The organism is Variovorax sp. J2L1-78, assembly GCF_030317205.1.
In the GTDB taxonomy this organism is placed as follows: domain Bacteria; phylum Pseudomonadota; class Gammaproteobacteria; order Burkholderiales; family Burkholderiaceae_C; genus Variovorax; species Variovorax arabinosiphilus.
The window spans coordinates 1,961,941-2,186,719 of sequence record NZ_JASZYB010000001.1 but is presented as its reverse complement, the minus strand read 5'-3'; the positions used below and the strand labels follow the sequence as shown (position 1 = coordinate 2,186,719).

The window sequence follows — 224,779 nt, the reverse complement described above, 5'->3', positions numbered from 1 at the left end:
CGTCGACGCCAGGGTGCGCCGCGGGACGGCCAACGCCGCGTGACCGTCTGCGACAAGGCCAACATCCTGCGCACCTATGCCTTCTTCCGGGCCATCTGCGACGAAGTGGCGCGCGACTACGACGACGTGCAGATCGACTACGCCTACGCGGATGCGATCACCGTGCACATGCTCAAGAAGCCCGACTTCTACGATGTCATCGTCGCGGAGAACATGTTCGGCGACATCATCTCCGACCTGGGTGCCGGCACCGTCGGCGGGCTCGGCATCGCCGCATCCGCCGAACTCGGCGAACGCCACGGGCTGTTCCAGGGCGCGCATGGTTCGGCGCCGGACATCGCGGGCCAGAACGCGGCCAGCCCGATCGCCACCATCCTGTCCGGTGCACTGATGCTGCGCTGGCTCGGCGAGCAGCACCAGGACGACGCATTGAAGAGCGATGCCGACCGCATCGAGCAGGCTGTGGAGGCCGTGCTGGCTGCGGGTGAAACGGTGCCACGCGATCTGGGCGGTCGTGCGACCTGCACCGACATCACCGCCGCGATCTGCCGCCAGCTGGCGGGCTGAGCGGCGACTTCGGCGTCGGCTGCAACGCCTCGGACGGGTGAATGCTCAGGGCTTCCAGGGCTCGCCGCGAAACTGTTCCGCGAGGAAGTCCACCAGCAGGCGCACACGGCGGGGCGTCTTGGGCCGCCACGGCGCGATCCAGTGGATGTCCGCATCGGGCATGGCGTACTGCGATAGCACGCGCTTCAATTCACCCGATGCGATCTGCGGTGCGATGTCCCACAGGCTGCGCAGCATCACGCCGCGGCCGGCCAGGCACCAGTCGCGCACCAGCTCGCCCGAATTGCTCGACAGCGGGCCCTGCACGCGCACCCGCACCAGCGCGCTGTCCTTCTCGTGCCTGAGCGTCCAGTGCGCAGGCGCAGCGCCGTGGGCGTCGGCGTTCTCGTGCACGACCAGGCAGGCGTGGCCGGCGAGATCGGCCGGTTCGCGCGGCGTGCCGTGGCGCGCCAGGTACGCGGGCGACGCGACGACGATGCGCTGGTTGCGCGCCAGGCGGCGCGAAGTCCATTGCGAGCTGCGCGCGCCTTGCACCGACCACAGCCACAGGGCGCCGTCGTACCCGTCGGCGCCCAGGTCGGGCAGGCGCTCGCTCAACGCCAGATCGATCTGCAGCGCAGGATGACGCTGCTGGAACTCGGCGAGCGCCGGCCCGAGCCAGCGGCGGCCGAAGCCCAGCGTGGCCGCGAGGCGCAAGGGGCCGCGCAGGGCGGTCTGACGGTCGCTCAGATCCGCTTCCAGGGCGGCGAAACCCTCGAGCAGCTTCTCCGCGTGCAGGCAGACCGCCTCGCCCTCGGGCGTGAGGTGCAGGCGGCGCGTGGTGCGTTCGAACAGGCGCTGCCCGAGCCGGGCCTCCAGCGCCGCCAGTCGCTTGGTCACGACCGAGGGGGCAACACCCAGCGATGCTGCGGCCGCAGACAGGCTGCCGCGGGCGTGCACGGTGGTGACGAGTTCAAGATCGGCGCGTTCCATTCCGGCCTCGATGGAAATAATCAATTCGATGATTGTTGCTTGAAGCCCGCGGGCCGGCAACGCACAATCGCGCCGTGCTGAATGAATTCACTCCCTTCGACGTGTCGCGAGACGGCGTCGTGCTCCACGGTCGGATCGGTGGCCGAGGCCCCGCGCTGCTGCTGCTGCACGGGCATCCGCAGACCCACGTCATCTGGCACCGCGTCGCGCCCTTGCTGGCCCAGCGGTTCACGGTCGTGCTGATGGACCTGCGCGGCTACGGTGATTCGGGCCGACCGACGCCCGACACCGAGCACCGTGTCTACAGCAAGCGCGAGATGGCCGCCGATGCGATGGCGGTGATGCAGCACCATGGCTTCGATCGTTTCCAGGTGCTGGCGCACGACCGCGGCGCACGCGTGGCGCATCGCTTGGCGGCCGATCACCCGCAGGCCGTGGAGCGGATGCTGCTGCTGGATATCGCGCCCACGCTCGCGATGTACGAGAACACCTCCGAGGCCTTCGCGCGGGCCTACTGGCACTGGTTCTTTCTCATCCAGCCACCGCCCTTGCCGGAGGCGCTGCTCGCTTCCGACCCGTCGCGCTACGTGCGCAGCGTGATGGGTGGCCGGCATGCAGGCCTCGCGCCGTTCGCGCTGGAAGCCTTGGCCGAGTACGAGCGCTGCGCCGCACTGCCCGGCACCGCCGAAGCGGTGTGCGAGGACTACCGTGCGTCCGCCGGCATCGACCTCGTGCACGACCGCGAAGACATCGCGGCCGGCCACCGCCTGACGCAGCCGCTGCGCGTGCTGTGGGGCGCACACGGTGTGGTCGGCAAATGCTTCGACGTGCTCGCGCTGTGGCGCGAGCGCGCCGACGACGTGTCGGGTGGCACGGTGCCGTGCGGCCACTACATTCCCGAAGAGGCGCCGGACGACGTCGTGCGCGAGGCCCTCTCTTTCTTCCGATCCTGAGACAACACCTTCCAAGGACGTACACATGAGCACCCATCGCATCGCAGTCATCGCCGGCGACGGCATCGGCAAGGAGACCATGCCCGAGGGCATTCGCGTGCTCGACGCCGCGGCACGCAAGTTCGGCATCGACCTGAAGTTCGACCATTTCGATTTCTCGAGCTGGGACTACTGCGAGAAGCACGGCAAGATGCTGCCCGACGACTGGAAGGACCAAATCGGTGGTCACGATGCGATCTACTTCGGTGCGGTCGGCTGGCCCGAGAAGATCGCGGACCATGTGTCGCTGTGGGGTTCGCTGCTGCTGTTCCGCCGCGAGTTCGACCAGTACGTCAACCTGCGCCCTGCGCGCCTGATGCCCGGCATCATCGCGCCTGTGGTGCGCCGCGACGGCACGCCCCGCGTGCCCGGCGAGATCGACATGTACATCGTGCGTGAGAACACCGAGGGCGAGTACTCGAGCATCGGCGGGCGAATGTACGAAGGCACGCCGCGCGAGATCGTGATGCAGGAAACCGTGATGTCGCGTTTGGGCGTCGACCGTGTGCTGAAGTTCGCCTTCGAGCTGGCGCAGTCGCGGCCGAAGAAGCACCTCACGAGCGCCACCAAGTCGAATGGCATCGCGATCACCATGCCCTACTGGGACGAGCGCGTGGCCGCCATGGCCAAGAACTATCCCGGCATCACGCTCGACAAGTTCCATATCGACATCCTCACCGCCCACTTCGTGCAGCGTCCCGATTTCTTCGACGTGGTGGTGGCGAGCAACCTGTTCGGCGACATCCTGTCGGACCTCGGCCCGGCCTGCACCGGCACCATCGGCATCGCGCCGAGCGCCAACCTCAATCCCGAGCGCACGACGCCGTCGCTGTTCGAGCCGGTTCATGGGTCGGCGCCCGACATCGCGGGGCAGGGCATCGCGAACCCGATCGGCCAGATCTGGTGCGGCGCGATGATGCTGGAATTTCTCGGCCACAAGGACGCCCACGACGCGATCCTGGCCGCCATCGAGAAAGTACTGGCGCCCCAAAGCGGCGCACCGCGCACGCGCGACATCGGGGGAACTGCAGGCACGACCGATCTGGGCCGCGCCATCGCCGAGGCGCTTTAAAAAAACGACTTCACAAAACACCCCTAAAATCGCGCTCCCCGCGGGGCTGCGCGGCCGTGTGACTTATTGACACCCCGTAGCCCTGTGGTTGTAATCCTTGTCGGCAGTCTGCTGCCGACACGTCAGCTCTGCCATCCATTCGCGTGCCAAAGGCTCCATCGCGGGGCCGGCCACTGCATCTGACGCCCGATCCACTTTTCCTCTGAGGGGCCCTTGTGAACAAGACCGAACTGATTGAGCACATCGCAAAAAACGCCGACATCTCCAAAGCCGCCGCCACGCGCGCACTCGAGTCCACCATCGGCGCCATTCGTACCACGCTCAAGAAGGGCAACTCCGTGTCGCTCGTCGGTTTCGGGACTTTCGCAGTGGGCAAGCGCGCTGCGCGCACCGGCCGGAATCCGCGCACCGGCGACGCGATTAAAATCAAGGCCGCCAAGATCCCGAAGTTCCGTCCGGGCAAGGCGCTGAAAGACGCGCTGAACTGAGATACTTCTTCCTCGGGGGTGCTTAGCTCAGTTGGTAGAGCGGCGCCCTTACAAGGCGTAGGTCGGGGGTTCGAGCCCCTCAGCACCCACCACCCGGCAATAAGGCGAACACGAGTTCGCCTTTTTTGTTTTGCCTTCGGCAACCGTCACAGAGAGAGCGTTCAAGCATGTTCGAGTTCTTCCGCAAGTACAACAAGATCGTCATGGGCGTCTTGTTCGTGCTGATCATTCCGTCCTTCGTCCTGTTCGGTGTCGACCGCTACCAGGGCGACCAGAAGGGCGAGAAGGTCGCTCGTGTCGACGGTCACGACATCACGCGTCCGGAATGGGACATGCAGCATCGCAACGAGGTCGACCGCATCCGCCGCCAGTCGCCGAACGTTGACCCGGCCTTGCTCGATTCCGATGCCGCGCGCTACGCCACACTCGAACGCATGGTGCGCGACCGCGTGCTGGCTGCTGCGGCTGCGAAGACGAATATGAGCGTATCGGATGATCGTCTATCCGCAATTTTTGCAAGCGACCCGAGTCTCAAAGCATTTGTTGTGACGAAGGACGGGAAGTCGGAGTTTGACCGTGCGGCGTTTGCGATGGCCACTGGCGGTCAGACACCGGAGCAATACATGGCAGCGTACGGGGCGGGGCTTGCAACACAGCAGGTGCTCGGTGGTGTTACCGGCACGGCTTTCGCGACGCCAGCACAGGTGCAGGCCATGTTCAACATCGTTCTCGACCGCCGCGAGGTGCAGATCGCACGCTTCAAGCCGGCCGATTTCACGTCGAAGGTGACGGTGAACGACGCGGACATCGAGGCCTACTACAAGGACCACGCCGCGCAGTTCCAAGCGCCCGAGCAGGCGAGCGTCGAGTATCTGGTGCTCGACCTGGACGCAGCGAAGAAGAACATCTCGGTGAGCGAGGCCGATCTCAAGAGCTACTACGAGCAGAACAGCGCCCGCTTCGGCACGCCCGAAGAGCGACGCGCCAGCCACATCCTGATCACCGCACCGCCGAGTGCACCGAAAGCCGAACGCGACGCGGCGCGCGCCAAGGCCGAGCAACTGTTGGCAGAGGTGAAGAAAGCCCCCACGACCTTCGCTGCGGTGGCCCGCAAGAACTCGCAGGACCCGGGGTCCGCGGAAAAAGGCGGCGACTTGGACTTCGTGTCGCGCGGTGCGATGGTCAAGCCTTTCGAAGACGCGATGTTCGCGCTGAAGAAGGGCGAGATCAGCAACATCGTGGAGACCGAGTTCGGCTATCACATCATCAAGCTCGACGACATCAAGCCAGGCGTGGTGCAGCCTTTCGAGCAGGCGCGGGCGGCCATCGAGAACGAGGTCCGCGGGCAGCAGGCCACGCAGGAATTCGCGAAGGCCGCCGAAGCCTTCACCGACGCCGTGTACCAGCAACCGGACAGCCTGCAGCCGGCGGCCGACAAGCTCAAGCTCACCATCCGCAAGGCCAGCGACGTCGCGCGTACGCCGGCGCCAGGTGCGACCGGTGCGCTGGCCAGTGCCAATTTCCTCAAGGCGCTGTTCGCGCCCGACACGCTGGAGCGCAAGCACAACACGGAGGCGATCGAGATCGGCCCGAACCAGCTCGCGTCCGGTCGCATCGCGCAATACGCACCCGCGCGCACCGTGCCCCTGGCCGAGGTGAAGGACAAGGTCCGCACGCAACTGGTGGCGGAGAAGGCGGCAGCGCTGGCCAAGGCCGATGGCGAAGCCAAGCTGGCGGCCTGGCGCAGCAATGCGGCCGGCGCCACGCTGGCGCCACCGGTGACGCTGTCGCGTATCGACCCGCAATCGCAGCCGCCATCGATCGTCGAGGCCGCGCTGCGTGCCGATGCGACCCAATTGCCGGCCTTGGCAGGCGTCGATCTGGGCGCCGACGGCTATGCGGTGCTGCGCATCGTCAAGAGCCTGGGCCGCACGGCGCCGTCCGCAGACGCTGCGAAGCAGGAGAGCGAGCAGTTCGCCCAGGCGGTGGCTGCCGCCGAAAACCTCGCCTATTACAACGTGCTGAAGGCGCGCTACAAGGCGGAGATCCTGGTGCCCCGGCCGGATTTGAATCAGGTGGCCAACCGCTGATTTCTGACGCTATAATCGACGGCTCTGCGGTGGCTGTAGCTCAGCTGGTAGAGTCCCAGATTGTGATTCTGGTCGTCGTGGGTTCGAGTCCCATCAGCCACCCCAACTGCTTTGTATAAAAGGCGCCCGTTGTAAGACGGGCGCTTTTTTTTTGGCATTTGAGGTTTCGAGCACTTGTGGCTATTGCGTTCTCAATTAAAATTCAGCTTTCCTTAAACCGACCCTGGGACGCTCAAATGGCATCTACGCTCGCCGACATCAATTCGCAGATCAAGAAGAACGAAGAGCACATTGCGCAATTGCGCAAGCAGGCCGAGGAACTGCGCAATCACGAGCGCGCAGGTGTGATCGAAGAGATTCGCCAGAAGATTGCGGAATTCGGTTTGACGGCTGCAGACCTCAAGCTGTCCACGCGGGGGGCGGGCGGCAAGCGCAGCGTGAGCGCGGCACCAGCAAAGGCTGCGAAGTACCGAGGTCCGGCCGGTGAGACGTGGTCGGGGGGCCGTGGCCGCAAGCCGCGTTGGGTTACCGAGGCCCTGGCAGCCGGCAAGTCGCTGTCGGACTACGAGATCAAGTAACGCGTTTTCGCGCGCATGGCGCAATGAAAAAGGCCCGCAGATGCGGGCCTTTTTCATGGGTGCTGCATTGGCACTGTTGCCAGGTCAGTTCACCATCACCAGTTTGCCTTTGACGCCCCGCGAACCCATGTGGGCGTAGGCGGCTTTCAATTCGCCCATCGGCATGGTGCTGTCGATCACTGGCTTGATCTTTCCCTGTTCATACCAGGTTGCCAATTCCGACATCATGTGTGCATTCGCCTTTGGCTCTCGCCGAGCGAAGTCGCCCCAGAAGACGCCGACGATCGATGCGCCCTTGAGCAACGTCAGATTCAGGGGCAACGCGGGAATGCCACCGCCGGCGAACCCGACCACGAGATAGCGGCCGCGCCATGCAATGGAGCGGAATGCCGGTTCGGCGAAGTCGCCGCCGACCGGGTCGTAGATCACGTCGGGCCCTCGGCCGCCCGTGGCTTCCTTGATCGCGTCGCGAAAGCCGGTCGGCAGTGCGTGCGTTGAGTAATTGATGCTGCGATCGGCGCCGAGTGATTCGCAGAGTGCGCACTTCTCGTCGGTCGACGCGGCGGCGATGACCGTCGCGCCTGCTGCCTTGGCGATCTGGATCGCGGCCGTGCCGACGCCGCCTGCGGCCCCCAGGACCAGCACCGTTTCCCCGGCCTTCAGTTGCGCCCGGTCCATGAGGGCGTGCCACGAGGTGCCGTAAGTCATGATGAAGGCGGCTGCGTCGACCAGGTCGAAGCCCGCGGGCAAGGGCATGCACTGCGCAGCGGGCGCGATCACATGGGTGGCGAAGCCGCCGGTACCCGACAGGCACGCCACGTTCTGGCCAGGCTTCAGATTCGTGACGCCGTCGCCGACGGCCTGCACGACGCCCGCGTACTCCGAGCCCGGCACGAAGGGCAGAGGCGGCTTCATTTGGTATTTGTTCTGTACGATCAGCAGATCGGGAAAGTTCAGGCTGGCCGCCTTGATCTCGATGAGCACCTGTCCCGGTCCCGGCGTGGGCGTCGGGAGTTCTTTCCAGGTCAGCGCATCGACGCCGGTGGGGTTTTCGCAAAGCCAGGCATGCATGCAGATGTCTCCTTCGATGGGTCGCTCGGGCGGGGAAAGCGGGCCATGATAGGGTGCCAGGAACGCGGTTCTTGTCCCTGCGGCGACCGACCCGGCGCCTACAATCGCGCGCACTCCCAGACGCCATGAAGATACTCATTTCCAACGACGACGGCTTCCAGGCGCCCGGCATCGTCGCCCTGCACGATGCGCTCAAGGACTTCGCCGATGTCGAGGTCATCGCCCCCGAGCACAACAACAGTGCCAAGTCGAACGCCCTGACGCTGGCCGCGCCGCTGTATGTTCACGAGGCCCACAACGGCTTCCGCTACGTCACGGGCACGCCGGCTGACTGTGTGCACATCGCGCTCAAGGGCGTGCTGGGCTACAAGCCCGACCTGGTCGTGTCGGGCATCAACAACGGTGCCAACATGGGTGACGACACCATCTATTCCGGGACCGTTGGCGCAGCGATGGAAGCGTACCTCTTCGGCGTTCCGGCCATCGCCTTCTCGCAGATCGAGAAGGGCTGGGCGCATGTCGATTCGGCTGCGCGGGTCGCGCGCCGTCTGGTCGAGCGCATCGAGCGCGAGCGCATGCTCGAAGGGCCGGCGTGGTTGCTGAACGTCAACATTCCGAACCGGCCGTTCGACGAGCTCAAGCCCATCAAGGTGTGCCGGCTCGGCCGCCGGCATGCGGCGGAGAAGGTGATCACGCAAGAAAGTCCGCGCGGCGAGACCATGTACTGGATTGCCGGTGCCGGTGGCGCCAAGGACAGCGGCGAGGGTACCGATTTCCACGCCACGTCCGAAGGCCATGTGGCGCTCACACCGCTGCAGATCGACCTCACGGACCATGCCAACCTCGGGCAATGGCGCGACACCGTGACGCGTCTGCTGCGGTGACCGTGCTGCGCCCCATGCCGTGCGGCGGAGCAGGCCGCTGATGTCGTCCAAGCCGCCTTCGAGGCCCGGGTTTCCGGTGCGTCTCACGCCGACGGCGTCCGCCGTCACCCGCGGCCGGCAGCCCGCCGTCCCGGTTCGCCCGCTGGTGCCGACCACGCCGTCGATGGCCTCCGACGCCATCCGTGCGCGGATGGTGCAGCGCCTGGCCGCGCAGGGCGTGGCCGACGCGCGCGTGCTGAGGGCGATGGGCACGGTCGAGCGGCATCTCTTCGTCGACAGCGCGCTTGTCAACCAGGCCTACGAGGACACGAGCCTGCCGATCGGCCTGGGCCAGACGATCTCCAAGCCCAACGTGGTGGCGCGCATGATCGAACTGCTGCTCGGCGCGCCGGCGCTGGCCGGCAAGCCGGGCGACCGGCTGGGCCGGGTGCTGGAAATCGGTACCGGTTGCGGTTACCAGGCCACCGTGCTGAGCCATGTGGCGAGCGAGGTCTACAGCATCGAACGACTCCGCGGCCTGCACGAGCGCGCCCGGGCCAATCTGCGGCCGTTCCGGCTGGCGACCGTGCACCTGCTGCTCGGCGACGGCATGGTGGGCTATGCCAAAGGCGGGCCCTATGCCGGCATCATCGCGGCGGCGGGCGGCGAGGCCGTGCCCGACGCCTGGGTCGAGCAGTTGGCGGTCGGCGGGCGCATCGTGGCGCCGACCCATTCGCCCGGCGGTGGCCAGGCACTGGTCGTGATCGATAAAACCGTCACGGGACTGCAACGCCGCGTTCTTGAGGCGGTTCATTTTGTCCCCCTAAAATCGGGGATTGCTTGAAGGACGAACACATGCAGGGATTTGGCAATCGGCGCTGGGCGGCTGGTTTGATGTTGGCGTCGATGCTCGTGCTTGCAGGGTGTGCGTCGCCAAGCGGCCCCGTGCCGGTCGAAGATCGCGGCATCATGGCCCGCGGCAATGGCAGCGCCACGCCGCCTGCGCCAGGTCTTCCACCGATCACCACCGACGCGTCCGGCAAGCCGCTGCCGGGCATCGAGAACTACGGCAAGCCCGGCTACTACGCCGTTCGCCCCGGTGACACCATCCGCCGGATCGCGAACGAGACCGGCCAGACCTGGCAGAACATCGCGCGCTGGAACAACCTCGACAACCCCGACCTGATCGAAGTCGGGCAGGTTCTGCGGGTGATCGCGCCCGGGGCCACTGTGGCGGCGACGGCGCCGGCCACGGTCGAGCCCAACGGCGTGGTCACGCGCCCGGTCGCGCCCCAGCCGACGGTCACGCCGTCGAGCCCCACGGCGCCCGTGGCGGCGGCCAGCGCACCGGCCAAGCCGGCGACGCCGCCTGCGGCCGCGTCGGGGGACGAAGACCTCGGTTGGATCTGGCCGGCGCACGGCACGCTCATCGCGGGCTTCGACGAAGCCAAGAACAAGGGCCTGGACATCAGCGGCAAGGCGGGCGATTCGGTGCTCGCCGCTGCCGATGGGCGCGTCGTGTACGCCGGCGCCGGCTTGCGCGGCTACGGCAATCTCATCATCCTCAAGCACAACAACACCTACCTCACCGCCTATGCGCACAACCAGGCGTTGCTGGTGAAGGAAGACCAGTCGGTGCAGAAGGGGCAGAAGATCGCGGAAATGGGCAACAGCGATGCCGACCGCGTGAAGCTCCATTTCGAGATCCGCCGCCAGGGCAAACCGGTCGACCCGGCGCGTTATCTGCCCTCGCGCCAGTAGCTGCAGCAGTTCCACGACGACGGCGCGCCGGGTGCGCGCCGTGTGGCATCAGGCCGCCTGAGACAATCCCCCATGACCGAAAAGACAGAAAAAGGCGGCGCTGCCCCAGGCGCCACCGATGCCCGCGATGAATGGCTGACCGTCGAGTCGCTCGACCTCGATGCCCAGGGCGTGGCGCACAAGGCCGATGGCATGGTGGTGTTCATCGAAGGTGCCTTGCCTTTCGAGGAGGTGCAATTCAACCAGCACCGCAAGAAGAACAACTGGGCGCAGGGCACGGTGAGCGCGATCCGCCGCGAATCGTCGCAACGCGTGCGCCCCGGCTGCCCGCACTTCGGGCTGCACACCGGCGCCTGCGGCGGCTGCAAGATGCAGCACCTCGATGCGGCGGCCCAGGTGGCCGTCAAGCAGCGTGCGCTGGAAGACAACCTCTGGCATCTCGGCAAGGTCAAGCCCGAGAACATGATGCGTCCGCTGGAAGGGCCGGCCTGGCATTACCGCTACCGGGCGCGCCTGTCGGTGCGCCACGTGGTGAAGAAGGGCACGGTGCTGATCGGCTTTCACGAGCGCAAGAGCCGCTACCTCGCCGACATGCAGGTGTGCCCCGTGCTGCCCGTGCGGGTGAGCGACATGCTGATGCCGCTGCGTGCGCTCATCGGTTCGCTCGATGCCCACGCCACCTGCCCGCAGATCGAGCTGGCCTGCGGCGATGCGCCGGACGGCACGAGCTTGGGCGTGATCGCCCTGGTGCTGCGCCATCTCGAGCCGCTGTCGGTCGCCGACCTGCAACGCCTGCGCGACTTCGCGTCGCTGAACCCCGGCGTGCAATGGTGGCTGCAGCCGAAGGGGCCCGACACCGTCCACCTGCTGGACGAAGGCGGCCCCGTGCTGTCCTATGCCTTGCCAGCCTTCGGCGTGACGATGCCGTTCAAGCCGACGGACTTCACGCAGGTCAACCCGCACATCAACCGCGCACTGGTCGGGCGCGCCCTGCGTCTGCTTGACGTGCAGGGCGACGAGCGCGTGATCGACTGGTTCTGCGGCCTGGGCAACTTCACGCTGCCGCTGGCCACGCGGGCGCGCGAGGTGCTGGGCATCGAGGGCAGCGACACGCTGGTCGCACGGGCAACGGACAACTTCGAGCGCAACCGTCCGGCCGTGCCGCCGCGCGGCGCGCTGGCGCCGGCCCGCTTCGTCGCGCGCAACCTGTTCGAGATGACGCCGGAGATGCTGATGGCCGATGGCGCGGCGGACAAGTGGCTGGTCGACCCGCCGCGCGAAGGCGCCTTCGCGCTGGCCAAGGCCTTGGCCGATCTGCACCTGCAGGAGGGCGGGCTGCCCTCAGGCTGGACGGCGCCCAAGCGCATCGTCTATGTGAGCTGCAATCCATCGACGCTGGCGCGTGACGCCGGCCTGCTGGTGCACCAGGCAGGCTACCGGTGCACGGCGGCCGGTGTGGTCAACATGTTCCCGCACACGGCGCACGTCGAATCGATCGCCGTCTTCGAGCGACCATGAAGAAAGGCCCCGACGGGGCCTTTCTTCTTTGGAGCGGGCAAACCGGTCAGTCGCGCTCGCCGCCGAAGATGCCGAGCAGTGCCAGCAGGCTCTGGAACACGTTGAAGAGATCCAGGTACAGCGCGAGCGTCGCGCTGATGTAGTTGGTCTCGCCGCCGTCGATGATCTGCTTCAGGTCGTAGAGCATGTAGGCCGAGAAGATCGCGATGGCGGCCACCGAGATTGCCATCATGCCGGCGCTGGAGCCGACGAACACGTTGATGACCGCGCCCACCATCAGCACCATCGCACCGACGAAGAGCCATTTGCCCATGCTGGACAAATCGCGCTTGATGATCGTCGCGAGCGAGGCCATCGCGAAGAACACGCCGGCCGTGCCGCCAAAGGCGATCATGATAAGGTCGGAGCCGTTCTTGAAGCCCAACACCATCGCGATCAGCCGTGACAGCATCAAACCCATGAAGAAGGTGAAGGCCAGCAGCACAGGAACCCCGGCGGCTGAATTCTTGGTCTTTTCGATGGCGAACATGAAGCCGAAAGCGCCGACCATGAAGACGACCAGACCGAGCCCGCCGGTGAGCGAGCGTGTGATGCCCGTGGCCACGCCCATCCAGGCGCCCAGCACGGTGGGCAGCAGGCTCAGGGCCAGCAGCCAGTAGGTGTTGCGCAGGACGCGCTGGCGGTCCGCCTGGGGCAGGGTCTGGCCATAGCCGACGGCGGTGTCGAGGGTGTTGACGCGGTCGTTCATTGCTGAAACTCCTGGGGTGGGCTGCGGGGCTGCAGCGCAATCGTCATTTTAGGACGCCGGCTGGCCGGTCCGTGACAAAAATCTCAATCCCTTGTTCTGGCATTCAGAAACTGCCGGGCGGATGCGCGCGCTATGCTCGCAGGTTTTCCAACCACCGTTCCAGCCATGAAGACCAAGTCCTTTCTCGAACTCGCCGACGTCAAGGCCATCGCGGCGGCTGCCGAAGCCGAAGCGCTCAAGAACAACTGGGCCGTGACGATCGCGATCTCGGACGACGCCGGCAACCTTCTGTGGCTGCAGCGTCTGGATGGCGCCGCGGCGCTGTCGTCGCACATTGCACCGGCCAAGGCCCACACCGCCGCCATGGGCCGCCGCGACAGCAAGGTCTACGAGGACATCATCAATGGCGGCCGCACCGCGTTCCTGACCGCACCGACCGTGCAGGGGCTGCTCGAGGGCGGTGTGCCGATCGTCAAGGACGGCCACGTGATCGGCGCGGTGGGCGTGAGCGGCGTGAAGTCGAACGAAGACGCCCAGATTGCCAAGGCCGGCATCGCGGCACTCGGTCTCTGAGCCGACACTCACCGCTGCAAAGCAAAACGCCGACCTTCAGGTCGGCGTTTTCGTTGATGCGGTGTCAAGGTGGAAAAAAAGCTTGGCTAGTCGGTGAACCGTTGGCTAGCAAAAAACGACCCTTCGGAGAGTGATCTCCTCGAGTCGCCCCACGATGAAACTTGCGCGAGGGGCGGCTGATCGCTTACTTGGTGAGGATCAGCTTGCCGAGTTTGGTGGCCTGCAGGCGGTAGAGCGAGCCGTTGTGCATGATGCCCACGGTCTTGCTGCCGCGCAGCAGGTCGGTGCTTTCGACCAGAGGCACCGGTCGGGTAACCGGCGACGAGAGGGTGCCGCCGCCCGACTGGTCGAGCGAAGGATGGCTCAGAACGGAGAAGGAGTTGGGCGTAGCAGGCATCTGGCTTCCTATATCGAAAACAATGACTGAATGATAATGATTCGCAATAATAAGTCAATCACCGCGATCGATTTATTTTCAGTCGCTGGTCAAGGGCAGGTTCTTACTTCGCCGCGTCGGGCTCGGTGATGAAGCCGATCTTGCGCACGCCGGCTTCGCGCGCGGCCGACATCGCCTGTGCGACCCGCTCGTAGCGCACCGCCTTGTCGCCGCGGATGTGCAGCTCGGGCTGCGGGTCCTTGGCCGCCTCGGTGGCCAGCAGCGACTTGAGCGCGCTGTCGTCGATCTTGTTCTCGTTCCAGTAGTAGCTGCCGTCGGCCGCGACCGTGAACAAGATGTTCTGCGGCTTGGTTTGCTCCGGCTCGCTGGTCGCCTGGGGCAGGTCGATGTTCACGGCGTGTTTCATCACCGGCACGGTGATGATGAAGATGATGAGCAGCACCAGCATGACGTCGACCAGCGGCGTCATGTTGATCTCGTTCATCACCTCGTCGGGTTCGTCTTGGGTTCCGAAGGCCATGGCGTTCAGCCCTTCTTGAGTGGCACGATGGTCGCGTCGGTCGACTGGACGCGCGCGCCGGTCACGAAGTAGGCGTGCAGGTCGTGCGCAAAGCTGTTGAGCTTGGTCAGCACGAACTTGTTGCCGCGCACCAGCGCGTTGTAGCCGAGCACGGCGGGGATGGCGACCGCCAGCCCGAGCGCCGTCATGATGAGCGCCTCGCCGATCGGGCCGGCCACCTTGTCGATCGTGGCCTGGCCGGCCGAGCTGATGCTCATCAGTGCGTGATAGATGCCCCACACCGTGCCGAAGAGACCGATGAACGGTGCGGTCGAGCCGACCGAGGCCAGCACGGCCAGGCCGGCTTGCAGGCGCGCGGTGAACTCGTCGATGCCGTTGCGCAGCGAACGCGTGATCCAGTCGCTCACGTCGAGCGCGTCATGCAGATGTGCCTTGGTGTTGCGATGGTGCGCCGCCGCTTCGCGGCCTTCGAGTGCGAGTGCACGGAAGGGGTTGCTGTCGTCCTTGCCGAGCTTGTTCAGGGCGGTGGCGAAGTCCTCGCTGTGCCAGAAATCCTGCGAGTGCTTCGCCAGACGCTTGTACTTGATGACGTCCAGCGCCTTGATGAAGATCACGATCCAGGACGCGAGCGACATGCCGATCAACAGCACGGCGACGGCCTTGGTGACGAAGTCGCCCTGACTCCATAGGTTCATCAGGCCAAAGTGGGAATCCATACGAAACTGCTCCAGAAAATTAGTTGAGAACCCAGTTGATCGGCACGTTGAACTCCATCGGTTCAACGACCCCATTGCGTTTGCCCGGTACGTAGCGCCAGCTCATCACGGCGGTGCGTGCTGCCTCGTCGAGGCGTTCGTAGCCACTCGATTCGCGGATCGAGGCGCTTTTCGGCAGCCCGTCAACGCCGATCAGCACGCGAACGATCGTCTTGCCCTGTTCGCCCAGCCGCTTGCTCATGGCGGGGTACACCGGTTTCGGGTTGTTCAGGTAGTCGGCGTTGGAAGACGGGAGCTGAACGGCCGGTGGCGCCGGCGGAGCCGGCGGCGGGGATGGGGGCGCGGGTGGCGCTGGCGGAGCCGGCGGGGCGAGTGGCGGTGCAGGTGGTTGCGGCTCGACCACGCCCGTGGGCGCGTTGGGGGCGGGCGCCGGTGTCCGAATGGCCATCGGACGCGGCGGTGGCGGCGTCCGGATTTCCTTGGGCTTGGGGGCCGGCGGCGGGGGAGGGGGCGGTGGTGGCGGATCCTTGGGCTTGGGCGGTTCGATGAACTCGCTCAGGATTTCCACGGGAATCACCACCTCGGCGGCCTTGCGGATCAGCCCGCTCTGCAGCGCCCAGAGCGCAGCCACGTGGAACAGCACCACACTGCCGGCGATCACCGCATTGCGGGACAGGCCCAGCGTGCTGGGAGGAGACGAAGAAAAGCGGTCGGACACGATTTACCCATCGATCAGAGCATGCCGAAGGCACACCCTACTTGCAGCTTAAACCGCTGTCTATTTGCGAAAGATCCACCAGACCGAGCCGGCGACGAAGATCAGGCTGCCAGCGAGTGCCGTGAGGAATTCCATGCGTTGCTCTCCTGGATCGAAGTGGCAAGCTGGATGGCCCGGGTCCCGTCGCCGCGGTTGAGTGCCGCGACAGGGTGCGAAGCGCTGCACTGTGCGACGACGTCGCGGGCGCATCCCTCGCATTGGCCACATTGCGTGGCGACCCCCAGCTCGAACTGCACTTCGTCGAAAGTCATGCCGGCGCGCGCATGGCGGGCGATTTCCCGGTCGGACACTCGGCGGCACACGCAGACGATCATGGTGGTGAAGGCGCTTTGGCTGGCTGATTGAAGATGGACGATTATAAATACGAATTTGTCGCATTTGCAATCACTATGGCCTTGCCCTTGACGCCCGGTCGGTCATGTGGATTACACCTCGGACCACATCCGCAGGAGGTTGTGGTAGTGGCCTGTGAGCGCCACCGTCTCTTCGGTGTCGCCGAGTCGGCCTCTCAATTTCTGGATCGACTGGTCGAGCTCGAAGAGCATGCCCCGCCGCTGGTCGTCCCGGATCATGCTTTGCAGCCAAAAGAAAGAGCAGATTCGCGCGCCGCGGGTGACAGGGTGCACCCGGTGCAGGCTGCTCGAGGGATACAGGATCAGGTCGCCGGCCGGCAGCTTGACCTCGTGCGTGCCGTAGGTGTCGACCACTTCCAGGTCGCCGCCGTCGTAGTCGTCCGGGTCGCAGAGGAAGAGCGTGCAGGAGAGGTCGGTGCGCAACGTGGCGTCACCGTCGGGCAGGCGCCGCACGGCCCCGTCGACGTGGAGCCCGTAGTGCTCGCCACCTTGATAGCTGTTGAAGAGCGGCGGCACGAATCGCAGCGGCAGTGCCGCCGAAAAGAAAAGCGGGTGGCGCGCCACGGCCGCCAGCACTTGTTTTCCCAGCTCCCGGGCGATCGGTGAATGCTCGGGCAGTTGGCGGTTGTGCTTGACCTGCGCGCCTTGGGGGCCAACGGTCTCGCGCCCGTCGACCCAGTCAGCGGCGTCCAGGGCGGCGCGCAGGGCGTGCACTTCATCTGCACTCAGAACGTGGGGGACATGCAGCATCATCTTGGGGGTCTGCTCCAGTGAAAAAGCCCCGGCATGGGGCCGGGGCTCAGTATTGCAGCGCAGCTGCCGCCGCGCCTTGAGGCGCGTCAGAACGCGAAGTTGGCGGTGAGCCGGAACGTGCGCGGCGCGCCCGGCGTGTAGCGGTAGCCACTCTTGTTGATCGCTGCCACGTAGTCCTTGTCGAGCACGTTGTAGACATTGAACTGCAGGTCGAAGTTCTCGTTCACGCGGTACGTGGCCATGGCGTCGACGACCCAGTAGGAATCGATCTGCGCTGGCGTCCCGACGGCGCCGTCCGTGCCGCGCTTGATCGCGCCCGTGTAACGCGCACCGGCACCGACGGTCAGGCCGAACGGCAACCGGTAGGTCGTCCACGAGGTGAATGCGCGCCTCGGCGTGTAGACCAGCGCGGCACTCCCATCGGCGGAAACCGGAGGGCCGCTGAGCACGGTGGCGTTCATGGTGGTGAAGCCGGCGCTGGCGCCCCAGTTCGGCGTGATGGCGCCGGCGAGGCCGAGCTCGACGCCCTGGACGCGCTTCTTGCCCGTCTGGTAGTAGACCGCCGTGTTGGTCGGGTCCTGCACCACCTCGTTCTCGACCTCGGTGCGATAGAGCGCCGCGGTGAGCGCGAGCTTCTTGTCGAGCAGGTCCCACTTGGTGCCGACTTCCGCCGTCTTGGCCTTCTGCGGCTCGTAGTTCACGTTCGCGGCGCTGTTGGCCGAGGTGCTGAGCGCGAAGTTGGCGCCGCCCGGTGGTTGCGCGGCGGTGCCGTAGGCCGCATAGATGCTACCGTTCTCCGCGGGCTTGTAGACCAGGCCGAGCTTCCCTGTCACCAGGTTGTCGGACGTGCTGAGCGACGTCGACACCAGCGTGCCGACAGGCAGCGTCGGATTGCTGGTCGCGGTCGAACGCGTGCCCGCGAGGTAGTCGGTGCTGTAGTGGTCGACGCGCAGGCCGCCAGTCAGTTGCCACTGCTCGTTGAACTTGAGCGTGTCGAACACGTACATGCCCACCGTATCGGTCGTGCCCTTGCTGTCTGCGCCGTTGCGGATGCGGTTGTAGCCGGTGACGTTCGGGTTCGGGTTGTACAGATTGGCGGCCGGCCAGCTGCCGCTTCCGACCGCGACGCCGTTGCCGAGCGCGTTGATGCCGTAGTAGCCGTAGCTGTCCTGCTCTTCGCGCATCAGCTCGACGCCTGCGTTGAGCGAGTGGCCGACGCTGCCGGTGTTGAACTTTGCGCTGACGTTGGTCTGGTTGGTGAAGATCTTGTTGACCTGGTCCTTGTTCGTCGGGTTGCTTCGCGCCAGGGTCCAGCCGGCCGGGTTGGCGGCGCTCGGCGTCACGATGTTGGCGGAGGTGCCCATGAAGGCCGTCAGCATGTAATCCTGCGACGTCTTGGCGTAGCGGGTGGTGTTGCGCAACGTCACGTTGGGTGTCAGGTCGTGCTCGAAACGCGCGGTGAACATGTCCGACTTGACCTTGTCGAAGTCGGAGGTGGTGCCGTAGTAGTTGCTGGAATCGACACGCGCGGCCGTGCTGAGGAATCCGCGTCGGGCGTCCGGACTCGCGAAGCCGGGCAGTCCGATGGTGGGCACGCCGCCATCCGGGATGTTGTCCTGGTCGACATGCACGTAGTCGAGATAGACGCGGGTCGGGCTGTTGAGCCCGAAGGCGAGCGACGGCGCAATCGCCGAGCGCTTGTTCTTCACCACGTCGCGCCCGGCGACGTCGGAGTCGTCGACCACCGCATTGAGCCGGAAGGCTGCGCCGATGCCGTTCTCGCCGCTGAGCGACTTGTTCCAGTCGACGCTGCCGCGCTTGAAGTTCGCGCTGCCGAAGCCCAGCGATCCGTTGAAGCTGTCTTCCAGGCTGGGCTTCTTGGTGATCATGTTGATGTAGCCCGTCGGCGACGTGCGGCCGACGTCGGTGCCGGCCGGACCCTTGACCACTTCGACCTGCTCGATGTTGAAGGTGTCGCGCGACACAGAGCCCAGGTCGCGGATGCCGTCCACGAAGATGCTGCTGGAGCTGTCGAAGCCCCGCATGTAGATGGTGTCACCGGTGTTGGTGTTGCCGTTCTCGCCCAGGAAGAAGGTGCTGGCACCGGGGGTGTTGCGCAGCGCCTCGGTCAGGGTGGTGGCGCCTTGTTCGCGCAGCACCTGCTCCTTGATGACGGAAATCGTCTGCGGCGTGTCGACCAGCGGGGCCGTGAACTTTGTGTTGGCGGAGGTGTCGGCCTTGTAGTCGGGCGCCACCGAATCCTGCACCCGCACTTCCTTCAACGTGCTGGTCGCCGCAGTCTGGGCGCCGACCGGCATGGCCATGACGATCAAGGTGGCGGCTGCTGCGCTGGCGAAGGGTGGAGTGGTGGAACGCGCAGCGTGCTTGCGCGCTTTGATATATGACGCCATGAAGGTCCTCTGAGGTTTTTCTGGACTCGACTGGCTGCGCCCGGTAGCGCCGACATCGGCGGATCGAGGAGGCGGTGGCTGGGTGAGGCAGGCACTGAATGGCCTGCTACGCGAATGATAATGATTCGCATATAAAAATCCTCAAGATTCTTACGTGTTGTTGCCAAGACGCCACGGAGCCGGGACTAGTAGACGTCCCGGCAGTACCGCCTTTCTGCGGTCAGCGCGCGGATCTGTGCATCGCCCGCCAACTCGCGCAATGCCGCATCGACGCCCGCCGCCATGCCTTGCAGGCTGCCGCAGACGTAGATGGCGGCGCCACGCACCAGCCAGTCGCGCAATTCGTCGCCCAGTTGCAGAAGTCGATGCTGAACGTAGAGCCGCTCGGCTTGATCGCGCGAGAAAACCATGTCCAGCCTGCGCAGCGTGCTGCTGTCGCGCCATGCCTCGAGTTCCGCACGGCACAGGAAATCGTGCGACGCATTCCGCTCACCGAACAGCAGCCAGTTCTCGTGCTGCCCCGCGGCGGCACGCGCACGCAGGTGGCCGCGCAGGCCCGCCAGGCCGGTGCCGTTGCCGATGAGGATCAGGGGCCGGGCGGCATTGCCGTCAAGTCGGAAGTTGCGGTGCGGGCGCAGGCGCATGGCCACCGAATCGCCGAGCGACAGCGTGGAGGTCAGCAGGCCGGAGGCCGCCCCCAGCGTGCCGTCGGGATGGCGCTCCTGTCGCACCAACAGCTGCAGTTCTCCATCCGACGGGATCGAGGCGACCGAGTAGTCGCGCGGCCGGGCGGGATCGTTGACCAGCGCGACCTGCACCAGATCGCCGGATTGCCAGTCAGGCACGACGCCGTGCGGCGCCTGGAAGCCGAGATGGTAGACCGGGCCGCCTTCGCTGCCTGGATTGAGCAGCTCGCGCCGGACCAGCCGCCAAGGTGCGAATTCGGTAATGACTTCGCCGGCACCGGAGGCCTCGCCACCGCCCCATTGCGCATGCCAGTCTGCCAACGCGGCCGGGTCGCCGTTGTCGACCTCGATGCGGGGTGCGACCGGCACGGCACCGGTCGATTGCAGCCATGCATCCAGTGCGCGGCCGAAGCCGCAGAAGCGGTCGTACTGGCGATCGCCCAGCGCGAGCAGGGCGTAGCGCAGCGTCGGCAGCGTCTCGGCCGCGCCCATCCAACGTTCGGTGAAGAGGCTGGCGCCGTCCGGGGCGTCGCCTTCGCCGTAGGTGCTGGCCACGAAGAGCGCACGTTGCGCGGCGCGCAGCGTCTCGGCGTCCACGTCGTTGAGCGAGAGCACGCGCACCGGCGTGCCCTTGGCATGCAGCGCGCGGCCGGTCTGCCATGCGATTGCCTCGGCCTGTCCGGTCTGGGTCGCGAAGACGACCAGCATCGGCGATTGCGCGCCGTCACCGGCCAGTGCCGTTGCGGCGCGCGCCGCCGCGGCGTGGCGACGGCGCTGGCGCCACCAGATCGCCAGGCACATGGCGACGTATGCAAGCACCAGCAGGCCCGCAGCCCCGATGCGATGGAAAGGCTCGGTCATCGATCAGCGGCGCGAAGGGCGTTGTGGCAGCGAGAGATGGCTCATGCAACGCGCGCCGTCCAGGCCGGCGTGGCGATGGCACGATGCCCGGCCTCGCCATCACGGCAGACGAAGAGCGCCGCGACCTCGTGGCGTGCGGCAAAGGCGGCGCCGTCGATCGGGCCGAGCACGGTGAGCGCGGTCGCCAGCGCATCGGCATGCATGCAGAACGGATGCAGCACCGTGACCGAGGCCAGCGCGTGAGCGCTCGGCTCGCCGCTGCGCGGGTCGATGGTGTGTGACCAGCGCCGGCCGTCGTACTCGTGCGCATGCCAGCGGTCGCCGGACGTAGCGATCGCCAGGTCCGTCAGCGCCACGGGGGGCAGGGTGTCGAGCGGCGTGTCGAGCCGCACGCGCCAGGATTGGCCGTCGGGGCGTCGACCCACGCCCCGGAGTTCGCCGCCGATCTCCATCAGGAAGTTCTGCAGGCCGGTCGCCATGAGCGCGTCGGCCACATGGTCCACCGCAAAGCCCTTGGCGATGCCGGACAGATCCAGCTGCAGACCGCCGGGTTGCGCGAGGTGCTTGTCGGCCGCGTCGAAAGCAAGGCGTTCCCAGCCGGTGCGCGAGCGCGCGTCGGCCAGGGCCGCCGCCGAGGGCGGGCGACGGTGATGGTCCGGCCCGGCCTGGGCGCCGAAACCCCACAGCGCGACCAGCGGGCCGACCGTCGGGTCGACGGCACCGCCGCTCGCCTCGGCCCAATGCAGCGCACAGGCCAGCACTTGCGCGAACGCCGCGGGCAGGGCATGGCGGGTGCCGGCTTCGGCTGCGTTGTAGCGGCTGATGTCGGACGTCGGCTCCCAGGTGCTCATCTGCGCAACCACCCGGTCGAGCGCATCGGTCACGGCGGCGCGGACCGCATCGTGCGGCTGCATCGACGGGTTGTCGAACCGGAGCGACCAGGTGGTGCCCATGGTGCGGCCGGCCAGCGACTGGAGGCGCGAAGGGTCAGCCACGCGCGGCATGGCCACGTTCGCATAGCCGCCGGCGCGCCAGGTAGCGAAGGAGGGGCGCACCTGCGCGCTCACCGTTTCTGGGCTCAGGGCATCACTTCCACGGTGGCCGCATAGCTCAGGCGGCGCTCCTTGGCCTGCGGCATCGTCGTTTTGTTGTCCTTGGTGCTGGCGTCGATCCAGTACATGCCGGCGGTGGGCCAGGTCACGCTGAACTGGCCCTTGTCGTCGGTCTTGACCTTCACTTCGGCCAACTGATCGCGGTACTGCGTGTTGCCGGCCGTCACGGTCACTTCGAGGTCCTTCGCCGGCTGGCCGTCGATGTGCAGCGCGAAGGTGGCCTTCTCGCCCTTGGCGAGGTCGGTGAACGCGCCGCCGGTCGACACCATCTCGAGGCCCTGGCCGATCGGCTTCGGTGCCGAGGGCTTGCCCACCGTCACGAAGGTTTCGATGCGGCCGACGGATTGCGTGACCGTCACCTCCTGCGCGTCGGCCGGAATCTCCTTGGCGAGCGACTCGGGCGTGCCACGGGCGCGCTTCTGCTGGCCCGTTGCCTTGTCCTTCCAGCTCGCGAAGCCGCCGGCATTGACGACGGCGATGCGATAGGTGCCCGGTGCGCCGACGTTCACGTCGAACACACTGCGGTGCTTGAGCTTGGCCTCCGACTCCGGCTTGACCGTGCTGCCGTCGGGTGCGGTGATCAGCAGGTTGTCCAGGCGCATCGCGGCGTGGTTGGCGACGAAGAGGTCGTTCGAGACGGCGGCGTCGACCGAGATGGTGTCGGGCTTGGACAGCACCGTGGTCGAAGGCAGCAGCCAGGCGTTGTGCGCGTGGGCCATGCCGACGGCCGTCAAGGCGGTGGCGAGAGCGAGGGTGCGGAGGGACAAGGTCATGATGGACTTTCCGGTGAGGGGATCGGATGGACGCTCAGGGCTTGAGTTCGAGTTTGATGTCGCCCAGCTCGGTGCTGCCGCTGGCGCGCTGCTGGTCGGCCTTGGTGGGCGGCCATTGGAAGGGGACGGACACGACCTCGCGACCGCCGACTTCTCGTGCGGCCTCGACCACGAACTTGTAGGCCCCCGGTGCGAGCTTCGCGGCGGCGGCGTCGGGGAGGCTGACCCCGTGGGTGCCGGCGGGTTTGGTCGCGCCGGTCACGCCGTCGATCGGCACCTGGAGTTCGCGGCCCGTGCGGCGCCACCATTGGTGCAGGTCCTTGAGCCACTTGGTGCCTTCACCTTCGGGGTTGTTCGTCCGCGTGCGAACGTCGTACCAGACCGCTACGGTGGCGGCGACGCTGTTGTCCGCCCGTTCGATCCATGCGGCCACGTAGGGGCGGTGGTACTCGGACACGTTCAGGCGCGGCACTTCGATGCTCGCGCCGAGACTGGCGGCGACGGCGGGAACGCCGAACAGGGCCGCGAGCGTGGGAATGGCCAGGGAGTAGCGGACTTGCACGGGAGACCTTTCTTGGGACGAACTAGTGAATGAACAGCAGCGCGAGCAGCACCGGGATGACCAGACCCATGCCGACCATCGGCCAGGTGAAGGGGCGGTTGCCGGCGTGCATCTTCAAAATGAAGAGGCCGGTGATCGAGAACACCAGCGCCGCGGCGGCAAAGATGTCGATGAACCAGCGCCAGGCCGCGCCCGTGTGGCGGCCCTTGTGCAGGTCGTTCAGATAGGAAATCCAGCCGCGGTCGGTGCGCTCGTATTCGACCTCACCGTCGCCTAGGCTCACCCGCAGCCAGGCATCGCCGCCCGGGCGGGGGAGCGAAAGATAGACCTCGTCGTCGGACCATTCGGCGTCGCCATCGCCCGTGTCGATCCGCCAGGTCTTGTCGACCCAGGCCCGCAACTCGGACGGCAGTTCAGCCTTGCCCTTGCGGGCTTTTCGAACCTCGACAGCCTGTTGTTCGAGGTGAGCGCGCAGCGCGTCGTCGACCTTGTCGCGCAGGGTGGTGACCTGGGGCTTGGCTTCGATCTGCGAGGAGTGATTCAGCGTGAAGCCCGTGACGCTGAAAAGGATCATGCCGATCAGGCAAAGCGCCGAACTCACCCAATGCCATTCATGCAGGGTCTTGAGCCAATAGGCGCGGCGGCGGGTGTCGGGGGAGGCGGTAGAGGTCATTCGAAGGCGAGAATTCTAGCCTTACAAATGAGAATCAATACCATTTGTGTCGAGACCTATCGGTCCCTGAAGGAACCGAAATCGACCGCCGTGCGGGGCCATGCCGCTATCTATTCGATAGCTTGTGAAGTTGCGTAAAGCAAAAAAAAGCGGGACCGAAGTCCCGCCATGGCGTGGCCGGCTGCTTGTCTACTCGGGTTCGCCCATTTGCGACTGCAAGTAGTTCTGCAGACCCACCTTGCCGATGAGGTCGATCTGGGTCTCCAGGAAGTCGATGTGTTCCTCGGTGTCATCGAGGATCTTCTGCAACAGGTCGCGCGACACGTAGTCGCGCACTGTCTCGCAGTGGGCCATGCCGGCCTTGATGGTGGCCTGCGCGCCGTATTCCGCCTTGAGGTCGCACGCCAGGAGTTCAGGCACGTCCTCGCCGACGTTCAATTTGGCAAGGTCTTGCAGGTTGGGCAGGCCATCCAGCATGAAGATGCGGTCCATCAGCCAGTCGGCATGCTTCATTTCGCCGATCGACTCCGCATATTCCTTCTTGGCCAGCTTGTCCAAGCCCCAATGCTTCAGCATGCGGTAGTGCAGGAAGTACTGGTTGATCGCGGTGAGCTCGTTCTTGAGCTGCGCCTGGAGATGTTCGATGACCTGTGGGTCGCCCTTCATGGTGTTCTTCCTTGTTCTCGAAACAGCGATTGTCCGTGCGGCCCGCAGGGCCACGCAAGCAATCCCATGCGCAGCCGGTCTGCATGCGTGTGAGGGTGATAGGCGTTCGTGTTCGGCAAGGATCCGCCGTTCACGAATTCATAGGTGCACCCGATGCACTCGATAGCTCATTACTATCAAATTTGTTATTTTGTTAGCTATACTCATGGCTCACCCTTTTCTTCATCTGCACCGCCAAGGAAGCACCATGTCCCTGATCAACACCCAAGTCCAACCGTTCAAGACCCAGGCCTACCTCAACGGCAAGTTCATCGACGTCTCCGACGAAACGCTCAAGGGCAAGTGGTCCGTGCTGATCTTCATGCCGGCTGCTTTCACCTTCAATTGCCCGACCGAAGTCGAAGATGCGGCCGACAACTATCCTGAGTTCCAGAAACTGGGTGCCGAGGTCTACATCGTGACCACCGACACGCATTTCTCGCACAAGGTGTGGCACGACACGTCGCCTGCCGTCGGCAAGGCCAAGTTCCCTCTGGTGGGCGACCCGACCCACACCCTGACCAACGCTTTCGGCGTGCACATCCCCGAAGAAGGTCTGGCGCTTCGCGGCACCTTCGTGATCAACCCCGACGGCATCATCAAGACCGCCGAAGTGCACTCCAACGAAATCGCTCGCGACGTCAAGGAAACGCTGCGCAAGCTCAAGGCGGCTCAGTACACCGCGGCGCACCCCAACGAAGTCTGCCCGGCCAAGTGGAATGACGGCGACAAGACCATTGCACCGTCGTTCGACCTCGTCGGCAAGATCTAAGCCCCGCGCCAGGAGGCCCGGGTGCTCACGAGGCCCCGGGTCTTTTTATCCCGAGTTGATAGTTTTTGAATATCGAAAGTGAGTCTGCCATGCTCGACGCAGCCACCAAGGCCCAACTGAAAAGTTACCTCGAACGCGCCACGCAGCCGATCGAAATCGTTGCCTCCCTCGACGACAGCAAGGCGTCGGGCGAGCTGCTGTCGCTGCTGAAGGACGTCGCCGAGTCGTCGCCGCTGGTCAGGCTCACCGAAAGTCGCGATGACAACCACCGCAAGCCCTCGTTCTCGGTCAATCGCCCGAGCGAAAACCACGGCCCGCGCTTCGCCGGCCTGCCGATGGGCCATGAATTCACGTCGCTGATCCTCGCGCTGCTGCAGATTGGCGGCTACCCTCCGAAGGTCGAGCAGGAAGTGCTCGACCAGATCCGCGCGCTCGATGGCGATTTCGAGTTCGAGATCTACGTCTCGCTCACTTGCCACAACTGCCCGGACGTCGTGCAGGCGCTGAACCTGATGGCGGTGCAGAACCCACGCATCCGCACGACGATGATCGAAGGCGGCACCTTCCAGGATGAGGTCAAGGAACGCCAGATCATGGCGGTGCCCACCGTGTTCCTCAACGGCACCGAGTTCGGCCAGGGCCGGATGAGCCTGGAAGAGATCCTCGCCAAGCTCGACACGAGCGGCGTGGAACGCGAAGCGAAGAAGATCTCGGCCAAGGACCCGTTCGACGTGTTGATCATCGGCGGCGGTCCCGCGGGTGCGGCTGCGGCCGTGTACGCGGCACGCAAGGGCATTCGCACCGGTGTCGCCTCGGAGCGCTTCGGCGGCCAGGTGCTCGACACCATGGGCATCGAGAACTTCATCTCGGTCAAGGAGACCGAAGGGCCGAAGTTCGCTCTCGCGCTCGAAGAACATGTTCGCACCTACGACGTGGACATCATGAACCTGCAGCGCGCTGCGGCGCTGGTGCCGGGTCAGGACTACGTCGAGGTCCAGCTGGAAAGCGGTGCGTCGCTCAAGAGCCGCACCGTGATCATCTCGACCGGTGCCCGCTGGCGCAACATCAACGTGCCGGGCGAGCACGAGTACAAGAACAAGGGCGTGGCCTATTGCCCGCACTGTGACGGCCCGCTCTTCAAGGGCAAGCGCGTTGCGGTGATCGGTGGGGGCAACTCCGGGGTGGAAGCCGCGATCGACCTGGCGGGCATCGTGGGCCACGTGACGCTCATCGAATTCGACACGCAGCTGCGTGCCGATGCGGTGCTGCAGCGCAAGCTCCAGAGCCTGCCGAACGTGACGATCCACACCAATGCGCAGACGACCGAGATCACCGGCGACCAGCAGAAGGTCAATGGTCTGGTCTACAAGGACCGTGCGACCGGCGAGAGCCGGACCGTGCCGCTCGAAGGTGTGTTCATCCAGATCGGCCTAGTGCCCAACACCGACTGGCTCAAGGGCACGGTCGAGCTGTCCAAGCACGGCGAGATCGTGGTCGATGCGCGCGGGCAGACCTCGGTGCCGGGCGTGTTCGCGGCCGGTGATGCCACCACGGTGCCGTTCAAGCAGATCATCATCGCCGCCGGCGATGGCGCCAAGGCGGCCTTGAGCGCCTTCGACCACCTGATCCGCACGCCCGTACCGGCCGTCGAGGTTGCGAAGGTCGATGCGGAAGCCGTCCCTGCCTGAGACGCGCTCGCTGCGTAGCGAATGGAAAGGGCCACCCGCAAGGTGGCCTTTTTTGCGTCAGTCAGTATGTCAGCCGCTGCGGCTGCAGCTCCTGAAGAATGGTCGTTGCGATCTCCTCGATCGACTTGGTCGTGGTGCTGAGCCAGCGGATACCGGCCCGCCGCATCATCGCTTCGGCTTCGCTCACCTCGTGGCGGCAGTTCTCGAGGCTGGCGTAGCGCGAATTGGGGCGGCGCTCGTTGCGGATCTCGCTCAGGCGCTCCGGCAGGATGGTCAGGCCGAAGATCTTCTTGCGATGGGGCAGGAGCGCGGGCGGCAGCTGGAGGCGCTCGAAATCTTCCGGGATCAACGGGTAATTGGCCGCCTTCAGGCCGTGCTGCATGGCCAGGTACAGCGACGTCGGCGTCTTGCCGCTGCGGCTGACGCCGACCAGGATCACATCGGCGCCCTGCAGGTCGCGGTTGCTTTGGCCGTCGTCGTGCTGCAGGCTGAAGTCGATCGCGGCAATGCGGTCGTTGTATTCCTTGCTCTTGCTGACGTCGCTGAAACGGCCGATGCGGTGGTTCGACTTCATCGCCAACTCGATCTCCAGCGGCCGCACGAAGGTGCCGAACATGTCGAGCAGCATGCCCTTGCAGCCGGTTTCGATCACCTCCAGCACGTCCATGTTGGCCAGCGTGGTGAACACGATGGGGCGCCGGCCCTCGATCTCGGCCGTGTGGTTGATCTGCCGAACCGCCTGGTGGGCCTTGTCCACCGTGTCGGTGAAGGGCAGCCGGATGTGACGCGGCTTGATCTCGAACTGCGCGAGCACGGCGTTGCCGAAGGTTTCGGCGGTGATCCCGGTGCCGTCGGAGACGAAGAAAACGGAGCGTGTGGTCATGGTTTGGCGGTGTTGTCCTTCGGCACGACCGTCGGGGGCGCGCCTACAATCCGGGCCATTATCGAGATTCCGGCATCCGCCAACCGCATTTCTCGCACCCCGAATTTCCCCCATGTCCACCGCGCCCGCACCCACAGCAACGAGAACGATCGTGCGGCGCCCTCGGCATCGGCCCCAAGTTTTAACTTCTGGAGCTTTCCCATGTCTGCACTCTTCGACGCGACCGCCCTGGTCGTACCGTTTGAAAACCTGAGGATGACCGACGTCGAGTCGGTTGGCGGCAAGAACGCCAGCCTCGGCGAGATGATTTCCCAGTTGCCGCAGGGGGTGCGGGTGCCCACGGGCTTCGCGACGACGGCGCACGCGTTCCGCCAGTTCCTGGCGCACGACGGCTTGGCCGACAAGATCAGCAAGCGCCTGGCCGCGCTCGACACCGACGACGTGCGCGCCCTGGCCGCGGCCGGTGCCGAGATCCGTGCCATGGTTGAAGCACAACCGTTTCCCGCCGACCTGCAGAAAGCCATCGGCGACGCCTTCGCGACCCTGAGCGCGGGCAACCCGCAGGCCAGCTTCGCCGTCCGCTCCTCGGCTACCGCCGAAGACCTGCCCGACGCATCCTTCGCCGGCCAGCAGGAGACCTTCCTGAACGTGGTCGGCATCGACGACGTGCTGCACAAGATGAAGGAGGTGTTCGCCTCTCTCTACAACGACCGCGCCATCAGCTACCGCGTGCACAAGGGCTTCGCGCACGACGTGGTCGCGCTGTCGGCCGGCGTGCAGCGCATGGTGCGTTCCGACCTGGGGGCTGCCGGCGTGATGTTCACCATCGACACCGAATCCGGCTTCGAAGACGTGGTGTTCATCACCTCGAGCTATGGCCTGGGCGAGACGGTGGTGCAGGGCGCCGTGAACCCCGACGAGTTCTACGTCCACAAGCCGATGCTCAAGGCCGGCAAGCGCGCATTGATTCGCCGCAACCTGGGCTCCAAGCTGATCCAGATGGAGTTCGCCACGCCCGAGGAAAAGGCCGCGACCGGCAAGCTGGTGAAGACCACCGACGTCAAGACCGAGTTGCGCAATCGCTATTCGTTGAGCGATGCCGATGTCGAGCAACTGGCCAAGTACGCGCTGGTCATCGAAGAGCACTACGGCCGGCCGATGGACATCGAATGGGGCAAGGACGGCACCGACGGCCACCTCTACATCCTGCAGGCGCGTCCTGAAACCGTGAAGAGCCAGCAGCAGGGCAAGGCCGAGCAGCGCTACAAGTTGTTGGGTCGTGGCGCCGTGCTGGCCGAAGGCCGCGCGATCGGACAGAAGATCGGTACCGGCCCGGTCCGCCTGGTCTACAACATCAGCGAAATGGACACCGTCCAGGCCGGCGATGTGCTGGTGACCGACATGACCGACCCGAACTGGGAGCCGGTGATGAAGCGCGCCAGCGCCATCGTCACCAACCGCGGCGGCCGCACCTGTCACGCGGCGATCATCGCGCGCGAACTGGGCATTCCGGCCGTGGTCGGCTGCGGCGACGCGACCGACCTGCTCAAGGACGGCACGCTCGTGACCGTGAGCTGCGCCGAAGGCGACACCGGCTTCATCTACGACGGCCTGCTCGAAACCGAAGTGACCGAGGTTAAGCGCGGCGCCATGCCCGAGATCGACCTGAAGGTCATGATGAACGTCGGCAACCCGCAGCTCGCCTTCGACTTCGCGCAGTTGCCGAACCACGGTGTGGGTCTGGCGCGGCTCGAGTTCATCATCAACAACAACATCGGGGTGCATCCCAAGGCGATCCTCGACTACCCGAACGTCGATGCGGACCTGAAGAAGGCGGTCGAGTCGGTGGCGCGCGGTCATGCGTCGCCCCGGGCGTTCTATGTCGACAAGGTCGCCGAAGGCATTGCGACCATCGCTGCGGCCTTCTGGCCCAAGCCGGTGATCGTGCGCCTGTCGGACTTCAAGTCGAATGAATACCGCAAGCTGATCGGCGGCAGCCGTTACGAACCGGAAGAAGAGAACCCGATGCTGGGCTTCCGCGGTGCCGCACGCTATGTGAGCGAGGAGTTCCGCGAGGCCTTCCTGATGGAGTGCGAAGCGCTCAAGCGGGTGCGCAACGACATGGGGCTGACCAACGTGCAGATCATGGTGCCTTTCGTGCGCACCTTGAAGCAGGCAGAGCGCGTGACCGATCTTCTGGCCGCGGAAGGCCTGAAGCGCGGCGTCAACGAGCTCAAGATCATCATGATGTGCGAGGTGCCGAGCAACGCCATCCTGGCCGACGAGTTCCTGCAGTTCTTCGACGGCTTCTCGATCGGATCGAACGACCTGACCCAACTCACGCTGGGCTTGGACCGCGACTCGGGGCTCGAACTGCTGGCGGCCGACTTCGACGAGCGCGACCCGGCGGTGAAGGCGATGCTCAGCCGCGCCATCAAGGCCTGCAAGGCGCAAGGCAAGTACGTCGGTATCTGCGGCCAGGGCCCCAGCGACCATCCGGACTTTGCGCTGTGGTTGGCCAACGAGGGCATCGAGTCGATCTCTCTGAATCCCGACAGCGTGATCGACACCTGGCAGCAACTGGCCAATCGCTGAGCGGTCGGGCGGGACAGGGCGTTGCGCAGATGTTGAATCTGCGCAACGCGCGCAGGGCGCCGATGTGCGGCGTAATCCCTGCGTCAGTCGGCTATATTTGCAACAAATTGCGTTTTTGCTGGCAAACTGACCGCTCGAGACACTCCTGTCGAGGGCGCCATGATTCTTGTCAAGACAGAGACCGGCCAACAGGTCTTCAAAGACCGTTCGATCCGGCTGACACCGCGGCAACGCTCCGCCTTCATCCTCTTCGACGGCCGCCGCTCCATCGGTGACATCCTGACGGCCTGCGAGGGCATGACAGCGCAGGACGTCGACCAGATGATCGAGCTGGGGTTGCTGGGCCCCGCCGGTCAGGCGGTGGCATCGGCCGCGGCCGCGTCGCAGCCAGCCGCCGTGGCTGCCCCGGTGCTTCTCGAGGCCGACGCCTTGGACCTGGCCTCTCGCGCGGCCGCCGCACGGGAGCTGGAGCCGGCGTCGTCGCCGGCCGGCCGTTCCTTGCAACAGCGCTACAAGGATGCCTACCCGGTCGCCACGCAGTTGACGGGCGGGCTGGGATTGCGAGGATTCCGGCTCAACCTGGCCGTCGAAGGAACGAGCTCCTACGAAGAACTCCTCGCCCTCGCGCCCAAGATCCGCGCCTCGGTGGGCCCGGAGAAGGCCGCCATGCTCGATCGCGCCCTCGGGATCTGAGGCACCGTTCGGCGATTCCTGGGTTGCGGACCCGGGGCCCTGCTATAATCGCCGGCTTTGCCTTGCCACACTGCGCCGACGCTGCGGGTGGCTTTATCCCTTCTACGGAAGATCCACAAGGAGTGCCATGCGTCATTACGAAATCATTTTGCTGATCCATCCGGATCAGAGTGAGCAGGTTCCGGCCATGCTGGAACGCTACAAGGGCCTGATCACGGCCGGCGGCGGCAAGATCCACCGCGTTGAAGACTGGGGCCGTCGTCAGCTGGCCTACCAGATCAACAAGCTCAACAAGGCGCACTACCTGTGCGTGAACATCGAGGCCGAACAGGCCGTGATGGCCGAGCTGGAGCACGCGTTCAAGTTCAACGACGCCGTGCTGCGCCACCTGACCGTGGTCAAGAAGAAGGCCGACACCGGTCCTTCGTCGATGATGAAGACGGTCGAGCGCGAAGAAGCCCGCAAAGCGCAGCAGGCCGAATACGCCGCCAACAACAACTGATGGTGTGAGCCCGGTTGCCGCGGCCAATCAGCTGTTGCTGACGGCCTGCGTTGCCGAACTCGGTGCCCTGCGCTTCACGCCTGCCGGTCTGCCCGCCCTCGATCTGCGACTCGAACACGAGTCGACGATCGACGAAGCCGGCAAGCCCCGACATGTGAAGGCGACCCTCAAGGCCGTCGCGTTCGGCGCAGTGGCCGAACGGCTCGCGAAGCAGGCGCTGGGCAGTCTCTGGTTGTTCAGGGGCTTTCTGGCGACGCCGGGGACGGCGAAGCATCCGGTGCTGCACATCCAGGATTTTCAGCAAGATTAATTTTCGAAGAGAGGTCCCGAAATGGCCACGTTCAAGAAATTCAACAAAGACAAGCGCCCGAAGCGCAACACCCAGTCGCTGCTGTTCAAGCGCAAGCGCTTCTGCCGCTTCACCGTCGCTGGCGTCGAAGAGATCGACTACAAGGACATCGACACGCTGCGTGACTTCATCAGCGAGAACGGCAAGATCATCCCCGCTCGCCTGACCGGCACGCGCGCGATCTACCAGCGCCAACTCAACACCGCCATCAAGCGCGCGCGCTTCCTGGCCATGGTCCCGTACAGCGACCAGCACCGCGTCTAAGGAGCAGACACCATGCAAGTCATTCTTCTGGACAAGGTCGTCAACCTCGGCACCCTCGGCGAAATCGTCAAGGTCAAGGACGGTTACGCACGCAACTTCCTGATTCCGTCGGGTCGCGCACGCCGCGCCACCGAAGCCAACAAGGCCGAATTCGAAGCCAAGCGCGTCGAACTCGAAAAGGCTGCGGCCGCCAAGCTGGCCGAATCGCAAGCCCAGGGCGAGAAGCTCGCCGGCACCGCGGTCAAGATCACGCAGAAGGCCGGCGTCGACGGCCGCCTGTTCGGTTCGGTCACCAACAGCGACATCGCTGAAGAGCTGAACAAGCAAGGCTACAAGGTCGTGAAGTCGCAAGTGCGCATGCCCAACGGCCAGATCAAGGTTGTTGGCGACAGCACCGTGAGCGTTGCGCTGCACACCGACGTGGTGGTTGATATCACCGTGACGGTCTACGGCGAAAGCGCCTAAGCTGCCACGCGCGCTTCGGCGCGTCGCGAGAGCCGCCTTCGGGCGGCTTTTTCTTTGGTGCGACTTCTTGGCACCGCTTTGTCCCGATCGCTGCACCGGGAAATCACCGTTTATCCACAGCGTTATCCCATGACGGCGGGCTGCCCGCGCCGTAGCATGGGTGTTGCTCCAGGAAACCCATGTCTGCTGTCTTCTCCTACGCCGAAAACGATCCTTCGCCGGACCGCCAGATCGCGCAACTCCGCGTCCCCCCCCACTCGATCGAGGCGGAGTCGAGCGTGCTCGGCGGCCTGCTGCTCGACAACGGCGCCTGGGACCGCATGGGCGACCTGCTGGTCGACGCCGACTTCTACCGGCATGAGCACAAGCTGATCTACGCAGCGATCGGCACGCTGATCAACGCATCGAAACCAGCGGACGTCATCACCGTCTACGAGCAGTTGCAGAACCTCGGCAAGGCCGACGAGATGGGCGGCCTGGTCTACCTGAACTCGCTGGCGCAGTACGTGCCCAGCGCGAGCAACATCCGCCGCTACGCGGAGATCGTGCGCGAGCGCTCGATCCTGCGAAAGCTGGTGAGCGCGGCCGACGAGATCGCGACCAATGCCTTCAACCCGCAGGGCAAGGCGGTCGACAAGATCCTCGACGAGGCCGAGCAGAAAATCTTCAACATCGGCGAGGAAGGCTCGCGGATGAAACAGGGCTTCCAGAGCATGGACTCCCTGGTGGTCGAACTGCTCGATCGCGTGACCGAGATGGCGGACAACCCGAACGACATCACCGGTATCCGCACCGGCTTCTACGAGTTCGACAAGATGACCTCGGGCCTGCAGGCCGGCGACATGATCGTGCTGGCGGCGCGTCCATCGATGGGCAAGACCTCCTTGGCGATCAACATCGCCGAGCATGTGGCGCTGAACGAAGGTCTGCCCGTGGCGGTGTTCTCGATGGAAATGGGCGCTTCGCAGCTGGCGGTGCGTATCGTCGGCTCCATCGGCCGGATCGACCAGGGCCACCTGCGCACCGGCAAGCTCACCGACGAGGAATGGCCGCGCCTGACCGAGGCGATCGAGAAGCTGCGGACGATCTCGCTGCACATCGACGAGACGCCCGGCCTCACCACGAGCGAACTGCGCGCCAACGCACGGCGGCTGGCCCGCCAGTACGGCAAGCTCGGCCTGATCGTGGTCGACTACCTCCAGCTCATGAGCACGTCGAGCAGCATGAGCGACGAGAACCGCGCGACCGCGGTCGGCGAAATCTCCCGCGGCCTCAAGATGCTGGCCAAGGAGCTCAAGTGCCCGGTGATTGCGCTGTCGCAGCTCAGCCGTGGCGTCGAGAGCCGCACCGACAAGCGCCCGATGATGAGCGACCTGCGCGAATCCGGCGCGATCGAGCAGGACGCGGACATCATCATGTTCATCTACCGCGACGACTACTACGACAAGAACAGCAAGGAGCCGGGTGTGGCGGAGGTGATCATCAGCAAGCACCGGAACGGCCCCACCGGCACGGTGAAGCTGGCCTTCCTCAAGCCGCTGACCAAGTTCGAGAACCTGGCGAGTTTCGGAGGCGGCGACGACTACTGAGCGGGGCGTTCTCGCCGCTCGGCTTCGACCTGGCGCAGCATGTCCGCCATCGTCTTGCCAGGCTCGTCGCGAAAACGTTCGTCGAGCACCGTGACGCGGCTCATGCGGTCGACACGAAAGCCGCGGAAGTCGCCGCGCAGTTCGCACCAGGCCGAGAGCGTCCACACCTTGCCCCAGTAGAGGCAGCCGAGCGGCCGCACGGTGCGCTCGGTCGCGCCACCGGCCAGGTCGCGGTAAGACAGGCGCAGCTTGCTGCGCGCCTGCACCGCTTCACGCAGTGTCTGCAATTGCAGGCGCGTGGCATCGTCCAGGGCCATGGCGGGCGCATACATGGTGAGCGCCTCGGCCGACACGCGCGCGGCCGGAGGCAGCACTGTCAGGATCTTGCCGAGCCCGGTCTCGATGGCGCGTGCCATCGCCGGGTCGACCCACGTCTGCGCCACGCGCGCTGCGGCGACGAGGGCCGTCGCTTCTTCCTGGGTGAACATCAGCGGCGGCAGTTCGAAGCCGGCGCCCAGGCGATAGCCGACGCCCGCTTCGCCCTCGATGGGCACGCCCTGGTGCTGCAGGTCGGCCACGTCGCGGTACACCGTGCGCTCCGAGACTTCGAGCCGCTGCGCCAGGAACGCCGCCGTGGTGAGTCGTCGTCCGCGAATGAGCTGCACGATATGGAACAGACGGTCGGCGCGGCGCATCAGATCGATTCCTGGTCGGGAGCTTGGACGTGTCGAAGGCCGCGTGTCCTGGCCTTCAATCGAACGCGTGCAGGCCGACGGCGTTGCCTTCGGTGTCGCGCAAGTGGGCGATGAAGCCCATCCCCTGCGGCAGCGCTTCCTTGGGGGAAACGATGGCGCCTCCGGCGGGTGCGATGCGCTCGAGCACGGCATCCAACTGCGTACAGCTCAGATAGATGCGAATGCCGCTGCCCAGCGGAGCGCTTCCCTTGGCATTGGCCTGCAGTGCGCCGCCGACGCCGGGCCGCTCGTACTTGAACACGGCCAGCGGTGCACCGCCGAAGTTCTGGCGCTGCAATTCCTGGCCGAGCACGGTTTGGTAGAAGGTTTGCGCGCGGTCCAGGTCGCTGACGGGGATCTCGAACCAGCTGAGGGCGTTTTGCATGATCGACTCGCTTTCGTTTCTGTTGAGGAGCCGCGATGGTGCACACCGGCTCCTGACAGCGTCTTGTCAGGAGCTTATCGAAGCGGACGAAAAAAAGCCCGCGCGGCCTGCAGGCTGCGCGGGCTCTCTGGAGCCATGGTGCGCTGCTGTCTCAGAGCACTTCGCTCGCGAAGTCGGCCAGCCGCGAACGTTCGCCGCGTGCCAGCGTGATGTGCCCGCTGTGTGGCCAGCCCTTGAACTTGTCGACGGCGAAGGTCAGGCCCGACGAGCCTTCGGTGAGGTAGGGCGTGTCGATCTGGGCGAGGTTGCCCATGCAGATGATCTTGGTGCCGGGGCCCGCACGGGTGATCAGCGTCTTCATCTGCTTGGGCGTCAGGTTCTGGGCCTCGTCGATGATCACGTACTTGTTCAGGAAGGTGCGCCCGCGCATGAAGTTCATGCTCTTGATCTTGATGCGGCTGCGGATCAGCTCGTTGGTGGCCGCGCGGCCCCATTCGCCAGCGCCGCCGCCGTCGCCCTTGGCCAGGAACTCGAGGTTGTCGTCCAGCGCGCCCATCCACGGGCCCATCTTCTCTTCCTCGGTGCCGGGCAGGAAGCCGATGTCCTCGCCCACGCTCACCGTCGCGCGAGTCATGATGATCTCGGTGTAGCGGCGGTCGTCGAGCACCTGCGTCAGGCCCGAGGCGAGGGCCATCAGCGTCTTGCCGGTGCCGGCGGTGCCGGTCAGCGTGACGAAGTCGATCTCCGGGTCCATCAGCACGTTCATCGCGAAGTTCTGCTCGCGGTTCTTGGTCGACACGCCCCACACCGCGTTCTTGCCGGAGCTGTAGTCCTTCAGCGTCTTGAGGACGGCCGTCTTGTCGCGAATCTCGGTGATCCGTGCGTACATGCTTGGCTCGCCGGGCGCTTCGAAGTACACGAACTGGTTGATGTACAGGTTGGGCACGATCGGGCCGCTGATGCGGTAGAAGGTGCTGCTGCCGCTCTGCCAGCTCTCGACCGTCTTGCTCTGGCGCGTCCAGAAGTCGGCCGGCAGCGCGTACGAACCCGCGTACAGCAGGTCGCCGTCCTCGAGCGTCTTGTCATTCTGGTAGTCGTCGGTCGCCAGGCCCAGGGCGCGCGCCTTGACGCGCATGTTGATGTCCTTGGATACCAGCACCACTTCCTGCTTCGGAATACCCGGCCGGTCCTTCGCGTAGAGGTCGCGCAGGGCCTGCACGACGCCCAGGATCTGGTTGTCGGCCTTGCCCTGCGGCAGGCTGGTCGGCAGCGTGTAGTCGAGCGGTGCGGTCTGGAAGAACAGCTTGCCGCCCGCCTCGCGGTGGCCGGTCGTGTCGAGCTTGAGGCCCTGGCCGATGTCCGCGTCCTTGGCGCCGGCCAGGGCGTCGAGCGTGCGGCTCGTCTGCCGGCCGTTGCGGGCCACTTCGGTCGTGCCCTTCTTGTGGCCGTCCAGCTCTTCCAGCACGATCATCGGCAGGAAGATGTCGTGTTCCTCGAAGCGGAACAGGCACATCGGGTCGTGCAGCAGCACGTTGGTGTCCAGCACGAACAGCTTGGCCGGCCCGCTCGACTTGGTGCGGCGAGGCCGGGCCGCCTCATGGGCGCCGCGTTCGGCGCGCGGCCGCGCGGCCGGTGCGGGCGAGGGCGCAGTAGGCGCCGCCGGTACCCGCTCTGCACGTGCGACAGGCTGCGGCGTCGGCTCCGGCTTGGGGGCGGGGCGCGGCTTGGTCTCGATCTGCTGCATGGCTTCCGGCGCGGTGGGGCGCCCGCCGGCAGAAGGCCGGCCGCGTTCATCGAACAGTTCGAGCGCCCGAGGACCGTCGCCTTGCGCGTCGTCCGCGGCGCGGCCACCGCGGCGCGGCGCCTTGGCCGACGTGTGTGCCGGTGCGTCGAGCGCATCCGGGGAGAGGAGGGCTGCACGCTTCGTGGGGGCGGGGGGCAATGGCATGGGGCGGTGTGCTCACAAAAAGTAGGGGCCGGAAAACGAAAAAGCCGCCAGAAGACCTTGGCGGCTTTGTTCGGTGGATGCGGTCGTGGAGCTCAACGGCATGAATCCATTATGCACAACGTGCGTGTCGCGGCAGGCAAGCGTGGCGTGCTGCCAACGCGGCCCGTGCCAAACCGCACGGGCGGGCGCCGGATCAGGCTTCCTTCTTGAGGGCCTTGACGGCCTTGAGCACATCGTCGACATGGCCTGGCACCTTGAGGCCGCGCCATTCGGCCTTCAGCACGCCGTCGGCGCCGATCAGGAAGGTGCTGCGCTCGATGCCCTTGACCTTCTTGCCGTACATGATCTTGTTCTTCACCACGCCGAACATGTGGCACATCTTCTCTTCGGTGTCGGCGATGAGTTCGAAGGGCAGCTCGAGCTTGGCCTTGAACTCGTCGTGCGACTTCATGTTGTCGCGGGACACGCCGAAGACGGTGGCCCCGGCCTTCACGAAGTCCTTGTAACGATCGCGAAACTGCATCGCCTCGGTGGTGCAGCCGGGCGTGTTGTCTTTCGGATAGAAATACATCACCAGAACGTGCCCGAGGTGCGATGTGTTCGAGACCTTCAGGCCGCCGGTGGCGGTGGACTCGAATTCGGGGATGGGTTTGTTGACAACGATCGCCATGAAACTTGTTTTCTCCGTTGGGTTCCAATCGCGCGGCTGCAGGCCGGAGCGCTGGAGGATTGGTCGTTGCTCACTGTGGGCGGATCGCCGGTTCGCAACCTGCGATTTTAGCCCGAAATGGGCCCTATTTGCCAGCGATTGGGGCCTCAACGAGCAGCGCTGCCAGCACGTGCCGGCCTTCGCTCGCCAGGATGTTGTAAGTGCGACAGGCTGCGGCGGTGTCCATCGTTTCCAGTCCGGTGCGCCGGTCGATGAGCGGGCGCAGCCACGCAGGCTGTGGAAACCGGATGCGGGCGCCGCTGCCGAAGATCACGGTTTCCGCGCCGATTGCCGCCAGCTGCGCGAAGTGCTCGGGGCCGAGCTCCTCGAAACGCGCGCAGTTCCAGACGAAACGCTCGCCGCGAGAGCCCAGCACCACGCTCTGCTCGACGCGTTCGTGGTTGATCGCCACCCAGCCCGGACCATGCGCGGTGAGGGTCTGGACGTCGGATTTGTCGGGCTGGAGCTTCATCGGCACTGGAAGGGAACTGTGGTCAAATTATAGGTTTTCCCCTATGTAGGCGCCCCCTGGAGGGACTTTGAAGCAGCTCAAGAAATCGGCCAAGCTGGCCAACGTGCTCTACGACGTGCGCGGGCCCATCGTCGACGCCGCCCGTCAGATGGAGGAGGACGGCCAGAAGATCATCAAGCTGAACATCGGCAACATGGCGCCGTTCGGCTTCGATGCGCCCGAGGAAATTCAGCAGGACATGATCCGCAACCTGCCGGATTCGGCGGGTTACTCCGACAGCAAGGGCATCTTCGCTGCGCGCAAGGCGGTGATGCACTACACGCAGCAGCAGGGCGTCGAAGGCGTCACGCTCGACGACATCTACCTGGGCAACGGCGCGAGCGAACTGATCGTGATGGCGACCAATGCGCTGCTCGACGACGGCGACGAGCTGCTGGTGCCGATGCCCGACTACCCGTTGTGGACCGCCGCGGTGTCGCTGTCCGGCGGCAAGCCGGTGCACTACCTCTGCGAGGAAGACAACCAGTGGCTGCCGAGCCTGGCCGACATCCGCGCCAGGATCACGCCGCGCACGCGCGGCATCGTCGTGATCAACCCGAACAACCCGACGGGCGTGCTGTACCCCGACGAACTGCTGCGCGGCATCGTTGCCATTGCGCGCGAGCACAGCCTGGTGCTGCTGGTCGATGAGGTCTACGACAAGGTGCTCTACGAAGACGCCAGGCACACGGCCATGGCCAGCCTGTCGACCGACGTGCTCACGCTCACCTTCAACTCGCTGTCGAAGGCCTACCGTTCGTGCGGCTATCGCGCGGGCTGGATGATCGTGTCGGGGCCGAAGGGCAACGCGACCGACTACATCGAGGGGCTGAACATGCTGGCCAACCTCAAGCTCGGCTCCAACGTCCCCGGCCAGTGGGCGATCCAGACCGCACTCGGCGGCTACCAGAGCATCAACGACCTGGTGAAGCCGGGCGGCCGGCTGCGCCGCCAGCGCGACCTGGCCTACGAGCTCATCACGGCCATCCCCGGCGTGACCTGCGTGAAGCCGCAGGCCGCGCTCTACATCTTCCCGCGGCTCGACCCGGTGATGTACCCGATCGCGGACGACCGCGAATTCTTCATGCAGGTGCTGCGCGAGACGCGTGTGATGCTGGTGCAGGGCTCGGGCTTCAACTTCCCGGACAACCAGCATTTCCGAATCGTGTTCCTGCCGCATGAGGACGACCTGCGCGAAGCCATCGGCCGCATCGCGAAATTCCTCGAGCGCTACCGCAACCGCAACGCCTGACGCAGCGCCCGAATCGGCGCAGACGCTTTCCTGAACTACTCTCCAAAGAATGAAATCCATCCAAGTAGGCCTGCTCGGCATTGGCACCGTCGGCAGCGGCACCTTCAACGTCCTGCGCCGCAACCAGGAAGAGATCAAGCGCCGCGCCGGACGCGGCATCGAGATCACGATGGTCGCGGACCTCGACACCGCCCGTGCGAAGGCCGCGGTCGGCGACGGCGTGCAGGTGGTGGCCGATGCGCGCGCCGTCATCGCCAACCCCGACATCGACATCGTGATCGAGCTCATCGGCGGCTACGGCATCGCCAAGCAACTGGTGCTCCAGGCCATCGCGGCCGGCAAGCACGTGGTCACGGCCAACAAGGCGCTGCTCGCGGTGCATGGCACCGAGATCTTCGCCGCGGCCCAGCAAAAGGGCGTGATGGTCGCGTTCGAGGCGGCCGTGGCCGGCGGCATCCCGATCATCAAGGCGCTGCGCGAAGGCCTGACCGCCAACAGCATCCAGTGGATCGCCGGCATCATCAACGGCACGACGAACTTCATCCTGTCCGAAATGCGCGACAAGGGCCTGGATTTCGCGACCGTGCTGAAGGAAGCGCAGCGCCTGGGCTACGCCGAGGCCGACCCGACCTTCGACATCGAAGGCGTCGACGCGGCCCACAAGGTCACGCTGATGAGTGCCATCGCCTTCGGCATTCCGGTGCAGTTCGACAAGGCGCATGTCGAGGGCATCACGAAGCTCGCGGCGCAGGACATCAAGTACGCCGAACAGCTCGGCTACCGGATCAAGCTGTTGGGTATCACGAAGCGTGCGAAGGGCGGCATCGAGCTGCGCGTGCATCCGTCCCTGGTGCCGGCCAAGCGCCTGCTCGCCAACGTCGAAGGCGCGATGAACGCGGTGGTGGTGCACGGCGACGCCGTGGGCACCACGCTGTACTACGGCAAGGGCGCCGGCAGCGAGCCGACCGCCAGCGCCGTCATCGCCGACCTGGTCGACATCACGCGCCTGCACACGGCCGACGCGGCCCACCGCGTGCCGCACCTGGCCTTTCACCCGAACGCGATGAGCGACGACCTGAAGGTCGTGCCGATGTGCGAGGTGGTCACCAGCTACTACCTGCGCCTGCGCGTGGCGGACGAGGCCGGCGTGCTGGCCAAGGTCACCGGCCTGCTGGCCGACGCCGGCATCAGCATCGACGCCGTGCTGCAGCGCGAAGCCGACGAAATCGGCGGTGAGGGCTCCACGCAGACCGACCTCATCATCCTCACGCACGACACGCGCGAAGGCACGCTCGACGACGCGATGGTGCAGCTCCAGGCGCTGCCGACGGTGCTGGCGCCAATCGTGCGCATCCGCAAGGAAGAGCTGTCCTGATGCGCTACCTGTCCACCCGCGGCCACCCCGACCGCCGCCGTTTCTGCGACATCCTGCTCGAGGGCCTGGCGCCCGATGGCGGCCTGTACCTGCCCGAACACTACCCGCAGGTCGATGCCGCCATGCTCGCCAAGTGGCGCCCGCTGCCCTACGCCGAGCTGGCCTTCGAGATCCTCTCGCTCTACATCGACGACATTCCGGCCGACGACCTGAAGGCGCTGTGCGCGAAGACGTACACGGCCGAGGTCTTCGGCAGCGACGAGATCGTGCCCTTGCGTGAGCTGGAAGACGGCGTGTACCTCGAGGGCCTGTCGAACGGCCCGACGCTGGCCTTCAAGGACATGGCAATGCAGCTGCTGGGCAACCTGTTCGAGTACGAACTGGGCCGCCGCGGCGAAGAACTCAACATCCTCGGCGCGACCAGCGGCGACACCGGCAGCGCGGCGGAATACGCCATGCGCGGCAAGAAGGGCGTGCGCGTCTTCATGACCTCGCCGGACGGGCGCATGAGCCCCTTCCAGCAGGCGCAAATGTTCAGCCTGCAGGACGCGAACATCCACAACATCGCGATCGCCGGCGTGTTCGACGATTGCCAGGACATCGTGAAGGCCGTGTCGAACGACCTCGGCTTCAAGCGCAAGTACCGCGTCGGCACCGTCAACTCGATCAACTGGGCGCGGCTGCTGGCGCAGGTCGTCTACTACTTCGCCGGGTATTTTCAAGCGACCTCTGGTCGCGTCCAGGCGACGCCGGAGCAGGTCAGCTTCACCGTGCCGTCCGGCAACTTCGGCAACGTCTGCGCCGGCCACGTCGCGCGCATGATGGGGCTGCCGATCCGCACGCTGGTGGTCGCCACCAACGAGAACGACGTGCTCGACGAGTTCTTCCGCACCGGCGTCTACCGGGTGCGCGCCGCGGCCGACACGCACGAGACCTCGAGCCCGTCGATGGACATCAGCAAGGCCAGCAACTTCGAGCGTTTCGTGTTCGACCTGCTCGGCCGCGACGGCGTTCGAACCCGCGCGCTGTTCCAGGACGAGCTCGGCCGCAGCGGCCGCTTCGACCTCAGTGCCGACCCCGTCTTCACCCAGGCCGCGGCGCGCTTTGGCTTCGTCAGCAGCCGCAGCACGCACGCCGACCGCCTGGCCACCATCCGCGACACCGACAAGCGCTTCGCCGTGCTCATCGACACGCACACGGCCGACGGCCTGAAGGCGGCGCGCGAGCACATCGTGCCCGGCGTGCCGATGGTCGTGCTCGAAACCGCGCTGCCGATCAAGTTCGCGGCGACCATCGTCGAGGCACTGGGCCACGAGCCCGACCGGCCCGCCCGTTTCGAGGGCATCGAGGCGCTGCCCAAGCGCGTCGTCAAGCTCCCGGCTGACGCGGAAGCCGTCAAGGCCTACATCGCGCAGCACTGCGACGAATGACCGCGCCGACCACCGCATGAACGTCATCGGCTTTGCCGGCTACTCCGGCGCAGGCAAGACCACGCTGGTCGAACGATTGATCCCCGTGCTCCGCCTGCAGGGCCAGCGCGTGTCGGTGGTCAAGCACGCGCACCACAAGTTCGACATCGACCATCCCGGCAAGGACACCTACCGCCACCGGGAGGCCGGTGCCTTCGAGGTGGTCGTGGCGTCCGACAAGCGGCTGGCGCTGATGCGCGAGTTCGAGCAGCCGACCCAGCTGTCGGTGCACCACCTGATTGCCGAGCTCTACGACGGCGTCGACTGGGTGCTGGTCGAAGGCTTCAAGCACAGCGACCTGCACAAGGTCGAGATCTGGCGCGAGCCGGCGCCCGGCGAGCCGCCCCGTCCCGCGCAGTACGGCGACGACCCCTTCATCGTCGCGCTGGCCACCGACACCCCGAACGACCTGCCGCGGCCGACCCTGATCCCGGTGTTCGATATCAATGATGTCGATGCGCTCGGGCAATGGCTGCTCGACAATGCCCATCGATTCGTCTACCGAGCCGACGACCATGTCCCGACCCTCTGAACGCCCCCCGTTGATGCCGCTGGACGAGGCCCTGGCGAGCCTGCTGGCCAAGGCGACGCCGCGGCTGGACACCGAAAGCGTGTCGACCTTCGAGGCCGACGGACGGGTGCTGGCGCAGGACGTGGTGTCCGGGCTCACGGTGCCGCCGCGCGACAACAGCTCGATGGACGGCTACGCCGTGCGGGCGGCCGATTGCGCCACGGCCGGGGCGGTGCTCACGGTCGCGCAGCGCATTCCCGCGGGCAGCGTCGGCACGCCGCTGGCGGCCGGCACCGCGGCGCGCATCTTCACCGGCGCGCAGATTCCCGAAGGCGCCGACGCGGTGGTCATGCAGGAAGACACCGGCGCGCTGCCCGAAGAAGGCTCGCTCGGCCGCGTGCGCATCGACACCGTGCCGGCCGCCGGCCAGTGGATCCGCCGTGCCGGCGAGGACGTGGCCGCCGGCGATGTCGTGCTGGCGCGCGGCGAGCGTCTGACGCCTGCGGCGCTGGGGCTGGCCGCCAGCGTCGGCTTCGACCGCCTGCAGGTCGCGCGCCGGCCGCGCGTGGTGCTGCTGTCGACCGGCGACGAGCTGGTCATGCCCGGCGAGGTCACGCCCGAGGCCATGAAGCCCGGCGCCATCTACAACTCCAACCGCTTCTTCATGCGCGCCTTGCTCACGCGCCTGGGCTGCGACGTGAGCGACCTGGGCATCGTGCCCGACCGGCGCGACGCCACCATCGACGCACTGCGTAGCGCGGCCGAGCACAACGACCTGATCGTCACCACCGGCGGCGTGTCGGTCGGCGAGGAAGACCACATCAAGGCGGCCGTCGAGGCGCTGGGCGAACTCCAGCTGTGGTCGCTGTCGATGAAGCCCGGCAAACCCTTTGCCTACGGCCGCATCGGCAACGCGCACGTGACCGGGCTGCCGGGCAATCCGGTGTCGAGCTTTCTCACCTTCCTGCTCCTGGTGCGCCCCTTCCTGCTCACGCTGCAGGGCGCGACGCGGGTGGCGCCGGAACCGGTCGCCATGCGCGCCGACTTCGACTGGCCGCGCGCCGATCGCCGCCGCGAGTTCCTGCGTGCGCGCCGCAACGCCGCGGGCGGGCTCGATCTGTTCCCCAACCAGAGTTCCGGCGTGCTCACCTCGGCCGTCTGGGGCGACGGCGTGATCGACACCCCGGCAGGGCAGTCCTTCAAGAACGGCGATACCGTGCAGTTCATTCCCTTCGCCTCCCTGCTGGCTTGATGTGATGAAGATCGACATCCGTTACTTCGCCTCCGTGCGCGAAGCCCTGGGCAGCGGCGAGTCCGTCGAAACACGGGCTGCCACCCTGGCCGACCTGCGCGACGAACTCATCGCCCGCGGCGGCCCGCATGCCGCTGCGCTGGCGCGCGGCAAGGCGGTGCGCATGGCGCTCGACCAGGTCATGCGGCCCGAATCGGCGCCGCTGCGCGACGGCGCCGAAGTCGCCTTCTTTCCGCCCGTTACGGGCGGCTGAGCCGGGCGTTCAGTTCGACCAGCCGGTCGCGCAACGCATCGGATGCGCGGGTCATCGGCGAACGCAACGCATCGCTCATCGATCCATCGTACGCCAGCAGCGCTTTGAGCGGCGCCGGGTTCGGTTCGGCAAACAGCATCTCGATCAACGGCTGCAGCGGTTGCCATTCGGCGCGCGCCTCCGCAAGCCGGTTGTCGGCCAGCAGCCGCAGCACCTGCACAAAGCGCCGCGTCTGTACGTGGCCGCTCGCGGCAATGGCGCCCACGCCTCCTTCGGCCACCGTGCTGAAGATCTGGTGGTCTTCGCCGGACAGCACCTGAAGCCTGCCGTCCGCAATCACGGCGCGCGTCTTGGCCATGTCGCCGCCGCAGTCCTTGATAGCGCGGATGCGCGGGTGCTCGGCGAGAGTCAGCAGTGTTTCGCGCGCAATGGTCGTGCCGGTGCGGTAGGGAATGTCATAGACCAGCACCGGCACGGCGCTGGCGTCGGCAATGGCACGGAACCATTCGAGCAGGCCGGCTTGCGATGGCCGGATGTAGTGGGGCGCGGGCACCTGCAGCCCCGCGAGCGGCCGTTCGGCGAGCCGCCGTACCCAGGCCGTCGTCTTGCCCAGGTGGTACCCCGACAGGCCCATGATGATCGGCCGCCCAGCGGCGGCAGCTTGCACCGTGTCGAGCGCGGCCAACTGTTCCGCGTCATCGAGTGCGGCGGCCTCGCCCGTCGAGGCGCAGACCACGAAGCCGGCCACGCCGTCATCGGCAAGCCGGCGTGTCAGCGCCGACAGCGCGGCATGGTCGACGGCGCCGCTGCGAAACGGCGTGACAAGAGGAATCCAGAGGCCCGAGAAATCGGGATGGGCGGAGGGGTTGGACGATTGCGGCACGCGAGCTTCCTTCGAGGAATCGACCGATGGAAAAGAACCGTCGTTCGATGCGCGCGCAACCCAAATAGGGGCCAAAGCCTTTGCAGGTTCCGTCGCTCATCCGACGACGGAACCACAGCTCCGGTCAGACGAGCTTTGGTTTTTTGGCTTTGCTGCTTTGGCGCGCGCGGCTGCTTTCGAAGCGCGAAAGCACTGCGAAGAGCGTGGCGTGGCAAGGCATTGCCGAAGTCTAACGCGGTGCCACAATCCCGGCATGAGCGATGCACGCGTTTCGATCCAGACAGCTGATTTCGATCTGGGACAGGAGGTCGCCGCGTTGCATGCCGACGACAAACGCGTGGGCGCGGTCTGCAGCTTTGTCGGAACGGTCAGAGACCGCAACGACGGCAGCACCGTCGCCTCGATGGAGCTGGAGCACTACCCCGGCATGACCGAGAAGGCCATCGAGGCCATGATCGACGAGGCGCATCGCCGCTTCGACATCCTCGGCGCACGCGTGGTGCACCGCGTGGGCCTGCTGCAGCCGCTCGACCAGATCATGATGGTCGCCGTGGTCTCGGCACACCGCGGCCAGAGCTTCCAGGCGTGCGAGTTCCTGATGGACTACCTCAAGACGCAGGCGCCGTTCTGGAAAAAGGAACGGACGCCCGAAGGCGCCCGTTGGGTCGATGCACGCGTCGCGGACGACGCGGCCCTGGCGCGCTGGGGCATCGATGCCCCGAACGCCTGAAGCGTCTACTGGGGTTTGAAGCCGCTGGCCTGGATGATCTTCTCCCAGGCGCTGGTGTAGGTGCGCACGCGGCCTGCGAACTGGCCTTGCGATTCGTACGCGACGTTCAGGCCCATGTCGGTCAGCTTCTTCTTCACGTCGGGCATGGCCAGCACCTTTTGCAGCGCCGTGCCGAACTTGTCGATCATCGGTTGGGGCGTGCCCACCGGCGCGAACAGGCCGTAGTAGGGGTAGTCGTCCAGGTTCGCGAAGCCCAGTTCGGTGAAGGTCGGGACCTGCGGCAGCAGCGGCTGACGCTTGGCGCCGATGACGGCCACGATGTGCACCTTGCCGGCCTTGTGGTTCTCGATGAAGTCGGGCACCGAGGCGATGCCGGCCGTGATCTGGTTGCCCAGCATGTCGGCCGTCATCGGGGCGCTTCCGCGGTAGGGGGCGGCCTGCAGGTCGAGCTTGTACTTCTCGCCGATCAGCTTGACCAGGAATTCGGGGATGGAGCCGGGGGCCGGCACGCCGATGGTTTCCTTGCCACCGCGCTTGGTCTGTACCCACTTCACGTACTCGTCCATGGTCTTGGCGGGCGTGCCGCCGGAGACGGCCAGCACATTGGCGAAGGTGGCGAAGCCCGCCACCGGCACGAAGTCGGTCGCCGGGTTGAAGCCGGGGTTCTTGACCACCTGCGGCAGGATGGAGATGCTGTGGTCGTGCGTCAGGAACAGCGTGTGGCCGTCGGCCGGCGCGGCCTTCAACGCCTGGGCCGCGATCTGGCCGCCGGCCCCGGCGCGGTTCTCGACCACCACCGGGGCGCCCAGCTCGTCCTTGAGCTTTTCGCCGAGGGCGCGTGCAATGGCGTCGCTGCCGGCACCGGCCGGGAAACCCACCAGCAGCCGGATCGGCGTGCTGCCTTGCGCTTGCGCAAGGCCAGAGATGCCCAGGGCCGCTACAACAAGGCCGAGCGCCAGCGTCCGGCGTACCGGTTGAACACGCTGCGTTGAAAAAACCATGATCGACTCCAATCCAGTGAAATGAGCAGTGAGATAGGCATGCGGCGGTGCAATAGCCGTGCCTGATTTTGTCCGTGCTCTTGAACGGTGCGCGAACGCTCCTATTTTGAAGGCAAGGAAATCACACCATGCGCCAAGACAAACTCACCACCAAGTTCCAGGAAGCCCTGGGCGATGCGCAATCGCTCGCGCTGGGCAACGACAACGCCTACATCGAGCCGGTCCACCTGCTGGCCGCCATGCTGCGGCAGGACGAGGGCCCGCGCGCGCTGCTGGAGCGTGCCGGCGTGAATGTGCCGGGCCTCACGCAGGCGGCCGAGGCCGCCATCAAGAAGCTGCCGCAGGTGCAGGGCGGCGAGGCCGTGCAGGTCGGCAACGAGCTCAACAAGCTGCTGCAGGCGACCGAGAAGGAAGCCATCAAGCGCAACGACCAGTTCATCGCGGGCGAGCTGTACCTCTTGGCCGTGGCTGATTCCAAGGCCGACGTCGGCAACCTCGCGCGCGCCAACGGCATGACGCGCAAGTCGCTCGAAGCGGCGATCGACGCAGTGCGCGGCGGGCAGGGCGTGAACAGCGCCGATGCCGAAGGCCAGCGCGAGGCGCTCAAGAAATACTGCATGGACCTGACCGAGCGCGCGCGCCTGGGCAAGCTCGACCCGGTGATCGGCCGCGACGAGGAAATCCGCCGCGCGATCCAGGTGCTGCAGCGCCGCACCAAGAACAACCCCGTGCTCATCGGTGAACCCGGCGTGGGCAAGACCGCCATCGTCGAAGGCCTGGCGCAGCGCATCGTCGCGGGCGAGGTGCCCGATTCGCTCAAGGGCAAGCGCGTGCTGTCGCTCGACATGGCGGCGCTGCTGGCCGGCGCCAAGTTCCGCGGCGAGTTCGAGGAGCGCCTGAAGACGGTGCTCAACGAGCTGGCGAAGGACGAAGGCCAGACCATCGTCTTCATCGACGAGCTGCACACCATGGTCGGTGCCGGCAAGGCCGAGGGTGCGATGGACGCGGGCAACATGCTCAAGCCGGCCCTCGCGCGCGGAGAGCTGCATTGCGTCGGCGCGACCACGCTCGACGAATACCGCAAGTACATCGAGAAGGATGCCGCGCTCGAGCGTCGCTTCCAGAAGATCCTCGTGGGTGAGCCCACCGTGGAGGCGACCATCGCCATCCTGCGCGGCCTGCAGGAGAAGTACGAAGTCCACCACGGCGTGCAGATCACCGACCCGGCCATCGTGGCCGCGGCCGAGCTCTCCGACCGCTACATCACCGACCGGTTCCTGCCGGACAAGGCCATCGACCTGATCGACGAGGCCGCGGCCAAGATCAAGATCGAGATGGACTCCAAACCCGAGGTGATGGACCGGCTCGACCGCCGCTTGATCCAGCTGCAGATCGAGCGCGAGGCCGTGCGCCGCGAGAAGGACGAGTCGTCGCAGAAGCGCTTCGCTCTCATCGAGGACGAGATCGTCAAGCTGCAGAAGGAGATCGCCGACTACGACGAGATCTGGCAGGCCGAGAAGGCGCAGGCCCAGGGCAGCGCGCACATCCGCGAGGAGGTGGAAAAGCTCAAGATCGAGATCAAGGACTGGGAGCGCAAGGGCGACTTCAACAAGCTCGCCGAGCTGCAGTACGGCCAATTGCCGGCGCTCGAGAAGCGCCTGAAGGAAGCCGAAGCCAGCGAAGCCAGCAAGGGCGGCTCGAACAAGCCGACGCTGCTGCGCACGCAGGTCGGTGCCGAAGAGATCGCCGAGGTCGTGGCGCGCGCCACCGGCATCCCGGTCGCCAAGCTGATGCAGGGCGAGCGCGACAAGCTGCTGGTGATGGAAGACAAGCTGCACGAGCGCGTGGTGGGCCAGGACGAGGCCATCGGTGCGGTCGCGAACGCGATCCGCCGCTCGCGTTCGGGTTTGAGTGACCCCAACCGTCCGACCGGCTCCTTCCTGTTCCTCGGCCCGACGGGCGTGGGCAAGACCGAGCTGTGCAAGGCGCTCGCGGGCTTCCTGTTCGACAGCGAAGACCACCTGATCCGCATCGACATGAGCGAGTTCATGGAGAAGCACTCGGTCGCGCGCCTCATCGGCGCACCGCCCGGTTACGTGGGCTACGAAGAGGGCGGCTACCTGACGGAAGCCGTGCGCCGCAAGCCCTACAGCGTGGTGCTGCTCGACGAGGTCGAGAAGGCGCATCCGGACGTGTTCAACGTGCTGCTGCAGGTGCTCGACGATGGCCGCCTGACCGACGGCCAGGGCCGTACCGTGGACTTCAAGAACACGGTGATTGTCATGACCAGCAACATCGGCTCGCCGATCATCCAGGCAATGGTGGGCAAGCCGGGCGAAGAGATCAAGGAAGCGGTCTGGGACGAGCTGAAGAACTACTTCCGGCCCGAGTTCCTGAACCGCATCGACGAGACGGTCGTGTTCCATGCGCTCGACGCGAAGAACATCGAATCGATCGCGGCGATCCAGCTCAAGGTGCTGCAGGCACGGCTCGCGAAGATGGACCTGTACCTCGACGTGTCCCCGGCGGCACTGGCGGAAGTGGCCAAGGTCGGCTTCGATCCGGTGTTCGGTGCGCGGCCGCTCAAGCGGGCGATCCAGCAGCGCATCGAGAACCCGCTGAGCAAGTTGTTGCTGGACGGCAGCTTCGGGCCGAAGGACACGATCCGGGTCGAAACCGACCCGATCCGCTCGCCCGGGCAGTTCTCGTTCACGAAGGGCGGGGAACCATCGGCGCAGGCGCTGGCCTAATGCCGATGATGAATTTCATCCTCCGCTTCATCCTCTTCTGCCTGGGGCTGGTCTTCGCGGCCAGCCTGGCCGTCGCCGTGCTGCTGCTGGCGGCCGTCTGGGGCCTGCGCTACGGCTGGGCGCGTCTCACCGGCCGGCCGGTCACGCCATGGGTCATGCGCTTCGACCCGCGCAGCGGCTTCGACCGCTTCCGCGCGGCGCAGCAGCCCGCCGAGCCGACCGCGGCCGACGTGGTCAGCGCCCGTGCACGAGGTGAATCGGCGCGCAGCCCGGTCGCCCTGGGCGACGTCGGCGAAGTGACCGACGTTCGGGCCCGCCCCGCCACGCGCGGCGAGTGAGTCGCGGCCGGCGGGGCCGGCACTGCCCGTAGACTCCGCACATGAACGTGCGTTTTCTCGAGGCCTTCGTCTGGGTTGCCAAGCTCGGCAGCTTCAAGGCGGCCGCCGAAAAGATGCACACCACCCAGGCCGGCATCTCCAGCCGCATCGCGACGCTGGAAGAACAGTTCGGCGTGCGCCTGTTCGACCGCGAACACCGCGGCGTGCTGCTCACCTACCATGGCACCGAACTGCTGCCCTACGCCGAGCGCATGCTCGAACTGCAGGCGCGCATGGTCGCCGCGATGGGCCAGACCGACGCCTTCTCCGGCATGCTGCGCATCGGCGTGATCGAAACGGTGGCCCACACCTGGCTGCCCGACCTTTTCTCGCGTTTCGCCGAGAAGTACCCCAACGCCACGCTGGAACTGGTCTCGGACATCACGCCGCGCCTGCGCGACGATCTGCTGCGGGGCACCCTCGACTGCGCGATCCTGTCAGAGGAGATCACGCCCGGCTTCATCGACAACCGCCGCATCGCCAACCTCGCGATGCGCTGGGCCACCAGCCCGTCGCTGGCGCTCAAGTTCCCGTCGCGCAGCCTGCTGTCCTTCGCCGACATCGCGGAGCAGCCCATCATCTCCTTCAACCGCGAGTCGAGCGTGTACCGCAACATCGCGCAGAACGCCGGCGGCTGCGCCAACCTGCGGGTGAGCTACTTCTCGTCGCTCGGCGCCATGATCGACCTGGCGCGCACCGGCTTCGGCACGGCGCTGCTGCCGCTGGCGGTGATCCAGCAGGACCTGCGCCAGGGCAAGCTGGTGGTGCTCGACGTCGACCCCGTGCCGATCGCGCTGCCGCTGGTGGCCAGCATGCGGCTGGAACCCGCGTCGCCCCTGGCCGAAGCGCTCATCACCATGGCGCAGGCCGCTTGCGAGCAGTTCATCGCGACCTGCCGCGACGACGTGCTCGCGCCCTGATCCGGCCCACAGCACGCCCGATGCTGGGGCGGCCGGGTGCGCCAGGGCTGTGCATCACGAAACGCTATCGGTCGCCGAAAGAATTTCCCGTTTGACCCTGTGAGGGCGCGCGACAACACTGCGCGCCATGCACAGATCCATGACCGCCAAAAGACATCGCGAGTTCTTCGCGATCCGTCCTGCCGACGCGTCCACCGACTGGTCGCCCGTGGCCTGCTCGGCCGGCCGCATCGACGAGATCATCCTGGCCGACAACCTCGACACCGCGGCCGGCACCGGCTCGCGCACGCGGCTGGCCCGCTGGTCGGCCGGCGCGCTGATCGACCGGCCGGTGGTCCACGACTTCCACGAAGAGGTCTTCATCGTCGAAGGCGAGCTGGTGGTCGGCTGCGACGCCGAAGGCGAGGGCGGCGAAGCCTTCGGCCCCTACACCTTCGCCTGCCGCCCGCCGGGCGCCGTGCACGGCCCCTTCGTCTCGCGCACCGGCTGCGTGATGTTCGAGATCCAGTACTACGAATGAGCGCCTCGACCTCCTCCCTCGCCGCCCTGGCGCCCACCGGCCGCGATGCGCGGCTGCTGATGCGCAGCGGGCGCTACGGTGGTCACACGGCCGGCATGGCACCGGGCCACGTGCAGGGCAACCTCGCGATCCTGCCGAAGGCGCAGGCCGACGACTTCCTGCGCTTCTGCCAGCGCAACCCCAAGCCCTGCCCGTTGCTGGCGGTGTCGGAGCCGGGCGACCCGGCCTTGCCGACGCTCGGCGACGACATCGACATCCGCAGCGACCTGCCGCTCTACCGCGTCTGGCGCGACGGCGTGCTGGTCGACGAGGTGGAGGACATCGGCACGCTCTGGCGCGACGACCTGGTGAGCTTCGTCATCGGCTGCTCCTTCTCGTTCGAAGAGGCGCTGCTCGAAGCCGGCGTGCCGCTGCGGCACGTGGCCGAGGGTCGCAACGTGGCGATGTACCGCACCAACCTGCCGACCGTGCCCGCCGGCATCTTCCAGGGCCCGCTGGTGGTGTCCATGCGCCCGATGAAGGCGGCCGACGCCATCCGCGCCGTGCAGGTCACCTCGCGCTTCCCGCAGGTGCACGGCGCGCCGGTGCACATCGGGCGGCCCGACCTCATCGGCATCGCCGACTTGGGTGCGCCGGACTTCGGCGAGCCGGTCGCGGTGATGGACGACGAGCTGCCCGTGTTCTGGGCCTGCGGTGTCACGCCGCAGTCCGTCGTGATGGCGGCCAAGCCGTCGTTCTGCATCACCCATGCGCCGGGTTGCATGCTGGTGACGGATTGGCTCAACCACCGCATCGCCAGTTTCTAGTCGCTGTTTTTCCACCTTCTCCAGGAGTTCTCGATGAAGCCTTCGTTGTCTTCCCTCGCATCCGTCGCCGTGGCGGCCATGCTGCTCGCCGGAACCGCCGTCGCGCAAGTGCCGGCCGGTCCCAAGATCGCCGTGCAGGCCATTACGCAGGTCGCGCCCAACCTGCCGCAGTACACCAAGGTCGACCAGCCGCTGCTGCGCGACGGCATCGCCAAGGCCACCAACGGCCGCGTCGAGGTCACGCTGTCGTCCTGGCCCGAACGCAACGTGAACGGCCCCGAAGTGCTGCGCCTGGTGCGCTCCGGCCAGGTCGACATCGCCGCCGCGCCGTTGACCACCGTGTCGGGCGACGTGCCCATGCTCGACGGCGTCGACCTCGCGGGCATGAACGCCGACATCGCCCAGGCCCGCAAGGTGGCCGACGCCATGGTGCCGGTCGCCAACAAGGACCTGGAGCGCCTGGGCATCAAGCTGGTCGCGACCTACCCGTTCTCGGGCCAGATGCTGTTCTGCCGCAAGCCGGTGGCAAGCCTGGCCGACCTCAAGGGGCTGAAGGTGCGCACCAACGGCCCGTCCGCGTCGGACCTGATCAAGTCGCTCGGCGGCCAGCCGGTGTCGCTGGCCTTCGGCGAGGTCTATACCGCGCTGGAGCGCGGCACGGTCGACTGCGGCATCACCGGCGCCGGCTCGGGCAACGGCGTGAAGTGGCCGGAAGTCACGACCCACCTGTACACGCTGCCGCTGTCGTGGTCGACCTCGGGTTACTTCGTGAACCTGGCCTGGTGGAACAAGCTCGACCCGGCCGTGCGCGGCCAGTTCGAGAAGACGATGAGCGAAGTGCAGGAAGCCCAGTGGAAGCTCGGCGTCGAAGCCACCAACGACGGCATCGCCTGCAACGTCGGCCGCGCGGATGGCTGCAAGCTGCACACGCTGATGAAGAAGCCGATGATCGAAGCCAAGCCCGAAGCCGGCGTGACCGCGTCGCTGCGGAAGCACCTGGCCGATGAAGTGCTGCCGGGCTGGATCAAGCGCTGCGGCGACCGCTGCGCGACGACCTACACCGAAGTGATCGCCCCGATCACCGGCATCAAGTACGTGGCCAAGTGATGTTCCGTGCGCTCGAATGGGTGAGCGCCAAGGCGATGACCATCGCCGGCTGGTGCTACCTGGTGATCACCCTGCTGATCTGCTTCGACATCGCGGCGCGGCGCCTACTGGGCTTCTCGACCGAGGCGACGACCGAAGTCACCGGCTACCTGATGGCCATCGGCATGAGCTGGGGGCTGGCGGGCACGCTGTTCGAGCGCGGCCATGTGCGCATCGACGTGCTCGTGCAGAAGATGCCGCTGAAGGTGCGCGTCTGGCTGCACCTGGCCTCGCTGCTCGCCCTGCTGGTGGCCACCGGCTTCTTCGCCTGGGGTGCCTTCTCCCTGACCAAGGACTCGTGGGACTTCGGCGCCACCGACCTGTCGGCACTGCACACGCCGCTGGCCATCCCGCAGGGCCTGTGGGCCGCCGGCCTGGTACTGATGCTGCTGGCCTGCGTGGCCCTCGGTGCACGCGCCGTGCGCCAGCTGGCCGCCGGTGACGCCGACGGCATGGACCGCATGCTGATGGCACGCACCTACGTCGACGAAGCCGCCGAGACGCTCGAGGCCGTGGCCGAAGCGCAGCAAGGCATGCAACAACCTGCCACCACTGCCGCTACCACGGCCACCGGAGCTTCGCGATGATCGCCATCGTCTTCATCGTCGCGATCGGCCTCTTGATCGGCGGCGCCTCGCTGTTCGGCATGCACGACCATGCGGCAGCCATCGCCACCTCCGGCGTGCCCTGGTGGGCGCTGGCCTCGGTGCTGGTGGCCTTCGTCGGCTTCTTCGCCGGCGGCATCTACGTGGGCGCCGCGCTCGCGGTGCTGTCGCTGCTGGCCGGCTATGCGCTGTCGGACCGCCCCTTCTGGAACTTCATCGGCGAGATGATCTGGAGCCCGTCGACCAACTTCGTGCTGGTCTCGGTGCCGCTCTTCCTGCTGATGGGGGAGGTCATGCTGCGCGCCGGCCTGTCGGAGCGCCTCTACCGTGCGCTCAACATCTGGATGGGCCGCCTGCCCGGCGGCCTGCTGCACACCAACATCATCTCCTGCGGCGTGTTCTCGGCCGTGGCCGGCTCCAGCGTGGCGACCGCCGCCACCATGGGCTCGGTCGCGCTGCCGTACTTCGAGAAGAGCCACTACCCGCCCAAGCTGGTGCTGGGCTCGCTGGCCGCCGGCGGCGCGCTGGGCAACCTGATCCCGCCCGGCATCACCTTCATCATCTATGGCCTGATCACCGAGACCTCGGTGGGCGCGCTGTACCTGGCGGCGGTGGGGCCCAGCATCCTGGTGGTGCTGCTGTTCACGGCCGTCATCCTGTACTACAGCTACAAGCTCAAGCTGCACGGCGACGAGGCGTCCAAGGCCATCACCTGGCAGCACCGCATCGCCAGCCTGTCGGACCTGGTGCCCACGGCGCTGCTGATCACGCTGGTGCTGGGCACCATCTACGCCGGCTGGGCCACGCCCACCGAGTCGGCCGCGCTCGGCGTGGCGGGCAGCCTGGTGCTGGCGCTGGTGGACCGCAAGCTCAAGTGGAAGATGCTGGCCGAGTCGATGAAGGCCACCGCGCGCACCACCTCGATGATCGCGCTGATCCTGTTCGGGGCGTACTTCCTGAACTACATCCTGTCGTCGCTGGGCATCCCACAGATGCTGGCCAAGTTCCTCACGGGGCTGCCGTTCCCGGGCTGGGTGATCATGCTGGTGATCATCGGCTTCTACCTGGCGCTGGGCACCTTCATGGAAGGCATGTCGATGGTGATCACCACCATCCCGCTGCTGTTCCCGGTGGTCACGGCGCTGGGCTACGACCCGATCTGGTTCGGCGTGGTGATCACGATGCTGGTGGAGATCGCGATGATCAGCCCGCCCGACGGCACGGTGCTCTATGTGCTGCAGGGCATGCGACGCCAGCCCGGACCCATCACCGATGTGTTCGCCGGCGTCATGCCCTTCATGGCTGTCTACATGTTCGCGATCATCGTGCTGATGGTGTTTCCCGCCATCGCGCTGTGGCTGCCCGCCTATCTCATGTGATTCCCCCTTTTGCGGAGCCTTTCCTCATGTCCCTGACCCTTTCCTTCGCCTGTGAATCCGTGACGGCCGACGGCACCCGTGCCACGCAGCTGCTGTCGGTGGTGCCGCGCCAGCTGGTCATCGCCGGCTGGACCGGCCGCGACGCCGCCGCCATCGAACACCACATCGAGGAGCTCGAAGCCATCGGCGTGCCGCGCCCGTCGAGCGTGCCGCTGTACTACCGCGTCGGTGCCGGCCTGCTCACGCAGTCGCCCACCATCGAGGCGCTCGGCGCGCAGAGCTCCGGCGAGGCCGAGCCGATGCTCTTCTTCGCCGGTGGCGAGTGGTGGCTGACGGTGGCCTCCGACCATACCGACCGCCATGTCGAAACCTACTCGGTGGTCGTCTCCAAGCAGATGTGCGCCAAGCCGGTGGCCACCACCGCCTGGCGCTGGCGCGACGTGGCCGGCTACCAGGACGAACTGCAGCTGCGCTCGCGCATCCTCGAAGACGGCCAGTGGATCGACTACCAGCAGGGCACCTTCGCCTCGATCCGCCCGCTGGCTGCCCTGCGCGACGGCATCTACCAGGCCGAGGGCGGCATCGAAGGCCGCTTCATGACCTGCGGCACGCTGGGCGCCATCCCCAACGGCAAGGGCGAAGGCATCCGCCCGGCCACCGAGATGGAACTGGAGATCCACGACCCGCGCTTGAAACGCAGCATCGTGCACCGCTACGCCGTGCAGGCGCTCGAGGTGGTCGCCTGATGGCCGCCGCCCGCCCGGACATCGCGACCCTGCGCGCCCGCATCGCGCGGGGCGAACTGTCGCACGAAGCCGTCGTCGCGCAGGCGCTCGAAGGCGCTTCCGCTGACGCGGCGAAGCACGTCTTCACGCGGCTCTACGGCGACGCGGCGCTGGCCGCCGCGCGCCATGCCGATGCGTCGCGAGCGGCCGGTGTGGCGCTGCCCGCGCTGGCCGGACTGCCGATCACCGTGAAGGACCTGTACGACGTGGCCGGCGAGACCACGATGGCCGGCTCCGTCGTGTGCGCCGGCGAGCCCGCCGCGACGGCGGACGCGGTGGCCGTCGCGCGCCTGCGCACGGCCGGCGCGGCGATCGTCGGCAAGACCAACATGACCGAATTCGCCTTCTCGGGCGTCGGCATCAACCCGCACCATGGCACGCCGCGCAACCCGGCCGACATCGCGGTGGCGCGCATCCCCGGCGGCTCGTCGTCGGGCGCGGCGGTGTCCGTCGCGCTGGGCCTGGCGGTGGCGGGGCTGGGCTCCGACACGGGCGGCTCGATCCGCATCCCGGCCGCGCTGTGCGGCCTGGTCGGCTTCAAGAGCACGCAGTCGCGCGTGCCGCGCACCGGCGCCTTCGAGCTCGCTCGCTCGCTCGACACCGTGTGCGCGATGACGCGCAGCGTGGCCGATTGCCTGCTGGTCGACGCCGCCATCGCCGACACGCCGCTCGCGGTCCGCCGCCGGCCGCTGCAGGGCCTGCGCCTGGCGGTGCCGCGCACGCTGATGTTCGACGGCATCGAGCCGGCCGTGGCCCAGGCCTTCGACCGCGCACTGGACGTGCTGTCGGCCGCCGGCGCCATCGTGGTGGACATCCCGCTGGCCGAACTGGCCGAGATCGCGCAGATCAACGCCCCCGGCGGTTTCTCGCCGGTGGAGGCCTCGGCCGTGCACCGCACCCGCATCGGCGCGCAGCGCGCCCGCTTCGACCCGCGCGTCGCGGCACGCGTCGACCTCGGCATGTCGGTGAGTGCGGCCGACTACATCGTCATGCAGGACCGACGCCGCGACTGGATTGGCCGCGTCGAAGGCGCCATCGGGGACTTCGACGCGCTGCTGTGCCCCACGGTGCCGATCGTCGCGCCGGCCATCGAGGCACTGGCGACCGACGAGGCCTTCTTCAAGGCCAACGGCCTGTTGCTGCGCAACACCTTCGCCATCAACTTCCTCGACGGCTGTTCGTTCAGCCTGCCGTGCCAGCGCGAAGGCGAACTGCCGGTTGGCCTGATGCTGTCCTCGGTGCACGGCGATGACGCGCGATTGGCTGCAGTGGCGCTGGCGGTCGAAGCGGCCCTGCAGGCTGATTGAGGCGCGCCCGTTGTAGGCACGCGCTATTTTTTGACGTGCGGCTACGCAGGCAGTGCCTGCTTGAGCGCCATGCCGGCGAGCCGTGCGGTGGCCAGGAGGCGGTCCAGGCTTTGCCCGTGGCGCGCGCTGGCCGAGAGTCCGGCCATGGTGGTGCAAACGAAATCCGCCAACCGATCCGCGTCCTGCGGGTAGCGTTCGGCGATGGCGCGGCGAATCACGTCTTGCGCAGCCACATGAAAGCCGCAGGCCGCGTCGCGCGCCTGCGGGTCGTTGCAGCGTGTGCCCTCCAACACCAGACAGCCCGTCGCGGTGGGGTCCGCGGCGTAGCTGCGGGCCGCCTGTTCCAGCACTTCCGCCAGCGACACCGCCAACGGGCGATCGACCCCCAGGATCTCCATGAGCGGGATGGCACCGGTCTCGGCATAGCGATCGAGGATGCGTGCGTACAGCCCGGCCTTGCTGCCGAAGGCCGCGTAGAAGCTGGGCGGGTTGATGCCCAGGGCCTTCGTCAGGTCCGCCACGCTGACCGCGTCGTAGCCGCGCTCGTGGAAGAGGCGCTGCGCGGTCGCGACCGCTTCCTCCGGGTCGAAACCGCGTGGCCGACCACGGGTGCGCAAAATATCTGTAGTCATGATTACAAAATCCTTGACAACCAACACGACGAATTATGTATCATTCACTACATTAATACGAAGGAGTGATCCATGTCAGTGTTCAAGGACAAATCGGTTTTGGTGCTCGGCGGCAGCCGGGGCATTGGGGCGGCCATCGTACGGCGCTTCGTGGCGGACGGTGCGCGCGTGGCATTTACCTACGCCGGCTCGCCGGAAGCGGCCAAGCACCTGGCCGACGAAACAGGCAGCACCGCGTTTCTCGCGGACAGCGCCGATCGGGACGCGGTCATCGCCCGGGTTCGCGACAGCGGCCCGTTGGATGTGCTTGTGGTGAACTCCGGCATCGCCATCTTCGGCGATGCACTGGAGCAGGACCCCGACGCGGTGGATCGCCTGTTCCGTATCAATGTCCACGCGCCGTACCACGCCTCGGTGGAAGCGGCGCGGCAGATGCCGCAAGGTGGCCGGATCATCGTGATCGGTTCGGTGAACGGCGACCGCATGCCGGTCTCCGGCATGGCCTCCTATGCGCTGAGCAAATCCGCACTGCAAGGACTGGCGCGCGGGTTGGCACGCGATTTCGGCCCGCGCGGCATCACGATCAACATCGTGCAGCCGGGGCCGATCGATACCGACGCGAACCCGGAGAACGGACCGATGAAGGACCTGATGCACAGCTTCATGGCGATCAAGCGCCACGGCCGTTCGGAAGAAGTGGCGGGCATGGTGGCGTGGCTGGCAGGGCCGGAAGCCGGTTTCGTGACGGGGGCGATGCACACCATCGACGGTGCCTTCGGGGCCTGATCGCCCTCACCGGCGCCGTCTCGCTTCCCTCAGACGTAGAGCCTCTCGATCTCGCTCGCGTAGCTCTTGTAGATGGCGGAGCGCCGCACCTTCATGGTCGCGGTGACATCGCCGTCGTCGTGGTCCAGTTCCTTGGCAAGCAGGTGGAAGCGGCGGATGTGCGACACCTGCGCAAGCTTGGCGTTGCCGCGCGCCACCTCGTCGCCGATCAGCTTCAGCACGTCGGCATGCTCGGTGAGCGAGCGGAAGTTGGTGAAGGGAATGCGCTGCGCCTCGGCCCACTTGCCGACGGTCTCGTAGTCGATCTGGATCAGCGCGCCGACGAACTTGCGGCCCTCGGCCACGATCACGCATTCCTTGATATAGGGGCTGCCCTTCATCGTGTTCTCGATCTCCGAGGGTGTGAGGTTCTTGCCGCCGGCGGTGATCATGATGTCCTTGAGCCGGTCGACGATGCGCAGGTGGCCGTTCGGCTCCTGCCGCACCACGTCGCCGGTGTGCAGCCAGCCATCGCGGATCGACTGCGCCGTGGCCTCGTCGTTCTTGTAGTAGCCGGCGAAGACCATGTCGCCGCGCAGCAGCAGTTCGCCGTTGTCGGCCACGCGGTGCTCCACGCCAAGGGTTGGCGGCCCGACGGTGCCAACCACCACGTCGTCGGGACGGTGGCCGGTCACCATGCCGCTCGATTCGGTCAGGCCGTACACCTCGACCAGCGGCACGCCCAGGGTGCGGAAGAAGCGCACCACGTCCAGCGGAATCGGCGCCGCGCCGGTCAGCGCCACCTTCACGCGGCGCAGGCCAATGAAGTTCTGCAGCGCGCGCAGCACCAGCCAGTAGCTCGCGGCATGCGCCAGGCGGTCGGCAGACGACCATTGCGCGCGCGGCCGGGTGGCGAGTGCCTCGCAGCGCTTCCACGCGCGGTCGAACAGCCCGCGCTGCAGGCGGCCTGTTTCCTGCAGCTTGATGCTGATCGACGCGTGCAGCTTCTCCCAGATGCGCGGCACGCCGAGGAAGATGCTCGGCGCGACCTCGCGCAGGTCTTCCTGCACGGTGCGGATCGACTCGCCGAAGTTCACCTGCGAGCCGAGGTAGGGCGGCAAGAAGGCCGTCAGCATCTGCTCGGCCACGTGGCACAGCGGCAGGTACGACAGGTGCGTGGTGTCGCCGTCGAGGCCGAGCCGGTCGACGATGCCCGGCACCACGCCGCGGATGTTGCGGTACGACAGCATCGCGCCCTTCGGCTTGCCGGTCGAGCCCGACGTGTAGATCATCAGCCCGATGTCGTCGAGCGTCTGCGCGGCGAGTGCCGCATCGATCAGCGCACCGCCGCCTTGCACGGCCGACGCGGCACCGAGCCGCTCGACCTCGGCAAAGGTCGTCACCTTGTCGCGATGTTCCGGTGCCAGGTTGCGCAGGCCCTTGGTCTCGATCACCACGATGCGCCGCAGGCGCGGCAGGCTGTCGAGCGACTCGATCACCTTGTCGGTCTGCTCCTGGTCCTCGCAGACGATGACTTCGATGTCCGCATGGCCGACCACGTAGGCGACCTCGCTCGCCGGGCTGGTCGGGTACACGCCGACCGTCACGCCGCCGACCAGGCCGGTGCCCATCTGCGCCAGGACCCATTCGGTGCGGTTCTCCGACAGCACGCCGACATGGCCGCCGGCCGCGAGCCCGATCGCGCGCAGGCCGAGCCCGACGTGCATCGCGCGCTCCGCGTAGGCCTGCCAGCTCAATGGCTTCCAGATGCCGAAGTCCTTCTGGCGGATCGCCACCTTGGCGGGCGTGCGCCGCGCCTGTTCGCGCAGCATCTGAGGCAGGGTGAGGTGCGGCAATGTCATGACAGCCACCGCTTGCGCCGCTTGTAGTGCTTGATGGCGCGGAAACTGCGCGCCTCGCCACTGCCGCCCACGCCGAGGTAGAACTCCCGCACGTCGGGGTCAGACGCGAGCCGTTCCGCGCTGCCGTCAATCACGATCTTGCCGTTCTCCATGATGTAGCCGCGGTGTGCCACGGCCAGCGCCACCGTCGCGTTCTGCTCCACCAGCAGCATCGACACGCCGCGCTCCGCGTTGATGCGCGCGATGATGGTGAAGATGTCCTCGACCAGCTTGGGCGACAGGCCCAGCGAGGGTTCGTCGAGCAGGATGAGCTGTGGTTGCGCGACCAGCGCGCGGCCAATGGCGAGCATCTGCTGTTCGCCGCCCGAGAGGTAGCCCGCCAGCCCCTTGCGACGCTCGTGCAGGCGGGGAAAGTAGCTGTAGACCGCGTCGAAGTCAGGCTTTGCGTCCTTGCGGCCGGTCAGCGCGTAGGTCGCGGCCACCAGGTTTTCCTCGATCGTCAGGTCCTCGAAGACGCGGCGGCCTTCCATCACATGGCTGAGCCCGTCGCGCACCAGTTGCTGCGGCAGCCGGTCGGCCGTGCTGCGACCGTTGAACTCGATGCGGCCGGCCTCGACCTCGCCGTCTTCCAGCGCGAGCAGGCCCGAGATGGCCTTCAGCGTGGTGGACTTGCCTGCGCCGTTGCTGCCCAGCAGCGCGACGATCTCGCCGCGCGGCACGGCCAGCGACAGGCCGCGCAGCACCTGCACCACCTTGTTGTAGACGACCTCGATGTTGTTCACACCGAGGACGATCTCGCCCGCCATGACCGCGCCTGCTTCCATCGACTTACTTGCTGAGGTTGATCCAGTCGGACGCGGGCACCATCTTCTGCGCCTTCATGTCGGCCTTGTAGACGCGGCCCACAGGGATCGAGTTGCCGCTGATGGTGATCGGCGTGCCGATCAGGCCGCCGGTGTCGAAGTCCTTGATGGTGTTGAGCGCCGCCTTGAGGTTCTTGCCGTCCAGCGGCTTGCCGGCATCGAGCGTGCGCTTGGCTGCTTCGGTGAAGAGCATCGCGGTGAGGAAGCCCTGCGTGTACGCCGTGCTCTGGTACTCGGGCCGCATCGCGCGGATCTTCTCGAGCATCGGCGACTTGGCCGAGGTGTCGTAGTAGTAGCGGTAGGGCATCACGCCCATGAAGCCGTCGGCGCCTTCGCCCATCTTCATGACGGTCGAGCTGTCCATGGTCCAGAAGGTGCCCATCCACTGGCTCGTCATGCCCATCTGTTTGCCCTGTTGGACGAACTCCGGAATCGGTGCCAGCACGTAGCCGTGGAAGATCGTGTAGTCGGGCGCGGCGCGGCGCAGCTTGATGACCTCGGTCGACACGTCGACGCTGCCCGGCGGCGTCATGAGCTTGATCGGCACCGACAGGCCGAGCTTCTTCGCCGCGGCTTCGCTGGCCTCGATCGGGTCGCGGCCGAACTCGGAATCGGAGTACACGAAGGCGACCTTGGCGCCGGGCTTCTCCTTGGCGATGTGGCGCAGCAGGATGCCGATCTGCTCGGTGTAGTCGGGGCCGACCAGGAACTGGTTCGGGTACTTGGCGGGGTCGTTGAGCTCGGTGGCGAAGGAGGCCCCCGCCATCAGGATCTGGCCGTTGCGGTCGAGCTCGGGGTTGATCGTTTTCGAGAAGCCGGTCGAGTCGCCGTAGTAGAGGTTGACCTTGTTCTGGCTTGTGATCTTCTTGAAGGCCGCGACCGACACGTCGACCTTGTAGCCGGTGTCTTCCGGCACATAGCGCAGCTTGCGGCCCTTGATGCCGCCCGCGTCGTTCACGATCTTCACGTAGTCGGCCATGCCCGCGTTGATGCCGATGCCCGCGAAGGCGAACACGCCGGTCATCGGGATCGAGCCGCCGATGACGATGTCCTCGTTGGCCTGGGCGTGCGCGAACGGCGCCATCAGTCCGATCCCGGCTGCGAGCAACAGGGCGCGGCGTTGGGGCGAGAGCCTGTGAGTCTTCTTCATGCTTGTCTCCTGGTCTAGTTTCTGAACGGCCATAGATGAAAGAAGCGGCGCGTGCGCCGCCACACTTCTGCGAGCCCGTGCGGCTCGAACACCAGAAATCCGACGATGAGAAGACCGAAGACGACGGTGCGTACCGGCGACAGGAACACCGTCATCTCGGTGCCGCCCGGCAGGATGTCGACGATGAGCTTGAGCAGCTCGGGCACCATGGTCATGAACACGGCACCGAAGATGCCGCCGAGGATCGAGCCCATGCCGCCGACGATGATCGCGGCCAGGAAGAAGATCGACATCAGCAGCGGAAAGCTTTCCGGCGTGACCACGCGGAAGAAGTAGGCCCACAGCCCGCCCGCCACACCGGCGTAGAAAGACGAGAGGCCGAAGGAGAGCAGCTTGTAGCGCAGCAGCGGAATGCCCAGCACCTCCGCCGAGATGTCGCGGTCGCGAATGGCGATGAAGGCGCGGCCCACGCGTGTGCGGAACAGGTTGGCCGCGCCGAGCACCATCAGCACCATCACCGGCACGATCAGCCAGTAGAGGCGGAAGGACGTGTCGAGCGCCATGCCGAACACGGTCGCGGGCGGCAGCGAGATGCCGCTGGTGCCACCAGTGAGCTTGAGGTTGGCGAAGAGGAAATGGGTGATGAACGATGCAGCGATGGTGGCGATGGCCAGGTACAGGCCCTTCACGCGCAGCGACGGAATGCCCACGACCAGGCCGCCGAGCATCGCGACGAGGCCGCCCGCGATCAAATTCAGCAGGAAGGGCGTGCCGAGGCGCGTCTCGAGGATGGCCACCGTGTACGCGCCCAAGCCCATGAAGGCGGCTTGGCCGAGGCTCACCAGGCCGGTGTAGCCGGTGAGGATGTTGAGGCCCGTGGCGCTGGCCACGTTGATGGCGACCAGGCAGGCGAGGTAGAGCCAGTAGTCGCTAGCGATGAAGGGGAAGAGCAACAGCAACGCGGCGCCAATAGCGAGCCAGGCCTTCTGGGTGCGCGAGTCGAACAGCGCGGCGTCGGCGACGTAGCTTTCCTTGAGGGTGCCTATGCGCATCTTTGCACCTGTGCTTGTTCGTTGCGCTGTTGTTTGGGGCGCTGCTGTTCCGGGGGCGTGCGCAGGCCACCGGGTACTCCCCTCCGCGAATGTCCCCCGCCTTCGGCTCCCGCCGCTCCTCCTTTGTTTCGCTGCGGGGAGCACCCGATACCCTGCGCACGTGGGCATGCTGTGGGCGTACGCGCGATCACCCACAGCGCGTCCCGATCGCGTCGATGGGGTGCCTTGCGCAGCGAAATCAAGGAGGAGGCCGCAGGCCGGGGGACATTCGCGGAGCAAGGTACCCCGTCGGCGTGATCCCGCCCCGAATGACTCCAAACGCTTTCAAGCAAAAGAAGAGCGCTCATCACAGCCTCTCGATCTCATGCGTCCCAAACAACCCATAGGGCCGCACCATCAAGACCAGCACCAGCACGATGAAGGTCGCCAGCAGCTTGTATTCACCGCCCAGGAAGGCACCGGCCAGCGCCTCGATCAACCCGATGAAGATGCCGCCGACGAGCGCCCCCAGCACGCTGTCGAGTCCGCCGACGATCACCACCACCAGCACCGACAGCCCGAACACGCCCATCGACGAGGAGATGCCGCCGATGGCGCCGACCATGATCCCGGCGACCGAGGCGATCATGGCCGAGGCCACCCACGCCAGCGAGAACACGCGCGGCACGTTGATGCCCATCGAGTAGGCGGCTGCCTGGTCCGACGCCGTGGCGCGCAGAGCCACGCCGCCGCGCCAGAAGCGGAACACCAGCAGCACCGCGCCGATGAGCACGGCCGCGATCAGCGCGCCATAGAACACCTTGGGTGCGAGGAAGGCGTCGCCGACCATGATCGGCGCCTTCGGCAGGAACTCGGGCAGGCGCCGCTGGTCGGCGGTCCAGATGATCTCGACCAGGCCGACGAGGATCGACGCCAGCCCCACCGTCACCATGAACACCGAGATCGGCGGCTCGCTCAGCAACGGGCGGATCATCGTGCGCTCGACGATCGCGCCGAGCAGGCCGGTGCCGATGACCGCGCCGATCACCGCCATCCAGATCGGCAGCGCGAAGCTGGCCGCGAAGGTGAAGAACAGGTAGGCGCCGACCATCAGCATCTCGCCGATGGCGATGTTCACCACGCGCGTCGCCTTGTAGACCAGCACGAAGGCCAGCGCGGCCAGCGCATAGAGACCGCCGCTGGCGATGCCGGTGAGGCTGATCTCGAAGAGGTAGGGCCAGTCGATCATGCAGCCTCGCTCGCCACGGCTTCGCCGCGCAGCTTGCGGCGCAGGTCGCCGACGTCACCAGCGCCGAGGTAGGCGCGAATGACTTCGGGGTCGGCCTGCACCCGCGCCGGTGCGCCCTGCGCGATCACCTGGCCGAAGTTCAGCACCACGACATGGTCCGACAGGTCCATCACCATGCCCATGTCGTGCTCCACCATCAGCACCGTCACGCCCCATTCGTCGCGCACGTCGAGGATGAAGCGCGCCATGTCCTCGGTCTCTTCGCGGTTCATGCCCGCGACCGGCTCGTCGAGCATCAGCACCTTGGGCTGCATGGCGAGCGCGCGCGCCATCTCCACGCGCTTCTGCAGGCCGTAGGGCAGGGCGGCGACCGGCGCATGGCGGATGTGGTCGATCTCGAGGAAGTCGATGATGCGTTCCTCCACATCGCGCCGCAGCTCGGCCTCTTCGCGGCGTGCGCGGCCGACATACAGCAGCGCATCGAAGACGTTGGTCTTCAGGTGCGCATGGCGGCCCAGCTTGATGTTGTCGAGCACCGTCATGCCGCGGAACAGCGCGATGTTCTGGAAGCTGCGCGCCAGACCCAACTTGGCGCGTTGTGGCGGCGGCGTGCGGGTGATGTCGCTGCCCTCGAACACCACGCGTCCGGCGGCCGGCCGGTAGAAGCCCGAGATGGTGTTGAAGAGCGAGGTCTTGCCCGCGCCGTTGGGGCCGATCACCGCGGTGATGGAGCCCGGTTGCACGCCGAAGCCCACGCCGGTGAGCGCCTTCACGCCGCCGAAGGCCAGCGTCAACGCCTCGACCTGCAGCACCGGCGATGCAGGGGCGGGGACGTGACCGGCGGGCGATGCGGACATGGTGGCGGAGCTTGACGCTTGCGTGCGAAAAAGAGGGCTAGGGTTTGCGTGACAAGGAGGAAAATCTACTTGTCCGTAGAATTTCTACTCGCCGGTAATGTCACCGTTCGCCGCAGGCCGCGGCATCCGGACTTTCCCGTGCCCACCTTTCCCGCCATGGCCACTTCCGCCCTTCGCACCGCCGCCCCCGCATCACCCTGGGAGCCGGCCAGCACCCGCGCGCAGCAGCGCGAGGTCAAGCGCAACGCGGTGCTGCAGACCGCGGCGCAGCTCTTCAACGAACGCGGTTTCCACGCGACCTCGCTCGACGACATCGCCGAGCGCCTCAACGTGAGCAAGCCCACGCTCTACTACTACGTCGAGAGCAAGGACCAGATCCTGCTCGAGTGCGTGCGCACCGCGCTCGACCTGATGCACGACGGCATCGAGGCGGTTCGCGCTGCCGGCGGCAGCGCCATCGAGCAGCTCAAGGCCTGCATGCGCATCTACACCGGTGTGGTCACGCAGGACTTCGGCATGTGTGTGATCCGCATCGGGGAGGACCCGCTGCCCGAGCCGCTCAAGACCGAGCTGCGGCAGCTCAAGGCCGGCATCGACCGCCAGTTCCGCCGCCTCATCGCCGACGGTGTGGCCGAAGGCTCGCTGGTGCCCTGCGACCCGAAGATGGCCGCCTTCATGATCGCCGGCGCGTTGAGCTGGGTCGGCCGCTGGTACCGCGGCGACGGCGAGCTCACGCCCGAAGAGATCGCCGACCAGGGCATCGAGCTGCTGCTGAACGGCGTGCTGCAGCGTCGGATGGCGGCGCGCAAGAAGGCGGCGGCTTCGACGCCTCCCACCAAGACGCCTCGCAAGAAAGGAAAAGCATGACCACTTCTGATGCCTCACTCCTCGTCGGTCGAGAGGGCGACGTTGCCACGCTGCGCTTCAACCGGCCCGGCGCACTGAATGCCATCGACGTGCCGATGGCGAATGCCTTCCTTGCCGCGGCGCACGAACTGGCTGCCGACCGGAGCGTGCGTGCCGTGTTGCTCAGCGGCGCCGGCAAGGGCTTCATGGCCGGCGGCGACCTCGCCGTGCTGCAGGCCGACCCGGTGCAGGGCGCCGCCGACCTGATCGGCCCGCTGCACGAGGCATTGGCGGTGCTCGCCGGCATGGACGCGCCGCTCGTCGCGCAGGTGCACGGCGTGGCGGCTGGCGCAGGCCTCAGCCTGATGCTGCAGGCCGACTTCGTGCTGGCCGCCGAGGGCACGCGCTTCAACCTGGCCTACGTGAACATCGGCGCCAGCTGCGACGTCGGTGCCTCGTGGGCGCTGCCGCGGCTGGTGGGCCTGCGCCGCGCGCTGGAGATCGCGATGTTGGGCGAGATGTTCGATGCCGCCACTGCCGAGCGCATGGGGCTGATCAACCGCGTGCTGCCGGCCGCCGACCTCGAGCGCGAGGCGATGGCTTTCGCGCAGCGCCTCGCCAAGGGTCCGACGGTGGCGCTCGGGCGGCTGCGTCGTCTGATGCGCACCTCGTTCGAGCGCGACTTGCCGGGCCAGCTCGACGCCGAATCGGCGGCCTTCCGCGAATGCGCCACCAGCGACGATTTTCGCCTCGGCATCGACGCCTTCTTCGCGAAGAAGACGCCCACCTTCACCGGCCGCTAGGCCGACATTCAACGCTTCAGGAGAACACCATGAGCATCCAGGACATCTTCGTCGTCGGCACCGCCCGCACCGCCATCGGCACCTTCGGCGGCGCGCTGAAGGACGTGCCCAACACCCAGCTCGCCACCACGGCCGTGAAGGCTGCCATCGAGCGCAGTGGCGTCGCGCCTGACGCCATCGGCCACGTCGTGATGGGCAACGTGATCCCGACGGACGTGAAGGACGCGTACCTGAGCCGCGTGGCCGCCATCGACGCCGGCTGCCCGATCGAGACGCCGGCCTTCAACGTCAACCGCCTGTGCGGTTCGGGCCTGCAGGCGATCGTGTCGGCGGCGCAGGCCATCGCGCTGGGCGACTGCGGCATCGCCATCGGTGGTGGCTCCGAGTCGATGAGCCGCGGCCCGTACTTCGACACCTCGGCGCGCTACGGCATGCGCATGGGCGACGCGGTGCTGGTCGACTACATGCTGGGCATCCTGCACGACCCGTGGGAGAAGATGCACATGGGCATCACCGCCGAGAACGTGGCGGCGCGCTACAAGATTTCGCGCGAGATGCAGGACGCGCTCGCCGCGCAGAGCCAGCAGCGCGCCGCCGCCGCCATCGCGGCCGGCCGCTTCAAGGAACAGATCGTTCCGGTCGAGGTGAAGACGCGCAAGGGCGTCGTGCTGTTCGACACCGACGAACACGTGCGCGCCGACACCACGGTCGACACGCTGGCGAAGATGAAGCCGGCCTTCAAGAAGGACGGCCTGGTGACCGCGGGCAACGCCTCGGGCATCAACGACGGCGCCGCCGCGGTCGTGCTGGCCGATGGCGATCGCGTGAAGGCCCTGGGCCTCAAGCCGATGGCGCGCCTGGTGGGCTATGCGCACGCGGGCGTCGAGCCGGCCTACATGGGCATCGGCCCGGTGCCGGCCACGCGCAAGGTGCTGGAGCGCACAGGTCTTAAAGTGGCCGACCTCGACGTGATCGAGTCGAACGAGGCCTTCGCGGCGCAGGCCTGCGCGGTGATCCAGGAACTGGGCTTCGACCCGGCCAAGGTGAACCCGAACGGCTCGGGCATCTCGCTGGGCCACCCGGTCGGCGCGACCGGCGCGATCATCACGACGAAGGCGATTGCCGAGCTGCACCGCACCGGCGGGCGCTATGCCCTGGTGACGATGTGCATCGGCGGTGGGCAGGGCATCGCCGCCATTTTCGAGCGGGTCTGAACGCGCCGCGCGCGACGTTCAGGCGCTCTTGGTGCGCACAGTCTTGCGGCCTTCGGGCCGCGCCGCGGCGGGCGGGGGCGCACTGGCGTTCGCCTGCTCGATCCACGACAGCGTGTCGATGTAAGCCATCAGGCGGTTCAGGTAGTCGGGCGACGCATCGCGCATCAGCGTGATCGCGCGGTGCACCAGGTGCTGCGAGTTGAGCGGCCCGGCGTTCTCCGGCACCTTGGCCTGCGACTGGTTCAGCCGGCGGTCGGCGCTCAGGCGTGACCAGGTGCTGCGGAAGTAGCGCAACGACTTCAGGTCGGAGGCGCTTCGCGTTGCACCTTCGGCGACACCGGTGCGTTCCGCGACATGCGCCAGCAGGTTCGCCAGTCCACCCTCGGCCGGTGCGGCGGGCGTCGTCTTCTTTCGGGACGGTTCCAGTTTCTCCAGCGCTGCACCGTGCGCGGCCAACAGCCGCTCCAGTCGCGCGTCGAGCAGGCGCCGCGCCTCGCCCTCGTGCGCGGCGGCGCGCCGGGCCATGGCCTCGATGAAGCGAAAGCGCACCGGATCGAGCCGATCGGCGCCGCGTTGGCGCCAAGCCTCGAGCGTCTCAGTCACGGTGGGATGGTTGTCAGCCACGGGGCTTGGCGACGATGTCGTTCGATGGCTTCGGCGTGGGCGCCATCTCCACCCGGCGGTTCTTCGCGCGGCCTTCGGCGTCGGCGTTCGACGCCACCGCCTGCTCCGAGCCGAAGGCCGCGGCGAACACTGACGACGCCGGCATCCCTTCCTCGATCAAGGCGCGGGTCACGGTCAAGGCGCGCTGCGCCGACAGCTCCCAGTTGTCGGCGAAGAGACGCGCGTTGCCGCGCATCTGCCGGTCGTCGGTGAACCCGCTCACCATCAGGATCTCGTTGCGCTCGCGCAGATAGCGCGCCAGCGGGCCGGCCAGGCTCTTGAGCACCTGGCGGCCTTCGGGTTGAAGGTCGGCGGAGTTGAAGGCGAACAGCACGCTGCCGCTGATGCCGATGCGTCCGTTGGCGATCGTCACGCGGCCGGCGGCGAGCGGGCCGGCCAGGGCTTCTTCCAGCGCCTGGCGCCGCTTCGCCTCGACCTGGCGCTGCTGCACCTCGGCCTCGAGCTTGCTGGCCAGGTCGAGCTGCATGCCGATGGCGTAGACCAGGATCAGCACGAAGGCGCCGACCAGGCCGGCCATGAGGTCGCCGAAGACGGCCCAGACGGGCACGCCCGCGGCGACGCCGCCGTCGTCGGCATCGAGCTCGTCGCGCATCACGCTTCGCTGGCCGCGGTTTGCCGCGCGGCGATTTGCTGCAGGTCTTCGACGATCTGCTTCTGCGACATGATGCTCAGGTCGATCACCTCGCGCGCCTGCGCCACGTAGTAGGCCAGCTGCTCGTCGCTGCGCGTGAGGGACTTGCCCAGCGCGCCTTCGATGCGTTGCAGGTGCGCGACCAGCTTGTCGTTCGACTCGCCGAAGCGCTCGACCGCGAAGCCGAAGGCCTCGCCCAGGCTGGCGACCTCGACCGCGCTGCCGGTGATCTGCGCGCCCACCGTGGCCAGCTTGTCGGCCTGCTCGCCGATCTGGTCGGTGAAGCGGCTGCCCACGCGCTCCATCAGCTCGGCCGACGACGCGACCAGCGTGTCGATGGCGGTGCGTTGCTCGGTCGATGCATGGTGGACCGCGTCGAGCAGGGTGCTCAGCGTGTCGAGGATGCGGGTGCGTTCCTCGAGCATCGTGTTGTCGCGCGCCATGCTGTCCGACAGCTGGGTGCGCAGCTCGGCCACCACCTCGGCCGCGGCGCGCGGTGCCTCGGCCGCGGCCTGCAGCAGGCCGGCGACTTCGGTGATGGTGTGCGTGGCCTGGGCCTCGGTGCGCTCGGACATCTCGCGCACGGCCAGCGTCAGCGTCTCGCCGAGCTGGCGCTGTTCGCGGACGGTGTGCTCGCCGGCCTGCTGCCATTCCTGGCGCAGCGCGGCGGCCATCGCTTCCAGGGCCTGGGTCCATGCGGCCAGGCGCTGTGCGTCGCGCGACGCGATGTCGGTCTGCAGGCCGGCATGCGCCTGGTCGACGCTTCGGACCAAGCCGGCGGCCTGTTGCACGAAGCTGTCGGCCGCGCGCGTCAGCGCCTGTTGCGTGTCGGCGGCCAGCTGGGCGCTGGTGCGCTCATGCTGCGCGAGCGCACCTTGCCAGTGGCTGGCCACCGTGCCGACGGTGTCGTCGAGGCGCGTCGACACGCCGTCGACCAGCGCGGCCGAGCGCTGCGCGAAGGCTTCGCTGAAGCCGTCGAGCGCCTGGCGCAGGTCGCCGGCCATGGCGGCGTTGGTCTGGCGGTGGTCGGCCAGTGCGGCCTTCCAGGTGCCGGTCACCTCGCCGGTGGCTGTGTCGAAGCGGGCCGACACGCCGTCGAGCTGTTGCTGCACCGTCTGCGCCACGGCGCCGTGCAGCGCGGTGGTTTCGCGCGCGATGCCGGCCATCGCCTCCTCGACCACCGGGCGGATGGTGGCGCCGGCCAGGCGGGCGCTTTCGATGAGGCTGTCCTTCAGCGCGCGGTCGACCGAGGCGGCCAGGCCGGCGTAGGCCCCGCCGGCTTCGGTGTGGAAGCGGTCCTGCCCGGCAAGCAGGCGTTCGCTCAGTGCCTCGCTCTGGCGTTCCATCGCGGCCGTCATGGCGCTCAGCTGCGCCACCAGCTCGGGCATGCCCTGGGCCTGCCGTTCGAGCAGCTGGAACGAGGCCTCGCGCTGGTGCGCCAGCGAGAAGGGGCGCAGCGTGGTCGCGATGCGCGTGTCCAGCAACTGCCCCGCCTGCAGCCGTGCGCGGCGGCACAGGGCCGACATCAGGCCGAGCATCGCCGAGGCGGCCACGCCGGCCACGGAGGTGCCGAAAGCCAGGCCCAGGCCCTTGACGGGCGCGGCGAGCGAATCGCGGATCGAGGGCAGGTCGGTCGCGCCCTGCAGCGCGGCACCGGTGCCGTTGAGCGTGACCACCATGCCGAGGAAGGTGCCGAGCATGCCCAGCAGTACGAGCAGGCCGGCCAGGTAGGGCGTGAGCGCCGGGCCGGGCAGGCCGACGCGTTCGCCCTCGATGCGCAGGCGCACTGCGTTCTGCAGCGAGGCGTCGATCCGGTCGAGCCACGGGCCGAGGCGCGCGGGGGCTTCATTCAAGCCCTGCAGCGCATCGCTCAGGCCGAGGGTGGCGCGGTGGTAGCGGCGCAGTTCGAGCGCGCCGATGCCGTAGAAGGCGGCGATCAACACCGTGATGGCCAGTGCCAGCGGGTGGTGGCCGATGTAGCCGACGCCGACCCAGCAGATGGCCGCGAGGCCGGCGGCGAAGACGAGGGGTTGAAGCAATCTGTTCATGAACACCTAGTGCGATCGCAGGGCTTCGAGCAGCCCGTCGACCGGTTGAAATCGAAAGTCCAGTTCCGCGAGCAGCAGATCGCAGATGTCCTGGTGAAAGACCGGCAGCCAGGCCATCGGCGCGGCATCGGTCTCGGGTGCGTCCGGCGCCGGCAGGGCCGCCTGGCGCAGGCGCTTGAAGCGCTTTTCGAGCATCGCGGGCACGGTGGCGAGCAGGCTGTGCTCGCGCGCCTCCAGCGCCTGTTCCAGCACGGCGTCGACCGTGGCGAGCTTGGCCATCTCGGCCGAGCGTGCCGCCAGCGCGCTGCGCAGCTTGGCACGCAGTGGCCCGACGCCGGCTTCCATCGCCTGCTGCCGCGCCAGGTAACGCAGGCGGTAGGGCGCGAAGTCGACGGCCGTCGCTTCCGGCGCGTCGCCGCCGTTCGCGTACAGGCTGTCTTCGCGGATCGTCCGCGCCAGGCCGTCACGCACCCGTGCGCAGTCGTCGTCCGGCGTGCCGGCAGCGGCCTTGGCGCGGCTGGCTGGGGCGTTCAGCACCGTCGACAGCGCGATCGCGTCGGTCCAGGCCAGCCACTGGCTCAGGCGTTCCGCGGTGGAGGCCGCGGGCTCGCGCACCTCGGCCTCGTTCCAGCGCGCGAGCAGGCGAACCAGCGCCGAATCGGCGAAGGCTGTACGCCGGGGGACTTGCACCATACGCGAGCTTCGAAAAACCCGGCAGTCTACACCGCGGCCCCTGCCGCACCGGTAACGTTTGGTGGCGCATTCCGGCTGTGGGCGACGGGGCCGCGCTTCCCGGACAATCGCCGCATGATCCCGAGCCGCCGCCCCCTGGAGATCGACCCCGACGAGGTCGAGATGAGCGCCATCCGCGCGCAGGGCGCGGGCGGCCAGAACGTGAACAAGGTGTCGAGCGCGGTGCACCTGCGCTACGACATCCTGGCCAGTTCGCTGCCGCCGGACGTGAAGGAGCGCCTGCTGGCCCTGCGCGACAGCCGGATCACACAGGAAGGCGTGCTGGTGCTCAAGGCGCAGCAGCACCGCACGCAGGAGATGAACCGCAACGATGCGCTGGCGCGGCTGCAGGCGCTGGTCGACAGCGTGGCGACACCGCCGCGCGTGCGGCGAGCGACCAAGCCGACCTACGGCTCCAAGCAGCGGCGGCTGGAGGGCAAGAGCCAGCGCTCGGAGATCAAGAGCCTGCGTGGCCGGGTCCAGGACTGATCAGGCCGCCAGTATCGGTTGCGGGCTGCAGAAGATGCATGGCGGCGAAGGCACGGTCTGCGTCGCCGCCTCGTGGTTGCAGCAATGCTCTAGCCAACCGCCCACCAGCCGGTACACCGACAGGTTGGTGCGGGTCGTCGGCGCGCAGAGGTAGTAACCCAGCGGGCTCTCGAAGCGCCGGCCCAGCGGCTCCACCAGCGTACCGGCCTGGATCTCGTCTTCGACCAGGCAGGTCGGCACGAGGCCGACGCCGAAGCCCGACACCGCCGCGCGGATGATGAGCGAGTACAGGTTGAAGCCCGGGCCGAAGCGGCTGCCGCTGGTGTCGCAGCCGTTGGCCTCCATCCAGTCTTGCCAGGCCAGCGGCACCTCGATGTGCTGCAGCAGCGTGGCGCGCTGCAGGTCGTCGACCGTCCGCAGCGGCAGGCTGTCGCGCAACTGGGCGCTGCAGACGATGCTGGTTTCCTTGCCGACCAGGTAGCGCGCATTGGCGCTGGGCCACTTGCCATAGCCGTACTGGATGGCGGCGTCGAACTCGTGCGACACGGCGAAGTCGTGCGCGTGCTGGTAGCGCACGAAGTTGAGCGACACCTGCGGCAGCGTGCGCTTGAAGTGCCCGAGCCGCGGAAAGAGCCACTGCGCTGCGAAGGTGGGTGGCACCGACATGTTGAGCGTGCCGCCTTCACCACCATGGGACATCAGCTGCGCGGTGGCTGATTCAAGCGCGGCCATGGCCGGCCGCGTGGCGTTCAGGTAGGTGGCGCCGGCATCGGTCAGTTCCAGGCCCGATGCCTTGCGGATGAACAGTTTCTGGCCCAGGTAGTTCTCCAGCCCCGCGATGTGGCGGCTGATGGCGCTCTGCGTCACGCACAGCTCCTTGGCGGCCATGGTGAAGGCCTGGTGCTTGGCCGCCGAGTGGAAGGCGTTCAGTTCCGAGATGGTCGGGCACAGGCGGCGCATGCGGGGGTATGAGCAGGAGTCATGGGCGGGTGAGATTTTAGGCGTTGCGGTTCAAGCGGTCTGGCCCGATAAATGCAACCCCTGCCGAAGGTCTGCTGCCTGTCGGCCATGAGTAATCCGAAGCCCTCCCGAATCCCTGAACCTTTCATGACTTCTTTGTTGATCGAGAACAGCCATGTGCTGGATGTCCATGCGCTCACCCTGCGCAGTGGCCTGTCGGTGCTCGTGCAGGACGGCCGCATCGCCGCGGTCGGCGCCGACGTCCAGGCGCCCGGCGGCACCCCGGTGATCGATGCCAAGGGCATGACGCTGATGCCCGGCCTGATCGACTGCCACGTGCACACGGTGGCTTCGTCCTTCAACCTGGGCACCGTCGCGAAGATGCCCAACGTGTTCGTGATGCTGCGCTCGCTGCCCATCATGAAGGCCATGCTGGAGCGCGGCTTCACGTCCGTGCGCGACGCGGGCGGTGCCGACTGGTCGCTGGCCGAAGCGGTGCGCACCGGGCTCGTGCCGGGCCCGCGCATCTTCCCGTCGGGCAAGGCGCTGTCGCAGACCGGCGGCCATGCCGACTTCCGCCAGCGCAACGACGACCTCGACGTGTGCTCGTGCGCCTACAAGCTGGGCAACATCGGCCGCGTGGTCGACGGCGTCGACGCCTGCCGCATCGCGGTGCGCGAGGAAATCCTCAAGGGTGCGACGCAGATCAAGGTGATGGCCTCGGGCGGGGTCGCGTCGCCCAACGACCCGATCGGCAACCTGGGCTACTCCGAAGCCGAGCTGCGCGCTGTGGTCGAGGAAGCCTCCAACGCCAACACCTACGTGATGGCCCATGCCTACACGCCGCGCGCCATCGCGCGTGCGGTGCGCTGCGGCGTGCGCACCATCGAGCACGGCAATCTGGTCGACGCGCCCACGGCCGAGCTGATGGCCGAGATGGGCGCCTTCATGGTGCCCACGCTGATCACCTATGAAGGCCTGGCCAACGAGGGCGAGCGCTACGGCCTGCCGGCCGCGTCGATCGCCAAGATCGAGTCCGTGCGCGGGCAGGGCCGTGCGGCCATCGAGATCCTGGCCAAGGCCGGCGTGAAGATGGGCCTGGGCAGCGACCTGCTGGCCGAGACGCACTACCTGCAGGCCGACGAGCTGCGCCTGCGCGCCGACGTGCTGGGCAACGGCCCGGTGCTGCAGCAGGCCACGCTGATCGGCGCCGAGATCCTGGGCCAGCAAGGCCAGCTCGGCGAAGTCACGGCCGGCGCCATCGCCGACCTGCTGCTGGTCGACGGCAACCCGCTCACCGATATCGACTGCCTGCTGAACCAGGGCGAGCGCATTCGCGCGATCGTCAAGGACGGCGCCATTTTCAAGAACACCCTCTGACTGCAACCCTGACCGGAAGACAACCATGCAACGTAGAAACTTCGTCAAGCTCGGCGGCGCCGCTGCCGCACTGCAATGCCTGCCCACCATCGGCTTCAGCCAGCAAGGGGACGTGTTCCGCATCGGCTCGCTCACGCCCATCACCGGCGCGGGCAGCCCCTATGGCCCGGGCATGCAGCAGGCGATCCGCCTGGCCGTGGACGAGATCAACGCCGCCGGTGGCGCCGGTGGCCGCAAGCTGGAGCTCTTCACCGAAGACGACCAGACCAAGCCCGACGCCGCCGTGCTCGCGGCCAAGAAGCTGATCGAAGTGAACAAGGTGCAGGCACTGCTCGGTACCTGGGCCTCGGGCGTGACGCTCGCCGTGATGCCGCTGACCGATGCGGCCGGCATCATCGAGATGAACGTCTCCGGCGCGCCGGCCATCTCCACGCTCGACACCAAGGACCTGGTGTGGCGCTTCCAGGCCACCAACGACCGCTTCGGCGCGGCCTTCGCCGAGATCTGCACCAAGCGCGGCTTCAAGCGTCCGGCCACGATGGCGTTCAACAACGCCTCGGGCCTGGGCAACGTCGAGGGCTTCACCCGCGCGTGGACGAAGCGCGGCGGCCAGGTGGTGGAGAACGTCACCTACGAACCGGCCCGCCCGAGCTACCGCAGCGAGCTGCAGAAGATCCTCGCGGCCAAGCCCGACGTGATCGTGATGGGCTCCTACCTGCCCGACACCACCATCCTGCTGCGCGAGTGGTACCAGGCCGGTGGCGACAACAAGTGGATCATCCCCGGCTGGGCCGCCAACCCCGACCTCGTGAAGGCGCTGGGCGCCGAGGTGTGCGAAGGCATCATCTCGGTGGACACCGTGTCCAACGAGAAGAGCGCGTCGTACGCGCACTTCGACGCGGCCTTCACCAAGGCCAGCGGCAAGGCCGCATCGACCAACATCTACGCCGCGATGGCCTACGACATGGTGATCTCGCTCGGCCTGGCGATGGAAGCCGCCGGCCCGCGCGCCACGGTCGAACAGATCAACGCCAAGATCCGCGACGTGTCCAACGCGCCGGGCACAGCCGTGTTCACCTTCGCCGAAGGCAAGGCACAGCTGGCGAAGAAGGCCAAGGTGAACTACGAAGGCGCATCGAGCAAGCTGGACTTCGACAAGGCCGGCGATGCGACGCCCGACTTCGGTGTGTACATCATCGAAAAGGGCCAGCTGGTGCGCCGCGACGTGGTGTCGATCACGACCTGATGACGCGATGAACTGGATCGCTTTCGCCAACCTGCTGATCAACGGACTGATCGAGGGCCTCGTGGTGGCGCTGCCCGCCCTGGCCATGACCCTGGTGATGGGCGTCAACCGCTTTCCCAATGCGGCCGCGGGCGACTTCATGACCACGGGAGCCTACGCCGCCGTGGCGGTGCAGATGCTGGGCGGCTGGCCCCTGTGGGCGGCCGCGCTGGCCAGCATGGCCGCCACCGCGGTGGTGTCGGCGGGCTCGTACGCGCTGATCTTTCGCAAGCTGGCCGGGCGGCCCATGGTGTCGTCGATGCTCGCGGCCATCGGCCTGGGCTTCCTGCTGCGCAGCCTGATCTCCTTCTTCGCCGGGCACGACCAGCGCACCTTCGACCTGCCGCTGATGCGCGCCTGGAACTTCGGCGGCGTCCGCGTGCTGCCGACCGACCTGGCGATCGCGGGCATCGCCGCGGCCTGCCTGCTCGTGGTGTTCGTGCTGATCTACCGCACCAGCTTCGGCCGCCAGTTGCGCGCCGTGGCCGACAGTGCCGACCTGGCCCGCGCCAGCGGCATCCGCGCGGGCGGCCTCATGCTGAACCTGTGGCTGCTGGTGGGCGCGCTGTCCGCCGTGGGCGGCGTGCTGCTCGGCATGAAGTCCATCGTCAGCCCCGAGATGGGCTGGGAGAGCCTGATCCCCGCCTTCGCCGCCATGGTGCTGGGCGGCATCGGCAGCCCGGTGGGCGCCGTGCTGGGCGCGCTGCTGCTGTGCGTGGCGCAGGAACTGTCGGTGCCGCTCCTGGGGCCGTCGTACAAGCTGGTGCTGTCCTTCGTGGTGCTCGCGCTGGTGCTGCTGCTGCGCCCGGCCGGCATCATGGGCCGCGTGCAGCTGGTGCGTTGAGCAAGGAGTCGACTTCATGATTGCTTACCTCTGTGCCATCGGCATCATCGCGCTCATCTACTGCCTGCTGGCGCTCGGCCTGAACCTGCAGTTCGGCCTCACGCGGCTGGTGAACTTCGGCGTCGTGGCCTTCTTCGCCGTGGGTGCGTACACCTCGGGCCTGCTGTCGCTCCAGGGCGTGCCGCTACCGCTGTGCTTCGTGGCGGCGGGCCTGCTGTCGGGCCTGCTCGCGCTGCCGATCGGCCTGCTGTCGCTGCGCCTGCGCGACGACTACCTGGCCATCGTCACCCTGGGTTTCTCCGAGGCCGTACGTATCTCGATCCAGCAGGAAAGCTGGCTCACGCACGGCGTGCAGGGCCTGCCTGGTTTGCCCAAGCTGTTCGCTGCATGGGGTGGGGCGTCCGACATGGCGATCTTCACGACGCTGCTGGTGCTGGTCGCGCTCGTGTCGTGGGGCACGGTGCGCCTTGCGCGCAGCCCCTTCGGGCGGCTGCTGAAGGCCATCGGCGACGACGAGGCGGCGCTGTCCGCCCTGGGCAAGGACCCGGCCTGGTTCAAGGTGCAGGTGTTCATGCTGGGCGCGGCGCTGGCCGGCCTGGCCGGCGCGTTCTACGCGCACTTCATCACCTTCATCACCCCCGAGCAGTTCATCCCGCTCATCACCTTCTACGTGTGGATGGGCCTGGTGATGGGCGGCACGGGCACGGTGCGCGGGGCGGTGTTCGGCTCGCTGCTGCTGATGGTGTTCCTCGAAGGCTCGCGCTTCGCCAAGGACTGGGTGCCGGGCGTGTCCGAAGTGGGCATGGCCAGCTTGCGCCTCGCGGCGGTGGGGCTGGCGCTGATCCTGGTCACGCTGTACCGGCCCAACGGCCTCTTCGGGGGCAAGGCGAAATGATGCTGAACGTGGAAGCCGTGACACGGCAATTCGGCGGGTTCAAGGCGGTCGACGGCGTGTCGCTGCAACTGGCCAAAAACGAGATCCTGGGCATCGCCGGCACCAACGGCGCGGGCAAGAGCACCCTGTTCGCGGCCATCGCCGGCCAGCAGCCGGCCGATGCGGGGCGCATCAGCTTCGACGGCCAGGACATCACACGCGTGCCGCCGTACCGGCGCGCGCGCATGGGCCTGGTGCGCACCTTCCAGATCCCGCGCGAGTTCAAGAGCCTCACGGTGCACGAGAACCTGCTGGCGGCTGCGGCCAACCCGCAGGGCGAGCGACTGGTCAATGCCTTCTTCCAGACGCGCAGCCTGCGCGCGCACGAGGTGCAGCTGGCCGAGAAGGCCGACGGCATCCTGCAGTTCCTCAACCTGGCACGCGTGCGCGACGTCAAGGCAGGCGGCTTGTCGGGTGGGCAGAAGAAGCTGGTCGAACTGGGCCGCGTGCTCATGCTCGACCCGCGCTGCATCCTGCTGGACGAACCCTTCGCCGGCGTGAACCCGGTGCTCATCGAGGAGATCTGCGACCGCGTGCGCGAACTGCATGCGCGCGGCATCGCCTTCATCGTGATCGAGCATCACCTGCAGGCGCTCAAGGCGCTGTCGAACCGGATGATCGTGATGGACCGCGGACGCATCCTCGCCGAGGGCGACCCGCACTCCGTGCTGGAGGACCCGCGCGTGCAAGAGGCTTACATGGGAGGCGTCGTATGAGCGCGGTGCAGAACCTGCTGCAGATCGCGCAACTGCGCGGCGGCTACTCGGAAGTCGACATCATCCATGGCATCGACCTGGCCGTTGCGCCGGGCGACATCGTCACCATCGCCGGCACCAACGGCGCCGGCAAGTCGACGCTGGTGAAGGCGCTGCTGGGCCTGCTGCCGCGCGTGTCGGGCACCATCCACCTGGACGGGCGCGACATCACCAAACTGTCGGCCGAGGACCGCTTCGACGCCGGCCTGGCCTACGTGCCACAGGTGGCCAACGTGTTCCCGTCGCTCACCGTGCGCGAGAACCTGCTGGTGGTGCGCGGCGTGCCGCACGTCAAGCGCCGCATGGACGAGGTGTTGGTCGACTTTCCTGCGTTGGTCGAACGGCTGCCGCAGCCGGCCAGCGATTTGTCGGGCGGCGAGCGCCAGCAGCTGGCCTTCGCCCGCGCGCTGATGCCGTCGCCGCGCATCATGGTGCTCGACGAGCCGACCGCCGCATTGGCGCCTTCGCTGGTGGGCAAGGTCTTCGACATGGTGCGCAAGCTGCCGGCCGCCGGTGTCGCCGTGCTGATGGTCGAGCAGCGCGCGCGCCAGGCGCTGCAGATCAGCCAGCAGGGCTACATCCTCGACCAGGGGCGCTGCGTGCTGCAGGGGCAGGCGCAAGGGCTGCTGGACGACGAGCGCATGGCGCAGCTGTACCTCGGGAACCACTGACGGGCCGACCGAGGGCCATCTCAGGCGGCGACCGGCACCTCGTGCGGGGGCCGCGACAGCGCCGCCAATGCCTCGGCATCGGTCCGGTAGCTGAAGAACATCGCATCGGGCTTCAGCAGCCCGGCACGCTCCAGCACCTGCTGGGCCGGCAGCTTGAGGCCCGACAGATGCAGGCGAACGCCCTGCGACTCGAGCAGCCGCCGGATGTTGCCGAAGACTTCGGCGCCGGTCAGGTCGACCCGGTTGATCGGGTGCGCGAACAGGCACACGTCGGTGAGCCCCGGGCGCTCGGCCAGGGCCGCGGTGATGGCGTGCTCCAGCGTGCTGGCCGAGGCGAAGTCGAGCTCGGCATCCATGCGCAGGGCGTAGAGCTTCGGTGCCAGCGGCGGCAGGTGCCACAGGTGCCGGTCGCGCAGGCTGCCGTCGGCGTGCAGGCCCACCTCGATGATGCGCGGATGCAGGTGCCGGTACATGTAGTGCGCCAGCGCCGCGAGCAGGCCGCCGAGCACGCCCCAGTAGATCGACGGTGCGGTCGCGATGGTGAGTGCGAAGGTCGCGACCGCGATGGCCGCCTCGATCCGCGAGATGCGCCACAGCGCGGCGAAGGCCCTGGGCTTGAGCAGCCCCAGCGTGGCCGTGACCACCACCGACGCCAGCACCGCCTGCGGCACATGGAACAGCAGCGGCATCGCCCACAGCAGGGCGGCCGCCACGACGATCACGCTGAACAGCGTGGACCACTGCGTCTTGGCGCCGGCGTACAGCGTGATGGCCGAGCGCGAGAACGAGGAACTGGTGGGGAACGAGCCGCTAAGGCCGGAGGCGATCTTGCCCAGACCCTGGCCGATCAGATCCTGGTTCTCGTTCCAGAGCTTGCCGGCGCGCGCGTTGTCGACCTTGGCGCTCGATGCCGTTTCCAGAAAGCTCACCAGCGTGATGAGGAAGGCCGGCAGCAGCAGGGTGCCGAGCTCGGTGGCGCCCAGGCCGCCCGGCCAGTAGAACGAGGGCAGGCCCGACGGCAAGGCACCGATCACGGCACCGCCCTTGAGCGCATAGCCGACGGCGGCGCTCGCCGCGGCGCTCACGGCCACCAGCGCCATCGTGGTGGGAAAGCGCGGCGCGATGCGCTTGCCGACCCACAGCATCGCCATGCCGCCGAGGCCGAAGGCGATCGCCATGAGATCCGGCGGCGGCCCCTGCAAGAGCTGCGTGTAGCTGCGCCCGGTGAAGCCGAGCAGCGCGGGCAGCTGCGACAGCGTGATGAGCACCGCCGCGCCCTGCGTGAAGCCCATCAGCACGGGAGAATTCACCAGCCTCAGCAGCCAGCCGAAGCGCGCCACGCCCAGCAGCAGCTGCATCCCCCCCGACAGCAGCGTGAGCCAGACCGCGAGCGCCACCCATTCGCGGCTGCCCGGCACGGCCAGCGGCGCCAGCGACGCACCGACCAGCAGGCTGGTGAGGGCGGTCGGCCCGACGGACAGCCGTGCCGACGAACTGAAGAGCACCGCGATGAGGGCCGGGAACAGCGCCGCGTAGACGCCGGTGACCAGCGGCATGCCCGCGAGCGCGGCGTAAGCGACGCCTTGCGGGATGACCATCAGCGCGACGGTGATGCCGGCGGAGGCTTCGTTAATGAGCAGGGCGCGGTCGGGGCGTGGCCAGGCCAGGAAGGGAAGCCAGCGCACGAGCTGGTCGCGGTTCATCGCCATGATGCCGGCGCGCAGAAGAGTTCGGGATGCACCGCAGGATTATCTGGGCTTCTTGTGCTGGAAGGCGGTGGGCGAGCGCCCGGTGGCCGTCTTGAACATCGCGCAGAAGGCGCTGTCGGTGGCGTAGCCACAGGCCGTGGCGACCTGGCTCACCGCCATGCCGCGTGCCAGCAGCGGCAGGGCGTGCGCCATCACGGCCTGCTGTCGCCATTGCTGCCAGTTCATGCCCAGCTGGTGGTGGAACAGGCGCGCCACGGTGCGCTCGCTGGCGCCGATGGCGGTGGCGCGCTCGGCCAGCGTGGCCCGATCCGCCGGGTTGCGCAGCAGCGTCTCGCACAGCTGGCGCAGGCGCTTGTCGGCCGGCAGCGGCACGTCGATGCGGATCTGCGTGGCGCGCTCGATCTCGTCGATCAGCAGCGGCGCGATCATCCGTTCGCGGTGCGGCGCCTGCGGGTCGGCCGGCGCCCGGCCGTCGGGCGTGGTGTCGAGCGCCAGCATCAGCGCGCGCATCAGCGGGCTGATCTCCAGCACCTCGCAGCGCTCCCAGGGTGGGGCCAGCCAGCTGTGGACGTACACCGTGCGCAGCTCGGCGTCCTCGATCAGCGTGATGCTGTGCGGCACGTCCGCCGGCACCCACAGCGCGCGTGAGGGCGGCACGATGTAGCTGCCGTCCTGCGTGCTCAGCCGGATCACGCCGCGGGTCGAGAAGGTGAGCTGGGGCCACGGATGCACATGCAGCTCGACGAAGGTGTCAGCCTGCAGGAAGTGCTCCTTGGCGCGCAGCGGGCGCACCGCGTCGGGCGCGTAGAGGTGCGGGGTGAGCGGCTCCACCACCGTGGTGGCCGGCGGAGCGTTCAAGGGCCGGGGGCGGGGGGAATCGGTCTTGGTTTCAGCAACTGTCATGGTTTCGACAAATGTTGTCCATCTATCGCCATTCTGCCGCGTCTGCCCGGCCTACGATCGAAGCCCGCTCCCTTCGTTCACCGCCATGTCCTCAGCTTCCGCCTCCCGCACGCCTTCCGAGAACACGCTGCGCACCGACGCACAGCTCATCGGCCTGGTGGGCCTGGCCCACGCGATCAGCCACTTCAGCCAGCTCATCCTGGCGCCGCTGTTCCCCTGGCTGAAGGACGCGTTCGACGTCAGCTACACCGAGCTGGGCGCGGTGCTCACCGTCTTCTTCGTCGTCTCGTGCCTGGTGCAGGCGGCCTCGGGCTTCATCGTCGACAAGCTGGGCCCGCGGCCGGTACTGTTCGTCGGGCTCGGCATGCTCGGGCTGGCCGGCTTCGGCTACGCGACGGCGCAGAGCTACTGGATGCTGCTGGCCAGCGCGGTGGTCGGGGGCGTGGGCAACGGCGTGTTCCACCCGGTCGACTACACGCTCTTCAACCGCAAGGTCGCGCCCACGCGGCTGGGCCATGCCTACAGCGTGCACGGCATCACCGGCAGCCTGGGCTGGGCGCTGGCGCCGGCCTTCGTGGTGCCGATCGCCCTGGCGACCTCGTGGCGCGTGGCGCTCGCCGCAGCCGGTGCGCTCGCGCTGGCCGTGCTGGTGGTGCTGTGGCTGTACCGCAGCGTGTTCGCGCTCGACGTGAAGACGGTGCAGAAGGCTACCGGGCAGGACGCGCATTTGCCGACCGCGGGCCAGTTCGACTTCCTGCGCATCCCGGCGGTGTGGATGTGCTTCGGCTTCTTCTTTTTCTACGCGATGGTCATCAGCGTGGTGCAGACCTTCGCACCGGCCGCGGCCGGCCATCTGCACGCCGTGCCGGTGGCGCTGATCGCGGTGTGCCTGACGGTCTACATGGTCGCGAGCGCGGCCGGCATGGTGGTCGGCGGCTTCCTCGCCTCGGACCCGTCGCGCTGCGAGCGAGTCGTCGGTGCGGGCTTCGGCATTGCTGCCGCGCTGGCGCTGGTGCTGGCCTTCGCCGACTTCGCGCCGGTGCTGGTGCCGGTGCTGTTCGGCGCGATGGGTTTCGCGTCGGGCATCGCCGGGCCGTCGCGCGACCTGCTGGTGAAGAAGTCGACGCCGGCCAATGCCACCGGCCGCGTCTACGGCGTGGTCTACGCCGGGCTCGACATCGGGCAGGCGGTCGCGCCGCTGGTCTTCGGGCGCCTCATGGACAACGGCCGCTACACGGCGGTGATCGTCGGGCTGGCACTGATCCAGGGCGTGCTGATCGCCAGTGCCTTCAATGTGCGCCGGGTGCGGCGCGAGGCGCTGGTGCCGGCCTCGGCCTGAGCGGCGCTTGGAGCCGCTCTCGCTCTACCTGCTGGTCGCGCTCGGTGCGGCCGTGGCGGGTTTCGTGCAGGGCCTGTCGGGCTTTGCGTTCGGCCTGGTCGCGATGTCGATCTGGGCCTGGACGGTCGAGCCGAAGCTCGCCGCCGTGCTCGCCACCTTCGGTGCGCTGACCGGGCAGCTCATCGCCGCTTTCTCGCAAAAGCGAAGCTTCGACAAGCCCCTGCTGCTGCCCTTCGTCCTCGGCGGGCTGGTCGGCGTGCCGCTCGGTGTGTGGCTGTTGCCGCGGCTCGATGTGGCCGTGTTCAAGGCCTGCCTGGGCGCGCTGCTGGTGGTCTGGTGTCCGGCCATGCTGATGGCGCGCAACCTGCCGCGCGTCACGGCCGGCGGACGCGTGGCCGATGCGGTGGCGGGCCTCGCCGGCGGCGTCTGCAGTGGCGTGGGCGGCTTCGCCGGCGCCATCCCCACGCTGTGGTGCACGCTGCGCCGCATGGACAAGGACGCGCAGCGCGCCGTCATCCAGAACTTCAACCTCGCCATGCTGGCCGTCGCCTTCGCCCTGCACCTGGGCGCCGGCAACGTGGGCCTGGCGATGTTGCCGATGCTGGCCATCGTCGCCGGTTGCGTGCTGGTGCCGGTGCTGCTCGGCGCACGGCTCTACGTCGGCATCAGCGACGCGGCCTTCCGCCAGATCGTGCTGGGCTTGCTGACGGTGTCGGGCGTGATGCTGCTGGCGTCCTCGCTGCCGACGCTGCTGCAACGCTGACGGGGTGCTGCCTCAGATCGCGCGCTGGTTCACCCGCGCCGACAACGCCTCGGCGCTCTCCTTGCGCTCGCTGTAGCGGTCGACCAGGTAGCCCGCGGCGTCGCGCGTGAGCAGCGTGAACTTGACCAGCTCTTCCATCACGTCGACGACCCGGTCGTAGTAGGCCGAAGGCCGCATGCGGCCGGCCTCGTCGAACTCGAGAAAGGCTTTCGCCACCGACGACTGGTTGGGGATGGTGAGCATCCGCATCCACCGGCCGAGCACCCGCATCTGGTTGACGGCGTTGAAGGACTGCGAGCCGCCGCTGACCTGCATCACGGCCAGCGTTTTGCCCTGGGTCGGCCGCACCGCGCCCAGGGCGAGCGGGATCCAGTCGATCTGCGACTTCAGGATGCCGGTCATGGCGCCGTGCCGCTCCGGCGAGGTCCACACCATGCCTTCGGACCAGGCGGCGAGCGAGCGCAGCTCGGCCACCTTCGGGTGGGTCTCGGGCGCGTCGTCGGGCAGGGGCAGGCCGCGTGGGTCGAACACGCGCACCTCGGCGCCCAGCGCCTGCAGCAGCCGCGCCGCTTCCCAGCTGAGGAGGCGACTGAAGGAGCGTTCGCGCATCGAGCCGTAGAGCATCAGGATGCGCGGCGCATGCGTCGCGCGTGCCTGGGGCCAGAGCCGCGCGATGTCGGGTGAAGCGAAGAGGGCGCCGTCGAGTGACGGCAGGGACAGGTCGTCAGTCCACACGGCGACCGTCCTCGCCGATCACCGGCTGGCCATCCTCCTTGCGGAAGGCGGCCTGCTGTGGCGAGGGGAGGATGTCGAGCACCGTCTCCGACGGTCGGCACAGCCGGGTGCCCAGCGGCGTGACCACCACCGGGCGGTTCATCAGGATCGGATGCTGCACCATGAAGTCGAGCAGTTGTTCGTCGCTCCACGTGGCGTCGTCCAGCTTCAGTTCGTCGTAGGGCGTGCCCTTCTGCCGCAGCAGACTGCGCACGCCGGTGCCCATGGCGTCGACGAGTGCACGCAGGCGCTCCTTGCCGGGCGGTTGCTTCAGGTACTCGATGACTTCGGGCTCGACGCCGCTGTTGCGGATGAGCGCCAGCACGTTGCGCGAGGTGCCGCAGGCCGGGTTGTGGAAGATGGTGATGGCGGGGTGAGCGGATTGCATATTCTCAATTATCCAACTATTATTGAATAATGGAAGCCAGCGACGCCGTCAAATCACTCGCCGCATTGGCACAGCCGGTGCGCCTGCAGGTCTTTCGCGCCTTGGTGGTCGCCGGGCCCGAGGGCATGACGCCCGGAGCGCTGGTCGACGCCATCGCGGTCCCGGGCACCAGCCTGTCCTTCCACCTCAAGGAACTGCTGCATTCGGGCATGGTCACGCAGGAGCGCAGCGGGCGAAACCTGATCTACCGCGCGGCCTTTGGCCGGATGAGCGCGTTGATCGGGTACCTCACCGAGAACTGTTGCGAAGGAGAGGCCTGCGCGGCCAGCACCACGGTGGCGCCACGGGGATGACTCTTCAGGCGGCCAGCAGCGCCTCGACCTGGCGCAGGCCTTCGATGGTCCTGATGCAGGCGTCGGCCGCCTCGGTGCCCTTCACCGCGAAGTGCGCGTGGAAGTACTTGCGGTGCTCCACATGCTCGTGGAAGTGGTGCGGCGTCAGCACGGCCGAGAGGATCGGCACATTGGTCTCCAGCTGCAGCGACATCAGCGTGCTCACCACCGTGCTGGCGACGAACTCGTGGCGGTAGATGCCGCCGTCGACCACCAGCGCGCAGCCGACGATGGCGGCGTAGCGGCCCGACAGCGCCAGGCGCTTGGCATGCAGCGGGATCTCGAAGGCGCCGGGCACGGCGATCACGTCGATGCGGTCGCGCGCGAAGCCCTGGCGCTCCATCTCCGCGAGGAAGGCGTGGCGCGCCTGGTGGACGATGTCGGCATGCCATTGCGCTTCGATGAAGGCGACGCGCTGCGGCTCGGAGGCCGGGATGGCCGAAAGGGGAAGGTCGTTGATCTGACTCACGATGTGCCTCTTGAAAGCAGGTTTCCTGAATCAGGGCGCACGAAGCCGGCAGCCGGCCACGCACGACGAAACGCGCGCGGCCACGCCGACGGTCCGCGCTCTCTTTCATCCGGACTGTGACCGTCGGCCCCGGATTCCAACCGGGTCTGCTGACCCTGCGATGCATGACGCACCGCAGGCGCTCGCGGGCTTGTGCGAACGAGTCGCCGTCACCGCCGGTGGGGAATTTCACCCCGCCCTGAGAACGCATGCCCCGGCTTGCACCGGGGCGGTGTGGATTCTAGGCACGCTGCGAAAGGCATGCTGTCGCCCCTGCGGCAAAACCCTTGGGCGCATCGAGGTGCTGCTCAGCGCCCTGCAAGAAAGTGCGTCATGCGCTGCATTTCGTCGTCGAGCGCCGCGCGGAACGCCGCACCTGTCGGCTTCTTGCCGGCATAGCCGAAGCTCGGCTGCAGCGATCCCGCGCGCGCGGACACGTTGGCCCAGCCGAGCACGCGTTCATCCTGCAACATGGGCAACGCGTAGTAGCCGAACTGCCGCTTCGGTGCTGGCGTGTAGGCCTCGAACTTGTACGTCCAGCCCCAGAGCAGCGCGAAGCGCCGGCGGTCCCATACCACCGGGTCGAAGGGTGCCAGCAGCCGGATGGCATCGTCGGGTGCGTGGCGGCGCGAGGCGGGGTTCTCGTCGGCCGGCCAGTACCAGACCGTGCCGTCGATGCGGCAGCTGGCCAGCGCTTCGCGTGCGAGGCGCAGCGCGGCCTGCGTCTGCACCGACAGGTGCGGCGCGCCGTAGCCGAGCAGCCGCACGAGGTAGGTCAGGCTGGCGGCCGGCAGCGGCGCGTACTTGCGCACCACGAGGTCGATCAGTGCGGCGGCGCGGCGTGCGCGGCCGGCCGGGCTCTCATCCGCAGGAAGATGCGTCACGGCCTCGTACACACGCGTGCCGTTGTCGCGCCGCAGCACGCGAAGCAGGCCGCGGTAGTGCAGGCCGTCGAGCAGGTGCGTGCTCGCGTTGCTCGAGCCGCCCCAGTAGTTCTGCATGCGGCCGTGCGCGAAATGCGCGTCGACCTGGCGCGGATGCACCGGCCCGTGCTCGCGCACGTAGGCGAGCACGTCGGCGGCCCTGCGCTGCGTCTCGGCGTCCCAGGCACGCTTGGCCTCGCGCGGATGCATCAACGCCAGGTGTTCGCGCGGCAGGAAGCCGTAGTTGACGAGGCAGTCTTCCTCGATGGCGAGCCGTGTGTAGCGGGCTTCGAGATCGCCGGCGCGGTAGTCCTTCACGCGGTGACGCAGGGTCAGGTCCTGGGCGCGGGCCGGTGCACGGATCGGGTCAGCCTGCACGAAGCCAAGCTGCCGGATGGCGCGCGGCAGCGTCGTGGGTGTGAAGAGCGTGCGGGCGATGGCATAGCGCCGCAGGTCGTCGACGGTCGGGATGGGCATGGAGCGAATTTTGCAGCCCCAAGGTCGGGGCGGCCAGAGAACAACGACGTGTGCTCCTCTCGGCCGCCGCGATCCGGCGCTTCGTCTGCGCAGCAAATTCGGTCAAGACACGACGCCGTGCTGTTGACATGATGCAGGCATGAACAGCACGCGACCCCTTGTCCTTGACCCACTCCCGGGCGTCGTCGCCTGGATCGAGCAGCAGCTCGACCGGTCGTTGACGCTGGAACAGGTCGCGGCGCGGGTCGGCCTGTCGCCGTATCACTTCTCACGGCTGTTCACCGCGCGCATGGGCCGCAGCGTGATGGCCCATGTGCGCGGCCGCCGACTCGTCCGCGGGGCCCGACGGCTCTGCGACGAGCCGAACCTCAAGCTCGTCGACCTGGCGTTCGACTGCGGATTCGAATCCCAGGAGGCGTTCACGCGGGCGTTCAAGCGCCTGTTCGGCGTCTCCCCGGGCCGGTTCCGCACCGGATTCGCGGTCGAACCCATCGAAGGCCAATATCCTATGAACCTCCCTACCGACCAGAACACGTCCGTCGTTTGCCTGCGAGGGCTGGTGGCGATGCCCGCTTTCCGCGTCGCTGGCCCGGCGCGCCGATTCGACGAGGCCACCAAGGCGGAGATTCCACACCTGTGGTCCGCGTTGATCGGCGCTCTGCCAATCGCAGGCCAGGTCGAAAGCTGGGCCACCTACGGCGTTGTCTCCCATGTGGACAAGACGGAGGGCTGCTTTCAGTACATGGCAGGTGTCCGCGTCGAGGCCGCCTGCGCGCCGCCGCCAGGCTTCTCGACGATCGAGATCCCGGCAGCGACCTATGCCGTGTTCCGCATCACACTCGATGGCACGGCGCTGCACCCGCAGATCAAGCAGGCGATGGCCGCGATCTGGGGCGAGTTGATTCCGGCCTCGCGCTTGACGGTGATCGAGGGACCTGACTTCGAGCTCTACGATGGCCGTTTTGATCCGCAGAAGCCAGGGTCGTTCATCGACTTCCACGTCCCCGTGAAAGTCTGATCGGCGCACATCGACTCACCGGGGCCGGTCCGTTTCCGGGGCGGAGTGCAGCCTGCGAAAAGACAGGCTCCCGCCGTGCGGGCAGGCGCTCGTCCGACGAACGATCAGACCGCGCGCTTGTGCCTGTCGATGCAGACGTCCAGCGTTTCCTCGCCAGGGCGCTTCCACCAGTCGAGCATCGAGAAGATCTCCACTTCGCTGAAGCCGTCGAAGCCCGCCGCCTCGACCCAGCCGCGGATCTTCTGGAGCTCGACGATGCCGTCGCCCATCATCCCGCGGTCGCTGAGCAGGTCGCGCGTCGGCGTGAGCCAGTCGCACACGTGGTAGGCCAGCAGACGCTCCTTCCCGGCGCGTGCGATCTGCTGCTGCAGCTTCGGGTCCCACCACACGTGGTAGATGTCGAGTGCCACGCCGAGCATGCCGGTCTTGCCTGCGTCGAGCTCATCGCAGATGTCCAGGGCGTGCTCGAGCGTGTTGATGCACGCACGGTCGGCCGCCTGCATCGGGTGCAGCGGCTCGATGGCCAGCGGCATGCCGACCTCGCGCGCGTAGTCCAGCGATGCCGCGATGCCGTCGCGCACCTCGTTGCGGGCGCGGGCGATGTCGGTGTAGGCGGCCTTGCCGTCGAGCGCGCCGGGCAGGGCGCCCACCACCAGCACCAGGCAGGGCGCATTCAAAGTCTTCGCTTCGTCGATGGCGCGGCGGTTGTCGTTGAGCGCGGCCTTCAGGCCGGCCGCATCGGGCGCCGGGAAGAAGCCGCCGCGGCAGTAGCCCGACAGGCCGATGCCGTGCGCCTTCAATTGCTTTGCGATCTTGTCGAGGCCGACGGCGGCGACCTGGTCGCGCCAGGGGCTGATCGCGCGGATGCCGCGCTCGGCGCACTGGTCGATGATGCGGTCGAGCGGCACCTCGGCGCCGCGTTGCTTGCGCACCGTCGCGGTGTTGATGGAAAGCCAGTCGTGGTTCTGCGAGAAGTCGCGCATCGGAATCTCAATGGGGGTCGGTGGAGGTGGGTGGGGTCCGCTCGCGTCGCAGCTGGCGCAGGATCGCGGCGTTGTCGAGTTCGCCGTCACCTGCAGCAACGGCGGCGCGCATCAGCGCGGCGTGGGTTTCGGACAGCGGCAGTCGTTGCCCGCTGCGGCGGCCGTTGTCGAGCATCAGGTCGACGTCCTTCAGATGCTGGCGGATGCGCGACTGCGGCGCGAAGTCCTCGGCCACCATCATCGCGCCCTTGGCCAGCGCGGCGTCGGAACGCGCCGGCGTGGCCAGCACGAGTTCGAGAAAACGCGCCGGCGCGATGCCCATCGATTCGGCGAGCACCATGCCTTCGGCCAGCGCGGCGCGGTTGAGGCCGAGCACCAGGTTCGTCGCGAGCTTGGCGCGCGCGCCGGCACCGGCACCGCCGACGTGGATGCGCTTGGACGACAGCGCCGACAGCCAGGGCGCCAGCGCGTCGATCGCTGCGCCATCGCCGCCCAGCAGCAGCGTGGCGTCGCCTGCTGCGATCTGGCGGCTCGAACCCGACAGCGGCGCTTCGACGAGGTCGATGTGGCGTGCGCCCAGCCGTTGTGCGAGGGCTTCGAGGGCCTCGGGGATGCCGGTCGAGCAGTCGATGACCGCGCGCACCGCGCCGCCTGCGATGAGGCCCTCCGGGCCTTCGATGGCCTCGATGGCGCCGGCCGTGTCGAACACGGCGAGCACGACGACCGGGCAGACGGCGCCGATCGCGCGCGGCGAGGCGGCGACACGCCCGTGCGTGGCCTGGAACGCCGCACGCGCTTCCTCGCGGATGTCATAGCCCATGACTTCGAAGCCGGCGGTCGCCAGGCGTTGTGCCAGCGCGTTGCCCACCAGGCCGAGGCCGACGAGGCCAACCGGTGCGGCGGGATCCGGACCGAGCGGCGAGGTCACAGCGAGGCCCCACCGCAGATCTGGATCTCCTGCCCCGTGATCGCCGCCGCATCGGGCGACAGCAGGTAGGCCACCAGCGCAGCGATCTCTTGCGGCTGGATCAGGCGGCCCAGCGGCGGTACGCGCGGTGCCGCCGACTGGCGCGCGGGGTCGTCGAGCATGGCCGTCGCTGTGGCGGCGGGCGAGACGACGTTGACGGTCACGCCGCTGGCGACGACCTCCGCGGCCCAGCTGCGCGCCAGCGCCACGAGCGCGGCCTTGGTCGCCGCGTACTGGCTGCGGCCCGCCATGCCACGCGCGACGCGGCTGCCGACCACGACGACACGGCCATGGCCCGCCTGCTGCATGCGCGGCACGAGCACGTCGGCGATGCGCGTCAACGCATCGACATGCAGCTGCCACATCAGCCGGCCCGCGTCGGCGTCGAGCGCGCCGAGCGGCCCCACGCGCAGCACGCCGGCCGCATGCACCAGTGCATCGACGGCGCCGCCGTCCAGCGCGGCGCGGCTCGCCTGCGCGGTGGCCGCACCGTCGCGCAGGTCGACCGCGACGGCCGTGAAGGCGGCGTGCGCGAGCGTCGCTGGCGCCAAGTCGAAACCGGTGACCTGCCAGCCGTCGTCCAGCAACCGCTGGGCGATGGCCAAGCCGATGCCCGAGCTGCTGCCCGTGACGACGGCGTGCCGCCGTTCACTCGACACGGATGTTGCCTTCCGTGATGATCTTCTGCGAGGCGGCCATGTCGTCGCGCTGGAACTTGACGAAGTCCTCTACCGAGCCTGGCGTCAGCAGCAGGCCCTGCGGCGTGAGCTTCTCGCGCATGTCGGCGCTGGCCAGGGCCTTGTTCACCTCGGCGTTCAGGCGCTGCGTGATGTCGCTCGGCAGCTTGGCCGGGCCCCACAGGCCGTACCAGCTGTAGAACTCGTAGCCATCGATGGTTTCTCCCACCGTGGGCACGTCGGGCAGGCTGGCCGCACGCGCCTTCGAGGTCACGGCGATCACGCGCAGCATGCCGCTCTTGTGGTACTGCAGCGAGCCGAGGATGGGGTCGATGAAGCCGTCAATCTGTCCGCCGATCAGGTCCTGGAACGCAGGCGCCGTGCCCTTGTACGGCACGATCAGGTAGTCGAGCTTGCCGGCGCGCTTGAGCAGTTCGGTCGACAGGTGGCCGGCCGAGCCAATCGAGCCGACCGCGAAGGTCATCTTGCCGGGGTTCGCCTTGGCGTAGGCGACCAGCGACTTCACGTCGGTGATCGGCAGGTTCTTGTTGATCGCCACCGACAGCGGCGCCTTGGCCACCAGTGCCACCGGCGTGAAGTTGGCGACCACGCTGTAGGGCACCGACTTCATCGTCATCGGGGCCGTCGTGAAGGTCGAGGCGTTGAACAGCAGCGTGTAGCCGTCGGCCGGCGCCTTGGCCACGTTGTCGGCGCCGATGGTGCCGTTGCCGCCGGGCCGGTTCTCGACGAGGAAGGTCTGGCCGGTCTGCTCGCCCAGCTTCTGCGCCAGCAGGCGGCCCACCGTGTCGAGCGTGCCGCCGGGCGGGAAGGGGATGACGACGCGCACCGGCTGCTTGGTCGGCCAGGCCTGCGCGGACACAACCCCGGCGACGGCGGCCAGGATCACGGGCACGATGGCCTTTATCAGGAATCTCTTCTTCATGGTCTTGTCTCCGGTTTGTTGTCTGAAACGTCGATTCGGTCAGGCGTCGACGCCGTGCATGGACAGCAGCGTCTGCATGCGCTGCACCGCCAGCTCGGGCTTCTCGAGCACGCTGGCCGCATCGGCCAGGCGGAAGAGTTCCGCGAAGTGCTGCAGCGAGCGCGTGCTCTGCTGGCCGCCGACCATCGTGAAGTGCTTCTGGTGGCCGTTGAGCCAGGCCATGAACACCACGCCCGTCTTGTAGAAGCGCGTGGGCGCCGCGAAGATGTGGCGCGACAGCGGCACCGTCGGGCCGAGGATGGCGTGGAACTTGTCGACGTGGCCCCGCGCGAGTTCGCCGAGGGCCGAACTCGCGGCCGGCGCGATGGCGTCGAAGATGCCCAGCAGCGCATCGCTCTGGCCGTGCATGACTTCGCTGCCATGACCATCCCCCGCGATCAGTTCGGCGTAGTTGAAGTCGTCGCCCGTGTACATCCGCACGCCCGCGGGCAGGCGGCGGCGCATCGCGATCTCCTTGTCCTTGTCGAGCAGCGAGATCTTGATGCCGTCGACCTTGTCCGGATGCGCCGCGATGATGCCAACGGCCGTGTCCATGGCGGCATCGACGTTGCTCGTGCCCCAGTAGCCCGCAAGCGCCGGGTCGAACATCTCGCCGAGCCAGTGCAGTACGACGGGTTGCTTCGCCTGCGACAGGATGCGGTCGTACACGCGCTCGTAGTCGGCCGGGCTCTTCGCGACGCGGGCCAGCGCGCGGCTCGCCATCACGATCAGCTTGCCGCCGAGCTTCTCGATGGCGGCCATCTGCTCTTCGTAGCCGCGGATCACGTCGTCGACGCTCTTCACGTCGTCGAGGTTCAGGTGGTCGGTGCCGCAGCCGGAAGCAACCAGCGCGCCCGGCACATCCTTCGCGGCGTCGAGCGATCGGCGGATCAGTTCCAGCGAGGTCGGCCAGTCCAGCCCCATGCCGCGCTGCGCGGTGTCCATCGCCTCGGCCACGCCCAGGCCGAGCGACCAGAGGTGGCGGCGGTAGGCGATGGTGGTGTCCCAGTCGACGGCGGCCTGCAGCCACGGGTCGACCACGGCGAGCGGGTCGGCCACGACGTGCGCGGCCGAGTAGGCGATGCGGTTGAACTTGACGCCGGCAGGCGGCTTCACCGGCACGCTGCCGCGCAGCGTGTACGGAGAAAGCGCGCCGCTCGAGGTCGGCAGGGTGAGGGTGAGTGCCATGGCGTCGCTCCTCAGACCTTCAGCGCGGGCACGTCGACCCAGCGACGGTCCTTCCACGATTCGAGCGCGGCCTCGACCAGCTGCACGCCCTTCGCGCCTTCGGGCAGCGTCCACTTGTACGGCGCGTTCTCGACCACGTGGCGGATGAAGGCTTCCCACTGGATCTTGAAGCCGTTGTCGTAGACCTGCGAATCGGGGATCTCCTGCCACTGGTCGAAGAAGTTCATCGTCTGCTTCTCGTCCGGGTTCCACACCGGGCGGGGCGTGGCCACGCGCGACTGTGCACGGCAGCTCGACAGGCCCGCCACGGCCGAGCCGTCGGTGCCGTCGACGTGGAAGGTGACGAGGTCGTCGCGGCGCACGCGCGTGACCCAGCTCATGTTGATCTGCGCGATCACCGGCTCGCCGTTGTGACCGGTGAGTTCGCAGGTCGCGTAAGCGGCGTCGTCGGCGGTCGCTTCGTACGGCTGGTCGTTCTCGTCCCAGCGCTTGGGGATGTGCGTCGCGCCGATGCAGCTCACCGACTTGACTTCACCGAAGAGGTTGTCCAGCACGTAGCGCCAGTGGCACATCATGTCCAGGATCATCCCGCCGCCATCTTCCTTGCGGTAGTTCCAGCTCGGACGTTGGATGGGTTGCAGGTCGCCCTCGAACACCCAGTAGCCGAACTCCAGGCGCACGCTCAGCATGCGGCCGAAGAAGCCGGCGCGGCGCAGCATGTCGAGCTTGCGCAGACCGGGGAGGAAGAGCTTGTCCTGCACGGCGCCGTGCTTGAGGCCCGAGCCTTCGGCCAGGCGCGCGATCTCGACGGCTTCGTTGAGGTTGGTCGCGATCGGCTTCTCGCAGTACACGTGCTTGCCGGCGCGGATGGCCTTGGCCAGCAGGGTGGGGCGCATCTGCGTGGTGCCGGCGTCGAAGAAGATCGTGTCGTCCTTGTTCTCGAGCGCCTTGTCGAGGTCGGTGCCCCAGCGCGCGATGCCGTGCTTCTTGGCCAGCGCTTCCATCTTCTCGGCGTTGCGGCCGATCAGGATCGGGTCGGGCATGACCTTGTCGCCGTTCGAGAGCGTGACGCCGCCTTGCGCGCGGATGGCGCAGATGGAGCGGATCAGATGCTGGTTCATGCCCATGCGTCCGGTGACGCCGTGCATGATGAGTCCGAGTCGTTGTGTAGCCATGGTTTCTCTGCTTGCTGGGTTGGGGTGGGTGTTTACTGGGGCGACAGGCCGGCGGCCTTCACCAGCTTGGCGTTGCTGCCGATCTCTTCCTTGATGTAGGCGTCGAACTGCGCGGGCTGCAGCGTCCACGCGTCTGCGCCGAGCTTCAGGAAGCGTTCCTTCACCTCGGGCGTGGCGAGGGCCTTCACGACTTCGTCGTGCAGGCGCGTGACGATGTCGCGCGGCGTCTTCGCCGGCGCCATCATTCCGATCCAGAAGTTGAACTCCGAGCCGGGCACGCCGGCTTCGGCCGTGGTCGGCACGTCGGGCAGCGCGGCCGCGCGCTTGGGCGAGCCGACGGCCAGCGCCAGCAGCGAGCCTTCCTTGATCTGGCCGATGACCGGCGCGATGGGCGAGAAGTAGTAGTCGACGCGGCCCGACAGCACCTCGGTCACGGCGTCGGCCGAGCCCTTGAACGGGATGTTGGTCGCATCGATGTTGGCGGCCATCTTGAACTTCTCGGCGTTCAGGTGCGTGGCGCTGCCCTGGCCGGCCGAGGCGAAGTTGATGGTCCCCGGCTTGGCCTTGGCGGCGGCCACCAGATCCTTCAGCGTCTTGATGTTCTTCGATGGCGAGATCACCAGCGCGTTCGGCAGCGTGGAGATGGGCGTGACACCGACGAAGTCGCCCACAGTGTCGAAGGGCAGCTTGGCGAAGGTCGACGGGCTCACCGTGTGCGACGACGAGTGGATCATGATCGTGTAGCCGTCCGGCGCGGCCGTGGCCACGGCCTGCTGGCCGATGGTGCCGCTGGCGCCGCCGCGGTTGTCCACCACCAGCGTCTGCCCCATGCTCTGGCCCATCTTGTCGGTGATGGCACGGGCAATGATGTCGGTGGTGCTGCCGGCGGCGAAGGGCACGATCACGCGGATCGGCTTGTTGGGATAGCCGTTCTGCGCGACGGCGCCTGGGGCGGTCAATGCGGCAATGCACGCCATCGAGGCGGTCGCGGCGATGCGGGCGAAAGTGGTCATGAAGGTCTCCGTTGATTCTTGGGCGCACCCGCGTAGGCGCTGGTGAACTTGGTAATTCACCAATTGGTGAATTGAGGGTAATTTTCGGCCGATGCCCGACGACGGTCAATTGCCGTGCGGAAGGTCGGGATCAGGGATTACCCGAGCACTCAGTGCCGCGTCGGGCGATGTTCAGTAGGTCGTGCCCATGGCATCCCAGCGGATGCCGGCGCCGCGCTCACCGGTGGCGAAACCGGTCGTGCCGAGCGACGACAGATCGATCTGCCCGTCGACGATGCGCAGGCGCACCGCACCATCGCTCTCGGCGTACAGGGCCGGGTGCAGCGCAGCGAAGGCGCGTTGCTCGTCCACCGGCAGCGCGGCCATGCCATCGACGTAGTGGTGGCCATTGCGCTCGACATGGTCGAGACCCAGCCAGCCGACGAGCGCCAGGTCCTGCTGCAGCCCGACGCCGGCCTGCATCGTGAGGTCTTCGCCAGAGAGGAACAGCGCCTCGCCCCGCGAACGCGCCTGTTCGCAGCGCGCCGCGTTGACGATCGACTTGTAGAAGCCCTTGCAGCTCTTGCTCGACACGCCGGTGTAGCCGAGCGCGCGCGCCTGCAGGAAGCTGTCGAGCGTGGCGTCGGACTCGTCGACCAGCAGGGGCATGCGTGCCGCTGCGGCGCGCACGTTGCGCTCCAGGGCCTGCGCACGCTGGATGGGCTGCTCGATGAACGCGGTCTTCGCGGCCATCGTCTTGAGCTGCGGCGCGGCGAGGAAGGCATCGAGGAACTGCGAGAAGGCCTCGACGTCCGCGTACTGCTCGTTGCCGTCCAGCGTGACCAGCGCGGCCTGCGCGTCGATCACATCGGCGATGCGCGTCAGGCGCTCGATGTCGGCGCGCGTGTCGCCCGACAGCTTGAGCTTGAAGTGGCGGTGGCCGTAGCGCGCGATGGCGGCTTCGAGCGAGGCGGGCAAGCCGTCGCGCGGGTCGGCATCGCCGAGGTCCGCATCGCGGATGGCATCGGCCAGGCCGACGGTGTGGCGCGCCGCGATCGATGGGCGTCCGCGCGGCTGTGCCAGGAAGCCGTCGAGGTCGAAGCCGTGCAGGTCCGGCGCCAGGTCATGGCGTGACAGGTCGATGCCGGCGAGGTTGCGGGCCATCGCATCGCCGAAGCCGCAGCCCAGGTGGAGGCACACGGCGTCGAGCACGGCGCGGTCGATCAGCGCGGGGCCGTAGCTGGCCACCAGCGGCCCCAGGCCTTGGCGCCAGCCCATCGCCAGGACGTCCTCGTAGTGCTCGGCGAAATGGTCCCATGCGCACTGCGCCGCACCGGTTGTCGTGTAGGCCTCGCGTGCGTTGCGCAACGCCTGGCGCAACTGTTCGAAGTTCTGTTCGTTCGACAGCGACGGATCCTTGTCGAACCATTTGGGAATCATCATCTCCGCCGCACAACCTTCGCTGGTGCGGCCATCCTCGAAACGGATGCGCGCACGCACGTAGACCTGCGGACACGCCGTGACCGTGACCGCGCCGAAGCGAAAGGGCAGCCGCAGCCGCACGGCTCGCTCGGTGAAGCGGAGGTCGTCGACGTGGAAGCGGGGCGCCACGGGGGCCATGTGCTGTCTCCAGCGCGCGAGGGACGCGCACGGTTCAGTGGTCGAGGATGCCTTGCGAAAAAAAGTGCCCGCGGATGGTCTTGGCGTATTCGCCGAAGGCCGCGGAGCCCATGATGTCCAACGGGCGCTCGCGCGGCAGTTCGATGTCGTAGACGGCGGCGATGGTGCCCGGCCGCTCGCTCATCACGATGACGCGGTCCGACAGGTACACCGCCTCGGGGATGCTGTGGGTGATGAGCATCACCGTCTTGCCCGACGCAGCCCAGATGCGGCGCAGCTCGAGGTTCATTTTCTCGCGTGTCATCGCGTCGAGCGCGCCGAAGGGCTCGTCCATCAGCAGCACCGTCGGGTCGTGCAGCAGGGCGCGGCAGATCGACGCGCGCTGCTGCATGCCGCCAGAGAGCTGCCATGGGTACTTGCCCTCGAAGCCTGTCAGCCCAGCCATGGCGATCAGTTCGGCGGCCCGTGCGCGTGCGGCGGCCATCGGCAGGTGGCGGATTTCGGCCTGCAGCAGGATGTTGTCGAGCACGCTGCGCCAGGCCAGCAGCACCGCGCTCTGGAACACGATGCCCACGTCCTTCTGCGGACCCTGGATCGGCTTGCCCGACAACGTGAGCGAGCCGCCCGTGATCGGCAGCAGCCCCGCCACCATCTTGAGCAGCGTGCTCTTGCCGCAGCCCGACGGTCCCACGACCGAGACGAACTCGCCCCGGCGGATCGCGAAGTCGAGCGGCTTGAGCGACTCGACCGGGCCGTCCTTGGTGGCGTAGACCTTGGTGACGCCGCGGGCTTCGATCAGGACATCGGACATGGGCTTGGAAGGGTCAGTTCGCGGGCAGGAAATCGAGCGTCACGTAGTCTTCAGGCTTGCCGCGCGTGGCCGCGTCCATGCCGCCGTACTGCACCAGCAGGTCGAGCGAGTCGTTCACGTTCTTCATGCTCACGCGGAAAGGGCGCTGGTTGGCGGTTTCCTTGGTGTGGTACAGCGCGACGCTCTGCTTCATGCCGACGATGAGCGTCTCGCGCACGCCGGCCTTCGGGTTGGCCTTGAGCATCGCGTCGACTGCGGCCTCGGGGCTCTTCTCGGCGGCTTCCGCGGCCTTGGTGGACGCGCGCATGAAGCGCTTGACCAGGTCGGGGTTCTCGGTCAGCAGATTCTTGTTGGTGATGATCCCGGAACTGATCTGGTTCACGCCCGAGTCCGCGAAGCGGATCGGCGTCACCGGCTTGCCGGTGGCGTCCTGCAGCTTGATGGCCTGGTCCATCACGTAGCCCAGCAGCAGATCGGCCTGCCCGTTCATCACGGCGTTGAGCTTGGTCTGGCCGTCGCCCGAGACGATCTTTACCTGGTCGGGCTTGATGTCGTTGACCTTCAGGAAGAGCGGCCACATCTGCGACATCGAGTCGCCCGGCGTGGTCGCCACCGTCTTTCCGATGATGTCTTTCGGCGTCCTGATGTTCTTCTCGGTGAAGCCCATGACCGACATCGGGCTTACCTGGAACAACACGCCCGTCGACTTGAGCGGCGCGCCCTTGGCGGCCGCCTTGATCATGGTCGTGACGTCGATGTAGCCGAAGGTCGCCGACTTGGCGGCAACGGCCTGCGCCGTGACGGCCGAGCCGCGGCCCTCCTGGATGTCGAGGTCGATGCCTTCCTCGGCATAGAAGCCGCGCTCCTTGCCGAGGAAGAAGGGCGCGTGCTCGCTGTAGAGGTACCAGTTGAGCATCAGCGTGACCTTCTCGGGCGCCTTGGTCTGCGCATGCACCGGTGCCGCGGCCGTGAGCACCGCGGTGGCAGCCGCTGCGATCAGTGTGGGGAGCAGTCTCTTCATGGTGTCGTCTCCTGTTGTCTCTGTGTTGGATGAAGTAGGGTGGGACTCACTGCACCTGGCGTTGCGAGGCATGCCAGGGAATCATCAGCCGCTCGGCCCGGTCGACGGCGACGAAGAGGACCACGCCGATGCTCGAGAGCACCACGAGCGCGGCGAACATCAGCGGCAGGTCGAAGTTGCCGTTGGCGACCTGCAGCACGTAGCCGATGCCCGAGTTGGAGCCGACGAATTCGCCCACCACGGCGCCGACGACGGCCAGCGTGACCGACACCTTCAGGCCGCTGAAAATGGCGGGCAGCGCCTGCGGCAGGCTGATCTTGAAGAAGGTCTGCAGGCGGCTCGCGCCCATCGAGCGGGCGAGGTCGAGCATGTCGGGTTCGACCGATTTGAAGCCCATCACGGTGGAGACGACGACCGGGAAGAATCCGAGCAGGAAGGCCGAGATCACCTTCGGGAAGATGCCAAAGCCGAACCACACAACGAACAGCGGCGCGATCGCGACCTTCGGGATGCTCTGCGAGAACACCAGCAGCGGATAGACGTACGACTCCACGAGCCGCGAGTACGCGATGACCATCGCGATCGGGATGCCGATGACGATCGTGAGCCCGAAGCCGCCGAGCGTGGCGAGCGTGGTCTTCCAGCTCTCGCTCAAGAGGCGCGGCCACTCGGCGATGAGCTGCTTGACGACCTCGAGCGGTGGCGGGATGAGGTAGGCCGGGATCCTGAACAGCCGGATGGCGAGGTCCCAGAGCACCAGGAGCACGACGATGAGAAAGAACGGGCGCAAGGCCGGTTGCAGAAGAAGCCTGCGAAGCATCGAGCGTTGTCTCCGGGGACGCGTGCGTCCCGTCGACGGCGCGTTTAAATCACCAATCGGTGAATTGTTGGAGCGCGGTCGATGCGGTGTCAACGACACCTAGGGAAAGCACGGGTCAGCGAAGCACGTAGCCCAGCACCATCTCCGTCATGTGCGACAGGCGTTGCGCCAGTGCCTTCGGCGCCTTCAGGTCACGGCCGAAGATGGCGGACAGCGTGGCGTTGTTGGAGAGATAGAAGTAGCAGATCGAGGCGATCGAGATGTAGAGCTGGATCGGGTCGACGCCGTCGCGGAACAGGCCTTGCTGCCGGCCGCGGTCGAGCACGTCGGCCAGCAACTGCACCAGCGGCGAATTCATTTCCTGGATACGCGCGGACTGCTTCAGATGCACCGCCTGGTGCAGGTTCTCGCTGTTGAGCAGCGTGATGAATTCCGGGTGCTCGAGGTAGTAGTGCCAGGTGAAGGAAACCAGCTGGCGTACCGCCTCGACCGGGTCCATGGCGTCGAGGTGCAGCGCCTGCTCGGCCGCGCGGATGTCGGCATAGGTGCGTTCGAGCACCGCGAGGAAGAGGTCGTCCTTGTTGCCGAAGTAGTAGTAGATGAGCCGCTTGTTCACGCCGGCCTGCTCGGCGATGCGGTCGACGCGTGCGCCCGCGAAGCCGAACTGCGAGAACTCATCGAGCGCCGCGGTCAGGATGGTCAGCTGGGACTTGTCGGCGTCGCGCAGGCGCGGGGGCGAAGGGGAAGAGGCCATCGTTCGGGTTCAGACTAACCGGGGAGGGAATTATGGTGGCTGCCTGCGTCGAGGCCTGCAGACGCCTGGGGCGCGTCACGATAATTCCGCTTTCTTTTCATCACGCATCGCATCCACCATGAGCGCACAACATGCCGGCCGCTTGATCGTCGAATGCCTGCTGGCCCAGGGCGTCGAATGCGCCTTCGGCGTGCCGGGCGAGAGCTACCTCGCCGTGCTCGACGGCTTTCATGCGCACCGCGACCGCATCCGCTTCATCGTGAACCGCCAGGAAGGCGGTGCCGCCTTCATGGCCGAGGCGCACGGCAAGCTCACGGGGCGGCCGGGCATCTGCTTCGTGACGCGTGGGCCCGGCGCGACCAATGCGTCGATCGGCGTGCACACCGCCTTCCAGGACTCGACGCCGATGATCCTGTTCGTCGGCGATGTCGGCAGCGACTTCCGGGACCGCGAAGCGTTCCAGGAGGTCGACTACGGCAGCTTCTTCGGCCCCAGCACCAAGGGCTTCGCCAAGCGCGTGGAGCGCATCGACGATGCCGACCGCATCCCCGAATACATCGCGCGCGCCTTCGCCACCGCCATGAACGGCCGACCCGGTCCGGTGGTGCTGGTGCTGCCCGAGGACATGCTGCGCAGCATGACCAGCGCACGGCCGCTGACCCGTGTGGAGGCCGTTGAACCGTGGAGCGACCCGGGTGCATTGCGCACCTTGCGTCAGTTGCTGATGAAGGCGCAGCGGCCCTTCGTGATCGCCGGCGGCGGTGGCTGGACGCCGCAGTCGGCCCAGGCGTTGCAGCGATTCGCGGAGAACTGGCGGCTGCCGGTCGGCAACGCCTTCCGCTACCAGGACACCTTCGACAACCACCACCCGCTCTACGCCGGCGATGTCGGCATCGCGATCAATCCGAAGCTCGCGGCGCGCGTGAAGGCGGCCGATCTGATCATCGCCATCGGCCCGCGCCTCGGCGAGATGACGACCAACGGCTACACCCTGCTCGAGGCGCCGAAGCCGATGCAGACGCTGGTGCACATCCACGCGAGCGCGGAAGAACTCAACCGCGTGTACCAGGCCGATCTCGCGATCAACGCCGGCATGAGTGCCGCGGCGCGCAGCCTCGAGGTGCTGAGCGCGCCGCCGGAGTTGCCGTGGGAAGCGTGGACCGCTGCAGCGAACGCCGACTACCTCGCGAACCTTGAACCGCAGCCTTTGCCGGGGCTGCCGGCCGATGCGCCGCGTGGCGCCGTCGACATGGCCGCGGTGGTGGTGCTGCTGCAGAAGCACCTGCCCGCCGATGCGGCCATCACCAACGGCGCTGGCAACTTCGCAAGCTGGGTACATCGCTTCTTCCGCTACCACGGCCTCGCGAAGGGCTACAAGACGCAGCTCGCGCCGACCAGCGGCGCGATGGGCTACGGCGTACCGGCAGGCATCGCGTGCCATCTCACGACAGGCCGCACGGCTTTCACGATCGCGGGCGACGGCGATTTCCTGATGAACGGACAGGAGCTCGCCACCGCGTCGCAGCATGGTGGCAAGAGCATCATCGTGCTGCTCAACAACGGCATGTTCGGCACCATCCGCATGCACCAGGAGCGCGAGTACCCGCGGAACGTGAGCGGCACTGCACTGACGAACCCGGACTTCTGCGCGCTCGCGCGTGCCTATGGCTACGCGGCGGAGAAGGTCACGGCTACCGATCAGTTCGAAGCGGCGCTGTTGCGCGCGCTGGCGGCCGACACCGGCACGCTGATCGAGATTCCGCTCGACCCCGAAGTGATCACCACGCGCGGCACGCTGAGCGCGATCACCGAGGCCGCGCAGGCCAAGGGCTGAGACAGCGCGTCACGCAGGCAAAAGCAGGCGAAAAAAAAGCCGGCGGCTGCCGGCTTTTTCGATGCAGCGCACGAGGCGCCGCGGGGGCTCACTTGACGTGCTTGCCGATCAGGGCGGCGAGCTCGAACATCGAGACCTGGGCCTTGCCGAAGATTTCCTTCAGCTTGGCGTCGGCGTTGATGTTGCGCTTGTTGGCCTTGTCCTGCAGGTTGTTCTTCTTGATGTAGTCCCACAGCTTGCTGACCACAGCGGTGCGCGGCAGCGGCGTCGAGCCGACGACGGCGGCGAGTGCCGGGCTGGGGGTCAGGGCCTTCATGAAGGCGGCGTTGGGCGTGCGCTTCTTGGCGGGTGCAGCCTTCTTCGCAGGAGCCTTCTTGGCCGGAGCGGCCTTCTTGGCGGGTGCAGCCTTCTTGGCCGGAGCAGCCTTCTTCGCAGGTGCTGCAGCCTTCTTGGCCGGTGCAGCCTTCTTCGCGGGAGCCTTTTTGGCCGGAGCCTTCTTTGCAGTTGCCATGGTTGATTTCCTTTTTTGGTTGGACATTTCACCAATGAAAAGCTGCGTCTCCACTGGCAGAGCGCATGCTAAAGGAGAAAAAACGCGTTTCCAAGGGAAAACGGGACTTTTTCATTGGGGGCTGTTGTTTTTTCAGAGGGGAAAGCGGTGCTTTCATCGCTCGGGGCGCACGCGTGGCGTGCTCAGTGCGCCGTCGGCGTCGATGCGCGTGAGGGCCAGGTGGCGAGAACGACGCCCGCCAGGGCCATTGCGAAGGCACCGATCTGCGGCACGCTGAGTGTTTCTCCGAGCACCACGACGCCCACGACTGCAGCGCTCACCGGCAGCATCACGGTGAACACGCCGGCCTGCGCCGCAGGCACGCGCTGCAGGCCGGTCATCCAGAGCCACACGGTCCAGATGCTCGCGGCCAGCGCGTACACGACGAGCAGCGCCCAGATGCCTGCGCTGACCGCGCCGAAATCGAAACGCAGCGCGAACCAGATGCCCCAGGGCGTCGACAGCACGAAGCCCCAGAGGTTGATCAGCGACGAGATGCGCTTGGGGCCAAGTCGTCCGGTCAGCGACTTGCCGATGACGGCATACGACGCTTCGCACAGCACGGCGCAGAAGACCAACACGTTGCCGAGCCACGGCATCGATGCACGCGGCGCCGCGCTGTCGGCGGGCGCATGCGCATGCGCAGGCGTCAGTGCCAGTAAGCCGATGCCGATTGCGGCGCAGCCGATGGCCATGCCGACGCGCCAGCCGATGCGTTCACGCAGGAAGAGCCAGCTCGCGACGGCGACCACGGCCGGAATCGACGCCATGATCACGCCGGCCGACACCGCGCTCGTGAGGCTGACGCCAAAGAGCATGCAGATTGAGAACATGAAGTTGCCGAGGAAGGACTCGAGAAACACGAGTCCGCGCGTGCGCCCCGTCATCGGCGCTTCGTCGGCTGGCCGGCGCAGCCAGTGCGGCATGGCCAGCGCGGCGATCCCGAAGCGCAGCCACGCGAGCAACAGCACGGGAAAGGCGGCGACCAGGGGCTTGGAGAGCGCCACGTATGCGCCCACCAAAGACATGCTCAGGGCAAGACAACCATAGGCGACGAGGCGGCGTGGATCGTGGATGGCGGGGCTCACTAGACTGGCGATCGATACTGGAGATTGGATTTCGATGATGCCCCAACCCGAAGAAGCGACTCGCCATGTGTTCGTCTACGGCACCTTGCGCCGCGGGGAGCGCAACGACATCGCGCGCTACCGTCCGCTGCCGCTGTTCGTCGGCCCGGCGTCGATCGACGGCTGTCTGTACGACCTCGGGGCCTATCCCGGGATCGTTCTGGGCAGGGGTGGCCGTGTGGTGGGCGAGGTGTACCGCATCACGGCAGCGGTCGAGGCCGCGCTCGACATCCTCGAAGAAGTGAAGGCCGACGGATCGGGCGAGTACCGCAAGCGGGAGGTGCCGGTGATGGTGGCCGGTCAGGCGCTGGACTGCCTGGTCTACGAGATCCACCCGGAGCGACTGACCGGTCGGCCCCTGATCACCGGTGGCGATTGGCGTCGCCGCTGAGTCGGCGTTTCATTTCCAGAAACGCCTTTCACGATGCGCAATACGCCGATGTTGCGGCGCACTATTTTTTCTCGATATGAGAAAGCGTTTTTTGCATTGAGAAAATATCAGGCTAAGTTGTTGTTTTTCAAGAAGAAAATATATGTCTTATATAAGACATAAGACAGGGGTGTCGGCGTACAGTGAATGCCAGGGCCCAGCGCCTTCCCATTCAATCAACCGCAACGGAGTCACCATGCCGCAGACCTTCACCGAACAACTCAGTCGTGAACAACAGATCGCCGCCCTCGAGAAAGACTGGGCCACGAACCCGCGCTGGAAGGGCATCAAGCGCGGCTACAGCGCCGCCGAGGTCGTGCGGCTGCGCGGCTCCTTCCCCATCGAGCACACCCTGGCACGTCGCGGTGCAGAGAAGCTCTGGGACCTCGTGCACAGCGAGCCCTACGTGAACTGCCTCGGCGCGCTCACCGGCGGCCAGGCCATGCAGCAAGTCAAGGCCGGTATCAAGGCGATCTATCTGTCGGGCTGGCAGGTGGCCGCGGACAACAACAGCTACGCGTCGATGTACCCGGACCAGTCGCTGTACCCGGTGGATTCGGTGCCGACGGTGGTCGAACGCATCAACAACACCTTCCGCCGTGCCGACGAGATCCAGTGGTCGAAGGGCACCAACCCGGGCGATGCGGGTTACGTCGACTACTTCGCGCCGATCGTGGCGGACGCCGAAGCAGGCTTCGGTGGCGTGCTCAACGCCTTCGAGCTGATGAAGGCCATGATCAAGGCCGGTGCCGGTGGCGTGCACTTCGAAGACCAGCTCGCATCGGTGAAGAAGTGCGGTCACATGGGTGGCAAGGTGCTGGTGCCGACCACCGAGGCCGTGCAGAAGCTCATCGCCGCGCGCATGGCGGCCGACGTGTGCGGCACGCCGACGCTGGTCATCGCACGCACCGATGCCGAGGCCGCCGACCTGATCACCAGCGACTACGACGAGAACGACAAGCCCTTCATCACCGGCGAGCGCACGGCCGAAGGCTTCTACCGCACGAAGAAGGGCATGGACCAGGCCATCAGCCGCGCCGTGGCTTACGCGCACTATGCCGACCTGGTGTGGTGCGAGACGGGCACGCCCGACCTCGAGTTCGCCCGCAAGTTCGCCGAAGCCGTGCACAAGGTGCACCCGGGCAAGCTGCTGGCCTACAACTGCTCGCCGTCCTTCAACTGGAAGAAGAACCTCGACGACGCGACCATCGCCAAGTTCCAGAAGGAACTGGGCGCGATGGGCTACAAGTACCAGTTCATCACGCTGGCCGGCATCCACTCGATGTGGTTCAACATGTTCGATCTGGCGCAGGACTATGCACAGCGCGGCATGTCGGCCTATGTCGAGAAGGTGCAGGAGCCCGAGTTCGCAGCACGCGAGCGCGGCTACACCTTCGTGTCGCACCAGCAGGAAGTCGGTACCGGCTACTTCGACGAAGTGACCACCGTCATCCAGGGTGGCAAGTCCAGCGTGACGGCGCTGACTGGCTCCACCGAGGAAGAGCAGTTCCACTGAGATTCGTCTGCTGTCACCTTCAAGCCCGGTCGCGCGCCGGGCTTTTTTCCGTGCTGCGGATAGAATCGAAGGCTTCTGTCTCACCCATGTCTCACCCACACAAGAGCGAGAAAGGCAATCTGGTTATGACACCGCGAACTACGCCCCGTGCTACCCGCGGCGCTTCCCTCGAAGGAACGCGCCGGTAATCCGCGCACGCTGGTTCGCCAGTCGTCTCCAGAACAAAGCGCGGTCCCCCGCGCTTTTTTTGTTTTTCAGTCCGAGGTTTTCTCCATGATCCAGATCACGCTTCCTGACAACTCGCGACGCGAGTACCCCGGCCCGGTGTCGGTGGCCGACGTGGCCCAGTCCATCGGCCCCGGCCTTGCCAAGATGACGGTGGCCGGCAAGGTCGACGGCAAGCTCGTCGACGCCAGCGACATCATCGACCACGACGCCCGGCTCCAGATCATCACGCCAAAGGACGAGGAAGGCCTCGAGATCATTCGCCACTCCACGGCCCACCTGGTCGGCCACGCGGTCAAGCAGCTGTACCCGACGGCCAAGATGGTGATCGGGCCGGTGATCGACGAAGGCTTTTACTACGACATCTCCTACGAGCGCCCCTTCACGCCCGAGGACATGGCGGCGATCGAGGAGCGCATGAAGGCGCTGATCGCGCAGGACTACGACGTCGTCAAGAAGATGACGCCGCGTGCCGAGGTGATCGAGGTGTTCAAGTCGCGCGGCGAGGACTACAAACTGCGGCTGGTCGAGGACATGCCCGACGAGCAGGCCATGGGCCTGTACTACCACCAGGAATACGTCGACATGTGCCGCGGCCCGCACGTGCCGAACACGCGTTTCCTGAAGGTCTTCAAGCTCACGAAGCTGGCCGGCGCCTACTGGCGTGGCGATGCCAAGAACGAGCAGCTGCAGCGCATCTACGGCACGGCCTGGGCCGACAAGAAGCAGCTCGAGCAGTACATCCAGCGCATCGAGGAAGCCGAGAAGCGCGACCACCGCAAGCTGGGCAAGGAACTCGACCTGTTCCACATCGACGAGGTGGCACCGGGCGTGGTGTTCTGGCACCCCAAGGGCTGGGCGGTGTGGCAGGCCGTCGAGCAGTACATGCGCGCCATCTACCGCGACACGGGCTACTGGGAAGTGAAGGGCCCGCAGATTCTCGACAAGAGCCTGTGGGAGAAGACGGGCCACTGGCAGAACTACCGCGACAACATGTTCACGACGGAGTCGGAAAAGCGTGAATACGCGCTCAAGCCGATGAACTGCCCGGGCCACGTGCTGATCTTCAAGAGCGACCTGCGCAGCTACCGCGACCTGCCGCTGCGCTATGGCGAGTTCGGCCAGTGCCACCGCAACGAGCCGAGCGGCGCGCTCCACGGCATCATGCGCGTGCGCGGCTTCACGCAGGACGACGGGCACATCTTCTGCACGGAAGACCAGATCCTGGAAGAGTGCGTCAACTACACGGCGCAACTGCAGAAGGTGTACGCCGACTTCGGCTTCACGGAGATCCTCTACAAGGTCGCCACGCGGCCGGACAACCGCGTGGGCTCGGACGAACTGTGGGACAAGGCCGAGCATGCCGTCATGGAGGCGCTGCGCCGTTCGGGGGTGGACTTCATCATCTCGCCGGGCGACGGTGCCTTCTACGGCCCCAAGATCGAATACACGCTCAAGGACGCCCTGGGCCGTCAGTGGCAGTGCGGCACGATGCAGGTGGACTTCAACACGGCTGAGCGTCTGGGCGGCGAGTACGTGACGGAGACGAGTGGCCGCGCGCACCCGGTGATGCTGCACCGCGCCATCGTCGGCAGCCTCGAGCGCTTCATCGGCATGCTCATCGAACACCACTCCGGCGCGTTGCCCGCATGGCTGGCGCCGGTGCATGTCGCGGTGCTCAATATCAGCGAGGGGCAGGCCGACTACGCAGCATCAGTGGCGAAAACGCTGCAGAATCAAGGGCTTAGAGTTCAGCTCGATCTGCACAACGAGAAGATTACGTATAAAATACGCAAGCATTCGTTGCAAAAGCTCCCGTACATCCTTGTCGTAGGCGACAAGGAGAAGGAAGCAGGTGCCGTCGCAGTGCGCGCCCGGGGCAATGTTGACCTCGGTGCCATGTCGGTAGAAGCGTTCTCGCAAAAGATCGCCGACGACATTCAACACAAACGCTGATTTTTCTCGAGAAGTCTGTTTTGTGGGCGTGGATTCGACGGTGTTAGCTACAGTTTCTGTAGCAAATTGATTGAAGGATTCTGACCATCGCTACTGCATTTCGCGACCGCCGCCACCGCGAGGAACGCCAACACCGCCTGAACCGGGAAATCATGGCCCCGGAAGTCCGCCTGGTCGGCCCGGAAAACGAGCCATTGGGTGTCATGAGTATTTCCGAGGCCCTGCGTCTGGCCGGTGAGGCCGACGTGGACCTGGTCGAGGTGGTGGCTGCGGCCAATCCGCCGGTCTGCCGTCTGATCGAGTACGGGAAGTTCAAGTACCACGAGCAGAAGAAAGCCGCGGAAGCGAAGTCGAAGCAGAAGGTCATCGAGGTCAAGGAAATCAAGTTCCGGCCCGGTACCGACGATGGCGACTACAACATCAAGATGCGCAACATCAAGCGTTTTCTTGAAGAGGGCGACAAATGCAAGATCACGCTGCGCTTCCGTGGCCGCGAGATCACGCACCAGGAGCTGGGGCTGGCTTTGCTCAATCGCATTCGCGACGAGCTGGCCGACTTGATCACTGTCGAGCAGTTTCCGAAACTGGAAGGTCGCCAGATGATCATGATGATCGCGCCGGGCCGTAAGAAGGCTGGTGCGGCGGCAAAGCCAGCAGGCGATGCCGCGGCAGCACCCGCAACGGCTTCGGCCTGAGCGGACGAGAAGATTCAAAGGGATTTCGCTCACGCCGCAAGGCGGGGGCGAGATGAAGAAGTGTCTCGGGGCCAACAAGTCTGTGGAGTATCCGCAGCGCCTCACGAGCACAAATTAAAGGAGCATGAACATGCCCAAAATGAAGACCAAGAGCAGCGCGAAAAAACGTTTCCGCGTTCGTCCCGGTGGCACCGTCAAGCGCGGTCAAGCCTTCAAGCGTCACATCCTGACCAAGAAGACCACCAAGAACAAGCGCCACCTGCGCGGTGCAGTGACGGTTCACGAAACCAACATGGTTTCGATGGCTGCCATGCTGCCCGGCATGGGCATTTAATTCAGACGAACAGGAGTAACACATGCCTCGCGTCAAACGTGGTGTAACGGCTCGCGCCCGCCACAAGAAAGTTCTCGCCCTCGCCAAGGGTTTCCGCGGTCGCCGCGGCAACGTCTTCCGCGTCGCCAAACAGGCGGTGATGAAGGCAGGTCAATATGCCTACCGTGACCGCCGCACCAAGAAGCGCGTGTTCCGTCAGTTGTGGATCGCGCGTATCAACGCCGCGTCCCGCGAACTGGGCATGACCTACAGCCAGTTCGCCAACGGCATCCGCAAGGCCGGTATCGAGATCGACCGCAAGGTCCTGGCCGATATCGCCGTGCACGACAAGGCCGCTTTTGCCGGCATCGTGGAGCAGGTCAAGGCCAAGCTGGCTGCTTGATCCCGCACAGCAGTCTGTCGCTCTTCGGAGCGGCCGTCTGCGCCCACGGCACAAGGGCTGGCGCTTGAGAAAGCACCAGCCCTTTTTTATTTTCCCCTCGAAGAAATGTCATGAACGAGTTGGACTCCCTGGTCGACACCGCACGGGTCGCCTTTGCCCAAGCCAAGGCGCCGGCCGATCTCGAGAACGCCAAGGCGCTGTTTCTCGGCAAGGCCGGCCGCATCACCGAGCTGATGAAGGGCATGGCCCAGTTGCCGGTCGACGAGAAGAAGTCGCGCGGCGCGGCGATCAATGTGGTCAAGCAGGCGATCGAGGCGGCCCTGACCGAGCGCCGCCAGCAACTGGCCGATGAAGAACTGGCGGTGCAGCTGCGCGCCGAGTCGCTCGACGTGACGCTGCCGGGGCGTCGGCCCGCCGGCGGTGGCCTCCATCCGGTGAGCCGCACCCTGGAGCGCATCGAGGCGATCTTCTCCAGCATGGGTTTCGATGTGGCCGACGGCCCGGAAATCGAGAGCGACTGGCACAGCTTCACCTCGCTCAACAACCCGCCGAACCACCCGGCGCGTTCGATGCAGGACACCTTCTATGTCGACATCAACGGCGATGACGGCGTTCCGTACAACCTGCGTCCGCACACCAGCCCGATGCAGGTGCGCTACGCCCACCAGCACATCAAGAAGTACGCGGCGCAGTTCGACGCCGCCGCCAACGACACGACCGGTACCACGAAGGCGCCCGAGATCCGCGTGATTGCACCGGGCCGCACCTACCGCGTCGACAGCGATGCCACGCACTCGCCGATGTTCCACCAGTGCGAAGGCCTGTGGCTCGGCGAGAACGTCAGCTTCAAGGACCTGAAGGTCGTCTTCACCGACTTCTGCCGCACCTTCTTCGAAAGCGACGACCTGGTGCTGCGCTTCCGACCGAGCTTCTTCCCCTTCACCGAGCCCAGCGCCGAGATCGACATCCAGTTCCAGAGCGGCCCGCTGGCCGGCCGCTGGCTCGAGGTCGCGGGCTCCGGCCAGGTGCACCCGAACGTCGTGCGCAACATGGGGCTGGACCCCGAGCGCTACATCGGCTTCGCCTTCGGCATGGGCCCCGACCGGCTCACGATGCTGCGCTACGGCGTGAACGACCTGCGGCTGTTCTTCGACGGCGACCTGCGCTTTCTGTCGCAGTTCCAGTAAACCCGCCGCCTTTCAAGACAAGAGAACAACGAGATGCAATTCCCCGAGTCCTGGTTGCGCGAGTTCTGCAACCCGCCGCTGTCCAGCGCCGAACTGGCCGAGACGCTCACCATGGGGGGCTTCGAAGTCGAAGAGAGCCGCCCCGCCGCACCGCCTTTCAGCCACATCGTCGTCGGCGAGATCAAGGAAGCCGTGCAGCACCCCAACGCCGATCGCCTGCGTGTGTGCCAGGTCGACGTGGGGCAGGGCGCCTTGCTCAACATCGTGTGCGGCGCACCGAATGCGCGCGTCGGCATCAAGGTGCCGTGCGCGCTCGTGGGTGCTGAACTGCCACCCGGCGACGATGGCAAGCCCTTCCTCATCAAGCTGGGCAAGCTGCGCGGCGTGGAGAGCCAGGGCATGCTGTGCTCGGCGCGCGAGCTGAAGCTCAGCGACGACCACGGCGGCTTGCTCGAGCTGTCGGCGGATGCACCCCTTGGCGCCGACGTGCGCGACGTGCTCCAACTCGACGACACGCTGCTCACGCTCAAGCTGACGCCGAACCTGGCGCATGGCCTGTCGGTCTACGGCATCGCGCGCGAGCTGTCGGCGCTGACCGGCGCGCCGCTCAAGACGCCGACCATTCCGCCCGTCACGGCAAAGCTGGCCGACACGGTGGCGGTGAAGGTGCTGGCGCCCGAACTCTGCGGTCGCTTTTCCGGCCGCGTCGTGCGCGGCGTGACCACCACGGCCAAGACGCCCGCCTGGATGGTCGACCGCCTGGCGCGCTGCGGCCAGCGCAGCGTCACGCCGCTGGTCGATATCTCCAACTACGTGATGTTCGAGTACGGCCAGCCGTCGCACATCTTCGATCTCGACAAGATCCACGGCGGCCTCACGGTGCGCTGGGGCCAGGCCGGCGAACAGCTCAAGCTGCTCAATGGCAACACCGTCACGGTCGACGAGAAGGTCGGAGTCATCGCCGATGAACAGGCGGTCGAGTCGCTCGCCGGCATCATGGGCGGCGACGCGACCGCCGTGTCGGACGACACGAAGAACATCTACGTCGAAGCCGCCTTCTGGTGGCCCGAAGCGATCCAGGGCCGCTCGCGCCGCTTCAATTTCTCGACCGATGCCGGCCATCGCTACGAACGTGGCGTGGACCCGAGCCGCACGGTGCAGATCATCGAACGAATCACGCAGCTCGTGATCGACATCTGCGGCGGCGACGCTGGCCCGATCGTCGACGAGACGCTGCGCCTGCCCGAAGCCAAACCGGTGACGCTGCGCGTCGCCCGCGCGGCCCGCGTGATCGGCATGCCCATCACACAGGCGCAATGCGTCGATGCGCTGCGCCGGCTGGGCCTGCCGATCGAGGAGGGCGAGGGCACGGTCATCGTCACGCCCGCGCCGCACCGCTTCGACCTGCTGATCGAGGAAGACCTGATCGAAGAGGTGGCGCGCCTCATCGGCTATAACAATCTGCCGACCACCGCGCCGCTCGCGCCGATCACTGCACGCGTGCGGCCCGAAGCGCAACGCAGCCGTTTCGCGGTGCGCCATCGCGTCGCCGCGCTGGGCTACCAGGAAACCATCAACTTCAGCTTCGTCGAAGCGCACTGGGAACAAGACCTCGCCGGCAATGCGAACCCGGTGAAGCTGCTGAACCCGATCGCCAGCCAAATGAGCGTGATGCGCTCGTCGCTGATCGGCTCATTGCTGCAGGTGCTCAAGTTCAACCTCGACCGCAAGGCGCCGCGTGTGCGCGTGTTCGAGGCGGGCCGCGTGTTCCTGCGCGACGACACGGTCGAGACCACCGACAGCACCGTCAAGGGCATTTCGCAGCCGATGCGCCTGGCCGGCCTGGCCTGGGGCGACGCCGAGGCGGCGCGCTGGGACGGCAAGCCGCAGCGCGTGGACTTCTACGACGTGAAGGGCGATGTCGAGGCGTTGCTCGCCCCGCGCGTGCCGACCTTCGAGGTCGCCGAGCACCCGGCGCTGCACCCGGGGCGTTCGGCCCGGGTGCTGGTCGACGGACGCGTCATCGGCGTGGTCGGCGAACTGCATCCGCGCTGGCGTCAGAAGTGGGACTTCGCGCAGGCACCGATCGTGTTCGAACTCGACCTCGAGGCCCTGGCCGCGCGATCGGTGCCGGTCGCGAAGCCGGTCCCGAAGTTCCAGGCGGTCGAGCGCGACATCGCCGTTGTCGTGGCCGAAAGCGTCACGCACGGCGCGTTGATGCAGGCCATCGGGTTGGCGTCGACCGGCGGCCTGCTGCGCGATGTGGTGCTGTTCGACATCTACCGGCCGCAGACGGCGCGTGATGGCATGGTCACCGCGACTGGCGGCCTCGCCGCGGGCGAGAAGAGCATGGCCGTTCGCCTGAGCTTCCAGGACGATGCCGCCACGCTGACCGACGAGCAGGTCGACCCGGCCGTGCGCGCGATCGTCGACCGACTGGCGGCCGACTTCGGCGCGCGCCTCAGAGGATGAACGTTATGGATTTCACGCTCGAAGCCCTCGAAACGCCCGCGCTCACCAAGGCCCACCTGGCCGAACTGCTGTTCGAGCAGATCGGCCTGAACAAGCGCGAGTCCAAGGACATGGTCGAGGCCTTCTTCGAACTGGTGTCGACGAGCCTCATCGAAGGCACCGACGTCAAGATCTCCGGCTTCGGCAATTTCCAGATCCGCGTGAAGGCGCCGCGCCCCGGGCGTAACCCGCGCACCGGCGAGGCGATCCCGATCGGCGCGCGTCGCGTCGCGACCTTCCATGCCAGTGCCAAGCTCAAGGAACAGATCCAGGGCGGCATGGTTGACGAGGCGGAAGGCAGCGAAGACGCCACCGATGCGACCGCGTGGCGCGTGGGTGTGGAATAAGTGCTTGTTGCGTCGGGTGCGCGTGGAGTAACCTCTCAGGTTTCGCGCGCACGATCTTGATTTCAATGGAGAAAACGCTCCCCCCGATTCCCGTCAAACGCTACTTCACCATCGGTGAGGTCGCCGAGTTGTGCGGGGTGAAGCCGCATGTGCTCCGTTATTGGGAGCAGGAGTTCACGCAGCTGCGTCCGATGAAGCGGCGCGGCAACCGGCGCTACTACCAGCACCACGAGGTGCTCATGATCCGCCGCATCCGCGATCTGCTCTACGACCAGGGCTTCACGATCAGCGGCGCGCGCAACAAGCTGCAGGAGTTCACCCAGACCGAGCGCGACCGTCGCAAGGCCGGCGGGTCGAACGGCGAAGGCGAGGCCTTGATCGATGGCGTCGAGGCGACCGACATCGATCCCGAAGAGTGGGAGGCAGCGACCCAGTTCGCGGCGGCAGTGCCGCCGATCGCGACGACTTCCGATGCCGGCCCTTGGCAGCAGCTGCGCCGCGAGTTGTTCGAAATTCGCGAGCTGCTGGTCACGGGGCACTGATTCGCCCGGCTATAATTGCGGGCTTCGGTGTGTGGCGCAGCCTGGTAGCGCACTTGCATGGGGTGCAAGGGGTCGAAGGTTCGAATCCTTTCACACCGACCAACATAACGTCCAAGGGCGTCCGGAATCATCCTCCGGACGCCCTTTTTCATTGGGGAAATGGCTGGGCAGCGGCCAAGAGGGTCCGGCGCGATCCGTTGACTTCCGGACATGGACCGGGGAACATTTCGGGGAACAAAGCGGGACATACATCGCAAGCTGGGATTTGTTCCCCGGTTCTCATTCGGCGATCCACATCCTTCGTGGGAGCTGCCCATGTTGACCGAACTCCAATGCCGGAACACCACTTGCCCGCCTGACAAGAAGCGCCTCCGTCTAACCGACGCAGGTGGGCTCTATCTCGAGGTCAGTCCGGCAGGCTCCAAACGGTGGTTTTGGAAGACCTACGCCGGCGGCAAGGGAGGCCGTTTGGCTACCCCGACGTTTCGCTCAAAGCCGTCCGGCTGGCCCGCGCTGAGGCCAAGCGTGACCGGGATGCCGGCATCGACGTGGTGCAGGTGCGGAAGCTTGCGAAGCTCAAAAGCGTCGTGGCGGTTGGCGAGACGTTCAGGGCGGCGGCACTGGAGTGGTACGGCAAGAATGAGGCTCGGTGGAGCAGCCACTACGCCATCCGCGAGATGCGCAACCTCGAAAAGGACCTCTTTCCGTACTTTGCCGAACGGCGGATCAGCGAAATTCAGCCAATCGAGCTGTTGGCGGCATTGCGCCGCGTGGAGGAGCGTGGCGCGTTGGATGTGGCGAGCCGAGTGTTGCAGACGGCGAGGGTAGTTTGGCGCTACGCGCTGTCGACTGCGCGCACTTCGCGCGACATCACCGCCGACCTCAAGGGCGCGCTGACGCCCCATAAGAAGCGCCACTTCGCGGCCATCACCGATCCGAGCAAGTTCGGTGAACTGATCCGAGTGATTCGCGCCTACCAAGGAGGCGCAATCGTGCGGGCCGCCCTGCAACTCGCGCCGATGCTGTTCCAGCGCCCCAACGAACTGCGTGGAGCGACATGGGCCGAGATCGACCTTGACGGGGCACTGTGGACGGTACCAGCCGCACGAATGAAGCGGTGTATCGACGGCAAGCAGAACGGTGACCCGCATCTTGTTCCATTGCCAACGCAGGCTGTTGAGATCCTGCGCACGCTGCATCCCGTCACAGGCCACGGCGTGATGGTGTTCCCTGGGGAGCGCAGTCATGAGCGGCCGATCAGTGACAACACGCTTCGCGCAGCGCTTTTGACCTTGGGCTACGGCCCGACGGTCCAAACCGTTCACGGCTTTCGAGCCACAGCACGCACGCTGTTGGCCGAAGTGCTGGAGGTCGACCCCCTGGTGATCGAGGCGCAGCTTGCCCACGCTGTGAAGGATGCCAACGGCCGAGCCTATAACCGAACGCAGTATGTGAGACAGCGCACCCTCATGATGCAGCGGTGGGCCGACTACCTTGATCAGTTGGCCAGTGGGGTTGTGGTGGCGCTTGACAAGAAGGCTGCCTGATCGAATGCTAAGTGCCGACTTTCGGTTGGACACTTCGGCCGGCGCCTGTGCGCACGAGGGGTGAGCTGCTCAATCAGCGGGGGCGCCCGTCCAAGCGATCTGCGATCCATGATTGCACAGCGCTCTCAGGCCATGTTGCAGCGCGTCGGCCGGCCTTCACCGATCGCGGGAAAACGCCTCTCTGCATTTGCTCGTAGATCGCGGATCTGCGCAGCCCGGTCAGGCTTTCAACCTCGGGAAGTCTAAGAAGCCGGTCCGGCGCGCGCTTCATGGTGTGCTCCTTCAACGCTGTTGAATCGGCGAGCAACAGAGCGAGCGCCTCTTGCAGCAGATGGGCTGCGTGCAAGGCTCGTTGAGTTGCGTTCTGCATATCGGTGCGCTGGCCTGATTCGTTATCGGCTTGGGATCGCATGCGGGACCTTTCGGTTTTCGCGGCGGCGTTCAATGCCGTCACCGGCGTCCATAGGTTGCCAGAGCTGTCTGCCTGGGCCCAACCGAATGCAGCGTGCTCGGGGTGCTTAAAGCGTAAGAGATGCATCTTGAGCATCAACTCGCTGCGACCAAGGGTGATCCCGAAGAAGAACTTCAGGCCGCAGATCGTGGCGTTGATGGTGATCGGAGAGCGAGGCGTGATTGCCTCGCAGATCAACGGTGGCAGGCTGGCTGGTCGAGATCAATCAATGCCGCCGGAGCGGCGGCCGCACGAGCGGCTCAGTCCTCACTTTGGAAGCCGTCGTTCACCACTTCAACGATGACGGCGCTATCGCCCCAGCGATGAACTCATCACCGCGGCTCACGCGTGTCGGGCAAGATCCTGCGACAGAACCCAGCCTCGTGCCCTGACCCCCGGTCAGTCGTCCGTCCGCTCCAGTTCGTCCTTGGGTGATGGCCGGTGTATTGGCAGCGTCACGCGGAACGTGGTTCCCTGGCCGATCGCGCTTTCCACGTCGATATGGCCGCGGTGCTTTTTCACGATGCCATACGATACCGACAAGCCCAGGCCGGTGCCCAGGCCGACCGGCTTGGTGGTGAAGAAGGGTTCGAAGATGCGCTTGAGCGTCTCGGGGGGAATGCCCGAGCCGTCGTCGGCCACTTCCAGCCAGACCTCGCCGGTGCCGGTGCCGGTGCGAATGGTGATGCAGCCGCGCCGCTCGCCCATGGCGTGCGCGGCGTTGACGAGGAGGTTCATGACCACCTGATTGATCTGCGACGGCAAGCACTCGACATCGGGAATCGCACCATATTCCTTGATCACGTCGGCCTTGTACTTGATTTCACTGGCCACGATGTTCAGCGTCGAGTCTATGCCCTGGTGCAGGTTCGCCCATTGGAAGTCCTGCATCGAATCCACACGCGAGAAGTCCTTCAGATCCTGAACGATCTGGCTCACTCGTACGATGCCTTGCCTGGATTCGCGCATCAGCGCTGGGATGTCCTCTTTCAGGAACTCCAGCTCGATTCGCTCGCGCAATTCTCGCAATCCTGATGCAACGTCGGGTATGCCCACGCTGGGCTCGGCCCTCTCGTACGCAACCAGCATGTCGAAGAGCTTGCCGAGGTACCCCTCCAGGGTACCGAAGTTCGAGAAGATGTAGCCAATCGGATTGTTGATCTCGTGCGCGACGCCGGCAGCGAGCTGTCCGATGGAGGCAAGCTTCTCCGACTGCTGCAACTGCCCCTGAAGGTGCTTGCGCTCGACGATCTCCTCCTTCAGCGCCTCGATAGCGCGCGTAATCTCGCGCGTGCGCTCTATCACCGTCTCTTCAAGCAGCAGGCGCTGGCCCGCCGCATCCTGCGTCATCTGCCACTTGGCGGTCAGCGAGTTAGCAAGCTGGCGCACCTCGATCGCGTCGAACGGCTTCTTCAGGATCAGCAGCCGGTCGCGCACCTCCAATCTCATCAGCACCTCATCCCACGGCGTGTCGGAATAGGCGGTGCAAACGACGATCTGGAGCCGCTCGTCGACTTGCCACAGCCGCTCGATCGTCTCGACACCGTCCCATCCAGGCGGCATGCGCATGTCGACGAAAGCCAATGCGTATGGCCTGCCCGCTTCGAGCGATCCCTGCACCCTGGCCAAGGCTTCCTGCCCCTGGTAGGCCGAGTCGACTTCGAATGCGACCGCAATGACCGAGGTCATCGGCTCGCCGCCAAACAGCGCGGCCTCGACGGCGTCGAGCTTCGAGCACTCCTGAGCTTGCGGCCTGAGGATCTTGTAGAAGTCCTGGTGGATGGCGGGCATGTCGTCGACCAGCAAGATGCGCCGGTTTTCTAGGGGGCTCATCGCCGGACTCCTTGGGTTTCGATCGGAATTTCGAAGGTAAAAGTCGCGCCCTGTCCGACACCGGCGCTACGTACGGTCAGGCTCCCGCCCATCTCTTGCGCCGCCATCACGCAGCTGTGCAGACCGAAGCCGTGTCCGTTCTTGCGCGTGGTGAAGCCATGCGAGAAGAGTCGCTCCAAGTTTTCCGGCGGGATTCCCTCGCCGTTGTCGGCCACCTCGATGCTTAAGATACTCCTGCCCTCGACGTTTGCAAGCCTGGTAACTAGCGTGATGCATGGATCCTGCCCGACGGCGCCATTCATCGCATGCTTGGCGTTGCTGATCAAGTTCACGAGAATTTGCAGTAGGCGATGCCGATCCAGCGGAAGTTCAGGCAGATCAGCAAGGTTCGTCACGACTGTGACCCGATGGCGCGTCAGCGCCCCGGCATTCATTCGCAAGGCGTCATCCAGCAATTCACTGACCTTCAGGGATTCGATCATTCTCGGCGTGCCCGCATAAGACTGTTGAGTCGCGACGACATCTTTGATGTGGTCGACGCTCTTTACGAGCGCGCTGAGCCATCCGCGTGCGACCGCATCGTGTGGGGAAGTGAATGTGTCGATCTGGACTTGTCAGAACTCGCCGTTAACAACCAGCGGCGTATGCCGAAGCAGGCGCGACAGCGCGTTGAGGACGCCGCGCTCATCGTCAATGGCCAAAATTCGATGCATGGGGCTTTGCCCTTTCACTGGTCAGGAACCAGCAATCGCTTTGACGGGGAGATCGACGGGCGCGTCCTTGTGCACGGAGAGGGTAAGCTTCGCGCCTTCACGTTGGGCGTATTCACGAATTTGCTTTACTACGCGTGCATCGAAGACATACCCCGCCGCCAGCAGCAAGGTGCCTTGCGCACTCGTGAGATCGCGAGAGAGCACCATGCCGGCAACGAGATCGAGTGCGGTGATGGATCGATCCACAACGGTGTCGGGCAAGGGAGATTTCTGCACCAGGAGGAAGGCGTCGACGGCGACCGGGTCGTAGCGGCTGCCAGCACCTCGACGGATGCTAGCGACGGCATCCTCGGGAGAAAAGCGGCGCTCGGCGAGTGTGCCGGCCAGGAGATTCTCGTAGTCGATGATGGGCGCCAGAATCCGGGCCCCGAACGGGATCGCCTGACCCTCCAGCCCGTCAGGGAACCCCTTGCCGTCAAGACGCTCGTGCTGCGAGCGAATGAACTTGGCAACCCTGTGCAATTGCACGAGGGGCATCAGCGCCGCTTCCGCATTCAGAGGATGTTTGCGGTATTGAGACAATTCTTCGGCGGTCATCGTCGAGATGGGCTTGTCGAGCAGGCCGTCCGAGAAACCGATCTTGCCGATGTCGTGCAGCAACGCCGCCACGTGGATGTCGTGGCTCTGGCGCTCGTCCAATTTCAATGTTGCGCAGACCCGCTGGGCCCATTCGGAGACTCGACTGGAATGACCCGAAAAACCCTTGTGCCGCAGCTCCATCAAGCCGGCAAAGATCCGCATCGACAGCGTGAAATTGGACTTGAGCTCGCCGTATGCCACATTGAGCATGTCGTGGATCTGCTCGATCTCGGCCGTTCTCTGGCGAACGCGCTCCTCCAGCGTCTGGTTGAGTTGACGCAGCTCCTCGTTTTGACGAATGCTGAGTTCGCTCAGGAGGCGGTTCTGTTGTTCTAGAGCCCGCCGTTGCAGCGCATCGCGCACGACCAGAAGGATGTCGCCGTCGTTCCAGGGCTTGGCGATGTAGCGGTGGATCTGGCCGGCATTGATCGCCGCAATGGTCGAGGTGATGTCGGCGTAGCCCGTCAGCAGGATGCGGACGGCGTCTGGCTGGACGGATCGCAGTCTTTCAAGGAACTGTGCGCCGTCCATGCCTGGCATGCGCATGTCGGAAATCACCAGGTCGATGTGTTCGTCCTTGATCATCTCGAGCGCAAGAGCGCCGCCTTCTGCAACGAGAACGCGGTAGCCTTCCGGCCGAAACAGGCGCCGCAACGCACTCAGGATCAACGGCTCGTCGTCGACCAACAACAAGGTGGCCTCCAGCGTCGGCGTGGGCGCCGAGATCGCAGCGGCGGCAAGTACCTGGACCTCCGTCATTGAGTCTCCTCTTTAAGCTCTATGGGAGCGGACAGCGCCCCATCTAGCCTTCGGAGAGGTGGGAGCGACAGGCGGGAAATTCCGGCCGCGCCCCACATCTCATAGCTCTCCGATGCTGTCATCTTAGTCCTCTTACCTCGTTCTCGAATTCCGAAATGCGGTCGAATTGCGCGCGTTCTCGTTTTCGGCGTATCGGCTCGACCTTGGATCGCTCACGCAAACACACAAGTGCTTGAGCGAACTGCGGGGATCGCGCACCTGTGACCTGCCCCTCTCAGCCGTACCAGCGCGATGGATCAAGGATCTGTGCCGCAAAGGCGGCTTCAGCGACCCGACCTTCTACAAATGGCGCGCCAAATACGGCGGAATGGATGTGCCTGACGCCAAGCGACTGCGTGAACTAGAGGCGGAGAACAACAAGCTCAAGAAGCTGTTGGCAGAGGCCCACCTGGACATCCACGCACTGAACACCGCCTTCGGGGTAAAGCGCTAGCCCCACAGGCCAAGCGTGCCGCCGTCGCCACCATGATCAAGCAATGCGATCTGAGCGAACGATGCGCGTGCAGGCTTGTGGGGCTCTCGCGAGACAGCTACCGCCATCCACCCGAGGTCGACGCCATGAACTAGGAACTCAGCAGCAAGATCGTCGAGATCGCACATGCGCGCCGGCGCTTCGGCTATCGGCGTATCCACGACATGCTGCGCCCGCACTTCCCTGGCGTGAACCACAAGCGTGTCTACCGCCTGTACAGCGCCGCCAATCTGGCGGGTGCGCAAGCGTAAGAAGGTCAAACGCCCCGCCAACGAACGCGTGCCGCTGCAACTTGCAAGCACGGTCAACGAGGTGTGGAGCATGGACTTCGTCAGCGACAGCCTGAGCACCGGGCGGCGCATCAAATGCCTGACGGTGGCCGACGACTTCAGCCACGAGTGCGTGAGCATCTCGGTGGACTCGGGCATCTCGGGTCAGTACGTCACGCGGCTGCTGGACCAGGCGGTTGTCTTCAGAGGCTACCCATTGGCCGTGCGCACCGATAACGGCCCGGAGTTCACCAGCCGTGCGTTCATGGGCTGGGCGCAGACCCACGGCATTCGCCACATCCTGATCGAGCCAGGAAGGCCCATGCAGAACGGCTACATCGAGAGCTTCAACGGTAAGTTCAGGGACGAGTGCCTGAACGAGCAATGGTTCGAGACGCTGCAGCAGGCCAGATCGGCCATCAAGGCATGGAGGCAGGACTACAACGGGGTCAGGCCGCACAGCAGTTGCCAGCGAATGCCATTGGCGAAGTTCGCCCAGCTGCATCGCCAGCGCGTTGGCGATGCAGCTCGAACCAGTTCAACAACCACCGAGATCAATTAATCTTGCAACCCCGGACTTCCTCGTTATGAATGGCACGGCACAAGGGGGCAGGTCAACACAGCCCCGGCGGTTCGGCGCTGGGGCCTCTTGCCTACGACAGAAAGCCAGCAGGTCCATAGCGAGTAGCAATCAATGCGCTCAGCCCTTGCAGCGCACGTCGCGCATAGTCGTGAGTACGACGGTCCTGTGCTGAGCGCCGCGGCCTGGGCCCGGTGAGGCAGTTCGAGCCGAGCGCCTGAAGCTGGCAGTACGCCTCCAACACGTCTTCCCGTGCATTCGAGTTGCCCGACTCCATCCGAAGGATCGCTTGGGCGTAGCGGTCAGTTGCTGCATGTAACTTGGCGTCGTGGTGTGCGCTGACGTTCATTTGTGTTCTAGCCTTAACGTTAGCTGGGAGTTCTATATTGCTCCGTGTAAGCATCACCTCTTTTAGGGATAGCGAGGAGGAACCTTCTGCAATGCGTGCAACAGTTCCGCATTCGGCTGCTTTGCGGGACGCCCGCCCGCGTGTCGATTTTTGCCCTGCGGTATGTGGGCGTCATCGGGGTGACTTGTCGCGATGCCAATACTGCAGACGCGACGGCACGCGCAGCGGTTGGTAGAGGGCCTTGAAAAGGGCAGCCCCTCACGACGTGAGGTCCTCGAAGCTGCGGGCCGTCACCGACCAACATAACGTCCAAGGGCGTCCGGTTTCATCCACCGGACGCCCTTTTTCATTGGGGAAACCGTTAGGAGGCTGCCATGAAGGTCTGGTGCGATCCGTTGACTTCCGACCTCGGACCGGGGAACATTTCGGGGAACAAACCGGGACAAGTGATCGAAGACGGGGGGTGTTCCCCGGTTCTCGTTGAAAAGTTCGATTTCCCGGTGGGAGCTGCCCACCCGCTGGCGATCGAAGCCAAGCTGGCGCACGCCGCCAAGGACGCCAATGGGCGCGCCTACAACCGTACGCAGTACCTGAAGCAGCGCACTGTGCTGCTCCAATGACGGGCAGACTATCTGGACGTGTTGGCTATCTAGTCAGGTTCTCCGCCGATTGAGTTGAAAGCGGCCGATCAGCAGGGCTCGCCGCTGGCGTTCATGCGCTCCGCGATTCGCCTGTTTCTGCCCGCGGATCTGCGCAATGTTCGCGCAATCTCGGTCCATAGGATGGTCCTCCGACCCCCGTGGACCTCCGATGAAATACATCCAACCTGCGCACGTGCCCTTTTCCTGGACCAGCGCTCTCTGGTTTCGAATCCGGACACTGTGGTTCCTGAAAATGATCGGTACGGTCACGGGTATCGCCGCATTCTTCGCTGTGTACTTCTGGACCATGAAAGAGACGGCGGGCCGGGCGATCGCGATGCCAATGACGTGGATCGATCGGTGGATCGGCGTCAACGAGTTTGCGTTCGTACCTTACGTGTCCCTTTGGCTTTACGTATCACTCGCCCCTGCCTTTGCGTTGAACGCAGGCGCGCTGCGCGCCTACGGCGCGGGAGCCTTGGCCATTGCGCTCTTGGGCATCGCCTCATTCTGGCTATTTCCCACCGTTACACCGTCGTTCGGCATTGACTGGTCCCAGGTTCCCATGCTCCGCTTTCTGAAGGAGTCCGATGCCAGCGGAAACGCATTCCCCTCGCTGCACGTGGCGTTCGCCGTGTACAGCGCGTACATCATTTCGAGCCAACTGAAGAGCATTCGCTCGCCGCACTGGGTCCGAGCTTTCAACTGGTTGTGGTGCCTCGCGATCATCTATTCGACGCTCGCGACCCGCCAGCACGTCTTCGTCGACGTGGCCGGGGGCATACTCGTGGCCTGCCTGGGGCGGCGCCTGGCGTGGAGCGCGTGGGGCCGCGCGATGTGGCAACGTCCCGCACGGCTGGCTCGCTCCAGCCGTCTGGCGGAGCAGTTGGATGGCCGGTGACCGCGGACTGACGTTGATCGGACCAACTGCCTCCGATTTGCCGGGACGGGAATCGCTAGCCAGCCTCGTTTGACCCAAGGTATGGTTCGCTTTTGAAAATCCTTGTTGTTGAAGACGATTCCGATCTCGCGCAGGCGCTGGCGTCCACCCTGCACGACCATTCGATGGTGGTGGACATCGCCTCGTCATTGCGTGAAGCCATGCATCTCGCAATCGATGCGGACCACGATATCCTCATCGTGGACCGCGGCCTGCCCGATGGGGACGGCCTTGCCCTCATTGAGTTTCTTCGAAGTTCCGGCCGGTCAACGCCAGCGCTGGTCTTGACCGCGATGGGCGAGGTAACGGAACGGGTTCGCAGCCTGGACCGTGGGGCGGATGATTACCTGGCCAAGCCGTTCTCCGTCGATGAACTGATGGCCCGGATCCGGGCTCTCGCGCGCCGCCCCGCTGTGCGTGCACAGCAGATCAGCGTCGCCGGGCGGCTGCATTTTGACCATGAATCACGCCAGTTCCAAGTCGGCGGCGAAGCGCTTGCCTTGACGCGACGCGAGCTGCTGGTGCTCGAAACCCTTCTCCTGTCGACAGGCCGTACGGTGTTTCGACAGCGACTGCTGGAGCGCATTTATGGCGATGCGGATGACATACGCTCGAACTCGTTGGACGCCCACGTGTCCAGGGTTCGATCCAAGCTGGAGCAATCGGGCGCAGGCGTGGAAATACACGCCATTCGTGGGGTCGGCTATCTGCTGAAAACCTCCGCATGAAATCCAGATCCCTGCGCTGGCGACTGGTTGGGAACCTTGTCCTCCTACAAGTTGTCGCCAGCTTGCTGGCACTTCTGGGTGTGATCGCGATCTTCGGTGCGGTCGGAAGATTCGTGGACGAAGGCGGGGAACGTACGGCGCAGATCATCGGCAGGTCGATCGAGCACACGGCCGACGGAAAGCTTGTGCTGGGAACGACCTCGGAAGTGCTGCGGCTGCTGGGTGCTGCACCGGACCTCTGGTTTGTAGTGCGCAATTCGCAGGGATACGAGTTGCGCCAGGGCGATGTCCCTCCACGCTATGTCGCGTTGCTTCGTGTCCTGGATGGCAAGGAGCGGTCGGCGTTGGATCTTGCTGAATCCGTCGGTCGGCCTGCGGCTCGTTTCGAGCGAATCGATACGGACGGAGGAACCGTCAACCTCATCGTGCAGGCTGGCGCGCCGCTGTCCCTGGCCGACAAGTTCAAATGGATAGCGACGGCCTACCTCGTACTGGTGGCTCCCACCATGCTCGTGACGGCACTGGTGGTGCTTGTAGCTACGCCATTTGTCATCCGGCGCGGATTGGCAGGAACGGTGGCTACCGCGGCCAAGGCAGAACACATCGACATCGACCGCCTTGAAACGCGCTTGCCAATGACCCAAGTGGCCGTCGAGATTCAGCCGCTGGTGGCGGCGGTCAACAGAGCCTTCGATCGGCTCGACGAGGGCTACAAGCGTCACGAAAGATTTCTGGCAGATGCGGCGCATGAGCTGCGAACTCCCATTGCGACGCTGCGCATACAGATCGAATCGCTGCCCCCCAGTACAAAGGACAAGGCGCGGCTGGTTCGGGCTACGACGCGGTTGGCGACGTTGGCTGAGCAACTGCTCGACCTTCAAAGGCTTACGCGTGCACCGCTCTCCATCGAGTCCGTCGACCTTCGGTTGCTCTGCGAGCGGGTGGTCGGTGATCTGGCCCCTCTGGCAATCATGTCGGGTTGTGCGGTTTCGGTCGATGTCTCGGAGGCCGTACGTGTCCACGCCGACGTCACTTCGATCGAGCGTGCAGTAGCGAACCTGATTCAGAATGCCATTGAACATGGTGGCGAAGGTTGCGAGATTCGAGTTCGCGTCTGCCTCCCTGCGACGATCGAGGTGGCTGATTCCGGGCCCGGTATTCCGAAGGAGCAACGCGCGCGGATTGTTGAGCCTTTCTACCGGCTTCGCGCCCGCGGGGACGGGGCCGGCCTCGGTTTGCACCTCGTTTCGGAAGTGGCCCGCATCCATCAAGGGCGGCTCGAAGTTGGGTTGTCCGACCTTGGAGGGGCGAGCATGCGCCTGGAGTTGGGCGAGCTTGGGGCCTGAGAACAACGGGCGAAGAGCAAGACTTGCGGAAGGGTGATGTCCTGGCTGGATCGGCGAGGGCCACCTGCCCTCCACACGGCGCGCAAACATGCCGCTAGATTTGTGGTTCTCGCGGATTCCAGTCACGGTCACCGGCATAGGCGCTCGCGCTGCCCACTTGACGATCGATGTGAAACTCCGGCGTGCTCCTTGAAGAAGCGGGGAAAGTGGTCGTGATCTCGGAGACATGCTCACGCATGGATGACGTTGCGCCGAACGGCCGTTGGTCGAGCACGATGTCGCCCACAGGCTTTCGGGGGCCAGTGGTCAACAGCGGGCACGCCATCGGCCGCGAGAGCACCACCAGCGACCAGGACTGCCGCCCCTCGGAGCAGTCCGAACTCGGAACGCCCTAGCGCCGCATCGTGTCCCGCGCCGTCACCGCGGGCGCATCGTTGCCCCACGCGCTGCGCACGTAGGTCAGCACGTCGGCGATCTCGTTGTCGTCGAGCACATGGCCGAAGGGCGGCATGCCGAAGGGGCGCGGGTTGCCGGTGGTCGCGGGCAGGAAGCCGCCCTGGCGCACCATCTGGATCAGGTTGACGGGCGTTTCCAGGTTCACGGCACGGTTGCCGGCCAGCGGCGGGAAGGCGCCGGGCACGCCCTGGCCCGCATCGCCGTGGCAGTAGGCGCAGCGCTGGTCATAGATGCGTGCGCCGCGTTCCAGGGCACCGGCATCGCGGCGCTGCGGCGGCGTCTCCGTCGGGGCGGGTGTGCGGTCCGGCAGCTTCTTCAGGTACACGGCCATGGCCGTCAGGTCGGCTTCGCTCAGGTGCTGGGTGCTGCGGAACACCACGTCGGCCATTGGGCCCGATACCGACGCGCCGGGTGCCGTGCCATTCTTCAGCAGCGCCACGATGTGGCGGGTCTCCCAGTCGGCCACCGAGGCTTCGCGCTTTGACGTGAGCGACGGCGCATACCAGTTCTCGCCAGCGATCAGTCCGCCCGAGAGGCCGCGCTTGTCCTGCGTCGCGCCCAGTACGTTGCGGGCGCCGTGGCAGGCGATGCAGTGGCCGAGGCCTTCGACCAGGTAGGCGCCGCGGTTCCATTCGCTCGACTGGGCATCGTCGGCGACGAAGGTGGCGGGCGCGAATGAGAGGGCGCGCCACACGGCCAGCGCGGCCTGCGTGTCATAGGGGAAGCGCAGGCGATGCGGTGTGTTCGGGGTTGCTGCGGCCGGCACGCTGCGCAGGTAGGCATAGAGCGCGTCGGAATCCTCGCGTGTGATGCGCGTGAAGCTCGGGTAGGGGAAGGCGGGGTAGAGCAGGCGGCCGTCCTTCGATCGCCCGTTGTGCATCGCGCGCCAGAAGTGCGCAGCGCTCCAGCTGCCGATGCCGTGCGCGCGGTCCGGCGTCAGGTTGCTCGCGTAGACGGTGCCGAAGGGCGTGCCGATGCCGAGGCCGCCGGCATAGGCTGCGCCGCCGCGCACGGTGTGGCAGCCCGCGCAGTTGCCGGCGAGCGCGAGGTAGCGGCCGCGCTCGATCTGCATCGGCGTGGCGGCGAAGGGCGCGTCCGCCTCCGGCGGCAGCGGGGCTTCGTCGCGCAGGTTGAGTGCGATCACCGCGGCCGCGCCGATCAGCAGCATGGCGATCAGGCCAATGAGGAGGAAGCCAAGGCGTCGACGCATCGTCATGCTCACTTCACGGCCGCCGTCGGCATCGCGCTGCAGGGCATCGGCAGCGGGCCGGGCAGTGCGGCAACGGGCTTGGCGCGATCGGGCACGGGCTGCATGGCCAGCCAGCTCGCGACGGCATTCACGTCGTCGGTCGTGAGTCGGCGGCCCACGGCCGCCATGCAGTCGGGCGCCAGCGCGTGGCGGTCGTCGGTCAACCAGGCGCCGAGCTGTGACGACAGGTACAGGCGTGGCAGCCCGACAAGCGGGGGAATGCCCGGCAGCACGCCGGTAAGCGCCGTGCCGTGACATTGCGTGCAGGCCGGGATGCCGCGTGCGGTGTCGCCCTGCAGCGCCAGCGTCTTGCCGCGCGCGAGCATCTCGGTGGGGGTATCGCTGGTGGCCGACACCGGCGGGTAGGGCAGGTCGAGCGACGCGAAGTACGTGGCCATCTCGCGCAGGTAGTCGTCCGACAGGTGCTGCACCAGATGGACCATGTCGGCGTTGAAGCGCCGGCCGTCGCGGAAGCTCAGCAACTGGTTGTAGAGATAGCCGGCCGGCTTGCCCGCCAGCCGCGGAAAGAAGGCGGCGTTGCCACTCGCGCCTTCGCGGCCGTGGCAGGCGATGCAGGCAGCCACGCGCGGCGCGATGTCGCCTGGTGCATCTGTCGGCGCGAGCTCTGCTGAGCCCGCGAGCGACGACAGCGCGCAGAACGCCAGCATCCCCACGCCGCGCAGCAGGCGGCGGCCGATGAGGGCGGAGGGCAGGAGGCGACGCAGAGGGCTCAAGGCGGGCAAGCTTGGTGGGGACATCTGCCGCCGTTCGTGGGCGGTGGTCTGGAGGACATTCTCCGCTTCGCGGTGCCCCCGGGTACAGCATCAGTTGTGCCGTGTTCGACCCGAGCAGTTGGGTGGCACGGAGACAATGCGGCGGGCAGGCCCCCCAGGGGCCGCGGAAAGAGCAAGACCGATGAAGCGCTACGAGGCCCTGGCGGCCGATGTCGAGGAGTCCATCCGCACCGGTGTGTTGCGCCCCGGCGACCGCGTGCCGTCGGTGCGCCACACCAGCGCCAGCCGCGGCGTCAGCGCGTCGACCGTGTTCCAGGCCTACTACCTGCTCGAGGCGCGTGGCCTGATCCGTGCCCGCGAGCGATCAGGCTACTACGTGGCCGGTCTCGGCGATGCCGCCGCCCGCCTGCCGCCCGAGCCCGACCTGAGCTCGCAGCCGGCCGATGCGTCGATCGCCGTCGACGTGAGCGATCGCGTGTTCGAGATCCTCGACGCCAGCAAGACGCGCGAGGTCGTGCCGCTCGGCTCGGCCTTTCCCAGCCCGTTGCTGTTTCCGCTGGCGCGCCTCGGCCAGTCGCTGGCGGCGAGCGCGAAATCGCTCGACCCCTGGAGCACGGTGGCCGACCTGACCCCCGGCAATGTGGACCTGCGCCGCCAGATCGCGCAGCGCTACCTGGCCGATGGCCTGCAGGTGCACACCGACGACATCGTCATCACCGACGGTGCGTTGGAGGCGCTCAACCTCTGCCTGGGCGCGGTGACGCGGCCGGGCGATTCGGTCATTGTCGAATCACCGACGTTCTATGGGGCGCTGCAGGCCCTGGAGCGCCTGGGCCTGCAGGCCATCGAGGTGCCCACGCATCCGCGCGAGGGTGTTGACCTGGCGGCGCTGGCGCATGCGATCGAGCGGCATGCGCCGGCCGCGTGCTGGCTCATGACCACCTTCCAGAACCCGCTCGGCAGCCTGATGCCGGCGCCGAAGAAGCAGGCGCTGGTCGCCCTGCTGGCGCAGCACGGCATTCCGCTCATCGAAGACGACGTCTATGCCGAGCTGTACTTCGGCGACAAGCGGCCGTTGCCGGCCAAGGCCTTCGACACGCAGGGGCTCGTGATGCACTGTTCGTCGTTCTCGAAGTGCCTGGCGCCGGGCTACCGCATCGGCTGGGCGGTGCCGGGCCGCTATGCCAAGGCGGTGGCCCGATCGAAGCTGACCAGCACGCTCGGCGCCTCCGCCCCGGTGCAGGCGGCCCTGGCGCACTACCTCGAGCGCGGTGGCTTCGACAAACACCTGCGTCGGCTGCGGCTCACATTGGCGGACCATCAGGCGCAGATGGTGCAGGCGGTGGCACGGCATTTCCCGGCGGGCACGCGCGCCACGCGGCCGGCGGGCGGCTATTTCCTCTGGGTCGAGCTGCCCGAACACGTCGAGGCGCTGGCCCTGCACCGCGCGGCGCTCGCGCATGGCATCAGCGTGGCGCCGGGTCCGATCTTCTCGGCCAGCCAGGCCTTCACGAACTGCGTACGCCTCAACTACGGCCACGCCTGGGACGATCGCACCGAAGCGGCCATCGCCACGCTCGGGCGCCTGGCCGGCGGTGCGGGCTGGGGCGCCGGCACTACAGTCGCCCCATGCACAAATACCTGACGGAAGCCGCCGGCTTGCAGCGGCTCGGCTACGGCGCCATCGCCGGCGTGGCCTTCTGGCTCGTGCCGTGGCCGCTGAGCGGCATCGCACGCGGCCTCGCCGCGTGGAGCTTCGGCACCGCCGTGTACCTGGCGCTGGCGTGGTGGCTGGCGCAGGCTTTCGACGCCCAGCGCACCCGGGCGCGTTCGCAGTCGCTCGACCAGCCGAACGTGCTGATCCTCGTCGTGATGCTCACGGCGGTCGGCGTCTGCGTCGCGGCGATCACGATGCTGCTCCAGCAGGTCAAGGGCCTGGCGGGCGCCGAGCGCGCCGGCCACATCGCGCTCGGGGGGCTGGCGCTCGCGACCTCGTGGCTGCTGATCCACACGATCTACGCCTTCCACTACGCGCACCGCTACTACCAGACCGAGCTGCAGAAGACGGTGGCCGGGCCAGGCCTCGACTTCCCCGGCGCGCTCGACCCGGACTACTTCGACTTCCTCTACTTTTCCTTCGTGATCGGCATGACCTCGCAGGTGTCCGACGTGCAGGTCACGTCGCGCGACATGCGGCGCATCACGCTCGTGCACGGCGTGCTGGCCTTCGCCTTCAACATGCTCGTGCTGGCGCTGTCGATCAACGTGGTGGCCGGCGCCATGTGAGCCGTCAAGCGCGGGCGTCCTTCTGCGCGCCGAGCTTCACGAGGCCCGTCGACAGCGCCACGCCGCAGACGATGACGGCCGCGCAGCCGAGCATCCACGCGGTCACGTGTTCGCCGAGGAACACGGCGCCGTAAAACACCGCGAAGACGGGCACCAGGAAGGTCACGGTCAGCGCACGCGCCGGGCCGGCGCGCTCGATCAGCCGGAAGAACAGGATGTACGCCAGGCCGGTGCAGGCCACGCCGAGGGCGAGCAGCGCCAGCCATGCGCGCAGGCTCGGTATCTGCGCCGGCCAGAACCACAGCGCGGGCAGCGCGAGGAACAGCGTCGCGCCGAGCTGGCTGCCCGCGGCGGTGGCCAGCGGCGGCACGCCACCGAGATGGCGTCGCGTCGCGCTCGCGGCCACGCCGTAGCACAGGCATGCTGCCAGGCAGGCCAACACCGCCCACAGGGCCGCGTGGTCGCCGGTGGCGCCGGCATGCAGGCCGGCGCTGCGGCTCGCCAGCAGCGCGACGCCTGCGAAGCCGATCACCAGGCCCAGCATGCGCGAGCCGCTGGGCCGCTCGCGAAACCAGGCCCAGGCGATCAGGGCGCCGAACATCGGCACGGTCGCGTTGATCACCGCGGCCAGGCCGGTGTTGATGGTGAGCAGTGCGAAACAGAAGAAGGCGAAGGGCAGGCCCGAGTTCAGCACGCCGATGAGCAGCGTCGGCTTCCAGTGCTGCGCCAGCGCCGCCCCGTGGCCGCGCAGCAGCATCAGCGGCAACAGGAAGACCGCGGCGATGCCCACCCGCAGGGCGGCCGCGGGCAGCGCGCCGAACTCCGGCGCGGCGATCCGCATGAAGAGGAAGGACGCGCCCCACAGCGCGCCGAGCAGGACGAGGTCGAGCAGCCAGGGCTTCGGCCTGGCCGCGATGGCGCTTGCAGCGCCCTGCGGATGGTTCACGCTGCTCACAAAGCACCTTCCAGGGCGAGCAGCGCGGTCTTGCGGTCGAGCCCGCCCGCGTAGCCGGTGAGCGAGCCATCGGCACCGAGCACGCGGTGGCACGGCACGATCACGCTGATCGGGTTGCGCCCGACCGCGGCGCCCACGGCGCGCACCGCCGCGGGCTTGCCCACGCGTTGGCTCAGCGCGCCGTAGCTGGTCGTCGCGCCGGCGGGAATCGCCAGCAGCGCCTGCCACACGGCTTGTTGAAAGGCGGTGCCGTGCGACAGGTCGAGCGGCAGCTCGAAGTGCTCGCGCGTGCCGGCGAAGTAGTCGCGCAGTTGCGCCGCGGCGGCCAGCAGCACGGGGTGCGTGTCGTCGGCCTGCCAGCCGCGCATGTCCGGCAGGTGGCGTTGCAGGTCGAACCACAGGCCGGCGAGGCCGTCGTCGGTGGCGGCGAGCGTGACGCCGCCGAGGGGGCTGTCGACGTGCAGCGTGCGGAGCACGGAGGTCTTGAATTTCATGGGGTGTTCCTTGTCTCCCTGATGTCGGTGTCGGTGTCGGTGGTCGATGCCGCCACGGGCGGCGTGTGCCAGGCCCGCAGCACCGCATAGCTGCGCCAGGGGCGCCATGCCTGCGAGACCTCGGCGGCGGCGCGGGCCGAACCCACGCCCAACGCTTTCTGCAGGGCGATGTCGCCCGACGGGAAGGCGTCGGGCCAGCGCATCGCACGCATCGCGATGTACTGCGCGGTCCAGTCGCCGATGCCGGACAGCGCCTGCAGCGCGGCCAGCGTGGCCGGCACGTCGGCGCCGGCGTGCAGCGCCAGCCGGCCCGAGGTGACCTCGTTGGCCAGCGCCCGCAAGGCGGCCTGGCGCTGCCGCACGATGCCGAGCTGGCCGAGGGCGTCGCCGCTCGCGGCGGCGATGGCGGCCGGCGTCGGGAAAAGGCGATCGAGGCCCGCGACCGGCGTGTCGATCGCCTCGCCGAAGGCGGCCACCAGGCGCGAGCCCATGGTGCGCGCCGCGGCCACGGTGATCTGCTGGCCCAGCACCGCGCGTACCGCCAGCTCGAAGCCGTCGACGGTGCCCGGCACGCGCAGGCCGTCGCCGTGGGGGAAGGTGTCGTGCAGCAGCGCGTTGATGGCCATCGGCTCGGCGTCGAGGTCGAGCATCGCGCGCACCCGGCTGATGACGACCGGCAGCACCGGCGCGAGCGAATCGCTCACCGACAGGTGCAGGCGCTCGCGGGCCAGGTCGAAGCGCATCTGCAGCCAGCCGGCGTGGGTGCGGCCGATGTGCTGCAGGCGCAGCGTGCGCGCGAAGCGCTGCCCGCCGCCATCGAAGGCCTCCACGCCCTGCAGCGCGCGGCGCGCGAAGAAAGCCAGCACCGCGTCCACGTCGTAGGGGGGGCGGAAGCCCAGCCGCACCTCGATCGCGCGGCCACCGCGTTCTTCATCCGCGCCACCGGCCCGCCGCAGCGCGATGGGGTTGAGCCCGTAGTGCGAGACGAAGGCCGCGTTGAAGCGGCGCACGCTCGCGAAGCCGCTGGCCAGCGCGACCTGCGCCATCGGCAGCGTGGTGTCGGCAATGAGCTGCTTGGCCGCGAGCAGCCGCCGCGTCTGCAGGTACTGCAATGGCGAGACGCCGAACTGGGCCTCGAAGATGCGGCGCAGGTGGCGGTCGCTCACGCCGAGCCGGGCGGCGATCTGCGCGGCGCCGGGGCCCTCGTCGCTCCACGCGTCGGGCTCGTCGATGAGGCGGGCCGCCTGCAGCGCGAGGATGCGCGACGCGTCCTCGGTCGACCAGCTCACGGCGCGCGGCGCCAGCTCCGGCCGGCAGCGCAGGCAGGGCCGAAAGCCCTCGGCCTCGGCCTGCGCGGCATGGCGGAAGAAGCGGCAGTTCTCGCGCCGCGGCAGCTTCACGCGGCAGACCGGGCGGCAGTAGATGCCGGTGGAGGTCACGGCGGTGAAGAAGCGGCCGTCGAAGCGGGCGTCGTGCGTCTTCATCGCGAGGTAGCAGGCATCGCTCTCCAGCCCGGTGCCCGCGGGGCTGCTGTCGAGGGAGAGGCGGGGCGAGGTCATGCGATCGATCATACGTTTCGGGCCGCGCGACATTAGCCATTTCCGGACATCTGGCCGTTGGAGGCCATGCCTACAATGCGGAACCGTTTTTGAGAACTTTCAGGGCACAGCCATGCAACTCAGCGCATCGATCTTCAAGGCCTACGACATCCGGGGCATCGTGCCCAGCACGCTCGACCCGGCCGTGGCCGAAGCGCTCGGCAAGGCCTTCGGCAGCGCGGCGCGCGCAGCCGGCGAGAAGTCCGTGGCCGTGGGCCGCGACGGACGCCTGTCGGGCCCGTCGCTGGTCGAGGCGCTGATCCGCGGCCTGGTGGCCACGGGCATCGAGGTGATCGACGTCGGTGCGGTGACCACGCCCATGCTGTACTTCGCGGCGCACACCCTGGCCACCAGCGGCATCCAGGTCACGGGCAGCCACAACCCGAAGGACTACAACGGCTTCAAGATGGTGCTGGCCGGCCGTGCGATCTACGGCGACGAGATCCAGGGTCTGCGCCGCGTGATGGAAGCCGACAGCGCCACGCTCGCCCCCGGCGGCAGCGTACGCCAGGTCGACGTGACCGAGGCCTACACGCAGCGCATCGTCGGCGACATCAAGCTGGCGCGCCCGCTGAAGATCGTGGTCGATTCGGGCAACGGCATCGCCGGCGCGTCGGCCCCGGCCATCCTGCGCGCCATCGGCTGCGAAGTGACCGAACTCTTCAGCGAAGTCGACGGCAATTTCCCCAACCACCATCCCGACCCGAGCAAGCCCGAGAACCTCAAGGACCTGATCGCCGCGCTGGCGGCCGGCGACGCCGAACTCGGCCTGGCCTTCGACGGCGACGGCGACCGCCTGGGCATCGTGACCAAGGAAGGCAACAACATCTACCCCGATCGCCAGATGATGCTGTTCGCGCAGGACGTGCTCTCGCGCGTGCCGGGTGGCACCATCGTCTACGACGTGAAGTGCTCGCAGCGCCTCGGCCCGGCCATCGAAGCCGCCGGCGGCGTGCCGCTGATCTACAAGACCGGCCACTCGCTGATCAAGGCGAAGATGAAGGAAATCGACTCGCCGCTGGGTGGCGAGATGAGTGGCCACATCTTCTTCAAGGAGCGCTGGTTCGGCTTCGACGACGGCACCTACGCCGGCTGCCGCCTGCTCGAAATTCTCAGCAAGAGCCCCAACGCCAGCGCCGTGCTCGATGGCCTGCCCACCAGCTTCTCGACCCCCGAACTCAACGTGAAGTGCGCCGAGGGCGAGCCGCACACGCTGGTCGACCAGCTCATCAAGACGGTGAAGTTCGACGCGCCCGCGAAGATCTCGACCATCGATGGCGTGCGTGTCGACTGGCCCGACGGCTTCGGCCTGATCCGCGCGTCGAACACCACGCCGGTGCTCGTGATGCGCTTCGAAGGCCAGACCGAGGCGGCGCTGCACCGCATCCAGGACGCCATGCTGGCCCTGCTGAAGACCGTCAAGCCCGACGCGCAGCTCGCCGAAGCGGCGCACTGACCCGGCCCGGCGTGCGTTCGCTGTCGCTGCGCCTCTACGGCGCGTTCACGTCCCTGGTCCAGCCGCTGGTGCGGCGCAAGCTCAAGCGGCGCGCCGAGGCTGAGCCCGGCTATGCGGTCGCCGTCGAGGAGCGCTTCGGCCATTACGACGACGCGGCTGTCGGCACCGGCTGGTGCTGGGTGCACGCGGTGTCGCTGGGCGAATCGCGCGCGGCCGGCATCCTCATCGCCGAGCTGCGGCGCCAGCACCCGGGCATTCCGATCCTGCTGACGCATGGCACGGCGACCGGCCGGGAGGAGGGCGCCAAGCTGCTCGAGCCGAGCGACCTGCAGGTCTGGCAGCCCTGGGACACGCCGTCGGCCGTGGCCCGCTTCCTCGACCGCTTCGCGCCGCGCATCGGCGTGCTGATGGAGACCGAGGTCTGGCCCGAGATGGTCGCCGCCTGCCGCGAGCGCCGCATCCCGCTGGTGCTGGCCAATGCGCGGCTCAACGAGAAGTCGCTGGCTTCGGCCGAGCGCCTCGGCTGGCTGGCGCGGCCCGCGTACTCCGGCCTCACCGCCGTCTGGGCGCAGACCGAAGCCGATGCGCACCGGCTGGTGTCGCTGGGCGCCAAGGTGGCCGGCGTCTACGGCAACCTGAAGTTCGATGCGACGCCCGACGCGCGTCAGCTCGCGGCCGCCGCCAAGTTCAAAGGCCAGCTGCCGCGCCCGCTGGTCGTGCTGGCGAGCTCGCGCGAGGGCGAAGAGCAGATGCTGCTGGACGTGCTCAAGCGCTTCGGCGCCACCAGCCCGCTGCCGCCGGAGCAGCCGGGCATCGACTCCATCGCGCGCCAGGTCGCGGCGGTGCAGTGGATGGTCGTGCCACGCCATCCGCAGCGCTTCGACGAAGTGGCCGCGCTGATCGAATCCAATGGCTTCGGCGTGGCCCGCCGCAGCGCGGCCGGTGCGCCGACCGCGGCCGAGATCTGGCTGGGCGATTCGCTCGGGGAGATGGCGCTGTACTACGGGCTGGCCGACGTGGCCTTGCTGGGCGGCAGCTTCGAGGCGCTGGGCGGCCAGAACCTGATCGAGGCCGCCGCCTGCGGCTGCCCGGTCATCCTCGGCCCCTCGACCTTCAATTTCGCCGAGGTCGCGGACCTGGCGGTCGCGGCCGGTGCCGCGCTGCGTGTGCAGACCATGGAGCAGGCGGTGCGCGCCGCGCTGTCGCTGGTCGGCGATGCGGTGCGGCGTGACGCCATGGTGCAGTCGGCGCACGGTTTCGCGGCGTCGAACCGCGGGGCCGCCGAACGCACGGCAGCAGCGGTGCTGGCCATCGCCGAAGGCGCCTCGCCGATGCCTGCACGTACAGCGGCATCGCCCGCCGTCGCGCCCGAAGAGCGGGCCGAACCCACCCTCGACTGATCAGCGCATTGGCGCGGGCGTGCTGCTCAGCGTGGCGTTGACCGGCTGCAGGTCGGTCGGCACCAGCGTGCCGTTGGCCTGGCGCAGCTTCAGGTGGCCCAGCAGCACGTTGTAGCGCGCCAGCGCCAGGTCGCGCTTGGTCTGGAACAGCTGGCTCTGCGCGTTGAGCACGTCGATGTTGATGCGCACACCCACCTGGTAGCCGAGCTGGTTGGCCTCGAGCGCGCTCTGGCTCGACGCCTCGGCGGCTTCGAGCGCCTTCACCTGACCTGCACCGGAGATCAGCCCGAGGTACGCGGCGCGCGTGGCCTGGGTCACGCTGCGGCGCGTCGACTCGAGCGTGGCGCGCGACTGCTCTTCGAGCGACAACGTTTCGCGGATCCGGTTCTCGGTGGCGAAGCCGGCGAAGAGCGGCATGTTGAACACCACCCCGATGCTCGGGCCCCGGGCGTAGGTGCCGACGGTCGTCGTGGCATTGCCCTGCGGATAGCGCGTGAGGTTGTAGCCCACCTGCGCATCGAGGGTCGGCTTGTGGCCGGCCTCGGCCTTCTGCACCTCGAGCCCCGCCACGTCGAGGCCGAGTTGGGCCTGGCGGATCGCTGGATGCACGGCGTCGGCCTGTGCCACCCAGGCGCTCATGTCGGCCGGTGACGGTGCGGGCAGCGTGGCGCTGGTGGCCAGCGGCAGCGGCGCGCTGCCGGTGCGACCCGCCAGCTGGTCGAGCGCGAGGCGCTTGACCTGCAGGTCGTTCTCGGCGCTGATCTCCTGCGCCACCACCAGGTCGTAGCGCGCCTGCGCCTCGCGCGAATCGGTGATGGTCGAGGTGCCGACCTCGAAGTTGCGCTTGGCGAAGGCGAGCTGTTCGGCCACGGCGGTCTTCTGCGCGCGCACCAGCGCCAGGGTGTCCTGCGCACCGAGCACATCGAAGTACGCCTGGCTCACGCGCACGATCAGATCCTGCTCGGCGGTGGTGAGCACGGTCTCGGCGATCTCGGCCTGGCGCTTGCCCTGTTCGTAGGCGGCCCAGGCGGCGGGCCGGTACAGCGGCTGCGTGGCGTTGACGCCCACCGTCTGCGTGGTGAAGTCGCGCGGACCCGAGGAGGAGGGCGCGCCCGAGATCACGTCGATGTCGAGGTTGGTGCGCGACAGGTTGCCCTGCAGCCCCACCTGCGGCAGCACGCCCGCCTTGGCCTGCGCTGCCCGTGCCAGGCTCGCGTCGTACTGCGCGCGCGCGCCCTGGTAGGTGGCATCGTAGTCGCGCGCCGATTCGTAGAGCGTGAGCAGGCTCTGGGCGTGGGCGCTCGTCAGGCATGCGGCTGCGAGTGCGGCTGCCCCCGCGGCTGAAAAAGGGAGAAGCCGGGGCAGGGGCATGCGGTCCTTGGGGAGAAGCTCAGTAGCGTGGCACGCCGGCGTCGCGGCTGGCGGACCAGGCGTCGATGCCGCCGGCCACGTTCGCCACCTCGCCGAAGCCGTTCTGGCTCAGGAAGGCCGCGACGCGCTGGCTGCGCGCGCCGTGGTGGCACAGGCAGGCGATGCGCGCAGCCGGGTCGAGTTCGGCCAGGCGGCCGGGAATCTCGTTCATCGGGATGGCGACCAGCGTGAAGCCCTGCGGCGCGACGCTGGCCGTCTGCAGTTCCCAGGGCTCGCGCACGTCGAGCAGCACGGGTGCGGCGGCGCTGTCCTGGGCGAACCAGGCGTCCAGATCGGTGGGGCGGACCTGGTCGACCATCAGAAGCGGAACGGCGAAGGTTCGGGGAAGTTCAAGAGGCGCGGCGCGATGGTGTCCCAGGGCTGCGTGGTTTCCCACTTGCCTTCGCTCACGCGGGTCACGAAGTGGGCGCGCATCATCGGCTCGCCGCCGACGATGGCGACCAGCCGGCCGCCGATGTTCAGCGAGCCCATCAGGTTCTGCGGCACGCGGGCCACCGAGCCGCTGAGCACGATCACGTCGAAGGTCGGGCCGCTCGGCAGCGGCTTGGCGCCATCGGCATGGCGCACCTCGACGTTGTTCACGCCGTTGCGGCGTAGCGTCTCGGTGGCACGTGCGGCCAGCGTGGCGTCGATCTCCAGCGTCAGCACCTTGGCCGCGCGGTGGGCCAGCAGGGCGGCCATGAAGCCCGAACCCGTGCCGATCTCCAGCACCGACTCGTGCTTCTGCACGTGCAGGTCGTTCAGCATGCGCGCTTCGATCTTCGGCGCCAGCATGGTCTGGCCTGGCTCGGTGCCGTCGGCCAGCGGCAGTTCCATGTCGAAGAAGGCCAGGGCACGGTGCGCGGCTGGGACGTAGTCTTCGCGATGGATCTCGGCCAGCAGCGCGAGCACCTGCGGATCGTGCACGTCCCAGGGGCGGATCTGCTGCTCGATCATGTTGAAGCGCAGGCGCTCCTGCGAAGCGGGGGTGTTCATGGCTTTCTCTTTTCCTGGTGGGCTCGGGCAAACCCACGATTTTAGGTGGCGTGCGGCAACGCCGTCGGTGGGAGGGACAGGCCGCGGATGACGATCTCGGTCTGCGTCGCGACGTATTGCAGCGGATCGAGTGCGATGTCGTGGTCGACACAGGTCGCGCTGTGGCGTGCCAAAAACAGGAAGACCATCGGCGCGATCACGGCATAGATGGCGTGGTCGACGTCGACCGGCAGGAATTCGCCGCTGTCGATGCCGCGCCGCAGGATGCGTCGTATCAGTGCGTTCCCGGGGCGAACCACCTCGCGCTGGTAGAAGCTGGCCAGTTCGGGGAAGTTGTTGCCTTCGCTGAGCATCAGCTTGGTCAGGCCGGACACCGGGGTGGCGCCCACGCGTTCCCACCACACCTTGGTGCAGTGGCGCAACATGTCGGCGGTGCTGCCCTCGAAGGCCTCGAATTCCTCGTTCCATTCCGGAAAGCGGCCGGCGAGGTTCTCGGTGATCACGGCCCGCAGCAGGTCTTCCTTGCTCTGGAAGTAGAGGAAGAGGGTGCCCTTGGACACGCCGGCCCGGGCAGCCACCTCCTCGGAGCGCGTCGCGGCGAAGCCTTTCTCGACGAACAGCTCGAGCGCGGCCTGGATCAGTTCGCCGGGACGTGCCTCCTTCCGGCGTTCCCGCTTGGCGCGGACCGGGCAGAGCTTGTCGTTGAAGAGGCGGGGCATGGGCGTTAATGACTGACGGGTTAGTAATGTAGTGACCGGTATCCGGTGCGTCAAGCCGCGACAATAGCGGGCTTCGCGTTTTGGAGCCGACCATGACAACCACCCCCAGCCCCGCACCCACCACCGACACCATCGTGCTCGGCGGCGGCTGCTTCTGGTGCACCGAGGCCGTGTTCGACCGGGTGCGCGGCATCGTCGACGTGGAGTCCGGCTATTCCAACGGCGAGACGCTCAACCCGAGCTACGAGCAGGTCTGCACCGGCCGCACCGGGCACAACGAAGTCGTCAAGCTGGTCTTCGACCCGGCGCAGATCACGCTGCGCGAGATCCTCGAAATCTTCTTCGTTGTGCACGACCCGACCACGCTGAACCGGCAGGGCAACGATGTCGGCACGCAGTACCGCAGCGGCATCTACTACCTGAACGACGATCAGAAGCAGGTGGCCGACGACGTGATCCGCGAGATCGCCGACAGCGGCACCTACCGCGCGCCAGTGGTGACCGAGGTGCTGCCGCTCGCGAACTACTCGATGGCCGAGGCCTACCACCAGGACTACTTCACGAATCACCCCAACCAGGGCTACTGCGCCTTCGTGGTGGGGCCCAAGGTCGAGAAGTTTCAGAAGACCTTCGCTGCGCGCGTGAAGGACTGAGCAGCCATGCAGTTCGCCCGGTCCACCGTGTTTCGCACGCCATTGCTGATCGCCCTGGCGGTCTCGCTGTGGCTCGCGTCCACGCTCGGGCTGATGCACGGGGTGCTGCACATCCACGTGCCGGGGGCGCCGGTTCCGGTACTCGCGCAGGCGCAGCCGGTGGCACTCGACGCTTCGATGGCACAGGCCCATGCGCGTCACGGCCTGCTCGCGCTCTTCGGCGTGCACGCCGACGCCGACTGCCGGCTGTACGACCAGCTCGCCGGTGGCGCGGCGGCGCTCTCCGTTCCCCTCGTGGTGCTGCCCATCGCCTTGCCGATGGCGCGGTTCCACTACTTCCTGGGCGAAGCACTCGCCCGCTGGGTCTCGCTCTTCGATGCGCGTGGCCCGCCGCTGACTCGCTGAATTCCTTTGGTCATTCGTCTGGCTGCGCCCTGTGAAGGGCTGCGGCCGGCCTTCCATTGTTTCAACGAGTCCGCATCCATGATTTCCAATTTCAGCCGGCACGCCGTCGGCGCTGCCGCCCTTTCGTTCATCGCCCTGAGCGCCCACGCTCAGACGTCCGATACCGCCGCACCGGCCCCGAGCCTCAAGGAGGTCACCGTCACCGGCAATCCGCTCGGCGCGTCCGAGCTGATCGCACCCACCGAGACGCTGCAGGGCGACACGCTGATGCTTCGCTCGCGCTCCACCCTGGGCGAGACGCTCGACGGCGTGCCGGGCGTGAGCAGCAGCTACTTCGGCCCCAATGCGAGCCGGCCGATCATCCGCGGCCAGGACGGCGACCGCATCCGCATCCTGCAGAACGGCGGCAGCGCGCCTGACGCCTCGGCGCTGAGCTACGACCACGCGGTGCCGGTCGATGCGTTGGTGACCGACCGCATCGAGGTGCTGCGCGGCCCGTCGGCGCTGCAGTACGGCGGCAGCGCCGTGGGCGGCGTGGTCAACGTGATCGACAACCGCATCCCGACCGAGCCGATCAACGGCTTCGGCGGACGCGCCGACCTCGGCTATACGACCGGCAGCCGGGAGAAGAGCGGGGGTGTGGTGCTCGAAGGCGGCAACGACCGCTACGCGCTGCACGTCGACGCCTTCGACCGCCGCTCCGACGACGTGCGCGTGCCGATCGACCTCGAGTGCGCCAAGCCGGGCTCGCCCGAACTGGCGCGCCGCATCTGCAATTCGCAGAACAGCGCGCACGGCGGCGCGGTCGGTGGCACGCTGTTCTTCGACCGTGGCTGGATCGGCGCGTCGGCCAGCACCTACCGCAGCGACTACGGCACCGTGGCGGAGGACGAGGTGACGATCAACATGAAGTCCGACCGCTACGCGCTGGAAGGCGAATGGCGGCCCGGCGGCTTCTTCAGCAGCATCCACACCAAGTTCGGCCACACCGACTACCGCCACACCGAGTTCGAGGGCAGCGAAGCCGGCACCACCTTCGCCACCATGAGCAACGACCTGCGCATCGAGGCGCGCCACCAGAAGATCGGCAACGTCGAAGGCATGATCGGCTTCAGCAGCGAGAGCAACCGCTTCTCGGCCGACGGCGAAGAGGCCTTCGCGCCGAACAGCCGCACGCGTGCCAACGCACTCTTCCTGCACGAGGAGCTCGCGACCTCATGGGGACGCCTGAGCTTCGGTGCGCGAACCGAGCAGATGAAGGTCGAATCGTTCGGCTACCCCGAGGACAGCGCGATCACCCGTTTCGCGACGGGCGAGCGCAGCTTCAACCCGCACAGCGCGGCCTTCGGCGCGCTGGTCAACCTCACGCCGCAGTGGCAGTTGACCTCGAACCTCGCGTACACCGAGCGCGCACCGAAGGACTACGAGCTGTTCGCCAACGGCCCACACGTCGCGACCGCGGCCTGGGAGGTGGGCGATACGACGCTCGAGAAGGAGCGCTCCATCGGCTTCGACCTCGGCGCGCAATGGAAGAACGGCCCGAACAACGCGCGGGTCAACGCCTACGTCACGCGCTTTCGCAACTACATCGGGCTGAACGCCACCGGTGTTCAGCGTGACGGTGAAGGCGAGGTCGTGACCGACCCGGCCGCCGAGGACACGCTGGCCGAGTACGCCTACGGCGGCGTGCGCGCGCGCTTCACCGGCCTCGAGGCCAGCGGCAACCTGCGCCTGCTGGGCAACGAGGGCTTCGCGGCAATGGACCGCAGCGGCACGCTCGCCCTGCAATGGCGCGGCGACCTGGTGCGCGCCACCAACACCGACACCGGCGAGCCGCTGCCGCGCATCTCGCCGGTGCGTGTCGGCGCCGCGCTGGCCTACGGCGACGGCCCGTGGACCGCGCGCTTCGGCTTCGACCGCTACGCGGCGCAACACCGCGTGCCGGCCGACGGCACGCGCGAGACCGCGGGCTACACGCTGTGGAACGCGGCGCTGGCCTATCGGATGAAGGTGACCGGCGCGACGCTGACCTGGTATGCCCGGCTGGACAACATCACCAACCAGCTGGCTTACAGCGCCACGTCGATCCTGACCACGACGGTGTACCCGGCGGCGCCTTTGCCGGGTCGCTCGCTCAAGGTCGGCCTGCGCGCAAGCTTCTAGCGCCAGACAGCGGCCCCGCCGCGGCGAGCCGCTATGCTCGCCGCGGTGAATTCGCCCGTCCTCTCCGCACTGCTTCCCGTCGTTCTTCTCATCGCCGCAGGCTACCTCGCCGGGCGCCGCCGCTGGGTCGGCGCCCACGCGGTGAAGGACCTGTCGAACCTGGTCTTCCTGCTGCTGGCGCCGGCGTTGCTGTTCCGCGCCATGAGCACGGTTCACGTGGAGACGCTGAGCCTGCGGCCGGTCGCGGCCTATTTCATCGGGGCCGGCGTCATCTTCGTGGGGATGCTGGCCTTTCTCGGCCTCACCCGAAGCGCGGCGGTGCTGGCCATCACCGCCACCTTCAGCAACACCGTGATCATCGGTGTGGCCCTGGTCGACCTGGCCTACGGGCCGGCCGGGCTGGTCGTGCTGCTGACCCTGGTGTCGCTGCATTCGCTGGTCCTGATCACGGCCGCCACGCTCATGATCGAACTCATCGTCGCGCGCGAGCATGCCGCGGCGAGTGGCGCCGCGCGGCGCCCGATCGTCTGGACCGTGGCCCGCGCCGTGCGCAATTCGGTGCTGCATCCGGTGCCGCTGCCGATCATCGTGGGCCTGCTGTTCGCGCAGACCGGGCTCGCCCTGCCCACGGCCGTCGACAAGCCCCTGATGCTGCTCGGCCAGGCCTTCAGCCCGGTGGCGCTGGTGCTGGTCGGTATCACGCTGGCGCTCACCCCTGTCGGCACGCATCTGCGCGGCGCGCTGGCGCTGGCCGTGGTGAAGAACGTCGTGCACCCGCTGCTGGTGGCCGGCTTCGGCTGGCTGCTGGGCGTGCGCGGCCTGCCGCTCACGGTGATGGTCGTGGCCGCGGCGATGCCGATCGGCGCCAACGCCTTCCTGTTCTCGCAGCGCTACCAGGTCGTCGAAGAGCAGGTCACCGCCGCCGTCGTGGTGTCGACCGTGCTCGCCCTGGTCACGCTCTCGGCCGCGATGGCGCTCGCCGCGAATTTCTAGGCCGGTCGGCTCAGGCCGCGGCGGCGGGCGCGACCTGCCGGATCCAGTCGGGAATGTCCTCGGGCGGCATCGGCCGTCCGAACAGGTAGCCCTGCAGTTCGTCGCAGTGCGCCGCCTGCAGCAGCGCTGCTTCCTCGACGCTTTCGACGCCCTCGGCCACCACGCGCAGGCCCAGGGTGTGGCCCAGGCCCACGATGGCACGCACGATCGCCAGGTCGGTCGGGTCGTCGAGCATGTCGTGCACGAAGGACCGGTCGATCTTCAGCTTGTCGATCGGGAAGCGGTTGAGGTAGTTCAGGCTCGAGTAGCCGGTGCCGAAGTCGTCGATCGACAGCTGCACGCCCAGCGATTTCAGCGCGCGCAGTTGCGTGAGCGATTGCTCGGCTGCATCCATCAGCGTCGATTCGGTGATCTCGATCTCGATCGAGGACGGCAGCACGCCGTGCGCGGCCATGGCGTCGCGCAGCACGCCGGTGAGCATCCCGTCGCGCAACTGCAGGGCCGACACGTTGATCGACACCGGCACGGTGCCCAGCCCCTGGTCGCGCCAGGCCGCCTGCTGGGCACAGGCCTGCGCGATGACCCACGCGCCGATGTCGACGATCTGCCCGCTTTCCTCGGCGATCGGGATGAACTCGGACGGCGACACGGGGCCGAGTTCGTCGCTGCGCCAGCGCAGCAGCGCCTCCACGCCGACCAGCGCCGCGCTGCGTGCCTGCACGCGCGGCTGGAAGCACAGGCTGAGTTCATCGCGCTCGATGGCTCGGCGCAGGTGCGACTCGAGCTGCAGGCGCTTCTGCGCGCGCTCGTCCATGTCCGGCGTGAAGAAGTGCACCATGCTGCGTCCGCCGGACTTGCTCTGGTACATCGCGACGTCGGCCTGCCGCATGAGCGAGTCGATGTCCTGCGCGTCGTCGGGATACATCGCGATGCCGGCGCTGCACGAGACGTGCAGTTCGGCGCCGTGCAGCTGGTACGGCCGGCGGATCGCCGGCACCAGGCGTTGCTCGACGATCTCGCGCACCTCGTCGGTGTCCGTCACGTCGGCCAGGACGATCACGAACTCATCGCCGCCCAGGCGGCTCACGGTGTCGCCGGGTCGCACGGCCTCGACCATGCGACGGGCGACCGCGCGCAGCAGCGCGTCGCCCACGTGGTGCCCGAGCGAGTCGTTGATGTTCTTGAAGCGGTCCAGGTCGATGAACACCACGCCCACGCGGCGGTGGTCCTTGCGGGCCTGCTGCATGGCGGTGCCCAGCCGTTCGATGCATAGCGAGCGGTTCGGCAGTTCGGTCAGCACGTCGTGCAGCGCCAGGAAGCGGATGCGTTCCTCGCTGCGCTTGCGCTCGGTGATGTCGATGGACGTGAAGATGTAGTGCGAGATGCGCTCGGGCCCGTCGCGCACGACACTGGCGACCAGCCAGGCCGGGTAGTTGCTGCCGTTGCGGCGACGCACCAGCGCTTCGCCCTGCCAGGCGCCGCGCTGGTCGAGCAGGGGCCAGAAGTCACCGTAGGCGGCGCCCTGGCCGACCAGCAGCCGTTCCGGCTTGTCGCCTTCGAGCTCGCGCGGGTCGTACCCGGTGAGCCGTGCCAGCGCGCGGTTCATCGTGATGATCCTGCGCTCGGCGTCGATGATCATGATGCCTTCGTTGGAGGCTTCGAACACCTTCGACCACAGCTCCAGGCGCTGCTCCATCACCTTGAGCTGGTTGATCGGCGTGAAGGCCGTCAGCAGCGCGTCCTGGCCCTGGTAGTTCAGGCGCCGCGCCGACAGCACCGCCCACGACGAGGTCCCGCCGCTGTGCCAGCACACCTCGAACTCGTCGACGTGACCGCGGTCGGCCAGCCCCTGGAAGAAGCGGCCGCGCACGCCGGGGTCGAGCCCGGCCGCCCACGGGTCGATCTGGCGGCCGCCCAGCCATTCCTGCGCGGGCGGATTGGCGCTGAGCACCTCGTGCCCGGGAATGGCCGTGACCATCAGCGGGATCGGGATGGCGGCGACCAGGTCGCGCTGCGCCTCGGCGGCACGCGCCGAAGCCGCAAGTTCCTGTTGTGCGCGGCGCTCGCGGTCGAGCTGGGCCAGCATGTCGTTGAAGCCGAGCACCAGGCGGCCGATCTCGTCGCCGCTCTCCCAGCGGGCGCGCAGGCTGTGGTCGCCGGTGCGGCGCACCGTGTCGACCACGAGCGAGAGGCCGCGCAGCGGCCGCGAGATCTGGCGGGCCACGTAGAACACCGCGCTCAGGATCAGCAGCAGCAGGAAGAGCGCCGTGCCCAGGTGCATCCACATGCGCTGGAAGAAGCCGCGCTCGCGCGCCTCGAGCAAGGTGTTGAGCTCGACGATGGCGCTGTCCCAGGCGCCGTCGAGGCTGGCGAACAGCGCCTGCTGGGCCGTCTCGAAAGGGGCGAGTCCGCCGCTGCCGTCGGCCATGGCGCTGCGGGTGGCCGTGCGGAACCGGTCGATGCTCGCCAGCAGCTGCGCACGGGACGCCTCGAGGTGTGGCTGCAGCGGGCCCGACGCCGCCGCGAAGGCCTCGCCATAGTCGCTGGCGATGGCGGCGGCGACGGCGTCGACCCGGCCTTCGAGGATGAAGTATTTGGTGCGCGATTCGGTGGCGTCCAGCTCGCCTGCACCGTGGGAGTGCAGGCGCGCGCCCATTTCCGAGGTCAGCTCGAGCAGCTCGGGGAAGCGCAGCAGGATCAGCGACATCGTGTAGTAGCTGTCGAGGTCCGGGTCGAGGATCAGGTTCGACTGGTTCCCCACGCGCGTGACCAGTGCGCGGCCTGTGTCGAGCGCGGCCCGGGTCGTGGCGCGGCCGGGCGATGCGGCGAGGGCCGCCACGGCCTGCCGGAAGCGCTCGTTCGCCTGGGCGCTCTGCATGCCGGCGCCGAGGGATTGCTCGATATCGGCGAGCGACTGCGGCGGTGCCAGCGTGGCGTTGCGCCAGCCAGCCACCGCCATCAACGTGGGGCGGATCTGCGCGATGTACGCGGCGCCGGCCTTCTCCTTGCGGCCGAAGTCGATGGCGATGAACTTCTCGTTGATGAGGATGCCGCTGATGAAAATGACGGCCGTCAGGTCCAGCAGGTAGATCAGGAGAAGCTTGCGGGCGACGCTCAGTCGGCCCAGCCGGCGGGAGAAGAATTGCAGCATAGGGTGTCGACCGTACCCTACGCAATCTGCATGCCGTGGACCGGCGGCAATCTCCCGCCGTGCGGCGCCCTCAACCGGCGTGCGACGCGCGACCTGTGGGCGCCACCTGCAGGCCGCGCGCCCTGTCGGCACCGCCGCGCGCGTAGCGCTCGAGCGACAGACCTTCGGTGTCGATCTCGGGGCGCTGCCCCAGCACCAGGTCGGCCAGCAGCTTGCCGGAGCCGCAGGCCATGGTCCAGCCCAGCGTGCCGTGGCCGGTGTTCAGGTACAGGTTCGGGAACTGGCGCGTCGCGCCGATGATGGGCGTGCCGTCGGGCGTCATCGGCCGCAGACCGGTCCAGAAGGTGGCGGCCTCGAGGTCGCCGCCGGGGAAGAGGTCGCGCGTGACCATCTCCAGCGTGGCACGGCGCTGCGGCTTGAGGCGAAGGTCGAAGCCCGAGAGCTCCGCCATGCCGCCGATGCGGATGCGGTCGTCGAAGCGCGTGATGGCGATCTTGTAGGTTTCGTCGAGCACGGTCGACACCGGCGCCAGCGATGCATCCACGATCGGTGCGGTGAGCGAATAGCCCTTCACCGGATAGACCGGCAGGTCCAGGCCGAGCGGCAGCAGCAGCTCGCGCGAATAGCTGCCGAGGGCGAGCACGTAGCGGTCGGCCGTGACGGTCTCGCCGTCGACCTCGATGCCGCGGATGCGCTGGCCGTCGTGCAGCACGCGCGTGGCGGTCGCGTCGAAGCGGAACTCGGCGCCGGCCGCCTGGGCCAGCGCGACCAGTGCGGTGGTGAAGCGCTGGCAGTCGCCGGTCTCGTCACCGGGCAGGCGCAGCCCGCCCACCAGGCGGTCGCGGGCCTGCGCGAGCGCGGGTTCGGCCTGGACGATGCCGTCGACATCGAGCAGTTCGTAGGCGACACCGCACTCTTCGAGCACGGCCGTGTCGCGCTTCACCGCGGCAAGCTGCTCGGCTTTGCGAAAGAGCTGCAGCGTGCCGCCGGTGCGGTGCTCGTAGGCGATGCCGGTGTCCGCGCGCAGCGTGCGCAGGCAGTCGCGGCTGTACTCCGCGATGCGCATCATCCGTTCCTTGTTCACCGTGTAGCGCCTGTCGTTGCAGTTGCGCAGCATGGCGGCGATCCAGCGCAGCTGGAAGAGGGTGCCGTCGGGCCGCACGGCCAGCGGCGCGTGCTTCTGGAACATCCACTTCAGCGCCTTCAGCGGAATGCCCGGTGCGGCCCAGGGCGTGGAATAGCCCGGCGACACCTGGCCGGCGTTGCCGAAGCTCGTCTCCAGCGCCGGGCCGGGTTGGCGGTCGAGCACCGTCACGTCGGCGCCTGCGCGGGCCAGGTAGTACGCGGTGGTGGCGCCGACGACGCCCGAGCCCAGGACAACGACTTTCACGGTGATTCCAGCAGAAGAACAGAAAGCACGACTCTAGGAGGTGGCTGGCCGCAGCTTTCACGGATGTAGGGGGCCTTTGACGTGAGAATCGTGGTTCTCACCCTGCTTTTCATGGCGCCACCGAAGAATGATCGACCTCGACCGAATCGACCGAAAAATCCTGGATTCGCTGCAGCGCAACGGCCGCATCTCCAATGCGGAGCTGGCCGAGCAGATCGGCCTGTCGGCCTCGGCCTGTTCGGAACGCGTGCGCCGCCTGGAGCGCGAGCGCGTCATCACCGGCTACCACGCCCGCGTGGCACCGGCGGCGGTCGGCCGCACGCTGCTGGTCTTCGTGGAGATCAAGCTCTCGGCCAAGTCCGACGACCTGTTCGAGCAGACCCGTCGCGAACTGATCCACATGCCCGAACTGATGGAATGCCACCTGGTGTCCGGCAGCTTCGACTACCTGCTCAAGTTCCGCATCAAGGGCATGGAGCAGTACCGCCAGTTGCTCGGCGGCATCCTCAAGCGGCTGCCGGTGTCGGCGCAGTCGAACAGCTACGTGGTCATGGAAGAACTCAAGGAGGACACGTACCTGGTGGTCGACCCCTGATCGCCGGCCAGGGCGCGTGTCAGGAGCGCCAGAAATGCCAGAGCGAGCGCGGTGGCGCCGGGCGCGTGCGCTCCAGCGTCCCCGCCGTCGTTGGCGCGCTGAAGCGCCGGCGCGCCTCTGCTTCGTACGCATGCGCCAAGCTGCGAGCCCGCACGCAGCCGCGCAGCGTCAGACCCCGCCAATGATGTGCACGGGCCAGCACCTCTGCATCCGACAACTCTCCCAATTTGGTCATGCGTGGATTCTGCAGCCGTCCCGGTCTGCATGAAGTGCCGAAAGGCACCGTTTCGCGAAGCCACGCACGGTCGGCCGACAGCGCGTGCGGTGAGATGTCCTGTGACGTAGGGGGCGTCCTGCGAAGCCGCTACAGTGCAGCCATGGATGGAACCTTCGAGGCCATGGCGCAGGCGTTGAAGACCGGCGGGCTCGACGCCGCGCTGGGGGTGCTGAATGCGCGCATCCGTCATCGCTACAGCGCGGTCTACCGCCTCGAGGGCACGGAACGCTTGATCAACCTCGCGATCGTCGACAAGCTCGGCGAGCCGTGCCCGGACCACCTGCTGGACGTGCCCTACGACGCGAGTTTTTGCCAGTTCGTCGTCCGGGACGGGCAGTTCAGGACCAGCAATTCCGCGCTGGACGCGCGTCTCCATGGCCACCCCTACCAGGGCATCGTGAATTCGTACCACTCGGTACCACTGGTGTCGACGGAAGGACGCATCCTGGGCACGGTCTGCCATTTCGACCTGGCCGCGTACCCGCTCGACGACGAGGATTTCGAACTGCTGCGGCTCGCGGCGCGCGTCTTCGCGACCTATGTGCCGCGGCCCATGGAGCGGGCGTCCGACCCGCCGTAAAGAAAAAAGCGCTGTTGCCATCCGAGGATGACAACAGCGCTTTTTCTGTATTGGTGCCGGAGAGATGAATCGAACACCCGACCTTCTCATTACGAATGAGCTGCTCTACCGACTGAGCTACACCGGCGAAGCCTGCGATTATAGCGGGTCGTGATAGCGCGTCACGCGCTCGACCTCATTTTTTGATCCGAGCATCACACTGACGCGTTCATGCAACTTGCCCGGCGCGATGTCGAGGATGCGTTCGCGGCCGTTGGTGGCCATGCCGCCGGCCTGTTCGACCAGCCAGCTCATCGGGTTGGCCTCGTACATCAGGCGCAGCTTGCCGGGCTTGCCCGGCTCGCGCTTGTCCCAGGGGTACAGGAAGATGCCGCCGCGCATCAGGATGCGGTGCACGTCGGTCACCATGCTGGCGATCCAGCGCATGTTGAAGTCCTTGCCGCGCGGGCCTTCGCTGCCGGCCAGGCATTCGTCGATGTAGCGCTTCACCGGCGCATCCCAGTGCCGCATGTTGCTCATGTTGATCGCGAATTCCTTGGTGTCGGCCGGGATCTGGATGTTCTCCTTGGTCAGCACGAAGGAACCCTGCTCGCGGTCGAGCGTGAACATCGCGACGCCGTCACCCACGGTCAGCACCAGCGTGGTCTGCGGGCCATAGATGCAGTAGCCGGCGGCCACCTGCTTGGCGCCGGCCTGCAGGAAGTCGGCTTCCTGCACGCCGGGGTGGTCTTCGGGCTTCTTCAGCACGCTGAAGATGGTGCCGATGCTCACGTTCACGTCGATGTTGCTCGAGCCGTCGAGCGGGTCGAACAGCAGCAGGTATTCGCCCTGGGGGTAGCGGTTGGGCACCACGTAGATGCTGTCCATTTCCTCGCTGGCCATGGCGGCGAGGTGGCCGCCCCATTCGTTGGCCTCGATCAGCACTTCGTTGGCGATGATGTCCAGCTTCTTCTGGACTTCGCCCTGCACGTTCTCGCTTTCGGCGGTGCCGAGCACGCCGCCCAGATCGCCCTTGTTGACGGCCTGGCTGATGCTCTTGCAGGCGCGCGCGACTACCTCGAGCAGCAGCCGCAACTGGCCGGGGATGTGGCCGTCGGCGCGTTGTTGCTCGACGAGGTAACGGGTGAGTGAGATCTTGTGTTGCGTCATGGGGGTTCCTCGGTCAGTCGGCCAGCGCGCGGTTCACCACTTCCTGGGTGTCCTTGCTGAGATCGGGTTTGGCGGCCACGCGCGCGATGGCCTCGCGTGCGGCGCTGCGGTAGGGTTCGGCCAGCTTGCTCCAGCGGTCGAGCGAGCGGGCCAGGCGGGCGGCCACCTGCGGGTTGATGGCGTCGAGCTCGCACACGCGCTCGGACCAGAACACGTAGCCGGCGGCATCCGGGCGGTGGAAGGCTCCGGGGTTCGCGCTGCAGTAGCTGAAGATCACGCTGCGCGCGCGGTTCGGGTTCTTGAGCGAGAAGTCCGGGTGCTTCATGAGCTGCTTGACCAGCGGCAGCACGTCGCCGCCGCGGTCCGGCGAGCCGGCCTGCAGCGAGAACCACTTGTCGATGACCAGCGCCTCGTCCTTGAAGATCGCGTGGAAGCGCGCCAGCGCCGGGGCGGCCAGCGAATGGCCCGAGGCCACCAGGGCCGACAGCGCGTTGAAGCGGTCGGTCATGTTGCCGGCGTCCTTGAAGCGCTGCAGCGTCTTGCCCGGCCACACCGTGTCGCCCGATGCGCGCGCAGCGAGGCACAGGAACGTGAGCGCCATGCCGGCCAGTGCCCGGCGACCGGACGAACGCGGATCGGGCGTGTAGGCGCCGGTGTCGTGGTTCTCGTCGTAGGCGGCTTCCCATTGTGCGAAGAGGGCGGTGGCCAGCTGCGCCCGCATGGCTTCGCGCACCGCGTGGATGCGTTGCGGATCGACCACCGGCAGTTGCTCGGCGATGTAGGTTTCCGAGGGCAGCGTGAGCACCAGCTCCTTGAAGGCGGCGTCGAGCGTCGGGTTGCGCAGCACGGCCGCCATGGCGTCGATGTAGGCGGTGTCGAGCACCGGAGCGTCGGGCGCGGCGCTGTCGTCGATGGCCTTCAGGGCGCTGCGCAGCGCGAGGCGCTGGCCGGCTTCCCAGCGGTTGAACGGGTCGGGGTCATTCGCCAGCAGCGTGAGCAGCTGGGCGTCGCTGTAATCGAAGTCGAGGATCACCGGCGCACTGAAACCACGCAGGATCGACGGCACCGGCTCGGCATCGACACCGACGAAGGTGAACTGCTGCGCCGATTCGGTCAGCACCAGCGTGCGTGTGCCGCGCACCACGTCGGCTGCGCCGTCCAGCTGCAGCGGCAGTTCGCGGCCGCTGGCGTCGAGCAGGCCCAGGTTCACCGGGATGACGAAGGGCAGCTTGAGCGGCTGGCCGGGCGTGGGGGCGCAGGTCTGTTCGAAGCGCAGCGTGTAGGTGCGCGCATCGGCGTCGTAGTGGCCATGGGCCGCCAGACGCGGCGTGCCGGCCTGGCTGTACCAGCGCTTGAACTGCGGCAGCAGGCGCGACAGGTCGGAGTCGAGGTTGGCATCGGCGATGGCCTGCGCGAAGTCGTCGCAGGTCACGGCCTGGCCGTCGTGGCGCTTGAAGTACAGCGTGATGCCCGCCTCGAAGCCCTTGCGGCCCACCAGCGTCTGCATCATGCGCACCACCTCCGCCCCCTTCTCGTAGATGGTGACGGTGTAGAAGTTGCTGATCTCGATGTAGCTGTCGGGCCGCACCGGGTGGGCCATGGGGCCCGCGTCCTCGGGGAACTGGGCGGTGCGCAGCACGCGCACGTCCTCGATGCGCTTGACCGCGCGGGCCGAGGCATCGGCGCACAGGTCCATGCTGAACTCCTGGTCGCGGAAGACGGTGAGGCCTTCCTTGAGCGAGAGCTGGAACCAGTCGCGGCAGGTCACGCGGTCGCCCGACCAGTTGTGGAAGTACTCGTGGCCGACCACGCTCTCGATGTTGCTGTAGTCGGCGTCGGTAGCGGTCGCCTGGTTGGCCAGAACGTACTTCGTGTTGAAGATGTTCAGGCCCTTGTTCTCCATCGCGCCCATGTTGAAGTCGCTGGTGGCGACGATCATGAAGCGGTCCAGGTCCAGCGGCAGGCCGAAGCGGGCCTCGTCCCACAACACCGAGTTGATCAGCGAGTTCATCGCATGCTCGGTCTTATCGAGGTCGCCGGCGCGCACGTACACCTGCAGCAGGTGGTCGCGGCCGGCGCGCGTGGTGATGCGCTGCTCGCGCGCCACCAGCTTGCCCGCGACCAGCGCGAACAGGTAGCTCGGCTTGCGGAAGGGGTCGACCCACTTGGCGAAGTGGCGGCCCTCGGGCAGGTCGCCGCTGTCGACCAGGTTGCCGTTCGACAGCAGCACCGGGTAGGCGGTCTTGTCGGCACGCAGCGTGACGGTGTAGCTCGCCATCACGTCCGGGCGGTCGAGGAAGTAGGTGATGCGGCGGAAGCCCTCGGCCTCGCACTGCGTGAAGAAGGTGTTCTCGCTCACGAACAGGCCCATGAGCTTGGTGTTCTTCACCGGGCAGCAGGTGGTGAAGATCTCCAGCTCGAAGCTCTCGGGCAGGTTGTCGATCACCAACTGGCCCGCCTCCATGCGGAACGAGGCGCCCTGGCCGTCGACCAGCACGCGCGCCAGGTTCAGCTCGTCGCCGTCCAGCCGCAGCGGGCCGCCGACGCTGTCCGGGTTGCGGCGCAGGCGCATGCGGTTGAGCACGCGGGTCTTGGCGGGGTCCAGGTCGAAGGTCAGGTCGACGGTGTCGATCCACCAGGCGGGCGCGACATAGTCTTCGCGGCGGATCGCCAGCGGCTGTCCTTGTCCATCACGCAGTTGCAGCATCGAGGGTCTCCAGAAAATTCGTTGGGGCGAGTTCGCCGTCGTCGTGCGCCATCAGACGCCTTGCTTCAAGGAGGCTTCGATGAACGCGTCGAGGTCGCCGTCGAGCACCTTCTGCGTGGCCGAGATTTCCACGTTGGTGCGCAGGTCCTTGATGCGGCTGTTGTCCAGCACGTAGCTGCGGATCTGGTGGCCCCAGCCCACGTCGGTCTTGCTGTCCTCGAGCTTCTGCTGCTCTTCCTGACGCTTGCGCATCTCGTGGTCGTACAGGCGCGAACGCAGGCGCTTCCACGCCACGTCGCGGTTGCTGTGCTGGCTGCGGCCGTCCTGGCACTGCACCACGATGCCGGTCGGGATGTGCGTCAGGCGCACGGCCGAGTCGGTCTTGTTGATGTGCTGGCCACCCGCGCCCGAAGCGCGGAAGGTGTCGGTGCGCACGTCCGACGGGTTGATGTCGATCTCGATCGAGTCGTCGATCTCCGGGTACACGAAGATCGAGGCGAAGCTGGTGTGGCGCCCGCCGGACGAGTCGAAGGGCGACTTGCGCACCAGGCGGTGCACGCCGGTCTCTGTGCGCAGCAGGCCGAAGGCGTAGTCGCCCTCGACCTTGATGGTCGCGCCCTTGATGCCGGCGGTGTCGCCGGGGGTTTCGTCCTCGATCTGCGTCTTGAAGCCCTTGCGCTCGGCGTACTTCAGGTACTGGCGCAGCAGCATGCTGGCCCAGTCGCAGGCCTCGGTGCCGCCGGCGCCGGCCTGGATGTCGACGAAGGCGTTGAGCGGGTCGGCCGGGTTGTTGAACATCCGGCGGAACTCGAGCTGCTTGATGTCGGCTTCGAGCAGGGCGGCGTCATCGGCGATGGCCTTGAGGCCGTCCATGTCGCCGTCGGCCTTCGACATCTCGAAGAGCTCGGTGTTGTCCGACAGGCCGCTGGTGAGGCGGTCGAGGGTGACGACCACGTCGTCGAGCGACTTCTTCTCGCGGCCCAGTTCCTGGGCCTTCTTCGGATCGTTCCAGACGTTCGGGTCTTCGAGCGACGCGTTGACCGTCCTCAGGCGTTCGGCTTTGGCATCGTAGTCAAAGATACCCCCGTAACTCGAGGGTGCGGGCGCTCAGGTCTGCCAGCAATGCGCCGATTTGGTTGATTTGTTCTGCGTCCATGGGGAGATCCTCGAAAAGTACGGTGGCCGGTGCGAACCGGGAAGCAACCCGTGATTTTCTCATGCCCGCCAAGCACCCATGGGCTCCGAGGACGGGAATGGGTTCAGGCGTCGTCCGGCGGGGCGTGCAGCGGCAGCGCGACGCGAAAGAGGGCGCCTTCGCCCGGCACGCTTTCCACGGTGATCTCGCCGCCGTGCGCGCGCACGATCTCGCGGGTGATGTAGAGCCCCAGCCCCAGGCCGGCGGCGTGCTTGCGGCTGTCGTCGGTGCGCTCGAACTGCTCGAAGATGCGGCCCTGGTCTTCCGGCGCGATGCCGATGCCCTGGTCGCGCACCGTCATCACCGCCTGGTCGCCCGAGCGCATCGCCTCCACGGCGACCGGGCTGCCGCGGCCGTAGCGCAGGGCGTTGGTGATCAGGTTGGTGAGCACCTGCTCGATGCGGAATTCGTCCCAGACGCCCTCGATGGGCTGCGACGCCTCGATGTCGAGGGTCGAGCCGGAGGCCTCGGCCTGGTTGACCAGGCTCTCGACCACGCGGCGCGCGAGCGCGGCCAGGTCGACCGGCTTCGGCCGGATCGACAGCGAGCCGCTGCGCAGGCGCGACACGTCGAGCATATCGTCGATCAGCCGCACCATGTTCTGGATCTGGCGCTGGTCGCGCTCGATCATGGCCGGCAGCTTCTCGGGCGAGAAGGGCGCCAGGTTGCCCTTGCCCAGGTGCAGCTTGCGCACCTGCGTCTCGAGGTAGAGCGTGTTGAGCGGCGTGCGCAGCTCGTGCGACACCATCGACATGAAGTCGTCGCGCATGCGCACCGCCCGCTCCAGGTCGGCCTGCGCCACCTGCAGCTTCTCGACCAGCGCGGCCTGCTCGCCGTGGGCGGCGGCCAGGGCCTCCATCTCGTGCTTGAGTGCCTTCCGATGGCGGTGCAGGTCGACGAAGACGTTGACCTTGCTGGCGACCACGTGCGGGTCCAGCGGCTTCTGAAGGAAGTCGACCGCGCCGCTTTCGTAGCCCTTGAAGGCGTAGTTCATCTCGCGGCCGGCGGCGCTCACGAAGATGATGGGGATGTGCCGGGTGCGCTCGGTGCCGCGCATCAGCTCGGCCAGCTCGAAGCCGTTCATGCCGGGCATCTGCACATCGAGGATGGCGAGCGCGAATTCGTGCTCCAGCATCAGCGCCAGCGCCAGCTCGGCGGAGGTCGCCTGGAACACCGGGCGCGCAGGCCCGCGGATGAGCGCCTGCAGGGCCAGCAGGTTCTCGGGAAGGTCGTCGACGATCAGCAGTTTGCTTTCGACGTCAATCGGCATGGAGCGCATTCAAATCCATCAGAAGGGTACGCAGCGCGCGCAGCGGGAGCACGCGGTCGGGGTGGTGAAGCGCCAGCGCCGCACGGGGCATGGTATCGACTGCGGCTTCATCGGGGTCCTGCACGGCCGTCAGGCCGCCGGCGTGGTGGATGTGGCGCATGCCCTGCGCACCGTCGGGGTTGGCGCCGGTGAGCAGCAGGCCTGCCACCAAAGGTCCGTAGGCGTCGGCGGCCGAGGTCATCAGCAGATCGATCGACGGGCGCGACCACATCACCGGTGGCTCGCAACTGAGCGAGAACTCGCGGCTGCGCTCGATCGACAGGTGGTAGCTCGGCGGCGCGAAGTAGAGCGTGCCGCCCGCCACCGGCGCCTTGTCCTCGGCCTCTCGCACCGGGATCGACAGGCGGTGGGCGAACACCTCCGGCAGCCGGCTCTCGCGCCGCTCGGGCATGTGGATCACGGCGACCAGCGGCAGGCGCCATGGGGACGGCAGGTCGGCCAGCAGCGTGGCAAGCGCATCGATGCCGCCCGCCGAGGTGCCGATGACGGCGGCCTCGACCCGATGCAGCGGGGTCAGCGGCGTCGGCGCGGTCGTCACGAGGCCTTGCGGTAGATGCGCTCGGCACGCGCCAGCGTGTCGAAGCGGGTGGAGAAGGACGAGAAGTCGATGCTTTCCTTGGCGCCCAGGCCGAGGAAGCCGCGGTGGCACAGCGACTCGTAGAACAGGCCGAGCGCGCGGTCCTGCAGCGCCCGGTTGAAATAGATCAGCACGTTGCGGCACGACACCAGCTGGGTTTCGGCGAACACGCTGTCGGTCGCCAGGCTGTGGTCCGCGAACACCGCGTTGGCGCACAGCGACGGGTCGAAGCGCGCGGCGTCGTAGGCGGCGGTGTAGTAGTCGGAGAAGGCTTGGCGTCCGCCGGCGCGCTGGTAGTTGGCGGTGTAGTTGCGCACCGCCTCCATCGGGAAGATGCCCTGGCGCGCCTTGTCGAGCGACGCCGGGTTGATGTCGGTCGCATAGATCTGGGTGCGTTCCAGCAGCCCTTCCTCGCGCAGCAGGATCGCCAGCGACCAGGCTTCCTCGCCGGTGCTGCAGCCCGCCACCCAGACCTTGACCGACGGGTAGGTCTGCAGCACGGGCACGACCTGCTGGCGCAGCGTGAGGAAGTAACCCGGGTCGCGGAACATCTCGCTCACCGGGATCGTCAGGAACTGCAGCAGCTGCGCGAAGACCGTGGGGTCGTGCAGCACCCGTTCCTGCAGCGCCGAGACGTTCGGCAGCCGCAACTGCTCCAGCGCGTAGCGCACACGGCGCTTCTGCGACGCGCCGGTGTAGTTGCGAAAGTCGTAGCTGTACTTCAGGAAGATCGCTTCCATCAGCAGCTTCAGCTCGATATCGATGTCGCTCGGCGGCTCGATCGGGCGCAGCGGATCGGGTTCATGGGAGGTCACAGCCGCTCCATCTTGGGCATCCAGACGCGCAGCAGCGAGAACAGGCGGTCCAGGTCGACCGGCTTGGCCAGGTAGTCGCTGGCGCCGGCCGCCAGGCACTGTTCCTGGTCGTCCCGCGTGGCCTTGGCCGTGACCGTGATGACGGGCAGCTTCTCGAAGCGCGGGTCTTGGCGCAGGCGGCGCGTGGCCTCCAGGCCGTCCATCTCCGGCATCATCACGTCCATCAGCACGAGGTCGATGTCGGCCACGCGGTCGAGCTTCTCGAGCGCCTCGCGGCCGTTGCGGCCGATCTCGACGATGGCGCCGCGCTGCTCCAGCGCGCTGGTGAGCGCGAAGATGTTGCGCACGTCGTCGTCCACCAGCAGGATGCGGCGGCCTTCGAAGACCCGATCGCGCCCGCGCGCGGCCTTGAGCATGTTGCGGCGTTCGGTCGACAGGTCGGCCTCGACCTTGTGGAGGAACAGCGTCACTTCGTCGAGCAGGCGTTCGGGCGAGCGCGCGCCCTTGATGATGATCGAGCGTGAATAGCGCAGCAGCTCGGCCTCCTCGTCGCGCGTCAGGTTGCGGCCGGTGTAGACGATGACCGGCGGGAACGAGCAGATCTCTTCGGTCGCCATCTTCTTGAGCAGCTCGCTGCCCTGCATGTCGGGCAGGCGCAGGTCGGTCACCATGCAGTCGAAGACGCGGGTGCGCAGCAGTTCGAGCGCCTCCTCGCCGGAGCCCACCGCGGTGATCGCCACGTCGTCGTCGCCGATGAGTTGGACGACCGCGTCGCGTTGCACGGCGTCGTCTTCCACCAGCAGCACGGTCTTGACCTTCTGCGTGAGCTTGTCCTCCAGCTTCTGGAACACCTGCTTGAGCTGTTCGCGCGAGGCAGGCTTGAGCGCATAGCCGATCGCGCCCATGTGCATGGCGGTTTCGGTGTGGTCCATGGCCGAGACGATGTGCACGGGGATGTGGCGCGTCTGCGGCTGGTCCTTGAGCTTCTGCAGCACGTTCAGGCCGGGCGCGTCCGGCAGGCGCATGTCGAGCAGGATCGCGTCGGGCAGCAGTTGCGTGGCCAGATCGAAGCCGTCACCGGCGCCGTGGGCCACGATGCACTGGTAACCCAGCTCATGGGCCAGGTCGTACAGGATGTGGGCGAACTGCGGCTCGTCCTCGATCACCAGCACCCGCCGCGAGGCGTTGCGCGGCTGCGCGCGGTCGTCGGCGAACTGCGGGATCACCGGCGCCGGGATGGTCGGCGAGGCGGCCGGCATCGCCACCGCGGGCGTCGTGTAGAGGCGGGCTGGTGTGGCGGCCATCACGGGCGCATCCATGCGCGCTTGCGGCGGGGCCTCGGCCGGCAGCGTGAGCGTGAAGGTGCTGCCCTGGCCCGGCGTGCTGTCGACCGTGAGCGTGCCGCCGAGCAGCTTGGTGAGGTCGCGCGAGATCGACAGGCCCAGGCCCGTGCCGCCGTAGCGCCGGCTGGTGGTGCCGTCGGCCTGGCGGAAGGCCTCGAAGATCACTTCCTGCTGGTCGGGCGAGATGCCGATGCCCGAGTCGCGCACCGCGAAGCGGGCACCGCCGCCCGGACCGCCCGAGATGCTGAGGTCGACCTGGCCGCGGTCCGTGAACTTGAGCGCGTTCGACAGCAGGTTCTTGAGCACCTGCTCCAGGCGCTGGCGGTCGGTCACCAGCAGGGCCGGGGCATCGGGCTCGACGCTCACCCGGAAGTCGAGCTGCTTCTGGCCGGCCAGCGGCGTGAAGGTCATCGACAGGCTGTCGGCCAGGCGGGCGAGCGGCACCTCTTCGGCCACCAGCTCGAGCTTGCCGGCCTCGACCTTGGCGATGTCCAGGATGTCATTGATGAGCACCAGCAGGTCGTTGCCGGACGAATAGATCGACTCGGCGAACTTCACCTGTTCGGCGGAGAGGTTGCCCTGGGGGTTGTCGCCCAGCAGCTTGGCCAGGATCAGCGCGCTGTTGAGCGGCGTGCGCAGCTCGTGCGACATGTTCGCGAGGAACTCCGACTTGTAGCGACTGGCGCGCTGCAGCTCCTGCGCCCGGTCTTCCAGGTCGGCCTGCACGCGGCGCAGTGCCGCGTTGCGCAGGTCGAGCGCCTCGGTGCGTTCCGACAGCTGGCTGTTGGTCTGCTCCAGCTCGGCCTGCTGGTTCTCCAGCGTGGCCTGCGACGCCCGCAGCGCACGCGATTGTTCTTCCAGCTCTTCGTTGGCGGTGCGAAGCTCTTCCTGCTGTACCTGCAGCTCCTCGTTGAGCTGCTGTGTCTCGGCCAGCGCGTCCTGCAGCTGCTCGCGGTAGCGCACGGCCGCCACCGAGCTGCCGATGTTGCCGGCCAGCAGGTCGAACAGTTCCTTGGCGCGTTCGTCCGGCGCTTGCAGCAGGCCCAGTTCGATCACGCCGTTCACCCGGCCGTCGTGCATCACCGGCAGCAGCACGGCCGCGCGCGGCGCCATGTCGCCCAGGCCGGTGTTCACGCGCAGGTAATCGGCCGTGACCGGTTCGATCAGCATCACCCGCTTCTCGGTCGCGGCCTGGGCGACGAGACCCTGCGTCGGCGCGAGCACCTGGGGCGTGGCCTCGGCCTCGGCCGAGAAGCCGTAGCTGGCCACGCGGCGCAACTGGCCCGAGCGTTCGCGCACATACATGGCGCCCACGCTGCTGCCGACGTGGCTGGCGAAGAAATCGAGCACCTTGCGGCCCATCTCCTGCGCGCTGAGTTCGCCGACGAGTTCGCCGGTCAGCTCGGTCTGGGCACCGCGCAGCCAGGCCTGCCGCTGCAGGGTTTCGCCGTGGCTGGCCTGGCGTTGGAGGACGGCGTCGTAGCCGGTGGACAGGGCGACCAGCTGGCGACGCCCGAAAAAGGCGAGCAGGCCGGCCAGCGAGAGCGTGAAGAAGAGGAACAGGCCGACGACCGCCAGGGCGGTGTTGTTGGCCTCGTTGTTGCGCTGGAAGCGCAGCGTCTGCTCCACATTGATGAAGTTGCCGTAGCCGGTGCGCATGTCGTCCGACAGGCGCTTGCCGCGCCCCGCCTTGATGGCCTGCATGTAGTCGCCACTGGCACGGCGCAGCGCGATCATCTCGGCCGCGAACTGGTTCCAGCTGGTCTGCAGCGTGGTGATGCGGTCGATCCGGTCGACCTGCGTCTGGTTGTCGGCCACCATCGTGCGCAGGCCGGCGAGGCCCGCCATGAGGCGCGGCTGCGCGCTTTCGTACGGCTGCAGAAAGGCCTCGTCGCCGGTGATCAGGAAGCCGCGCATGCCGGTTTCGAGGTCGACGCTCAGGCGTTGCAGTTCGCTGGCCTCCCGGGTGACGCGGTCGGTGTGCTCGACCCAGGAGATGACCGACAGCAGGTAGAAGATCAGGCCGACGAAGACCACCGCGCCGATGAGTCCCCCGATCAACGGCAACTTGACGTTGCGGCTCAGCACGCGCTGGAACTCTTTGGGATCGATGGCGTTGACGGCGGTGTGAGGCATGGCTGCGCGCAGAGTGAGCAAAACCCGCCAAGTCTGCCCGCGATTTGTGTCTGCGTGTGTCGGAGAAGGCCGCGAGCAGCCCCGTTCGCCTCAGCGCAGGAAGTCTTCGATCTGTGCTGCCACGCGTTCGGGCTGGTCGTGATGGAGCATGTGGCCGCAGTCGGGCAACCGTACGCTGCGAACGTCGCGTACGGCCTTCAGGCGCTCGTGGAATTGCGCCAGGGTGTAGTCCCCGGCCCAGCGGGCCAGGCTGTCGTCGCTCGCCTCGACCGATAGCACCGGTGCGGTGATGGCGGCGTAGAGGGCCAGTGCCTCGTCCACACGGTAAATGTTGGCGTTGACCACCTTGTGCGCGGCGTCGCCGAGGATGGCCCAGCGGGTGCTTCCATCGGCCTGCGTGTGTTCGGCGGCCCAGTGCCGCGCCAGCCAGTCGGCCTTGTCCTGCGGCAGGCGAGGGTTGGTCTTCATCAGGCGGCGCGCCACGCCGTCGGGCCCCGGGTAGCCCTGCATCGCCATCTCGCCGCGGTGCAGCTTCTTGAGCTGGTCGATCCACTGGCCGTAGCGTGCCGGCGCTTCCCCGGGCTGGCGCGCGGGCATGCCGAAGCCCTCGAGGTTGACCAGCCGTCGCACGCGCTGCGGACGCACGCCCGCGTACTGCATGGCGATGTTGCCACCCATGCTGTGGCCGACCAGGTCGACCGGTGTGTCGAGCGCGACATGGTCGAGCAGCCAGTCGAGGTCGGCCAGGTAGTCGGGCAGCCAGTAGTTGTCGACCGCGCCGCCGTCGGTCTCGCCGAAGCCGCGCCAGTCGGGCGCGACGACGAAGCGCTCCTCGGCCATCGCGTCGACCACGAACTGCCACGAGGCCGACACGTCCATCCAGCCGTGCAGCAGCACGAGGGGCGGGCGCGCCGCCGAGGGCGTGCCCCAGCTGCGCAGGTGGTAGCGCACGGTGCGTACCGGCACGTGGTCGCTGCGGGAAGGGCGTCGGGGGGCGTACATGGCGAGGGATCATACGAAGCCGCGCCGCGAGGGCGGTCACCCATCGGACATGCGGCGGACATGCAAGGGGGTGCGCTGCAGCATCGCGCGGCGCGCGGTAGAGTTTCGGCCTTCTCCTTCTCCGATCCGCGCGATCCACACCATGCAACGCATCCGACTCGGGCAGAGTGATCTGCACGTCACCCCGATCTGCCTCGGCACCATGACCTTCGGCGAGCAGGTCGATTCGTCCACCGCCCACGCCATCCTCGACCGCTCGCTGGAGCGGGGCGTGGATTTCCTCGACACGGCCGAGATGTACGCCGTGCCGGCCCGCCGCGAAACCTACGGCGCCACCGAGACCATCCTCGGCGACTGGTTCGCCGCGCGCCCCGGCGCCCGCCAGAAGGTCACGCTGGCCACCAAGGTGGCGGGCCCGTCGCGCGGCATGGACTGGGTGCGCGAAGGCAAGGGCATGACCGCTGCGGACATCGTGGCCTCGTGCGACGCGAGCCTCAAGCGCCTGAAGACGGACGTGATCGACCTCTACCAGATCCACTGGCCCGAGCGCCATGTGCCGGCCTTCGGCAACCTGTACTACGACCCGGCGAAGGAAACGTCGGAGACTTCCATCCATGCGCAGCTCGAGGCGCTCGGCGGCCTGGTCAAGGCCGGCAAGGTGCGCCACATCGGCCTGTCGAACGAGACACCCTACGGCGTGCACGAGTTCGTCCGCCTGGCCGAGCAGCACGGGCTGCCGCGCGTGGCCTCGGTGCAGAACGTGTACTGCCTGGTGAGCCGCGCGCTCGAGAACGGGCTGGACGAGACGATGCATCGGCTCGGCGTGTCCCTGCTGGCCTATTCGCCGCTGGCCTTTGGCCTCTTGACCGGCAAGTACGACCAGAGCGGCATCGAGGGCCCGGACGCCCCCAAGGGCGCGCGCATCTCCACCTACGAGTCGGTGCGCAAGCAGCGCTGGGGCCGCCCCGATGCGCTCAGGGCAGCGCGCCGCTACAACCAGCTCGCGCGCGACCACGGCATGACGCCGGCGCGCCTGGCGCTGGCCTTCTGCTACACCAAGTGGCAGGTGGCGAGCACGATCATCGGCGTGACCTCGGTGGCGCAGCTCGACGAGGACATCGACGCCTGGGGCACGCAGCTCTCGCCCGAGATCCTGGCCGAGATCGACAAGATCCGCTGGGACATCCGCGATCCCGCGAACTGAGGCCCGGGCGTCATGGCGCGCAAGCCGCACGTCAGCGAGACGCCGGCGACGCAGCTGCTGCGCGCCCGCGGTGTCGCCTTCACCGAGCACCCGTACGAGTACCTCGAACACGGCGGCGCGCAGCACAGCGCGGCGGTGCTCGGCTTCGACCCGTTCACGGTGGTCAAGACGCTGGTCATGCAGGACCAGGACGCCAGGCCGCTGCTGGTGCTGATGCACGGCAACCGCACGGTGTCGACCAAGAACCTGGCGCGGCAGATCGGCGCCAAGTCGGTCGAGCCCTGCAAGCCGGAGGTGGCGAACCGGCACAGCGGCTACCTGGTCGGCGGCACCTCGCCCTTCGGCACGAAGCGCGACATGCCGGTCTACATCGAGTCGACCATCCTCGAGCTGCCGAAGATCGCCATCAACGGCGGGCGCCGCGGCTACCTGGTCGGCATCGACCCGCGGGTGTGCGTGACGCTGCTCGGCGCGCAGCCGGTGCAGTGCGCGCTGGCAGAATAGCCAGCCCCACGGAGTCCCCCTTGAGCTTTCATCTTCCCTCGTTCATCGCGATCGTCCTGTCGTACCTGGTCGGCTCGCTGTCCTTCGCGGTGATCGTGAGCCGTGCGATGGGCATGGCCGACCCGCGCAGCTACGGCAGCGGCAACCCCGGCGCCACCAACGTGCTGCGTTCGGGCAACAAGGGCGCGGCCCTGGCCACGCTGGTGCTCGATGCGCTCAAGGGCTGGCTGCCGGTGTTCGTCATCCGTGTGTTCGGACCCGACCACGACATGGGCATGGGCACGGCGGCCCTGGCCGGCCTGGCCGCCTTCCTCGGCCACCTCTATCCGGTCTTCTTCGGTTTCAAGGGCGGCAAGGGGGTGGCCACGGCGGCGGGCGTGCTGGTCGGCATCGACTGGATGCTCGGGCTCGCGACCGGCATGAGCTGGGCCATCATCGCTTTCTTCTTTCGCTACTCGTCGCTGGCGTCGCTGGTGGCCGCCTTCTTCGCGCCGTCCTTCTATCTCATCGGCGGCGGCATCGCCTGGCCGTTGAACCGGACGGTGCTCGTCACTCTCATCGCCATCAGCCTGCTGCTGATCTGGCGGCATCGCGAAAACATCCGCCGTCTGGCGGCCGGCACCGAGTCCAGGCTCGGGGCCAAGAAGAAAAAGGAATGACCATGGCAGAGATTCAACGCTTCCACGTCGGCGCACGCCTGAGCGAGACGGCCGTGCACAACGGCACCGTCTACCTGGCGGGCCAGGTGCCCGACGACACCACGGCGGACATCCGCGGCCAGACCGCCCAGGTGCTCGCCATGATCGACAAGCTGCTGGCCGAAGCCGGCAGCGACAAGACCTGCATCCTCATGACGCAGATATTCCTCACCGACATCGCCGAGATCGGCGCGATGAACGAGGTGTGGGACGCCTGGGTGCCGGCCGGCCACACGCCACCGCGCGCCACCGTGCAAGCGGCGCTCGCCAACAAAGGCTACAAGATCGAAGTGGTGGTGACGGCCGCGCAACGTTGACCGTGACCGTTGATGCCGGCTAGAAGCGGCGTTCGAGCACCATCTGCTCGGCGTCGCGCCGCATCGAGAAGCGGCCGATGAAGCTGTTGCCCAGCAGCACGAAGGGCATGGGCTGCTGCGAGACGATGGCGTCGATGTCGCGCACCTCGACGTCGCCCACGCGCACCGAATCGAGCCGCAACCGGTAGCCCTGCGCCACGCCGTTGGCGGTGTTCATGCGCACCGGCGTGCCCTTCTGGTAGTCGAGGCCGATGCGGGTCGCGTCGGCCACCGACATGGCCACCGTGGTGGCACCGGTGTCGAGCATGAAGCTGACGCCACTGCGCCCGTTGATGGCGCCGCTGGCCATGAAGTGGCCGCGGCTATCGGCGTTGAGCACGATGCGCGAACCGCTCGCAGCGCTGCCGCCGCCTTCGCCGACGCTCACCGGCGAATCCATCCGCAGCGTGATGCGCTGGCCGGCGGATTCGACCACCGCCTGGCCATCCTGCAGCGACAAGAGGCGCACGTTCTGCACCTTTTCGCCGATGGCCACCGTCTTCGGCGCACCGCCGTTGACCACCAGGATCGCCCGGTTCCCGATGGTGCCGGTGAGCATCACCGAATCGGCATGCGCACCGGCGGCGGCGAGGCCCAGCCACAGGGCGAGCAGCGGGGCCTTCATGGGCGGCTCAGTCGCGGAAGTTGTTGAAGGACAGCGGCATGTCCGGCAGGTCCTTCTTGATGAGCGCCATGGCCGCCTGCAGGTCGTCGCGCTTGGCGCCGGTGACGCGCACCGCGTCGCCCTGGATGGCGGCCTGCACCTTCATCTTGCTGTCCTTGAGCAGGCGGGTGATCTTCTTGGCGTCCTCGGTCTCGATGCCGCTCTTGACCTTGATGACCTGCTTGACCTTGTCGCCGCCGATCTTCTGGACCGCGCCCTTGTCGAGAAAGCGCACATCGACGCTGCGCTTGGTCAGCTTGGCGCGCAGGATGTCCTCGACCTGCACGAGCTGGAATTCGGCATCGCCGATCAGGGTGATTTCCTTGTCCTTCAATTCGACGGCGGCGGCCGTCCCCTTGAAGTCGAAGCGGGTCGCGATTTCCTTGGCCGTGTTTTCCACGGCGTTCTTGACCTCGGGAAGGTTCGGTTCGCAGACGGTATCGAAAGACGGCATGCAGGCTCCTCGGATGCGCAAGGTGAATGCGACAATTCTCCCATGATCGTGGAGTCCAACGTCGCGCTGCAGCCCTTCAACAGCTTCGGCATCGTCGCGCGTGCGCAGCACCTGGCGCGCATCGCGAGCGAGGCCGACGTGGCCGCGCTGCGGGCCGACGCGCAGTGGCGCGACGTGCCCAAGTTCGTGCTCGGCGGGGGCAGCAACATCGTGATCACCGGCGACGTGAAGCCGCTGGTGCTGAAGGTCGAGATCAAGGGCCTGCGCCTGGTCGAGGACGGCGCCCGCGCCTGGATCGTGGAAGCCGGCGCCGGCGAGAACTGGCACGACACCGTGCAGTGGACCGTCGATAACGGGTTCCCCGGTCTGGAGAACCTGGCGATGATTCCCGGCACCGTCGGGGGTGCGCCGGTGCAGAACATCGGCGCCTACGGCATCGAGCTGCAGGACCGTTTCGAGTCGCTCGATGCGATCGACCTCGTCACCGGCCGCCACTTCACGCTCGACGCGGCGCAATGCGCCTTCGGTTACCGCGACTCGGTGTTCAAGCATGTGGCGGCGGGCGACAACGACTTCGGCCTGGCCGGCCGGGCGCTGATCACCCGGGTGCGTTTCCGCCTGCCCAAGCCGTGGAAGGCCGTGGTCGGCTACCTCGACCTTGAACGCAAGATGGAAGAGGCCGGCAATTTCACGCCGGACGCGAAGGACATCTTCGACTGGGTCTGCGCCATCCGCCGCGCCAAGCTGCCCGACTGGCGCGTGCTCGGCAATGCCGGCAGCTTCTTCAAGAACCCGACCGTCACGCCCGAGCAGTGTGCCGACATCATCGCGCGCGACCCGAAGATCGTGCACTACCCGATGGCCGACGGCAGCATCAAGCTGGCGGCCGGCTGGCTGATCGACGCCTGCGGCTGGAAGGGCAAGTCGGTCGGCAACGCCGGCGTGTACGAGAAGCAGGCGCTGGTGCTCGTGAACCGCGGCGGCCGCGAAGACCCGGTGACCGGCGGCGAGGTCATGACGCTGGCCAAGGCGATCCAGACCAGCGTGTACGAGCGCTTCGGCATCCGGCTGGAGCCGGAGCCGGTGGTGGTGTGACGGCGCTGTCGTCGCTCAACTTTCGCCGCCGTATCGATGCGCTGGCGTGGGGGCGACGGTTGCTGTGGGTGTTCTGCGCTGCCGCCGTGCTCTACGGGCGCACCGCCTGGGTCTTTTTCGCGGCCATCGTGGTGGGTGTCGTGCTCAACGGTGCACTCAAGGCCTGGCAGGAGAGTGCGCGGCGGCAGTTCGTCCGCGAGGCGCGCCTGCCGCCTTTTCTGCTCGACAAGCTGCGCGAACTCTATCCGTCGCTCCAGCCGCGCGACACCGAGCTGGTCGTGCGCGGCCTGCGGCAGTTCTTCATGGCGCATCTGCGCAGCAAGCGGCAGTTCGTCGGCATGCCGTCCAAGGTGGTCGACGCCGCCTGGCACGAATTCATCCTGCACACCCAGGCCTACCAGCAGTGGTGCCGCTATGCCTTCGGCGGGATGCTGCACCACACGCCGGCCGAGGTGCTCGGGCGCAGCGCCAAGCGCAACGACGGCTTGCGCCGCACCTGGTACTGGGCCTGCAAGGAGGAGAGCATCGACCCGCGCCGGCCGAGCCGCCTGCCGCTGCTGTTCGCGCTCGATGCCAAGTTCGCCATCGCGGGTGGCTTCAGCTATGTGGCCGACTGCCGCGACATCGACCGTGCCGCGAGTTCGGGTACGCATTGCGGCACCAGCTTCAGCGACGGCGGCTCGGGCTCCGGGCCGGGTGATTCGGACGGTTTCGGTGGCAGCGAATCGAACACCAGTGACAGCGGCGCCAGCGACAGCAGCAGCGGAAGCGACGGCGGATCGGGTTGCGGCGGTGGTGGGTGTGGCGGCGGTGGAGGTGGCGATTGACCCTGTCCCTCTATGCGACGCTCATGGGTGCTGCCTTCACCGAATTGGCCCCGGCCGTTCGCGAATTCCACAGCAGCGCAGGACGCGTTGCCTTCGACGGTTGGGCTGAAACGGCTGAGCCACAGACCCGGGTCGCCCGCTCGATCGCGCGACTGCTCGGCACGCCGCAGCGGCGGGGCCGACACGCCATCCGTTTCGAACTCGATGCGCGCCCGGCGACCGAAACCTGGACCCGCTACTTCCCCGGCCGGACGATGCGCTCGCGCATGGGCGGGCACGGCGGCGATCTGGTGGAGCAGCTCGGCCCGCTGCGCCTGCATTTCGGGTTGGCTGCGCAAGAGGGCGCGTTGGTGATGCAGTTGCGCCGCGTCCGCTGCTTCGGCGTGCCGTGCCCGCGCTGGCTGACGCCGCGCGTGCATGCGGTCGAGACGGGCATCGGCCGTGAGTTGCATTTCGACGTGCGGGGCGGGCTGCCCGGCATCGGCACCGTGGCTGCCTACCGCGGCCACCTCGACCTGTCGACGGCGAGGCCCGTGCCGTGATCGTCGTGTTCGATGCGCAATGCCTGCTGTGCGACGGCTGGGTTCGGTTCCTGCTGCGCCACGACCGGTGGCGCGTGCTGCGCTTTGCCTCGATCCAGGGCGCGAACGGCCGGGCCTTGCTGGGGCGTGCCGGTCTGCAGATCGATGGTCTGCAGACCTTGCTGCTGGTCGACGGTGACCGCAGCTGGCAGCACACCGCCGCCATCCTGCGCGTGCTGCATGCGCTGGGCTGGCCGTGGCGCTTGGCCTGGGCCGCCTGGTTGATTCCGGCGCCGCTGCGCGACGCGCTCTACCGCTGGTTGGCGCGCAACCGCTACCGCTGGTTCGGGCGCAGCGACGCCTGCCTGATGCCGCCGCCCGATCACGCGCAGCGCTTTCTCGATTGACCAAGAAGAAAGCCACCTCGCGGTGGCTTTCTTTCGGGGTTGGCGCAGCGGCCGTCTATTCTTTGTCGTCGTTCGTCAGCCGAGGCACCGACGCGCCATCGCCCACCTGCAGCAGCCCGGTCTTGGTGTAGATCGCCAGCTTGTCCCGCGTGTCGATGATGTCCAGGTTGCGCATCGTCAGCTGGCCGATGCGGTCCAGCGGCGTGAAGGCGCCTTCGACCTTCTCCATGCTCAGGCGCTCGGGCTTGTAGGTGAGGTTGGCCGACTCGGTGTTCAGCAGCGAATAGTCGTTGCCGCGGCGCAGTTCGACCGTCACTTCGCCGGTGATGGCGCGCGCCACCCAGCGCTGGGCGGTCTCGCGCAGCATGATGGCCTGCGGGTCGAACCAGCGGCCCTGGTAGAGCAGGCGGCCGAGCTTGCGGCCGTTGTCGCGGTACTGCTCGATCGTGTCTTCGTTGTGGATGCCGGTGACCAGGCGCTCGTAGGCGATGAACAGCAGCGCCAGGCCCGGGGCCTCGTAGATGCCGCGGCTCTTGGCTTCGATGATGCGGTTCTCGATCTGGTCGCTCATGCCCAGGCCGTGGCGGCCGCCGATGCGGTTGGCCTCCAGGATCAGCTCGACCAGGTCGGGGTATTCCTTGCCGTTGAGGGCGACCGGGCGGCCTTCCTCGAAGCGCACGGTGACCTCTTCACGCTTGACTTCGACCTCGTCCTTCCAGAAGGCGACGCCCATGATCGGGTTGACGATCTTGATGCCGCTGTTCAGGTGCTCCAGGTCCTTCGCCTCGTGCGTGGCGCCGAGCATGTTGGAGTCGGTGGAGTAGGCCTTCTCGGCCGACATCTTGTAGCCGAAGCCGGCCGCCGTCATGAAGGCCGACATCTCGGCCCGGCCGCCCAGCTCGTCGATGAAGAGCTGGTCGAGCCACGGCTTGTAGATCTTCAGCGCCGGGTTGGTGAGCAGGCCGTAGCGGTAGAAGCGCTCGATGTCGTTGCCCTTGTAGGTGCTGCCGTCGCCCCAGATGTGGACGTCGTCTTCCTTCATGGCGCTCACCAGCATCGTGCCGGTCACGGCGCGGCCTAGCGGCGTGGTGTTGAAGTAGGTCACGCCAGCGGTCGTCACGTGGAAGGCGCCGGCCTGTAGCGCGGCGAGGCCTTCGGCCGCGAGCTGGCTGCGGCAGTCGATCAGGCGGGCCTTCTCGGCGCCGTACTGCATCGCCTTGCGCGGGATCTCTTCGTAGTCCGGTTCGTCAGGCTGGCCGAGGTTGGCGGTGTAGGCATAGGGGATCGCGCCCTTCTGCTTCATCCAGTGCAGCGCGGCGCTGGTGTCCAGGCCACCGGAAAAGGCGATGCCGACCTTCTGGCCGGCGGGAACGTGTTGGAGGATGGTCGACATGGCGTGGGCGTCCGGTTCAGCCGAAGTGGCAGATGTAGCTGTAGGGCTCGCCGCTCACGCGGATCTGGAAACTCGAGTTGCCCGGCACGCTGAATTTTTCGCCAGGGCCCGACGTCACCCATTCGCTGCTGCCCGTGAGCTGGTATTCGCAGCGGCCCCACACGCCTTCCATGATCTCCGGCGCGCCGGTGCTGAAGGTCAGGGTCGCCGGCAGGATCACGCCCACCGACTTCTTCGTGCCATCGGCGAGCGTGAGGTTGTGGCTCACGCACTTGCCGTCGAAATAGACATTGGCCTTGGTCGCGACCGCGGTGCAGGCGAGGGATTCGTTGATCGTCATGGGAGGGGCAGGGCGCGGGCGCGCCGAAGAGAGGCGGAAAGCCGGCGATTTTAGGGCTTGCCGCGGCCTCTCGTCCCGCCCTCAGCGCCAGCGGCCGTGTCCGCCCCACCCACGCGAGTAGCCGAGGTTCAGCGACAGGCCGACGGGCGGGTAGGCATAGGCCGGCGCGTAGCCATACCCGTAGCCGTAGGCCGGTGCCACGTAGACCGGTGCCGGCGCCACGTACACCGGCGCCGGATACGCCGGCGCGGCGTAGTACGTCGGCGCTGCCGGGCGTGCCGACGACACCACCATGCCCGGCTCGGGCACCACGCCTTCCCACGGTGCGCGGCCATTGCCGTTGTCGGCAACGGGTTCGCCGTTCAGCTGCGACTGCGGCGCCACCGGCGCGGTGATCACGCCGTAGGCGCTCACGTCGACCGGGATGGTGCTGCCGGGGCGTGTGTCGGTGAAGGTCTTGTACTCGCGGCCCTGGTACTCGTAGGTCACGTTGTAGCCGGTGCGGCCATTCGATTCGGTCACCGGGGTGGCCGAAACCACGCGGGCCTGGACCTGTTGCTGGGCCATGGCGCTGCCGGTGGCCAGGGCGCCCAGCAGGGCGAGGCCGATCGCGGCGGTGTACATCTTCTTGCGCATGTCGAACTCCTTGAATGGGGAAGCGGGTGCTCCGTTTCAGCCCGGTTGGATGCGATTTGGCGCGCCGGGTTCAACCGGGTGCTCAGACCCGGGTGGACCATTCGGTTGCGTCGAACCCCGTTGTAACGTCCGGGCGGCCGTTCCAGTGGACGACCGGGCGCTTGATCAGGCTGGGGTTGGCCAGCAGCACGGCGCGGGCGGAACCGGCATCGACCACCGACGCCCGGGTCGCGTCGTCCAGCTTGCGCCAGGTGGTGCCGCGCCGGTTGACCAGCGCCTCCCAGCCGGGCGCCTTCAGCCACCGGTCCAGTTCGGCCTCGGGCACGCCTTCCTTCTTGAAATCGTGGAAGCGGTAGGCCACGCCGTGTTCGTCGAGCCAGGCGCGGGCGCGCTTGACGGTGTCGCAGTTCGGGATGCCGTAAAGGGTTGTTGTCATCTCGGAATCATGCCGCCCCGGCCGGTCGGCGACAATGCCGGCCTCCATGAAAACCCTAGCCGACTGGCTCGCGCACGCCGAGCGACAGCATCCCAAGACCATCGAACTCGGCCTGGAGCGCACCCGCACCGTGGCGCACCGCCTCGGGCTGGCCTTCGACTGCCCGGTGATCACGGTTGCCGGCACCAACGGCAAGGGTTCGACCTGCGCGATGCTGGAGTCGATCCTCGGGCACGCCGGCTACCGCACGGCCGTGTTCACGTCGCCCCACCTCGTGCATTTCGAAGAGCGCCTGCGCCTGAAGGGCGAGGCTATCGATGGCGCGTTGCTGGTGCCGCATTTCGAGGCCGTCGAGGCGGCCCGCGCCGAGATTCCGCTGACCTACTTCGAGCTCACCACCCTGGCCATCCTGCGCTGCATGGCCGAGGCGAAGCCCGACGTGGCGATCCTCGAGGTCGGACTGGGCGGGCGGCTCGACGCGGTCAACATCATCGACGCCGATTGCGCGGTGATCACCAGCATCGACCTCGACCACATGAATTTCCTCGGCCCGGACCGCGAGAGCATCGGCCGCGAAAAAGCCGGCATCCTACGCACCGGCCGGCCGGCGATCGTGAGCGACCCGATGCCGCCGCAGAGCGTGCTCGACCATGCCCGCGAGATCGGCGCCGACCTGTGGCGCTTCGGGCACGACTTCAACGTGTCGGGCGACAAGCAGCAGTGGGGCTGGAGCGGGCGCGGGCGGCGTTACAGCGGCCTGGCCTACCCGGCGTTGCGCGGCGCCAACCAGTTGCTGAACGCCGCCGGCGTCCTGGCCGCGCTGGAAGCCTTGCGCCAGCGCCTGCCGATCACCGCGCAGGCGGTGCGCACCGGGCTCGCGATGGTCGAGCTGCCGGGGCGCTTCCAGATCCTCCCCGGCCAGCCGACGCTGGTGCTCGACGTGGCGCACAACGGCCATGCCGTGGCGGCGCTGGCCGAGAACCTCGATGCGATGGGTTTCTATCCGACCACGCACGCGGTTTTCGGTGTCATGGCGGACAAGGACCTAGCGCCCATCCTGTCGCGCATCGGGCCGTTGATCGATCGCTGGTACTTCACCGACCTGCCCACGCCGCGCGCCGCCACAGGCGCGGCCGTCCAGGCGCAGTGGGCGGCGCAGAACACGCGCAAGGACGTGGCGTCGAGCGTGCATGCCGACCCGATGTCGGCGCTCCGCGCGGCCATCGAGGCGGCGGACCCCGCTGATAGAATCGTGGTCTTCGGATCGTTCTTCACGGTGGGTGGTGTGCTCGCGCACGGAACGCCCCGTCTGCAGGGCAAGCACCTGCTGTCAGGCGCCTGATCGGCGGGTGTCCGGCCTCTCGCAAAACGACACCGCGCTGCACTCAATCAGGGAAACGAATACATGGCGTTCTTCAAGTTCCGCTCGCGTGGCCAGCCGACCAATGAAAGCCGCAACACCCCGGTATCGGCCGCGCCTGCAGAAAGCGTCGAAGCCATGCGCCGGCGCGCACGCCATCGGCTGCTGGGCGCCGCGGTGCTGGTGCTCGTCGGTGTGATCGGTTTCCCGCTGCTCTTCGATACCCAGCCGCGGCCTGTCGCCGTCGACATCCCCATCGAGATTCCCGACCGGAACAAGGTCGCGCCCTTGCCGGCCCCGGTCGCCCAGGCGCCCGCGCCGACACCGGCCACGCCGCCCGCCGAGGAGCGCCCGCGTACGGCCACCAACGCGCCGGCGACCGGCGTCATCACCGAGACGGCCGATGGCCGCGAGCTGCCGTCCGACCGACCGGTCGCTTCGGCCCCGCCGGCCGAGACGCATCCCGCGCCGAAACCCGAACACAAGCCCGAGGCCAAGCCGAAACCGGAAGCCAAGCCCGAGCCGAAGCCCGAACCCAAGCCTCAAACGGCCACTGCGGCCAAGCCGGCCGACGACGGCGCCCGCGCCCGCGCGCTGCTCGACGGCAAGAACGCGGCGGCCGCTGCCGCAGCGGCCAAGCCGGTGGCGGCTTCGGACGACGCCGGTCGCTTCATCGTGCAGGTCGGCGCCTTCGCCGAAGCGGACAAGGCGCGCGAGGTGCGCCAGAAACTCGAGAAGGCCGGGCTCAAGACCTACACCAACGTGGCCAAGACGCCCGATGGCGAGCGCACGCGGGTGCGCGTCGGTCCGTTCGCGTCGCGCGCCGAGGCGGACAAGGCGGCCGGCAAGATCAAGGGCTTGTCTTTGCCCGCGGCCGTCCTCAGCTTGTAGGCATCGCGCACGACCGTGACCCTGCTCGACTGGATTGCCGCCCTGCTGCTGGCGGTGTCGCTGGTGCTGGGGTTGGTGCGCGGGCTGGTGTTCGAAGTGATTTCGCTGGCGGGTTGGGTCGTGGCTTTTTTCAGTGCGCAGTGGTTCGCGGGCGATGTGGCGGCGTGGCTGCCCATCAGCGGCGACCCGGAGGCTTCGTGGCGCTATGCGCTGGCCTTCGTGCTGATCTTTATCGCCGTGGCCTTCGGCGTCGGGCTGATCGCCGCGCTGACGCGCAAACTGATCGCCGCGGTCGGGCTGCGGCCGGTCGACCGGATGCTCGGCGCGGTGTTCGGCCTGGCGCGTGGCGCGGTCGCGCTGCTGGCCGTGGCGGTGGTTGTGCATTTGCTGTCGTTGAGCGAGAGCGCCTGGTGGCGCGAATCGCACAGCGCGCTTGTTCTGGATGCGGCACTGCAGGGCCTGAAGCCTGCATTGCCAGAGAAGTTGGCCAGTTACCTGCCCTGAGAGGAAAGTCCCATGTGTGGAATCGTCGGCGTTGTCAGCAGCGCGCCCGTCAATCAATTGCTCTATGACGCCCTGCTGCTCCTGCAGCACCGTGGCCAGGACGCCGCCGGCATCGTCACGCTGCTGGAACGCAAGTTCTTCATGCACAAGGCCAAGGGCATGGTGCGCGACGTGTTCCGCACCCGCAACATGCGTGCGCTGCCGGGCGACGTGGGCCTGGGCCAGGTGCGCTACCCGACCGCCGGCAACGCCTACAGCGAAGAAGAGGCGCAGCCCTTCTACGTGAACGCACCTTACGGCATCGTGCTGGTGCACAACGGCAACCTGACCAACGCCCACGCGCTGCGGTCCGAACTGTTCTCGACCGACCACCGCCACACCAATACCGAGAGCGACTCGGAGGTGCTGCTGAACGTGCTGGCGCACGAGATCGAGCGCTCGACCCGCGGCGGCATGCTGAACTCGACCACCGTGTTCGAGGCGGTGCGGGCTGTGCATCGGCGCCTGCGGGGCTCCTACGCGGTGGTGGCACTGATCGCCGGCCACGGCCTGGTCGCCTTCCGCGACCCGTACGGGATCCGTCCATTGGCCATGGGCCGCGGCGCCGACGGCACCGTGATGGTGGCGAGCGAATCGGTGGCGCTCGAAGGCTCGGGCCATGTGTTCGAGCGCAATATCGCGCCGGGCGAAGCGGTCTTCATCGACCTGCAGGGCCAGGTGCACGCCGAGCAGTGCGCCGACGCGCCGACGCTCAACCCCTGCATGTTCGAGTTCGTCTACCTGGCGCGGCCCGATTCGGTGATGGACGGCATCTCGGTCTACCAGGCGCGTCTGAACCTGGGCGAGACGCTGGCCAAGCGCGTGGTGTCGACCGTGCCGCCGAGCGAGATCGACGTGATCATCCCGATCCCCGAATCGAGCCGCCCGAGCGCCACCCAACTGGCGCACCTGCTGGGCATTCCGTACCGCGAAGGCTTCGTGAAGAACCGCTACGTCGGCCGCACCTTCATCATGCCGGGGCAGGGCGTTCGCAAGAAGTCGGTGCGCCAGAAGCTCAACGTGATCGCGAGCGAGTTCAAGGGCCGCAACGTGCTGCTGGTCGACGATTCGATCGTGCGCGGCACCACCAGCCGCGAGATCGTGCAGATGGCGCGCGACGCCGGTGCGAACAAGGTCTACCTCGCGAGCGCCGCGCCGCCGGTGCGCTACCCCAACGTCTACGGCATCGACATGCCGACCAAGGGCGAACTGGTCGCGCACGACCGCACGATCGAGGAGATCCGTGAGCTGATCGGCTGCGACGCGCTGATCTACCAGGACGTCGAAGGCATGAAGCGCGCGGTGATGAAGGCGTCGCCGACCACGCCCGGGGCCCCGAAGCTCGACGGCTTCGACTCGTCGTGCTTCGACGGCATCTACGTGACCGGCGACATCGACAGCGATGCCATCCTCCGCATGAACGGCAGCCGCCCGCGCATCGAGGAGACGGAAGAAGACTCGTCCCGCCTGGCGCTGCCCAACCTTGCCGAATGAATCCGGAGAGCCTGTGACCGAACGATCATTGCCGCCCGGCCTGCACCGCGACACGCTGGCCGTGCGCACCGCACTCGAGCGCAGCCAGTATGGCGAGAACTCGGAGGCGCTGTACCTCACCAGTGGCTTCGTGCAATCGGACGCCGAGACCTCCGCCGCACGTTTTGCCGGTACCGAAGAGGGCTTCACCTACTCGCGCACGTCCAACCCGACGGTGACCAGCTTCGAGCGCCGACTGGCCGCCCTCGAAGGCACCGAAGCCGCCATCGCCGCATCGAGCGGCATGGGCGCCATCCTGATGATGTGCATGGGCCTGCTCAAGGCGGGCGACCATGTGGTCTGCTCGCGTTCGGTCTTCGGCTCCACGCTCAACCTGTTCGGCAAGGAGTTCGCGAAGTTCGGTGTGGAGACGACCTTCGTGTCGCAGACCGACGTGGCGCAATGGCGCGCCGCGTTGCGTCCGACCACCAAGCTGCTTTTCGCCGAGACGCCGACCAATCCGCTGACCGAGGTGTGCGACATCCGCGCGCTGGCCGACCTGGCGCACGACGCCGGCGCCCTGCTCGCGGTCGACAACTGCTTCTGCTCGCCGGCCTTGCAACGCCCGACCGAACTCGGCGCCGATCTGGTGATCCATTCGGGCACCAAGTACCTCGATGGTCAAGGCCGCGTGATGGCCGGCGCCATCTGCGGTCCGTCGCGTCTGATCGTCGACGTGTTCGGCCCCGTGGTGCGCACCGCCGGCATGGTGCTGGCGCCCTTCAACGCATGGGTCGTGCTCAAGGGCATGGAAACGCTCGGCATCCGCATGCAGGCGCAATCGGCCAATGCGCTGGCCGTGGCGCAATGGCTCGAAGGCCACCCGATGGTGTCGCGCGTGCATTACCCCGGTCTCGCATCGCATCCGCAGCATGAACTGGCGATGCGCCAGCAGTCGGGGCAGGGCGGGGCGGTGCTGTCCTTCGACGTGCGCGGGGATGACCCGGCCACGGCGCGGAAGAACGCCTTCCATGTGATCGACAGCACCCGTGTCGTGAGCATCGCCACCAACCTGGGCGACACCAAGACCATCATCACGCACCCGGGCACCACCTCGCACGGGCGCCTGACCGAAGCACAGCGGCAAGCGGCCGGCATCGGCCAGAGCCTGATCCGCCTCGCCGTCGGCCTGGACCATCTCGAAGACATCAAGACCGACCTGCTGCGCGGTCTGGACTCGCTCCCCCAATGACTCAACACGTAAGAACGCGCATCGCGCCATCGCCCACCGGCTTCCTGCACCTGGGCACCGCCCGCACTGCGCTCTATTCGTGGGCCTATGCGAAGCACCATGGCGGCCAGTTCGTGCTGCGCATCGAAGACACCGACGTGGCGCGCTCCACGCAGGACGCGGTCGACCAGATCCTCGCGTCGATGAAGTGGCTCGGCCTGGACTACGACGAAGGCCCGATCTACCAGATGCAGCGGCTCGACCGGTACAAGGCCGTGGTCGCGCAGATGCTCGAGGCAGGCACGGCTTACCACTGCTACTGCACGCCGGAAGAACTCGAGGCCACGCGCGAGGCACAGCGTGCCCGCGGCGAGAAGACGCTGTACGACCGCCGCTGGCGCCCGGAGCCCGGCAAGGTGCTGCCGCCGGTGCCTGAAGGCGTGCCGCCGGTGGTGCGCTTCTGCAACCCGGTCGACGGCGACGTGACCTGGAACGACCTCGTCAAGGGCGAGATCACCATCAACAACCGCGAGATCGACGACCTGATCATCGTGCGCCCGGACGGTGTACCGACCTACAACTTCGCGGTGGTGGTCGACGATTGGGACATGGCGATCACGCATGTCTTCCGTGGCGACGAGCACATCAACAACACGCCGTGGCAGATCAACATCTTCCGCGCACTGGGTGCGCCGCTGCCGGCCTTCGGCCACCTGCCGGTGATCCTGGGCGACGACGGCCAGAAGCTGTCGAAGCGCCGCGGCGCGGTGAGCGTCACGGCCTATGAAGAGAACGGCTACCTGCCCGAGGCGATGCTCAACTACCTGGCGCGCCTGGGTTGGAGCCATGGCGACGACGAACTCTTCACGCGCGAGCAGATGGTCGGCTGGTTCGATGGCTCGCATCTGTCGAAAAGCCCGGCCCAGTGGGACGCGGCCAAGCTCGCATGGGTCAACGGCCAGTACATCAAGGCCAAGGCCGACGACGAGCTCGCGCCGCTGGTCGCAGCGCAACTGCAGAAGCGCGGCATCGTGGCCGATGCGCGGCTGACCGCCATCTGCGCGCTCTTCAAGGACCGCTGCGAAACCACGGTGGCGTTGGCCGACTGGGCTGCCGCCTTCTATGCCGACGTGACGCCGAGCGACGCGGACCGCGCACAGCATGTGACCGATGCCGTGCGCCCGGCGCTGGCCACGCTGGCCGACAAGCTCGCCACCGTGGCCGCGTGGGACAAGCCGTCGATCGCTGCAGCGATCAAGGAAGTCCTCGCCGCGCACGCCATGAAGATGCCCGCGTTGGCGATGCCGGTACGTGTTCTCGTGATGGGGACGCCGCAAACGCCCTCGCTCGATGCGGTGCTCACCATCTTTTCTAAAGAAAAAGTGATCGAGCGTTTGAAGGGCTGATTTTTCAGTCTATAATCTGAGGCTCGACACCCAAGGGGGTATAGCTCAGCTGGGAGAGCGCTTGCATGGCATGCAAGAGGTCATCGGTTCGATCCCGTTTACCTCCACCATTGGTTTGTCGAGTAGAAGAAACAAGTGCTGATCTCAGCACGGTTCCTAAGGTTTTGACCCTATCGTCTAGAGGCCTAGGACACCACCCTTTCACGGTGGCTACCGGGGTTCGAATCCCCGTAGGGTCGCCAGTTTCATGCAAGTGAAGCCGGCACAAGTGGTCAACACTTGGCTTCGCAAGAAGCGAACGTTGTCTACCAGGAGTGGTAGTTCAGTTGGTTAGAATACCGGCCTGTCACGCCGGGGGTCGCGGGTTCGAGTCCCGTCCACTCCGCCAGTATTTTGGGGTCGCCCCAATGAAAAAAGCCACCCTCGGGTGGCTTTTTTGCGTCCTTCTCCGTCGTCCGTTTCAGAAGTCCACTCGCAGGGTCGCGCCCAGCGTTCGCGGCGTTCCGATAGAGGCCACGTAGGCGCCATTGGCGGTCGCCGTCACGGCCTGGACATAGCGCTTGTCCAGGGCGTTGCGCAGCCAAAGCGACAGGCTCCACAGCTGGCTGCCGCGCACCAGTTCCCATCGTGTGGCGAGGTTCAGCAGGCCGTAGGCGGGCACGCGCGAGTACACCGACGCATCCAGCGTCCCGTCGCGGCCGGAACGCCAGGCGTATGCGGCCGATACCGCATGCGTCAACGACGGTGACCAGCGGTAGCGGTATTCACCGCCGATGTTGAGGATCCAGCGCGGCGCACCGGCCACCTGCCGCCCCGACAGATCGCAGCGCGCTGCAGGCTGCGGGATCGCGATCTCCGACGGGCACGGTGCGTTGTCGTAGCGCATGTAGCGGGCGTCGTTGAACGACGCGTTCGACCACAGCGTCAGGCCGCGCATCGGCAGCGCCTTCAGCTCGAGCTCCACGCCGCGTGAGCGCAGGTCGCCCGCGTTGGTGAGGATCTGCACATAGTTGCCGACGCCCGCGCCCGAGGGCACCAGGTACGCCGTCTGATAACCCCGCACGATGGCCGCGAAGGCGTTCATGTTGAGCTGCAGGTGGTCGTCGAGGAAGCGGCTCTTGATGCCGATGTCCAGGCTCTCGACGCGTTCAGGGCCGACCAGCAGCGACTGCACACCCAGCGGCCCCGGTGCGGCGCCCGGGCCGGCGAGGTTGATGCCGCCGGACTTCTCGCCGTGCGACAGGCTCGCATAGCCAAGCAGGGTGGGTGCGAAGCGGTAGCTCGCGCTCAGCAGCGCCGATGGGCTGGTCTGCCGGATGCGCAACGGCTTGGTGTCGTACGCGCCGAGCACCAGCGGGTTGTCGCGCAGGAAGGCGGTCGCCGGCGATCCGCCCGTCGAGTTGCCGCGATCGATGCGCGCCTTCTTTTCCTCCTGGGTCACGCGCAGGCCGGCCGTGAGGTCGAGTTCTGGCGTGGCGTGCCAGGTGGCTTGTGAGAACAGCGCGTGGCTCTGCGTGTCGAGCGCACCGAAATTGATGCTGGACGAATTGGCGAACACCGGCAGGGCCGTTCCCTGCAGCACGATGTCGGCCCGCGAACCGAAGTCGGTCCAACCCTGGTTGCGCAGGCGCTGGTGCAGCAGGTAAGCCCCCACCACGTAGTCGACCGTGCCGCCTGTCGGGCCGGCCAGCCGCAGTTCCTGCGACACCTGTTGCTGCTTCACGGTGCTGCCGCCTTCGAGCAGCACGGGGATATTCAGGCTGTCGTTCGTGATTCGTGTGAAGCGCCAGTCGCGTGCGGCGGTGATCGATGTGATCTCCGCACCCGAGGCGAGCTTCCAGCGCGCTTCTGCAGAGAGCGCGTCCTGGTCGCTGCGCACCGACTCCTCACCATCGATGTTGACTTCGTGCTGCCGCGGATCGGTGACGATGCCGGTCGCGCCACCGGCCAGCGCGCGCGCCATCGCGAGGCCCGGCCCGAGCCCGTAGGTCACGGCCGTGCCGGCGCTCGAACGCTCGCGGTGGTGCTCGGCGATCAAACGCAGGCTGAAACCGTAGCTGCCGTGCACCAGCAGCTGTCCACGTGCGCCGGAGCGGTCGCCGCCACCCAGCTTGTCGTTGTTGTAAAGGTTGGTGATCGCGCCGCCCTCGTGCGAGCCGTATACGAGGAGTCGCCCGGCCACGTCGTCGGACAGCGCGCCCGAAAAGATCGCCTGGCCCTGTGCAAGGCCACGCTGGCCGGCCGACCACTGCAGGCTGCGTTCGGTGTCGAAGGTGGGGGCGCGCGTGTGGATGCTCAGCACGCCGGCGGTAGTGTTCTTGCCGAACAGCGTGCCCTGCGGCCCGCGCAATAAGTCGATGCGTTCGATGTCTAGCAGGTCGAAGGCCGCCATGCCGGTGCGGCCGAGGTACACGTTGTCGACGTACACGCCGGTGCTGCCCTCGAGCCCATCGTTGCTCGGATTGAGCCCGATGCCGCGCACCGCGATGCTTATCCGGCGCGCGTCCGGTGTCGCGATGCTGGTGCTCGGCAACTGTTGCGCGAGGTCGTCGATACGCTCGACATGCTGCGCCTCGAGTTCGCGCCCCTCGAGCACCGTGACCGGAACCGGTACGGCCTGCGCGGCCTCGTCGCGGCCCCGCGCGTTCACCGTCACCGTCGTCAGCGTGCCGGGGACCTCAGGCTGCGCGGCCGTTGCGATGCTTGCGCTTGAAAGGACGAGGCCCCAGGCCACCGTACGACGCCGTGATGCGCCACGTGCATCGCGTTGCTTGATCTGCATGGGTCATGGAAGCGCGGGCCTCCTCTGCTGTTGGTTCGGGCCGTACTGTAAGCGGCAGTCAATTCCGTTTTACCCGCGGGGCATGGCGTCTTCGGGCCCCCTGTTCGGTAGGACCAGGCGAAAGGTCGAGCCTTCGGTGCTGGTGTCGACCAGCTTCACGTCGCCGCCGTGGCGCCGCGCGATCTCGCGCGCCAGATGCAGGCCCAAGCCCGATCCCGCGACGGTCGCGACCGCGTCGGATCGGAAGTACTTTTCGAAGATGCGCGCCACGTCCGCGTCCGGCACCCCGCTGCCCTGGTCGGCCACGTCGATCTGCACCGCGTCACCGACCTGAAGCAGCGCGACGCGCACGCAGCTCTCCGAAGGCGAGTACTTCAACGCGTTGTGCATCAGGTTCTGCAGCGCGATCTCGATCAGCGAACGGTCGACCCGCACGTCAGCCAGCGGATGTCCCGCCGTCAACTGCAGGCGCTCCGACCCGTGCAGGTTGAAGCTGTCGCACAGCCCGCGCGCCAGCGCCTCCATGTTGACGGGCTCCAGCCGCAACGCGCGCTGTTCCAGGTGCAGGCGGTCGGCGACAAGGATGTTCTCGATCAGCATCGACAGCCGCTGCACCGAGCGACGGATCCGCCCGGTGCGCAACTTGACGGCCGGCTCGGTACCGAGCTTCGACAAGTCGAGCGATTGCGCTGCTGCATCGATCACGGCCAGCGGAGTGCGGAATTCGTGCGACACCATCGAGACGAACTCGTGCTGCTGCTCGGCCGTCCGGCGCGTGACGTCGAGCGACTGCAGCAGTCGCTTTTCCAGCCGGCTGCGCTTGGCGATCTCTTCGCGCAGGGCGACGTTGGCACCCGCCAGTTCGGCGGTGCGCCGTTCCACGGTGGACTCGAGCACCTGCTCGGCCTCGATGTGCATCGACAGCGCACGCTCGCGATGCTCGCGGACATCGCGCTCGGCGCGTCGCGTGCGGTCGGCCACCGCCACGTTCAACACGGTCAGGTGGGTGAGGGTGCCGAGCATGTAGAGGTGTTCGGGCGGGGCGCCGGGCACCAGGTCGCCGAGCCAGAGCTTCAGCAGGCTGTAGATCCCGATCACCGTGCCGATCGAAAAAGCCGACGCCGGCAGCAGGTACTGAAACTGCCGGCGCACCAGCAGCAGGTGGCAGACGAACAGGGCACCGAAGAGGGTGGACGCGGCACTGCCGATGCCGACCCAGACGCCGATCCGGGTGTGGAAGTCCGTCAAGGCCAGGCCGAGTGCCACCCCGTTGAACACGGCGACCGCATCGAAGAAGCGCGCCGCTGGGCGCCAGTGCTGGCGGAAGCTGAAGATGCGCGCCATGAACAGGGTCGCGACCACGTTGAAGAAGCAGTTCACCGCCTGCACCGCCTGGGCCACGCGCTCCGGGCGCGTGTCCAGCACCCATTCGGCCAGATAGCCCAACCGCGTGGTGGTGAGCATGATGGTGCAGAGCACGTAGAGCGCGTAGTGGCCGTAGAGCGTGTCTTTCAGCCAGACCATGAAGATCAGGTTCATGCAGATCGCCAGCATCGCCGCGCCCATCAGCACGCCGATGGCCGTGTAGTCCTGCGTCTGGAAGCGGTCGAAGCCGGCGGGTTGCCACAGGTCCAACTCGGCGCGCAGCGGCGGGCCGTCGTTGTGCAGCCGCAGGAAGTAGTCGCCGGCGGTCGTCGTCACATCGATCGGGAAGACGAAGTTGTGGTCGGGCACCGGGCGGTCGACGAAGGGCCGGCGGTCGCCCAGCGGCGTCTCGACGAAGCCGCCGCGCCCGTCGGGCGCATACAACGTGGCCTCGTTCATGCGCGCCGGCCGCAAGCGCAGCAGCCAGCGCGACGGGGCGTTCGGCGTGCGCGCCAGCGAGAAGCGCAGCCACACCGCGTCGCGGGTGTAGCCCGCTTCCACGGGGCCCTCCACCGGCTTGAAGCCATGCTGTTGCGGCTCGCGCGACACATCCTCGACGCGCCACTGGCCGGAGGGGTCGTTCTGCAACGCGAGGGCGCCCATGAGGTCGACCGCCCGCTCGAGCCCGTCGGACGCGGACAGCATCACCGCGTGCGCGGGCAGGCCGAGCGCGAGCCACCCGACGACGGCAAACAGGCCGCGGCACAGCATGCGACGCAGGGTGGAGCGGGTGGCAGGGGGCGGGTAGGCGGGCTGGAGATGCATGGGGCGGGCGGCCCCGGCCTGTCAGCCAGATGCACGCAGCCTGCGAATTTACAATTGATTGAGATGCCATCGACGAGTTCTGTCCCACCGCTGCGGGTCCACGTGATCGAGGACGACGACGATCTCCGCGAAGAGATGGTCTTTGCGCTCGGGGAACTGGGCTTCGAGGCGCAGGGCTTTCCCGCCGCGCCGGCCTTCTACAAGGCCTTCGCGCTCGCCCCCTGCGACATCGCCGTGGTCGACATCGGCCTGCCGGGGGAGAGCGGGCTGTCCATCGTGTCCCACCTTCGGAGCATTCGCCAGATCGGCGTGGTGCTGGTCACCGCTCGCGGTCAGCTGGAAGAGCGCCTGCTCGGCCTGCGACACGGCGCCGACGCCTATCTGGTGAAGCCGGTGCACATGGCAGAGTTGGCGGAAACGCTGAATGCCATCGCACGCCGCCTGCGCACGGAGCCGGCCATCGCCGTCGACGTTCATGCTGATGCACCGGCGCCTGCGCCACAGGAACCGAAACGCAGCGGGCCCTGGCGGCTGCTCGAGGGCGACTGGGTCCTGAGCGACCCGGAGGGGCGCCGCATGAAACTGACCACCAGCGAGCGAGCCTTCGTCGCCTGCTTGTTTCGCCACCGTGGCTCGGCGGTCAGCCGGGACGAACTGATTCGGGCACTCGGCGGCGATGTGTTCGACTTCGACGGACACCGTATCGATGCGATCGCGAGCCGCGTACGCCGTAAGGCCGAGAAGCTGGGCATGCGGCTGCCGCTGCATTCGGTGCGCGGCACGGGCTACGTGCTCGTGAAATAGCCGGCGCACGGCCGTTCGTCGGCGTGCTGGCGGCCCGATCCGGGGCGGGTTGTGGCGGGTTACCAACGACTCGAACCGTGACAAATATCACGCATTCTGGACATTCGCTCAGTGCGACCCGCGCGGGCTTCTCGCGCCATGTGTCTCGCGAATGCACACCGTTTCAAGGGAGCGCCCACTCCGGAAACGGGTTCACATTTGTCAAGAACCGTCAGGAACTGTGATCAATCCTGGATGAATGTAACTAAATCTATCTGCACCATCGCGGCCGTCGCATGACTTCCGACTGACGCCCCTGCGCTCAGTCGTCGCATGCAGCCCGCCGCCCGGTGAGAGGCCGCGCATCTTGCGCGGTGGCCCCGGCGGCTCATTCGAGACGACCGCCCGCATGACCATCCTGAGTACCCCGGGGCCGCGCCCCCTGCTGCCTGCCGCCGCCCGGATCGCCCGCCGGATCGCCGCCATTGCGGCATCCTCGCTGCTCTTGGCCGCCGCCGCCCATGCCCAGTCCCGCATCTCGGCGCTGGAGCCTACCCCGGCCATCGTGCCGGCCCGCGCCCAGGTGACGAACCACGTCCTCGTCGCCGAACTCAACAGCTCGCCGGTCGGTGCGCCTGGCACCGGCTTCACCTTTACCTTCCCGGTCGGATCGATCTATCAGGGCACGGGGGCGCTGCCGGCCGGCGTGAGCTGCAGCGCGACCGTGCCGGTGGGCAGCGCCGGCCCCGGCAGCGTGCAGTGCTCCGGGATCACGCTGGCGGCCAGCCAGACGGTGGACATCGGCATCGTGCTCGGCACGGTGGCCGAGGGCTCGCTCTCGGTGACGGCCACGATCGACGGCGGCGGTTCGTCCGAAACCAAGACGATCACGGTGAACAAGGGGGCCGACATCGGCGTCACGCTCACCGCGCCGGCGAGCGCACCCAGCGGCAGCACGCAGCCGGTGGCCTTCACGCTGACCAATGGCGGGCCGGACGCCTCGACCGGCACCGTCCTGAGCTATCCCCTTCCGACGGGTTTCTCGGTGTCGCCCACTGGTCTGCCGGCCGGCTGCTCGATTTCTGGCGGCACCCTGAACTGCAACGTGGGCGCGCTCGCGGTGGGCGGCAGCACGACGGTGACTGTCCAGGGCGTCGTCATCGCCGCGTCGGGCTCGACCATCGCGCACCAAGCGGCTGTGGTGCCGGCGTCGGGCGCCGTCGGCGACGGCGTTTCGACCAACAACAACGCCAGCGGCGTGACCACCGTGACGCCGGGCAGCCTGCTGACCCTCGGCAAGACGCACGACGGCGGCCAGCTGTTGGTCGGCCAACGCTTCAACTTCACGCTCGCACCGCGCTTCAGCGGCACGGCGCCGACCGGTGTCACGCTGACCGACACCATCCCGGCGAACTTCGCGGTCGACGGCGCGCCCACGGCGGCCGCCGGATGGAGCTGCAACGTCGCCGGCCAGACGCTGTCCTGCACCCGCGCCGACATCGGAGGTGCAGGGGGCGCCAACGTCGCGCTCGGCAACATCGTCGTGCCGGTGCGGGCCATGACGCCGGGCACCGGCGTGGTCAACCAGGCCACGCTCGCGGCCACCGGGCCGGTGGCCGGCTCGGTCATCGCGCAGGCACCGGCCGACGTGGCTGTCTCGGACACCGACTTTCGCGCCGACAAGCGCCGCGGCTGGCCGCAAAACAGCGTGCCGCTGAACCAGCCCTTCGATTTCACGGTGGGCTCGAGCAACCTCGGCAGCACCCGCCTGCTGGCGGGTAGCACCGTCGCGCTGGTCGACAACCTGCCGGCGAACATGACGCTCAACAGCATCGCGCCGAACGGCTTCAGCTGCGCCGTGACCAAGGGTGGTGTGCCTGCGACGCTGCCGGTGGTCGGTCCGGCCGACGTCAACTGCAGTCGGGTCACCACGGCCGACATTCCGGTCGACGTCAGTGCGGGCGGCAATGCCCGCAACGGCGGCTTCGTGACACTCAACGTGACGATCACCACGCTGCCCACGCCGGCCGGCACCCTGCTGCGCAACCACATGTGCGTGAACGTGGCGCTGCCGGCCGGCGCGCCGACGGCAGGTGCCGACCCCGACGCCAACACCGGCAACGACTGCATGGACGTGGACACTGGTGTCGACGACTCGGGCACGGCCGCGGACGTCAAGGTGAACAAGCGCGTGATCAGCGCCCTCGGCGCCAGTGCCGGCAGCCCGCAGGTCGCGGGCAGCCCCGTTGTCTGGGCGATCGAGATCGTCAACGCCGGCCCGTCGGCGGCCCAGAACGTGGCCATCAGCGACAGCTTCGCCCAGGTGATCGGCACATCGACGGTGCAGCTGACGCCGAACGGTGGCACCTTCGCGGCCGGCTGCAGCGCGACCGCGCCGGCGGCCAACGGCACGGCCTTCCTTAGCAACTGCAGCCTGACGACGCTGCCGGTGTGCCGGGCCGCCGGTGCGCCGGTGACCGCCGATCCGCTGTGCCCGGTGCTGCAGGTCACGACCGTCCACTACGGCGACGGCGCCTCGGCCACCGACCATGCCTTCCGCATCGACAACAAGGCCAGCGCCGTGGCAGCGACCCCGGCCGACCCGGTGCTCGACGACGCCGGGCTGACCAACAGCGGCACCGCATCGGCCTACTACACCGCGCTGACCGATGTCACGGTGACGAAGAACGCCAGCCCGTCGACCGTGAAGGCCGGCCAACTGCTGACCTACACCCTCGCGGCGGTGAATCGCACCACCGCGCCGGACGGCGGCTTCAGCCGGGCCTATGCCGTCGAGGTGGTCGACACCCTGCCGTCGGGCCTGATGTTCCTGTCGGCCGTGGCCAATGGTGGCGGCAGCTGTTCCGTTACGCCGAGCACGACCGCGCCCACCGGCGCCGGCAACAACCAGTTGCGCTGCAGCTGGGCGGCCATCGACCGTAACCAGCAGCAGACGGTCACCGTGCAAGTGCGCCCGCTGGCCTCGACCGCCAACACCACGCTCACCAACGCAGTGACGGTCTCCACCACGACGCCGGAGACGCTTTCGACCAACAACGCGGCAAGCGCCCTGGCGGTCATCGAGGTCCCCGACTACGACCTGGTGGCACAGAAAGACGACGACGTGGACCCGGTGGATGTGGGCGACAACGTGACCTACACGCTGCGGGTGTCGAACAACCGGCCGTCGACGGCCGAGGGCGTGCGCATCATCGACACGCTGCCGGTGACGGTGGCGGGCGGCGAATCGGCCCCGACGCTGGTGAGCGTCACCGTGCCGGCTGGGGTGAGCTACGCGCTACAGGGTGGCGCAGCCGTCGGCGCGGTGGGCGGTCAGATCGTCTTCACCGTGCCGAGACTGGGTGGCAGCGGCACGAACGCGACCGGTGAAGCCAACAGCGTGTCCGTCCAGGTGGTGCTCAAGGGCGCCGGCAAGGGCGCCTTCGTCAACCAGATGGCGGTCGATTTCCTGGACAGCAGCCAGAACCAGTACGACGTGCCTGGCAACAACTTTGAGCTCGAAGGCACAGGCTTCCGCTACAAGGCCGACGTCGAGGTCGTGAGCAAGCAAGCGGTGGCGAGCGGCACAGCCACGCCCCTCACGAGCACGGCCACCAACCAGACCTTTGACTGGCTGGTGCTGGTGCGCAACAACGGGCCCCAGACGGCCGACACCACCGAGTTCCGCGACGCCTTGCCGAGCACCCTCGAAGTTGCCGGCACGCCGAGCTTCGTCGTGACCGCCGGCAGCTTCACGCCGGCCGCGCCCACCTGCGCGGTAGTCAGCAACGAGGTCGCCTGCGACATCGCTTCGATGCCTGCCAATGGCGTGGCGACGGTGCGCATTCCGGTGCGCTTCGTCACCGGCACGCCACCGGCCAATGGCACGGTCGTGACTAATACGGCCAGCATCATCACCAAGGGTTCCGGCGACACCAACGGCGGCGCCGTAACCACTGGGGGTAACAACTTCAAGAGTGGCCAGATCACGGTGCAGAACGCTGGTGTCAGCGGCCGTGTCTATGAAGACCTGAACGGCAGCGGCCAGCCCGACAGCGGCGAGCCCGGCATCGCCGGTGTGACCGTCACACTGACCGGCACCGATGCGGCGACGAGCAGCCCTGTCACGCTGACCACCACGACCGACGCCAACGGCAACTGGAACTTCATCGTTCCGGCCGGCACCTACACCGTCACCGAAGCGCAACCGACCGCCTACCTGCCCGGCATCACCCGGGCAGGCAGCGGCGCTGGCAGCACGCCGGGCACGGTGCCGGCGGGCACGGTCAACGGCCCCAATGGTTCCAACGCGAACGTCGTGCAGGCCATCGTCCTGTCGACGGGCGGCGTGTCGAGCAGCAACTTCTTCGGCGAGGTGCGCGCGGCGTCCATCGCCGGGCGGATCTACCACGACGTGGACTACGGCAACGCGTACAACGCGGGCGACCTCGGCATCGCCGGTGCGCTCGTCGCCCTCAGCGGCACCGACATGTTCGGCAACGCGGTGAGCGTGCCTGCCGCCGCCAGCGACGCGAGCGGCGCCTACAGCTTCGCCAACCTGCTGCCCGGCACCTATGCGCTGGTCGAGACGCAGCCGACCGGCTACGTCGACGGCAGTGACGCGGCCGGCACCGCCGGCGGCAGCACCGCGACCAACGACCAAGTCAGCGCCATCGTGCTGCGCTCCAACGTGACGGCCACCGGCTACGACTTCGGCGAGGTGCTGACCCGCATCTCGGTGCGCGTGTTCGTCGACCAGAACAACGACGGCGCACCCCAGGCCGGCGACACCGGCATCACCGGCGTGACCGTGCGCCTGACCGGCACCGACGCCGCGGGCAACCCGGTGAACATCCTCGCCGTGCCGACCGGCCCGGCCGGCAGCTACGAGTTCCGCAACGTGCCACCCTCGGGCGGCAGCGGCTACACCATCACCGAGACGCAGCCGACCGGCTACGCGCCAGGCAAGGCCAGCCCCAACGGGCAACCGGGCACGGCGCAGACCAGCGGCGACGTCATCACCGGCGTCACGGTGAGCAACACCGCGCCGCCGGCGACCCAGGGCGCCTACCACTTCGGCGAACTGCTGCCGAGCGGCATCTCGGGCCGCGTGTACTACGACCGCGACGGCAGCGGCCTGCAGGGCGCACCCGCGACCGAACCGGGCCTGGCCGGCGTGACCGTCACGCTGACGGGCGCCGACGACCAGGGCAACACGGTCAGCCTCACGACGCTGACCGACGCCGCGGGCAACTACAACTTCCCGAACCTGGCACCGGGCCTCTACAGCGTGACCGAAACGCGGCCGACCGGCTATGCGCCCGGCCTGACGCGCGCGGGCGCCGTGAGCGGAACCGGCAGCGTGGCCGGCACCGTGCCGACCGCCGGCACCGGCGTGAGCGCCGGGCCGAACGGCTCGAACGCCAACGTGATCCAGGGCATCCGCCTGGGTGCGGCCGGCGCAGGCTCGGCCGCCAACAACTTCTCGGTGGTGCGACCGGCCAGCCTCTCCGGCCATGTCTATGCCGACCTGACGCCCGCTAACGGTGCGCGCGATGCGGGCGAGCCGGGCATCGCCGGTGTGACGGTGACGGTCAGCGGCACCGACTTCCTGGGCAATGCCGTGACGCAGGTGCTCGTCACCGACGCCAACGGCGTCTACACGACCGCCACCTTGCTGCCCGGCAGCTACCAGGTCGATGAAACCCAGCCCGTCGGCGTGGCCGACGGCACGGAGGCCGTGGGCACTGTCGCCGGCACGCCGCGCGGCACCGCCAACCCGGCCAGCGCGAACGACCGCATCGGCAGCATCGCGCTGGTGTCGGAAGAAGCCGGCATCGATTACGACTTCGGCGAACGCGGCGGCCAGATCGCCGGCTGGGTCTATGTCGACAGCAACAGCGACGGCATCCGGCAGAACGGCGAGCCCGCCATCGCCGGCGTGTCGCTGCGCCTGACCGGGCGCTCGACGGGCGGGCTCGCGGTTGACATGACCGTGACCACCGACGCCACCGGCCGCTACGTCTTTACCGGTCTCGTGCCGGCCGACGCCGCCGGCTACACCGTGCGCGAAACGCAGCCGGTGACCTATGCCGACGGCCTGGATGCGGTCGGCACCGTCGAGGGCGCGGCCAGCGGCACGCTCGGCAACGACACGCTCGCCGCCATCGCCTTCGCACGCGGCAACGGCGACAACTACAACTTCGGCGAACGCGGCGCCTCGCTGGCCGGTACGGTGTGGAACGACGCCAACGGCAACGGCATTCGCGAGCCGCAGGATCTGCCGATCGCCGGCGTCACGCTCACGCTGACCGGCACCGACGCCGCCGGCGCGCCGATGACGCGCAGCGCCGTGACCGACGCCAACGGCGCCTACCGCCTGGCCGACCTGCCGCTGCCCGACGCCAACGGCTACGTGCTGACCGAGACGCAGCCCGCGGGCTACGACGAAGGCGGCGCCAAGGCCGGCACGCTCGGCGGCACGGTGCAGGGCACCAATGTGATCCGCGTGCCGATCTCCGCCAGCGCGCTCGACGGCACCGGCTACGACCTCAGCGAACGCAACAGCCAGCCAGGCTCGCTCAGCGGCCGCGTCTGGCTGGACGGCAACCACAACCGCGGCAACGACAGCGGCGAGGGCGGCGGCGAAGGCTGGACCGTCGAGCTGATGCGCTGCACCGACGGCAGCAACGCTTGCGCCGACAGTGCGCTGGTGCCGCTCTACAGCGTGGTCACCGGTGCCGACGGCAGCTACCGCTTCGGCGACCTCACGCCGGGCGAGTACCGGGTGCGCTTCCGCACCCCCGACGGCCGCTTGGTCGGCGGCACCTGGCCGACCGACCCGGCGCAGAACGCCGGCAACGGCCCGTACCCGACGCCGCCGGCGAGCGACCCGCGCGTTTCGATCAGGGTGCGCGTCGCGGCCGGGACAAATACCGTTCAGCAGGACCTGCCCTACGACCCGGGTGGCGTGGTGTACGACAGCGTCAGCGGCACGCCGGTGCCCGGCGCCACGGTGACGCTGGTTGGCCCGGCCGGCTTCGACCCGGCCCGCCATCTGCTGGACGGCCGCGACAGCTACAGCACCGGCACTGCCGGCAGCTACGACTTCTTCCTGCTACCCGGCGCGCCTGCGGGCGAGTACCGCCTGACGGTGGTGCCGCCCGGCGCGTACCTGCCGTCGTCGATGTTCCCCGCCGCGGCGGGTGCCCTCGGCACGCAGGCCTGCACGCCGCCGGCCGGCGGCCCGGTGCCGGCGCAGAGCAATCCTTGCGTCGTCAGCCCGGGCGGCTCGCTCGTCGCAGGTGCCGGCTACTACCTGGCCTTCCAGATGCCGGGGGGCGGCGGCCAGCACGTGGTGGCCAACAACATCCCGCTCGACCCGGCCAACACGACGCTGATCGAGCTGCGCAAGACCACCTCGAAACTGACGGTGAAGAAGGCCGAACTGCTGCCCTACCGCATCACGGCGCGCAACACGCGCGGCGCGGTGCTGACGAACGTGGCGGTGGTCGACACGCTGCCGCCGGGCTTCCGCTTCGTGGCGGGCTCGCTCACAGTGCGCACGCTGCCCGGTGGCATTGCGCTGCCGGTGGTGCCGCAACTCAACGGCCGCCAGCTGGTCGTGCCGGGCCAGAACTTCAACGGCAACGAGACCAAGGAATACCTGATGGTCGCCGGCGTCGGTGTGGGCGTGGGGGAGGGCGAGTACGTGAACCAGGTGATCGCCCAGCAGGGCGTTGGTGGCCGCGCGCTCTCGAACCTCGCCACCGCCGCGGTGCGCGTGGTGCCCGATGCGCTGTTCGATTGCACCGACGTGATCGGCACGGTCTACGACGACAAGAACGCTAACGGCTACCAGGACGCCGGCGAGCCCGGTATCGCCAACGCGCGCGTTGCCACCGTCAACGGCCTGCTGGTGACGACCGACGCCGAGGGCCGCTACCACATCGCCTGCGCTGCGATTCCGAAGGAAGGCACCGGCAGCAACCTGGTGCTGAAGGTCGACGAGCGCACGCTGCCGTCGGGCTATCGCACCACCAGCGAGAACCCGGCCGCCGAACGCGCCACCCGCGGCAAGGTGCTGAAGGTGAACTTCGGCGCCACCGTGCACCGCGTGGTGCGGCTGGCGCTGCAATCCAGCGCCTTCGAGAACGGCAGCGCCGCGCTGCGGCCGGCGCATGCCGCGCAACTGGCACTGGCCGTGACCGCCCTGGCCGAGAAGCCATCGGTGCTGCGCCTGGCGTACCGCGCCGCCGCCGGCGAGCCGGACGCCCTTGCGACGCAGCGCGTGGAGGCCGTCAAGGCCGATGTGCTCGCGCGCTGGAAGCAACTGGGCCGCGAGCGCGCGGACCGAGGCGAGCCACCGCTCTTCAACCTGGACGTCGAGGTCGAGCGGGTCCCCGCTTCCGAGAAGCCATGAGGCCCGGGAACGCCCCCGCCATGAACCCCGTTCAGCCACCTCTTCCGCAGCGAGTGCCCATGAGAAAGTTACCCCAGCGCATCGCCCTGGCGAGCGCAGCCACCAGTGCCTGCCTGGCCATGGGCCTGGCCGCCGCGCAGACCGCGCCGGCAACCGTCCACGGCAGCGCCGAAACCCGCGGGCGTATGCTCGACCGCAGCGCGGCCGATCCGCGCGCCGTGGAGCTGTCGGGCACCGACACCATCCCGCGCAGCTCGGAACAGGAACTGCCGCGCGCCGTCTTCCTGCTCGGCGACGAGCGCGCCCTGGTCGGCGGCACACCCGACACCAGCACGCCCGCCCAGCGCACACCGCGCAGCGACAGCAGCACGCCCCGCTTCGAATCGGGCGGGGACCTGCTGCGCCCGGCCGACCGCGAGGCGCTGGACCGCATCGTGGCGCAGGTTCAAGGCCGCGAAGGCCTGCGTTTCGAGATCGTCGGCCACACCGACGTCCAGCGCATCAGCCCGGCGCTGCAGGCGCGCTTTCCCGACAACCAGGCGCTCGGCCTGGCCCGCGCCCAGCAGGTGGGCCGCTACCTGACGCAGCAGCTCGGCTTGCCGGCGGGCGCTGCCAGCGCCGCCTCGCGCGGCGCCAGCGAGCCGCTGGCCACGCCGGCCGAGGACCCGGCACGCTGGGCCGCGAACCGGCGCGTCGAGGTGCGCGTGTTCTGGACCGACGTGACGCCCGCCGTCGTGCGGCCCGGCACGCCCGCGGTCGACCCGACCGCCTGCGGCGCGCTCAGCGCCTTCGGCACCGACGATGCGCCGCTGCGCCTCACGGTCGACGGGCAGCTGCTGGGCACCGACGGCGTCGCCGCGACCAGCGCCGATCGCCAGCGCTGCGTCGACGTGCAACTGGAGCGCAACCAGCTGCGCCTGCAGTACGACAACCTCTCGGCGCCGCGTCGCCTGAGCGCAGCCGCGTGGCCGACCACCGTGGTCGCCGGCGACACGGTGCGCTTCGCCGGCTACAGCAACTACCGCCTGTTCGCGGTGCGCGCGGAGCTGCGCCTCTTCACCGCCAACGACGTGATGCAACGCCGGCCGCTGGCCACCGTGCCGCTGGACGCCGACCTGCGCGGCGAATGGACGGTGCCGGCCGGCCTGCTCGATGCACGCGCCGACAGCACCGGTGGCAAGGTGTACTACCGCCTGCGGCTCTACGATGCTCAGGGCCGCTTCGACGAAACCGACGACCTGTCGCTCAGCGTGGCCGAGCGCCACGCGCCCGATCTGCGCACGCCCGACCCGGAACGCGAGCTGCTGCAGGCCTACGGCAAGAGCAACCTGGCGATCGCCAACATCCCGATCAAGGCCGGCACCGTGACCGCCAGCGGCGCGGCGATCCGACCCGGTGAGCGGGTGCGTGCGCTCGGCTTCGCGGTGCCGGTCGACGAGGCCGGCCGCTTCGTCTTCCAGCAACTGGTGCCGCGCCGCGTGCAGACCGGCGAGATCGCGGTCACCGACGCGCAGGGCACTGCGCGCATCTACCGGCGCGACTTCGAGCTGCCGACCAGCGACTGGTTCTTCATCGGCCAGGCCGATCTCACGGTTGGCAAGAACAGCGTCAGCGGCCCGGCCGCGCTGGTCACCAACGACCAGAACCGCTACGACGGCGGCAGCTGGAGCGAGGGCCGGCTGGCCGGCTATACCAAGGGCCAGCTCGACGACCGCTGGACGCTGACCGCCAGCCTCGACACCGAGGAGCGGCCGCTCAACGAGATGTTTCGCAACCTCGACCACAAGGACCCGACCTCGCTGTTCCGGCGCTTCGACCCGGCCGATTCGTGGAGCACCTTCGGCGACGACTCGACCTCGATCGAAGACGCGCCGACACAGGGCCGCTTCTACCTGCGGGTAGACGACGGCCGCTCGCAGGCGATGTGGGGCAACTTCAAGCTCAGCTTCGGCGACACCGAACTCACCCGCGTGAGCCGTGGCCTTTACGGCTTCCACGGTCGCTACCTGGGCGACGAGACCACCGCCTTCGGCGACGCGCGCCTCAAGCTCCAGGCCTATGCGGCCGAGCCCGGCACGCTGTCAGCCCGCGAGGAATTCCGCGGCACCGGCGGCTCGCTGTACTACCTGCGCAACCAGGACATCACGCGTGGTGCCGAACGGGTGAGCATCGAGGTGCGCGACCGCAACTCGGGTTTCGTCCTCAAGCGCACGCAGCTGGTGCCGACCTCCGACTACGAGATCGACTACCTGCAAGGCCGCGTGCTCCTGTCGTCGCCGCTGACCAGCCTGGCCGACGACGGCTCGCTCGTGCGCGCGGGCGGCTTCGCCGGCATGCCGGCCTACCTGGTGGTGGATTACGAGTACACGCCGCTGTCGAGTTCGCTCGACACCATGGCGACCGGCGGGCGCGTTTCCTGGTGGGCCAACGACCACGTGGGCGTGGGCGTGACCGCCGCGCGGCAGGACCAGATCGGCGGCGATCAGCGCCTGGCCGGTGCCGATCTCACGCTGCGCAAGACCGAGACCAGCTACCTCAAGGCCGAAGTGGCGCGCAGCGAAGGCCCGGGCACGCAGCAGTACGATTCGCTCGACGGCGGCTTCAACTTCAGCTCTGCGAGCGGAGGCTCTACTGGCCCCAACGGCCGGGCCAATGCCTGGCGCGTCGAAGGGCAGGCCGACCTGCGCGACTTCGAGCTCGCCCAGGGTGGCCGTGTCAGCGCCTATTCGCAGTCGCGCGGCGCGGGCTTTTCCGCGCCCGGCCAGTACGCCAGCAACGAAACCACACAGGCCGGCCTGCAGGCCAATGTGCCGGTCGGCGACACCGGCGAACTGCGGCTGAAGGCCGATCGCCGTGACGAACGCGATGGTTACAACAGCAACGTGTTCGATGCGCAATACGGCTGGCAGTTCGCCCCCGCGTGGAAGCTCGGCCTGGGGCTGCGCTATGACGATAAGACCGGCGATTCGCTCATCACGAGCCCGTCGCTGCCGACCACGCAGGCCGTGTTTGGCGAGCGTACTGACGTGGCGGTGCAACTGGACTACACCGGCGCCGACCGCTACAGCCTCTATGGCTTCGCGCAGAAGAGCGCGCGCACCACCGGCACCCGGCTGGACAACGATCGCCTCGGCTTCGGCGGCAAGTACCGCGTGACCGACAAGCTCGCGCTGCGCGGCGAGCTGTCGGGCGGCGACGGCGGCCTGGCGGGCAAGGCCGGCGTCGACTACCAGTACGACGACCGCTCCAGCGTCTACGTGACCTACGTGGCCGACACCGGCCGCACCGACGAGAACCTGATCGGCCGCGGCGGCAACCTGGTCACTGGCGTGCGCTCGCGTGTCGGCGACGGCCTGTCGCTCTTCACCGAGCATCGCCAGAGCACCGGCGAACAGCCCGGCCTGACCCACGCCTACGGCGTGCAGTACGCCCCCGACACGCACTGGACCTTCGGCGTCAACTTCGAGAACGGCTGGATCGGCGCGGAGACGCTCGGCGTGATGAAGCGTGAAGCGGTGGCGACCACCGTCGGCTATTCGAGCGACGCGGTAAAGTACAGCGGCGGCATCGAGTACCGCCAGGACGAGGGCAGCACCGAGCGCCGCACCAGCTGGTTGGTGAAGAACTCCTTCAGCTGGAAGGTCGACCGCGACGCGCGCTGGATCGGCAAGTTCAACTGGGCCGACAGTGACAGCAGCAGCGGCGCGCTCAACGCCGCCAAGTACACCGAGGCGATGCTGGGCTATGGCCTGCGCCCGGCGCTGGACGACAAGCTGAATCTGCTGTTCAAGTACACCTTCCTGTACGACCTCTCGTCGCCGGGGCAGGTGATCAATACCGGGCTGGACAGCAACATGGGCACAGTGACCAGCACTGGCATCGACTACCAGCAGCGCAGCCATGTGCTGGCGGTGGACGCGACCTACGACCTGAACGAGCGCTGGACCGTCGGCGGCAAATACGCCTGGCGGCGCGGCGACCTGCGCGCGAGCCGCGACGACTCGGCGCCGTGGTTCAAGAGCACCGCCGAGCTGGCGGTGGTGCGGCTCGACTGGAAGCTGGTGCGCAACTGGGACTGGATGGTCGAACTGCGCTCGCTGCGCGCCAAGGAACTGCACGACCGCAAGGACGGCTGGCTCACCGCGGCGTACTACCACGTCAACGAGAACTTCAAGGTCGGCGTGGGCTACAACTTCACTGACTACTCCGACGACCTGACCGACCTGAGCTACCGCAGCAAGGGGTTCTTCCTGAACGTGCTGGGCAAGTTCTGAGCGAGGCGATCGCTGTCAGGTCAGTGGTCTGCCGGGATGCTCAGGTGAGTTTGTACTGGTCGAGCGTGGCGCCTGCGGCGAGCCCCTCCTTGAGCCAGCGCGGCTTGGGGCCGAAGCCGCTCCACGCATTTCCGTGTTCGTCGCGGTACTGCTGCGCCTTGCGCTAGCGGGACGTCTTCGAGGGGCGGGCTGGGCTCGCCGTCGGTTCGCTGCCGATCGCGAAGCTCTCGAGCGACTTGCCGGCGGCCAACGCATCGCGAAGCCAATGGGGGCGGGGGCCTCGACCCGACCAGACCTTGCCCTGACCGTTGGCGTACTTCTTTCGATCGCGACCTTGATGCGTTCGACCACGCCGGCCACCTCCTGTCCTTGCGCCGTCGGCCTTTACGCCGCGTTTACGGTGCGAGAGGGTTGCCAGCTACGATGCCGGGCTCTACTCGCACCAGACCTGTGCCGCCCCACGATCCCATGGACCACCCCACGACTCCTGCCACGCCGCCCGCCGAATCCTTCCCCCCACCAGAGCCGCCCCCTTCGCGCCGGCGTCGCTGGATCGGCATCCTGATTGCGCTGCTTGTCGTCGCTGGTCTGGCGGGAGGCAGCTGGTACCTGATCAAGCGTCCGCCGGCCGAAGGCGCGGGCGGCTTCGGCGGCCCGGGCGGTCCCGGTGCCTTCGGCGCCGGCATGGTCACGGTGGGGCACGCGGCCGCGCGCCAGGCCGAGTTGCCGATCACCCTCGATGCACTGGGTACCGTGACGCCGCTGGCGACCATCACGCTCAAGGCGCAGGTCGGTGGCGTGCTGACCGATGTGCTTTTCACCGAGGGGCAGACGGTGAAGAAGGGGCAACTGCTCGCACGCATCGATGCGCGCCCGTACGAACAGGCGTTGATGCAGGCGCAAGGCACGCGCGTTCGCGACGAGGCGCAGCTCGAGGCGGCGCGCGTCACGCTGTCGCGCTACCGCACGCTGCTCGGCCAGGACTCGATCGCCCGCCAGGACGTCGACACGCAGGCCGCACTCGTCAAGCAGCTTGAAGGCACCGTCATCACCGACAAGGCGTCGGAAGCCGCGGCGCGCGTGAACGTCGAATTCACCCGCATCACGGCGCCCATCACCGGCCGCATCGGCCTGCGAGCGGTCGACCCGGGCAACACGGTGACCGCCAACTCGACGACCGGCATCGCCGTCATCACGCAGATGAACCCCATCGACGTGCAGTTCTCGGTGCCGCAGGACCGCGTGCCCGAGATCCAGCAGCAGTTCGCCCAGGGCAAGCCCCTGGCCGTGGCCGCCTTCGACCGCACGCGCAGCACCACGCTCGACCTCGGCACCTTCTCCACGCTTGACAACGTGGTCGACACCACCACCGGCACGGTCAAGGCCAAGGCGCGCTTCGAGAACGTCGCTTCGACGCTGTTCCCCAGCCAGTTCGTCAATGTGCGCCTCACGCTGCGTACCCTCAATTCGATCGTGGTGCCGGTGACCGCGGTGCGCACCGGCCCCAAGGGGCCATACGTGTATGTGATCGGCGAGGACCGCACGGTGCAGATGCGCACCGTGAAGCGCGGCGAGTCGACCGTCGACGTGGTCGCCATCACCGACGGGCTGAAGGCCGGCGAGCTGGTCGTGACCGAAGGCGGCGACCGCCTGAGCGAAGGCTCGCGCGTGCAGCTGCAGGGCGAGCGGCCGGCGGCCGGTCCGCGGCAGGGCGCCTCGGGCCCGCGCGCGGGCGCGTCAGGCCCGCGCGGCGAGCGTCGCCGCCGCGAAGGCGGCGGGCCGCCCCCCTGACCGGAGGCGCGACGCGTGAGCCCCTCCCGTCCCTTCATCGAGCGCCCGGTCGCCACCGGGCTGTTGATGCTCGCCATCGTGCTGGCCGGCCTGGTCGGCCTGCGCTTCCTGCCGCTGGCAGCGCTGCCGCAGGTCGACTACCCGACCATCCAGGTGCAGACGCTCTACCCGGGCGGCAGCCCCGAGGTGATGAGCCGCACCGTCACCGCGCCGCTGGAGCGCCAGTTCGGCCAGATGTCCGGGCTCAACCGCATGAGCTCGACCAGCGCGGCCGGCGTGTCGATCGTCATGCTGCAGTTCGACCTGACCGAGACGCTGGACGTGGCCGAGCAACAGGTGCAGGCCGCCATCAACGCGGGCGGCTCCTTCCTGCCGGCCGACCTGCCGGCGCCGCCCGTCTACGCCAAGGTGAACCCGGCCGATTCGCCGATCCTCACGCTGGCGATCAGTTCCGAGACGATGCCGTTGACCGAGGTGCAGAACCTGGTGAACACGCGGCTCGCGCAGAAGATGAGCCAGGTCACCGGCGTCGGCCTGGTCACGCTGTCGGGCGGGCAGCGGCCGGCGGTGCGCATCCAGGCCGACACCAATGCACTCGCGTCCGTCGGCATCGGCCTGGACACGCTGCGCAGCGCCATCACTGCGGCCAACGCCAACAGTGCGAAGGGCAGCTTCGATGGCCCGAAGCGCTCTTACACCATCAATGCGAACGACCAGCTGGTCACCGCGGCCGACTACAAGAACCTGATCGTCGCGTGGAAGAACGGCGCGCCGGTGCGCATGACCGACGTGGCGCGCGTGGTCGACGGCGCCGAGAACACGCAGCTCGGCGCCTGGGCGGCGTTGAAGGGCGACGAGGCGAACGCCGAGGGCACCCTGCGTCCCGCGGTGATCCTCAACGTGCAGCGCCAGCCCGGCGCCAACGTGATCGCGACGGTCGACGCCATCCGCAAGCAACTGCCCGAGCTGCAGGCCTCGCTGCCCGGCGCCGTGCGCGTGGAGATCCTGTCGGACCGCACCACCGGCATCCGCGCGTCGGTGCACCACGTGCAGCTCGAGCTCATCCTGGCCGTCGTGCTGGTCGTGCTGGTGATCTTCTTCTTCCTGCACAACGTCCGCGCCACCATCATCGCCAGCATCGCCGTGCCGATCTCGCTCATCGGCAGCTGCGGGCTGATGTACCTGCTGGGCTATTCGCTCAACAACCTGAGCCTGATGGCGCTGACCATCGCGACCGGCTTCGTCGTGGACGACGCGATCGTGATGATCGAGAACATCGCGCGCTACCTGGAAGAGGGCGAGAAGCCCTTCGCCGCCGCCCTCAAGGGCGCGACGCAGATCGGCTTCACCATCATCTCGCTGACCGTCTCGCTCATCGCGGTGCTGATCCCGCTGCTCTTCATGAGCGACGTGGTGGGCCGGCTGTTCCGCGAGTTCGCCGTCACGCTGGCGATCACCATCCTGATCTCGGCGGTCGTTTCGCTCACGCTGGTGCCGATGATGTCGGCGCGCTGGCTCAAGCCCGAGGCGGAGCAGGGCGGCCGCTTCGGCCATGCCGTGCAGCGCTTCTTCGACCGCGTGATCGCGCGCTACGACATCTGGCTGCAGTGGGTGCTGCGCCACCAGCCGCTCACGCTGATCGTCGCCGTGGCCACGATGGCCCTCACGGTGCTCCTTTACGTCGCGATCCCCAAGGGCCTCTTCCCGACGCAGGACACCGGTCAGCTCAAGGGCCGCATCGAGGCGTCGCAGGACGTGTCGTACCTGCGCATGGCCGAGATCCAGCAGGCGGCCGCTAACGCCATTCTGCGCGACCCCGACGTGCGCAGCGTGAGTTCGGTGGTGGGTGTCGATGCGGCGAACAACACCACGCTCAACACCGGCAGCGTGTTGGTCAACCTGCGCGAAGGCCGCGGCGACCAGCAGGCCATCATGACGCGGTTGCGCGAGCGCGTCAGCCACGACGTGGCCGGCGCCAAGCTCTACCTGCAGCCCACGCAGGACCTGACCATCGACGCCGAGACCGGCCCCACCGAGTTCCGCGTGTCGCTCGAAGGCGTCGACACCGCGGCGGTCAACGGCTGGGCGAAGAAGCTGGTCGATCGCCTCGCGAAGGAACCGCTGGTGCGCAACGCGACCACCGATGCCGGTGCGCAGGGCCTCGCGGCCTACGTCGACATCGACCGCAACACCGCGTCGCGCCTGTCCGTCACGGCCAGCTCGGTCGACGATGCGCTCTACAGCGCCTTCGGCCAGCGCATCGTCTCGACCATCTTCACCGAGACGAACCAGTACCGCGTGATCCTCGAAGCACAGCGCGAAGGGCTCTCGTCGATCCAGGGCCTGGGCACGCTGCAGCTGCGCACCGGCGGCGGCACGGCCACGCCCCTGTCGTCCTTCGCGACGGTGCGCGAGCAGCTCGCGCCGCTGCAGGTCACGCGCGTGGCGCAGTACCCGGCGGCCACGGTCGGTTTCGACACGGCGCCCGGCGTCGCGCTCGGCAAATCGGTGTCGGCCATCCGCGCAGCGGCGCAGGAGATCGGCCTGCCGTCGAGCATCACGATGAACTTCCTCGGCGCCGCGGGCGCCTACGAGAAGTCGCTCTCCAACCAGCTGTGGCTCATCCTCGCGGCGGTGATCTGCGTGTACATCGTGCTGGGCGTGCTGTACGAGAGCTACGTGCACCCGCTCACGATCCTGTCGACGCTGCCCTCGGCCGGCGTCGGCGCGCTGCTGGCGCTGATGGTCACCGGCAACGACCTGGGCGTGATCGGCATCATCGGCATCATCCTCTTGATCGGCATCGTCAAGAAGAACGCGATCATGATGATCGACTTCGCGATCGATGCCGAGCGGCGACAGGGCAAGTCGCCGCAGGAGGCGATCCACCAGGCCGCGCTGCTGCGCTTCCGCCCGATCCTCATGACCACGCTGGCCGCGCTCTTCGCCGCCGTGCCGCTGATGCTGGGCTGGGGCGAGGGCGCCGAGCTGCGCCGGCCGCTGGGCCTGGCGATCTTCGGCGGGCTGGTGCTCAGCCAGATGCTCACGCTGTTCACCACGCCGGTGATCTACCTGGCCTTCGACCGCGTGGGGCGCCGCTTCTCGCGCCGCCGTGAAGCGGACGACCCCGAGGCCGCGACCGAAGCGCCATGAACCTGTCGAAGCCCTTCGTCGAGCGCCCGATCGCGACCGTCCTGCTGACGATCGGCATCGCGCTGGCCGGCATCATGGCCTTCTTCGTGCTGCCGGTGTCGCCCCTGCCGCAGGTCGACTTCCCGACGATCTCGGTGTCGGCCAGCCTGCCCGGCGCGAGCCCGAGCACCATGGCATCGAGCGTGGCCACGCCGCTGGAGCGGCGGCTGGGCGTGATACCGGGCGTCAACGAACTCACGTCGAGCAGCTCCAACGGCTCGGCCCGGGTCACGCTGCAGTTCGACCTGAGCCGCAATATCGACTCGGCCGCGCGCGAGGTGCAGGCCGCCATCAACGCCGCGCGCGCCGATTTGCCCTCAACGCTGCGCAGCAACCCGACCTACCGCAAGGCCAATCCGACTGCCGCGCCGGTGGTCATCCTGACGCTGACTTCGAAGACGCGCACGCCGGGGCAGATCTACGACGCGGTGTCGAACATCGTGAGCCAGCGCCTGTCGCAGGTCGAAGGCGTGGGCGACGTGGAGATCGGCGGCGGCTCGCTGCCGGCGGTGCGCGTCGAACTGGAGCCTTACTCGCTCAACCGCCTGGGCATCAGCACCGAGGACGTGCGCGCCGCCATCCAGGCCAACAACGCCAACCGGCCGAAGGGGGCGATCGAGAGCGACGACCGCCGGCTGCAGGTCTACACGCCCGCGCCGGGCCTGCGGGCGGCGGACTACCGCGACCTCGTGATCGCCTGGCGCAACAACGCGGCCGTGCGGTTGCGCGACGTGGCCGAGGTGATCGACAGCGTCGAGAACACCCGTACCGTGGGCTTGTTCAACGGCCAGCCGGCGGTGATCGTGCTGGTCACGCAGCAGCCCGGCGCGAACATCATCGAGACGGTCGACGGGGTGCGCAAGCTCATTCCCGAGCTGCGCGCGCAGCTGCCGGCGGACATCGAGGTGCAAGTCGCCTCGGACCGCACCAACTCCATCCGCTCCTCGCTGCACGAGGTCGAGCTGACGCTGGTCATCTCGGTGGTTCTGGTGGTGCTGGTGGTGGGCGTGTTTCTGCGCCGTGCGCGCGCGACCATCATCCCGGCGGTGGCGACCGTCGTGTCGCTGCTCGGCACCTTCGGCGTGATGCACCTGCTGGGCTTCTCGCTCAACAACCTGAGCCTGATGGCGCTGACCGTCGCCACCGGGTTCGTGGTGGACGACGCCATCGTGGTGCTGGAGAACACGCAGCGCCACATCGAGAACGGCATGGACCGCGTGTCGGCGGCGCTGCGCGGTGCGCGCGAAGTCGGCTTCACGGTGCTGTCGATCAGCCTGTCGCTGGTGGCGGTGTTCATCCCCCTGCTGTTCATGGGCGGGCAGGTGGGACGGCTGTTCCGCGAATTCGCGGTCACGCTGTCGGCGTCGGTGCTGATTTCGCTGGTGATCTCGCTCACCACCACCCCGATGATGTGCGCGATGCTGCTGCGCGCCGAGAACTACTACGCCGGCAAGCGGCCGGGCCGCATCAGCGGGCCCTTCATGCGCTGGACCGAGCGCCTGTGGCAGTGGAGCCTGCGCCTGTACGGCCACAGCCTCGACTGGGCGTTGTCGGCCAAGCTGGTGGTGATGGCGGTGCTGCTGGCCGTGATCGCGCTCAACGTGTACCTCTTCGTCGCGGTGCCCAAGGGCTATTTTCCGCAGCAGGACAACGGGCAGCTCAACGCCGGGCTACGCGCCGACCAGAGCATCTCGTCGGTGGCGCTCACCGCCAAGCTGAAGGAGGCGGTCGACATCATCAACGCCGACCCGGCGGTCGACACGGTGGTAGGCTTCGCGGGCGGCTCGCGCGCCGGCGGCGGCTTCATGTTCGTCAACCTCAAGCCGCTGGCCGAGCGCAAGGTCAAGACCCAGGTGGTGATCGACCGCCTGCGTCCCAAGCTCAACCAGCTGACCGGGCTGCGCGTGTTCCTCGGCCCGGTGCAGGACCTGCGCATGGGTGGGCGGCAGAGCAACTCGACCTACCAGTACACGCTCAAGAGCGACAGCCTGAGCGACCTGCGCAGCTGGTCGAACAAGCTGGCCGAGCGGCTCAAGGAGCTGCCGCAGCTCACCGACGTCGATGGTGAATCGTCGGACAACGGCGTCGAGACCTTCGTCGAGGTCGACCGTGATGCGGCGACGCGCCTGGGCGTGACGTCGAGCGCCGTCGACAACGCGCTCTACAACGCCTACGGCCAGCGCTCGGTGGCGACCATCTACAACGACCTCAACCAGTACTCGGTCATCATGGAATGGGCGCCGCGTTTCCAGCCCGCGCCGATCGTGCTGAAGGACCTGTACGTGCCCTCGACGCTCAGCACCACCACGACCGCGAGCGGCGCCACCACGGTGAGCTCGGTGCAGAACACCACCGACGCGGCCACCGGCACCTCGACCACCACCTCGGCCAACCCCGGTGCGCGCAACTCGTCGGCCGGCCAGGCCCTGGCGTCGAGCACCACCAACATGGTGCCGCTGGCGGCCTTCGCAAAGCTGAGCGAGCGTGCGGTGCCCAGCTCCATCAGCCACGAAGACACCGAGCTGTCGAGCACGGTGTCGTTCAGCCTGGCCGACGGCGTGACCCTGGCCGAAGGCCAGCGGCTGGTGAAGCAGGCCGAGAACGACATCGCCATGCCGGTCAACGTGCGCGGCAGTTTCTCGGGCACGGCGCGTGCGGCGGAGCAGTCCAACGCGCAGCAGATGCTCTTGATCATCGCGGCCATCGTCGTGATCTACATCGTGCTGGGCATCCTGTACGAAAGCCTGATCCACCCGATCACGGTGCTGACCACGCTGCCTTCGGCCGGCGTGGGCGCGGTGCTGGCGCTGCTGCTGTTCCGCATGGAGCTGTCGATCATCGCGTTGATCGGGCTGTTCCTCCTGATCGGCATCGTGAAGAAGAACGCCATCATGATCATCGACTTCGCGCTGGAGGCCGAACGTTCGCGCGGCCTGTCGGCCACCGAGGCGGTGCGCGAAGCCTGCATGCTGCGATTCCGCCCGATCCTGATGACCACGCTGGCGGCGATCCTCGGCGCCCTGCCGCTCGCCATCGGCTTCGGCCAGGGCGCCGAACTGCGGCAACCGCTGGGCGTGGCGATCGTCGGCGGGCTGATCGCCAGCCAGATGCTCACGCTGCTGACGACGCCGGTGGTCTACGTGCTGATGGACAAGCTGCGCCGGCGGGCGCCCAACGAGAAACATCTCGCGCGCAGCGAGGACGTCGAAGGTGGCGCCGCAGCGGCCTGAACCCCACGAGAGAAGAGAAACCATGCGTGCCCGATCATCCTTCCTGCCCACCCTGATGGCGCTGGCTGTCGCCGCTTCGCTCACCGCCTGCGCGGTCGGGCCGGCGTACGAACGCCCGGCGATGGTGTCGCCCGGTGCCTGGAAGGAAGCGCCCGCGGCCGAAGGCTGGCTGCCGGCCGCACCGGCCGATGCGTTCGAGCGCGGCCCGTGGTGGCAGCTCTTCGGCGATGCCGGGCTCAACGCCCTGGTCGAGCGCGTGCAGGTGTCCAACCAGAACATCGCGATCGCGGTGGCGAACTACGCCCAGGCCCAGGCGCTGGTGCGCGAGGCGCGTGCGTCGTTGTTCCCGACGGTGTCGCTGTCGGGCAGCGCCCAGCGCAGCGGCACCCGTGGCGCCGGCGATGCGCGCGGCAGTGCCAGCGCCACGCTGGGGGCCGACTGGGCGCCCGACCTGTGGGGCAAGCTGCGCGAGAACGTCAGCAGCGCGCAGGCCCAGGCGCAGGCGAGCGAGGCCGACCTGGCCGCCGCGCGCCTGTCGGCGCAGGGCGAGCTCGCATCCAATTACTTCTCGCTGCGCGAGGCCGACGCCGAACTGGCGCTGCTGGCCGAGACGCTCGAAGGCTACGAGCGCGCCTACGCCATCACGCGCAACCGCTACGAGGCCGGCATCGCCGCGCAGAGCGACGTGCTGCAGGCGCAGACGCAACTGGTCAACACGCGTGCCGACCGCGTCGCGCTCCAGCGCACGCGCGACACCTACGAGCACGCCATCGCTGTGCTGGTCGGCGTTGCACCGGCCGACTTCCAGCTGCCGGTCGAGACGGCGTGGACGCCCGTCGTGCCCGCGGTGCCGCTGGGCGTGCCGTCGACGCTGCTGCAGCGCCGGCCCGACATCGCAGCGGCCGAGCGGGCCGTGGCCAAGGCCAATGCGCAGATCGGCATCGCGCGCTCGGCGTACTACCCCAGCTTCAGCCTGAGCGCGTCGCTCGGGCGTTCGGCCAGTCGCGTGTCCGACCTGTTCAGCGCATCGAACACGCTGTGGTCGATCGGCCTGTCGGCGGCGCAGGTGCTGTTCGATGCGGGCGCCATCGGCGCGCAGGTGGATGCGGCCAAGGCCTCGTACGACGCCTCGGTGGCGAGTTACCGGCAGACCGTGCTGACCGCCTTCCAGGGCGTCGAAGACCAGCTCACCGCCACCGCCAGCCTGGCCTCGCAGGAGGCCTTGCGCCGCGAGGCTTCGGCCGCCGCGGACCGCACCGAGCAGCAGATTCTCAACCGCTACCGCGCGGGCCAGGTGAGCTACACCGAGGTGGTCACGGCGCAGGCCTCGGCGCTCAGCGCCCGGCGCACGGTGCTGCAGTTGCAGGTCAACCGGCAGATCGCGGCGGTGGGGTTGATCCAGGGCCTGGGTGGCGGCTGGCAGGCGCCGGGTTGAAGAAGCACGCAGACGATCATTCGTTTCCCCAGCCCGCTTCCGTGAACGCCACATGACCCGCATTGCCCTGATCCACGCACTCACCCATTCCGTCGAACCGATCAACGCCGCCTTCGCGCGCGACTGGCCTGAAGCCCTGCGCATGAATTTGCTGGACGACAGCCTGTCGGCCGACCTCGCGCGGAACGCGCAGGGGTCGGGTCAGGGGCTGGACGCGGCGATGCACGAGCGCTTCCATCGGCTCGCGCAGTACGCGGTCGACACCGGTGCCGAGGGCATCCTCTTCACCTGCTCGGCCTTCGGGCCGTGCATCGAGGCGGTGGCGCGGCGCCATGCGGCGATGCCGGTGCTCAAGCCCAACGAGGCCATGATCGCCGAGGCAGCCGCAGGGAGTGGCACGCTGGGCCTGATCTCCACCTTCGCGCCGACGCTGGCATCGATGCCGCCCGAATTCCCGGCGAGCATCGCGCTCGAGACCGCGTTGGCCGAAGGCGCACTCGACGCGCTCAACCGCGGCGACGGCGCCACGCACGACGCGCTGATCGCCGCGCAGGCCGTGGCCTTGAAGGCGCGCGGCTGCCAGCGCATCGCACTGGCCCAGTTCAGCATGGCGCGCGCACGGGCGGCCTGCGAGGCGGCGACCGGCCTGCCGGTGCTCACCACGGTCGACAGCGCCGTGCGCGCATTGCGCATGCGGCTGGCATAGACCTGACGCAGCGCACAGCCTGAACGCCACCTGATCATCACCTGACTCGTGCCCTCGCGATAATCCAGGCTCTTTCAAAGGAGCACGCGTGGATATCGTTTTGCTGGCCAAGGCCGCGGTCATGGGCATCGTCGAGGGGCTGACCGAGTTCCTGCCGATCTCGTCGACGGGTCACCTCATCCTCGCCGGGTCGCTGCTGGGCTTCGACGACGCGAAGGCCAAGGTGTTCGACATCGCGATCCAGACCGGCGCGATCTTCGCGGTCATCCTCGTGTATTGGCAGAAGATCCATTCGACCGTGGTCGCGCTGCCGCGGCAGGCCAAGGCCCGCCGGCTGGCGCTCAACGTGCTGATCGGCTTCCTGCCCGCCGTGGTGCTGGGGCTGCTGTTCGGCAAGGTGATCAAGGAACACCTGTTCACGCCCGTCGTGGTCGCCACCACCTTCATCATCGGCGGCTTCATCATCCTATGGGCCGAAAAACGGCCGCCGGGTTCGGTGCGCATCGAAAACGTCGACGACATGACGCCGTGGGATGCGCTCAAGGTCGGCCTGGTGCAGTGCTTCGCGATGATCCCCGGCACCAGTCGCAGCGGCTCGACCATCATCGGTGGCATGCTGCTCGGCCTGAGCCGCCAGGCCGCCACCGACTTTTCCTTCTTCCTCGCCATCCCGACACTGATCGGTGCCGGCGCGTACAGCCTCTACAAGGAACGCGCGCTGCTGTCGGTGGCCGACATCCCGCTCTTCGCGGTCGGGCTGCTGTTCTCGTTCCTGAGTGCCTGGCTCTGCGTGCGCTGGCTGCTCAGGTACATCAGCACGCACACCTTCGTGCCTTTCGCCTACTACCGCATCGTGTTCGGCATCGTGGTGCTGGCGACGGCGTGGACGGGGGTGGTGGTCTGGGCGGAGTGACGGCATGGCGTCGGCCCGTCGCAATCACAGCAGATTGCGCAGCGCCGCTTCCACCGCCGCCGCCGTCGCGATCGGCTTTTCCATCGGGAACAGGTGCGTCCCGTCGAGCATCGACATGCGCCCGCGCGTCACGCGCTCGGTCATCGCGAGGCCGACGCGGCGCATCTCGACCGACTGGCGTCCGCCGATGAAGGCGACACGGCAGTGCAGGGGGTTGGCGCGCAGCAGAGGGGCGAGGTTGTTCGGCAGGGTGTCGTAGATGGCGGTCTCCACGTCGCGGTCGAAGCTGAGCGTCAGGGCACCCGGCGATGCGCGCATGCCGTAGTCCACGTAGTCGCGCAGCACCCGTTCGTCCCAGCGCGCGAAGGCGCGCTTGGCGCGGAAATGCTCGAAGGCCGCCTCGCGGTCGTCCCAGGCGGTGCGCCGCTTGCGGCTCACCGAGCCCGGCGACACGGACTTCAGGAGCGGCGTGCGCTTGACCAGGCCCAGCGTGTTGGCGCGCCAGCCGCCGACCAGCGGCGAGTCGATCATCACGACGCCGCGCGCGAGCATCGGATGGCGTGCGGCGCACATCAGGCTGAGAAAGCCGCCGAGCGAATGACCCACCAGGAAGGCCGGCTGACCGGCCTGCTTCACCAGGCCGCGCGTGAAGTCGGCGAGTTGCTCGACCAAGTGCGGCCAGTTGTTGGTGACGGGGTACTTCGGGTCGTGCCCGAACTTCTCGATGGCGTGCACGTCGAGCCCGCGGCTGCGCAGGCTGTCGAGCATGACGCGGTAGGTGCTCGCCGGAAAGCTGTTCCCGTGCGAGAAGACGACAGGCGGCAGCGTCACCCCGGTCACAGGCGCTAGATCAGTTTTTCGTCCGGCGTCGAGATCTTGCGCAGCGGGCTGTGCCGCGCGGCCGGCATCATCAGCGGGTGGGCACTTGCGCTGCCGTCCCAGACCGGATCCTCGATGCTGTCGAACACCTCGCGCAGCTTCTGGCCCCAGCTGTTGTGCATCATCTGGTAGTACGGGTTGTTGGCGTCCAGGCAGACGATCTTGTCGGTCTCCAAGCGGTTCGCCTCGTACACCACCAGGTCGAGCGGAAGGCCCACCGAGAGGTTCGACTTCATCGTGGAATCCATCGACACCAGCGCGCACTTGGCGGCCTCGTCGAGCGGCGTGTCGGGCGTGAGCACGCGGTCGAGCACCGGCTTGCCGTACTTCGATTCGCCGATCTGGAAGTAGGGCGTCTCGTTGGTGGCCTCGATGAAGTTGCCGGCCGAGTAGACGAGAAAGAGCCGCATGCCTTCACCCTTGACCTGGCCGCCGAAGACGAAGGACACGTTGAAGTCCAGTCCGGCGTGCTTGAGTGCTTCGGCGTCGCGGTCGTACACGTGCCGCACGGCCGCGCCGAGCACGCGCGCGGCATCGAACATGCTCTTGGCGTTCCAGATGGTGATGGGCGGACCGGGCTCGCCGTCTTCCTGCGTCTCGCGCAGCTCCTCGATCTGGAGGATTTCGCGCACCGACTGCGAGATGCTCAGGTTGCCGGCCGACAGCAGCACCATGACGCGGTCGCCCGGCTGCTCGTAGACGATCATCTTGCGGAAGGTGCTGATGTGGTCCACGCCCGCGTTCGTGCGCGAGTCGGAGAGGAACACCAGTCCGGCGTTGAGTTTGATGCCTACGCAGTAAGTCATGGGGTCGTCTCGCACGATTCGGGCCGACTCAGCCTCGACCGGTTTCGCGCTGGTTGAGTTTTTGAAGTGTGTACAGCGCTTCCAGCGCCTCCCGGGGGCTCATCGCGTCGAGGTCCAGCGTGGCCAGGGCCGATTCTACGGCGCTCGTCGCCGGGGCCTGTGCGGCCGGCGGCGGGGCGAACAGGTCGACCTGCGCGCGCGTCTGCGTCTGCTGCGCCTCCAGCGCTTCGAGAGCCTGGCGCGCATGGTTGACCACCGCCGCGGGCATGCCGGCCAGCCGCGCCACCTGGATGCCGTAGCTCTTGCTGGCCGGCCCCGGCTGCATCTCGTGCAGGAAGACGATGTCGCGGCCGGACTCCGTCGCGCTCACGTGCATGTTCACCGCGCCGTGGTGCGTGGCGGGGAATTCGGTCAGCTCGAAGTAGTGCGTGGCGAACAGCGTGAAGGCCTTGGTGCGGTCGTGCAGCTGCGCCGCGATGCCGGCGGCCAGCGCCAGGCCGTCGAAGGTGCTGGTGCCGCGGCCGATCTCGTCCATCAGCACCAGCGACTGTGCCGAAGCGCTGTGCAGGATCTGCGCCGCCTCGGTCATCTCCAGCATGAAGGTCGACTGCGCGTTGGCCAGGTCGTCCGCCGCGCCGATGCGGGTGTGGATGGCGTCGATCGGTCCGAGCCGGCAGGCGGTCGCCGGCACGTGCGAGCCGATGGAGGCCAGCAGCACGATGATCGCGATCTGCCGCATGTAGGTCGACTTGCCGCCCATGTTCGGCCCGGTGATGACCTGCATGCGCTGCTGGGGCCCAAGCGCCGTGTCGTTGGCGATGAAGCCGCCCGACGACTTCTCGGCCAGCCGCGCTTCCACCACCGGATGGCGGCCCTGCACGATCTCGATGCAGGGGTGCGCCACGAAGCCGGGCGCCTTCCAGTGCAGCGTGTGCGAGCGCTCGGCCAGTGTGCACAGCGCGTCGAGCGTCGCGATGCCCGTGGCCAGGCGCGTGAGCGCGTTGACGTGCGGCTGCAGCGCGTCGAGCAGTTGCTCGTACAGCCACTTCTCGCGGGCCAAGGCGCGGTCCTGCGCGCTCAGCGCCTTGTCCTCGAAGGCCTTGAGCTCGGGCGTGATGAAGCGCTCGGCATTCTTCAGCGTCTGACGGCGGCGGTAGTTGTCGGGCACCTTCGCGAGCGCGCTCTGCGTCACCTCGATGTAGAAGCCGTGCACCCGGTTGAACTGCACCCGCAGGTTCGAGATGCCGGTGCGCTCGCGCTCCTGCACTTCGAGCTGGAGCAGGAAGTCGTCGCAGTTCTCGCTGATGGCGCGCAGCTCGTCGAGCTCGGCGTCGTGCCCGGTGGCGATCACGCCGCCGTCGCGCACCAGCGCAGCTGGGTCGGGCTTCATCGCGCTCACCAGCAGCTCGACACAGCCGGCCGGCGGCGCGAGCGTCTGCGCAATCTGCTGGAGCAGCGCGGCGTCCCCGGGCAGCAGGGGGGCGAGTTGCTCCGCCTTGGCCAGCGCCAGCCGCAGCGCGACCAGTTCGCGCGGGCGCACCTGGCGCAGCGCGATGCGTGCGGCGATGCGCTCGACGTCGCTGGTGTTCTTCAATGCGTCGCGCAGGGCACGCCACGGCGCCACCGCCGCGCCGGGCGCGTGCGACTGCAGCGTGCCGATGGCATCGAGCCGGGCCTGCGCCTCGCTGCGCTCGCGCCGGGGCGACAACAGCCAGCGCTTGAGCAGGCGACTGCCCATGCCGGTCATGCAGGTGTCGAGCAGCGAGAAGAGGGTGGGCGAATCCTCGCCGCGCAGCGTCTGCACGAGTTCGAGGTTGCGCCGCGTGGCGGGCGGCAGTTCGATCAGGTCGCCGTCGCGCTCGACCGTCAGGCGCTGCACATGCGACAGCGCGCGCCCCTGCGTGTGTTCGGCATAGCCCAGCAGGGCCGACGCGGCGGCGTGCGCGTTGGGCAGGCCTTCGGCGTTCCAGGCGGCGAGGCTGGTGCTGCCCAGCTGCTCGCACAGCTTGCGTTCGCCCAGCGCGCCGTCGAACTGCCACGCCGGCCGCACCGACAGCGTGAAGGGCTGCGCGGCACGCGCGGCCTTCAGCCGGTTCTCGAAGGCCGGCGTGACCTCGGCGTTGTAGAGCAGTTCGCTCGGCGCAATGCGGGCGATCCAGGCTTCGAGCGTGTCGGCCGGACATTCGGCCAGGCGCAGTTCGGCGCCGGTCACGCTCAGCCAGGCCAGGCCGATGGCATTGCGGCCGCTGGCCTGCACTGCGAGCAGCAGCGACTCGCTCTTGTCGTTGAGCAGCTCCGCATCGGTCAGCGTGCCGGGCGTGACCACCCGCATCACCTTGCGCTCGACCGGCCCCTTCCCGGCACCGACCTCGCCGACCTGTTCGCAGATGGCGACCGATTCGCCCAGCTTGATGAGCCGCCCCAGGTAGGCATCGACGGCATGAAAGGGCACGCCCGCCATCACCACCGGCTGCCCGCCTGACTGGCCGCGCTGCGTCAGCGTGATGTCGAGCAGTCGCGCGGCCTTTTCGGCGTCGCCGTAGAACAGTTCGTAGAAGTCGCCCATCCGGTAGAACAGCAGCGTGTCCGGGTGGTCCGCCTTGAGGCGGAAATACTGCGCCATCATCGGCGTATGCGCAGAAACGTCTAACTTATCCATATAAATCAATAACTTGCAGTTTCTGCATCGGTTTTATGAGGCAAGTTGGGGGTACTTTTTGCCATGTTTTGCATGCTCGCCCAGATACGCTCCAGCGCTCTGGGGGACTCCGTATCAATCCATCGACCATAAACGGTGACGAGCATGGAATAGTCGCTGTGGCCCATCTGGTTCGCGATGGCCCACTTGGTGTTGCAGGCGCTCGGCACGAAGTAGTCGTTGACGACCTTCTCGCGAGCCTGCGTCTTTGGCGACAGCAGCACGCGCACGCGATCGATGCGCGATTCATGGCGGTTCAGCCAGACGGTCAGGTCGGCAGGCTCGCGCTGCTCCGCGTCTGCGATCAACACCTTCAGCGCTCCGCGCGCCGGCGGTTGCAGCAACACGGTTCGCTCCTTCTTGGTCTTGGGCACCTTGAACGGCGTGCTTGATATTGTGGCGGGTCGGTTCGATGCCGAGCGTGTACCGATGCGGGCACCTTGGTACATGAAGGCGATACGGATCGACTTTCCGTGTACCTCCACACCGGGGAAACCTGTATTGGTTGCTGCTGCGCCCGCCATGTCTTTGATCCTCGCTACTCAGTTCCCCGCTTCATCGCCGAGCGGCCATTGCCCGGTCTTGAGCATGAACAGCTCGAACAAACCGGGCGGCATCGCCCGGTCACCGGCTTCCCATTGCTGCCATCCCCGCAGCGACGCCCGTACCGTTTGTGCTGCCTCTGTTTGTGTGAGGCCTGCAGCAAGGCGGGCTTCGCGTATGGCTGCTGGTGTGGGGCTTTGCGGCTTCGAGTCGGTCATGGCTGCCGATGACAAGAACCCGCGCCGCGTGCGCGACGGGGAGAACTGGAACTGCGTTGGCGGGGCATTGTACGCTCATTGAGCGTATTCGCTGGTCCAAATCGCCTGAAGCATTGCTGCTCAAAGGCGGCGACGTGGGCTTGGCTTTCGACCTAGGCCAGGGCGCGCTGCACATCCTCGAGCGTGCGGATGCCGAGCGCCTGCTGCAGCGCGCGTGCGCGGGCGGGCCCGATGCCGGGCAGCGCGTCCAGGTCTTCGCGCTGCGCCACCATGCCCTGCACGCCGCGGCCCAGGTCGCCCAGCATGCGCGCGGCATTGCGGTAGGCGCGGATGCGGAAGATGCTGGCCGCCTGCAGTTCGAGCAGGTCGGCGATCTCGTCGAACATCGCCGCCACGTCGGCATTGGCGATCGGAACGGCCGGGTCGTCGCCGCGCTTGGGCCTGGCTGGCGGGACTGGCTTCATGCGTCCGCCGAGCGTGGTCACCGATCCGTTGCCGCCCCGCTCACTGCGGCCTGGCAATGCGCGGGCCCGACGCGTTGAGCAGGCGGATCGCCTGCTCGTCCTCGACCTGATCGAACGACTGGTAGAACCGTCCGACCGAACCGAAGTCCTCGGGTGCATGCAAGCACACGACCTCGTCGGCGAGGGGGCGCACCAGCGCGATGGCTTCGGGCGATGCGACAGGCACGGCGCAGATCAGCCTTGTCGGTTGCCGCGCACGGACGGCGTGCAGCGCGGCCACCATGGTCGCGCCGGTCGCGAGGCCGTCGTCCACCACGATGGCGATCCGCCCGTTCGCGTCGATCGGTGCCCGATCGGGCGTGTAGCGCCGGCGACGGTCCTGCAGCAGCGCGAGCTGGGCACGCTTCTCCTGCTCGATGTAGCGCTCGTCCGCACCGGCGGCGCGCGCGTGGGGCGCGATGTAGGTCCATCCGCTCTCGTCGATCGAACCGATGGCGAATTCCGGCGAGGAGGGTGCCCGCAGCTTGCGCACGAGCACCACGTCGAGTTCGCCGTCCAGGCGATCGGCCACCAGCCGGCCGATCTCGAGTGCGCCGCGCGGGATGGCGAGGATCAGCGGACGATGCCCCTTCCGCCTCTGCAGCGACTGCGAAAGCTGTTGCGCGGCATCGACACGATCGGAAAAGAACATGGCGGGTCTCCTGGCTGTGCGACATCGTTGCGGAGTGCAGCCCTCGCCGCTTTGACCCGGCGCAAACCGGGCCTCGATCCCCCCGGAGAACGCCGGTCGTCCCGATGCATTGCGCTGCATCAAGCCGTCGCCCGGGACCTTGGGCGATGCTGGCTTCCATTCGACGGGGCGATCACCATGGAGGTGCGAATGAAGCTGGGGTCGGTTCTTTTCGCGGCAGGCGTCGCGCTCGCGACGTCCGCCTGCAGCCGCTTCGGCGGCGGCCCGCCGGCCGGCGGCATGCTCACCGGATCCATTGCGGACAGCGCGCTGGGCAGCGTGGCGGCCCGGGCGATGGACGACAGCGACCGTCGGCGCGCAGCGGCCATCCTGGAAAGCCTGCCGGACGGCGAGTCCTCGGTCTGGCGCAACCACGAGACCGGCGACCGCTTCGTGTTCACGCCGGTGCGCAGCTTTGCGCGGGGCGGGGCCCGGTGCCGCGATTTCAGGCTCGAGGTGACGGTCGGCGCCCGGTTCGACGGCATCGGCGCCAGCGCGTGCCTGCAGGCCGACGGCGACTGGCGCATGTCCCGATGAGGCGTGGCTGAACGGCCGATGGGTGCAGGGACCATGGGGCGGCGTTTCGATGTCTTCAACGGCGATGCCGACGGCCTGTGCGCCGTCGTGCAATGGCGGCTGCACGCGCCGGGGCCGGCCGAAGCGGTGACCGGGCTCAAGCGCGACATCGCGCTGCTGCACCGCGTCGCGGCCATGGCCGGCGACGAGGTCGACGTGTTCGACATCTCGATGCAGCGCAACCGCCGCGATCTGATGTGCCTCCTGGACCACGGCGTGCGCGTGCGCTACTTCGATCATCACGCCGCCGGCGACGTGCCCGCGCATCCCGGCCTCGATGCGCACATCGACGAATCGAGCGACGTCTGCACCAGCCTGCTGGTCGACCGGCATCTGGGCGGGGCGCACCGCGCATGGGCGCTGGTCGGTATCTATGGCGACAACCTCGCTGCGGTGGCGGACCGGCTGGCGCGCGACGCGGGCTTCGAGCCCGGCGACTGCGCGAAGCTGCGCCGGCTGGGCGAACTCGTCAATTACAACGCCGACGGCGAAGACGAGCGCGACCTGTGCATCCCGCCACGCTCGCTGCTCGCGCTGATGACGCGTCATGCCGACCCGCGCGACATGCTCGCCCATGAGCCCGTCGTGGCCCGGATCGACGCGATGCGCCGCAGCGACCTGCGCCAGGCCGTCGGCGATCCCGCGTACTGGCGCGGGCCCCAGGGCTGCGTGCATGTGCTGCGCGATGCGCCCTGGATCATGCAGGCCGTGTGCGACGACCGGCCGTCTGGCGACGCGGGCTCAAGGGCCTGGCGGCCTTCCGGCCGCACGCCGGGATGGGGGCGGTGCTGACGGAAGCTGTCGCGCGGCGCGCGTGCACGGCGCCGGCGCTGTCGGTGAGCACGGGCTGAATGGGTCGGCTGCCGGGGCCGCGCGCTCACGGCCAGGCCAGCCAGAAGGCGGTTGCACAGGCGGATGCGAGGCTCGTCCCCAGCGCCGCTCCCACGCGCAGCGCATACGGGATGCCGCCGGTCATCAGCGCCACGGCGCAGCGCGTGAGCGTGTTGGCGCCGACCGCGATGAGCACGCCGAGGATGAAGCGCTGCGTCGGCAGGTTGCCGGCCGCGTGCAGCGAGGCGAGCGAGGCCACCGGTGCATGCGCGTCGACCAGCGCTGCGAGGGCGACACCGAACTGCAGCCCGGCGTTGCCGAAGTGGCGCTGGGCTGTGCCCACGAGCAACGCGACCAGGGCCAGGGTGAGCGCGACAGCGATCGCTTCACGGGGGCGCAGCGCGCTGCCGGTGTCCGCGGGCGCTTCGAGCGATCCGCGCCCGGCGGCAGGCGATGGCGCCGACCCCAGGAGCGGCAGCATGCCCACGGCCGCGGCACCGGCGGCACCGGCTGCTGCTACCGGCAGCAGTGCGAGGCCCGCCTGGGGCGACAGCGCGGTGGTCATCGCCAGGGCCAGCACCCAGGTGGCCACCGCCGAGAGGGCTGCAGCGCCTGCCAGCAGGCGGACGTCCTGCGGTTGCCGACGCGCGCGGTGGCCGAAGGACGCCACGGTGGCCGTGCTCGAGACGAAGCCCGACGCGAAGCCGGCGGCCAGCAGGCCGCCGCGCACGCCCAGCCAGCGCACCGCGGCCTGGCCTGCGGCCTGTATCGCCATGATGACAAGCACCATCGCCGCCAGCGGCCGGGCAGCGATGCCACCCAGCATGTCGATCGGCCCCACCGGAATGAAGGGCAGCACGATCAGCGCGAGCGCCGCCAGCAGGACGCCGTCGTGCAGCTCCTGTTCGCTCAGCAACTCGGTCGCGAACCGGTGCAGCCTGCGGCGGGCCGCCAGCAGCAGCGCGAGCCCCGTGCCGCAGGCCGCGCCGAGCGCGGGGTCGATCACGCAGAGCACGCCGATGAGGTAGGTCGCGAAGAGGGCGAGTTCCGTGGTCATGCCCGGATCACGCGAGCGGCTCTTCCAGTGCGACACGACCGCCAGCGCGGCGACGAGCGCCCCGCCGATGGGAACGAGCGACCCCGCCTGGATCACCTGCGCCACCGCGCCGGCCACGGCGGCGATCGCGAAGGTGCGCAGGCCCGCCGCCGTCCGCCGGTCGCCCTGGGCCTTGCGGCGTTCGCGTTCGATGCCGACGATGAGTCCGATGCCCAGCGCCACGGCCAGGCCGACCATTGCTGCCGACGGGTTGCGCGTGTCCATGTCCGCAGTGTCGCGCCGGGCGGCGCCGCGTCAAGATGCTGCTGCCATGGTGGCTGCGCGAAGCGTCGCGGGCACCGACGCCTCGGAAGCGGGCGTGGCGGTGCTGGAGCGCCAGTTCGCATTGCACGAGCCGCTGCGGGCCGACGAGCAGCGCAGCGCCATCGAGGTCGCCACGCACGGCCCGATCGACATCGCCTGGATCGAGGCGACCTGGTGCGCCGGCGTCTAGCGCGCCTGAGCCCTCACGGCGGCACCGGTTGACATCGATCAAGCCGCCGGCGCGCCTGCGTGGCGCATCGATTGATCTGGCGCAAGGCGGCGGGCGCCAAAGGCGCGACCCTTCAGGCATGCAAAGGAACACGCCATGACGGGAACCACGGTCCGCATCATCCGCCAGGAGCACGCCGCGCTGTCGGCGGTCCTTCGCTCCATCGTCCTCCTGCTCGAGCAGCACCGCATCAAGGGCAGCCTGCCCGACTTCGCGACGCTGCGCGCCATGCTCTTCTACGTGGACGAGTTCCCGGAGAAGCGGCATCACCGCAAGGAGTCCGGGCTGCTGTTCCCGAAGCTGCGTGCCCGGACGCCGATGTCGCGCGACCTGCTCGATCAGCTGGACGGCGACCACGCGCACGGCGAGCGCCGGATCCGCGACGTCGAGCATGCGCTGCTCGCCTTCGAGATGCTGGGCGATGCGCGGCGCGAGGCCTTCGAGCGCGCCGTCGGCGCCTACGTCGACTTCTACCTGGCCCACATGGCGCTGGAGGAGCGAGAGATCCTGCCGTTGGCCGAACGGGTGCTGACCGCGGACGACTGGCGTGCGCTGGACGAGGCCTTCGCGCAGAACCGCGACCCGCTGACCGGTCATGTCGCGGACTTCGAATACAACGCGCTGTTCACCCGCATCGTGAACGTCGTGCCGGCACCGATCGGGCTGGGGCCACCGCTCTGAGTCCAGGCGGGCCTTGCGCGCCATGCTGCGGCAGGAACGCGGATCGGCACGTGGCGAGCCGGGTGCGGTCCTCAGGTCGATTGGGGCGACAAGGTGACGGGACGCACCACGGCCTGCGAGTGAGTGGCACTGCCGATGGCGGTCCCGAAGGGCTGCAGTCGCGCGGCGCAGCTGCCGTCCTCGACCTCGCGCATGGTGACGGATGCGCTGAGAATCGGCTCCCGGCCGAGGATCACGCCGACTTCCGCCGCGGCGTTCGATGCGCCGCGTCCCCCCATCACGGAAAGGACGGCCACGCTGGGCAGCTGGTGGGCCTGAAACGCGAGAAAGCTGCGCATCGGACCGGCCAGTTGCAGCATCCAGATCGGCGAGACCAGCACCACCGCATCGAAGGCGCTGGGCGGCGGGCCGTCGTAGCGGATCTCGGGACGTCGGTGCAGGAGCGAATCGAGCACGCAGCGCACGTTGCCGAGCAGGCCCCGGCGCGGCTGTGCGTCGACGATGTGCGCGACCTGCCAGCCCTGCTGGCCGGACAGCAGCTCCGCGACCTGCCGCGAGGTGCCGGTGAATGAATAGACGACCACCAGGATGTTGCTCATGGCTTCCTCTCATGGTTCAAGGCATCGGGTCACTGTAGGCATCGGCCGGCGCCGCTGCCTTGCGCTGAATCAAGTGCGCGTGGCGTCGGAGCGCCCGTCGCGCGGGCAGGTGCTCAAGCCCAGGAGGGTGTAGAGCGGGCAGGTGCCGACCAGGCCGGTCAGCAAGGGCACGACGCCGATGTAGCCCCAGTCGCCGATGTCATGAGAGGGGTTTGCCCCCAGGAGCGCCGGCATCGAGGCAAGTTCTCGCGATGCGTGCGTGGCGCGCACGGAGGCACCGTCGCGTGAACGGTTGCCCGAACTGCCTCCATCGCGAGACTGCGGCCAAGGAAAGCCGTTGCTATCATCAGAAAATGCAGCCCCGAACCACCGCCGCCGTCGTGCGCGAGAAGGAAAGCCCGTGCGGCTCAAGCTGAGAACGAAGACGGCGCTGCTCATCACCTCGCTCTTGCTCGCGCTGGTGGGTGCAACGGGCTGGTGGCAGTACCGGAGCCTGTCGAGCGAGTACGTCGGCTTGATGCGCGAACAGCAGCAGGCGTTGACGGAGAGCGCCGCGGCGGACCTCGACTACAAGCTGGGCGTTCACATGGCTGCCCTGGCGCGCGCAGCCCGCGAACTCGGCGCGGGCGGCTTTGCAGATCCCGCGGCCCGGCAGCGGTTTCTGGCGGACAGGGACTTGCGCGCGATGTTCGACAACGCCGCGCTGGCAGCGCTGGACGGCGATATCGTTGCCATCCATCCGCCTGCGGCCCAGCCACCGAACGTGGCCGATCGCGACTATTTCAAGCGGGTGCGCGACCGGCGCGAGCCGGCTATCTCGGCGCCCCTGCTCACCAAAGGCCGCCTGGAGCCAGCCGTGGTCATGGCCGTGCCCGTCGAAGGACCGGATGGCGAGCTGGTTGGCGTGCTGGGTGCGGCGCTGAACTTGCAGCGCGCCAATGTGCTCGGCGATCTCAGCCGCGCCACGGTCGGCCGCGCGGGCTACTACGAGATCGTCACGCGCGGCGAGTCGCCGCGGGTCGTCATGCATCCCGATTCGGCGCTGCTGCTCAAGCCCGCCGCCGCAGCCGCCGTCGCCTTCGCCGGCGGCACCGAGAACGACCTGGCCACGCACGCCACCGTGAGTAGCGCCGACTGGGATCTGCGCCTGATCGTGCCGGCCCGTGCCGCCTATGCACCGCTGGAGCAGGCGAGGCGAAACCTCCTTCTGCAGTTGTTTTGGCTGGGCCTGGGCTGCGCGCTGCTGGTTTGGCTGGGCACGGCCTGGGTCATGCGTCCGCTGGAGGCGCTGAGCAATGCGATTCGCACCCTGCGCCGCTCGCCGGACAGCCAAGTCAGGCTCGATGTCATCGCCAACGACGAGCGCGGCGATCTGGCGCGCGAGTTCGACGAGTTGATGACCGAGCTGCGCGAGCAGCGGCTCGAGGTGGCGGCGGTCACCGACGCATCGCCGGTGGGCTTGTTCCGTTGCGACAGTGATGGTCGCATGACCTACGTGAACGACGAGTACCTGGCCATCCACGGACTCGAGCGTGAGGAAGCGCAAGAGGGCTGGCTCACGCTCGTGCGCGAGGAGATCCGCGAGAAAGTCCGCCAGGACTGGACTCAGGTCGCCAGCGCGGCCGAACCGCTGAACGCGATACGCCGGCTGCACCGCAAGGACGGCACCCGGGTGCTGGTGGCATTGCGAAGCCGGCCCGTGCTCGTCGGCGGCCGCGTCCTCGGCCACGTGGGAACGGTGACCGACATCACCGAGCGCACCCGCGCCGAGCGGGCCCTTCGCACGCTCACGGCCATCTTCGACCTGACGACCGACTACATCATCCAGAGCGATGCGAAGGGGCGGCTCATCTACATGAATCCGGCCGCGCGCCGTCGCACGGGTGTGGACCTCGACGCCCCGATAGAGACGCTGAGCGTGTCCGACTTCAATCCACCGCAAACGCTGAAGCGATTCAGCTCGGAGATGGTGCCGACCGCGGTCGCCACCGGTGTCTGGGTCGGCGAGTCGCTGGTGTGGGACAACCAGCGGCGCGAGTTTCCGGTCAGCCACATGGTGATCGCACACCGCGACAAGTACGGCAAGGTCGAGTACTTTTCGGGGCTGATGCGCGACATCTCTGCGGCCAAGGCCGCGGAGCAGGCACTGCGCGAGAGCGAGCATCGCCTGCGCATGGTGACGGACCACCTGCCGGCACTGATCTCCTACCTGGACCGCGACCTGCGCTTCCGGTTCGTCAACAAGGCCTATCAGGACTGGTTCGACGTCGAGCCCCAGCAGCTGTTGGGCCTGAGCGTGCGCGAGTTCTACGGCGACGAGGCGTGGGCACAGATGGAGCCGTACATTCGGGCCGCCCTGGCCGGGCGCCAGATGACCTACGAGCGCAGGGTGGCGGCGCCCGGTGGCCGTCGCGACATCCAGACCACGCTGGTTCCGGAGCGCAACGAACAGGGCGAGGTGATGGGCCTCTACACCCTGGACAGCGACATCACCGAGCATCACGAGGCCGAGGAAGCACTGCAGGAAAGCGAGGCCCGCCTGCGCACGGTGGCCGACGCGCTACCGATGCGCGTGGCCTACATCGATTCGGACGAACGCTATCGATTCAACAATCTGGCCTACGAGCGCGAATTCGGGCTCTCCCGGGATCAGATCCAGGGGCACACCGTCAAGGAGCTCCTGGGAGAGCCTGCGTACCAGTCCGTGGAACACCACATACGCGCGGCCTTGGCGGGCGATCCCGTCACCTTCCAGAGCGAGATCAGCCACAGCGACAGCTACAACTGCTACGAGGCTCAGTACATCCCCCAGACGGCGGCCAATACAGAAGCCGTCGTCGGCTTCCATGCCGTGATCACCGACATCACGCGACAAAAGCTCGAGGAGAAGCGCCTGCTCAACCTGGCGCAGATCGATCCGCTCACTGGCCTTGCCAACCGCGCGGGTTTCGACGTGCGGCTGAGCGAGGCCATGGACCGCAGCCGGAGCGCCGCCGCGCTGATGGCGCTGATGTATCTGGACATCGACGGTTTCAAGCAGATCAATGACCAGTTCGGGCACCAGACGGGCGACGAGTTGCTGAAGGCTTTCTCGAGCAGGTTGTCACACGGTTTGCGTTCGAGCGATATGCGTGCGCGCTTGGGCGGCGATGAGTTCACGGTCGTCATGGAAGGGCTGTCCAACCCCGACATCGCCGTCTCGGCCGCCGCCAAGCTCGTGATGGCCATGCAGACGCCGTTCGCCATCGAGCAGCGAACGATCAGGGTCACCGCGAGCATCGGTCTGGCGTTCTACCAGGGCGGCGCTGCGACGGCCGCCGCATTGGTGAAGCAGGCGGACGAGATGCTCTATCAGGCCAAGCGGGCGGGGCGCAACAACGTCCAGATGGCAGCGCTGCCGATCGAAGGCGATCCACCCTAGTCCTCGCAGTTTTCGACCGGCGGGGACTTCCGCATCATCGCGAGATGGTGCTAACGCATTCGAGCCCCCTTGCCGTCTCGAGGCTGAGGCTGAGGCTGAGGCTGCGTAACGGTGAAAGCCGCAGCGAACACCTCGAAGTCGGGACGGACATCTGCAGGGTAGAAGAGTTGAACGCTCTGAAAATGCGGGTGAGGTTTCGTCAAAACGAGATGCTTAAGCGGGAACCGAGCGACGTCGCCCCGTCTGTGCCAGATGTTCAACCAGCTTCTGCGCTGCAGGGGAAAGCGCCTTCTCGTCGCGCATGCACATCACGAAGCGGCGTTCCGCCCAGGGCTCGTCCAGCGGAACCATGCAGAGGCCGCGGCTCGCCGTCGAACGCGCGGCGACTTCCTTCGGGATGAGACCGATCGCCAGGTCGGCCGCGATGACGTGCAACGCCACCTCGAAATTGCTGACGACGATTCGGTGCACCAGTGTGCGACCCACGCGCGCTGCAGCGCGCTGGTACATGAGCTGGAGCGCACTGTTGATCGGCAGGCTCACATGCTCGTAGTCGAGCGTCTCGCCGAAACGCACGCTCCGGCGTCCGGTGAGTGGATGACTCTCGGGCACCACGACGCACAGGTGATCGCTGCAGTAGGGAAGCGATTGGAGCACCCCGAGGTCGACGGCATCCCAGCAGACGCCAATGGATGCCATGCCGTCGCGCACCCCCGCGACCACGTCCGGGCTCAGCCGTTCCTCGAGATCGACCTGGATCGTTCGGTGCGATGGCATCTTGAGAAAGGCCGCGACGTCGTTGGCCATGAATTCGGTCATGGTCGAGACGCTTGCGAAGACGCGCACCTGTCCATGGGCGCCCGCATTGTGGCTGGCCATGTCCCGCTCGATGCGGGCGGCACCATCGAGCATGGCCCGCGCGTGTTCCAGCACCGTCTGGCCGGCCACTGTCGGCACGACCCCGTGGCGTTTGCGGATCAGCAGCGGTGTGCCCAGCTGGTTTTCGAGCTGTGCGAGCCGCTTGCTGATGGCCGAGCCGACGATATTGGCCTGCTCGCCCGCCCGCGCCATGTTGCCGGTCTCGCAAACGGCGACGAAGAGTCGAAGCGTGGTGAGGTCAAGGTCGCGCAAGATGTTCCTAACGGGAACGCTGAGCTTCTGAAATTGCGCAGCGCGATGTGTTCGGAAATTCTAGACTTTGGGCATGACGATCGAACACAGAGACAACCCCCTACGGCCCCGGCACGTCGTGATCCGCGAAATGGGCCTGCGCGACGGCTTGCAGAGCATCGCGCAGGTGGTGCCCACCGCCGCCAAGCTGCAGTGGATTCAGGCCGCCTACGACGCGGGCCAGCGCGAGATCGAAGTCGGCTCCTTCGTGCCGGCGCGCCTGCTGCCGCAACTGGCCGATACGGCCGAGGTGCTGGCCTTCGCGCAGACACTCCCGGGTCTGTGTGCGTCCGTGCTGGTGCCCAACCTCAAGGGGGCGGAGCGCGCGATGGACTGCCATGCCGAGTCGATGATGCTGCCGCTGTCCGCG

206 protein-coding genes, 7 tRNA genes, 4 pseudogenes and 1 riboswitch (2 of these 218 running past the window's edge) are annotated in these 224,779 nt (G+C 67.5%); of the genes and pseudogenes, 115 read left to right on the top strand and 102 right to left on the bottom strand.

Annotated features, from left to right (window positions below; all coding sequences use genetic code 11):
• A protein-coding gene (locus QTH86_RS10395; RefSeq protein ID WP_286644768.1) for an isocitrate/isopropylmalate dehydrogenase family protein crosses the window boundary here: on the top strand, window positions 1–567 show its 3' portion. 522 nt of this gene lie to the left of the window's left edge; 567 of the gene's 1,089 nt are visible here — the last part of the coding sequence; the start codon falls outside the window, past its left edge; it ends in the stop codon at window positions 565–567.
• 45 nt (window positions 568–612) lie between these two features.
• On the opposite strand, the gene QTH86_RS10390 is transcribed toward QTH86_RS10395, so the two are convergent.
• On the bottom strand, window positions 613–1,539 hold the full coding sequence (locus tag QTH86_RS10390) for a LysR family transcriptional regulator (RefSeq protein WP_286644769.1): 927 nt from the start codon (window positions 1,537–1,539) through the stop codon (window positions 613–615).
• A gap of 77 nt (window positions 1,540–1,616) precedes the next feature.
• Between QTH86_RS10390 and QTH86_RS10385 the strand changes: the two genes are divergently transcribed.
• From QTH86_RS10385 to QTH86_RS10355, 7 genes are all read left to right on the top strand, one after another.
• The gene (locus QTH86_RS10385; RefSeq protein ID WP_286646721.1) at window positions 1,617–2,492 is read left to right on the top strand and encodes an alpha/beta fold hydrolase; all 876 of its coding nucleotides are present in this window, start codon (window positions 1,617–1,619) and stop codon (window positions 2,490–2,492) included.
• Between the two features lie 25 nt (window positions 2,493–2,517).
• Window positions 2,518–3,603, top strand: a complete 1,086-nt coding sequence (locus tag QTH86_RS10380; protein WP_286644770.1) for a tartrate dehydrogenase — start codon at window positions 2,518–2,520, stop codon at window positions 3,601–3,603.
• 215 nt (window positions 3,604–3,818) lie between these two features.
• Window positions 3,819–4,091 (top strand): HU family DNA-binding protein, encoded by a 273-nt coding sequence (locus tag QTH86_RS10375; protein WP_140842779.1) that lies wholly within the window; start codon window positions 3,819–3,821, stop codon window positions 4,089–4,091.
• A gap of 16 nt (window positions 4,092–4,107) precedes the next feature.
• Window positions 4,108–4,183: transfer RNA gene (locus QTH86_RS10370), tRNA-Val, on the top strand.
• 75 nt (window positions 4,184–4,258) lie between these two features.
• Window positions 4,259–6,181, top strand: coding sequence for a peptidylprolyl isomerase (locus QTH86_RS10365; protein ID WP_286644771.1), 1,923 nt, complete (start codon window positions 4,259–4,261; stop codon window positions 6,179–6,181).
• A gap of 29 nt (window positions 6,182–6,210) precedes the next feature.
• Window positions 6,211–6,286, top strand: a tRNA-His gene (locus QTH86_RS10360).
• 131 nt (window positions 6,287–6,417) lie between these two features.
• Window positions 6,418–6,759, top strand: coding sequence for an H-NS histone family protein (locus tag QTH86_RS10355; protein ID WP_286644772.1), 342 nt, complete (start codon window positions 6,418–6,420; stop codon window positions 6,757–6,759).
• 84 nt (window positions 6,760–6,843) lie between these two features.
• On the opposite strand, the gene QTH86_RS10350 is transcribed toward QTH86_RS10355, so the two are convergent.
• A complete protein-coding gene (locus tag QTH86_RS10350; protein WP_286644773.1) occupies window positions 6,844–7,830 on the bottom strand; it encodes an NADPH:quinone oxidoreductase family protein in 987 nt (328 codons plus the stop codon).
• A gap of 125 nt (window positions 7,831–7,955) precedes the next feature.
• Between QTH86_RS10350 and surE the strand changes: the two genes are divergently transcribed.
• From surE to rlmD, 4 genes are all read left to right on the top strand, one after another.
• A complete protein-coding gene (gene surE, locus QTH86_RS10345; protein WP_286644774.1) occupies window positions 7,956–8,714 on the top strand; it encodes a 5'/3'-nucleotidase SurE in 759 nt (252 codons plus the stop codon).
• 40 nt (window positions 8,715–8,754) lie between these two features.
• Window positions 8,755–9,537 (top strand): protein-L-isoaspartate(D-aspartate) O-methyltransferase, encoded by a 783-nt coding sequence (locus QTH86_RS10340; protein ID WP_444813673.1) that lies wholly within the window; start codon window positions 8,755–8,757, stop codon window positions 9,535–9,537.
• An 11-nt stretch (window positions 9,538–9,548) separates the two neighbouring features.
• Window positions 9,549–10,454 (top strand): peptidoglycan DD-metalloendopeptidase family protein, encoded by a 906-nt coding sequence (locus tag QTH86_RS10335; RefSeq protein ID WP_286644775.1) that lies wholly within the window; start codon window positions 9,549–9,551, stop codon window positions 10,452–10,454.
• Between the two features lie 72 nt (window positions 10,455–10,526).
• A complete protein-coding gene (rlmD, locus tag QTH86_RS10330; RefSeq protein WP_286644776.1) occupies window positions 10,527–11,972 on the top strand; it encodes a 23S rRNA (uracil(1939)-C(5))-methyltransferase RlmD in 1,446 nt (481 codons plus the stop codon).
• A 46-nt stretch (window positions 11,973–12,018) separates the two neighbouring features.
• On the opposite strand, the gene QTH86_RS10325 is transcribed toward rlmD, so the two are convergent.
• On the bottom strand, window positions 12,019–12,720 hold the full coding sequence (locus QTH86_RS10325; RefSeq protein WP_286644777.1) for a Bax inhibitor-1/YccA family protein: 702 nt from the start codon (window positions 12,718–12,720) through the stop codon (window positions 12,019–12,021).
• A 165-nt stretch (window positions 12,721–12,885) separates the two neighbouring features.
• Between QTH86_RS10325 and QTH86_RS10320 the strand changes: the two genes are divergently transcribed.
• A complete protein-coding gene (locus QTH86_RS10320) occupies window positions 12,886–13,293 on the top strand; it encodes a GlcG/HbpS family heme-binding protein (RefSeq protein ID WP_286644778.1) in 408 nt (135 codons plus the stop codon).
• Window positions 13,294–13,477: 184 nt separating this feature from the next.
• Here QTH86_RS10320 and hemP read toward each other — a convergent pair whose 3' ends face one another.
• The 13 genes from hemP to bfr form a co-directional block, all read right to left on the bottom strand.
• The gene (hemP, locus tag QTH86_RS10315) at window positions 13,478–13,690 is read right to left on the bottom strand and encodes a hemin uptake protein HemP (protein ID WP_286644779.1); all 213 of its coding nucleotides are present in this window, start codon (window positions 13,688–13,690) and stop codon (window positions 13,478–13,480) included.
• Between the two features lie 103 nt (window positions 13,691–13,793).
• Window positions 13,794–14,210, bottom strand: coding sequence for an ExbD/TolR family protein (locus QTH86_RS10310; RefSeq protein WP_286644780.1), 417 nt, complete (start codon window positions 14,208–14,210; stop codon window positions 13,794–13,796).
• Window positions 14,211–14,215: 5 nt separating this feature from the next.
• Window positions 14,216–14,926 (bottom strand): MotA/TolQ/ExbB proton channel family protein, encoded by a 711-nt coding sequence (locus tag QTH86_RS10305; RefSeq protein WP_286644781.1) that lies wholly within the window; start codon window positions 14,924–14,926, stop codon window positions 14,216–14,218.
• 19 nt (window positions 14,927–14,945) lie between these two features.
• Complete coding sequence (locus QTH86_RS10300) at window positions 14,946–15,647, bottom strand: energy transducer TonB (RefSeq protein WP_286646723.1); 702 nt, start codon at window positions 15,645–15,647, stop codon at window positions 14,946–14,948.
• A gap of 98 nt (window positions 15,648–15,745) precedes the next feature.
• The gene (locus tag QTH86_RS10295) at window positions 15,746–16,018 is read right to left on the bottom strand and encodes a (2Fe-2S)-binding protein (protein WP_140842751.1); all 273 of its coding nucleotides are present in this window, start codon (window positions 16,016–16,018) and stop codon (window positions 15,746–15,748) included.
• 111 nt (window positions 16,019–16,129) lie between these two features.
• Complete coding sequence (locus QTH86_RS10290) at window positions 16,130–16,810, bottom strand: Fe2+-dependent dioxygenase (RefSeq protein WP_286644782.1); 681 nt, start codon at window positions 16,808–16,810, stop codon at window positions 16,130–16,132.
• A gap of 86 nt (window positions 16,811–16,896) precedes the next feature.
• Window positions 16,897–19,221: a catecholate siderophore receptor Fiu gene (locus QTH86_RS10285; RefSeq protein WP_286644783.1), complete on the bottom strand. Its 2,325-nt coding sequence runs from the start codon at window positions 19,219–19,221 to the stop codon at window positions 16,897–16,899.
• A 185-nt stretch (window positions 19,222–19,406) separates the two neighbouring features.
• Window positions 19,407–20,768: a sulfite reductase subunit alpha gene (locus QTH86_RS10280; protein WP_286644784.1), complete on the bottom strand. Its 1,362-nt coding sequence runs from the start codon at window positions 20,766–20,768 to the stop codon at window positions 19,407–19,409.
• A 41-nt stretch (window positions 20,769–20,809) separates the two neighbouring features.
• Window positions 20,810–21,835 (bottom strand): FAD:protein FMN transferase, encoded by a 1,026-nt coding sequence (locus QTH86_RS10275; protein ID WP_286644785.1) that lies wholly within the window; start codon window positions 21,833–21,835, stop codon window positions 20,810–20,812.
• Window positions 21,836–21,846: 11 nt separating this feature from the next.
• Window positions 21,847–22,653, bottom strand: coding sequence for a DUF4198 domain-containing protein (locus QTH86_RS10270; protein WP_286644786.1), 807 nt, complete (start codon window positions 22,651–22,653; stop codon window positions 21,847–21,849).
• A 34-nt stretch (window positions 22,654–22,687) separates the two neighbouring features.
• Complete coding sequence (locus tag QTH86_RS10265) at window positions 22,688–23,215, bottom strand: DUF2271 domain-containing protein (protein ID WP_286644787.1); 528 nt, start codon at window positions 23,213–23,215, stop codon at window positions 22,688–22,690.
• Between the two features lie 22 nt (window positions 23,216–23,237).
• Complete coding sequence (locus QTH86_RS10260; protein ID WP_286644788.1) at window positions 23,238–23,888, bottom strand: PepSY-associated TM helix domain-containing protein; 651 nt, start codon at window positions 23,886–23,888, stop codon at window positions 23,238–23,240.
• Window positions 23,889–24,077: 189 nt separating this feature from the next.
• A complete protein-coding gene (gene bfr / locus QTH86_RS10255; RefSeq protein ID WP_286644789.1) occupies window positions 24,078–24,554 on the bottom strand; it encodes a bacterioferritin in 477 nt (158 codons plus the stop codon).
• A 247-nt stretch (window positions 24,555–24,801) separates the two neighbouring features.
• Between bfr and ahpC the strand changes: the two genes are divergently transcribed.
• Window positions 24,802–25,365: an alkyl hydroperoxide reductase subunit C gene (ahpC, locus tag QTH86_RS10250; RefSeq protein WP_286644790.1), complete on the top strand. Its 564-nt coding sequence runs from the start codon at window positions 24,802–24,804 to the stop codon at window positions 25,363–25,365.
• Between the two features lie 89 nt (window positions 25,366–25,454).
• Window positions 25,455–27,053, top strand: coding sequence for an alkyl hydroperoxide reductase subunit F (ahpF, locus tag QTH86_RS10245; protein ID WP_286644791.1), 1,599 nt, complete (start codon window positions 25,455–25,457; stop codon window positions 27,051–27,053).
• 61 nt (window positions 27,054–27,114) lie between these two features.
• Here the strand turns inward: ahpF and ppsR are convergent, their stop codons facing one another.
• Window positions 27,115–27,936, bottom strand: a complete 822-nt coding sequence (ppsR, locus tag QTH86_RS10240; protein ID WP_286644792.1) for a posphoenolpyruvate synthetase regulatory kinase/phosphorylase PpsR — start codon at window positions 27,934–27,936, stop codon at window positions 27,115–27,117.
• Window positions 27,933–28,139, bottom strand: coding sequence for a hypothetical protein (locus QTH86_RS10235; RefSeq protein WP_286644793.1), 207 nt, complete (start codon window positions 28,137–28,139; stop codon window positions 27,933–27,935). Before QTH86_RS10235 ends, ppsR begins: the two co-directional genes overlap by 4 nt.
• On the opposite strand from QTH86_RS10235, the gene ppsA reads away from it, so the two are divergent.
• The 7 genes from ppsA (at window position 28,138) to dnaB (ending at window position 34,393) form a co-directional block, all read left to right on the top strand.
• Window positions 28,138–30,531 (top strand): phosphoenolpyruvate synthase, encoded by a 2,394-nt coding sequence (gene ppsA, locus QTH86_RS10230; RefSeq protein WP_286644794.1) that lies wholly within the window; start codon window positions 28,138–28,140, stop codon window positions 30,529–30,531. The genes QTH86_RS10235 and ppsA overlap by 2 nt on opposite strands.
• 159 nt (window positions 30,532–30,690) lie before the next feature.
• On the top strand, window positions 30,691–31,224 hold the full coding sequence (locus QTH86_RS10225) for a hypothetical protein (RefSeq protein WP_286644795.1): 534 nt from the start codon (window positions 30,691–30,693) through the stop codon (window positions 31,222–31,224).
• A 127-nt stretch (window positions 31,225–31,351) separates the two neighbouring features.
• The gene (gene rpsF / locus QTH86_RS10220; RefSeq protein ID WP_158720371.1) at window positions 31,352–31,726 is read left to right on the top strand and encodes a 30S ribosomal protein S6; all 375 of its coding nucleotides are present in this window, start codon (window positions 31,352–31,354) and stop codon (window positions 31,724–31,726) included.
• Between the two features lie 4 nt (window positions 31,727–31,730).
• Window positions 31,731–32,036 (top strand): primosomal replication protein N, encoded by a 306-nt coding sequence (gene priB, locus QTH86_RS10215; protein ID WP_286644796.1) that lies wholly within the window; start codon window positions 31,731–31,733, stop codon window positions 32,034–32,036.
• A gap of 21 nt (window positions 32,037–32,057) precedes the next feature.
• Window positions 32,058–32,339: a 30S ribosomal protein S18 gene (gene rpsR, locus QTH86_RS10210; RefSeq protein WP_007830781.1), complete on the top strand. Its 282-nt coding sequence runs from the start codon at window positions 32,058–32,060 to the stop codon at window positions 32,337–32,339.
• A 12-nt stretch (window positions 32,340–32,351) separates the two neighbouring features.
• Complete coding sequence (gene rplI / locus QTH86_RS10205; protein ID WP_286644797.1) at window positions 32,352–32,804, top strand: 50S ribosomal protein L9; 453 nt, start codon at window positions 32,352–32,354, stop codon at window positions 32,802–32,804.
• Between the two features lie 179 nt (window positions 32,805–32,983).
• Window positions 32,984–34,393 carry a replicative DNA helicase gene (dnaB, locus tag QTH86_RS10200; protein ID WP_286644798.1) on the top strand — a complete coding sequence of 470 codons (1,410 nt, stop codon included), beginning with the start codon at window positions 32,984–32,986 and terminating at the stop codon, window positions 34,391–34,393.
• On the opposite strand, the gene QTH86_RS10195 is transcribed toward dnaB, so the two are convergent.
• From QTH86_RS10195 to QTH86_RS10175, 5 genes are all read right to left on the bottom strand, one after another.
• Entirely contained in the window at window positions 34,387–35,088 is a 702-nt protein-coding gene (locus QTH86_RS10195; RefSeq protein ID WP_286644799.1) for a helix-turn-helix transcriptional regulator, read from the bottom strand. The genes dnaB and QTH86_RS10195 overlap by 7 nt on opposite strands.
• A 55-nt stretch (window positions 35,089–35,143) precedes the next feature.
• Window positions 35,144–35,512 (bottom strand): VOC family protein, encoded by a 369-nt coding sequence (locus QTH86_RS10190; RefSeq protein ID WP_286644800.1) that lies wholly within the window; start codon window positions 35,510–35,512, stop codon window positions 35,144–35,146.
• 151 nt (window positions 35,513–35,663) lie between these two features.
• Window positions 35,664–37,460 (bottom strand): PhoH family protein, encoded by a 1,797-nt coding sequence (locus QTH86_RS10185; RefSeq protein WP_286644801.1) that lies wholly within the window; start codon window positions 37,458–37,460, stop codon window positions 35,664–35,666.
• A gap of 193 nt (window positions 37,461–37,653) precedes the next feature.
• Window positions 37,654–38,130: a peroxiredoxin gene (locus QTH86_RS10180; RefSeq protein WP_286644802.1), complete on the bottom strand. Its 477-nt coding sequence runs from the start codon at window positions 38,128–38,130 to the stop codon at window positions 37,654–37,656.
• Window positions 38,131–38,254: 124 nt separating this feature from the next.
• Window positions 38,255–38,641, bottom strand: coding sequence for an Mth938-like domain-containing protein (locus QTH86_RS10175; protein WP_286644803.1), 387 nt, complete (start codon window positions 38,639–38,641; stop codon window positions 38,255–38,257).
• Window positions 38,642–38,708: 67 nt separating this feature from the next.
• Between QTH86_RS10175 and QTH86_RS10170 the strand changes: the two genes are divergently transcribed.
• The 6 genes from QTH86_RS10170 to moaD are packed head-to-tail and all read left to right on the top strand — an operon-like array spanning window position 38,709 to window position 44,792.
• Window positions 38,709–39,932, top strand: coding sequence for a pyridoxal phosphate-dependent aminotransferase (locus QTH86_RS10170; protein ID WP_286644804.1), 1,224 nt, complete (start codon window positions 38,709–38,711; stop codon window positions 39,930–39,932).
• Window positions 39,933–39,981: 49 nt separating this feature from the next.
• Window positions 39,982–41,307, top strand: coding sequence for a homoserine dehydrogenase (locus tag QTH86_RS10165; RefSeq protein ID WP_286644805.1), 1,326 nt, complete (start codon window positions 39,982–39,984; stop codon window positions 41,305–41,307).
• Entirely contained in the window at window positions 41,307–42,737 is a 1,431-nt protein-coding gene (gene thrC / locus QTH86_RS10160) for a threonine synthase (RefSeq protein ID WP_286644806.1), read from the top strand. The genes QTH86_RS10165 and thrC overlap by 1 nt, the downstream gene beginning before the upstream one ends.
• A gap of 16 nt (window positions 42,738–42,753) precedes the next feature.
• Window positions 42,754–43,308, top strand: a complete 555-nt coding sequence (mobB, locus tag QTH86_RS10155; protein WP_286644807.1) for a molybdopterin-guanine dinucleotide biosynthesis protein B — start codon at window positions 42,754–42,756, stop codon at window positions 43,306–43,308.
• On the top strand, window positions 43,292–44,539 hold the full coding sequence (locus QTH86_RS10150) for a molybdopterin molybdotransferase MoeA (RefSeq protein WP_286644808.1): 1,248 nt from the start codon (window positions 43,292–43,294) through the stop codon (window positions 44,537–44,539). The genes mobB and QTH86_RS10150 overlap by 17 nt, the downstream gene beginning before the upstream one ends.
• Before the next feature lie 4 nt (window positions 44,540–44,543).
• Window positions 44,544–44,792, top strand: coding sequence for a molybdopterin converting factor subunit 1 (gene moaD, locus QTH86_RS10145; RefSeq protein WP_286644809.1), 249 nt, complete (start codon window positions 44,544–44,546; stop codon window positions 44,790–44,792).
• Here moaD and QTH86_RS10140 read toward each other — a convergent pair.
• Complete coding sequence (locus QTH86_RS10140) at window positions 44,779–45,675, bottom strand: 4-hydroxy-tetrahydrodipicolinate synthase family protein (RefSeq protein ID WP_286644810.1); 897 nt, start codon at window positions 45,673–45,675, stop codon at window positions 44,779–44,781. The genes moaD and QTH86_RS10140 overlap by 14 nt on opposite strands.
• Before the next feature lie 253 nt (window positions 45,676–45,928).
• On the opposite strand from QTH86_RS10140, the gene QTH86_RS10135 reads away from it, so the two are divergent.
• On the top strand, window positions 45,929–46,405 hold the full coding sequence (locus QTH86_RS10135; RefSeq protein ID WP_286644811.1) for a molybdenum cofactor biosynthesis protein MoaE: 477 nt from the start codon (window positions 45,929–45,931) through the stop codon (window positions 46,403–46,405).
• Between the two features lie 5 nt (window positions 46,406–46,410).
• Here QTH86_RS10135 and QTH86_RS10130 read toward each other — a convergent pair whose 3' ends face one another.
• A complete protein-coding gene (locus QTH86_RS10130; protein WP_286644812.1) occupies window positions 46,411–47,406 on the bottom strand; it encodes a Bug family tripartite tricarboxylate transporter substrate binding protein in 996 nt (331 codons plus the stop codon).
• Window positions 47,407–47,534: 128 nt separating this feature from the next.
• Here QTH86_RS10130 and clpB point away from each other — a divergent pair, with 128 nt between their 5' ends.
• The 10 genes from clpB to QTH86_RS10080 all read left to right on the top strand — a co-directional run bounded on the left by clpB (window position 47,535) and on the right by QTH86_RS10080 (window position 58,001).
• The gene (gene clpB, locus QTH86_RS10125) at window positions 47,535–50,156 is read left to right on the top strand and encodes an ATP-dependent chaperone ClpB (protein ID WP_286644813.1); all 2,622 of its coding nucleotides are present in this window, start codon (window positions 47,535–47,537) and stop codon (window positions 50,154–50,156) included.
• 5 nt (window positions 50,157–50,161) lie between these two features.
• Entirely contained in the window at window positions 50,162–50,494 is a 333-nt protein-coding gene (locus QTH86_RS10120) for a hypothetical protein (protein ID WP_286644814.1), read from the top strand.
• A gap of 41 nt (window positions 50,495–50,535) precedes the next feature.
• Complete coding sequence (locus QTH86_RS10115; protein WP_286644815.1) at window positions 50,536–51,453, top strand: LysR family transcriptional regulator; 918 nt, start codon at window positions 50,536–50,538, stop codon at window positions 51,451–51,453.
• A gap of 139 nt (window positions 51,454–51,592) precedes the next feature.
• The gene (locus tag QTH86_RS10110) at window positions 51,593–51,973 is read left to right on the top strand and encodes a cupin domain-containing protein (protein ID WP_286644816.1); all 381 of its coding nucleotides are present in this window, start codon (window positions 51,593–51,595) and stop codon (window positions 51,971–51,973) included.
• Complete coding sequence (locus QTH86_RS10105) at window positions 51,970–52,779, top strand: putative hydro-lyase (RefSeq protein ID WP_286644817.1); 810 nt, start codon at window positions 51,970–51,972, stop codon at window positions 52,777–52,779. The genes QTH86_RS10110 and QTH86_RS10105 overlap by 4 nt, the downstream gene beginning before the upstream one ends.
• A gap of 33 nt (window positions 52,780–52,812) precedes the next feature.
• Window positions 52,813–53,886 (top strand): TRAP transporter substrate-binding protein, encoded by a 1,074-nt coding sequence (locus QTH86_RS10100; protein ID WP_286644818.1) that lies wholly within the window; start codon window positions 52,813–52,815, stop codon window positions 53,884–53,886.
• The gene (locus QTH86_RS10095) at window positions 53,886–54,512 is read left to right on the top strand and encodes a TRAP transporter small permease subunit (RefSeq protein WP_286644819.1); all 627 of its coding nucleotides are present in this window, start codon (window positions 53,886–53,888) and stop codon (window positions 54,510–54,512) included. Before QTH86_RS10100 ends, QTH86_RS10095 begins: the two co-directional genes overlap by 1 nt.
• The gene (locus tag QTH86_RS10090; protein WP_286644820.1) at window positions 54,509–55,909 is read left to right on the top strand and encodes a TRAP transporter large permease; all 1,401 of its coding nucleotides are present in this window, start codon (window positions 54,509–54,511) and stop codon (window positions 55,907–55,909) included. The genes QTH86_RS10095 and QTH86_RS10090 overlap by 4 nt, the downstream gene beginning before the upstream one ends.
• 26 nt (window positions 55,910–55,935) lie before the next feature.
• The gene (locus QTH86_RS10085; protein WP_286644821.1) at window positions 55,936–56,655 is read left to right on the top strand and encodes a DUF2848 domain-containing protein; all 720 of its coding nucleotides are present in this window, start codon (window positions 55,936–55,938) and stop codon (window positions 56,653–56,655) included.
• Complete coding sequence (locus QTH86_RS10080; protein WP_286644822.1) at window positions 56,655–58,001, top strand: amidase; 1,347 nt, start codon at window positions 56,655–56,657, stop codon at window positions 57,999–58,001. The genes QTH86_RS10085 and QTH86_RS10080 overlap by 1 nt, the downstream gene beginning before the upstream one ends.
• 41 nt (window positions 58,002–58,042) lie before the next feature.
• Here the strand turns inward: QTH86_RS10080 and QTH86_RS10075 are convergent, their stop codons facing one another.
• A complete protein-coding gene (locus QTH86_RS10075) occupies window positions 58,043–58,633 on the bottom strand; it encodes a TetR/AcrR family transcriptional regulator (RefSeq protein ID WP_286644823.1) in 591 nt (196 codons plus the stop codon).
• A gap of 72 nt (window positions 58,634–58,705) precedes the next feature.
• On the opposite strand from QTH86_RS10075, the gene bdcA reads away from it, so the two are divergent.
• Window positions 58,706–59,419 carry an SDR family oxidoreductase gene (bdcA, locus tag QTH86_RS10070; RefSeq protein ID WP_286644824.1) on the top strand — a complete coding sequence of 238 codons (714 nt, stop codon included), beginning with the start codon at window positions 58,706–58,708 and terminating at the stop codon, window positions 59,417–59,419.
• Between the two features lie 29 nt (window positions 59,420–59,448).
• Here bdcA and QTH86_RS10065 read toward each other — a convergent pair whose 3' ends face one another.
• The 6 genes from QTH86_RS10065 to QTH86_RS10040 form a co-directional block, all read right to left on the bottom strand.
• Complete coding sequence (locus QTH86_RS10065; RefSeq protein WP_286644825.1) at window positions 59,449–61,260, bottom strand: AMP-dependent synthetase/ligase; 1,812 nt, start codon at window positions 61,258–61,260, stop codon at window positions 59,449–59,451.
• Window positions 61,257–62,084, bottom strand: a complete 828-nt coding sequence (locus QTH86_RS10060) for an ABC transporter ATP-binding protein (RefSeq protein ID WP_286644826.1) — start codon at window positions 62,082–62,084, stop codon at window positions 61,257–61,259. Before QTH86_RS10060 ends, QTH86_RS10065 begins: the two co-directional genes overlap by 4 nt.
• A 4-nt stretch (window positions 62,085–62,088) precedes the next feature.
• Window positions 62,089–63,273 carry an ABC transporter substrate-binding protein gene (locus tag QTH86_RS10055; RefSeq protein ID WP_444813672.1) on the bottom strand — a complete coding sequence of 395 codons (1,185 nt, stop codon included), beginning with the start codon at window positions 63,271–63,273 and terminating at the stop codon, window positions 62,089–62,091.
• A gap of 14 nt (window positions 63,274–63,287) precedes the next feature.
• Window positions 63,288–64,325, bottom strand: a complete 1,038-nt coding sequence (locus QTH86_RS10050; protein WP_286644827.1) for a branched-chain amino acid ABC transporter permease — start codon at window positions 64,323–64,325, stop codon at window positions 63,288–63,290.
• A 346-nt stretch (window positions 64,326–64,671) separates the two neighbouring features.
• Entirely contained in the window at window positions 64,672–65,553 is an 882-nt protein-coding gene (locus QTH86_RS10045) for a branched-chain amino acid ABC transporter permease (protein ID WP_286644828.1), read from the bottom strand.
• Window positions 65,550–66,410: an ABC transporter ATP-binding protein gene (locus QTH86_RS10040; protein WP_286644829.1), complete on the bottom strand. Its 861-nt coding sequence runs from the start codon at window positions 66,408–66,410 to the stop codon at window positions 65,550–65,552. The genes QTH86_RS10045 and QTH86_RS10040 overlap by 4 nt, the downstream gene beginning before the upstream one ends.
• A gap of 156 nt (window positions 66,411–66,566) precedes the next feature.
• Between QTH86_RS10040 and QTH86_RS10035 the strand changes: the two genes are divergently transcribed.
• The 3 genes from QTH86_RS10035 to QTH86_RS10025 are packed head-to-tail and all read left to right on the top strand — an operon-like array spanning window position 66,567 to window position 69,273.
• A complete protein-coding gene (locus tag QTH86_RS10035; protein WP_286646725.1) occupies window positions 66,567–67,277 on the top strand; it encodes a TetR/AcrR family transcriptional regulator in 711 nt (236 codons plus the stop codon).
• A complete protein-coding gene (locus tag QTH86_RS10030; protein WP_286644830.1) occupies window positions 67,274–68,059 on the top strand; it encodes an enoyl-CoA hydratase/isomerase family protein in 786 nt (261 codons plus the stop codon). The genes QTH86_RS10035 and QTH86_RS10030 overlap by 4 nt, the downstream gene beginning before the upstream one ends.
• A 29-nt stretch (window positions 68,060–68,088) precedes the next feature.
• Window positions 68,089–69,273 (top strand): acetyl-CoA C-acyltransferase family protein, encoded by a 1,185-nt coding sequence (locus QTH86_RS10025; RefSeq protein WP_286644831.1) that lies wholly within the window; start codon window positions 68,089–68,091, stop codon window positions 69,271–69,273.
• An 18-nt stretch (window positions 69,274–69,291) separates the two neighbouring features.
• On the opposite strand, the gene QTH86_RS10020 is transcribed toward QTH86_RS10025, so the two are convergent.
• Genes QTH86_RS10020 through QTH86_RS10005 form a run of 4 tightly spaced genes read right to left on the bottom strand, consistent with a single transcriptional unit; the run spans window position 69,292 to window position 73,329 of the window.
• Window positions 69,292–69,876, bottom strand: a complete 585-nt coding sequence (locus QTH86_RS10020; RefSeq protein WP_286644832.1) for a DUF2894 domain-containing protein — start codon at window positions 69,874–69,876, stop codon at window positions 69,292–69,294.
• Between the two features lie 13 nt (window positions 69,877–69,889).
• Window positions 69,890–70,549, bottom strand: coding sequence for an OmpA family protein (locus QTH86_RS10015; protein ID WP_286644833.1), 660 nt, complete (start codon window positions 70,547–70,549; stop codon window positions 69,890–69,892).
• Entirely contained in the window at window positions 70,549–72,636 is a 2,088-nt protein-coding gene (locus QTH86_RS10010) for a DUF802 domain-containing protein (RefSeq protein WP_286644834.1), read from the bottom strand. Before QTH86_RS10010 ends, QTH86_RS10015 begins: the two co-directional genes overlap by 1 nt.
• A 6-nt stretch (window positions 72,637–72,642) precedes the next feature.
• Complete coding sequence (locus QTH86_RS10005) at window positions 72,643–73,329, bottom strand: DUF3348 domain-containing protein (RefSeq protein WP_286644835.1); 687 nt, start codon at window positions 73,327–73,329, stop codon at window positions 72,643–72,645.
• A gap of 114 nt (window positions 73,330–73,443) precedes the next feature.
• On the opposite strand from QTH86_RS10005, the gene arfB reads away from it, so the two are divergent.
• Window positions 73,444–73,857, top strand: a complete 414-nt coding sequence (gene arfB / locus QTH86_RS10000; RefSeq protein ID WP_286644836.1) for an alternative ribosome rescue aminoacyl-tRNA hydrolase ArfB — start codon at window positions 73,444–73,446, stop codon at window positions 73,855–73,857.
• On the opposite strand, the gene QTH86_RS09995 is transcribed toward arfB, so the two are convergent.
• Window positions 73,858–74,817, bottom strand: coding sequence for a LysR substrate-binding domain-containing protein (locus QTH86_RS09995; protein ID WP_286644837.1), 960 nt, complete (start codon window positions 74,815–74,817; stop codon window positions 73,858–73,860).
• 147 nt (window positions 74,818–74,964) lie between these two features.
• On the opposite strand from QTH86_RS09995, the gene QTH86_RS09990 reads away from it, so the two are divergent.
• From QTH86_RS09990 to QTH86_RS09965, 6 genes are read left to right on the top strand one after another with little or no spacing between them, the layout of a single operon-like run.
• Window positions 74,965–76,197, top strand: a complete 1,233-nt coding sequence (locus QTH86_RS09990; protein WP_286644838.1) for a metal-dependent hydrolase family protein — start codon at window positions 74,965–74,967, stop codon at window positions 76,195–76,197.
• Between the two features lie 25 nt (window positions 76,198–76,222).
• Window positions 76,223–77,443, top strand: coding sequence for an ABC transporter substrate-binding protein (locus QTH86_RS09985; RefSeq protein ID WP_286644839.1), 1,221 nt, complete (start codon window positions 76,223–76,225; stop codon window positions 77,441–77,443).
• A gap of 7 nt (window positions 77,444–77,450) precedes the next feature.
• Window positions 77,451–78,326 (top strand): branched-chain amino acid ABC transporter permease, encoded by an 876-nt coding sequence (locus QTH86_RS09980; protein WP_286644840.1) that lies wholly within the window; start codon window positions 77,451–77,453, stop codon window positions 78,324–78,326.
• Between the two features lie 16 nt (window positions 78,327–78,342).
• On the top strand, window positions 78,343–79,221 hold the full coding sequence (locus QTH86_RS09975) for a branched-chain amino acid ABC transporter permease (RefSeq protein WP_286644841.1): 879 nt from the start codon (window positions 78,343–78,345) through the stop codon (window positions 79,219–79,221).
• Window positions 79,218–79,976, top strand: coding sequence for an ABC transporter ATP-binding protein (locus QTH86_RS09970; RefSeq protein ID WP_353505980.1), 759 nt, complete (start codon window positions 79,218–79,220; stop codon window positions 79,974–79,976). The genes QTH86_RS09975 and QTH86_RS09970 overlap by 4 nt, the downstream gene beginning before the upstream one ends.
• On the top strand, window positions 79,973–80,686 hold the full coding sequence (locus QTH86_RS09965) for an ABC transporter ATP-binding protein (protein ID WP_286644843.1): 714 nt from the start codon (window positions 79,973–79,975) through the stop codon (window positions 80,684–80,686). Before QTH86_RS09970 ends, QTH86_RS09965 begins: the two co-directional genes overlap by 4 nt.
• 20 nt (window positions 80,687–80,706) lie before the next feature.
• Here QTH86_RS09965 and QTH86_RS09960 read toward each other — a convergent pair whose 3' ends face one another.
• Both QTH86_RS09960 and QTH86_RS09955 read right to left on the bottom strand, forming a co-directional pair.
• The gene (locus QTH86_RS09960; protein WP_444813668.1) at window positions 80,707–82,395 is read right to left on the bottom strand and encodes a SulP family inorganic anion transporter; all 1,689 of its coding nucleotides are present in this window, start codon (window positions 82,393–82,395) and stop codon (window positions 80,707–80,709) included.
• Window positions 82,396–82,434: 39 nt separating this feature from the next.
• Window positions 82,435–83,253, bottom strand: a complete 819-nt coding sequence (locus QTH86_RS09955) for an AraC family transcriptional regulator (protein ID WP_286644844.1) — start codon at window positions 83,251–83,253, stop codon at window positions 82,435–82,437.
• 130 nt (window positions 83,254–83,383) lie between these two features.
• Between QTH86_RS09955 and QTH86_RS09950 the strand changes: the two genes are divergently transcribed.
• Both QTH86_RS09950 and QTH86_RS09945 read left to right on the top strand, forming a co-directional pair.
• Window positions 83,384–84,637, top strand: coding sequence for an MFS transporter (locus tag QTH86_RS09950; RefSeq protein ID WP_286644845.1), 1,254 nt, complete (start codon window positions 83,384–83,386; stop codon window positions 84,635–84,637).
• Window positions 84,638–84,644: 7 nt separating this feature from the next.
• Window positions 84,645–85,400 (top strand): sulfite exporter TauE/SafE family protein, encoded by a 756-nt coding sequence (locus QTH86_RS09945; protein ID WP_286644846.1) that lies wholly within the window; start codon window positions 84,645–84,647, stop codon window positions 85,398–85,400.
• Window positions 85,401–85,412: 12 nt separating this feature from the next.
• Here the strand turns inward: QTH86_RS09945 and arsH are convergent, their stop codons facing one another.
• Both arsH and arsC read right to left on the bottom strand, forming a co-directional pair.
• The gene (arsH, locus tag QTH86_RS09940; protein WP_286644847.1) at window positions 85,413–86,135 is read right to left on the bottom strand and encodes an arsenical resistance protein ArsH; all 723 of its coding nucleotides are present in this window, start codon (window positions 86,133–86,135) and stop codon (window positions 85,413–85,415) included.
• Window positions 86,125–86,562 carry an arsenate reductase (glutaredoxin) gene (gene arsC, locus QTH86_RS09935; protein WP_286644848.1) on the bottom strand — a complete coding sequence of 146 codons (438 nt, stop codon included), beginning with the start codon at window positions 86,560–86,562 and terminating at the stop codon, window positions 86,125–86,127. Before arsC ends, arsH begins: the two co-directional genes overlap by 11 nt.
• Window positions 86,563–86,591: 29 nt before the next feature.
• Here arsC and QTH86_RS09930 point away from each other — a divergent pair, with 29 nt between their 5' ends.
• A complete protein-coding gene (locus QTH86_RS09930) occupies window positions 86,592–86,915 on the top strand; it encodes an ArsR/SmtB family transcription factor (protein WP_286644849.1) in 324 nt (107 codons plus the stop codon).
• Window positions 86,916–86,919: 4 nt separating this feature from the next.
• Here the strand turns inward: QTH86_RS09930 and QTH86_RS09925 are convergent, their stop codons facing one another.
• Together QTH86_RS09925 and QTH86_RS09920 are read right to left on the bottom strand one after the other, a co-directional pair.
• Entirely contained in the window at window positions 86,920–87,423 is a 504-nt protein-coding gene (locus QTH86_RS09925; protein ID WP_286644850.1) for a 6,7-dimethyl-8-ribityllumazine synthase, read from the bottom strand.
• Window positions 87,424–87,516: 93 nt separating this feature from the next.
• Window positions 87,517–87,673, bottom strand: a riboswitch (FMN riboswitch).
• 97 nt (window positions 87,674–87,770) lie between these two features.
• Window positions 87,771–88,862, bottom strand: coding sequence for a DNA glycosylase AlkZ-like family protein (locus QTH86_RS09920; RefSeq protein ID WP_286644851.1), 1,092 nt, complete (start codon window positions 88,860–88,862; stop codon window positions 87,771–87,773).
• A 139-nt stretch (window positions 88,863–89,001) separates the two neighbouring features.
• Between QTH86_RS09920 and QTH86_RS09915 the strand changes: the two genes are divergently transcribed.
• Window positions 89,002–89,880 (top strand): AraC family transcriptional regulator, encoded by an 879-nt coding sequence (locus QTH86_RS09915; RefSeq protein WP_286644852.1) that lies wholly within the window; start codon window positions 89,002–89,004, stop codon window positions 89,878–89,880.
• Between the two features lie 104 nt (window positions 89,881–89,984).
• Here QTH86_RS09915 and QTH86_RS09910 read toward each other — a convergent pair whose 3' ends face one another.
• The 12 genes from QTH86_RS09910 to QTH86_RS09855 form a co-directional block, all read right to left on the bottom strand.
• Window positions 89,985–90,863 (bottom strand): sugar phosphate isomerase/epimerase family protein, encoded by an 879-nt coding sequence (locus QTH86_RS09910; RefSeq protein WP_286644853.1) that lies wholly within the window; start codon window positions 90,861–90,863, stop codon window positions 89,985–89,987.
• Window positions 90,864–90,870: 7 nt separating this feature from the next.
• Window positions 90,871–91,791, bottom strand: a complete 921-nt coding sequence (locus QTH86_RS09905; RefSeq protein WP_286644854.1) for an NAD(P)-dependent oxidoreductase — start codon at window positions 91,789–91,791, stop codon at window positions 90,871–90,873.
• Entirely contained in the window at window positions 91,788–92,489 is a 702-nt protein-coding gene (locus tag QTH86_RS09900; RefSeq protein WP_286644855.1) for an SDR family NAD(P)-dependent oxidoreductase, read from the bottom strand. Before QTH86_RS09900 ends, QTH86_RS09905 begins: the two co-directional genes overlap by 4 nt.
• The gene (locus QTH86_RS09895) at window positions 92,479–93,450 is read right to left on the bottom strand and encodes a Bug family tripartite tricarboxylate transporter substrate binding protein (protein WP_286644856.1); all 972 of its coding nucleotides are present in this window, start codon (window positions 93,448–93,450) and stop codon (window positions 92,479–92,481) included. The genes QTH86_RS09900 and QTH86_RS09895 overlap by 11 nt, the downstream gene beginning before the upstream one ends.
• Window positions 93,451–93,489: 39 nt before the next feature.
• Window positions 93,490–94,677, bottom strand: coding sequence for a dihydrodipicolinate synthase family protein (locus QTH86_RS09890; RefSeq protein ID WP_286644857.1), 1,188 nt, complete (start codon window positions 94,675–94,677; stop codon window positions 93,490–93,492).
• Between the two features lie 11 nt (window positions 94,678–94,688).
• On the bottom strand, window positions 94,689–95,852 hold the full coding sequence (locus tag QTH86_RS09885) for a Gfo/Idh/MocA family protein (RefSeq protein WP_286644858.1): 1,164 nt from the start codon (window positions 95,850–95,852) through the stop codon (window positions 94,689–94,691).
• Between the two features lie 32 nt (window positions 95,853–95,884).
• Window positions 95,885–96,865: a tripartite tricarboxylate transporter substrate binding protein gene (locus QTH86_RS09880; protein WP_286644859.1), complete on the bottom strand. Its 981-nt coding sequence runs from the start codon at window positions 96,863–96,865 to the stop codon at window positions 95,885–95,887.
• 171 nt (window positions 96,866–97,036) lie between these two features.
• A complete protein-coding gene (locus QTH86_RS09875; protein WP_286644860.1) occupies window positions 97,037–98,464 on the bottom strand; it encodes an enolase C-terminal domain-like protein in 1,428 nt (475 codons plus the stop codon).
• A gap of 34 nt (window positions 98,465–98,498) precedes the next feature.
• Window positions 98,499–99,275, bottom strand: a complete 777-nt coding sequence (locus QTH86_RS09870; RefSeq protein ID WP_286644861.1) for an ABC transporter ATP-binding protein — start codon at window positions 99,273–99,275, stop codon at window positions 98,499–98,501.
• 13 nt (window positions 99,276–99,288) lie between these two features.
• On the bottom strand, window positions 99,289–100,296 hold the full coding sequence (locus QTH86_RS09865) for an ABC transporter substrate-binding protein (RefSeq protein ID WP_286644862.1): 1,008 nt from the start codon (window positions 100,294–100,296) through the stop codon (window positions 99,289–99,291).
• A 46-nt stretch (window positions 100,297–100,342) separates the two neighbouring features.
• Window positions 100,343–101,116: an ABC transporter permease gene (locus QTH86_RS09860; protein ID WP_286644863.1), complete on the bottom strand. Its 774-nt coding sequence runs from the start codon at window positions 101,114–101,116 to the stop codon at window positions 100,343–100,345.
• 115 nt (window positions 101,117–101,231) lie between these two features.
• Window positions 101,232–101,870, bottom strand: coding sequence for a TetR/AcrR family transcriptional regulator (locus QTH86_RS09855; protein WP_286644864.1), 639 nt, complete (start codon window positions 101,868–101,870; stop codon window positions 101,232–101,234).
• Between the two features lie 118 nt (window positions 101,871–101,988).
• On the opposite strand from QTH86_RS09855, the gene QTH86_RS09850 reads away from it, so the two are divergent.
• Window positions 101,989–103,704: a thiamine pyrophosphate-binding protein gene (locus QTH86_RS09850; RefSeq protein WP_286644865.1), complete on the top strand. Its 1,716-nt coding sequence runs from the start codon at window positions 101,989–101,991 to the stop codon at window positions 103,702–103,704.
• An 88-nt stretch (window positions 103,705–103,792) separates the two neighbouring features.
• On the opposite strand, the gene QTH86_RS09845 is transcribed toward QTH86_RS09850, so the two are convergent.
• A complete protein-coding gene (locus tag QTH86_RS09845) occupies window positions 103,793–104,215 on the bottom strand; it encodes an SWIB/MDM2 domain-containing protein (RefSeq protein ID WP_262077107.1) in 423 nt (140 codons plus the stop codon).
• 182 nt (window positions 104,216–104,397) lie between these two features.
• Complete coding sequence (locus QTH86_RS09840; protein WP_444813803.1) at window positions 104,398–105,330, bottom strand: DMT family transporter; 933 nt, start codon at window positions 105,328–105,330, stop codon at window positions 104,398–104,400.
• Window positions 105,331–105,379: 49 nt separating this feature from the next.
• Between QTH86_RS09840 and QTH86_RS09835 the strand changes: the two genes are divergently transcribed.
• The 13 genes and pseudogenes from QTH86_RS09835 (at window position 105,380) to QTH86_RS09780 (ending at window position 117,053) form a co-directional block, all read left to right on the top strand.
• Window positions 105,380–105,772 (top strand): gamma-glutamylcyclotransferase family protein, encoded by a 393-nt coding sequence (locus tag QTH86_RS09835; protein ID WP_286644867.1) that lies wholly within the window; start codon window positions 105,380–105,382, stop codon window positions 105,770–105,772.
• A gap of 235 nt (window positions 105,773–106,007) precedes the next feature.
• Window positions 106,008–107,327, top strand: coding sequence for an isocitrate lyase (gene aceA / locus QTH86_RS09830; protein ID WP_262077106.1), 1,320 nt, complete (start codon window positions 106,008–106,010; stop codon window positions 107,325–107,327).
• A gap of 273 nt (window positions 107,328–107,600) precedes the next feature.
• Complete coding sequence (gene thrS / locus QTH86_RS09825) at window positions 107,601–109,508, top strand: threonine--tRNA ligase (RefSeq protein ID WP_286644868.1); 1,908 nt, start codon at window positions 107,601–107,603, stop codon at window positions 109,506–109,508.
• 77 nt (window positions 109,509–109,585) lie between these two features.
• Window positions 109,586–110,203 (top strand): translation initiation factor IF-3, encoded by a 618-nt coding sequence (gene infC / locus QTH86_RS09820; protein ID WP_286646727.1) that lies wholly within the window; start codon window positions 109,586–109,588, stop codon window positions 110,201–110,203.
• Between the two features lie 130 nt (window positions 110,204–110,333).
• Window positions 110,334–110,537, top strand: a complete 204-nt coding sequence (gene rpmI / locus QTH86_RS09815; protein WP_132733279.1) for a 50S ribosomal protein L35 — start codon at window positions 110,334–110,336, stop codon at window positions 110,535–110,537.
• 22 nt (window positions 110,538–110,559) lie between these two features.
• On the top strand, window positions 110,560–110,919 hold the full coding sequence (gene rplT / locus QTH86_RS09810) for a 50S ribosomal protein L20 (protein WP_262077102.1): 360 nt from the start codon (window positions 110,560–110,562) through the stop codon (window positions 110,917–110,919).
• A gap of 110 nt (window positions 110,920–111,029) precedes the next feature.
• Complete coding sequence (pheS, locus tag QTH86_RS09805; protein WP_286644869.1) at window positions 111,030–112,106, top strand: phenylalanine--tRNA ligase subunit alpha; 1,077 nt, start codon at window positions 111,030–111,032, stop codon at window positions 112,104–112,106.
• A gap of 33 nt (window positions 112,107–112,139) precedes the next feature.
• Window positions 112,140–114,578, top strand: coding sequence for a phenylalanine--tRNA ligase subunit beta (gene pheT / locus QTH86_RS09800; protein ID WP_286644870.1), 2,439 nt, complete (start codon window positions 112,140–112,142; stop codon window positions 114,576–114,578).
• Window positions 114,575–114,964 carry an integration host factor subunit alpha gene (locus QTH86_RS09795; protein WP_286644871.1) on the top strand — a complete coding sequence of 130 codons (390 nt, stop codon included), beginning with the start codon at window positions 114,575–114,577 and terminating at the stop codon, window positions 114,962–114,964. Before pheT ends, QTH86_RS09795 begins: the two co-directional genes overlap by 4 nt.
• Before the next feature lie 65 nt (window positions 114,965–115,029).
• Window positions 115,030–115,506, top strand: a complete 477-nt coding sequence (locus QTH86_RS09790) for a MerR family transcriptional regulator (protein WP_286644872.1) — start codon at window positions 115,030–115,032, stop codon at window positions 115,504–115,506.
• 25 nt (window positions 115,507–115,531) lie between these two features.
• Window positions 115,532–115,608: transfer RNA gene (locus tag QTH86_RS09785), tRNA-Pro, on the top strand.
• 108 nt (window positions 115,609–115,716) lie between these two features.
• Window positions 115,717–115,911, top strand: a pseudogene (locus QTH86_RS27050) (hypothetical protein); the annotation flags it as partial.
• 23 nt (window positions 115,912–115,934) lie between these two features.
• Entirely contained in the window at window positions 115,935–117,053 is a 1,119-nt protein-coding gene (locus QTH86_RS09780) for a tyrosine-type recombinase/integrase (RefSeq protein WP_353505981.1), read from the top strand.
• A 73-nt stretch (window positions 117,054–117,126) separates the two neighbouring features.
• Here QTH86_RS09780 and QTH86_RS09775 read toward each other — a convergent pair whose 3' ends face one another.
• From QTH86_RS09775 to nosR, 4 genes are all read right to left on the bottom strand, one after another.
• Complete coding sequence (locus tag QTH86_RS09775; RefSeq protein WP_286644873.1) at window positions 117,127–117,702, bottom strand: helix-turn-helix transcriptional regulator; 576 nt, start codon at window positions 117,700–117,702, stop codon at window positions 117,127–117,129.
• Between the two features lie 201 nt (window positions 117,703–117,903).
• The gene (locus tag QTH86_RS09770; protein ID WP_286644874.1) at window positions 117,904–119,337 is read right to left on the bottom strand and encodes an ATP-binding protein; all 1,434 of its coding nucleotides are present in this window, start codon (window positions 119,335–119,337) and stop codon (window positions 117,904–117,906) included.
• On the bottom strand, window positions 119,334–119,819 hold the full coding sequence (locus QTH86_RS09765) for a sensor histidine kinase (protein WP_286644875.1): 486 nt from the start codon (window positions 119,817–119,819) through the stop codon (window positions 119,334–119,336). Before QTH86_RS09765 ends, QTH86_RS09770 begins: the two co-directional genes overlap by 4 nt.
• 252 nt (window positions 119,820–120,071) lie before the next feature.
• Window positions 120,072–121,448: a response regulator c-di-GMP phosphodiesterase, NosR family gene (gene nosR / locus QTH86_RS09760; RefSeq protein ID WP_286644876.1), complete on the bottom strand. Its 1,377-nt coding sequence runs from the start codon at window positions 121,446–121,448 to the stop codon at window positions 120,072–120,074.
• A gap of 241 nt (window positions 121,449–121,689) precedes the next feature.
• On the opposite strand from nosR, the pseudogene QTH86_RS09755 reads away from it, so the two are divergent.
• From QTH86_RS09755 to QTH86_RS09735, 5 genes and pseudogenes are all read left to right on the top strand, one after another.
• A pseudogene (locus tag QTH86_RS09755) lies at window positions 121,690–122,811 on the top strand (IS3 family transposase).
• 741 nt (window positions 122,812–123,552) lie between these two features.
• Window positions 123,553–123,798 carry a hypothetical protein gene (locus QTH86_RS09750; RefSeq protein ID WP_286646795.1) on the top strand — a complete coding sequence of 82 codons (246 nt, stop codon included), beginning with the start codon at window positions 123,553–123,555 and terminating at the stop codon, window positions 123,796–123,798.
• A gap of 190 nt (window positions 123,799–123,988) precedes the next feature.
• Window positions 123,989–124,720, top strand: coding sequence for a phosphatase PAP2 family protein (locus tag QTH86_RS09745; RefSeq protein ID WP_286644877.1), 732 nt, complete (start codon window positions 123,989–123,991; stop codon window positions 124,718–124,720).
• Window positions 124,721–124,812: 92 nt separating this feature from the next.
• Window positions 124,813–125,487: a response regulator transcription factor gene (locus QTH86_RS09740; protein ID WP_286644878.1), complete on the top strand. Its 675-nt coding sequence runs from the start codon at window positions 124,813–124,815 to the stop codon at window positions 125,485–125,487.
• Complete coding sequence (locus QTH86_RS09735) at window positions 125,484–126,833, top strand: sensor histidine kinase (protein ID WP_286644879.1); 1,350 nt, start codon at window positions 125,484–125,486, stop codon at window positions 126,831–126,833. The genes QTH86_RS09740 and QTH86_RS09735 overlap by 4 nt, the downstream gene beginning before the upstream one ends.
• 391 nt (window positions 126,834–127,224) lie before the next feature.
• Here QTH86_RS09735 and QTH86_RS09730 read toward each other — a convergent pair whose 3' ends face one another.
• Complete coding sequence (locus tag QTH86_RS09730) at window positions 127,225–128,499, bottom strand: c-type cytochrome (protein WP_444813666.1); 1,275 nt, start codon at window positions 128,497–128,499, stop codon at window positions 127,225–127,227.
• An 8-nt stretch (window positions 128,500–128,507) separates the two neighbouring features.
• Complete coding sequence (locus QTH86_RS09725; protein ID WP_444813802.1) at window positions 128,508–129,206, bottom strand: c-type cytochrome; 699 nt, start codon at window positions 129,204–129,206, stop codon at window positions 128,508–128,510.
• Window positions 129,207–129,453: 247 nt separating this feature from the next.
• Between QTH86_RS09725 and QTH86_RS09720 the strand changes: the two genes are divergently transcribed.
• Window positions 129,454–130,917, top strand: a complete 1,464-nt coding sequence (locus QTH86_RS09720; protein WP_286644882.1) for an aminotransferase-like domain-containing protein — start codon at window positions 129,454–129,456, stop codon at window positions 130,915–130,917.
• Window positions 130,902–131,558: a DUF1345 domain-containing protein gene (locus QTH86_RS09715; RefSeq protein WP_286644883.1), complete on the top strand. Its 657-nt coding sequence runs from the start codon at window positions 130,902–130,904 to the stop codon at window positions 131,556–131,558. The genes QTH86_RS09720 and QTH86_RS09715 overlap by 16 nt, the downstream gene beginning before the upstream one ends.
• 4 nt (window positions 131,559–131,562) lie before the next feature.
• On the opposite strand, the gene QTH86_RS09710 is transcribed toward QTH86_RS09715, so the two are convergent.
• The 3 genes from QTH86_RS09710 to QTH86_RS09700 are packed head-to-tail and all read right to left on the bottom strand — an operon-like array spanning window position 131,563 to window position 134,566.
• Window positions 131,563–132,504: a DMT family transporter gene (locus QTH86_RS09710; RefSeq protein ID WP_286646728.1), complete on the bottom strand. Its 942-nt coding sequence runs from the start codon at window positions 132,502–132,504 to the stop codon at window positions 131,563–131,565.
• 5 nt (window positions 132,505–132,509) lie between these two features.
• Complete coding sequence (locus QTH86_RS09705; protein WP_286644884.1) at window positions 132,510–133,007, bottom strand: methylated-DNA--[protein]-cysteine S-methyltransferase; 498 nt, start codon at window positions 133,005–133,007, stop codon at window positions 132,510–132,512.
• Window positions 133,004–134,566: an AlkA N-terminal domain-containing protein gene (locus QTH86_RS09700; protein ID WP_286644885.1), complete on the bottom strand. Its 1,563-nt coding sequence runs from the start codon at window positions 134,564–134,566 to the stop codon at window positions 133,004–133,006. The genes QTH86_RS09705 and QTH86_RS09700 overlap by 4 nt, the downstream gene beginning before the upstream one ends.
• Window positions 134,567–134,678: 112 nt before the next feature.
• Here QTH86_RS09700 and QTH86_RS09695 point away from each other — a divergent pair, with 112 nt between their 5' ends.
• A complete protein-coding gene (locus QTH86_RS09695; RefSeq protein ID WP_286644886.1) occupies window positions 134,679–136,061 on the top strand; it encodes a phosphomannomutase/phosphoglucomutase in 1,383 nt (460 codons plus the stop codon).
• A gap of 11 nt (window positions 136,062–136,072) precedes the next feature.
• Window positions 136,073–137,461, top strand: coding sequence for a 3-deoxy-D-manno-octulosonic acid transferase (locus QTH86_RS09690; protein WP_286644887.1), 1,389 nt, complete (start codon window positions 136,073–136,075; stop codon window positions 137,459–137,461).
• On the opposite strand, the gene QTH86_RS09685 is transcribed toward QTH86_RS09690, so the two are convergent.
• From QTH86_RS09685 to QTH86_RS09670, 4 genes are read right to left on the bottom strand one after another with little or no spacing between them, the layout of a single operon-like run.
• Window positions 137,462–138,832, bottom strand: coding sequence for a TolC family outer membrane protein (locus tag QTH86_RS09685; RefSeq protein ID WP_286644888.1), 1,371 nt, complete (start codon window positions 138,830–138,832; stop codon window positions 137,462–137,464).
• A gap of 19 nt (window positions 138,833–138,851) precedes the next feature.
• Window positions 138,852–139,190 carry a rhodanese-like domain-containing protein gene (locus QTH86_RS09680; RefSeq protein ID WP_286644889.1) on the bottom strand — a complete coding sequence of 113 codons (339 nt, stop codon included), beginning with the start codon at window positions 139,188–139,190 and terminating at the stop codon, window positions 138,852–138,854.
• Window positions 139,190–139,867 carry a protein-L-isoaspartate O-methyltransferase family protein gene (locus tag QTH86_RS09675; RefSeq protein WP_286644890.1) on the bottom strand — a complete coding sequence of 226 codons (678 nt, stop codon included), beginning with the start codon at window positions 139,865–139,867 and terminating at the stop codon, window positions 139,190–139,192. The genes QTH86_RS09680 and QTH86_RS09675 overlap by 1 nt, the downstream gene beginning before the upstream one ends.
• A gap of 41 nt (window positions 139,868–139,908) precedes the next feature.
• On the bottom strand, window positions 139,909–140,586 hold the full coding sequence (locus QTH86_RS09670; protein WP_286644891.1) for a TetR/AcrR family transcriptional regulator: 678 nt from the start codon (window positions 140,584–140,586) through the stop codon (window positions 139,909–139,911).
• Window positions 140,587–140,678: 92 nt separating this feature from the next.
• Between QTH86_RS09670 and msrA the strand changes: the two genes are divergently transcribed.
• From msrA to QTH86_RS09650, 4 genes are all read left to right on the top strand, one after another.
• Entirely contained in the window at window positions 140,679–141,239 is a 561-nt protein-coding gene (gene msrA / locus QTH86_RS09665; RefSeq protein ID WP_286644892.1) for a peptide-methionine (S)-S-oxide reductase MsrA, read from the top strand.
• A 6-nt stretch (window positions 141,240–141,245) separates the two neighbouring features.
• Complete coding sequence (locus tag QTH86_RS09660; RefSeq protein WP_286644893.1) at window positions 141,246–141,644, top strand: hypothetical protein; 399 nt, start codon at window positions 141,246–141,248, stop codon at window positions 141,642–141,644.
• A gap of 78 nt (window positions 141,645–141,722) precedes the next feature.
• Window positions 141,723–143,807: a TonB-dependent receptor gene (locus QTH86_RS09655; protein ID WP_286644894.1), complete on the top strand. Its 2,085-nt coding sequence runs from the start codon at window positions 141,723–141,725 to the stop codon at window positions 143,805–143,807.
• A 45-nt stretch (window positions 143,808–143,852) separates the two neighbouring features.
• Complete coding sequence (locus QTH86_RS09650) at window positions 143,853–144,800, top strand: AEC family transporter (RefSeq protein ID WP_286644895.1); 948 nt, start codon at window positions 143,853–143,855, stop codon at window positions 144,798–144,800.
• A 10-nt stretch (window positions 144,801–144,810) separates the two neighbouring features.
• Here the strand turns inward: QTH86_RS09650 and QTH86_RS09645 are convergent, their stop codons facing one another.
• Window positions 144,811–147,951, bottom strand: a complete 3,141-nt coding sequence (locus QTH86_RS09645; protein ID WP_286644896.1) for a bifunctional diguanylate cyclase/phosphodiesterase — start codon at window positions 147,949–147,951, stop codon at window positions 144,811–144,813.
• Window positions 147,952–148,021: 70 nt separating this feature from the next.
• Window positions 148,022–149,341 carry a D-amino acid dehydrogenase gene (locus tag QTH86_RS09640; RefSeq protein ID WP_286644897.1) on the bottom strand — a complete coding sequence of 440 codons (1,320 nt, stop codon included), beginning with the start codon at window positions 149,339–149,341 and terminating at the stop codon, window positions 148,022–148,024.
• Between the two features lie 127 nt (window positions 149,342–149,468).
• Between QTH86_RS09640 and QTH86_RS09635 the strand changes: the two genes are divergently transcribed.
• Both QTH86_RS09635 and QTH86_RS09630 read left to right on the top strand, forming a co-directional pair.
• Window positions 149,469–149,936 carry a winged helix-turn-helix transcriptional regulator gene (locus QTH86_RS09635; protein WP_286644898.1) on the top strand — a complete coding sequence of 156 codons (468 nt, stop codon included), beginning with the start codon at window positions 149,469–149,471 and terminating at the stop codon, window positions 149,934–149,936.
• A 377-nt stretch (window positions 149,937–150,313) separates the two neighbouring features.
• Window positions 150,314–150,793, top strand: a complete 480-nt coding sequence (locus tag QTH86_RS09630) for a GAF domain-containing protein (RefSeq protein WP_286644899.1) — start codon at window positions 150,314–150,316, stop codon at window positions 150,791–150,793.
• Window positions 150,794–150,844: 51 nt separating this feature from the next.
• Here QTH86_RS09630 and QTH86_RS09625 read toward each other — a convergent pair.
• The 9 genes from QTH86_RS09625 to QTH86_RS09585 all read right to left on the bottom strand — a co-directional run bounded on the left by QTH86_RS09625 (window position 150,845) and on the right by QTH86_RS09585 (window position 163,047).
• Window positions 150,845–150,920, bottom strand: a tRNA-Thr gene (locus QTH86_RS09625).
• Window positions 150,921–150,931: 11 nt separating this feature from the next.
• The gene (locus QTH86_RS09620; protein ID WP_286644900.1) at window positions 150,932–151,942 is read right to left on the bottom strand and encodes a class 1 fructose-bisphosphatase; all 1,011 of its coding nucleotides are present in this window, start codon (window positions 151,940–151,942) and stop codon (window positions 150,932–150,934) included.
• Between the two features lie 13 nt (window positions 151,943–151,955).
• Window positions 151,956–154,649, bottom strand: a complete 2,694-nt coding sequence (gene pepN / locus QTH86_RS09615; protein ID WP_286644901.1) for an aminopeptidase N — start codon at window positions 154,647–154,649, stop codon at window positions 151,956–151,958.
• A 51-nt stretch (window positions 154,650–154,700) separates the two neighbouring features.
• Window positions 154,701–155,805 (bottom strand): peptide chain release factor 2 gene (prfB, locus tag QTH86_RS09610; protein WP_286644902.1). Its coding sequence is split into 2 segments (ribosomal slippage): window positions 154,701–155,723 and window positions 155,725–155,805, totalling 1,104 coding nucleotides; the frame shifts between segments, so codons are not numbered across the junction.
• A 103-nt stretch (window positions 155,806–155,908) separates the two neighbouring features.
• The gene (locus QTH86_RS09605; RefSeq protein WP_286644903.1) at window positions 155,909–157,114 is read right to left on the bottom strand and encodes a hybrid sensor histidine kinase/response regulator; all 1,206 of its coding nucleotides are present in this window, start codon (window positions 157,112–157,114) and stop codon (window positions 155,909–155,911) included.
• Entirely contained in the window at window positions 157,104–157,712 is a 609-nt protein-coding gene (locus tag QTH86_RS09600; RefSeq protein WP_286644904.1) for a chemotaxis protein CheB, read from the bottom strand. The genes QTH86_RS09605 and QTH86_RS09600 overlap by 11 nt, the downstream gene beginning before the upstream one ends.
• A complete protein-coding gene (locus QTH86_RS09595) occupies window positions 157,709–158,566 on the bottom strand; it encodes a CheR family methyltransferase (protein WP_506555345.1) in 858 nt (285 codons plus the stop codon). Before QTH86_RS09595 ends, QTH86_RS09600 begins: the two co-directional genes overlap by 4 nt.
• Window positions 158,563–162,045 carry a response regulator gene (locus QTH86_RS09590; protein WP_286644905.1) on the bottom strand — a complete coding sequence of 1,161 codons (3,483 nt, stop codon included), beginning with the start codon at window positions 162,043–162,045 and terminating at the stop codon, window positions 158,563–158,565. The genes QTH86_RS09595 and QTH86_RS09590 overlap by 4 nt, the downstream gene beginning before the upstream one ends.
• Before the next feature lie 90 nt (window positions 162,046–162,135).
• The gene (locus QTH86_RS09585) at window positions 162,136–163,047 is read right to left on the bottom strand and encodes an alpha/beta fold hydrolase (protein WP_286644906.1); all 912 of its coding nucleotides are present in this window, start codon (window positions 163,045–163,047) and stop codon (window positions 162,136–162,138) included.
• 142 nt (window positions 163,048–163,189) lie between these two features.
• Between QTH86_RS09585 and QTH86_RS09580 the strand changes: the two genes are divergently transcribed.
• From QTH86_RS09580 to QTH86_RS09565, 4 genes are read left to right on the top strand one after another with little or no spacing between them, the layout of a single operon-like run.
• Entirely contained in the window at window positions 163,190–164,251 is a 1,062-nt protein-coding gene (locus QTH86_RS09580) for an aldo/keto reductase (protein ID WP_286644907.1), read from the top strand.
• 12 nt (window positions 164,252–164,263) lie between these two features.
• Entirely contained in the window at window positions 164,264–164,755 is a 492-nt protein-coding gene (locus QTH86_RS09575; protein ID WP_286644908.1) for an aminoacyl-tRNA deacylase, read from the top strand.
• Window positions 164,756–164,775: 20 nt separating this feature from the next.
• Window positions 164,776–165,414: a glycerol-3-phosphate 1-O-acyltransferase PlsY gene (gene plsY / locus QTH86_RS09570; protein WP_286644909.1), complete on the top strand. Its 639-nt coding sequence runs from the start codon at window positions 164,776–164,778 to the stop codon at window positions 165,412–165,414.
• Window positions 165,415–165,416: 2 nt separating this feature from the next.
• Entirely contained in the window at window positions 165,417–165,770 is a 354-nt protein-coding gene (locus QTH86_RS09565; protein WP_353505982.1) for a RidA family protein, read from the top strand.
• A 19-nt stretch (window positions 165,771–165,789) separates the two neighbouring features.
• Here QTH86_RS09565 and QTH86_RS09560 read toward each other — a convergent pair whose 3' ends face one another.
• Both QTH86_RS09560 and QTH86_RS09555 read right to left on the bottom strand, forming a co-directional pair.
• Window positions 165,790–166,434, bottom strand: coding sequence for a retropepsin-like aspartic protease family protein (locus QTH86_RS09560; RefSeq protein WP_286644911.1), 645 nt, complete (start codon window positions 166,432–166,434; stop codon window positions 165,790–165,792).
• 7 nt (window positions 166,435–166,441) lie between these two features.
• Window positions 166,442–166,927, bottom strand: a complete 486-nt coding sequence (locus QTH86_RS09555) for a YajQ family cyclic di-GMP-binding protein (protein WP_286644912.1) — start codon at window positions 166,925–166,927, stop codon at window positions 166,442–166,444.
• Between the two features lie 42 nt (window positions 166,928–166,969).
• Between QTH86_RS09555 and murB the strand changes: the two genes are divergently transcribed.
• Genes murB through QTH86_RS09535 form a run of 4 tightly spaced genes read left to right on the top strand, consistent with a single transcriptional unit; the run spans window position 166,970 to window position 169,777 of the window.
• Window positions 166,970–168,022 carry a UDP-N-acetylmuramate dehydrogenase gene (gene murB / locus QTH86_RS09550; RefSeq protein WP_286644913.1) on the top strand — a complete coding sequence of 351 codons (1,053 nt, stop codon included), beginning with the start codon at window positions 166,970–166,972 and terminating at the stop codon, window positions 168,020–168,022.
• Window positions 168,023–168,027: 5 nt separating this feature from the next.
• Complete coding sequence (locus QTH86_RS09545; protein ID WP_444813801.1) at window positions 168,028–168,849, top strand: glycine-rich domain-containing protein; 822 nt, start codon at window positions 168,028–168,030, stop codon at window positions 168,847–168,849.
• Window positions 168,846–169,391 (top strand): DUF4166 domain-containing protein, encoded by a 546-nt coding sequence (locus tag QTH86_RS09540; protein WP_286644915.1) that lies wholly within the window; start codon window positions 168,846–168,848, stop codon window positions 169,389–169,391. Before QTH86_RS09545 ends, QTH86_RS09540 begins: the two co-directional genes overlap by 4 nt.
• Window positions 169,388–169,777 carry a thiol-disulfide oxidoreductase DCC family protein gene (locus QTH86_RS09535; RefSeq protein WP_286644916.1) on the top strand — a complete coding sequence of 130 codons (390 nt, stop codon included), beginning with the start codon at window positions 169,388–169,390 and terminating at the stop codon, window positions 169,775–169,777. Before QTH86_RS09540 ends, QTH86_RS09535 begins: the two co-directional genes overlap by 4 nt.
• A 55-nt stretch (window positions 169,778–169,832) precedes the next feature.
• Here the strand turns inward: QTH86_RS09535 and argG are convergent, their stop codons facing one another.
• The 4 genes from argG to QTH86_RS09515 form a co-directional block, all read right to left on the bottom strand.
• Window positions 169,833–171,170 (bottom strand): argininosuccinate synthase, encoded by a 1,338-nt coding sequence (gene argG, locus QTH86_RS09530; protein ID WP_286644917.1) that lies wholly within the window; start codon window positions 171,168–171,170, stop codon window positions 169,833–169,835.
• Window positions 171,171–171,186: 16 nt separating this feature from the next.
• Entirely contained in the window at window positions 171,187–171,510 is a 324-nt protein-coding gene (gene ppnP, locus QTH86_RS09525) for a pyrimidine/purine nucleoside phosphorylase (RefSeq protein ID WP_286644918.1), read from the bottom strand.
• Between the two features lie 81 nt (window positions 171,511–171,591).
• A complete protein-coding gene (locus tag QTH86_RS09520) occupies window positions 171,592–172,146 on the bottom strand; it encodes a glycine zipper 2TM domain-containing protein (protein ID WP_286644919.1) in 555 nt (184 codons plus the stop codon).
• 82 nt (window positions 172,147–172,228) lie between these two features.
• Window positions 172,229–172,582 (bottom strand): ArsC family reductase, encoded by a 354-nt coding sequence (locus QTH86_RS09515; protein WP_286644920.1) that lies wholly within the window; start codon window positions 172,580–172,582, stop codon window positions 172,229–172,231.
• 34 nt (window positions 172,583–172,616) lie between these two features.
• On the opposite strand from QTH86_RS09515, the gene folC reads away from it, so the two are divergent.
• The 9 genes from folC to QTH86_RS09470 all read left to right on the top strand — a co-directional run bounded on the left by folC (window position 172,617) and on the right by QTH86_RS09470 (window position 179,874).
• Window positions 172,617–173,924: a bifunctional tetrahydrofolate synthase/dihydrofolate synthase gene (gene folC, locus QTH86_RS09510; protein ID WP_286644921.1), complete on the top strand. Its 1,308-nt coding sequence runs from the start codon at window positions 172,617–172,619 to the stop codon at window positions 173,922–173,924.
• Window positions 173,925–173,987: 63 nt separating this feature from the next.
• Window positions 173,988–174,833 (top strand): SPOR domain-containing protein, encoded by an 846-nt coding sequence (locus QTH86_RS09505; protein ID WP_286644922.1) that lies wholly within the window; start codon window positions 173,988–173,990, stop codon window positions 174,831–174,833.
• Between the two features lie 15 nt (window positions 174,834–174,848).
• Window positions 174,849–175,337, top strand: coding sequence for a CvpA family protein (locus QTH86_RS09500; RefSeq protein WP_286644923.1), 489 nt, complete (start codon window positions 174,849–174,851; stop codon window positions 175,335–175,337).
• Window positions 175,338–175,349: 12 nt separating this feature from the next.
• Window positions 175,350–176,870, top strand: a complete 1,521-nt coding sequence (gene purF, locus QTH86_RS09495; RefSeq protein ID WP_286644924.1) for an amidophosphoribosyltransferase — start codon at window positions 175,350–175,352, stop codon at window positions 176,868–176,870.
• Between the two features lie 13 nt (window positions 176,871–176,883).
• On the top strand, window positions 176,884–178,101 hold the full coding sequence (locus tag QTH86_RS09490) for an O-succinylhomoserine sulfhydrylase (RefSeq protein ID WP_286644925.1): 1,218 nt from the start codon (window positions 176,884–176,886) through the stop codon (window positions 178,099–178,101).
• Window positions 178,098–179,486 carry a glutamate--tRNA ligase gene (gltX, locus tag QTH86_RS09485; protein WP_286644926.1) on the top strand — a complete coding sequence of 463 codons (1,389 nt, stop codon included), beginning with the start codon at window positions 178,098–178,100 and terminating at the stop codon, window positions 179,484–179,486. Before QTH86_RS09490 ends, gltX begins: the two co-directional genes overlap by 4 nt.
• Before the next feature lie 34 nt (window positions 179,487–179,520).
• A tRNA-Ala gene (locus QTH86_RS09480) sits at window positions 179,521–179,596 on the top strand.
• A 56-nt stretch (window positions 179,597–179,652) separates the two neighbouring features.
• Window positions 179,653–179,728: transfer RNA gene (locus QTH86_RS09475), tRNA-Glu, on the top strand.
• Between the two features lie 69 nt (window positions 179,729–179,797).
• Window positions 179,798–179,874, top strand: a tRNA-Asp gene (locus QTH86_RS09470).
• Between the two features lie 72 nt (window positions 179,875–179,946).
• On the opposite strand, the gene QTH86_RS09465 is transcribed toward QTH86_RS09470, so the two are convergent.
• Together QTH86_RS09465 and QTH86_RS09460 are read right to left on the bottom strand one after the other, a co-directional pair.
• Window positions 179,947–182,268 (bottom strand): TonB-dependent receptor, encoded by a 2,322-nt coding sequence (locus tag QTH86_RS09465; protein WP_286644927.1) that lies wholly within the window; start codon window positions 182,266–182,268, stop codon window positions 179,947–179,949.
• Between the two features lie 69 nt (window positions 182,269–182,337).
• On the bottom strand, window positions 182,338–184,458 hold the full coding sequence (locus QTH86_RS09460; protein ID WP_286644928.1) for a sensor histidine kinase: 2,121 nt from the start codon (window positions 184,456–184,458) through the stop codon (window positions 182,338–182,340).
• A 102-nt stretch (window positions 184,459–184,560) separates the two neighbouring features.
• On the opposite strand from QTH86_RS09460, the gene QTH86_RS09455 reads away from it, so the two are divergent.
• From QTH86_RS09455 to QTH86_RS09445, 3 genes are all read left to right on the top strand, one after another.
• Window positions 184,561–185,262 carry a response regulator transcription factor gene (locus QTH86_RS09455; RefSeq protein WP_286644929.1) on the top strand — a complete coding sequence of 234 codons (702 nt, stop codon included), beginning with the start codon at window positions 184,561–184,563 and terminating at the stop codon, window positions 185,260–185,262.
• Window positions 185,263–185,650: 388 nt separating this feature from the next.
• Entirely contained in the window at window positions 185,651–193,663 is an 8,013-nt protein-coding gene (locus QTH86_RS09450; protein WP_286644930.1) for an SdrD B-like domain-containing protein, read from the top strand.
• 59 nt (window positions 193,664–193,722) lie between these two features.
• Entirely contained in the window at window positions 193,723–197,937 is a 4,215-nt protein-coding gene (locus tag QTH86_RS09445; RefSeq protein WP_286644931.1) for an OmpA family protein, read from the top strand.
• 40 nt (window positions 197,938–197,977) lie between these two features.
• Here the strand turns inward: QTH86_RS09445 and QTH86_RS27045 are convergent.
• Both QTH86_RS27045 and QTH86_RS27040 read right to left on the bottom strand, forming a co-directional pair.
• Window positions 197,978–198,082: pseudogene (locus tag QTH86_RS27045) on the bottom strand (H-NS family nucleoid-associated regulatory protein); the annotation flags it as partial.
• An 18-nt stretch (window positions 198,083–198,100) separates the two neighbouring features.
• Window positions 198,101–198,355, bottom strand: coding sequence for an H-NS family nucleoid-associated regulatory protein (locus QTH86_RS27040; protein ID WP_286646730.1), 255 nt, complete (start codon window positions 198,353–198,355; stop codon window positions 198,101–198,103).
• A 50-nt stretch (window positions 198,356–198,405) separates the two neighbouring features.
• Here QTH86_RS27040 and QTH86_RS09440 point away from each other — a divergent pair, with 50 nt between their 5' ends.
• From QTH86_RS09440 to QTH86_RS09415, 6 genes are all read left to right on the top strand, one after another.
• Complete coding sequence (locus QTH86_RS09440; RefSeq protein ID WP_286644932.1) at window positions 198,406–199,728, top strand: efflux RND transporter periplasmic adaptor subunit; 1,323 nt, start codon at window positions 198,406–198,408, stop codon at window positions 199,726–199,728.
• Window positions 199,729–199,743: 15 nt separating this feature from the next.
• A complete protein-coding gene (locus QTH86_RS09435) occupies window positions 199,744–202,881 on the top strand; it encodes an efflux RND transporter permease subunit (RefSeq protein ID WP_286644933.1) in 3,138 nt (1,045 codons plus the stop codon).
• Entirely contained in the window at window positions 202,878–206,150 is a 3,273-nt protein-coding gene (locus QTH86_RS09430) for an efflux RND transporter permease subunit (protein WP_286644934.1), read from the top strand. Before QTH86_RS09435 ends, QTH86_RS09430 begins: the two co-directional genes overlap by 4 nt.
• Window positions 206,151–206,172: 22 nt before the next feature.
• Window positions 206,173–207,585, top strand: coding sequence for an efflux transporter outer membrane subunit (locus tag QTH86_RS09425; RefSeq protein ID WP_286644935.1), 1,413 nt, complete (start codon window positions 206,173–206,175; stop codon window positions 207,583–207,585).
• Window positions 207,586–207,637: 52 nt separating this feature from the next.
• On the top strand, window positions 207,638–208,291 hold the full coding sequence (locus QTH86_RS09420; RefSeq protein WP_286644936.1) for an aspartate/glutamate racemase family protein: 654 nt from the start codon (window positions 207,638–207,640) through the stop codon (window positions 208,289–208,291).
• An 88-nt stretch (window positions 208,292–208,379) separates the two neighbouring features.
• Window positions 208,380–209,204 (top strand): undecaprenyl-diphosphate phosphatase, encoded by an 825-nt coding sequence (locus tag QTH86_RS09415; RefSeq protein ID WP_286644937.1) that lies wholly within the window; start codon window positions 208,380–208,382, stop codon window positions 209,202–209,204.
• 24 nt (window positions 209,205–209,228) lie between these two features.
• Here QTH86_RS09415 and QTH86_RS09410 read toward each other — a convergent pair whose 3' ends face one another.
• The 7 genes and pseudogenes from QTH86_RS09410 to QTH86_RS09380 all read right to left on the bottom strand — a co-directional run bounded on the left by QTH86_RS09410 (window position 209,229) and on the right by QTH86_RS09380 (window position 215,503).
• Window positions 209,229–210,035, bottom strand: coding sequence for an alpha/beta fold hydrolase (locus tag QTH86_RS09410; protein ID WP_286644938.1), 807 nt, complete (start codon window positions 210,033–210,035; stop codon window positions 209,229–209,231).
• Window positions 210,036–210,049: 14 nt separating this feature from the next.
• Window positions 210,050–210,889, bottom strand: coding sequence for a proteasome-type protease (locus QTH86_RS09405; RefSeq protein ID WP_286644939.1), 840 nt, complete (start codon window positions 210,887–210,889; stop codon window positions 210,050–210,052).
• A 28-nt stretch (window positions 210,890–210,917) separates the two neighbouring features.
• Window positions 210,918–213,548, bottom strand: coding sequence for a DNA mismatch repair protein MutS (mutS, locus tag QTH86_RS09400; RefSeq protein ID WP_286644940.1), 2,631 nt, complete (start codon window positions 213,546–213,548; stop codon window positions 210,918–210,920).
• Window positions 213,549–213,553: 5 nt separating this feature from the next.
• Window positions 213,554–214,111, bottom strand: a complete 558-nt coding sequence (locus QTH86_RS09395; protein WP_286644941.1) for a hypothetical protein — start codon at window positions 214,109–214,111, stop codon at window positions 213,554–213,556.
• A gap of 18 nt (window positions 214,112–214,129) precedes the next feature.
• Window positions 214,130–214,348 carry an XRE family transcriptional regulator gene (locus tag QTH86_RS09390; RefSeq protein WP_286644942.1) on the bottom strand — a complete coding sequence of 73 codons (219 nt, stop codon included), beginning with the start codon at window positions 214,346–214,348 and terminating at the stop codon, window positions 214,130–214,132.
• A gap of 224 nt (window positions 214,349–214,572) precedes the next feature.
• Window positions 214,573–214,812 (bottom strand): annotated as a pseudogene (locus tag QTH86_RS09385) (hypothetical protein); the annotation flags it as partial.
• Window positions 214,813–214,852: 40 nt separating this feature from the next.
• Window positions 214,853–215,503, bottom strand: coding sequence for a phosphoribosyltransferase (locus QTH86_RS09380; RefSeq protein WP_286644944.1), 651 nt, complete (start codon window positions 215,501–215,503; stop codon window positions 214,853–214,855).
• A 189-nt stretch (window positions 215,504–215,692) separates the two neighbouring features.
• Here QTH86_RS09380 and QTH86_RS09375 point away from each other — a divergent pair, with 189 nt between their 5' ends.
• Together QTH86_RS09375 and QTH86_RS09370 are read left to right on the top strand one after the other, a co-directional pair.
• Window positions 215,693–216,079 (top strand): RT0821/Lpp0805 family surface protein, encoded by a 387-nt coding sequence (locus QTH86_RS09375; RefSeq protein ID WP_286644945.1) that lies wholly within the window; start codon window positions 215,693–215,695, stop codon window positions 216,077–216,079.
• 18 nt (window positions 216,080–216,097) lie between these two features.
• Entirely contained in the window at window positions 216,098–216,910 is an 813-nt protein-coding gene (locus tag QTH86_RS09370; protein ID WP_286644946.1) for a hypothetical protein, read from the top strand.
• Window positions 216,911–216,995: 85 nt separating this feature from the next.
• Here the strand turns inward: QTH86_RS09370 and QTH86_RS09365 are convergent, their stop codons facing one another.
• Window positions 216,996–218,270: an MgtC/SapB family protein gene (locus QTH86_RS09365; RefSeq protein ID WP_286644947.1), complete on the bottom strand. Its 1,275-nt coding sequence runs from the start codon at window positions 218,268–218,270 to the stop codon at window positions 216,996–216,998.
• A 46-nt stretch (window positions 218,271–218,316) separates the two neighbouring features.
• Here QTH86_RS09365 and QTH86_RS09360 point away from each other — a divergent pair, with 46 nt between their 5' ends.
• Together QTH86_RS09360 and QTH86_RS09355 are read left to right on the top strand one after the other, a co-directional pair.
• Window positions 218,317–218,499, top strand: coding sequence for a hypothetical protein (locus QTH86_RS09360; RefSeq protein ID WP_286644948.1), 183 nt, complete (start codon window positions 218,317–218,319; stop codon window positions 218,497–218,499).
• 135 nt (window positions 218,500–218,634) lie between these two features.
• The gene (locus QTH86_RS09355) at window positions 218,635–219,219 is read left to right on the top strand and encodes a hemerythrin domain-containing protein (RefSeq protein WP_286644949.1); all 585 of its coding nucleotides are present in this window, start codon (window positions 218,635–218,637) and stop codon (window positions 219,217–219,219) included.
• A 71-nt stretch (window positions 219,220–219,290) separates the two neighbouring features.
• Here the strand turns inward: QTH86_RS09355 and QTH86_RS09350 are convergent, their stop codons facing one another.
• Together QTH86_RS09350 and QTH86_RS09345 are read right to left on the bottom strand one after the other, a co-directional pair.
• Window positions 219,291–219,818: a flavodoxin family protein gene (locus tag QTH86_RS09350; protein WP_286644950.1), complete on the bottom strand. Its 528-nt coding sequence runs from the start codon at window positions 219,816–219,818 to the stop codon at window positions 219,291–219,293.
• Window positions 219,819–219,887: 69 nt separating this feature from the next.
• Window positions 219,888–220,052, bottom strand: a complete 165-nt coding sequence (locus QTH86_RS09345) for a YgaP family membrane protein (protein WP_444813800.1) — start codon at window positions 220,050–220,052, stop codon at window positions 219,888–219,890.
• A gap of 166 nt (window positions 220,053–220,218) precedes the next feature.
• Between QTH86_RS09345 and QTH86_RS09340 the strand changes: the two genes are divergently transcribed.
• Complete coding sequence (locus tag QTH86_RS09340) at window positions 220,219–223,239, top strand: PAS domain-containing protein (protein WP_286644951.1); 3,021 nt, start codon at window positions 220,219–220,221, stop codon at window positions 223,237–223,239.
• Window positions 223,240–223,452: 213 nt separating this feature from the next.
• Here the strand turns inward: QTH86_RS09340 and QTH86_RS09335 are convergent, their stop codons facing one another.
• Window positions 223,453–224,370 (bottom strand): LysR family transcriptional regulator, encoded by a 918-nt coding sequence (locus QTH86_RS09335; protein WP_286644952.1) that lies wholly within the window; start codon window positions 224,368–224,370, stop codon window positions 223,453–223,455.
• A gap of 73 nt (window positions 224,371–224,443) precedes the next feature.
• On the opposite strand from QTH86_RS09335, the gene QTH86_RS09330 reads away from it, so the two are divergent.
• On the top strand, window positions 224,444–224,779 hold the beginning of the coding sequence (locus tag QTH86_RS09330) for a hydroxymethylglutaryl-CoA lyase (RefSeq protein ID WP_286644953.1). Its footprint extends 612 nt past the window's final position; only the first 336 of its 948 coding nucleotides appear in the window; the start codon lies at window positions 224,444–224,446; its stop codon lies beyond the right edge, outside the window.

What these genes read in the sequence shown, in the direction of transcription:
- QTH86_RS10325 (WP_286644777.1), bottom strand. Translation starts at nt 12,720, where the DNA reads ATGAACGACCGCGTCAACACCCTCGACACCGCCGTCGGCTATGGCCAG.
- QTH86_RS10050 (WP_286644827.1), bottom strand. Translation starts at nt 64,325, where the DNA reads ATGCGCATAGGCACCCTCAAGGAAAGCTACGTCGCCGACGCCGCGCTG.
- QTH86_RS09405 (WP_286644939.1), bottom strand. Translation starts at nt 210,889, where the DNA reads ATGACTTACTGCGTAGGCATCAAACTCAACGCCGGACTGGTGTTCCTC.
- QTH86_RS09635 (WP_286644898.1), top strand. Translation starts at nt 149,469, where the DNA reads ATGATCGACCTCGACCGAATCGACCGAAAAATCCTGGATTCGCTGCAG.
- QTH86_RS09580 (WP_286644907.1), top strand. Translation starts at nt 163,190, where the DNA reads ATGCAACGCATCCGACTCGGGCAGAGTGATCTGCACGTCACCCCGATC.
- rpsF (WP_158720371.1), top strand. Translation starts at nt 31,352, where the DNA reads ATGCGTCATTACGAAATCATTTTGCTGATCCATCCGGATCAGAGTGAG.
- QTH86_RS09720 (WP_286644882.1), top strand. Translation starts at nt 129,454, where the DNA reads ATGAAGCGCTACGAGGCCCTGGCGGCCGATGTCGAGGAGTCCATCCGC.
- QTH86_RS10270 (WP_286644786.1), bottom strand. Translation starts at nt 22,653, where the DNA reads ATGACCTTGTCCCTCCGCACCCTCGCTCTCGCCACCGCCTTGACGGCC.
- ahpC (WP_286644790.1), top strand. Translation starts at nt 24,802, where the DNA reads ATGTCCCTGATCAACACCCAAGTCCAACCGTTCAAGACCCAGGCCTAC.
- QTH86_RS09440 (WP_286644932.1), top strand. Translation starts at nt 198,406, where the DNA reads ATGGACCACCCCACGACTCCTGCCACGCCGCCCGCCGAATCCTTCCCC.
- QTH86_RS10055 (WP_444813672.1), bottom strand. Translation starts at nt 63,273, where the DNA reads ATGAAGAAGACTCACAGGCTCTCGCCCCAACGCCGCGCCCTGTTGCTC.
- QTH86_RS09560 (WP_286644911.1), bottom strand. Translation starts at nt 166,434, where the DNA reads ATGAAGGCCCCGCTGCTCGCCCTGTGGCTGGGCCTCGCCGCCGCCGGT.
- murB (WP_286644913.1), top strand. Translation starts at nt 166,970, where the DNA reads ATGATCGTGGAGTCCAACGTCGCGCTGCAGCCCTTCAACAGCTTCGGC.
- QTH86_RS09375 (WP_286644945.1), top strand. Translation starts at nt 215,693, where the DNA reads ATGAAGCTGGGGTCGGTTCTTTTCGCGGCAGGCGTCGCGCTCGCGACG.
- QTH86_RS09930 (WP_286644849.1), top strand. Translation starts at nt 86,592, where the DNA reads ATGGAAGCCAGCGACGCCGTCAAATCACTCGCCGCATTGGCACAGCCG.
- QTH86_RS09895 (WP_286644856.1), bottom strand. Translation starts at nt 93,450, where the DNA reads ATGAAGAAGAGATTCCTGATAAAGGCCATCGTGCCCGTGATCCTGGCC.
- rplT (WP_262077102.1), top strand. Translation starts at nt 110,560, where the DNA reads ATGCCTCGCGTCAAACGTGGTGTAACGGCTCGCGCCCGCCACAAGAAA.
- QTH86_RS09445 (WP_286644931.1), top strand. Translation starts at nt 193,723, where the DNA reads ATGAGAAAGTTACCCCAGCGCATCGCCCTGGCGAGCGCAGCCACCAGT.
- QTH86_RS09915 (WP_286644852.1), top strand. Translation starts at nt 89,002, where the DNA reads ATGAACAGCACGCGACCCCTTGTCCTTGACCCACTCCCGGGCGTCGTC.
- QTH86_RS09950 (WP_286644845.1), top strand. Translation starts at nt 83,384, where the DNA reads ATGTCCTCAGCTTCCGCCTCCCGCACGCCTTCCGAGAACACGCTGCGC.
- moaD (WP_286644809.1), top strand. Translation starts at nt 44,544, where the DNA reads ATGAAGATCGACATCCGTTACTTCGCCTCCGTGCGCGAAGCCCTGGGC.
- argG (WP_286644917.1), bottom strand. Translation starts at nt 171,170, where the DNA reads ATGTCGACCATCCTCCAACACGTTCCCGCCGGCCAGAAGGTCGGCATC.
- QTH86_RS10075 (WP_286644823.1), bottom strand. Translation starts at nt 58,633, where the DNA reads ATGACTACAGATATTTTGCGCACCCGTGGTCGGCCACGCGGTTTCGAC.
- QTH86_RS09735 (WP_286644879.1), top strand. Translation starts at nt 125,484, where the DNA reads ATGAAATCCAGATCCCTGCGCTGGCGACTGGTTGGGAACCTTGTCCTC.
- QTH86_RS10380 (WP_286644770.1), top strand. Translation starts at nt 2,518, where the DNA reads ATGAGCACCCATCGCATCGCAGTCATCGCCGGCGACGGCATCGGCAAG.
- ppnP (WP_286644918.1), bottom strand. Translation starts at nt 171,510, where the DNA reads ATGACGATCAACGAATCCCTCGCCTGCACCGCGGTCGCGACCAAGGCC.
- QTH86_RS09865 (WP_286644862.1), bottom strand. Translation starts at nt 100,296, where the DNA reads ATGAAGAGACTGCTCCCCACACTGATCGCAGCGGCTGCCACCGCGGTG.
- QTH86_RS10105 (WP_286644817.1), top strand. Translation starts at nt 51,970, where the DNA reads ATGAGCGCCTCGACCTCCTCCCTCGCCGCCCTGGCGCCCACCGGCCGC.
- ahpF (WP_286644791.1), top strand. Translation starts at nt 25,455, where the DNA reads ATGCTCGACGCAGCCACCAAGGCCCAACTGAAAAGTTACCTCGAACGC.
- QTH86_RS10045 (WP_286644828.1), bottom strand. Translation starts at nt 65,553, where the DNA reads ATGATCGACTGGCCCTACCTCTTCGAGATCAGCCTCACCGGCATCGCC.
- rplI (WP_286644797.1), top strand. Translation starts at nt 32,352, where the DNA reads ATGCAAGTCATTCTTCTGGACAAGGTCGTCAACCTCGGCACCCTCGGC.
- QTH86_RS09605 (WP_286644903.1), bottom strand. Translation starts at nt 157,114, where the DNA reads ATGCCGATTGACGTCGAAAGCAAACTGCTGATCGTCGACGACCTTCCC.
- QTH86_RS09705 (WP_286644884.1), bottom strand. Translation starts at nt 133,007, where the DNA reads ATGAAATTCAAGACCTCCGTGCTCCGCACGCTGCACGTCGACAGCCCC.
- QTH86_RS09920 (WP_286644851.1), bottom strand. Translation starts at nt 88,862, where the DNA reads ATGCCCATCCCGACCGTCGACGACCTGCGGCGCTATGCCATCGCCCGC.
- QTH86_RS09360 (WP_286644948.1), top strand. Translation starts at nt 218,317, where the DNA reads ATGGTGGCTGCGCGAAGCGTCGCGGGCACCGACGCCTCGGAAGCGGGC.
- QTH86_RS10090 (WP_286644820.1), top strand. Translation starts at nt 54,509, where the DNA reads ATGATCGCCATCGTCTTCATCGTCGCGATCGGCCTCTTGATCGGCGGC.
- QTH86_RS09965 (WP_286644843.1), top strand. Translation starts at nt 79,973, where the DNA reads ATGAGCGCGGTGCAGAACCTGCTGCAGATCGCGCAACTGCGCGGCGGC.
- QTH86_RS09430 (WP_286644934.1), top strand. Translation starts at nt 202,878, where the DNA reads ATGAACCTGTCGAAGCCCTTCGTCGAGCGCCCGATCGCGACCGTCCTG.
- rpsR (WP_007830781.1), top strand. Translation starts at nt 32,058, where the DNA reads ATGGCCACGTTCAAGAAATTCAACAAAGACAAGCGCCCGAAGCGCAAC.
- QTH86_RS10335 (WP_286644775.1), top strand. Translation starts at nt 9,549, where the DNA reads ATGCAGGGATTTGGCAATCGGCGCTGGGCGGCTGGTTTGATGTTGGCG.
- QTH86_RS09395 (WP_286644941.1), bottom strand. Translation starts at nt 214,111, where the DNA reads ATGGCGGGCGCAGCAGCAACCAATACAGGTTTCCCCGGTGTGGAGGTA.
- QTH86_RS09725 (WP_444813802.1), bottom strand. Translation starts at nt 129,206, where the DNA reads ATGCTGGCGTTCTGCGCGCTGTCGTCGCTCGCGGGCTCAGCAGAGCTC.
- QTH86_RS09795 (WP_286644871.1), top strand. Translation starts at nt 114,575, where the DNA reads ATGAACGTTATGGATTTCACGCTCGAAGCCCTCGAAACGCCCGCGCTC.
- QTH86_RS09835 (WP_286644867.1), top strand. Translation starts at nt 105,380, where the DNA reads ATGCCCCAACCCGAAGAAGCGACTCGCCATGTGTTCGTCTACGGCACC.
- QTH86_RS10260 (WP_286644788.1), bottom strand. Translation starts at nt 23,888, where the DNA reads ATGACCTCTACCGCCTCCCCCGACACCCGCCGCCGCGCCTATTGGCTC.
- QTH86_RS09975 (WP_286644841.1), top strand. Translation starts at nt 78,343, where the DNA reads ATGATTGCTTACCTCTGTGCCATCGGCATCATCGCGCTCATCTACTGC.
- bdcA (WP_286644824.1), top strand. Translation starts at nt 58,706, where the DNA reads ATGTCAGTGTTCAAGGACAAATCGGTTTTGGTGCTCGGCGGCAGCCGG.
- QTH86_RS10115 (WP_286644815.1), top strand. Translation starts at nt 50,536, where the DNA reads ATGAACGTGCGTTTTCTCGAGGCCTTCGTCTGGGTTGCCAAGCTCGGC.
- QTH86_RS09660 (WP_286644893.1), top strand. Translation starts at nt 141,246, where the DNA reads ATGCAGTTCGCCCGGTCCACCGTGTTTCGCACGCCATTGCTGATCGCC.
- QTH86_RS09850 (WP_286644865.1), top strand. Translation starts at nt 101,989, where the DNA reads ATGAGCGCACAACATGCCGGCCGCTTGATCGTCGAATGCCTGCTGGCC.
- QTH86_RS09450 (WP_286644930.1), top strand. Translation starts at nt 185,651, where the DNA reads ATGACCATCCTGAGTACCCCGGGGCCGCGCCCCCTGCTGCCTGCCGCC.
- QTH86_RS09515 (WP_286644920.1), bottom strand. Translation starts at nt 172,582, where the DNA reads ATGACAACAACCCTTTACGGCATCCCGAACTGCGACACCGTCAAGCGC.
- QTH86_RS09880 (WP_286644859.1), bottom strand. Translation starts at nt 96,865, where the DNA reads ATGACCACTTTCGCCCGCATCGCCGCGACCGCCTCGATGGCGTGCATT.
- QTH86_RS10030 (WP_286644830.1), top strand. Translation starts at nt 67,274, where the DNA reads ATGACCACTTCTGATGCCTCACTCCTCGTCGGTCGAGAGGGCGACGTT.
- QTH86_RS10085 (WP_286644821.1), top strand. Translation starts at nt 55,936, where the DNA reads ATGTCCCTGACCCTTTCCTTCGCCTGTGAATCCGTGACGGCCGACGGC.
- QTH86_RS09730 (WP_444813666.1), bottom strand. Translation starts at nt 128,499, where the DNA reads ATGCGTCGACGCCTTGGCTTCCTCCTCATTGGCCTGATCGCCATGCTG.
- QTH86_RS09970 (WP_353505980.1), top strand. Translation starts at nt 79,218, where the DNA reads ATGATGCTGAACGTGGAAGCCGTGACACGGCAATTCGGCGGGTTCAAG.
- thrC (WP_286644806.1), top strand. Translation starts at nt 41,307, where the DNA reads ATGCGCTACCTGTCCACCCGCGGCCACCCCGACCGCCGCCGTTTCTGC.
- QTH86_RS09585 (WP_286644906.1), bottom strand. Translation starts at nt 163,047, where the DNA reads ATGTACGCCCCCCGACGCCCTTCCCGCAGCGACCACGTGCCGGTACGC.
- mutS (WP_286644940.1), bottom strand. Translation starts at nt 213,548, where the DNA reads ATGGATAAGTTAGACGTTTCTGCGCATACGCCGATGATGGCGCAGTAT.
- QTH86_RS09370 (WP_286644946.1), top strand. Translation starts at nt 216,098, where the DNA reads ATGGGTGCAGGGACCATGGGGCGGCGTTTCGATGTCTTCAACGGCGAT.
- ppsR (WP_286644792.1), bottom strand. Translation starts at nt 27,936, where the DNA reads ATGACCACACGCTCCGTTTTCTTCGTCTCCGACGGCACCGGGATCACC.
- QTH86_RS10005 (WP_286644835.1), bottom strand. Translation starts at nt 73,329, where the DNA reads ATGGTGCAAGTCCCCCGGCGTACAGCCTTCGCCGATTCGGCGCTGGTT.
- QTH86_RS09380 (WP_286644944.1), bottom strand. Translation starts at nt 215,503, where the DNA reads ATGTTCTTTTCCGATCGTGTCGATGCCGCGCAACAGCTTTCGCAGTCG.
- QTH86_RS10150 (WP_286644808.1), top strand. Translation starts at nt 43,292, where the DNA reads ATGTCCCGACCCTCTGAACGCCCCCCGTTGATGCCGCTGGACGAGGCC.
- QTH86_RS09420 (WP_286644936.1), top strand. Translation starts at nt 207,638, where the DNA reads ATGACCCGCATTGCCCTGATCCACGCACTCACCCATTCCGTCGAACCG.
- QTH86_RS10010 (WP_286644834.1), bottom strand. Translation starts at nt 72,636, where the DNA reads ATGAACAGATTGCTTCAACCCCTCGTCTTCGCCGCCGGCCTCGCGGCC.
- QTH86_RS10235 (WP_286644793.1), bottom strand. Translation starts at nt 28,139, where the DNA reads ATGGGAAAGCTCCAGAAGTTAAAACTTGGGGCCGATGCCGAGGGCGCC.
- QTH86_RS09555 (WP_286644912.1), bottom strand. Translation starts at nt 166,927, where the DNA reads ATGCCGTCTTTCGATACCGTCTGCGAACCGAACCTTCCCGAGGTCAAG.
- arfB (WP_286644836.1), top strand. Translation starts at nt 73,444, where the DNA reads ATGATCCCGAGCCGCCGCCCCCTGGAGATCGACCCCGACGAGGTCGAG.
- pheT (WP_286644870.1), top strand. Translation starts at nt 112,140, where the DNA reads ATGCAATTCCCCGAGTCCTGGTTGCGCGAGTTCTGCAACCCGCCGCTG.
- QTH86_RS09875 (WP_286644860.1), bottom strand. Translation starts at nt 98,464, where the DNA reads ATGGCCCCCGTGGCGCCCCGCTTCCACGTCGACGACCTCCGCTTCACC.
- QTH86_RS10095 (WP_286644819.1), top strand. Translation starts at nt 53,886, where the DNA reads ATGTTCCGTGCGCTCGAATGGGTGAGCGCCAAGGCGATGACCATCGCC.
- QTH86_RS09860 (WP_286644863.1), bottom strand. Translation starts at nt 101,116, where the DNA reads ATGCTTCGCAGGCTTCTTCTGCAACCGGCCTTGCGCCCGTTCTTTCTC.
- QTH86_RS09695 (WP_286644886.1), top strand. Translation starts at nt 134,679, where the DNA reads ATGCAACTCAGCGCATCGATCTTCAAGGCCTACGACATCCGGGGCATC.
- QTH86_RS09505 (WP_286644922.1), top strand. Translation starts at nt 173,988, where the DNA reads ATGGCGTTCTTCAAGTTCCGCTCGCGTGGCCAGCCGACCAATGAAAGC.
- bfr (WP_286644789.1), bottom strand. Translation starts at nt 24,554, where the DNA reads ATGAAGGGCGACCCACAGGTCATCGAACATCTCCAGGCGCAGCTCAAG.
- arsC (WP_286644848.1), bottom strand. Translation starts at nt 86,562, where the DNA reads ATGCAATCCGCTCACCCCGCCATCACCATCTTCCACAACCCGGCCTGC.
- QTH86_RS10280 (WP_286644784.1), bottom strand. Translation starts at nt 20,768, where the DNA reads ATGACCGAGCCTTTCCATCGCATCGGGGCTGCGGGCCTGCTGGTGCTT.
- QTH86_RS10195 (WP_286644799.1), bottom strand. Translation starts at nt 35,088, where the DNA reads ATGCGCCGCGCCGACCGTCTGTTCCATATCGTGCAGCTCATTCGCGGA.
- QTH86_RS09980 (WP_286644840.1), top strand. Translation starts at nt 77,451, where the DNA reads ATGAACTGGATCGCTTTCGCCAACCTGCTGATCAACGGACTGATCGAG.
- QTH86_RS10390 (WP_286644769.1), bottom strand. Translation starts at nt 1,539, where the DNA reads ATGGAACGCGCCGATCTTGAACTCGTCACCACCGTGCACGCCCGCGGC.
- pheS (WP_286644869.1), top strand. Translation starts at nt 111,030, where the DNA reads ATGAACGAGTTGGACTCCCTGGTCGACACCGCACGGGTCGCCTTTGCC.
- QTH86_RS09350 (WP_286644950.1), bottom strand. Translation starts at nt 219,818, where the DNA reads ATGAGCAACATCCTGGTGGTCGTCTATTCATTCACCGGCACCTCGCGG.
- QTH86_RS10350 (WP_286644773.1), bottom strand. Translation starts at nt 7,830, where the DNA reads ATGCATGCCTGGCTTTGCGAAAACCCCACCGGCGTCGATGCGCTGACC.
- QTH86_RS09645 (WP_286644896.1), bottom strand. Translation starts at nt 147,951, where the DNA reads ATGCTGCAATTCTTCTCCCGCCGGCTGGGCCGACTGAGCGTCGCCCGC.
- QTH86_RS10310 (WP_286644780.1), bottom strand. Translation starts at nt 14,210, where the DNA reads ATGGCCTTCGGAACCCAAGACGAACCCGACGAGGTGATGAACGAGATC.
- ppsA (WP_286644794.1), top strand. Translation starts at nt 28,138, where the DNA reads ATGTCTGCACTCTTCGACGCGACCGCCCTGGTCGTACCGTTTGAAAAC.
- QTH86_RS10180 (WP_286644802.1), bottom strand. Translation starts at nt 38,130, where the DNA reads ATGGCGATCGTTGTCAACAAACCCATCCCCGAATTCGAGTCCACCGCC.
- QTH86_RS10015 (WP_286644833.1), bottom strand. Translation starts at nt 70,549, where the DNA reads ATGCGCGACGAGCTCGATGCCGACGACGGCGGCGTCGCCGCGGGCGTG.
- rpmI (WP_132733279.1), top strand. Translation starts at nt 110,334, where the DNA reads ATGCCCAAAATGAAGACCAAGAGCAGCGCGAAAAAACGTTTCCGCGTT.
- QTH86_RS10340 (WP_444813673.1), top strand. Translation starts at nt 8,755, where the DNA reads ATGTCGTCCAAGCCGCCTTCGAGGCCCGGGTTTCCGGTGCGTCTCACG.
- thrS (WP_286644868.1), top strand. Translation starts at nt 107,601, where the DNA reads ATGATCCAGATCACGCTTCCTGACAACTCGCGACGCGAGTACCCCGGC.
- QTH86_RS09770 (WP_286644874.1), bottom strand. Translation starts at nt 119,337, where the DNA reads ATGAGCCCCCTAGAAAACCGGCGCATCTTGCTGGTCGACGACATGCCC.
- QTH86_RS10110 (WP_286644816.1), top strand. Translation starts at nt 51,593, where the DNA reads ATGACCGCCAAAAGACATCGCGAGTTCTTCGCGATCCGTCCTGCCGAC.
- rlmD (WP_286644776.1), top strand. Translation starts at nt 10,527, where the DNA reads ATGACCGAAAAGACAGAAAAAGGCGGCGCTGCCCCAGGCGCCACCGAT.
- QTH86_RS09715 (WP_286644883.1), top strand. Translation starts at nt 130,902, where the DNA reads ATGCACAAATACCTGACGGAAGCCGCCGGCTTGCAGCGGCTCGGCTAC.
- QTH86_RS09670 (WP_286644891.1), bottom strand. Translation starts at nt 140,586, where the DNA reads ATGCCCCGCCTCTTCAACGACAAGCTCTGCCCGGTCCGCGCCAAGCGG.
- QTH86_RS09365 (WP_286644947.1), bottom strand. Translation starts at nt 218,270, where the DNA reads ATGGACACGCGCAACCCGTCGGCAGCAATGGTCGGCCTGGCCGTGGCG.
- QTH86_RS10060 (WP_286644826.1), bottom strand. Translation starts at nt 62,084, where the DNA reads ATGGAAGCAGGCGCGGTCATGGCGGGCGAGATCGTCCTCGGTGTGAAC.
- QTH86_RS09890 (WP_286644857.1), bottom strand. Translation starts at nt 94,677, where the DNA reads ATGGCACTCACCCTCACCCTGCCGACCTCGAGCGGCGCGCTTTCTCCG.
- QTH86_RS10120 (WP_286644814.1), top strand. Translation starts at nt 50,162, where the DNA reads ATGATGAATTTCATCCTCCGCTTCATCCTCTTCTGCCTGGGGCTGGTC.
- msrA (WP_286644892.1), top strand. Translation starts at nt 140,679, where the DNA reads ATGACAACCACCCCCAGCCCCGCACCCACCACCGACACCATCGTGCTC.
- QTH86_RS09870 (WP_286644861.1), bottom strand. Translation starts at nt 99,275, where the DNA reads ATGTCCGATGTCCTGATCGAAGCCCGCGGCGTCACCAAGGTCTACGCC.
- QTH86_RS10165 (WP_286644805.1), top strand. Translation starts at nt 39,982, where the DNA reads ATGAAATCCATCCAAGTAGGCCTGCTCGGCATTGGCACCGTCGGCAGC.
- QTH86_RS10305 (WP_286644781.1), bottom strand. Translation starts at nt 14,926, where the DNA reads ATGGATTCCCACTTTGGCCTGATGAACCTATGGAGTCAGGGCGACTTC.
- QTH86_RS10025 (WP_286644831.1), top strand. Translation starts at nt 68,089, where the DNA reads ATGAGCATCCAGGACATCTTCGTCGTCGGCACCGCCCGCACCGCCATC.
- QTH86_RS10355 (WP_286644772.1), top strand. Translation starts at nt 6,418, where the DNA reads ATGGCATCTACGCTCGCCGACATCAATTCGCAGATCAAGAAGAACGAA.
- QTH86_RS09845 (WP_262077107.1), bottom strand. Translation starts at nt 104,215, where the DNA reads ATGGCAACTGCAAAGAAGGCTCCGGCCAAAAAGGCTCCCGCGAAGAAG.
- QTH86_RS09425 (WP_286644935.1), top strand. Translation starts at nt 206,173, where the DNA reads ATGCGTGCCCGATCATCCTTCCTGCCCACCCTGATGGCGCTGGCTGTC.
- QTH86_RS09745 (WP_286644877.1), top strand. Translation starts at nt 123,989, where the DNA reads ATGAAATACATCCAACCTGCGCACGTGCCCTTTTCCTGGACCAGCGCT.
- QTH86_RS09390 (WP_286644942.1), bottom strand. Translation starts at nt 214,348, where the DNA reads ATGACCGACTCGAAGCCGCAAAGCCCCACACCAGCAGCCATACGCGAA.
- QTH86_RS09565 (WP_353505982.1), top strand. Translation starts at nt 165,417, where the DNA reads ATGGCAGAGATTCAACGCTTCCACGTCGGCGCACGCCTGAGCGAGACG.
- QTH86_RS09790 (WP_286644872.1), top strand. Translation starts at nt 115,030, where the DNA reads ATGGAGAAAACGCTCCCCCCGATTCCCGTCAAACGCTACTTCACCATC.
- folC (WP_286644921.1), top strand. Translation starts at nt 172,617, where the DNA reads ATGCCGGCCTCCATGAAAACCCTAGCCGACTGGCTCGCGCACGCCGAG.
- QTH86_RS09520 (WP_286644919.1), bottom strand. Translation starts at nt 172,146, where the DNA reads ATGCGCAAGAAGATGTACACCGCCGCGATCGGCCTCGCCCTGCTGGGC.
- clpB (WP_286644813.1), top strand. Translation starts at nt 47,535, where the DNA reads ATGCGCCAAGACAAACTCACCACCAAGTTCCAGGAAGCCCTGGGCGAT.
- QTH86_RS09765 (WP_286644875.1), bottom strand. Translation starts at nt 119,819, where the DNA reads ATGATCGAATCCCTGAAGGTCAGTGAATTGCTGGATGACGCCTTGCGA.
- QTH86_RS09910 (WP_286644853.1), bottom strand. Translation starts at nt 90,863, where the DNA reads ATGCGCGACTTCTCGCAGAACCACGACTGGCTTTCCATCAACACCGCG.
- QTH86_RS09985 (WP_286644839.1), top strand. Translation starts at nt 76,223, where the DNA reads ATGCAACGTAGAAACTTCGTCAAGCTCGGCGGCGCCGCTGCCGCACTG.
- QTH86_RS09465 (WP_286644927.1), bottom strand. Translation starts at nt 182,268, where the DNA reads ATGCAGATCAAGCAACGCGATGCACGTGGCGCATCACGGCGTCGTACG.
- QTH86_RS09355 (WP_286644949.1), top strand. Translation starts at nt 218,635, where the DNA reads ATGACGGGAACCACGGTCCGCATCATCCGCCAGGAGCACGCCGCGCTG.
- QTH86_RS09675 (WP_286644890.1), bottom strand. Translation starts at nt 139,867, where the DNA reads ATGAACACCCCCGCTTCGCAGGAGCGCCTGCGCTTCAACATGATCGAG.
- QTH86_RS09620 (WP_286644900.1), bottom strand. Translation starts at nt 151,942, where the DNA reads ATGACGCAACACAAGATCTCACTCACCCGTTACCTCGTCGAGCAACAA.
- QTH86_RS09995 (WP_286644837.1), bottom strand. Translation starts at nt 74,817, where the DNA reads ATGCGCCGCCTGTGCCCGACCATCTCGGAACTGAACGCCTTCCACTCG.
- aceA (WP_262077106.1), top strand. Translation starts at nt 106,008, where the DNA reads ATGCCGCAGACCTTCACCGAACAACTCAGTCGTGAACAACAGATCGCC.
- QTH86_RS09990 (WP_286644838.1), top strand. Translation starts at nt 74,965, where the DNA reads ATGACTTCTTTGTTGATCGAGAACAGCCATGTGCTGGATGTCCATGCG.
- hemP (WP_286644779.1), bottom strand. Translation starts at nt 13,690, where the DNA reads ATGCCTGCTACGCCCAACTCCTTCTCCGTTCTGAGCCATCCTTCGCTC.
- QTH86_RS10190 (WP_286644800.1), bottom strand. Translation starts at nt 35,512, where the DNA reads ATGCAAAACGCCCTCAGCTGGTTCGAGATCCCCGTCAGCGACCTGGAC.
- QTH86_RS10035 (WP_286646725.1), top strand. Translation starts at nt 66,567, where the DNA reads ATGGCCACTTCCGCCCTTCGCACCGCCGCCCCCGCATCACCCTGGGAG.
- QTH86_RS10130 (WP_286644812.1), bottom strand. Translation starts at nt 47,406, where the DNA reads ATGGTTTTTTCAACGCAGCGTGTTCAACCGGTACGCCGGACGCTGGCG.
- QTH86_RS09855 (WP_286644864.1), bottom strand. Translation starts at nt 101,870, where the DNA reads ATGGCCTCTTCCCCTTCGCCCCCGCGCCTGCGCGACGCCGACAAGTCC.
- QTH86_RS10365 (WP_286644771.1), top strand. Translation starts at nt 4,259, where the DNA reads ATGTTCGAGTTCTTCCGCAAGTACAACAAGATCGTCATGGGCGTCTTG.
- QTH86_RS09685 (WP_286644888.1), bottom strand. Translation starts at nt 138,832, where the DNA reads ATGCCCCTGCCCCGGCTTCTCCCTTTTTCAGCCGCGGGGGCAGCCGCA.
- dnaB (WP_286644798.1), top strand. Translation starts at nt 32,984, where the DNA reads ATGTCTGCTGTCTTCTCCTACGCCGAAAACGATCCTTCGCCGGACCGC.
- mobB (WP_286644807.1), top strand. Translation starts at nt 42,754, where the DNA reads ATGAACGTCATCGGCTTTGCCGGCTACTCCGGCGCAGGCAAGACCACG.
- QTH86_RS10135 (WP_286644811.1), top strand. Translation starts at nt 45,929, where the DNA reads ATGAGCGATGCACGCGTTTCGATCCAGACAGCTGATTTCGATCTGGGA.
- QTH86_RS09885 (WP_286644858.1), bottom strand. Translation starts at nt 95,852, where the DNA reads ATGGCTACACAACGACTCGGACTCATCATGCACGGCGTCACCGGACGC.
- QTH86_RS10080 (WP_286644822.1), top strand. Translation starts at nt 56,655, where the DNA reads ATGGCCGCCGCCCGCCCGGACATCGCGACCCTGCGCGCCCGCATCGCG.
- QTH86_RS10175 (WP_286644803.1), bottom strand. Translation starts at nt 38,641, where the DNA reads ATGAAGCTCCAGCCCGACAAATCCGACGTCCAGACCCTCACCGCGCAT.
- pepN (WP_286644901.1), bottom strand. Translation starts at nt 154,649, where the DNA reads ATGCTGCAACTGCGTGATGGACAAGGACAGCCGCTGGCGATCCGCCGC.
- QTH86_RS09960 (WP_444813668.1), bottom strand. Translation starts at nt 82,395, where the DNA reads ATGGCGATGAACCGCGACCAGCTCGTGCGCTGGCTTCCCTTCCTGGCC.
- QTH86_RS10225 (WP_286644795.1), top strand. Translation starts at nt 30,691, where the DNA reads ATGATTCTTGTCAAGACAGAGACCGGCCAACAGGTCTTCAAAGACCGT.
- QTH86_RS09750 (WP_286646795.1), top strand. Translation starts at nt 123,553, where the DNA reads ATGAAGGTCTGGTGCGATCCGTTGACTTCCGACCTCGGACCGGGGAAC.
- QTH86_RS09630 (WP_286644899.1), top strand. Translation starts at nt 150,314, where the DNA reads ATGGATGGAACCTTCGAGGCCATGGCGCAGGCGTTGAAGACCGGCGGG.
- nosR (WP_286644876.1), bottom strand. Translation starts at nt 121,448, where the DNA reads ATGACGGAGGTCCAGGTACTTGCCGCCGCTGCGATCTCGGCGCCCACG.
- QTH86_RS10285 (WP_286644783.1), bottom strand. Translation starts at nt 19,221, where the DNA reads ATGGCGTCATATATCAAAGCGCGCAAGCACGCTGCGCGTTCCACCACT.
- QTH86_RS10100 (WP_286644818.1), top strand. Translation starts at nt 52,813, where the DNA reads ATGAAGCCTTCGTTGTCTTCCCTCGCATCCGTCGCCGTGGCGGCCATG.
- QTH86_RS09460 (WP_286644928.1), bottom strand. Translation starts at nt 184,458, where the DNA reads ATGCATCTCCAGCCCGCCTACCCGCCCCCTGCCACCCGCTCCACCCTG.
- QTH86_RS09655 (WP_286644894.1), top strand. Translation starts at nt 141,723, where the DNA reads ATGATTTCCAATTTCAGCCGGCACGCCGTCGGCGCTGCCGCCCTTTCG.
- QTH86_RS09700 (WP_286644885.1), bottom strand. Translation starts at nt 134,566, where the DNA reads ATGACCTCGCCCCGCCTCTCCCTCGACAGCAGCCCCGCGGGCACCGGG.
- QTH86_RS09590 (WP_286644905.1), bottom strand. Translation starts at nt 162,045, where the DNA reads ATGCCTCACACCGCCGTCAACGCCATCGATCCCAAAGAGTTCCAGCGC.
- QTH86_RS10040 (WP_286644829.1), bottom strand. Translation starts at nt 66,410, where the DNA reads ATGTCCGCATCGCCCGCCGGTCACGTCCCCGCCCCTGCATCGCCGGTG.
- QTH86_RS10290 (WP_286644782.1), bottom strand. Translation starts at nt 16,810, where the DNA reads ATGATGCTGCATGTCCCCCACGTTCTGAGTGCAGATGAAGTGCACGCC.
- surE (WP_286644774.1), top strand. Translation starts at nt 7,956, where the DNA reads ATGAAGATACTCATTTCCAACGACGACGGCTTCCAGGCGCCCGGCATC.
- QTH86_RS10295 (WP_140842751.1), bottom strand. Translation starts at nt 16,018, where the DNA reads ATGATCGTCTGCGTGTGCCGCCGAGTGTCCGACCGGGAAATCGCCCGC.
- QTH86_RS10185 (WP_286644801.1), bottom strand. Translation starts at nt 37,460, where the DNA reads ATGCCATTGCCCCCCGCCCCCACGAAGCGTGCAGCCCTCCTCTCCCCG.
- QTH86_RS09345 (WP_444813800.1), bottom strand. Translation starts at nt 220,052, where the DNA reads ATGCCGGCGCTCCTGGGGGCAAACCCCTCTCATGACATCGGCGACTGG.
- QTH86_RS10065 (WP_286644825.1), bottom strand. Translation starts at nt 61,260, where the DNA reads ATGACATTGCCGCACCTCACCCTGCCTCAGATGCTGCGCGAACAGGCG.
- QTH86_RS09575 (WP_286644908.1), top strand. Translation starts at nt 164,264, where the DNA reads ATGGCGCGCAAGCCGCACGTCAGCGAGACGCCGGCGACGCAGCTGCTG.
- gltX (WP_286644926.1), top strand. Translation starts at nt 178,098, where the DNA reads ATGACTCAACACGTAAGAACGCGCATCGCGCCATCGCCCACCGGCTTC.
- QTH86_RS10320 (WP_286644778.1), top strand. Translation starts at nt 12,886, where the DNA reads ATGAAGACCAAGTCCTTTCTCGAACTCGCCGACGTCAAGGCCATCGCG.
- purF (WP_286644924.1), top strand. Translation starts at nt 175,350, where the DNA reads ATGTGTGGAATCGTCGGCGTTGTCAGCAGCGCGCCCGTCAATCAATTG.
- QTH86_RS09680 (WP_286644889.1), bottom strand. Translation starts at nt 139,190, where the DNA reads ATGGTCGACCAGGTCCGCCCCACCGATCTGGACGCCTGGTTCGCCCAG.